The sequence below is a fragment of the Novosphingobium olei genome (assembly GCF_037076535.1).
Lineage (GTDB): Bacteria > Pseudomonadota > Alphaproteobacteria > Sphingomonadales > Sphingomonadaceae > Novosphingobium > Novosphingobium olei.
The window spans coordinates 220,115-445,014 of sequence record NZ_AP029021.1; the positions used below are offsets into that span (position 1 = coordinate 220,115).

At 66.5% G+C, this 224,900-nt stretch carries 210 protein-coding genes, 4 tRNA genes, 4 pseudogenes and 1 riboswitch (2 of these 219 running past the window's edge); of the genes and pseudogenes, 126 read left to right on the plus strand and 92 right to left on the minus strand.

The window, feature by feature from the left end:
* Positions 1-21: the 5' end (the start) of a phasin family protein gene (locus AACH40_RS01115; RefSeq protein ID WP_338643856.1), read on the minus strand. 738 nt of this gene lie to the left of the window's left edge; 21 of the gene's 759 nt are visible here — the first part of the coding sequence; the start codon lies at positions 19-21; the stop codon falls past the left edge of the window.
* Positions 22-185: 164 nt separating this feature from the next.
* Entirely contained in the window at positions 186-2,063 is a 1,878-nt protein-coding gene (locus tag AACH40_RS01120) for a class I poly(R)-hydroxyalkanoic acid synthase (protein WP_338643857.1), read from the minus strand.
* Positions 2,064-2,220: 157 nt separating this feature from the next.
* Here AACH40_RS01120 and AACH40_RS01125 point away from each other — a divergent pair, with 157 nt between their 5' ends.
* The 4 genes from AACH40_RS01125 (at position 2,221) to AACH40_RS01140 (ending at position 5,899) form a co-directional block, all read left to right on the plus strand.
* Positions 2,221-3,420 carry an LL-diaminopimelate aminotransferase gene (locus tag AACH40_RS01125; RefSeq protein ID WP_338643859.1) on the plus strand — a complete coding sequence of 400 codons (1,200 nt, stop codon included), beginning with the start codon at positions 2,221-2,223 and terminating at the stop codon, positions 3,418-3,420.
* Between the two features lie 118 nt (positions 3,421-3,538).
* The gene (locus AACH40_RS01130) at positions 3,539-4,339 is read left to right on the plus strand and encodes a crotonase/enoyl-CoA hydratase family protein (RefSeq protein ID WP_338643860.1); all 801 of its coding nucleotides are present in this window, start codon (positions 3,539-3,541) and stop codon (positions 4,337-4,339) included.
* 34 nt (positions 4,340-4,373) lie between these two features.
* The gene (locus AACH40_RS01135) at positions 4,374-5,756 is read left to right on the plus strand and encodes an RNB domain-containing ribonuclease (RefSeq protein ID WP_338643861.1); all 1,383 of its coding nucleotides are present in this window, start codon (positions 4,374-4,376) and stop codon (positions 5,754-5,756) included.
* 69 nt (positions 5,757-5,825) lie between these two features.
* Positions 5,826-5,899: transfer RNA gene (locus AACH40_RS01140), tRNA-Cys, on the plus strand.
* A 1,056-nt stretch (positions 5,900-6,955) separates the two neighbouring features.
* On the opposite strand, the gene AACH40_RS01145 is transcribed toward AACH40_RS01140, so the two are convergent.
* Positions 6,956-7,032: transfer RNA gene (locus tag AACH40_RS01145), tRNA-Pro, on the minus strand.
* Positions 7,033-7,178: 146 nt separating this feature from the next.
* Here AACH40_RS01145 and AACH40_RS01150 point away from each other — a divergent pair.
* From AACH40_RS01150 to AACH40_RS01160, 3 genes and pseudogenes are all read left to right on the plus strand, one after another.
* The gene (locus AACH40_RS01150; protein ID WP_338643862.1) at positions 7,179-8,870 is read left to right on the plus strand and encodes a M28 family metallopeptidase; all 1,692 of its coding nucleotides are present in this window, start codon (positions 7,179-7,181) and stop codon (positions 8,868-8,870) included.
* 79 nt (positions 8,871-8,949) lie between these two features.
* Positions 8,950-9,390 (plus strand): PaaI family thioesterase, encoded by a 441-nt coding sequence (locus AACH40_RS01155; protein ID WP_169494713.1) that lies wholly within the window; start codon positions 8,950-8,952, stop codon positions 9,388-9,390.
* Positions 9,391-9,507: 117 nt separating this feature from the next.
* Positions 9,508-9,796: pseudogene (locus tag AACH40_RS01160) on the plus strand (GIY-YIG nuclease family protein).
* A 267-nt stretch (positions 9,797-10,063) separates the two neighbouring features.
* On the opposite strand, the gene AACH40_RS01165 reads toward AACH40_RS01160, so the two are convergent.
* A complete protein-coding gene (locus AACH40_RS01165; RefSeq protein ID WP_338643863.1) occupies positions 10,064-10,906 on the minus strand; it encodes an enoyl-CoA hydratase-related protein in 843 nt (280 codons plus the stop codon).
* Between the two features lie 192 nt (positions 10,907-11,098).
* On the opposite strand from AACH40_RS01165, the gene AACH40_RS01170 reads away from it, so the two are divergent.
* From AACH40_RS01170 to AACH40_RS01180, 3 genes are all read left to right on the plus strand, one after another.
* Positions 11,099-12,520, plus strand: a complete 1,422-nt coding sequence (locus AACH40_RS01170) for an aromatic ring-hydroxylating dioxygenase subunit alpha (RefSeq protein ID WP_338643864.1) — start codon at positions 11,099-11,101, stop codon at positions 12,518-12,520.
* 177 nt (positions 12,521-12,697) lie between these two features.
* Positions 12,698-14,257 carry an AMP-binding protein gene (locus AACH40_RS01175; protein WP_338643865.1) on the plus strand — a complete coding sequence of 520 codons (1,560 nt, stop codon included), beginning with the start codon at positions 12,698-12,700 and terminating at the stop codon, positions 14,255-14,257.
* A gap of 18 nt (positions 14,258-14,275) precedes the next feature.
* Positions 14,276-15,076, plus strand: coding sequence for an SDR family oxidoreductase (locus AACH40_RS01180; RefSeq protein ID WP_338643866.1), 801 nt, complete (start codon positions 14,276-14,278; stop codon positions 15,074-15,076).
* 52 nt (positions 15,077-15,128) lie between these two features.
* On the opposite strand, the gene AACH40_RS01185 is transcribed toward AACH40_RS01180, so the two are convergent.
* Complete coding sequence (locus tag AACH40_RS01185; protein WP_338643867.1) at positions 15,129-15,437, minus strand: 2Fe-2S iron-sulfur cluster-binding protein; 309 nt, start codon at positions 15,435-15,437, stop codon at positions 15,129-15,131.
* 12 nt (positions 15,438-15,449) lie between these two features.
* Complete coding sequence (locus tag AACH40_RS01190; RefSeq protein WP_338643868.1) at positions 15,450-16,451, minus strand: NADP-dependent oxidoreductase; 1,002 nt, start codon at positions 16,449-16,451, stop codon at positions 15,450-15,452.
* Positions 16,452-16,564: 113 nt separating this feature from the next.
* Here AACH40_RS01190 and AACH40_RS01195 point away from each other — a divergent pair, with 113 nt between their 5' ends.
* From AACH40_RS01195 to AACH40_RS01220, 6 genes are all read left to right on the plus strand, one after another.
* Entirely contained in the window at positions 16,565-17,770 is a 1,206-nt protein-coding gene (locus AACH40_RS01195) for an acyl-CoA dehydrogenase family protein (RefSeq protein ID WP_338643869.1), read from the plus strand.
* A gap of 18 nt (positions 17,771-17,788) precedes the next feature.
* Positions 17,789-18,241, plus strand: a complete 453-nt coding sequence (locus AACH40_RS01200; protein WP_338643870.1) for an OB-fold domain-containing protein — start codon at positions 17,789-17,791, stop codon at positions 18,239-18,241.
* Positions 18,238-19,380: a thiolase family protein gene (locus AACH40_RS01205; RefSeq protein ID WP_338643871.1), complete on the plus strand. Its 1,143-nt coding sequence runs from the start codon at positions 18,238-18,240 to the stop codon at positions 19,378-19,380. The genes AACH40_RS01200 and AACH40_RS01205 overlap by 4 nt, the downstream gene beginning before the upstream one ends.
* Positions 19,381-19,527: 147 nt before the next feature.
* On the plus strand, positions 19,528-20,616 hold the full coding sequence (locus AACH40_RS01210) for an acyl-CoA dehydrogenase family protein (protein ID WP_338643872.1): 1,089 nt from the start codon (positions 19,528-19,530) through the stop codon (positions 20,614-20,616).
* Between the two features lie 245 nt (positions 20,617-20,861).
* Positions 20,862-22,121, plus strand: coding sequence for a cytochrome P450 (locus tag AACH40_RS01215; RefSeq protein WP_338643873.1), 1,260 nt, complete (start codon positions 20,862-20,864; stop codon positions 22,119-22,121).
* Between the two features lie 55 nt (positions 22,122-22,176).
* Positions 22,177-24,687: a TonB-dependent receptor gene (locus AACH40_RS01220; protein ID WP_338643874.1), complete on the plus strand. Its 2,511-nt coding sequence runs from the start codon at positions 22,177-22,179 to the stop codon at positions 24,685-24,687.
* 76 nt (positions 24,688-24,763) lie between these two features.
* Here the strand turns inward: AACH40_RS01220 and AACH40_RS01225 are convergent, their stop codons facing one another.
* Entirely contained in the window at positions 24,764-25,381 is a 618-nt protein-coding gene (locus AACH40_RS01225) for a TetR/AcrR family transcriptional regulator (RefSeq protein ID WP_338643875.1), read from the minus strand.
* Positions 25,382-25,489: 108 nt separating this feature from the next.
* Here AACH40_RS01225 and AACH40_RS01230 point away from each other — a divergent pair, with 108 nt between their 5' ends.
* The 3 genes from AACH40_RS01230 (at position 25,490) to AACH40_RS01240 (ending at position 30,162) form a co-directional block, all read left to right on the plus strand.
* On the plus strand, positions 25,490-27,853 hold the full coding sequence (locus AACH40_RS01230; protein WP_338643876.1) for a TonB-dependent receptor: 2,364 nt from the start codon (positions 25,490-25,492) through the stop codon (positions 27,851-27,853).
* A 141-nt stretch (positions 27,854-27,994) separates the two neighbouring features.
* On the plus strand, positions 27,995-28,867 hold the full coding sequence (locus AACH40_RS01235) for an alpha/beta fold hydrolase (protein ID WP_422394915.1): 873 nt from the start codon (positions 27,995-27,997) through the stop codon (positions 28,865-28,867).
* On the plus strand, positions 28,867-30,162 hold the full coding sequence (locus AACH40_RS01240) for a spinster family MFS transporter (protein WP_422394869.1): 1,296 nt from the start codon (positions 28,867-28,869) through the stop codon (positions 30,160-30,162). Before AACH40_RS01235 ends, AACH40_RS01240 begins: the two co-directional genes overlap by 1 nt.
* 54 nt (positions 30,163-30,216) lie before the next feature.
* On the opposite strand, the gene AACH40_RS01245 is transcribed toward AACH40_RS01240, so the two are convergent.
* Both AACH40_RS01245 and AACH40_RS01250 read right to left on the minus strand, forming a co-directional pair.
* Positions 30,217-32,751 carry a DUF2309 domain-containing protein gene (locus tag AACH40_RS01245; RefSeq protein WP_338643879.1) on the minus strand — a complete coding sequence of 845 codons (2,535 nt, stop codon included), beginning with the start codon at positions 32,749-32,751 and terminating at the stop codon, positions 30,217-30,219.
* Between the two features lie 29 nt (positions 32,752-32,780).
* Positions 32,781-34,172 carry a proton-conducting transporter membrane subunit gene (locus AACH40_RS01250; RefSeq protein WP_338643880.1) on the minus strand — a complete coding sequence of 464 codons (1,392 nt, stop codon included), beginning with the start codon at positions 34,170-34,172 and terminating at the stop codon, positions 32,781-32,783.
* A 104-nt stretch (positions 34,173-34,276) separates the two neighbouring features.
* Here AACH40_RS01250 and AACH40_RS01255 point away from each other — a divergent pair, with 104 nt between their 5' ends.
* The 6 genes from AACH40_RS01255 to AACH40_RS01280 all read left to right on the plus strand — a co-directional run bounded on the left by AACH40_RS01255 (position 34,277) and on the right by AACH40_RS01280 (position 41,607).
* Entirely contained in the window at positions 34,277-35,143 is an 867-nt protein-coding gene (locus tag AACH40_RS01255; RefSeq protein WP_169494694.1) for a LysR substrate-binding domain-containing protein, read from the plus strand.
* Positions 35,140-36,051 carry a LysR substrate-binding domain-containing protein gene (locus tag AACH40_RS01260; RefSeq protein ID WP_169494693.1) on the plus strand — a complete coding sequence of 304 codons (912 nt, stop codon included), beginning with the start codon at positions 35,140-35,142 and terminating at the stop codon, positions 36,049-36,051. Before AACH40_RS01255 ends, AACH40_RS01260 begins: the two co-directional genes overlap by 4 nt.
* Before the next feature lie 99 nt (positions 36,052-36,150).
* Entirely contained in the window at positions 36,151-37,854 is a 1,704-nt protein-coding gene (locus AACH40_RS01265) for an ABC transporter transmembrane domain-containing protein (RefSeq protein WP_338643881.1), read from the plus strand.
* 3 nt (positions 37,855-37,857) lie between these two features.
* The gene (locus AACH40_RS01270; RefSeq protein WP_338643882.1) at positions 37,858-38,961 is read left to right on the plus strand and encodes an efflux RND transporter periplasmic adaptor subunit; all 1,104 of its coding nucleotides are present in this window, start codon (positions 37,858-37,860) and stop codon (positions 38,959-38,961) included.
* Positions 38,958-40,355 carry a TolC family protein gene (locus AACH40_RS01275; protein ID WP_338643883.1) on the plus strand — a complete coding sequence of 466 codons (1,398 nt, stop codon included), beginning with the start codon at positions 38,958-38,960 and terminating at the stop codon, positions 40,353-40,355. The genes AACH40_RS01270 and AACH40_RS01275 overlap by 4 nt, the downstream gene beginning before the upstream one ends.
* A 949-nt stretch (positions 40,356-41,304) precedes the next feature.
* On the plus strand, positions 41,305-41,607 hold the full coding sequence (locus tag AACH40_RS01280) for a hypothetical protein (RefSeq protein WP_422394870.1): 303 nt from the start codon (positions 41,305-41,307) through the stop codon (positions 41,605-41,607).
* Between the two features lie 4 nt (positions 41,608-41,611).
* Here AACH40_RS01280 and AACH40_RS01285 read toward each other — a convergent pair whose 3' ends face one another.
* Positions 41,612-42,163 carry a lipocalin family protein gene (locus tag AACH40_RS01285; RefSeq protein ID WP_169494691.1) on the minus strand — a complete coding sequence of 184 codons (552 nt, stop codon included), beginning with the start codon at positions 42,161-42,163 and terminating at the stop codon, positions 41,612-41,614.
* A gap of 130 nt (positions 42,164-42,293) precedes the next feature.
* On the opposite strand from AACH40_RS01285, the gene AACH40_RS01290 reads away from it, so the two are divergent.
* A complete protein-coding gene (locus tag AACH40_RS01290) occupies positions 42,294-44,267 on the plus strand; it encodes a CocE/NonD family hydrolase (protein ID WP_338643884.1) in 1,974 nt (657 codons plus the stop codon).
* A gap of 9 nt (positions 44,268-44,276) precedes the next feature.
* Here AACH40_RS01290 and AACH40_RS01295 read toward each other — a convergent pair whose 3' ends face one another.
* The 5 genes from AACH40_RS01295 to AACH40_RS01315 form a co-directional block, all read right to left on the minus strand.
* Positions 44,277-45,227 (minus strand): NAD(P)-dependent oxidoreductase, encoded by a 951-nt coding sequence (locus AACH40_RS01295; protein WP_338643885.1) that lies wholly within the window; start codon positions 45,225-45,227, stop codon positions 44,277-44,279.
* A gap of 15 nt (positions 45,228-45,242) precedes the next feature.
* Positions 45,243-46,028 carry an enoyl-CoA hydratase gene (locus AACH40_RS01300; RefSeq protein ID WP_338643886.1) on the minus strand — a complete coding sequence of 262 codons (786 nt, stop codon included), beginning with the start codon at positions 46,026-46,028 and terminating at the stop codon, positions 45,243-45,245.
* 4 nt (positions 46,029-46,032) lie between these two features.
* Positions 46,033-46,596, minus strand: a complete 564-nt coding sequence (locus AACH40_RS01305; RefSeq protein WP_338643887.1) for a hypothetical protein — start codon at positions 46,594-46,596, stop codon at positions 46,033-46,035.
* An 11-nt stretch (positions 46,597-46,607) separates the two neighbouring features.
* The gene (locus AACH40_RS01310) at positions 46,608-47,369 is read right to left on the minus strand and encodes a competence/damage-inducible protein A (RefSeq protein ID WP_338643888.1); all 762 of its coding nucleotides are present in this window, start codon (positions 47,367-47,369) and stop codon (positions 46,608-46,610) included.
* Positions 47,370-47,472: 103 nt separating this feature from the next.
* Positions 47,473-48,996: an NAD(P)/FAD-dependent oxidoreductase gene (locus AACH40_RS01315; RefSeq protein ID WP_338643889.1), complete on the minus strand. Its 1,524-nt coding sequence runs from the start codon at positions 48,994-48,996 to the stop codon at positions 47,473-47,475.
* Positions 48,997-49,097: 101 nt separating this feature from the next.
* Here AACH40_RS01315 and AACH40_RS01320 point away from each other — a divergent pair, with 101 nt between their 5' ends.
* Positions 49,098-50,069 carry a magnesium and cobalt transport protein CorA gene (locus AACH40_RS01320; RefSeq protein ID WP_169494685.1) on the plus strand — a complete coding sequence of 324 codons (972 nt, stop codon included), beginning with the start codon at positions 49,098-49,100 and terminating at the stop codon, positions 50,067-50,069.
* 34 nt (positions 50,070-50,103) lie between these two features.
* Positions 50,104-51,036 (plus strand): cation diffusion facilitator family transporter, encoded by a 933-nt coding sequence (locus AACH40_RS01325; RefSeq protein WP_338643890.1) that lies wholly within the window; start codon positions 50,104-50,106, stop codon positions 51,034-51,036.
* A 1-nt stretch (position 51,037) separates the two neighbouring features.
* Here AACH40_RS01325 and AACH40_RS01330 read toward each other — a convergent pair whose 3' ends face one another.
* On the minus strand, positions 51,038-51,388 hold the full coding sequence (locus AACH40_RS01330) for a hypothetical protein (protein WP_338643891.1): 351 nt from the start codon (positions 51,386-51,388) through the stop codon (positions 51,038-51,040).
* Between the two features lie 331 nt (positions 51,389-51,719).
* Here AACH40_RS01330 and dksA point away from each other — a divergent pair, with 331 nt between their 5' ends.
* The 4 genes from dksA to AACH40_RS01350 all read left to right on the plus strand — a co-directional run bounded on the left by dksA (position 51,720) and on the right by AACH40_RS01350 (position 54,771).
* A complete protein-coding gene (dksA, locus tag AACH40_RS01335; RefSeq protein ID WP_169494683.1) occupies positions 51,720-52,178 on the plus strand; it encodes an RNA polymerase-binding protein DksA in 459 nt (152 codons plus the stop codon).
* Positions 52,179-52,327: 149 nt separating this feature from the next.
* Positions 52,328-52,708, plus strand: coding sequence for a PilZ domain-containing protein (locus AACH40_RS01340; RefSeq protein ID WP_338114936.1), 381 nt, complete (start codon positions 52,328-52,330; stop codon positions 52,706-52,708).
* A gap of 120 nt (positions 52,709-52,828) precedes the next feature.
* On the plus strand, positions 52,829-54,328 hold the full coding sequence (locus tag AACH40_RS01345; protein ID WP_338643892.1) for an ABC transporter substrate-binding protein: 1,500 nt from the start codon (positions 52,829-52,831) through the stop codon (positions 54,326-54,328).
* Between the two features lie 5 nt (positions 54,329-54,333).
* Positions 54,334-54,771, plus strand: coding sequence for a DUF4112 domain-containing protein (locus AACH40_RS01350; protein ID WP_338643893.1), 438 nt, complete (start codon positions 54,334-54,336; stop codon positions 54,769-54,771).
* 71 nt (positions 54,772-54,842) lie between these two features.
* Here AACH40_RS01350 and AACH40_RS01355 read toward each other — a convergent pair whose 3' ends face one another.
* Entirely contained in the window at positions 54,843-54,998 is a 156-nt protein-coding gene (locus AACH40_RS01355) for a DUF1674 domain-containing protein (RefSeq protein ID WP_338643894.1), read from the minus strand.
* A gap of 107 nt (positions 54,999-55,105) precedes the next feature.
* Here AACH40_RS01355 and AACH40_RS01360 point away from each other — a divergent pair, with 107 nt between their 5' ends.
* A complete protein-coding gene (locus AACH40_RS01360; protein ID WP_338643895.1) occupies positions 55,106-56,374 on the plus strand; it encodes an RsmB/NOP family class I SAM-dependent RNA methyltransferase in 1,269 nt (422 codons plus the stop codon).
* A 56-nt stretch (positions 56,375-56,430) separates the two neighbouring features.
* Here AACH40_RS01360 and msrA read toward each other — a convergent pair whose 3' ends face one another.
* Positions 56,431-56,967: a peptide-methionine (S)-S-oxide reductase MsrA gene (msrA, locus tag AACH40_RS01365; protein ID WP_169494678.1), complete on the minus strand. Its 537-nt coding sequence runs from the start codon at positions 56,965-56,967 to the stop codon at positions 56,431-56,433.
* 79 nt (positions 56,968-57,046) lie between these two features.
* On the opposite strand from msrA, the gene AACH40_RS01370 reads away from it, so the two are divergent.
* The 5 genes from AACH40_RS01370 to AACH40_RS01390 all read left to right on the plus strand — a co-directional run bounded on the left by AACH40_RS01370 (position 57,047) and on the right by AACH40_RS01390 (position 60,444).
* Entirely contained in the window at positions 57,047-57,898 is an 852-nt protein-coding gene (locus AACH40_RS01370) for a methyltransferase (RefSeq protein WP_338646216.1), read from the plus strand.
* 45 nt (positions 57,899-57,943) lie between these two features.
* Positions 57,944-58,795 carry an N-carbamoylputrescine amidase gene (gene aguB / locus AACH40_RS01375; protein WP_338643896.1) on the plus strand — a complete coding sequence of 284 codons (852 nt, stop codon included), beginning with the start codon at positions 57,944-57,946 and terminating at the stop codon, positions 58,793-58,795.
* A gap of 41 nt (positions 58,796-58,836) precedes the next feature.
* Positions 58,837-59,316 carry a 2-amino-4-hydroxy-6-hydroxymethyldihydropteridine diphosphokinase gene (folK, locus tag AACH40_RS01380; RefSeq protein WP_422394871.1) on the plus strand — a complete coding sequence of 160 codons (480 nt, stop codon included), beginning with the start codon at positions 58,837-58,839 and terminating at the stop codon, positions 59,314-59,316.
* Between the two features lie 17 nt (positions 59,317-59,333).
* Positions 59,334-59,409 (plus strand) — tRNA-Lys (locus tag AACH40_RS01385).
* A gap of 327 nt (positions 59,410-59,736) precedes the next feature.
* On the plus strand, positions 59,737-60,444 hold the full coding sequence (locus tag AACH40_RS01390; protein ID WP_338643897.1) for a restriction endonuclease: 708 nt from the start codon (positions 59,737-59,739) through the stop codon (positions 60,442-60,444).
* Between the two features lie 120 nt (positions 60,445-60,564).
* On the opposite strand, the pseudogene AACH40_RS01395 reads toward AACH40_RS01390, so the two are convergent.
* A pseudogene (locus tag AACH40_RS01395) lies at positions 60,565-61,706 on the minus strand (IS3 family transposase).
* Positions 61,707-61,924: 218 nt separating this feature from the next.
* Between AACH40_RS01395 and AACH40_RS01400 the strand changes: the two are divergent.
* The 5 genes and pseudogenes from AACH40_RS01400 to AACH40_RS01415 all read left to right on the plus strand — a co-directional run.
* Positions 61,925-62,382, plus strand: a pseudogene (locus tag AACH40_RS01400) (tyrosine-type recombinase/integrase); the annotation flags it as partial.
* An 812-nt stretch (positions 62,383-63,194) separates the two neighbouring features.
* The gene (locus AACH40_RS18865; protein ID WP_422394916.1) at positions 63,195-63,770 is read left to right on the plus strand and encodes a sensor histidine kinase; all 576 of its coding nucleotides are present in this window, start codon (positions 63,195-63,197) and stop codon (positions 63,768-63,770) included.
* Positions 63,771-63,954: 184 nt separating this feature from the next.
* The gene (locus AACH40_RS01410) at positions 63,955-64,686 is read left to right on the plus strand and encodes a hypothetical protein (RefSeq protein WP_338643898.1); all 732 of its coding nucleotides are present in this window, start codon (positions 63,955-63,957) and stop codon (positions 64,684-64,686) included.
* A 176-nt stretch (positions 64,687-64,862) separates the two neighbouring features.
* A pseudogene (locus AACH40_RS18870) lies at positions 64,863-65,099 on the plus strand (chromate transporter); the annotation flags it as partial.
* 49 nt (positions 65,100-65,148) lie between these two features.
* Positions 65,149-65,352 carry a hypothetical protein gene (locus AACH40_RS01415; RefSeq protein ID WP_338643899.1) on the plus strand — a complete coding sequence of 68 codons (204 nt, stop codon included), beginning with the start codon at positions 65,149-65,151 and terminating at the stop codon, positions 65,350-65,352.
* A gap of 424 nt (positions 65,353-65,776) precedes the next feature.
* On the opposite strand, the gene cobA is transcribed toward AACH40_RS01415, so the two are convergent.
* The 6 genes from cobA to AACH40_RS01445 all read right to left on the minus strand — a co-directional run bounded on the left by cobA (position 65,777) and on the right by AACH40_RS01445 (position 74,788).
* Complete coding sequence (gene cobA / locus AACH40_RS01420; RefSeq protein ID WP_338643900.1) at positions 65,777-66,550, minus strand: uroporphyrinogen-III C-methyltransferase; 774 nt, start codon at positions 66,548-66,550, stop codon at positions 65,777-65,779.
* Positions 66,547-69,066: a molybdopterin-dependent oxidoreductase gene (locus tag AACH40_RS01425; protein WP_338643901.1), complete on the minus strand. Its 2,520-nt coding sequence runs from the start codon at positions 69,064-69,066 to the stop codon at positions 66,547-66,549. The genes cobA and AACH40_RS01425 overlap by 4 nt, the downstream gene beginning before the upstream one ends.
* Positions 69,063-69,404: a nitrite reductase small subunit NirD gene (nirD, locus tag AACH40_RS01430; RefSeq protein WP_338646222.1), complete on the minus strand. Its 342-nt coding sequence runs from the start codon at positions 69,402-69,404 to the stop codon at positions 69,063-69,065. Before nirD ends, AACH40_RS01425 begins: the two co-directional genes overlap by 4 nt.
* Complete coding sequence (gene nirB, locus AACH40_RS01435; RefSeq protein WP_338643902.1) at positions 69,404-71,923, minus strand: nitrite reductase large subunit NirB; 2,520 nt, start codon at positions 71,921-71,923, stop codon at positions 69,404-69,406. The genes nirD and nirB overlap by 1 nt, the downstream gene beginning before the upstream one ends.
* A 271-nt stretch (positions 71,924-72,194) precedes the next feature.
* Positions 72,195-73,457, minus strand: a complete 1,263-nt coding sequence (locus tag AACH40_RS01440; RefSeq protein ID WP_169495155.1) for an alginate export family protein — start codon at positions 73,455-73,457, stop codon at positions 72,195-72,197.
* Positions 73,458-73,531: 74 nt separating this feature from the next.
* On the minus strand, positions 73,532-74,788 hold the full coding sequence (locus AACH40_RS01445) for a nitrate/nitrite transporter (protein WP_338643903.1): 1,257 nt from the start codon (positions 74,786-74,788) through the stop codon (positions 73,532-73,534).
* A gap of 91 nt (positions 74,789-74,879) precedes the next feature.
* Here AACH40_RS01445 and AACH40_RS01450 point away from each other — a divergent pair, with 91 nt between their 5' ends.
* A complete protein-coding gene (locus AACH40_RS01450) occupies positions 74,880-76,571 on the plus strand; it encodes a bifunctional protein-serine/threonine kinase/phosphatase (protein ID WP_338643904.1) in 1,692 nt (563 codons plus the stop codon).
* A 235-nt stretch (positions 76,572-76,806) separates the two neighbouring features.
* Here the strand turns inward: AACH40_RS01450 and AACH40_RS01455 are convergent, their stop codons facing one another.
* Both AACH40_RS01455 and AACH40_RS01460 read right to left on the minus strand, forming a co-directional pair.
* Entirely contained in the window at positions 76,807-78,015 is a 1,209-nt protein-coding gene (locus AACH40_RS01455; RefSeq protein ID WP_338643905.1) for an ABC transporter substrate-binding protein, read from the minus strand.
* Positions 78,015-78,593 carry an ANTAR domain-containing response regulator gene (locus tag AACH40_RS01460; RefSeq protein WP_338643906.1) on the minus strand — a complete coding sequence of 193 codons (579 nt, stop codon included), beginning with the start codon at positions 78,591-78,593 and terminating at the stop codon, positions 78,015-78,017. Before AACH40_RS01460 ends, AACH40_RS01455 begins: the two co-directional genes overlap by 1 nt.
* A gap of 598 nt (positions 78,594-79,191) precedes the next feature.
* Between AACH40_RS01460 and AACH40_RS01465 the strand changes: the two genes are divergently transcribed.
* Positions 79,192-79,566, plus strand: a complete 375-nt coding sequence (locus tag AACH40_RS01465) for a PepSY-associated TM helix domain-containing protein (protein ID WP_338643907.1) — start codon at positions 79,192-79,194, stop codon at positions 79,564-79,566.
* Between the two features lie 259 nt (positions 79,567-79,825).
* Here the strand turns inward: AACH40_RS01465 and AACH40_RS01470 are convergent, their stop codons facing one another.
* Positions 79,826-80,476 (minus strand): TetR/AcrR family transcriptional regulator, encoded by a 651-nt coding sequence (locus AACH40_RS01470; protein WP_338643908.1) that lies wholly within the window; start codon positions 80,474-80,476, stop codon positions 79,826-79,828.
* Positions 80,477-80,655: 179 nt separating this feature from the next.
* Between AACH40_RS01470 and AACH40_RS01475 the strand changes: the two genes are divergently transcribed.
* Genes AACH40_RS01475 through AACH40_RS01485 form a run of 3 tightly spaced genes read left to right on the plus strand, consistent with a single transcriptional unit; the run spans position 80,656 to position 86,119 of the window.
* On the plus strand, positions 80,656-81,657 hold the full coding sequence (locus tag AACH40_RS01475; RefSeq protein ID WP_338643909.1) for an efflux RND transporter periplasmic adaptor subunit: 1,002 nt from the start codon (positions 80,656-80,658) through the stop codon (positions 81,655-81,657).
* Complete coding sequence (locus AACH40_RS01480) at positions 81,654-84,737, plus strand: efflux RND transporter permease subunit (protein WP_338643910.1); 3,084 nt, start codon at positions 81,654-81,656, stop codon at positions 84,735-84,737. Before AACH40_RS01475 ends, AACH40_RS01480 begins: the two co-directional genes overlap by 4 nt.
* A complete protein-coding gene (locus AACH40_RS01485; RefSeq protein WP_338643911.1) occupies positions 84,734-86,119 on the plus strand; it encodes an efflux transporter outer membrane subunit in 1,386 nt (461 codons plus the stop codon). The genes AACH40_RS01480 and AACH40_RS01485 overlap by 4 nt, the downstream gene beginning before the upstream one ends.
* A gap of 3 nt (positions 86,120-86,122) precedes the next feature.
* Here AACH40_RS01485 and AACH40_RS01490 read toward each other — a convergent pair whose 3' ends face one another.
* The gene (locus tag AACH40_RS01490; RefSeq protein WP_338643912.1) at positions 86,123-86,911 is read right to left on the minus strand and encodes a glutathione S-transferase family protein; all 789 of its coding nucleotides are present in this window, start codon (positions 86,909-86,911) and stop codon (positions 86,123-86,125) included.
* 73 nt (positions 86,912-86,984) lie between these two features.
* Positions 86,985-87,509 carry a hypothetical protein gene (locus AACH40_RS01495; protein ID WP_169494377.1) on the minus strand — a complete coding sequence of 175 codons (525 nt, stop codon included), beginning with the start codon at positions 87,507-87,509 and terminating at the stop codon, positions 86,985-86,987.
* 145 nt (positions 87,510-87,654) lie between these two features.
* Between AACH40_RS01495 and AACH40_RS01500 the strand changes: the two genes are divergently transcribed.
* Both AACH40_RS01500 and AACH40_RS01505 read left to right on the plus strand, forming a co-directional pair.
* Positions 87,655-88,791, plus strand: coding sequence for a pyridoxal phosphate-dependent aminotransferase (locus AACH40_RS01500; protein ID WP_338643913.1), 1,137 nt, complete (start codon positions 87,655-87,657; stop codon positions 88,789-88,791).
* A gap of 77 nt (positions 88,792-88,868) precedes the next feature.
* On the plus strand, positions 88,869-89,978 hold the full coding sequence (locus tag AACH40_RS01505; protein ID WP_338643914.1) for an NADH:flavin oxidoreductase/NADH oxidase: 1,110 nt from the start codon (positions 88,869-88,871) through the stop codon (positions 89,976-89,978).
* Positions 89,979-90,044: 66 nt separating this feature from the next.
* On the opposite strand, the gene AACH40_RS01510 is transcribed toward AACH40_RS01505, so the two are convergent.
* The gene (locus AACH40_RS01510; RefSeq protein ID WP_338643915.1) at positions 90,045-93,200 is read right to left on the minus strand and encodes an autotransporter domain-containing protein; all 3,156 of its coding nucleotides are present in this window, start codon (positions 93,198-93,200) and stop codon (positions 90,045-90,047) included.
* A 323-nt stretch (positions 93,201-93,523) separates the two neighbouring features.
* Between AACH40_RS01510 and AACH40_RS01515 the strand changes: the two genes are divergently transcribed.
* The 4 genes from AACH40_RS01515 to AACH40_RS01530 all read left to right on the plus strand — a co-directional run bounded on the left by AACH40_RS01515 (position 93,524) and on the right by AACH40_RS01530 (position 97,188).
* Positions 93,524-94,228, plus strand: a complete 705-nt coding sequence (locus AACH40_RS01515; protein ID WP_338643916.1) for an RNA polymerase sigma factor — start codon at positions 93,524-93,526, stop codon at positions 94,226-94,228.
* Positions 94,225-95,043 carry a hypothetical protein gene (locus AACH40_RS01520; RefSeq protein WP_338643917.1) on the plus strand — a complete coding sequence of 273 codons (819 nt, stop codon included), beginning with the start codon at positions 94,225-94,227 and terminating at the stop codon, positions 95,041-95,043. The genes AACH40_RS01515 and AACH40_RS01520 overlap by 4 nt, the downstream gene beginning before the upstream one ends.
* Positions 95,044-95,114: 71 nt before the next feature.
* Positions 95,115-95,801 (plus strand): response regulator transcription factor, encoded by a 687-nt coding sequence (locus AACH40_RS01525; RefSeq protein WP_169494382.1) that lies wholly within the window; start codon positions 95,115-95,117, stop codon positions 95,799-95,801.
* A gap of 7 nt (positions 95,802-95,808) precedes the next feature.
* Positions 95,809-97,188 (plus strand): HAMP domain-containing sensor histidine kinase, encoded by a 1,380-nt coding sequence (locus AACH40_RS01530; protein ID WP_338643918.1) that lies wholly within the window; start codon positions 95,809-95,811, stop codon positions 97,186-97,188.
* Here AACH40_RS01530 and AACH40_RS01535 read toward each other — a convergent pair.
* A complete protein-coding gene (locus AACH40_RS01535) occupies positions 97,177-100,548 on the minus strand; it encodes a glycosyltransferase (RefSeq protein ID WP_338643919.1) in 3,372 nt (1,123 codons plus the stop codon). The two genes, AACH40_RS01530 and AACH40_RS01535, sit on opposite strands and share 12 nt — an antisense overlap.
* A 303-nt stretch (positions 100,549-100,851) precedes the next feature.
* Here AACH40_RS01535 and AACH40_RS01540 point away from each other — a divergent pair, with 303 nt between their 5' ends.
* Together AACH40_RS01540 and AACH40_RS01545 are read left to right on the plus strand one after the other, a co-directional pair.
* A complete protein-coding gene (locus AACH40_RS01540) occupies positions 100,852-100,974 on the plus strand; it encodes a hypothetical protein (RefSeq protein WP_338643920.1) in 123 nt (40 codons plus the stop codon).
* 217 nt (positions 100,975-101,191) lie between these two features.
* The gene (locus tag AACH40_RS01545) at positions 101,192-102,046 is read left to right on the plus strand and encodes a class III extradiol ring-cleavage dioxygenase (protein ID WP_338643921.1); all 855 of its coding nucleotides are present in this window, start codon (positions 101,192-101,194) and stop codon (positions 102,044-102,046) included.
* Between the two features lie 260 nt (positions 102,047-102,306).
* Here the strand turns inward: AACH40_RS01545 and AACH40_RS01550 are convergent, their stop codons facing one another.
* Positions 102,307-102,723: a GNAT family acetyltransferase gene (locus AACH40_RS01550; RefSeq protein ID WP_338643922.1), complete on the minus strand. Its 417-nt coding sequence runs from the start codon at positions 102,721-102,723 to the stop codon at positions 102,307-102,309.
* Positions 102,724-102,809: 86 nt separating this feature from the next.
* On the opposite strand from AACH40_RS01550, the gene AACH40_RS01555 reads away from it, so the two are divergent.
* Positions 102,810-103,874, plus strand: a complete 1,065-nt coding sequence (locus tag AACH40_RS01555; protein ID WP_338643923.1) for a PLP-dependent cysteine synthase family protein — start codon at positions 102,810-102,812, stop codon at positions 103,872-103,874.
* A 19-nt stretch (positions 103,875-103,893) separates the two neighbouring features.
* Here AACH40_RS01555 and AACH40_RS01560 read toward each other — a convergent pair whose 3' ends face one another.
* On the minus strand, positions 103,894-104,370 hold the full coding sequence (locus AACH40_RS01560; protein ID WP_338643924.1) for an acyl-CoA thioesterase: 477 nt from the start codon (positions 104,368-104,370) through the stop codon (positions 103,894-103,896).
* A gap of 10 nt (positions 104,371-104,380) precedes the next feature.
* Positions 104,381-105,940 carry a glutamine-hydrolyzing GMP synthase gene (gene guaA / locus AACH40_RS01565; protein ID WP_169494388.1) on the minus strand — a complete coding sequence of 520 codons (1,560 nt, stop codon included), beginning with the start codon at positions 105,938-105,940 and terminating at the stop codon, positions 104,381-104,383.
* Positions 105,941-105,952: 12 nt separating this feature from the next.
* On the opposite strand from guaA, the gene AACH40_RS01570 reads away from it, so the two are divergent.
* From AACH40_RS01570 to AACH40_RS01595, 6 genes are all read left to right on the plus strand, one after another.
* Complete coding sequence (locus AACH40_RS01570; protein WP_338643925.1) at positions 105,953-106,270, plus strand: hypothetical protein; 318 nt, start codon at positions 105,953-105,955, stop codon at positions 106,268-106,270.
* Between the two features lie 99 nt (positions 106,271-106,369).
* On the plus strand, positions 106,370-107,215 hold the full coding sequence (gluQRS, locus tag AACH40_RS01575; protein WP_338643926.1) for a tRNA glutamyl-Q(34) synthetase GluQRS: 846 nt from the start codon (positions 106,370-106,372) through the stop codon (positions 107,213-107,215).
* Complete coding sequence (locus tag AACH40_RS01580; RefSeq protein WP_169494391.1) at positions 107,212-107,439, plus strand: HIG1 domain-containing protein; 228 nt, start codon at positions 107,212-107,214, stop codon at positions 107,437-107,439. Before gluQRS ends, AACH40_RS01580 begins: the two co-directional genes overlap by 4 nt.
* 25 nt (positions 107,440-107,464) lie before the next feature.
* Complete coding sequence (locus AACH40_RS01585; protein ID WP_338643927.1) at positions 107,465-108,028, plus strand: cob(I)yrinic acid a,c-diamide adenosyltransferase; 564 nt, start codon at positions 107,465-107,467, stop codon at positions 108,026-108,028.
* A gap of 70 nt (positions 108,029-108,098) precedes the next feature.
* Entirely contained in the window at positions 108,099-108,968 is an 870-nt protein-coding gene (locus AACH40_RS01590; protein WP_338643928.1) for a 3-hydroxyacyl-CoA dehydrogenase NAD-binding domain-containing protein, read from the plus strand.
* A gap of 65 nt (positions 108,969-109,033) precedes the next feature.
* Complete coding sequence (locus AACH40_RS01595) at positions 109,034-109,405, plus strand: hypothetical protein (RefSeq protein ID WP_169494394.1); 372 nt, start codon at positions 109,034-109,036, stop codon at positions 109,403-109,405.
* Between the two features lie 7 nt (positions 109,406-109,412).
* Here AACH40_RS01595 and AACH40_RS01600 read toward each other — a convergent pair whose 3' ends face one another.
* Entirely contained in the window at positions 109,413-109,727 is a 315-nt protein-coding gene (locus tag AACH40_RS01600; protein WP_169494395.1) for a hypothetical protein, read from the minus strand.
* Between the two features lie 138 nt (positions 109,728-109,865).
* Here AACH40_RS01600 and AACH40_RS01605 point away from each other — a divergent pair, with 138 nt between their 5' ends.
* On the plus strand, positions 109,866-110,213 hold the full coding sequence (locus AACH40_RS01605; RefSeq protein WP_169494506.1) for a DMT family protein: 348 nt from the start codon (positions 109,866-109,868) through the stop codon (positions 110,211-110,213).
* Positions 110,214-110,226: 13 nt separating this feature from the next.
* Here AACH40_RS01605 and AACH40_RS01610 read toward each other — a convergent pair whose 3' ends face one another.
* Positions 110,227-110,400: a hypothetical protein gene (locus tag AACH40_RS01610; RefSeq protein ID WP_169494396.1), complete on the minus strand. Its 174-nt coding sequence runs from the start codon at positions 110,398-110,400 to the stop codon at positions 110,227-110,229.
* Between the two features lie 135 nt (positions 110,401-110,535).
* Between AACH40_RS01610 and AACH40_RS01615 the strand changes: the two genes are divergently transcribed.
* The gene (locus tag AACH40_RS01615; protein WP_338643929.1) at positions 110,536-110,988 is read left to right on the plus strand and encodes a thermonuclease family protein; all 453 of its coding nucleotides are present in this window, start codon (positions 110,536-110,538) and stop codon (positions 110,986-110,988) included.
* Positions 110,989-110,998: 10 nt separating this feature from the next.
* Here the strand turns inward: AACH40_RS01615 and AACH40_RS01620 are convergent, their stop codons facing one another.
* A complete protein-coding gene (locus tag AACH40_RS01620) occupies positions 110,999-111,634 on the minus strand; it encodes a TetR/AcrR family transcriptional regulator (RefSeq protein ID WP_169494398.1) in 636 nt (211 codons plus the stop codon).
* Positions 111,635-111,784: 150 nt separating this feature from the next.
* Between AACH40_RS01620 and AACH40_RS01625 the strand changes: the two genes are divergently transcribed.
* Entirely contained in the window at positions 111,785-113,536 is a 1,752-nt protein-coding gene (locus tag AACH40_RS01625) for a bifunctional metallophosphatase/5'-nucleotidase (RefSeq protein ID WP_338643930.1), read from the plus strand.
* On the opposite strand, the gene AACH40_RS01630 is transcribed toward AACH40_RS01625, so the two are convergent.
* Together AACH40_RS01630 and AACH40_RS01635 are read right to left on the minus strand one after the other, a co-directional pair.
* Complete coding sequence (locus AACH40_RS01630) at positions 113,511-114,302, minus strand: DUF1295 domain-containing protein (protein WP_338643931.1); 792 nt, start codon at positions 114,300-114,302, stop codon at positions 113,511-113,513. The genes AACH40_RS01625 and AACH40_RS01630 overlap by 26 nt on opposite strands.
* The gene (locus AACH40_RS01635) at positions 114,299-114,910 is read right to left on the minus strand and encodes a lysophospholipid acyltransferase family protein (protein ID WP_338643932.1); all 612 of its coding nucleotides are present in this window, start codon (positions 114,908-114,910) and stop codon (positions 114,299-114,301) included. Before AACH40_RS01635 ends, AACH40_RS01630 begins: the two co-directional genes overlap by 4 nt.
* An 83-nt stretch (positions 114,911-114,993) precedes the next feature.
* On the opposite strand from AACH40_RS01635, the gene AACH40_RS01640 reads away from it, so the two are divergent.
* The 5 genes from AACH40_RS01640 to AACH40_RS01660 all read left to right on the plus strand — a co-directional run bounded on the left by AACH40_RS01640 (position 114,994) and on the right by AACH40_RS01660 (position 119,858).
* On the plus strand, positions 114,994-115,800 hold the full coding sequence (locus tag AACH40_RS01640) for a histidine phosphatase family protein (RefSeq protein WP_169494402.1): 807 nt from the start codon (positions 114,994-114,996) through the stop codon (positions 115,798-115,800).
* Complete coding sequence (locus tag AACH40_RS01645) at positions 115,793-116,674, plus strand: NAD(P)H-hydrate dehydratase (protein ID WP_338643933.1); 882 nt, start codon at positions 115,793-115,795, stop codon at positions 116,672-116,674. The genes AACH40_RS01640 and AACH40_RS01645 overlap by 8 nt, the downstream gene beginning before the upstream one ends.
* Positions 116,675-116,759: 85 nt before the next feature.
* Entirely contained in the window at positions 116,760-117,236 is a 477-nt protein-coding gene (locus AACH40_RS01650) for a MarR family winged helix-turn-helix transcriptional regulator (RefSeq protein WP_169494404.1), read from the plus strand.
* Between the two features lie 5 nt (positions 117,237-117,241).
* On the plus strand, positions 117,242-118,312 hold the full coding sequence (locus AACH40_RS01655) for an HlyD family secretion protein (protein WP_169494405.1): 1,071 nt from the start codon (positions 117,242-117,244) through the stop codon (positions 118,310-118,312).
* Positions 118,296-119,858, plus strand: a complete 1,563-nt coding sequence (locus AACH40_RS01660) for a DHA2 family efflux MFS transporter permease subunit (protein WP_338643934.1) — start codon at positions 118,296-118,298, stop codon at positions 119,856-119,858. The genes AACH40_RS01655 and AACH40_RS01660 overlap by 17 nt, the downstream gene beginning before the upstream one ends.
* An 8-nt stretch (positions 119,859-119,866) precedes the next feature.
* On the opposite strand, the gene AACH40_RS01665 is transcribed toward AACH40_RS01660, so the two are convergent.
* Complete coding sequence (locus AACH40_RS01665) at positions 119,867-120,529, minus strand: ferritin-like domain-containing protein (protein ID WP_338643935.1); 663 nt, start codon at positions 120,527-120,529, stop codon at positions 119,867-119,869.
* A gap of 96 nt (positions 120,530-120,625) precedes the next feature.
* On the opposite strand from AACH40_RS01665, the gene AACH40_RS01670 reads away from it, so the two are divergent.
* Positions 120,626-121,072: a DUF983 domain-containing protein gene (locus AACH40_RS01670; protein ID WP_169494408.1), complete on the plus strand. Its 447-nt coding sequence runs from the start codon at positions 120,626-120,628 to the stop codon at positions 121,070-121,072.
* 209 nt (positions 121,073-121,281) lie between these two features.
* On the opposite strand, the gene AACH40_RS01675 is transcribed toward AACH40_RS01670, so the two are convergent.
* Genes AACH40_RS01675 through AACH40_RS01685 form a run of 3 tightly spaced genes read right to left on the minus strand, consistent with a single transcriptional unit; the run spans position 121,282 to position 123,379 of the window.
* Positions 121,282-122,040, minus strand: coding sequence for a methyltransferase (locus AACH40_RS01675; RefSeq protein ID WP_338643936.1), 759 nt, complete (start codon positions 122,038-122,040; stop codon positions 121,282-121,284).
* Positions 122,041-122,072: 32 nt separating this feature from the next.
* A complete protein-coding gene (locus AACH40_RS01680; protein ID WP_338643937.1) occupies positions 122,073-122,546 on the minus strand; it encodes a hypothetical protein in 474 nt (157 codons plus the stop codon).
* A 53-nt stretch (positions 122,547-122,599) separates the two neighbouring features.
* Entirely contained in the window at positions 122,600-123,379 is a 780-nt protein-coding gene (locus tag AACH40_RS01685; RefSeq protein WP_338643938.1) for a universal stress protein, read from the minus strand.
* Between the two features lie 199 nt (positions 123,380-123,578).
* On the opposite strand from AACH40_RS01685, the gene AACH40_RS01690 reads away from it, so the two are divergent.
* Positions 123,579-124,235, plus strand: a complete 657-nt coding sequence (locus AACH40_RS01690; RefSeq protein ID WP_169494412.1) for an HAD-IA family hydrolase — start codon at positions 123,579-123,581, stop codon at positions 124,233-124,235.
* Between the two features lie 2 nt (positions 124,236-124,237).
* Here AACH40_RS01690 and AACH40_RS01695 read toward each other — a convergent pair whose 3' ends face one another.
* On the minus strand, positions 124,238-125,101 hold the full coding sequence (locus tag AACH40_RS01695; protein WP_338643939.1) for a LysR family transcriptional regulator: 864 nt from the start codon (positions 125,099-125,101) through the stop codon (positions 124,238-124,240).
* An 88-nt stretch (positions 125,102-125,189) separates the two neighbouring features.
* Between AACH40_RS01695 and AACH40_RS01700 the strand changes: the two genes are divergently transcribed.
* From AACH40_RS01700 to AACH40_RS01720, 5 genes are all read left to right on the plus strand, one after another.
* On the plus strand, positions 125,190-125,900 hold the full coding sequence (locus AACH40_RS01700; RefSeq protein ID WP_338643940.1) for a CoA transferase subunit A: 711 nt from the start codon (positions 125,190-125,192) through the stop codon (positions 125,898-125,900).
* Complete coding sequence (locus AACH40_RS01705) at positions 125,900-126,535, plus strand: CoA transferase subunit B (RefSeq protein WP_338643941.1); 636 nt, start codon at positions 125,900-125,902, stop codon at positions 126,533-126,535. The genes AACH40_RS01700 and AACH40_RS01705 overlap by 1 nt, the downstream gene beginning before the upstream one ends.
* 39 nt (positions 126,536-126,574) lie before the next feature.
* Positions 126,575-127,261, plus strand: coding sequence for a glutathione S-transferase family protein (locus tag AACH40_RS01710; protein ID WP_338643942.1), 687 nt, complete (start codon positions 126,575-126,577; stop codon positions 127,259-127,261).
* A 303-nt stretch (positions 127,262-127,564) separates the two neighbouring features.
* Complete coding sequence (locus AACH40_RS01715; RefSeq protein WP_169494417.1) at positions 127,565-128,698, plus strand: NAD(P)H-dependent flavin oxidoreductase; 1,134 nt, start codon at positions 127,565-127,567, stop codon at positions 128,696-128,698.
* Between the two features lie 107 nt (positions 128,699-128,805).
* Complete coding sequence (locus tag AACH40_RS01720) at positions 128,806-131,118, plus strand: CDC48 family AAA ATPase (RefSeq protein WP_338643943.1); 2,313 nt, start codon at positions 128,806-128,808, stop codon at positions 131,116-131,118.
* 83 nt (positions 131,119-131,201) lie between these two features.
* On the opposite strand, the gene AACH40_RS01725 is transcribed toward AACH40_RS01720, so the two are convergent.
* The gene (locus AACH40_RS01725) at positions 131,202-132,515 is read right to left on the minus strand and encodes a sensor histidine kinase (RefSeq protein ID WP_338643944.1); all 1,314 of its coding nucleotides are present in this window, start codon (positions 132,513-132,515) and stop codon (positions 131,202-131,204) included.
* A gap of 186 nt (positions 132,516-132,701) precedes the next feature.
* Here AACH40_RS01725 and rpmH point away from each other — a divergent pair, with 186 nt between their 5' ends.
* From rpmH to yihA, 5 genes are all read left to right on the plus strand, one after another.
* Positions 132,702-132,836 carry a 50S ribosomal protein L34 gene (gene rpmH / locus AACH40_RS01730; RefSeq protein ID WP_058735136.1) on the plus strand — a complete coding sequence of 45 codons (135 nt, stop codon included), beginning with the start codon at positions 132,702-132,704 and terminating at the stop codon, positions 132,834-132,836.
* 38 nt (positions 132,837-132,874) lie between these two features.
* Positions 132,875-133,312: a ribonuclease P protein component gene (rnpA, locus tag AACH40_RS01735; RefSeq protein ID WP_338643945.1), complete on the plus strand. Its 438-nt coding sequence runs from the start codon at positions 132,875-132,877 to the stop codon at positions 133,310-133,312.
* Positions 133,309-133,518, plus strand: coding sequence for a membrane protein insertion efficiency factor YidD (gene yidD, locus AACH40_RS01740; protein ID WP_169494421.1), 210 nt, complete (start codon positions 133,309-133,311; stop codon positions 133,516-133,518). The genes rnpA and yidD overlap by 4 nt, the downstream gene beginning before the upstream one ends.
* 63 nt (positions 133,519-133,581) lie before the next feature.
* Positions 133,582-135,381 (plus strand): membrane protein insertase YidC, encoded by a 1,800-nt coding sequence (gene yidC, locus AACH40_RS01745; RefSeq protein ID WP_338643946.1) that lies wholly within the window; start codon positions 133,582-133,584, stop codon positions 135,379-135,381.
* 44 nt (positions 135,382-135,425) lie between these two features.
* Entirely contained in the window at positions 135,426-136,079 is a 654-nt protein-coding gene (yihA, locus tag AACH40_RS01750) for a ribosome biogenesis GTP-binding protein YihA/YsxC (protein WP_338646226.1), read from the plus strand.
* Positions 136,080-136,133: 54 nt separating this feature from the next.
* Here the strand turns inward: yihA and AACH40_RS01755 are convergent, their stop codons facing one another.
* Positions 136,134-138,089: a putative bifunctional diguanylate cyclase/phosphodiesterase gene (locus tag AACH40_RS01755; RefSeq protein WP_338643947.1), complete on the minus strand. Its 1,956-nt coding sequence runs from the start codon at positions 138,087-138,089 to the stop codon at positions 136,134-136,136.
* 159 nt (positions 138,090-138,248) lie between these two features.
* Here AACH40_RS01755 and AACH40_RS01760 point away from each other — a divergent pair, with 159 nt between their 5' ends.
* Positions 138,249-138,929, plus strand: a complete 681-nt coding sequence (locus AACH40_RS01760) for a glutathione S-transferase family protein (RefSeq protein ID WP_338643948.1) — start codon at positions 138,249-138,251, stop codon at positions 138,927-138,929.
* Entirely contained in the window at positions 138,926-140,062 is a 1,137-nt protein-coding gene (gene dapE, locus AACH40_RS01765; RefSeq protein ID WP_338643949.1) for a succinyl-diaminopimelate desuccinylase, read from the plus strand. The genes AACH40_RS01760 and dapE overlap by 4 nt, the downstream gene beginning before the upstream one ends.
* Here dapE and AACH40_RS01770 read toward each other — a convergent pair.
* From AACH40_RS01770 to AACH40_RS01780, 3 genes are all read right to left on the minus strand, one after another.
* Entirely contained in the window at positions 140,049-140,621 is a 573-nt protein-coding gene (locus AACH40_RS01770) for a Smr/MutS family protein (protein WP_338643950.1), read from the minus strand. The genes dapE and AACH40_RS01770 overlap by 14 nt on opposite strands.
* Positions 140,618-141,835, minus strand: a complete 1,218-nt coding sequence (locus AACH40_RS01775) for a murein transglycosylase A (RefSeq protein WP_338643951.1) — start codon at positions 141,833-141,835, stop codon at positions 140,618-140,620. Before AACH40_RS01775 ends, AACH40_RS01770 begins: the two co-directional genes overlap by 4 nt.
* A gap of 149 nt (positions 141,836-141,984) precedes the next feature.
* Entirely contained in the window at positions 141,985-142,665 is a 681-nt protein-coding gene (locus AACH40_RS01780) for a Tim44/TimA family putative adaptor protein (RefSeq protein WP_169494428.1), read from the minus strand.
* Positions 142,666-142,957: 292 nt separating this feature from the next.
* Here AACH40_RS01780 and secB point away from each other — a divergent pair, with 292 nt between their 5' ends.
* The 5 genes from secB to purT all read left to right on the plus strand — a co-directional run bounded on the left by secB (position 142,958) and on the right by purT (position 148,356).
* Complete coding sequence (gene secB, locus AACH40_RS01785) at positions 142,958-143,473, plus strand: protein-export chaperone SecB (protein ID WP_169494429.1); 516 nt, start codon at positions 142,958-142,960, stop codon at positions 143,471-143,473.
* Positions 143,474-143,522: 49 nt separating this feature from the next.
* Positions 143,523-145,109, plus strand: coding sequence for a murein biosynthesis integral membrane protein MurJ (gene murJ / locus AACH40_RS01790; protein WP_338643952.1), 1,587 nt, complete (start codon positions 143,523-143,525; stop codon positions 145,107-145,109).
* Between the two features lie 10 nt (positions 145,110-145,119).
* Entirely contained in the window at positions 145,120-146,136 is a 1,017-nt protein-coding gene (gene trpS, locus AACH40_RS01795; protein WP_338643953.1) for a tryptophan--tRNA ligase, read from the plus strand.
* A gap of 162 nt (positions 146,137-146,298) precedes the next feature.
* On the plus strand, positions 146,299-146,976 hold the full coding sequence (locus AACH40_RS01800; RefSeq protein WP_338643954.1) for a DUF4136 domain-containing protein: 678 nt from the start codon (positions 146,299-146,301) through the stop codon (positions 146,974-146,976).
* 207 nt (positions 146,977-147,183) lie between these two features.
* Positions 147,184-148,356, plus strand: a complete 1,173-nt coding sequence (gene purT, locus AACH40_RS01805) for a formate-dependent phosphoribosylglycinamide formyltransferase (protein ID WP_338643955.1) — start codon at positions 147,184-147,186, stop codon at positions 148,354-148,356.
* 4 nt (positions 148,357-148,360) lie between these two features.
* On the opposite strand, the gene dut is transcribed toward purT, so the two are convergent.
* Entirely contained in the window at positions 148,361-148,831 is a 471-nt protein-coding gene (gene dut, locus AACH40_RS01810; protein ID WP_338643956.1) for a dUTP diphosphatase, read from the minus strand.
* Positions 148,815-150,020 carry a bifunctional phosphopantothenoylcysteine decarboxylase/phosphopantothenate--cysteine ligase CoaBC gene (gene coaBC, locus AACH40_RS01815; RefSeq protein WP_338643957.1) on the minus strand — a complete coding sequence of 402 codons (1,206 nt, stop codon included), beginning with the start codon at positions 150,018-150,020 and terminating at the stop codon, positions 148,815-148,817. Before coaBC ends, dut begins: the two co-directional genes overlap by 17 nt.
* A gap of 98 nt (positions 150,021-150,118) precedes the next feature.
* Between coaBC and AACH40_RS01820 the strand changes: the two genes are divergently transcribed.
* The gene (locus AACH40_RS01820; RefSeq protein ID WP_338643958.1) at positions 150,119-150,517 is read left to right on the plus strand and encodes a hypothetical protein; all 399 of its coding nucleotides are present in this window, start codon (positions 150,119-150,121) and stop codon (positions 150,515-150,517) included.
* Here the strand turns inward: AACH40_RS01820 and AACH40_RS01825 are convergent.
* The 3 genes from AACH40_RS01825 to AACH40_RS01835 are packed head-to-tail and all read right to left on the minus strand — an operon-like array spanning position 150,514 to position 153,953.
* Positions 150,514-151,632 (minus strand): acyltransferase family protein, encoded by a 1,119-nt coding sequence (locus tag AACH40_RS01825; RefSeq protein WP_169494438.1) that lies wholly within the window; start codon positions 151,630-151,632, stop codon positions 150,514-150,516. The two genes, AACH40_RS01820 and AACH40_RS01825, sit on opposite strands and share 4 nt — an antisense overlap.
* Before the next feature lie 10 nt (positions 151,633-151,642).
* Positions 151,643-153,202 carry a 2-polyprenylphenol 6-hydroxylase gene (gene ubiB / locus AACH40_RS01830; protein WP_169494439.1) on the minus strand — a complete coding sequence of 520 codons (1,560 nt, stop codon included), beginning with the start codon at positions 153,200-153,202 and terminating at the stop codon, positions 151,643-151,645.
* A 13-nt stretch (positions 153,203-153,215) separates the two neighbouring features.
* A complete protein-coding gene (locus AACH40_RS01835; protein WP_169494440.1) occupies positions 153,216-153,953 on the minus strand; it encodes a class I SAM-dependent methyltransferase in 738 nt (245 codons plus the stop codon).
* A gap of 60 nt (positions 153,954-154,013) precedes the next feature.
* On the opposite strand from AACH40_RS01835, the gene mutM reads away from it, so the two are divergent.
* A complete protein-coding gene (gene mutM / locus AACH40_RS01840; RefSeq protein WP_338643960.1) occupies positions 154,014-154,826 on the plus strand; it encodes a bifunctional DNA-formamidopyrimidine glycosylase/DNA-(apurinic or apyrimidinic site) lyase in 813 nt (270 codons plus the stop codon).
* 25 nt (positions 154,827-154,851) lie between these two features.
* On the opposite strand, the gene AACH40_RS01845 is transcribed toward mutM, so the two are convergent.
* The 7 genes from AACH40_RS01845 to AACH40_RS01875 form a co-directional block, all read right to left on the minus strand.
* Positions 154,852-155,613, minus strand: coding sequence for an NUDIX hydrolase (locus tag AACH40_RS01845; RefSeq protein ID WP_338643961.1), 762 nt, complete (start codon positions 155,611-155,613; stop codon positions 154,852-154,854).
* Entirely contained in the window at positions 155,610-156,548 is a 939-nt protein-coding gene (locus AACH40_RS01850) for a DUF2889 domain-containing protein (protein WP_338643962.1), read from the minus strand. Before AACH40_RS01850 ends, AACH40_RS01845 begins: the two co-directional genes overlap by 4 nt.
* Before the next feature lie 128 nt (positions 156,549-156,676).
* Positions 156,677-157,609, minus strand: a complete 933-nt coding sequence (locus tag AACH40_RS01855; protein ID WP_338643963.1) for an alpha/beta hydrolase — start codon at positions 157,607-157,609, stop codon at positions 156,677-156,679.
* Complete coding sequence (locus AACH40_RS01860; protein WP_338643964.1) at positions 157,606-158,664, minus strand: phosphotransferase family protein; 1,059 nt, start codon at positions 158,662-158,664, stop codon at positions 157,606-157,608. Before AACH40_RS01860 ends, AACH40_RS01855 begins: the two co-directional genes overlap by 4 nt.
* A gap of 4 nt (positions 158,665-158,668) precedes the next feature.
* A complete protein-coding gene (locus AACH40_RS01865; RefSeq protein WP_338643965.1) occupies positions 158,669-159,478 on the minus strand; it encodes an enoyl-CoA hydratase/isomerase family protein in 810 nt (269 codons plus the stop codon).
* Positions 159,479-159,532: 54 nt separating this feature from the next.
* Entirely contained in the window at positions 159,533-160,603 is a 1,071-nt protein-coding gene (locus tag AACH40_RS01870; RefSeq protein WP_338643966.1) for a phosphotransferase family protein, read from the minus strand.
* A complete protein-coding gene (locus tag AACH40_RS01875; RefSeq protein ID WP_338643967.1) occupies positions 160,600-162,402 on the minus strand; it encodes a class I adenylate-forming enzyme family protein in 1,803 nt (600 codons plus the stop codon). The genes AACH40_RS01870 and AACH40_RS01875 overlap by 4 nt, the downstream gene beginning before the upstream one ends.
* A gap of 209 nt (positions 162,403-162,611) precedes the next feature.
* Here AACH40_RS01875 and AACH40_RS01880 point away from each other — a divergent pair, with 209 nt between their 5' ends.
* Positions 162,612-164,177, plus strand: coding sequence for a long-chain fatty acid--CoA ligase (locus AACH40_RS01880; RefSeq protein WP_338643968.1), 1,566 nt, complete (start codon positions 162,612-162,614; stop codon positions 164,175-164,177).
* A 24-nt stretch (positions 164,178-164,201) separates the two neighbouring features.
* On the opposite strand, the gene AACH40_RS01885 is transcribed toward AACH40_RS01880, so the two are convergent.
* From AACH40_RS01885 to AACH40_RS01900, 4 genes are all read right to left on the minus strand, one after another.
* A complete protein-coding gene (locus AACH40_RS01885; protein WP_338643969.1) occupies positions 164,202-165,068 on the minus strand; it encodes an enoyl-CoA hydratase-related protein in 867 nt (288 codons plus the stop codon).
* A gap of 14 nt (positions 165,069-165,082) precedes the next feature.
* On the minus strand, positions 165,083-165,997 hold the full coding sequence (locus tag AACH40_RS01890) for an SMP-30/gluconolactonase/LRE family protein (RefSeq protein WP_338643970.1): 915 nt from the start codon (positions 165,995-165,997) through the stop codon (positions 165,083-165,085).
* A gap of 66 nt (positions 165,998-166,063) precedes the next feature.
* The gene (locus tag AACH40_RS01895; RefSeq protein WP_338643971.1) at positions 166,064-167,359 is read right to left on the minus strand and encodes an acyl-CoA dehydrogenase family protein; all 1,296 of its coding nucleotides are present in this window, start codon (positions 167,357-167,359) and stop codon (positions 166,064-166,066) included.
* A gap of 52 nt (positions 167,360-167,411) precedes the next feature.
* Positions 167,412-168,794: an acyl-CoA dehydrogenase family protein gene (locus AACH40_RS01900; protein WP_338643972.1), complete on the minus strand. Its 1,383-nt coding sequence runs from the start codon at positions 168,792-168,794 to the stop codon at positions 167,412-167,414.
* 317 nt (positions 168,795-169,111) lie between these two features.
* Between AACH40_RS01900 and AACH40_RS01905 the strand changes: the two genes are divergently transcribed.
* Positions 169,112-169,894 carry an enoyl-CoA hydratase-related protein gene (locus AACH40_RS01905; protein WP_338643973.1) on the plus strand — a complete coding sequence of 261 codons (783 nt, stop codon included), beginning with the start codon at positions 169,112-169,114 and terminating at the stop codon, positions 169,892-169,894.
* Between the two features lie 25 nt (positions 169,895-169,919).
* Positions 169,920-170,735 (plus strand): crotonase/enoyl-CoA hydratase family protein, encoded by an 816-nt coding sequence (locus tag AACH40_RS01910; protein ID WP_169494458.1) that lies wholly within the window; start codon positions 169,920-169,922, stop codon positions 170,733-170,735.
* Between the two features lie 22 nt (positions 170,736-170,757).
* On the opposite strand, the gene AACH40_RS01915 is transcribed toward AACH40_RS01910, so the two are convergent.
* From AACH40_RS01915 to lgt, 10 genes are all read right to left on the minus strand, one after another.
* Positions 170,758-171,531 (minus strand): SDR family NAD(P)-dependent oxidoreductase, encoded by a 774-nt coding sequence (locus AACH40_RS01915; protein WP_338643974.1) that lies wholly within the window; start codon positions 171,529-171,531, stop codon positions 170,758-170,760.
* 71 nt (positions 171,532-171,602) lie between these two features.
* On the minus strand, positions 171,603-172,265 hold the full coding sequence (locus AACH40_RS01920; protein WP_338643975.1) for a TetR family transcriptional regulator: 663 nt from the start codon (positions 172,263-172,265) through the stop codon (positions 171,603-171,605).
* Positions 172,266-172,462: 197 nt separating this feature from the next.
* Positions 172,463-173,101, minus strand: a complete 639-nt coding sequence (locus AACH40_RS01925) for a 2-hydroxychromene-2-carboxylate isomerase (RefSeq protein ID WP_338643976.1) — start codon at positions 173,099-173,101, stop codon at positions 172,463-172,465.
* Positions 173,098-173,799, minus strand: a complete 702-nt coding sequence (locus AACH40_RS01930) for a glutathione S-transferase N-terminal domain-containing protein (protein WP_338643977.1) — start codon at positions 173,797-173,799, stop codon at positions 173,098-173,100. Before AACH40_RS01930 ends, AACH40_RS01925 begins: the two co-directional genes overlap by 4 nt.
* Before the next feature lie 63 nt (positions 173,800-173,862).
* Complete coding sequence (locus AACH40_RS01935; protein WP_338646228.1) at positions 173,863-174,399, minus strand: adenine phosphoribosyltransferase; 537 nt, start codon at positions 174,397-174,399, stop codon at positions 173,863-173,865.
* Positions 174,400-174,518: 119 nt separating this feature from the next.
* Entirely contained in the window at positions 174,519-175,331 is an 813-nt protein-coding gene (locus AACH40_RS01940; protein ID WP_338643978.1) for a cytochrome c1, read from the minus strand.
* A 33-nt stretch (positions 175,332-175,364) separates the two neighbouring features.
* Positions 175,365-176,654 carry a cytochrome b gene (locus tag AACH40_RS01945; protein WP_169494465.1) on the minus strand — a complete coding sequence of 430 codons (1,290 nt, stop codon included), beginning with the start codon at positions 176,652-176,654 and terminating at the stop codon, positions 175,365-175,367.
* An 11-nt stretch (positions 176,655-176,665) separates the two neighbouring features.
* Positions 176,666-177,229, minus strand: a complete 564-nt coding sequence (petA, locus tag AACH40_RS01950; protein WP_169494466.1) for a ubiquinol-cytochrome c reductase iron-sulfur subunit — start codon at positions 177,227-177,229, stop codon at positions 176,666-176,668.
* Positions 177,230-177,514: 285 nt separating this feature from the next.
* Positions 177,515-178,558, minus strand: coding sequence for an SAM-dependent methyltransferase (locus tag AACH40_RS01955; RefSeq protein ID WP_169494359.1), 1,044 nt, complete (start codon positions 178,556-178,558; stop codon positions 177,515-177,517).
* Entirely contained in the window at positions 178,555-179,505 is a 951-nt protein-coding gene (gene lgt, locus AACH40_RS01960; RefSeq protein WP_169494467.1) for a prolipoprotein diacylglyceryl transferase, read from the minus strand. The genes AACH40_RS01955 and lgt overlap by 4 nt, the downstream gene beginning before the upstream one ends.
* Positions 179,506-179,667: 162 nt before the next feature.
* Between lgt and AACH40_RS01965 the strand changes: the two genes are divergently transcribed.
* The 3 genes from AACH40_RS01965 to AACH40_RS01975 are packed head-to-tail and all read left to right on the plus strand — an operon-like array spanning position 179,668 to position 184,757.
* Positions 179,668-181,374, plus strand: a complete 1,707-nt coding sequence (locus AACH40_RS01965; protein ID WP_169494468.1) for a class I adenylate-forming enzyme family protein — start codon at positions 179,668-179,670, stop codon at positions 181,372-181,374.
* A gap of 20 nt (positions 181,375-181,394) precedes the next feature.
* On the plus strand, positions 181,395-184,148 hold the full coding sequence (locus AACH40_RS01970; protein WP_338643979.1) for a [protein-PII] uridylyltransferase: 2,754 nt from the start codon (positions 181,395-181,397) through the stop codon (positions 184,146-184,148).
* A 48-nt stretch (positions 184,149-184,196) separates the two neighbouring features.
* The gene (locus tag AACH40_RS01975; RefSeq protein WP_169494470.1) at positions 184,197-184,757 is read left to right on the plus strand and encodes a YqgE/AlgH family protein; all 561 of its coding nucleotides are present in this window, start codon (positions 184,197-184,199) and stop codon (positions 184,755-184,757) included.
* Positions 184,758-184,793: 36 nt separating this feature from the next.
* Here AACH40_RS01975 and AACH40_RS01980 read toward each other — a convergent pair whose 3' ends face one another.
* The 5 genes from AACH40_RS01980 to AACH40_RS02000 all read right to left on the minus strand — a co-directional run bounded on the left by AACH40_RS01980 (position 184,794) and on the right by AACH40_RS02000 (position 189,457).
* Entirely contained in the window at positions 184,794-185,615 is an 822-nt protein-coding gene (locus tag AACH40_RS01980) for an FkbM family methyltransferase (RefSeq protein WP_338643980.1), read from the minus strand.
* A gap of 40 nt (positions 185,616-185,655) precedes the next feature.
* Positions 185,656-187,011: a glutamate--tRNA ligase gene (gene gltX, locus AACH40_RS01985; RefSeq protein ID WP_338643981.1), complete on the minus strand. Its 1,356-nt coding sequence runs from the start codon at positions 187,009-187,011 to the stop codon at positions 185,656-185,658.
* A gap of 64 nt (positions 187,012-187,075) precedes the next feature.
* Positions 187,076-187,510: a hypothetical protein gene (locus tag AACH40_RS01990; protein WP_338643982.1), complete on the minus strand. Its 435-nt coding sequence runs from the start codon at positions 187,508-187,510 to the stop codon at positions 187,076-187,078.
* A 53-nt stretch (positions 187,511-187,563) separates the two neighbouring features.
* Positions 187,564-187,782, minus strand: coding sequence for a hypothetical protein (locus AACH40_RS01995; RefSeq protein WP_338643983.1), 219 nt, complete (start codon positions 187,780-187,782; stop codon positions 187,564-187,566).
* Between the two features lie 7 nt (positions 187,783-187,789).
* The gene (locus tag AACH40_RS02000) at positions 187,790-189,457 is read right to left on the minus strand and encodes an NAD+ synthase (protein WP_338643984.1); all 1,668 of its coding nucleotides are present in this window, start codon (positions 189,455-189,457) and stop codon (positions 187,790-187,792) included.
* A 131-nt stretch (positions 189,458-189,588) separates the two neighbouring features.
* Here AACH40_RS02000 and AACH40_RS02005 point away from each other — a divergent pair, with 131 nt between their 5' ends.
* On the plus strand, positions 189,589-190,524 hold the full coding sequence (locus AACH40_RS02005) for a ribose-phosphate pyrophosphokinase (protein ID WP_169494476.1): 936 nt from the start codon (positions 189,589-189,591) through the stop codon (positions 190,522-190,524).
* A 243-nt stretch (positions 190,525-190,767) separates the two neighbouring features.
* Here AACH40_RS02005 and AACH40_RS02010 read toward each other — a convergent pair whose 3' ends face one another.
* Complete coding sequence (locus tag AACH40_RS02010; RefSeq protein WP_169494477.1) at positions 190,768-191,712, minus strand: helix-turn-helix domain-containing protein; 945 nt, start codon at positions 191,710-191,712, stop codon at positions 190,768-190,770.
* Positions 191,713-191,908: 196 nt separating this feature from the next.
* Here AACH40_RS02010 and AACH40_RS02015 point away from each other — a divergent pair, with 196 nt between their 5' ends.
* The 4 genes from AACH40_RS02015 to AACH40_RS02030 all read left to right on the plus strand — a co-directional run bounded on the left by AACH40_RS02015 (position 191,909) and on the right by AACH40_RS02030 (position 195,299).
* Positions 191,909-192,688, plus strand: a complete 780-nt coding sequence (locus AACH40_RS02015) for an inositol monophosphatase family protein (RefSeq protein WP_338643985.1) — start codon at positions 191,909-191,911, stop codon at positions 192,686-192,688.
* 5 nt (positions 192,689-192,693) lie between these two features.
* Complete coding sequence (locus tag AACH40_RS02020; protein ID WP_338646230.1) at positions 192,694-193,155, plus strand: gamma-glutamylcyclotransferase family protein; 462 nt, start codon at positions 192,694-192,696, stop codon at positions 193,153-193,155.
* A gap of 88 nt (positions 193,156-193,243) precedes the next feature.
* Positions 193,244-193,942 (plus strand): SDR family oxidoreductase, encoded by a 699-nt coding sequence (locus AACH40_RS02025; RefSeq protein WP_338643986.1) that lies wholly within the window; start codon positions 193,244-193,246, stop codon positions 193,940-193,942.
* Between the two features lie 67 nt (positions 193,943-194,009).
* Complete coding sequence (locus tag AACH40_RS02030; RefSeq protein ID WP_422394872.1) at positions 194,010-195,299, plus strand: amidohydrolase family protein; 1,290 nt, start codon at positions 194,010-194,012, stop codon at positions 195,297-195,299.
* An 11-nt stretch (positions 195,300-195,310) separates the two neighbouring features.
* Here AACH40_RS02030 and AACH40_RS02035 read toward each other — a convergent pair whose 3' ends face one another.
* The 3 genes from AACH40_RS02035 to AACH40_RS02045 all read right to left on the minus strand — a co-directional run bounded on the left by AACH40_RS02035 (position 195,311) and on the right by AACH40_RS02045 (position 198,043).
* Complete coding sequence (locus AACH40_RS02035; protein ID WP_169494481.1) at positions 195,311-197,188, minus strand: methyl-accepting chemotaxis protein; 1,878 nt, start codon at positions 197,186-197,188, stop codon at positions 195,311-195,313.
* A 103-nt stretch (positions 197,189-197,291) separates the two neighbouring features.
* Complete coding sequence (gene bfr, locus AACH40_RS02040) at positions 197,292-197,771, minus strand: bacterioferritin (RefSeq protein WP_169494482.1); 480 nt, start codon at positions 197,769-197,771, stop codon at positions 197,292-197,294.
* 95 nt (positions 197,772-197,866) lie between these two features.
* Complete coding sequence (locus AACH40_RS02045) at positions 197,867-198,043, minus strand: (2Fe-2S)-binding protein (protein ID WP_169494483.1); 177 nt, start codon at positions 198,041-198,043, stop codon at positions 197,867-197,869.
* A 146-nt stretch (positions 198,044-198,189) separates the two neighbouring features.
* Positions 198,190-198,302: riboswitch (SAM-I-IV-variant riboswitch) on the plus strand.
* 63 nt (positions 198,303-198,365) lie between these two features.
* Between AACH40_RS02045 and AACH40_RS02050 the strand changes: the two genes are divergently transcribed.
* The 6 genes from AACH40_RS02050 to pheT all read left to right on the plus strand — a co-directional run bounded on the left by AACH40_RS02050 (position 198,366) and on the right by pheT (position 204,595).
* Positions 198,366-199,274 (plus strand): homoserine O-succinyltransferase, encoded by a 909-nt coding sequence (locus AACH40_RS02050; RefSeq protein ID WP_338643987.1) that lies wholly within the window; start codon positions 198,366-198,368, stop codon positions 199,272-199,274.
* A 137-nt stretch (positions 199,275-199,411) separates the two neighbouring features.
* Positions 199,412-199,615 carry a 50S ribosomal protein L35 gene (gene rpmI, locus AACH40_RS02055; RefSeq protein WP_124810521.1) on the plus strand — a complete coding sequence of 68 codons (204 nt, stop codon included), beginning with the start codon at positions 199,412-199,414 and terminating at the stop codon, positions 199,613-199,615.
* 13 nt (positions 199,616-199,628) lie between these two features.
* On the plus strand, positions 199,629-199,988 hold the full coding sequence (gene rplT / locus AACH40_RS02060) for a 50S ribosomal protein L20 (protein ID WP_169494485.1): 360 nt from the start codon (positions 199,629-199,631) through the stop codon (positions 199,986-199,988).
* 164 nt (positions 199,989-200,152) lie between these two features.
* The gene (locus AACH40_RS02065) at positions 200,153-201,049 is read left to right on the plus strand and encodes a helix-turn-helix domain-containing protein (protein WP_338643988.1); all 897 of its coding nucleotides are present in this window, start codon (positions 200,153-200,155) and stop codon (positions 201,047-201,049) included.
* Positions 201,050-201,107: 58 nt separating this feature from the next.
* A complete protein-coding gene (gene pheS / locus AACH40_RS02070; protein ID WP_169494486.1) occupies positions 201,108-202,196 on the plus strand; it encodes a phenylalanine--tRNA ligase subunit alpha in 1,089 nt (362 codons plus the stop codon).
* Positions 202,193-204,595 carry a phenylalanine--tRNA ligase subunit beta gene (gene pheT, locus AACH40_RS02075; protein ID WP_338643989.1) on the plus strand — a complete coding sequence of 801 codons (2,403 nt, stop codon included), beginning with the start codon at positions 202,193-202,195 and terminating at the stop codon, positions 204,593-204,595. Before pheS ends, pheT begins: the two co-directional genes overlap by 4 nt.
* Before the next feature lie 18 nt (positions 204,596-204,613).
* Here the strand turns inward: pheT and AACH40_RS02080 are convergent, their stop codons facing one another.
* Positions 204,614-205,282: a hypothetical protein gene (locus AACH40_RS02080; RefSeq protein ID WP_338643990.1), complete on the minus strand. Its 669-nt coding sequence runs from the start codon at positions 205,280-205,282 to the stop codon at positions 204,614-204,616.
* A gap of 138 nt (positions 205,283-205,420) precedes the next feature.
* On the opposite strand from AACH40_RS02080, the gene AACH40_RS02085 reads away from it, so the two are divergent.
* The 10 genes from AACH40_RS02085 (at position 205,421) to AACH40_RS02130 (ending at position 214,872) form a co-directional block, all read left to right on the plus strand.
* Complete coding sequence (locus AACH40_RS02085) at positions 205,421-206,320, plus strand: aldose 1-epimerase family protein (protein WP_338643991.1); 900 nt, start codon at positions 205,421-205,423, stop codon at positions 206,318-206,320.
* Positions 206,317-206,607 carry a hypothetical protein gene (locus AACH40_RS02090; RefSeq protein WP_338643992.1) on the plus strand — a complete coding sequence of 97 codons (291 nt, stop codon included), beginning with the start codon at positions 206,317-206,319 and terminating at the stop codon, positions 206,605-206,607. The genes AACH40_RS02085 and AACH40_RS02090 overlap by 4 nt, the downstream gene beginning before the upstream one ends.
* Before the next feature lie 62 nt (positions 206,608-206,669).
* Positions 206,670-208,199, plus strand: a complete 1,530-nt coding sequence (locus tag AACH40_RS02095; RefSeq protein ID WP_338643993.1) for a peptide chain release factor 3 — start codon at positions 206,670-206,672, stop codon at positions 208,197-208,199.
* Between the two features lie 46 nt (positions 208,200-208,245).
* Positions 208,246-209,118, plus strand: coding sequence for an alpha/beta fold hydrolase (locus AACH40_RS02100; RefSeq protein WP_169494491.1), 873 nt, complete (start codon positions 208,246-208,248; stop codon positions 209,116-209,118).
* A gap of 61 nt (positions 209,119-209,179) precedes the next feature.
* Positions 209,180-209,875: an endonuclease/exonuclease/phosphatase family protein gene (locus AACH40_RS02105; RefSeq protein ID WP_338643994.1), complete on the plus strand. Its 696-nt coding sequence runs from the start codon at positions 209,180-209,182 to the stop codon at positions 209,873-209,875.
* A gap of 218 nt (positions 209,876-210,093) precedes the next feature.
* Positions 210,094-210,432, plus strand: coding sequence for a P-II family nitrogen regulator (locus AACH40_RS02110; protein ID WP_169494493.1), 339 nt, complete (start codon positions 210,094-210,096; stop codon positions 210,430-210,432).
* Between the two features lie 23 nt (positions 210,433-210,455).
* Positions 210,456-211,868 (plus strand): ammonium transporter, encoded by a 1,413-nt coding sequence (locus AACH40_RS02115; protein ID WP_338643995.1) that lies wholly within the window; start codon positions 210,456-210,458, stop codon positions 211,866-211,868.
* 163 nt (positions 211,869-212,031) lie between these two features.
* The gene (locus AACH40_RS02120; RefSeq protein WP_338643996.1) at positions 212,032-212,748 is read left to right on the plus strand and encodes a hypothetical protein; all 717 of its coding nucleotides are present in this window, start codon (positions 212,032-212,034) and stop codon (positions 212,746-212,748) included.
* An 82-nt stretch (positions 212,749-212,830) separates the two neighbouring features.
* Positions 212,831-213,949, plus strand: a complete 1,119-nt coding sequence (gene hisC, locus AACH40_RS02125) for a histidinol-phosphate transaminase (protein ID WP_338645889.1) — start codon at positions 212,831-212,833, stop codon at positions 213,947-213,949.
* On the plus strand, positions 213,946-214,872 hold the full coding sequence (locus AACH40_RS02130) for a prephenate/arogenate dehydrogenase family protein (protein ID WP_338643997.1): 927 nt from the start codon (positions 213,946-213,948) through the stop codon (positions 214,870-214,872). Before hisC ends, AACH40_RS02130 begins: the two co-directional genes overlap by 4 nt.
* Before the next feature lie 47 nt (positions 214,873-214,919).
* Here AACH40_RS02130 and AACH40_RS02135 read toward each other — a convergent pair whose 3' ends face one another.
* From AACH40_RS02135 to ftsE, 5 genes are read right to left on the minus strand one after another with little or no spacing between them, the layout of a single operon-like run.
* Positions 214,920-216,179, minus strand: coding sequence for an Nramp family divalent metal transporter (locus tag AACH40_RS02135; protein WP_338643998.1), 1,260 nt, complete (start codon positions 216,177-216,179; stop codon positions 214,920-214,922).
* A gap of 26 nt (positions 216,180-216,205) precedes the next feature.
* Positions 216,206-216,928 (minus strand): lysophospholipid acyltransferase family protein, encoded by a 723-nt coding sequence (locus AACH40_RS02140; RefSeq protein ID WP_338644000.1) that lies wholly within the window; start codon positions 216,926-216,928, stop codon positions 216,206-216,208.
* A 12-nt stretch (positions 216,929-216,940) separates the two neighbouring features.
* Entirely contained in the window at positions 216,941-217,489 is a 549-nt protein-coding gene (locus AACH40_RS02145; RefSeq protein WP_169494499.1) for a YdcF family protein, read from the minus strand.
* A gap of 11 nt (positions 217,490-217,500) precedes the next feature.
* On the minus strand, positions 217,501-218,418 hold the full coding sequence (locus AACH40_RS02150; protein WP_169494500.1) for a cell division protein FtsX: 918 nt from the start codon (positions 218,416-218,418) through the stop codon (positions 217,501-217,503).
* Positions 218,415-219,206, minus strand: a complete 792-nt coding sequence (ftsE, locus tag AACH40_RS02155; RefSeq protein WP_169494501.1) for a cell division ATP-binding protein FtsE — start codon at positions 219,204-219,206, stop codon at positions 218,415-218,417. The genes AACH40_RS02150 and ftsE overlap by 4 nt, the downstream gene beginning before the upstream one ends.
* A gap of 172 nt (positions 219,207-219,378) precedes the next feature.
* Between ftsE and AACH40_RS02160 the strand changes: the two genes are divergently transcribed.
* Positions 219,379-220,215 carry a zinc-ribbon domain-containing protein gene (locus AACH40_RS02160; protein ID WP_338644003.1) on the plus strand — a complete coding sequence of 279 codons (837 nt, stop codon included), beginning with the start codon at positions 219,379-219,381 and terminating at the stop codon, positions 220,213-220,215.
* A 153-nt stretch (positions 220,216-220,368) separates the two neighbouring features.
* A tRNA-Leu gene (locus AACH40_RS02165) sits at positions 220,369-220,455 on the plus strand.
* Between the two features lie 202 nt (positions 220,456-220,657).
* Here AACH40_RS02165 and AACH40_RS02170 read toward each other — a convergent pair.
* Positions 220,658-220,915 (minus strand): hypothetical protein, encoded by a 258-nt coding sequence (locus AACH40_RS02170; protein WP_338644004.1) that lies wholly within the window; start codon positions 220,913-220,915, stop codon positions 220,658-220,660.
* A gap of 126 nt (positions 220,916-221,041) precedes the next feature.
* Here AACH40_RS02170 and istA point away from each other — a divergent pair, with 126 nt between their 5' ends.
* From istA to AACH40_RS02195, 5 genes are all read left to right on the plus strand, one after another.
* Positions 221,042-222,562: an IS21 family transposase gene (gene istA / locus AACH40_RS02175; RefSeq protein WP_338645891.1), complete on the plus strand. Its 1,521-nt coding sequence runs from the start codon at positions 221,042-221,044 to the stop codon at positions 222,560-222,562.
* Positions 222,552-223,319: an IS21-like element helper ATPase IstB gene (istB, locus tag AACH40_RS02180; RefSeq protein WP_136955033.1), complete on the plus strand. Its 768-nt coding sequence runs from the start codon at positions 222,552-222,554 to the stop codon at positions 223,317-223,319. The genes istA and istB overlap by 11 nt, the downstream gene beginning before the upstream one ends.
* A 113-nt stretch (positions 223,320-223,432) precedes the next feature.
* Positions 223,433-223,675 carry a hypothetical protein gene (locus AACH40_RS02185; protein WP_338644005.1) on the plus strand — a complete coding sequence of 81 codons (243 nt, stop codon included), beginning with the start codon at positions 223,433-223,435 and terminating at the stop codon, positions 223,673-223,675.
* Complete coding sequence (locus tag AACH40_RS02190) at positions 223,672-224,112, plus strand: hypothetical protein (protein WP_338644006.1); 441 nt, start codon at positions 223,672-223,674, stop codon at positions 224,110-224,112. Before AACH40_RS02185 ends, AACH40_RS02190 begins: the two co-directional genes overlap by 4 nt.
* A 61-nt stretch (positions 224,113-224,173) precedes the next feature.
* On the plus strand, positions 224,174-224,900 hold the 5' portion of the coding sequence (locus tag AACH40_RS02195) for a sigma-70 family RNA polymerase sigma factor (protein ID WP_422394895.1). It continues 101 nt past the right edge of the window; only the first 727 of its 828 coding nucleotides appear in the window; the start codon lies at positions 224,174-224,176; the stop codon falls past the right edge of the window.

Sequence of the window (224,900 nt, forward strand, 5' to 3'; positions counted from 1 at the left end):
CTGCTTCACTTCGTCGGCCATGACTGGCAACTCCTGCAACGAGCAGCGCCGACAGGAACGGATCCAGCCTTTGCTGCACTGCACAAAATAGGTGCTGCGGGTGCTAAGTCAAGTGAGATTTGCTGCGGTGCAGCAACTGTTTCATCCGAAACCGAACCTTCGCTGGGATCCGGCTTGCGTCGGTGTCACCGGGTTTTCACATAGCGCCCGGGCGCATCCTCGATCACCCGGTCGCCCTTGCCGCCGGGCGCGCGCTTGCCGCGTGCGGGCACGGTCTTCGCGCTGCTCGACTTGATCCAGTCGATCCAGTCGGGCCACCAGCTGCCCTTGATCTCGCGCGCGCCTTCGATGAACGCCGCCAGCGTCGCGGGGTCGGCGTCGTTCAGCCAGTACTGGTACTTGCCGGCTTCGGGCGGGTTGACCACGCCGGCGATATGGCCCGAACCCGCCAGCACGAACTTCCACGGGCCGGCCAGATGCCGCGTCAGCTTCCACACGCTTTCGGCCGGCGCGATGTGATCCTCGCGCCCCGCCTGGATATAGCATGGCGTCGCAATCTGGCGCAGGTCGATCGGCGTGCCATCGACGATCATCGCGTCGGGCACGACCAGCCGGTTGTCGCGATAGAGGTCTTCCAGGTACGCCTTCTGCCACTTGAACGGCAGGTTGGTGGTATCGCCGTTCCAGTGCAGCAGGTCGAACGCCGGATAGTCCTGCCCCAGCAGGTAGTTGTTGACGACATAGTTCCAGATCAGGTCCGGACTGCGCAGCAGGTTGAACGTCGCCGCCATGTAGCGCCCGTCGAGCACGCCGTCGGTGGCCAGGCTCTCCAGCAACTTGAGCTGGCCTTCGTCGATGAAGTTCTTGAGATCGCCCGCCTTCTCGAAATCCACCTGCGCGGTGAAAAAGGTGGCCGTGGCAACCTTGTCCGCCTCGCCCCGCCGCGCCAGCAGCGCCAGCGTGGCGGCCAGCGTGGTCCCCGCCACGCAATATCCGATGGTGTGCACGCCTGCCACGCCCAGGCGGTCGCGCACGGTGTCGATCGCTTCGATCTGCGCGCGGATGTAGTCGTCCCACGTCACGTCGGCGATGCTCGCATCGGCTGACTTCCACGATACGACGAACACGGTCAGCCCCTGCGCCACCGCCCAGCGGATGAAGCTGTTCCTGGGGTTGAGGTCCAGGATGTAGAACCGGTTGATCCACGGCGGGAAGATCACCAGCGGTGTCTCGATCACGGTTTCCGTCGTGGGCGAATACTGGATCAGCTGGAACAGCGGCGTTTCGTGCACCACCTTGCCGGGCGTCGCACCGATGTTGCGGCCCAGCTCGAACGCGTGCGGATCGGTGTGGGTAAGCTGCCCCTTGCGCAAGTCGGCAAGCAGGTGCTCCACCCCCTTGACCAGGTTCTCGCCCTTCATTTCGAGCGTGCGCTCGATCACCACGGGGTTGGTCGTAGGGAAGTTGGCCGGGCTCATCGCGTCGGTAATCACGCGGGTCAGGAAGCGCAGCTGCGCCTTCCTTTCGGGCGGCAGGCCCTGCGTCTCCTCGGCGAGCGCGTTGATGCGTTCGGCCAGCAGCAGGTAAGTCTGGTGCAGCAGCGCGAACACCGGCTGGTCGCGCCAGCGCGGATCGGCAAAGCGGCGGTCCTTGCGCGGCAGTTCCACCTCGGCCTTGGGCTTGCCGCCGGCATATTGCGACAGGACCTTGGTCCACATCGCCACGCTGTCGTCCCACAGCTTTGCCTGCACTTCGGCGGCGGCCAGCGGCATCGCCGTCCACCACTGGCTGACAAGGTTCGACCAGCGTTCGGCATCGCCCAGCTTGGCCAGCGCCGGCTCGATCGCGCCGGCCCGTTCGGCCCCGAAGTCGAGCCACATCTTCTGCAGCTTGGCCGCCGACATGGCCCAGAGCTGCAGATCGGCCGGGTCCGGCAACTGGCTGTGCTCCGTCGGCATCAGCGGGGCGAACATCGCGCGCAGCGCGTCGCCCTGCTGGCGGAAAAGGTCCTCGATCACTGCGCTGTCCTGACCTGCGGGCGGGGTGGCAGAGTTCGAAGTCATCGGTGCTTGTCCGTTACGTCGCCGTGCGGCGCGGGGCCGCGTCGCCCGATCTATACACGCCTTGCGCCCGGTTGTTACCCTCAAGGTTCCCTTGACCGGTTGATTGCCGTAAGGCGGTGCTGCGGCGATCCTGCCGCGCAACAACGAGTAACCTGTCGTGGACGAAGAATTCTACCGCATGAAGCGCCTGCCGCCTTACGTCATCGCCGAAGTGAACGGCATGCGGGCCGCAGCACGCGCCGCCGGTCGGGATATCATCGACCTCGGCATGGGCAACCCGGACCTGCCGCCGCCCCAGCACATCATCGACAAGCTGTGCGAAGTTGCGCAGAAGCCCAGCGCGCACGGCTATTCGGCCTCGTCGGGCATCCCCGGCATCCGCCGCGCGCAGGCCAATTACTATGGCCGCCGCTTCAACGTCGAACTCGATCCCGAAACCGAAGTCGTGATGACGATGGGTTCGAAGGAGGGCCTTGCCAGCCTCGCCACCGCGATCACCGCGCCGGGCGATGTCGTGCTGGCGCCCAACCCCAGCTACCCGATTCACACCTTCGGCTTCATCATCGCCGGCGCGACGATCCGTTCGGTGCCGACGACTCCGGACGATCGCTACTGGGATTCGCTCGATCGCGCGATGAAGTACTCGGTGCCGCGCCCCTCGGTGCTGATCGTCAACTATCCTTCGAACCCCACTGCCGAAACCGTCGATCTCGCCTTTTACGAACGGCTGGTCGCCTGGGCCAGGGAGAACAAGGTCTGGATCCTGTCCGACCTTGCCTATTCCGAGCTCTATTTCGACGGCAAGCCCACCCGCTCGATCCTGGAAGTGCCGGGCGCGAAGGACGTGGCGGTCGAATTCACCTCGATGTCCAAGACCTTCTCGATGGCAGGCTGGCGCGTCGGCTTCGCGGTCGGCAACCCCAAGCTGATCGCCGCGCTCAAGCGGGTGAAGTCCTATCTCGATTACGGCGCCTTCACGCCCATCCAGGCGGCGGCCTGCGCCGCGCTCAACGGGCCGCAGGACATCGTCACCCGCAATCGCGAACTCTACCAGAAGCGCCGCGACGTGATGGTCGAGGCTTTCGGCCGCGCCGGTTGGGAAATCCCCAGCCCGCCCGCCTCGATGTTCGCCTGGGCGCCGCTGCCGCCCGCGCTCAAGCACCTGGGCAGCCTCGAATTTTCCAAGCAGCTGCTCACCCATGCCGAAGTCGCGGTCGCACCGGGCGTCGGCTATGGCGAGGATGGCGAAGGCTTCGTGCGCATCGCCATGGTCGAAAACGAACAGCGCCTTCGCCAGGCCGCGCGCAACATCAAGCGCTACCTGCAGTCGATGGGCGTCAACACCTCGGCCGCCTGAGGCCAAGGAAAACACGGCCGGAAGCCTCGCGCTTCCGGCCCATTCCTCCCGCTCGCCCTTTACGTTAGCGTAAGGATCGGCAACGATGGCGCAAAGCCATTCCCGGGAGAGAACACCCATGCGTTTCAATGATCGCGTCTCGCTCACGATCGAGGATCACGTCGCCCACGTCCTGCTCGATCGGGCCGACAAGATGAACGCGCTCGACGATGCCATGTTCGAAGCGATCGTCGCCGCCGGCCAGCATCTCCACGATGAACGCGGGGTAAGGGCAGTCGTCCTGTCGGGCGCGGGGCGCGCGTTCTGCGCCGGCATCGACTTGTCCAGCCTTGGCAACACCAGCCGCTGGGAAGGCGAAAACTCGCTGCTCAACCGCACGCATGGCAATGCCAACCGGCCGCAGCAGGCGGCGATGGTGTGGCGCAAGCTGCCGATGCCGGTGATCGCGGCGGTGCACGGCGTGGCCTTCGGCGGTGGCCTGCAGGTGGCGAGCGGGCCTGACATCCGCATCGTCCATCCCGCCACGCGCATGGCAGTGATGGAGGTCAAATGGGGCCTCGTCCCCGACATGGCCGGCTTCGCGCTGTGGAAGGGCAACGTGCGCGACGACGTGCTGCGCGAACTGATCTACACCCACCGCGAATTCACCGGGGCCGAGGCCCACGCCCTGGGCTTTGCCACCCACGTCGACGAAAATCCGCTGGAGAAGGCCTTCGCCCTCGCGCGCGAGATTGCCGGCAAGAGCCCCTCGGCGGTGCGCGGGTCCAAGTCGCTGTGCAACCGCGCGCCCGACATGTCGGTCGACCAGGTCCTGATCGCCGAAAGCGTCGCGCAGCAGGAACTGATGTATTCCAAGAACCAGCTCGAATCGGTGCGCGCCGGCATGGAAAAGCGCGCGCCCGAATTCGTCGATCCCTGAAGCAAGTCGATCCTGACGTGACGGAAATCCGCCGATGAAGGCCCTGCACGATCCGCAGGGTATCCTGAAGCAGGGCCTCGATGCGATCCGCAGCGAATTCGCGGTGCCCCGCGCGTTCCCGCCGCAGGTGCTGGCGGCGGCCGAGCGCGCCGCCAACCGCGCGCCCACGCAGCATGTCGATCGCACCGACCTGCCGTTCGTCACGCTCGATCCGGCCAGCTCCACCGATCTCGACCAGGCCTTCCTGATCGAGCGGACGGGGCCTGATCTGCTGCTGCGCTATGCCATCGCCGATGTCGCGTGGTTCGTCGAAGATGGCGATCCGGTCGATGTCGAAGCCTGGCATCGCGGCGAAACGCTGTACCTGCCCGATGGCAAGGCCGGGCTCTACCCGCCGGTGCTCGCCGAAAACCGCGCCAGCCTGCTGCCCGATGGGCCGCGCCCTGCCATTGTCTTTGTCGTGCGGGTCGATCCCGAAGGCGAAGCCCGGCTCGAAGGCGTTGAGCGGGCCGTGGTCCACAGCCGCGCCAAGCTGGCCTACGACAGCGTGGCAAGCGCGGACCTGCCCGAACCCTTCGCCGATCTTGCGTCACGGATCGCCGCGGCCGAAGCGCGGCGCGGGGCCGCGCGCGTCGATCCGCCGCAGCAGGAAGTCGAGCGTCTTGCCGGCGAGCGGTTCGCGCTGTCGTTCCGGCCGATGCTGGCGAGCGAAACCGCCAATGCCGCGCTTTCGCTCGCCACCAACCTCGCCGTCGCGCGCTTCCTGCTCGACCATCGCACCGGCCTGTTCCGGGTCATGGCCGGGCCCGATGAAAGGGCTGTCGCGCGACTGCGCCAAAGCGCCCATGCGCTGGGCCTGAACTGGCCCGCGGCAGTCGATCTCAAGGATTTCGAACGCACCCTCGATGCACGCGATCCGGCGCAGGCAGGCTTCATGCTGGCGGTCCGGCGCGCCGGCAGCGGGGCGGGCTATGCGCCCTGGCATGCCGGGGCCGAACCCTGGCACGCCGCCATCGCCGCGCCGTATGTCCACGCCACCGCCCCGCTGCGCCGCTTGGCCGATCGCTACGTCATCCGCGCCGCGCTGGCCCTGGCGCAGGGGGCACAGGTGCCCGACGCAGTGACCCAGGCTTTCGACCGCCTGCCTGACGTGATGGCGCGCGCCGATGCCATCGCCGGCCGGATCGAGCGCGCCGTGGTGGACCTTGCGGAAACGGTCATGCTTCACGGCCGCGAAGGTGAGGTGTTCGGCGCGATCGTCACCGATGCCGAAGGCGCAAGCGCGCGGATCCAGCTCGAAGGCCTTCCCGTCATCGCGCGGGTCAAGGCCGCCGATGCCCGCCCCGGCCAGACTTTTCCGGTCCGGCTCGAAAAGTCGGACCCCGCCACCCGCCAACTCTCATTCGCCCTTGCCTAGGACGAAGAATCCCGTTGCGGCGCGCCGCCACCTCCGCTAACCGCCCCCTTCCACGCTGATGCGCATCGGGGCCCGATGGCGGAGTGGTTACGCACCGGACTGCAAATCCGTTTACGCCGGTTCGATTCCGGCTCGGGCCTCCACACTCTCCCAGATCTGAATATCGCGCGGCTGGCAGGCTGTCCCTTGAAGGCAGGGGAGTGGGCAAGGCGAAACGTGCGCCCGAAAACGCAAAAGCGATCTTTCGACAAGCTCAGGATGGGCGGGGTGTGGGAGCGCACAAAACGTCATCCCAGCGAAGGCTGGGATCGCTGGCCGCCTAGCGCGCCACCGTTCCGCAAACCGCCAGCGATGCCAGCCTACGCTGGCATGACGTCTGAGGAACGAACACCCCACGCCCCCACACCGCCCGCCCTGAGCCTGTCGAAGGGCTGCCCTTGTTCTCCCAAGCGCAACAGCGAGACAGGGCGCAACACCCACCCCCCAACACAACAAATGCGCCGGAAGACGTCCCGGGAGCGCGAGGGGGTCACCCCCTCGCATCTATCCTGTTCTAACCCAATCTTGACAAAACGTACCATATAGGTTATAGGCCAGCCCACGGACCGGGAGCGGCATGGCCGGCTTGCTCTTCGCTCCTTCGGGCCAATCTCCACGCTGGGAAAGGCCCGACGCGACCGGCGCGGGTCGGCGCTGCGGGAGGCCGCTTCCTCGGAAGCGGTCAGCGAGGGCGTTAAGCCCCAGTCCCGGGCACACCCAAGCCACTGCAACGGACGGGCGGATGTGGTGCGGTGGTTCAACCGCGTGCATGCGCCTCCCTGAAGTCACAGTGCCCCATGACCTGCCGAAGATCCGCTTCCACGCCGATCGAAGCCGTCCGGGCTGATCCTTCAGGGACTTATCGCTACGGACCGGGCCGCCTTGCGAGCCGCCGCCCGGGTTTCGAGCCCCCGTCCGAATTCAGGCTGAGCCGATCCGGGATAGCCAACGCCCCGCCGGCCACTCGCCACAGCGTTCCTCTTGCCCTCCACGCGCAGCGCCACGCATGGCGCCCGCGCCGGTCGCGCAGGTCCGTACACTTCCCCACGGCGTTATCGTCCGGGCTCGCCGCCGGATGATTGGGTGTGAGTCGGTCAGGCTGACTTCGGCTCGGGGACCGAGCCAAGCGCTTAGCCCGGCGATCTTCCAGCGATGAAGGATGGTCGGGGAGATAGGATTCGAACCTACGACCCTCTGGTCCCAAACCAGATGCGCTACCAGGCTGCGCTACTCCCCGACGTGACGACGCCCTAGGGAAAGCCGTCGGCAAGCGCAACCCCGATGGCCCGATTGCTATTTGGCCCACGCTGGACGGGCCAGACGCGCTGCCCGCATGGCCAGGAGGGGGATGGATTGCCTGCCCCGTTCGGCTAGACAGCGGGTATGAAAAGAAAACTTCCCACCGCTCTGGCCGTGTCGCTGGCCATCGGCATCGCCCTTCCTGCCACCGCATCGGCCAAGCCGCAGGCAGCGCGGCCCAAGGCACCCTTGCCGATTTCGGCCGAGCGCCTGTCGGCCGACGTCAAGGTGCTCGCCTCCGACGAATTCGAGGGCCGCGCGCCCGGCACGGCGGGGGAGGACAAGACGATCGACTGGTTGGTGCGCCAGCTGAAGGCGATCGGCCTCAAGCCCGGCGGCCCCGATGGTTCGTGGACTCAGGCGGTGCCGTTGGTGCGCACGCAGTTGGGCAAGGACGGCACGATGGCCGCGAACGGGCGGGGGCAGGCCATCCCGCTGGTGCAGCTGCGCGACATCTATGTCAGCACGGTGCGCCCGGTCGACCGGGTGCAGATCGCCGCCGCCCCGCTGGTCTTCGTCGGCTATGGCGTGTCGGCGCCAGAGCGGAAATGGGACGATTTCAAGGGCGTGGACCTGAAGGGCAAGGTTGCCGTGTTCCTGATCAACGATCCGGATTTCGAAGCCGCTGCGGGCGAGCCGGTCGCAGGCCAGTTCGGCGGCAAGCGCATGACCTATTACGGGCGCTGGACCTACAAGTTCGAGGAAGCGGCACGGCGCGGCGCTATCGGCGCGCTGATCGTGCACGATACGCCGGGTGCGGGCTATGGCTGGAACACGGTGACCGCGCCGGGCGGCGAGAACTACGACATCGCCGCCGCGCCGCCGCGCGTTGCGCTGCAGGGCTGGCTGCAGGAAGATGCCGCGCGGCGTCTGTTCGCGGCGGCAGGGCAGGACCTTGCCGCGCTGCGCAAGGCGGCGCGTTCGGCGGATTTCCGCCCCGTCGACCTTGGCCTCACCTTCTCCGCCGACCTGCCGGTGACGCACGAGGCGCTGATGAGCCGCAACGTGCTCGCCAAGCTCGATGGCGCAAAGCGCCCGAAGGAAGTGGTGATGTATGGCGCGCACTGGGATGCCTATGGCCAAGGCGCGCCCGATGCGCAGGGGCGCACGATCCGGCCTGGCGCGAACGACGACGGGCTGGGCGTTGCCGGCCTGCTCGACATCGCGCGCGCCTTCCGCCGCGGGCCGGCGCCGGCGCGCAGCGTGGTCTTCGCCTTCTGGTCGGGCGAGGAGCGCGGTCTGCTGGGATCGGAGACTTATGCCACCAAGCCGGTCTATCGCGCGGCTGACACGGTCGCCAACATCACGCTCGACATCCTGCAGACCGGCGGCCCATCGCGCGACGTGATGCTGGTGGGGCAGGGGCAGAACAGCCTGGAGGACGACCTTGCCGCCGCCGCCCGCGCGCAGGGACGCATCGTCACGCCCGAAGCGCTGCCCGAACGCGGCCTGTTCTATCGCGCCGACCACTTCCCGCTCGCCAAGCGCGGCGTGCCCACGCTTTTGCTGATGGCGATCAGCGGCGCACCCGATCTGGTCGATGGCGGGCGCGCGGCGGGGCAGGCGTGGCTGGAAGCCTACATGCGCTGCTATCACCAGACCTGCGATGCATGGAGCAAGAACATGAACTTCGCGAGCGCCGCGCAGGATGCGACGCTGGCCTACCGGGTGGGACGCGATCTCGCCAATTCGACGCGCTGGCCGCAATGGCGCGCAGGGTCCGAATTCCTGCAGGCCCGCACGGCGGACCGGGGCAAGGTCGCCGCGCAGCGCTGAACCTTCGCACCCATCGGGCTTGCGCTGCATCCAGCCTTCCTGCAGATATTGATCATCGTATCAATATCGTGAGGGCCTGATGACGGACGGTGCGGCGCAGCCCGAGGCGGGGTGGAAGCGGGTGCGGTTCGGCACGCCGTTCCTGGACCAGAGCGGCCCCTACTTCGTGCCCGAGGCGGATGGGGTGCGCGGCCTCGCCATGCGGGTGACCGCCCCCCACGTGAACTATGTCTCGGCGGCGCACGGCGGGGTGCTGGCAACCTTCGCCGACGTGGCGCTGAGCTACCAGGTGTTCCTGCTCGAAGAAGGCGGCCTGCCGATCACCACCGTGTCGATGGCGGTCAACTACCTCGCCCCGGCCAAGCTCGGCGACTGGCTGACCAGCGAGGTGCGGATCGACCGGCTGGGCGCCAGGATCGCGCACACCAGCGGGCGCCTGCTGCGCGGCGAGACGACGCTGATGACGATGACCGGCGTCTACAACCTGCTGCGCCCGCTGGCGGGAGCGGGGAAGGGATAGGCTTGGGGGGGGTGGGTGAGGTCTAGGGTCTCGTAACCCCAATTGCGGACGTTTGACTCCCAACCGTCATGCCAGCGAAGGCTGGCATCGCTCTCGTCGCGATGCGATGGTCGGATGATGGAGCATGGCGGCTGGATCTACATTCTGACCAACAAGCCGGGCGGTGTGCTTTACATTGGCGTAACCAGCAATCTGGCTGCGCGTATGGCGCAGCACAGGCAAGGCGCGGGATCGGCTTTCTGTCGCAAGTACGGGATCAGCCGTCTAGTGCTGGCCGAACGACATGTTTCAATCGAGGATGCCATCGCGTGAGAAGGCGCTGAAGGCATGGAAGCGGGAATGGAAAATCCGGCTGATCGAACAAGCCAATCCGGGCTGGGACGACCTTTTGGAATATCTGATCTGATCGAGCGCTTTGCCGAAAGCGATGCCAGCTTTCGCTGGCATGACGAATAGGGAAGAGTCAGCTTCCCACTCAACTAACGTCATCCCAGCGAGGCTGGGATCGATCGCCGACAAGCAGATCGTCAGCGTGGCAGAAGAATGCCGCAACGACGTACAGATGCGGGACGGCATCGCACTGTAGACCGGGAGCGATGCCAGCTTTCGCTGGCATGACGTAGAGAGGTTCGTCCGCTTTCCGCCTGTGCAGCCGGGCGCTACCCTCGCAACCCTACTCCTTCGCCTCGCCTTCGCGGTAGTCGCCGAAGGCGGCGTCGCGGGCGCTGAGGGCGCGGGTGAGGCCTTCGCGCACGTCGGCGAAGGCTTGCTGGCTGGTCTGGGTGGTGAGGGCGAGCGCCTGCATTTCAGTGCCGGCGCGGATCGCGGCGCGCAGGCCCATGATCTCCATCGCGCGGTGGACCGAGCGCTTGTTGATCGCCTGCACGTCGCTGGGCACTTGCGCCACCTGCTGCGCCATCGCCACCACGGCGGCGTCGAGCTGGTCGGCGGGATAGGCGCGGTTGGCAAAGCCCAGCCGCACCGCTTCGTGCCCGTCGATCGCGTTGCCGGTCAGCATCATTTCCATCGCGCCGCGCAGGCCGCACATCCAGGCGTGGAACTGGTTGTCGGGCGGGCTCATGTTGCGCACCGGCGGGTAGCCGATCCTGGCGTCCTCGGCCACGTAGACGAGGTCGCAGGCGGTGGCGAGTTCGGACCCGCCGGCAAGGCACCAGCCATGGACCTGCGCGATCACCGGCTTGGCCAGGTCCCAGATGCGGAACGCGCCTTCGACCACGTGGCGCGCCCAGTGGCCGGCGCCGGGCGCGGTGTGGAAGGGATAGGGCGCCGCCGTGCCGCCCGAAAGGTCGTAGCCGGCCGAAAAGCAAGGACCCGCGCCGCGCAGGATGGTGACGCGCACCGCATCGTCGCCATCGCCCTGTTCCAGCAGTTCGAACAGCCGAGCGCGCAGCGGGTTGGACAGGGCGTTGCGCTTTTCGGGCCGGTTCAGCGTCAGCCGCCGCACCCCGTCCGCCGGGAAATCGACCAGCACCAGTTCGCCGTCGGTATCGGCCATTGCCCTGTCCCCTTCAAAGTCGCGCGCCGCGAAAGCCATCCACTTGGCCGCGAATCGCCTGCGTCTCAAGCCGCCTTGCACTTTGATACACAAAAGCTTCGCGTGCGGACTTCACAAGTTTGCATGATGTGTTAGTTTCTTGGGCGAAGAGGATGCAACGCACGCGCGCGGCCAGCGCCGGAGGTCACAATCATGAACGTCGAAGCCCGCAGTTTCCGCCCCGATCGCCATCCGGCGGAAACCTACGAGGAGATCCTCGAGCGCGACACCCGGCCGATTCCCGAACACCTGCGCGAAGGGCCGGTGCCCGATATCGGCACCGATGGCGTCGACGTGCAGCGCTACCTCGATCCCGCTTTCGCCCGGGCCGAGGAAAAGTACCTGTGGCCGCGCATCTGGCAGATGGCCTGCCGCGAGGAGGAAATCCCCAATCCAGGCGATACCTACGTCTATGAAATCGCGGGCAAGTCCTTCCTGATCGTGCGGCAGGACGATGGCGCGATCCGGGCCTTCTACAATTCCTGCCTTCACCGCGGGCGCAAGCTGGCAACGTTCGGCGGCTGCAAGAACGAGTTCCGCTGCCCCTACCACGGCATCGCCTGGAACACCGACGGCAGCTTCAAGGACAACCCGATTTCGTGGGACTTCCCGCAGTGGCAGGATCGGGACGTTTCGCTGCCGCAGGCAAAGATCGAGACCTGGGGTGGCTATGTCTTCCTCAACATGGACAAGGACGCAGCCCCGCTCGCCAGCGTGCTTTCGCCCATGCCCGAGCATTTCGAAGGATATGCCCACGACGATCGCTACATCCATTTCCACGTGCAGAAGATCGTGCCGTGCAACTGGAAGGCAGCGGCGGAAGCCTTCATGGAAAGCCACCACGCGATCACCACGCACCCGCAGCTGCTGCCCTATCTGGCCGACGTGAACAGCCAGTACGACATCCTGAGCGAACACGTGACGCGGCAATTTTCGGCGCAGATGGTGCCCAGCCCCTACATGGACCGCGAAGTCAGCCAGGACGAAGTGGTGCAGGCGGTGCTCGGCGTCGGCTCGCGCTCGCTTGCGGGCAAGGCGGATGCGGCGCTCAGCGTGCCCGATGGCGAGACCGCGCGCACGTTCATGGCCGAATTCACGCGCAAGTCGCTCGGCGGCGAGGACGGCCACGATTACAGCGCAGCCTCCGATGCCGAGATGGTCGACGCGCTGCTCTACAACGTGTGGCCGCACATGAGCTTCTGGGCCGGGCACATGCCGAACCTGGTCTATCGCTGGCGGCCCAACGGGCACGATCACACCACCTCGATCATGGACATCTACATGCTGAAGCGCGTGCCCAAGGGGCAGCCCCGGCCCAAGCCCGCGCGGGTGTTCGAGATCGGGCTGGACGAAAGCATGGTCGAATACGGGCCGAAGGCCGGCATGTCGGCGGGCCTTGCCGCGGTGTTCGAACAGGACATGGCGAACCTGCCGCACGTGCAGACCGGCATGGAAGCATCGGGCACCGGGGTCTGTCACCTGGGCCGCTATTCGGAACTGCGCATCCGCAAGATGCACCAGATGATCGATGCGATGCTGGCCGAAGGCCGGGCGAAGGACGCGGCGGCGGTCTGAGGCCGCCCGGTTCCGACGCTCTGCCTGCCCGATCCAGGTGCGCCACCTGATCCAAGTGTGAGTGCCTCAAGGGGGCACGCGCGCCTATCCTTGCCGCACGCCGATGCCTCGATCCCTTCGATGCGTCGGCGCGCGATATCCGGTCGATCGACAAGACCAACGTTCCTGGGAGTACCGATGTCGCTTGTTGCCGCCGAACGCGCCCGGGCCACGCCTGATGCCATGGCCGTCACCGATGGTCGCCTGACCGTCAGCTGGGCCGAACTCGACCGCCTGATCAACCGCGCCACCAACGCGCTGCTCGCCACCGATCTTGGCGATCCGCCGCGCGCCGCCGTGTTCGCGCAAAATTCGACCGAATGCGCGCTGGCCTACCTCGCCATGCTGCATGCGGGCGTTTCGGGCGTGCCGGCGAACTTCCACCTGACCGCAGAGGAACTCGCCTACATCCTGAAGGACAGCGGCGCACGGGCGCTGTTCGTCGGGCCGCAGACGGCAGCGGTCGGCGTAGAGGCGGCGCGCGCGGCGGGGATCGATCTGGTCATCGGCTGGGATTGCGAAGGGATCGACGGCGTCACCGACTGGGACGGCTGGCTGGCCGGTGCCAGCGAGGCGCCGCCGCCAGAGGACATGCCGCCGCTGCCCTACATGCACTATACCTCGGGCACCACGGGCCGGCCCAAGGGCGCGGAAACCCCGCCCAGCATGTTCCCGCGCGAAGCTGACGTGACCGGCCTGTTCCGCGCGCTGCGCGAACAGGTGGCTCTCGCCCACACCGACGAGGGTTATCCCGGGCCGGTGCTGCTGGTCGGGCCCAACTACCACACCGGGCCGCTGGGATCGGTGCGCCAGCTTGGCGGCGGGCGCCCGCTGGTGATCCTGCCCCGGTTCGATGCCGAACAGATCCTCGTGGCGATCGAACGGCACAAGGTGGCGACATCGGTGATGGTACCGACGCACTTCCAGCGCCTGCTCGCGCTGCCGCAAGAGGTGCGCACCCGCTATGACCTGTCGAGCCTGCGTTCGGTCCCGCACACCGGCGCTGCCTGCCCGGTGGAGGTCAAGCGCGCGATGATCGAATGGTGGGGGCCGGTGTTCGTCGATGCCTATGGCGCGACCGAGGCGGGCACGACCAACATGATCACGTCCGAGGAATGGCTGCGCAAGCCCGGCTCGGTGGGCAAGGCGGTGCCGCCGCTGGAAATGGTGGTGGTGGCCGAAGACGGCACGCGGCTTGGGCCCAACCAGGCCGGGCAGCTCTATTTCCGCGATCCCACCGGGCGCGGCATCGTCTATCACAACGATCCCGAAAAGACCGCCGCCGCGCACATCGAACCGGGCGTCTTCACGCTGGGCGAGATCGGCTATGTCGACGATGAAGGCTATGTCTTCATCACCGACCGGTCATCGGACATGATCGTTTCGGGCGGGGTGAACATCTACCCTGCAGAGATCGAGCAGGTGCTGATCACGCACCCCGCGGTCGAGGATGTCGCCGTGATCGGCGTGCCCAATGCCGACATGGGCGAAGAGGTGAAGGCGCTGGTCGTCCCGCGCGCAGGCGCGGCCGTGACGGTCGACGATCTTGTCGCCTTCGCCCGCGAAAAGCTTGCCGGATACAAGCGGCCCCGCAGCATCGACCTTGTCGAAACGGTCGGTCGCAATGCCATGGGCAAGGTCAACAAGCGCGAATTGCGGCGGCCGTTCTGGCCGTCGGACCGCACGATCGGCGGTTAGGTCAAAGGGAGAAGGCGAATGCGGCTGGAAGGCAAGCGGGCGATCGTGCTCGGCGCGGCGGGCAAGGACAACATGGGCCAGGTCATCGCCCGGCGGCTGGTGGCCGAAGGGGCCAAGGTGATGGTGGCCGGGCGCAAGGCGGAATACCTCGACCAGTTCGTCGCCGCGCACCCCGGCAAGGGCTTCATGGCGCTGTGCGACATCACCAGGAAGGACGACAACCAGGCGCTGGCCGCCGCCGCCGTCGAACAGATGGGCGGGGTGGACATCGCGGTGAACGCCACCGGCTGGGGCTTGCTCAAGCCCTTCCTCGAAACCACCGAGGATGAAATCCAGCGCATTTCGGACCTGCAGTTCAAGGGTCCGTACATGTTCTTCCAGGCGATGATCGAGGCGATGAAGGATGGCGGCTCGATCATCCAGATCTCGTCGGCCACGGCCACGATCATGCTCAACGATCACGCCGCCTACATGGGGACCAAGGCGGGCACCGACCACGTGATCCGCTGCATCGCCAACGAATTCGGCGGGCAGGGCATCCGCGCCAACTCGATCTCGCCGGGCCTTACCGAAACGCCGATGACCGCGGCCGAAGGCAAGACCCCGGGGCTGTGGGAGGCGTTCCTGCCGTCCTATCCGCTGGGCCGTGTCGGCACGTCGGACGATATCGCGGCGGCGGTCGTCTGGCTCTCGTCCGACGAATGCTTCATGACCGGGCAGAACCTGCAGGTGAACGGCGGGCTGACGCTGCGCCGCAACCCGTGGAAGGACGAAATCGCCGCTTCGGTGATGGCCGCGATGCAGGCGCAGGGCAACTGATCGAAGGGCCCCGCCTCCCTCGCCCGGCGCGGGGAAGGCGGGATCGCAAACGCTATTCGGGGACGCTGACTTCCAGCCCGTTGAGCGCGGCCTTCAGCTTGACCTGGCAGGCGAGGCGCGAGGTCGGCGTGCGATCGAGCGAATCGAGCAGCATGTCCTCGGCAAGGTGCGGCGGGCCCACGCGTTCGGCCCATTCGGGCGCCACCGATACGTGGCAGGTGGCGCAGGCACAGGCCCCGCCGCATTCGGCGCGGATGCCGGGGATTCCGGCCCGCACCGCCACTTCCATCAGCGTGTACCCCTCGCGTCCGTAGAGGCGCTCGCGGGTGCCGTCGGACGTCACGAAATCCACCTCGATCATGCGTGCTTCATCTCACTGTGCAACCTTGATCAGCAGCTTGCCCCGGTTCTCTCCGCGAAACAGCCGCAGCAGCGTCTGGGGGGCGTTCTCCAGTCCATCCACGACTTCATCGCGCTGGACAATTCGCCCTTCTGCCAGCCACTTGCGCAGGCGGTCGCGGCCGATGTCGTGGTCTTCGGCAAAATCGCCGAGCAGGAAGCCCTCCATCCGCGCGCTTTTGAACACGATGTTGAAGTAGCTTGCCGGGCCGGGCGGGCGGCCCTGCTGCGGGTAGCGGGCGATGCCGCCGCAGATCACCACGCGGGCCTTGCGCGCGATGCGGGCGAGCAGGTCCTCCAGCATCTGCCCGCCGACATTGTCCCACAGCACGTCGATGCCGTCGGGGGCGAGCTCCCGCACGCGGGCCTTCACCTTTTCGGCCTTGTAGTCGATCGCATGGTCGAACCCCAGCTCCTCGGTCAGCCAGCGGCACTTGTCCGGCCCGCCGGCGATGCCGATCACGCGGCACCCGGCGATCTTGCCGATCTGCCCCACGATCGATCCGACGCCGCCCGCGGCCCCCGTCACCACCAGCGTATCGCCCGCTTGCGGCACGCCGATCCGGGTCAGCCCGAAATAGGCGGTAAGCCCGCTCGATCCGAGCAGGCCGAGCGCAAGGCGCGGCGCATCGGGCTCGTCGCGCACCTTGCGCATCGCTTCGGCCGCGACGACCATCTCCGTGGCCCAGCCCAGCAGGCCCTGCACCAGATCGCCGGGGGCATAGCCGGGCGCGGCGCTTTCCAGCACGCGGCCAACGCCCAGCGCGGGCATGGTCTGGCCGATCTCGGTCGGTTCGGCGTAACCGGCCACGTTCTCCATCCATCCCTTTTGGGCAGGATCGCACGACAGCATCAGCACGGCGACCCGCAGTTCGCCTTCCTGCAGCGCCGGCGAACCTGCCGGATTGGCGTCCTTTTCAAAGTCTTCGGGAACGAGTTCGCGGGCGATGGGACGGGCGGCAATGGTCCAGCGCAAGGGCGGTCTCCGTAAAAAGTTGATGCGCGATGCAAAATGTAGTGTATCGGTTGCAACGGCAAGGCAAGTGCCGATTGCGATTCCGCCGCTGCAACAGTTTCGAGCCGATCCGTATGGACATGACCCCCACCGCCGACGATCTCGCCTTCGAAAGCGAAGTGCGCGCCTTCCTCGCCGAAAAGTTCACCCCCGACCTGCGCGAAGGCGCCGCCCGGCAGGCGGGTGTCTTTGCCGAGGGCGAACTGGCGCGCACCTGGCACCGCATCCTTCACGAAAAGGGCTGGATCGCCCCGACCTGGCCGCGCGAACACGGCGGCCCCGGCTGGACGCCGATGCAGCGCTACATCTACGAGCGCGAATGCGGCCTTGCCGGCACGCCTTCGCTGCCAGCCATGGGCATCGCGCTGTGCGGCCCGGTGATCATGGCCTTTGGCTCAGAGGCGCAGAAAGCGTTCTTCCTGCCGAAGATGCTGTCGGGCGAACACTACTGGTGCCAGGGCTTTTCCGAACCCGGTTCGGGCTCCGACCTCGCCTCGCTGCGCACCCGTGCGGTGCGCGATGGCGATCACTACGTGGTCAACGGCTCCAAGATCTGGACCACCCACGCGCACGAGGCGAACTGGATCTTCCTGCTGGTGCGCACCCGCGCCGAAGGGCCGAAGCAGGCGGGCATCAGCTTCCTGCTCGCCCCGCTCGACCTGCCCGGCATCACCATCACGCCGATCCTGTCGATGTCGGGCGAACACGAAGTCAACCAGGTGTTCCTCGACAACGTGCGCGTGCCGGCCGAATACCTCGTCGGGGAGGAGAACCAGGGCTGGGAGATCGCCAAGTACCTGCTGACCTTCGAGCGCGGCGGCGGTTCCTCGGCGGGGCGGCTCAACGCCCAGCTGGCAAGGCTGAAGCAGGTGGCCAAGGAACAGCCCGGCGAAGACGGCGCGCCGCTGTGGGACGATCCGCGCTTTCGCGAACGCGTGATGCGGCTCGAAACCGAAGTGATGGCGATCGACTGGACCGAGCGCCGCCAGATCGCCAGCCTGGCCGCCGGCGCCGTGACCAACGGCGCCACCGCCTCGATCCTCAAGCTGTCGGTCAGCGAAATGCTGCAGAAACTGGCGCAACTCACGTCCGAGGCTCTGGGCAGCGATGCGCTGGCCGACCAGCGCCATGCGCTGGGGCTCCACGCCAACGAAGCGCCGATCGGCGGCGAGCACGCGCTGACGCCCACGGCGCGCTACCTCAACACCCGCGCCGCCACGATCTTCGGCGGATCGAGCGAGATCCAGCGCGGCATCATTGCCAAGAGCCTCGGGCTCTGACTTCGGGAGAGACGACGAATGGCCATTGCGGTTGCAGAGAACCTGTTCCGGGGCAGCGGCGCGGATGCCCGCCTGCTTGCGGGGCGGTCGCGGCAGAGCGGCAAGCTCGTGTTCCCCTGTCCGCAAGGGGCCGATGCCGATGATTACGACGTAGTCGAACTGGCGCGCGAAGGCACGCTGTGGTCGTACACCATCCAGCGCTTCAAGCCGAAGTCGCCGTTCAACGGCGATGGCGATGAGGTGAACTTCAAGCCCTATGGCGTCGGCTATGTCGAACTGCCGGGGCAACTGATCGTCGAAGGGCGCATCGTCGCCAACGATCTTGGCGCGCTGCGCATCGGCCAGCCGATGCGGGTGACGACCGAAGCCTATCGCACCACCGATGCCGGCGAAGCGGTGCTGACCTACGCGTTCTGCCCGGCAGACGAAGCCCACCGCCACGAACAGGCGAACGAAGGGGACAATTCATGAGCGACATCGTCATCGTCGGCGCCGGCATCCATCCGTTCGGGCGCACCGACGGCCGCACGGGCCTGGAACAGGGCGTCTTTGCCATCCGCGAAGCGCTGGCCGATGCGGGCCTGGAATGGAGCGACATGGAGTTTGCCTTTGGCGGCTCCTCCGCGGCCGGATCGGCCGATGCCGTGCTGCCGCGCCTGGGCCTGACCGGCATTCCGTTCATCAACGTCAACAACGGCTGCGCAACCGGCGGATCGGCGCTGCTTTCGGGCTATGCCGCGATCAAGTCGGGCGAATTCGACATCGGCGTGGTCGTGGGCTTCGACAAGCATCCGCGCGGCGCGTTCAACGCCGATCCCGAAGCGTCGGGCCTGCCGCGCTGGTACGGCGAAACCGGCATGATGCTGACGACGCAGTTCTTCGCCAACAAGATCACGCGCTACATGGCGCTGCACGGCATCAGCCAGCGCACGCTGGGCCTCGTCGCCGAAAAGGCGTTCGACAACGCGGTTCATGCGCCCCACGCGTGGCGGCGCAGCCCGGTCGATCTCGAAACCATCCTCAACGCGCCGATGGTGTCGGATCCGCTGACCAAGTTCATGTTCTGCTCGCCCGCCGAAGGCGGCGTCGCGCTGATCGTCGCCAGCGAGAAGAAGGCGCGCGAACTGGGCCTTTCGGGCCCCAAGGTGCGCGGCGCGGCGATCCGCACGCGCCCGGTCGGAAGCTTCGAGGTGTTCGCCCCTGCGCTGGAAATCGAACGCGGCAAGTCGGCGGTCGAACTGGCTTCGGCCGCCACCTGGGAGATGGCCGGGATCGGCCCGCAGGACGTCGACGTGGCGCAGCTGCAGGATACCGAAAGCGGGGCCGAGATCATGCACATGGCCGAAAACGGTTTCTGCAGCGATGGCGAACAGGAACGCCTGATCGCCGATGGCGAAACGCGGCTGGGCGGGCGCATGCCGGTCAACACCGACGGCGGCTGCCTTGCCTGTGGCGAGCCGATCGGCGCCTCCGGGCTGCGCCAGGTCTATGAGAACGTCCAGCAATTGCGCGACCGCGCCAACGGCCGCCAGGTCGAAGGCGCGCGGATCGCCTACAGCCAGGTCTATGGCGCGCCCGGCCTTTCGGGCTGCGTGGTGCTGGAGCGCTGAACCTCTCCGTTACGAAGTGGCTGACGGGCAATCCCCGGCATTGTGGATGCAGTGCCGGCCGCCCCGAAGTGCACCTCGCTTGAATTCTATACCAAGTTGCATAAAGTAAGTGCAATTGCGATCCGGGGAGCGGGTGTGGACTTCCAATTGTCCGAAGAGCAGGTCCTGCTGCGCGAAGCGCTCGCGGGCACCCTGGCAAGGCTCTACGCCTTTGATGACCGCAAGGCTGCGCTCGAAGCCGAAGGCTGGCGGCGCGATGTGTGGACGATGCTGGCCGGCGAGCTCGGCCTGTTCGCCGCCGCCGAGCGCGAGGAACACGGTGGACTGGGCGGCGGCGCGGTCGATGTCATGGTCATCGCCGAAGAGATGGGCCGCGCCAACGCGCTCGAACCCTGGCTCGAATGCGTGGTGCTGGCCGGCGGGCTGCTGCGCGATGTTGTCGATGTCGACAACGTGCGCACGGGGATGATCGACGGCAGCCTGATCGTGGCGCCGGCGCTGTTCGAACGCGCGGCGCGCAGCAATCCGCACCGCATCGCCTGCCGCTTCCACGATGGGGCGCTGAACGGCGAAAAGACCGCCGTGGTGGCCGCGCCCTTTGCCTCGCACCTGATCGTTTCGGCGCGCGACGGGGCGGGCGAGGCTGGCCTGTACCTGGTGGAAGCTACGGCAAACGGGCTGGAACGGCGCGATTACCGGCTGGTGGACGGGCGACCCGCGGCGGACGTGACGTTCGCCGATACCCCGGCAAAGGCGCTGCAAATTGGCGCAGGCGCGCGCACCGCGATCGATCGGGCGCTCGACGCCGCGCTCGCCGCGCAATGCGCCGAAGCGATCGGCGTGATGACGGTGCTGCTCGACCGGACGGTGGCCTATACGAAGCAGCGCGAACAGTTCGGGCGGCCGATCGCCACGTTCCAAGTGCTGCAACATCGCATGGCCGACATGGCCGTGGCGATCGAGCGGTCACGGTCGATGGCGGTGATGGCTGCCCTGGCGATCGACGGCGCCACGGGTGGCAACGGGCAGGATCGCACCCGCTTGGTCGCCGCCGCGAAGGCCTACGTCGCCGATGCGCTGCGGCTTGTCGCCGAAGGCGCCGTGCAGCTTCACGGCGGCATCGGCACCACCGACGAGATCGACGTGTCGCACTACTTCAAGCGCGCCTTCGTGCTGCAGCAGCAGTTCGGCACGGCGCAGTATCACCTTGCCCGGATGGCGGACCTCGACGCCTGAGCCCCGGTTCGGATGCGCGTTAGATTTCAGATAGCTTTGGTGATCTGACGCGCCCTCCCAAATTCGATAGTCGTTTCCTGCCGCCGGCGCGGCGCGACCGTATCGCGTCATAAAAGTCCAGAAATACCGTGCGTTAAGGTCGGGCGGGCAAGGCGTTTGAACTGCTCTTGCCTCCAATTCCAGCCCGCCGATACATATTGCATAACGTGCTAGAAAATGGTTCACTCCGTCAGGAGGAGAGGACAATGATCGACGCAACGACGTCGCTGCCGGAGTTCTTCGATCCTGCGGTGATCGAAGATCCGTTCGACTGGTATCGCGAAGCCCTGGCGCGCGGCCCGGTGGTGCGGATTGCCGGCGGCACCGTGCAGATGGTCCTGTCGCACGCGCTGGTGTCCGAAGCGGCCGGACGCCCGCAAGATTTCTCCAGCGATTTCGGCGCGCTGATGCGCGGCAACCAGGTGGCCGATCCCGAAATCGCCGCGATCGAGGCCGAAGGCTGGCCCACGGTCGATACCATGCTGACGGCCGATCCGCCGCGCCACACGCGCTTTCGCAAGCTGGTCAATCTCGCCTTCTCGATGCCCCGGGTGAACGCGCTCGAAGGCTCGATCCGCCAGATCGTCGACGGCCTGATCGACACGATGCTCGAACGCGGCACGGTGGAGTTCGTGCACGATTTCGCCGTGCCGCTGCCGGTGGCGGTGATCGCCGGGCAGATCGGCATGGAAAACGATGTCGCGCTGGTAAAGCGCTGGTCGGATGCCTTTGCCGATCGCCTTGGCGGGATGGCCAGCCGCGAGCGCGAAGTGGAGGCGACGCGGATGATCGTCGAATACCAGCACTTCGCCAAGGCGCAGATCGATGCGCGGCGCAGGGATGGCCAGGGCGGGGAGCGGGGCCCGGACGATCTGCTGTCCGCCATCGTCAACGCGCGCAGCGAAGGCGAAGCCCCGCTCGACGATGCAGAGATCATGTCGGTGCTGCAGCAACTGATGGTTGCGGGCAACGAGACGACGACGTCGACGCTGGCCGGGGGCCTGCTGCTGCTGATCCGCCATCCCGACCAGCTGGCCAAGGTGCGCGCCAATCCGGCGCTGATCCCCAACATGGTGGAGGAGATGCTGCGCCTGCTTTCGCCGGTCGGCGGGCTTTGGCGCATCGCCACGCGCGATACCGAGCTTGGCGGCGTGCCGGTGACCAGGGGCGAGATGCTGATGCTGCGCTTCGCCGCAGCCAACCGCGATCCGGCGGTGTTCCCCGATCCCGACCGTTTCGACGTCGAACGCAAGAACGCGCGCGTCCACCTCGCCTTCGGGCGCGGCATCCACATGTGTGTTGGCAACATGCTGGCGCGCAAGGAACTGGCGGTGGCGTTCGAGCAGCTGCTGGCCCGCTGCGACCGGTTCGAGCTGCCCGCCGGTGCCAACGATTTTGCCCATGTTCCGAACAAGTTGTTGCGCGGGCTCGCCGCGCTTCATGTGCGGGCGGTCCCCAAGTCCTGACCCGCATGCCGTCCGCCGACCTGCAGACAGGCGGCGCCAAGAAGGGAGAGGAAGCATGAAGACGACCCGGCCAGGTTCCCCCTTGCGACTTTCCGCAAGCGCGCTGGCGCTGGCGACCATCGCCGGCCTTGCCGCGCCGGCGATGGCGGAGGAGGCTGCTCCACCCGCTGCGGACGCTGCCTCTCCTTCGATGGAGGAGATCATCGTCACCGCGCGCAAGAAGGACGAAACCCTTCAGGAAGTGCCGCTGACCGTCACCGCGCTCGGCGGCGCCACGCTTGAAAAGTACAACGTGACCAAGGTGGCCGACGTGGTCAGCCGGGTCCCCACGCTCAACGTGCAGGTCGGCGGCTCGGGTTCGGGCGGGCAGATCTCGCTGCGCGGCGTCGGCTCGTCGAACATTTCGGCGGCGTTCGATTCCGCCGTGGCGATCGATTTCGACGGCGTACAGATCAGCACGATGCGCATCGTCCAGTCGGGCTTCTTCGACACCGCGCAGATCGAAGTGCTGAAAGGGCCGCAGTCGCTGTTCTTCGGCAAGAGCGCGTCGGCCGGGGTGCTTTCGCTCAAGTCCGCCAACCCCACCTCCACCTGGCAGGCGGGCGGCAAGGCCGGCTACGAATTCGAGGAGCACGGCTACCTCGTCAACGGCTATGTCTCGGGCCCTGTCACCGATACGCTCGGCATCCGCGTTGCCGCGCAGTACAACGATGCCACCCGCTACATCACGCTGCAGCCGGGGCCGGTCTATGCGAACGGCAAGTATCGCGGCCTGCGCGATTTCGTCGGCCGCGTCACTGCGGCGTGGGAACCCTCTGACGCCTTCCGCGCCAATCTGAAGGTGCAGTACAACAATTCGCGCGGCGATGGCGCCAACGGGCCGGGCGATGTCTACTGCGGCAAGAACGGTCGCGCGGACGAAGTCTATCTGCTGGGCGGCGCGGTGGCGATCCCGGCGGGCTATGACTGCAAGATCAACGGCCAGCCCTACTACCCGGACATCGCCCCGGCGCTCGCCGCCAAGCTGCCCACGTCGGGCGCGCCGATCACCAGCGTGGCGCCTTATTCCAAAAGCGACCTCTGGTTCAGCCGCCTCAGCATGGATCTGAAGCTCGGCGACAAGTTCACGCTCACCTCGGTCACCGGCTACGTCGATCTGAACGCGTTCGATGTCGACAACTACTCCTATGCCGGGCTCGGGCCTGCCTTCTCGCTCATCCCGGGCGTGCCGCTCTCGGCGATTGCCCCGGCGCTCGCCGCGTCGAACGGCGCGGGCGTGCAGCTGGGCGTCGGCACCGGCACGCCGCTCAACCAGACGCAGCAGTTCACGCAGGAACTGCGCCTTGCCAGCAAGCTGGATGGCCCGTTCAACTTCATGGTCGGCGCGTTCTATGAACATCGCCGTTCGGTGTTCGACACCGCGCAGCAGATCCTGCCGATCTCGTTCATCGCACCCGATCCGGTCACCGGCTTCACTTCGGACTATCGCAAGCGGATCGTCACCAAGGGCGATGCCTGGTCGGTCTTCGCCAGCGCCAACTTCGACATCACCGACCAGCTCGAGCTGTCGGGCGGCCTGCGCTACACCAAGGAAAAGCGCAACCAGATCATCGACGTGCCCTATACGCACGCCTTCCTTGCCGCGGCCTTCGTGCCCAGCGGGTTCCGCGCCGGGCCGATCCGCTTCGACGACGACAACTTCTCGCCCGAAGTCAGCCTGCGCTACAAGATCAACCCCGACGTCAACGTCTATGCCTCGTACAAGACCGGCTTCAAGTCGGGCGGCATCGACAACAGCGCCTTGCCCACGCTCGGCCTGCTCAACCTCAACAGCAGCGATCCGGCGGTGAAAGCGGCGGCCGAATCCTCGCTCAAGTACAAGTCGGAAACCGCCAAGGGCGGCGAAATCGGCATCAAGTCGCAGCTCGACAACCGCACGATGACGCTGAACGCCTCGGCCTTCTACTACGTGTTCAAGGATCTGCAGGTGCAGAACTTCGACGCGGTGGCGATCCAGTTCATCACGCTCAACGCGGGCGAGGTCACCACCAAGGGGGCCGAAGTCAACTGGTCGTGGCGCACCCCGGTCGAAGGGCTCGCGCTGTCGGCCAACCTTGCCTACACCCGCGCGAAGTTCACCAAGACCTTCCTCAGCGGGCTGGGCCAGGATCTGAAGGGCCGCGATGCGCCGCGCGCGCCGCACTGGGCGGGCAACTTCGCCTTCGACTATGCCGCGCCGGTCAGCGATGCACTCGAACTGGGGCTCAGCGGCAACTTCACCTTCACCAGCAGCTACCTCGCCGCGCAGGATTCGAACGACGATTACAAGCAGGACGGCTACGTCACGCTCGACGGCTCGATCTCGATCGGCGCGCCGGGCGGGCGGTGGAAGCTGGCGCTGGTGGGCACCAATCTCACCAACAAGCTGTGGGTCAACACGGCGGGGGGCAGGCCTTTCCTTACCCCGGCAAGCGCTGCCACCGCTTCGCTGCCCGCGGGCGACGACAAGGTCCTGACGATGAACCGGGGCCGGCAGCTGTTCCTCGAAGCATCGTTCAAGTTCTGACGCGTGATCGCATGGCTGCTGCCGTCCTCTCCGGCAGCAGACGGGGGGCCGGTTGCTGCAACCGGCCCCTTTCCTTTCAGGCCTTGGCGATGCCGCGCCCGAGGATATCGGCGGCAACCGCGGCGACGCGGTCGGGGTCTTCGTCGTCCCACACGGCGTAGCGCATGCCCAGAAACACGTTCATGCCCATGATCGCCCAGGCGTGGGCTTCTTCCAGATCTTCGCGCAATTCGCCGCGCGCGATGCCGGCTTCGAGCCGGTCGAGGATGCGGCGCGCGGTCGATCGGTAGTGTTCGCGATAGCTTTCGGGATCGACGAACTTGGCCTCGTCGATGATCTGGTAGATTTCCTTGTGCGTGGCGGCGAAGCGCAGGAAGCCGGTGAGCGCGACCCTCTCCTGTTCCAGCGCGGGGCGCGGCTCCTCCTGCCGCTGGCGGGCGGCTTCGCGCACGCGGGCGCTTAGATCGCCGACGAGCGCGCGAAAGATCGCCTCCTTCGAATCGAAGTAGGTGTAGAAACTGCCCAGCGCGGTGCCCGCGCGCGTGGTGATCCCGTTGATCGAGGCTTCGTGGAAGCCCTTTTCCCCAAACTCTATTTCCGCCGCATTCAATAGCTTGCGGAGCGTCTGGCGACCGCGCTCCGTGCGCGGAACCTTGTCGGCGGCGGCGGGCGGGGCTGGGGTGGCTGTGCTCATCACGCAACAGCTAGACACGATCGATGGACGTGGCAATCGGTAGAAGTTGAAACATGGTTCAACATTCAATAAAGGTGGCGGCGAGGATTTTTACAGGGGAGAGTTTCGATGTCCAAGGCCCGCCTGCGTGCGCTTCAAACGTGTCCGTTCGTTCTTGCCTCGCTGATCTGCGCCGCGCCTGCCGTGGCGCAGGACAAGCAGGCGACCACCGCCAGCGCCGCCGATCTGGCGGACGAAGGCGGCATCATCGTTACCGCCCGGCGACGCGAGGAGCGGCTGGTCGACGTGCCGATCGCGGTCACGACGCTGAGCGGCGACCAGCTGGCCAAGACCGGCGCGCTCGACATTACCGACGTGGCGCAGAGCGCGCCAAACGTGACGCTGGAAGTGTCGCGGGGCACGAACTCCACGCTTTCGGCCTTCATTCGCGGCATTGGCCAGCAGGACCCGGTTTCGGGCTTCGAGCAGGGCGTGGGCATCTACCTCGACGACGTGTACCTCAATCGCCCGCAGGCCGCCGTGCTCGATATCTACGAGGTGGAGCGCGTGGAAGTTCTGCGCGGGCCGCAGGGCACACTCTATGGTCGCAATACCATCGGCGGCGCGGTCAAGTACGTGACCAAGCAGCTGCCGCAGGACTTCTCGCTCAAGCTGCGCGGCACGTATGGCACCTATGACCAGGCCGAGGGCGTGCTGACCGTTTCCGCGCCGGTGTCCGACCTGATCCGCGTGGGCGGATCGGTGGCGCGGCTTTCGCGCGGGGGCTTCGGCAAGAACCTGACGACCGGCCTCGACAACTACAACAAGGACGTGTGGGCCGGGCGCGGCACGGTGGAGATCGGCGGCTATGGCCAGCCGGTGCTCGTGCGCATTTCGGGCGACTATACCCGCGACAAGAGCAACCCGCGCGGCGGGCACCGGCTGATCCCGGGCCAGCTTTCGGGCGCGCCGGTGCTGAAGGACGTGTTCGACAGCGAGGGTCGCCTCAACGACCCCAAGCAGGACGTCAAAGCCTATGGCCTGTCGATGAACGTGACGGCCGAACTGACCGATGCGCTGACGCTGCGCTCGATCAGTGCCTGGCGCAAGGACGACAGCGCATCCCCGATCGACTTCGACGCGCTGCCTGCGGTCGACCTTGACGTTCCGGCCTTCTACCGCAACGAGCAGGTAAGCCAGGAAGTGCAGCTGCTGTGGGACAACGGCGGTGCGATCAACGCGATCGTGGGTGGCTATTACCTGACCGCCAAGGCCGACACGCAGTTCGACGTGCGACTGTTCACCACGGTCCCCGGGCTGACCGCCTTTACCGAGGCGAACGTCGATACCGACACCTGGGCGGTGTTCGGCGAAGTGAACGTGGACTTCACCAGGCAGCTGAGCCTGACGCTGGGCGGGCGCTATACCTGGGACGAGCGCAAGGCGAAGATCCTGCGGCAGAACTATCTTGGTGGCGGCTCGCCCGTGTTTGGCGGGCTTGGCGTGCCGTTCGGCTTGGCCAGCACCAACTTCACCGGCCGCGCGAGTTATACCAAGTTCACCCCGCGCGTGTCGCTGAGCTTCAAGCCGACGCCCGACCACAACCTCTATGCAAGCTTCAGCCAGGGCTTCAAGGGCGGCGGGTTCGACCCGCGCGGCGTGGGCGTGAACGCGCCCGACACCAATGGCGACGGCGTGCGGTCCGACGCCGAGGTCGCCCGTTACCTGAGCTTCCGCCCCGAATCGGTCGACAGCTACGAAGTGGGCTACAAGGGCAACCTTTGGAACGGCGCGCTGTTCGTGGCCGTGGCCGCGTTCCGCATGGACTACAAGGACGTGCAGATCCCCGGCTCGGCGGGCTGCACGGTGGGCGGCGTGCCCACTTTCTGCGGGATCATCACCAACGCGGGCAAGGCGCGGTTGCAGGGGCTGGAACTTGAGGCCAACGCGCGGCTGGGGCGCGACCTGATCGGCGCGGGCGATACGCTGCGCCTGTCGGGATCGCTCGGCTACATCGATGCCAAGTACCGCGAATACGTGACGCAGATCGCCGGGAAGGGGCCGACGGACGTGGCCCAGTACCGCAAGGTGCAGAATACGCCCGAGTTCACCGGCAATGCCACGCTGGCCTATGCGACGCCGCTGGGCGAGGGCGACCTTTCGCTTTCGACCACGTGGTCCTATCGGTCGAAGACCTACCAGTTCGAAGTGCCCAATCCCTATATCGACCAGAAGGGTTACGGGCTGTGGGATGCCAGCGTGGTCTATACCGCGCCGGGCGGCCGCTGGAGCCTTGGCGTGCACGGCAAGAACCTGCTCGACAAGCATTACAAGACTTCCGGCTACACCTTCATCGCCGCCAATCCGGAAACCGGCGAGATCCTGAAGAAGCCCGACGGTTCGCTGATCCCGACGCTGGGCAAGGAAGGCACGCTGACCGCGTTCTATGGCAACCCGCGCCAGGTGTTCGTGACGGCTACGCTGAAGTTCTGACGATCTGCCCCAGGGCAGGCGGCTCCCCCTCCCTCCGGCCGCCTGCCCGCCCCAACCACTCCCGCAGGCGGGAAGGCTGGAAGGGCATGGCCCTCCCGCTTGCGGGAGGGGAGAGGCCTTGCGGGAGGACAGGAGACGATGATGGACTATTGCGTCCACCGCACGCGCAGCGCGTGCGGGCGGCTGGGGCTGGCCGCGCGGATCTATCCCGGTCCGGTGTCGGGCGGCGCGGCGATGCCGCTGCTGCTGATGCACGGGCTGACGCGCAATGCGGCGGATTTCGAGCCACTGGCGGCGCATCTTGCGCGCCGGTATCGCCTGATCGTGCCCGACCAGCGCGGGCGGGGGCTGTCCGATCCCGATCCTGAACCGGACAACTATCGCCCCGATGTCTATGTGGCGGACATGATGGCGCTGCTGGCCGAGCTTGGCGTCGAGCGCGCGGGGTTGATCGGCACGTCGATGGGCGGGTTGATGGCGATGATGATGGCCGCCGCGCAGCCGGATCGGTTTCCCACGTTGGTGCTCAACGACGTGGGGCCGGTGCTGGACGCCGAAGGGATCGCGCGGATCCAGGGCTATGTCGGGCCATCGGGCGCGATGGCCGATTGGGACGCGGCGGCGCGGACTTGTGCCGCGATCAACCGCGCGGCCTTTCCCGATTACGATCACGCGGACTGGCTGGCCTTCGCGCGGCGGACGTGCCGCGCAGGCGATGAGGGCGTGGCCTTCGCCTATGACCCGGCCATTGCGCGCAGCATCGGCGGCGATGCGCCCGCGACGGTGCCGCCGGACCTGTGGCCGCTGTGGGATGCGCTCGGTGGGCTTCCGGTGCTGGTGGTGCGCGGCGAGCTGTCCGATCTGCTTTCGCGCGAGACGGTCGCGGCAATGCGCGCGCGCCATGCAGGGCCGTTCGCGCTTGCCGAAGTGCCGCGCGTGGGTCACGCTCCGATTCTCGATGAAAAAGAAGCACTCGACGCGATCGAGCGCCACCTTGGGAGAACCGTGACCTGATGCATGCCCCCGCAAGCCCGCCGCAAGCCAGTACGACCACTGCTGCACTGCCCGCCCGCCCCGCGCTCGTCCTTGGGATGTTGCTCGTGGTCTATGTCCTCAACTTCGTCGACCGGCAGATCCTTTCGATCCTGGCAGCGCCGATCCAGGCCGAACTCGGCATCAACGATGCGCGCATGGGTCTGCTCGGCGGCATGGCCTTCGCGCTGCTCTATTCCACGCTGGCCGTCCCGCTCGCGCTTGTGGCGGACCGCGTCAGCCGCACCTGGGTGATCACCGGCGCGCTGGTGGTGTGGAGCGTGTTCACCGGGCTTTGCGGCATGGCGCAAGGCTTCTGGCAGCTGTTCGCCGCGCGCGTGGGCGTGGGCGTGGGCGAAGCGGGCGGCGTGGCGCCGTCCTACGCGCTGATCGGCGATTACTTCCCCAGCGAAAAGCGCGCCTCGGCGCTGTCGATCTATGCGCTCGGCATTCCGCTCGGCTCGGCCATCGGCGTGCTGGCGGGCGGGTACATCGCCGCGACGATCGACTGGCGCGTGGCCTTCCTCGTCGTCGGCGGGGCGGGCGTGCTGCTGGCGCCGATCTTCCGCCTGCTGGTGCGCGACCGGCCCCGGCCGGCGGGGCAGGCCATCGCCGCGCCGCCGCGCCTCGGCGCCGTCGCGCGCATCGTTTTCGCCAAGCCCTCGTTCTGGCTGCTGACGTTCGGCGCCACGGCCAGCTCCATGCTCGGCTACGGCGTCGGATTCTGGCTGCCCAGCCTGCTCCAGCGCTCCTACGGGCTGGACCTGATCCAAGCCTCGTACTTCATCGGCGGGCTGCTCCTGCTGGGCAGCGTCAGCGGCATGGTGCTGGGCGGGCGCGTCGCCGACCGCCTCGGCCAGCGTGACCGCGCCTGGTTCGGCTGGGTTCCGGCGATCTCGTTCATCGCCGCAGTGCCGCTCTACGTGGCCGGGATTCTCAACGACGACGTGTGGATCGCCTTCTTCCTGTTCCTGATCCCGCAGGCCTTTGCCTATGTCTGGCTGGGGCCGGTGCTGAACGCGATCCAGCACCTGGTCGAACCGCCCGCCCGTTCGCTGGCGAGTTCGCTGTTCCTGCTGATCAACAACCTGATCGGCCTTGGCGGCGGCATCTATGCGCTGGGCGCGCTGTCGACGGCGCTGAAGCCGCACTACGCTGAAGAGGCGCTGCGCATGTCGATGCTGTTCGCACTGGGGCTGCTGGTCGTGGCCTCGGCGCTGATGGCGCTGGCGGGGCGATCGCTGCGTCAAGACTGGGTGGACGAGCCCCACGGTTGAGGCCCGTCCACCTTTTCACGCCCGTCCACCTTCTCACACTGGCAGCGCCGCCGTTCAGCAGACGCGCGGCACCCAACGTTCGCGCTGCCAGTGGTGCGCGCGGTGCTTCCAGGGATCGATCACGACCAGGTTGATCCAGCCGTTTTCGACCAGCTGGACCAGGTTGTCGTGGGCGAAGACGATTTCCTCCACCCGGCGCAGCGGCGCCTCGACGAACACGGTCAGGCGGCGCGGCACGTGGAACGGGGTGCCATCGTCGCGGAACAGCGACTGGCGCGGCAGGCCGGTGCACAAGTCGCCGCCGTTCCCCTGCACCACGCCGAAGCCGCCGATCACGTTCTGCGTCACCTTGTCGCCCGCGCCATAGACGGCGTTGTCGATGGTCGAAAACAGGTACTGGCAGTTGATCCACTGCGCCACGATCATCGGCGCGGTCAGGATCGCGGTCAGCGCGCTGCCGTCCTTGTCCGCCTGCCAGTCGTAGCTGTGGAGGAACGCCGCGCCATCAAGGTCCAGCGGCGCGGTCAGCCGGCGCGGCCCCACGATGAAGGCGGCATTGCCCGAAAGGCCCCATTCGGGCCGCACTTCGCCCCAGTGCGCCGCGCCCGCCAGCAGGTCGTCGGCCGGCCGCGCCAGCTTGCCCGCGCGCGCATCGAGCGCCGCCCGCCCGGCCGCGCGCAGCGTTCCTTCCAGCGCGGCAAGATCGCCCCGGTGGCTCTGCGGCACGGCATCGCGGTCGAACAGGGTGATCTCGTCCCGCGTGGTGTCGTGCTGCGCGGCTAGGAACACGGTGTCCTCGGGCAGGGTGAGGCCATCCTCGGCAAGGCCGCGCCGCACCGCCGGATCGTTCAGGATCGCCGCCATCAGCCGCGCGTTCGGCCCGCCCGGATGCCCGCCGCAGGCCCCACAGTCGAGGCTGGCGGCAAAGGCGTTGTTGGTGGTCGATCCGCCATGGCCGACCAGCACCACCAGCCGCGCGGTTGCCGCCGGCAGCCCGGTCAGCTTGAACATGCCGCGCGCGTAGCCAACCTTGTCGGCCAGCGGGATGGCGCTTTCGTCGTCGTTCGAGGCCAGCGGCGCCAGCACTTCGTGCGCATGGCCCAGCACCCCGCGCGCCAGCCGTTCGGCAAGGCGCGGCGCCAGCGTCCGCGCCAGCAGCGCCACTGCCGCCAGCGGGCCCAGCGCTTCGGCGGCGGCGAACCCGGTCGCGCCGCTCTTGGTCGCATCGAGCATGCCTTGCGCGCGGTGGGCGCAGGCCTGCCGCGTAACCACGTCCTCGGCCTCGCTCGTGCGACCCGGCAGCGGCGCTTCGGCCACGTGGTGCGCGGGCGAAAGCAGCACCGGCAGCTGCTTGCGCGGGGCGGGGCCCAGCACCGGCTGCAGCGCGATGGGCAGGCCGAAGAACCCGGCGTAGCCATAGGTTTCGAAGCCGCCCTCTTCGCTGCCCGCCGCCTCGATCGCGCGGCGCATCGGTTCGGAGCGCACGTCGATGCAGAACACCAGCTGCGCCGCCGCCCGCGCCGTGTCGGCATTCGCGGCACACGCGGCAGAGCGCGCCTCCAGCGCGTGGCCCAGGCTGTCGATCACCCCGCGCTCGGCGGCCTGCTGGAAGACGAGGCCCAGCGCGGTCTCGTCCATGCCGACGATCCGGGCGAAGCTCTGGCGCGCAGGTTCGTCCCAGCCGGCGGGCGCATCGGCGGCAAGGTTCCAGTGCGTCAGCAGATCGCGCGCCACCGCCGCCTCGTCGTGGTCCGCCGCAGGGGCCGCCGGCGCGCTCTGGTCCTCGCCGCAGACGAAGCCGACCAGCGCGATTAGCGCGGCAAGGTCGATCATCTCGGCCTGCGCGCCGCCGATCTGGTGCGGCTCGGCATGGGCCGTCCGCCAGCGCAAGTGCGCCGCCCAGCCGGGCAGCCGCGCGAACAGGCGCCGCACGTGGTCCGCCGCCGCGGCCGGCGCGATCGCCTGCCGGTCGAGGATCAGGCCCAGCGTGGCGAGCGGCGTCTCGGGCGCAAGGTCCAGCACCCGCAGCCGTTCGCGCACCGCCAGCGCGCGCAGTGCAGGGTCTGCCCGCAGTGCGGCGAGCAGGCAGCGATAGAGGCCGTCTTCGCGCCCCGCCAGCGGTGGCGCCGCGCGGTCGAGGAAGCAGCCGATCCAGCGGGCGAGCAGGGCGATGGCCGGGGTCAGCGGGCGGCGCGCCGGGGCGGGCGTGGCGGCCAGCGGCAGGTCGACCAGCCGTGCGCGCAGCAGGGCAAAGGCGTTGAGATCCGGGCCGAACAAGATGAAGGCAGGGTCCAGACCGCCCAGTGTCGCCACGATCGCCTTGCGCAGCGCGATGTCGTCGATCCGGCCTTCGGCGTGGAGCGTGCGCCACTGCGCCAGCGGCAGCGTGGTGCGCGCGCCGAACAGCTCGGCCCCTTCGCGCAGCGCCGCTTCGAAGGGCATGTGTTCGAAGCCCGACAGCGGGTTCACCGCGATCGCGCTTTCCAGCGGCCACAGCGGGGCGATGGCCCGGGCGGCCTCGTCCACGTGGGCCGCAAGGTCGGCCTGGGCGCCGGTGTCGAGCATCGGGTTGAAGGCAAGCGTAGCCATCGATCAGTCCTTTGCGTGAAGAGGCAGGGTCAGTTGGCGGGGGTGGGCAGCGCGCCGGCATGCAGCAGGCGGGCGTGGAGCCCGGCGGGCAGGCGGCGGCGTCCGGCGGCAAGATCCTGCTGCACCAGCCACCCGGCCAGGAACAGCGAGAGCAGGGCAAGCTGCGCCCAAGTTGGCAGCAGCGGCACCGCGGCGTTCGCCTGCACCGCTTCCATCAGCGCAAGCGCGGCGGCATTGACCGCAACCAGCAGCGCGGGCAGCGCCAGCAGCGTGATCCGCGCCGTTTCGAAGCGCAGCCCGCGCGCGGCCATGGCCAGCGCCACCAGCAGCGCCGTCGCGGCAAGGCCCAGCGGCAACAGCGTGGTCTGCGCGATGGCGGTTTCCATGATCAGCGCGCCTGCGCCCAGCGCCGCCAGCGCGATCAGCGCGGGCACCGGGGCGGGCAGCGCCTTGTCACCGGCGCCCGCGGCACTGCGCCGGATCGCGCCCGATGCGCCCAGGAACAGCCAGGCCTTGAACGCGCCGTGCGCCACCATGTGCCACAACGCCGCGGCATAGCCGCCCAGCGCGCAGGTCAGCAGCATGAAGCCCATCTGCGCCACCGTCGATGCGGCCAGCGCACCCTTCACGTCGGCGCGGACCAGCATCAGCGCCGAGCCATAGAGCGCACCCGTCACACCGATGGCCAGCAGGGCAAAGCGCGCCGCCGGCACCGCTTCCAGCACCGGGGCGAAGTGGATGACAAGGAAGCCGCCGGCATTGACGAAGCCTGCGTGCATCAGCGCGGACACCGGCGTCGGCGCGGCAATCGAGGAGAGCAGCCAGGACGAGAACGGCGGCGTGGCACAGCGTGCGGCAGCCGCGATCACCAGCAGCACGGCGGCCAGCGTCAGTGCCAGCGGGGAAAGCGTGGGCACGGCGGCCGCGATCGCGGCGATCGAGGCGGACTTCGCCGAAACGGCCAGCGTGACCAGCGCCCCCACCAGCGCGATGTCGCCGATCAGGAAGGCGGTGCCGGCACGGGCGGCGGCGGCGCGCGCTTCGGCCCAGTCGCCCGCATGGCGGACAAGGCCGGTCATCAGCCGGCCGGCGGCGATCCATCCCGCGGCCAGCAGCACGACGTTTTCGGCCAGGCCGACCAGCACGGTCGCAAAGGCCAGCCCGGTCGCCAGCCGCGCATGGGCCAGGCGGCGCGGGTCGGCGCGCAGGTGGCGCTGGGCGAACACGAGCACGAGTCCGGTGAGCAGCGCGGCAAGCCCGCCCAGCGCAACGCCCGCAGCGGTCACGCGCAGCAGTCCGGCAATCGCCGTCGCGCCAAGGCCCAGCGCCATGGCCGAAAGCGCCAGAACCGGGGCCGTCACGCGCAACGGGCGCTTTGCCTGTGCCGCTTCGGTCTGCACCATATCGAATGTCGTCGCCATCGTTCACCTCCTTGCGGAAGCGGGAACTGGCAGCAGCTGCAGCATGAGTGAAACGAATTTGTGAAATCTTGAAAATTGCAAACGTAAATGATAGGGAGTCGGGTATGGCGCTCCGCAACCTCGACATCGATCTACTGCGTTGTTTTGTCACGATTGCCGATACCGGCAGCCTCACTCGCGCGGGGCAGCGACTGGGCCGCACGCAATCGGCCATCTCGTTGCAGCTGAAACGGCTGGAGGATCAGCTGGGCCGCACCCTGTTCGATCGCAGCCCCCGCTTCCTGGCCATCACGCCCGAAGGCGAACGACTCATCGGGCCCGCCCGCCAGATCCTGCGGCTGAACGATGCCACCGTCGCCGAAATGTTCGAACCCGAAGTGGCGGGGCAGGTCCGCCTCGGCGTGCCGGAGGATTTCGCAACCGCACACCTGCCCGCCGTGCTCGCCGCCTTTGCCGAAGCGCACCCGCTGGTCGAACTCGAAGTCACCTGCGATCTGACGCTCAACCTCATCGAACGCTTCCATGCCGGCGGCTTCGATCTCGCCCTCGTCAAGCGCCAGCCCGAACAGAAGCGCCAGCCCGGCGTGAAGGTGTGGCGCGAACCGCTCGTCTGGGTGGGCCGCGATCGGCAGGCGGTCGCCGATCTTGCCCGGATCCCGCTCGTCGTCTCGCCCGAACCCTGCGTCTATCGCAAGCGCGCGAGCGAAGCGCTCGACGCCATGGGCAAGCCGTGGCGCGTCGCCTATACCTCCACCAGCCTCGCCGGTTCGCTCTCGGCGGTGAAGGCGGGGCTGGGGATCACCGTGCTGCCGTTCGAAATGGTGCCGCAAGGCTTGACCGCGCTGGGGGAGGAAAGCGGATTGCCGCCGCTCTACGATACCGAAATCGCGCTGATCGAAGCGCCGGGCCTGTCGGACACCGCGCATCGCCTGGCCCAGCACATCATCGCCGCGCTGGAGCGCGGGGCGTGAGCGATCCCGCCGCCCAGCCGACCCTGCGCCAGTTGCGCTACCTCGTCGCGCTGGCCGATTGCGGCAGTTTCACCCGCGCCGCCGGGCAGGTCGGCGTGTCGCAGCCCTCGTTCAGCCAGGCTATCGCGCAAGTGGAAGACCAGCTCGGCGGCCGCGTGGTCGAACGCGGGGGCCGGGCCTTCCTCACGCCGCTCGGGCGTGAAGCGGTGGCGCTCGCCCGGCGCATTCTGGCCGAAGCGGAAGGGTTCGCCGCGCTTGCCCTGCGCCACCGCGATGGCGAACTCGGCGGCACGATCCGCCTCGGCGTTTCGCCCACGCTCGGGCCCTATATCCTGCCCCAGCTGGTCGCCCGGCTGCACAAGACCCACCCACGGCTCAAGGTCTACGTGCGCGAAGGCCTGCCCGATGTGCTGGCCGAACAGCTGGGCGATGGCCTGCACGACGTGCTGCTGGTCCAGCTTCCGGTCGACGATGCGCGATTCCACGTCGAACGCCTGTTTCGTGAACCTATGTTTCTGGCGATGGCCGCCGACGATCCCCTGCGCAGCGTCGCCGCGATCCGTCCCGAACACCTCGCCGGGCGCGGCCTGCTGACCATGCAGCCGGCCTACCGCATGAGCACGCAGGTCGCCGCGCTCGCCGAACGCGGCGGGGCGCAGGTGCTGCGCGATTACGAAGGCACCAGCCTTGATGCGGTGCGGCAGATGGCCGGCATGGGCATGGGCCTCGCCCTGCTGCCCGAACTCTATTGCCGGCAGGAAATCCGCGACGATGGCGACGTGATCGTCCGCCCCTTCGTCGGCGGGCGCCCCTATCGCGACATCGGCCTCGTCTGGCGGGGCGGGGCGGGTCCGTCGGCCGACCTGCTGCTCTTGGCCGAGACATTGCGGAGCATTGCCGAACGATAGGTTAAACCTATCGCAATAATAGCCAGTGCCCAATTGAAGCTATGTCGTTGAATTGCCACTTTTCGTGCTGCAACTGCGAAGGAGGGTTCGAATTTCACGATGGCCGTAGCGGCAACCGATTCCGGACAGCGTCACCAGCCGACGATGCGCGACTACGCTCGGTGGAGCGCGCGCGTGCTTGCGCCCGATCGCGGCTTCATCCGCCTCGCCCTGCTGTATGGCGCGGCGATCTCGTTGCTGTCGCTGGCAACGCCGATCTCGGTCCAGCTGCTGATCAACTCGGTCGCCAACACCGCGCTGCCCGCTCCGCTGTTCACGCTCTCGCTGCTTCTGTTCGCGCTGCTGGGCATCGCCGGGCTGCTGATGGCCTTGCGCGTGATGCTCATGGCCCGCTTCGAACGCCGCTTCTTCGCCCGCATGGTCGCCGAAATCACCTTGCGCGCCGTCCATGCGCAGAACCCGTTCTTCGTCGATGCCCGGCGCGGCGATCTGTTCAACCGCTTCTTCGACCTCGGCACCGTGCAGAAGGCGCTGACCAGCCTGGTCATCGGCGGCTTCACCATCGTGCTGCAAAGCCTGGTCGGGCTGGTCGTCACCAGCTTCTACCACCCGTTCTTCCTCGCCTTCAACGCGCTGCTGGTGCTGCTCGTCGTCGCGATCTGGCGGATCTGGCTGGCAGGCTCGCTGTCGAGCGCGGTGGCCAAGAGCCACGCCAAGCACGCCGCCGCGCACTGGCTCGAAAGCGTCGGCGGTTCGAACGGCTTCTACAAGTCCAGCCGCCACATGCGCTTCGCGATCGACAAGTCGGAGGACGTCACCGCCACCTATGTCGCCGCGCACCGCCGCCATTTCCACTTCACCTTCGGCCAGACCATCGCGCTGCTCGCGCTCTATGCCACCGCCAGCGCAGGGCTGCTGGCAATGGGCGGCTGGCTGATCCTGCAGGGTGAACTCTCGATCGGCCAGCTCGTCGCCGCCGAGCTGATCCTCTCGGGCGTGTTCTACGGCATCGCCCAGCTCGGCTCCTACCTCGAGGTGTTCTACGACCTTGCCGCCGGGCTGGAGGAACTGTCGCTGTTCTGGGACGTGCCACAGGAAGTGCCGCCCGAAACCGACGCACCGGGCCTTGGCAACGGGGACATCCGGCTCGACGGGGTGCAGCTCGGCGCGCATCGCTTCGACTTCCGCATCGCCAGCGGCGAACAGGTCGGCGTGGTCGCCGCGCCCGGGGTCGAACGCGGCATCGTCACCCTGCTCAAGCGGCTGCAGGCGCCCGAGCGCGGCTTCGTCACCGTCGGCGGCGCCGATCTCGGCACGTTCGACATGTATCGCCTGCGCTCGGACGTGATCGTGCTCGATCGCCCGACCATCGTCGAAATGACCTGCCGCGAATACCTCGGCCTCGCCGCCGCCGGGCGCAGCGCGGCCATCCTCGAAGCGCTGGCGCTGGTCGGCCTCGAACGCCGCGTCGGCGCGCTGCCGGCGGGATTGGACACGCCGCTGTCAAGCTCGGGCTGGCCGCTCTCGGTGGGCGAAACGATGGCCCTGAAACTCGCCGGCGCGATCCTGGCGCGCCCGCGCGTGCTGGTGCTCTCGCCGCTTTACGACCTGCTGCCGCCAGAGCACATCGATCGCGTGCTGGCCGAACTGCGCGCGCATGGCACCACCGTGCTGCAGTTCACCGCGCGGCCCGAAGGGCTGGCGCGCGATGCCTGGCTGTGGCTGGGCGAAACCGAGCAGGCGCGGGGCGAAAGCCTCGACCGGGTGCTGCCGCCTGCGCGCGACACCGGACGGGAGGGCTGAGCGATGGCGACCCGTCCCGACAACTTCGACCGCTTCCACACCCTCGCCGCGATCCGCCCGCCGCGGCTGGTCGTCGCGATCGGCTGGATGATCGGCATTGCCTTGCCGCTCGTGCTGCTGGCCCTGATCTTCGTGCCATGGGTGCAGACCGCGCCGGGGCGGGGCCAGGTCGTCGCGCTCGATCCGCAGGACCGCGTCCAGCAGGTCACCGCGCTGGTGCCTGGCCGGGTCGAACGCTGGTACGTGGTCGATGGGCAGCTGGTGAAGAAAGGCGATCCGATCGCCCGCATCGCCGACAACGATCCCGACCTGATCGCCCGCCTCGCCGCCGAACGCGCGCAGGTCGCGGCCCAGATCGCGGCGAGCGAGCAGGCGATGGCGACCGCGCGGATCGACGTCGGCCGCACCGGACAGCTGTTCGCCGATGGCCTTGCCGCGCGGCGCGATTACGAAGCCGCGCAGATCAAGGTGGCCGAACACGCCGCCAAGCTGGCCGAGGCGCGCGCCAAGCTGGCCAAGGCCGACATCGCGCTCAACCGCTCCTCCGCGCAGCTGGTCCGCGCGCCGCGCGATGGGCGGATCCAGTCGCTCAACACCGCCGCCGGCGCCACGCTGGTCAGCGCAGGCGACTGGCTGGCGACGCTGGCGCCCGAGGATTCGCCCCGCGTGGTCGAACTGATGGTCGACGGCCGCGACGTGGCGCTGGTGCGCGCAGGCCAGCCGGTGCGGCTGCACTTCGAAGGCTGGCCCGCGATCCAGTTCAGCGGCTGGCCTTCGGTGGCGCAGGGCATGTTCGACGGGCGCGTGCGGGCGATCGACCCTTCGGCGCAAGGCACCGGCCTGTTCCGCGTGCTGGTCGAGCCGATGCCGGGCAAGCCGCGCTGGCCCGACGACAACTACGTCCGCCTCGGCTCGAAGGTGCGCGGCTGGATCCAGATGGAAACGGTCAGCGTGGGCTACGAACTGTGGCGCCAGCTGAACGACTTCCCGTTGGAATTCCCAACCCCGGTCGACACCGGACCGCGCAAGGGTGCGGGCAAAGGGCTGGTAGACAAGGTGAAGGAAAAGAAGAGCGACGCGGGCAAGGAAGACGAGGAAGCGAAATGATCGCCGCCCTGTTCCGTCGCGTTCTCATGGCGCTCGCCCTGCTGGTGGCGGGCCCCGCGCTGGCCGCACCGGCGCTGACGCTGGGCGAAGTGCTCGCTTCCTCGGCGCGGCATCAGCCGCAGATCCTTGAAGCGATCGCCCGCGAACGGCAGGCCGATGCCAAGCTGTTGGGCGCGCAAGGGGCCTTCGACCTGGTGTTCGAGGCCGACGCGCAAAGCCGCGTGCTGGGCTACTACGACGGCACCTATGCCGATGTGCGCGCCACCCGGCCGCTGCAGAACAATGGCGGCAACGTCTATGCCGGCTACCGCCTGTCGGCCGGGGACTTCCCGGTCTATGACGGCAAGTCGGTGACGCTGGGCCTTGGCGAAGTGCGCGCGGGCGCGGTGTTTTCGCTGCTGCGCGACCGGCTGATCGACGAACGCCGGGGCAAGCGGACGCTGGCGCAAAGCGATATCGAGATTGCCGCCTTCGAGCGCGAGGTCGTGGCCATCGGCGTGCAGCGCCGCGCGATCGATGCCTACCAGCAGTGGGTCGGGGCGGGGCTCCGGCTCAAGCTCTATCGCGAGCTCGCCGACCTTGCGCGCAATCGCCAGGCCTCGATCGAACGGCAGGTGCAGCTGGGGGCGCGGCCTTCGATCCTGGCGGTGGAGAACCGCCAGAACATCGTCCGGCGCCAGGCGCTGGTGGTGCGCAGCGAACAGGAACTGCAGCTCTATGCCAACGCGCTGTCGATGTTCCTGCGCGACGATCTGGGCCAGCGGGTGGCGCCCACCGCCGACCGCCTGCCCGACACGATGCCTGATGGCGTGCGCCCGCGGCTGGGCGACGTGGACCTGCACTTGTCCGAACGCCCCGACCTGAAGGCGCTGGTCGCGCGCATCGCCCAAATCGAAACGCGCGCCGCGCTGGCCGAGAACGACCTGCGACCCCGGCTCGACATCAAGGCCGAAGCGTCGAAGGACTTCGGCGCGGGCAGTCCCACCCGCCGTCCGGCCGAGGCGCTGGTTGGCCTCAAGTTCTCGATGCCGCTCGAACAGCGCGCCGCGCGCGGGCGCATCGCCGAAGTCGAGGCCGAACGCGACGCGCTGTCGCACCGCCAGCGGCTGCTGGAAGACCAGATCGGCGTTGACATCGCCAACCTGCAGACGCAGGTGCGCGGCGCCGCGCAGCTGGTGCGGCTGGCGGGCGACGAGGCGGACCTTGCCCGCCGCATGGCCGAAGCCGAACGCCGCCGCTTCGATCTGGGCGCGAGCGATTTCCTGCTGGTAAACCTGCGCGAGGAAAGCGCCGCCGATGCCGCGCTGCGCACGCTCGATGCGCGGTTGCGCGAAGCGGCAGCGCGGGCCGAACTGGCGGCGGTGATCGCCGACCGCGCGGCGCTGGGACTGTAACCCACACCCCCATATCCGGCGGCGAGCCCGGACGATAACGCCGTTGGGAAGTGGTACGGACCTGCGCGACCGGCGCGGGCGCCATGCGTGGCGCGTGCGCGAGGAGGGCAAGAGGAACGCTGTGGCGAGTGGCCGGCGGGGCGTTGGCTATCCCGGATCGGCTCAGCCTGAATTCGGACGGGGGCTCGAAACCCGGGCGGCGGCTCGCAAGGCGGCCCGGTCCGTAGCGATAAGTCCCGCGAGGATAAGTTCCGGGATTGGTCGCGGCCGCATGAAGGGGCCGGACCGGACTGGAACCGGACTCGCAAGAGCGCATACACGCGGTTGAACCACCGCACCACATCCGCCCGTCCGTTGCAGTGGCTTGGGTTGCCCTGAGGGACTTGGGGCTTAACGCCCTCGCTGCCGTATCCCCCGAAAGGGATGCGGCTCCCGCAGCGCCGACCCGCGCCGGTCGCGTCGGGCCTTTCCCATCGTGGAGATTGGCCCGAAGGAGCGAAGAGCAAGCCGGCCATGCCGCTCCCGGTCCGTGGGCTGGCCTATAACCTATATGGTACGTTTTGTCAAGGTTGGAGTGGGAAGGCCAGAGAGCAGGATAGATGCGAGGGGGTCACCCCCTCGCGCTCCCGGGACGTCTTCCGGCGCTGGCCAAGCGCTGTGGGATGGGTGTTGCGTGCTGTCTGGCTGTTGCGCTTGGAAGAACAAGGGCGGCCCTTCGACAGGCTCAGGGCGGGCGTTGTGGGGGTGTGGTCTGCTTCCGGGCTCGTCATGCCAGCGTAGGCTGGCATCGCTGGCGGTTTGCAGGACGGTTGGGAGGCGCTTGGCGGCCAGCGATCCCAGCCTTCGCTGGGATGACGTTTAAGGGGGCACCCTAACCCCGTCTGTCCTGAGCTTGTCGAAGGACTGTTCTTCTTCTTGAGGCCACGCCCCGTGCGAAAGACAAATCCCCATGTTTCCGCACGGGGACGGGTTGCCCTGCGGCGTGGTGCGGGGCATCGACGGCGGCCAGCAGGAGTGCCGTGTGTCCGATCCTTCCGAAGATGACGTTCCTGCCAATCCGGTGACGCGCGCGCGGGCGATGGTCGAGGCCGAGGTGCCGCCCGAGCGGCGCGGGCCCGGGTGGGACCGGCACTGGCGCGAGCTGGAAGCCTATGCCGCAGCGGGGACCGAATGGGCGGTGGCGCCGGCCGCGGCCGATGGTGCCGCGCCAGCGCGCAAGCGGCGGCGGCGCGCGCGGCCGAGGAACGCGTAGTAGATCAGGGCTGCGCGGTGCGGCGCAGCAGCGTGGTGTCGTAGCCGAGCGCGGCGGCGCGTTCGATCAGCTTTTCGACTTTGGCTTCGCCCGGCACCTGTTCGCGCATCAGCAGCCAGAGATAGCGGCCCGAGCCTTCGCCCACGATCGCCCAGCCATATTCCTTGCCGTGATCGAGGATCCAGTAATCGCCGGTGATCGGGCCGAAGAAGCGCACCTTGAGCTTGGCGTTGGTGCCCTTGTCGACGATGCGCGCGACGCCCTTGGTGGTGACCCACTTGCCGTCCGCGCGGCGGGCGCGGTTGACGACGTCGATCCGGCCATCGGCGCGCAGCGCGTAATCGGCCGTGGCGCCTTCGCAGTCCTTTTCGAAGGCCTGTTCATAGCGCGCGATTTCGTACCAGCGGCCGAGATAGCGTTCGACGTCGACGTTGCGTGCAGGGTCTGGCACGGCCGGGTTGCCGACCGGATGGCGCAGCTTTGCCCGCCATGCCGCGAGGGCGCCTGCGACGACGGCGATACCGCCCAGCGCGGCGAGCTTGCCCGTTCGGGCCATGACGTGATCTCCTTCTATGCAGTCCGCCGCCAATGCGGGAACATCGCCTGCGGTTCCGGTGCTTTCGGGTGCTGGCGCTCTCGCACGGGGCGCTCTATGGTTCCCGATGTAACCAGATGAAGGGTCGTCCATGCGTTTGAAATCCGCGCGTCTTGCCGCGTTGATCGTTGCTCCCGTATTCGTTTCCGCGATTGCCGGCGCCGGCCCGCTGGCCGCGCAGGTGGTCTCCAGCCCCAATGACATCGCCGCCGCCGCCAATGCCGCGCCCGCTGGCGACATTCCGGCCAAGTTCACCCCGCCGATCGACGCGCGCGACTTCATCAAGCGCGAAGTGATGATCCCGATGCGCGACGGGACGAAGCTCTACACCGTGATCGTGATCCCCAAGGGCGCAACCAATGCGCCGATCGTGCTGACGCGCACGCCGTACAACGCGCGGGGGCGGGCATCGCGCGCGGACAGCCCGAACATGATCTCGACCCTGCCGCTGGCGGACGAGGGCTTCGTCAAGGCGGGCTACATCCGCGTGTACCAGGACATCCGCGGCAAGTACGGCTCGGAAGGCGATTACATCGTCACCCGGCCCGTGCGCGGCCCGCTCAACCCCACCAAGGTCGACCACGTGACCGACGCCTGGGACACGATCGACTGGCTGGTGAAGAAGGCCAACCTGCCCGAAAGCAACGGCAAGGTGGGCATGATCGGATCGAGCTACGAAGGCTTCACCGTGGTGATGGCGCTGCTCGATCCGCATCCCGCGCTGAAGGTGGCCGCGCCCGAAAGCCCGATGATCGATGGCTGGATGGGCGATGACTGGTTCCACCATGGCGCGTTCCGCCTGGCCAACATCGGCTGGATCGGATCGCAGACCGGCTACAAGGGCGATGGCAAGGAGCCGGCGACCGGCATCTACGACAACTACGAGGAGTTCCGCCGGCTGGGCGGGGCGAACGAGTGGGCGAAGAAGTCGGGCTTCGACCAGCTGCCGGCGTGGAAGAAGATGGTCCAGCACGTGGCCTATGACGGGTTCTGGCAAGGCCAGGCGCTCGACAAGCTGCTGGCGGCGAACCCTTCGAACGTGCCCACGATCTGGGAGCAGGGGCTGTGGGACCAGGAGGACATGTATGGCGCGATCCATTCGTGGGAGGCGCTCAAGGCCAAGGGCAAGCTCGGCAACAACTTCCTGGTGATGGGGCCGTGGCGGCATAGCCAGGTCAACCGCGATGGCCGCTCGCTGGGGCCGTTCCAGTGGAATGGCGACACCGCGCAGCAGTTCCGCGAGGATATGGTGCTGCCGCTGTTCAACCAGTACCTCAAGGACGGGCCGCCGGCGAACCTGCCGCAGGTGGCGATCTACAACACCGGCGAGAACCACTGGGACAAGCTGGCCGACTGGCCGCTCGCCTGCGAAAGCGGGTGCAAGGCGGGGCTGACGCCGATCTACCTCGGCGCGAACGGCGGCCTGTCGTTCGACAAGGCGGCGGCCGGCGAGGATTCGTATGTCTCCGATCCGGCCAAGCCGGTGCCGCACCTGCCGCGCCCGGTGAACTTCGGCGATGGCCGCTGGGGCGACTGGCTGGTGAGCGACCAGCGCCACGCCGATGGCCGTCCCGACGTGCTGACCTACCAGACGGGTGTGCTCAACGCACCGGTGCGGGTGAGCGGCGCGCCGATCGCCGACCTGTTCGCCAAGACCACCGGGACCGATGGCGACTTCGTGGTCAAGGTGATCGACGTCTATCCGGACGAGGTGGCTTCCGACCCCAAGATGGGCGGCTATGAACTGCCGATCGCGCTCGACATCTTCCGCGGGCGCTATCGCGACAGCTTCAGCAACCCGACCGCGATCCCGGCGGGGCAGGTGCAGCGCTATCGCTTCCGCCTGCCGACGGTGAACCACGTGTTCCAGCCGGGCCACCGCATCATGGTGCAGGTGCAGTCTTCGCTGTTCCCGCTCTATGACCGCAATCCGCAGACGTTCGTGCCCAACATCTTCCTGGCGAAGAAGGAAGACTACAAGGCGGCGACGATCTCGATCGAGCGCGGCGGCGAGGGGGCGAGCGCGGTGTGGCTGCCGGTGGTGCCGGTCACCCCGGCGCCGTAAGTCCGGGTATTAGCGGTCCTTGGGCGAAACGTACGACGCATCGTGCACGAACGGCAGCGGTGCGTCGGTTCGCAAGGCTTCGAGCACGGCGGCGAAGTCGGTCTTCGCCCGCCAGCCGATCGTCGTTTCGGCAAGCGAGGGATCGTAGACCCGGCCGATGCTGCGCGGCAGCTGCCAGCCGCGCTTCGCGTAAAGCTCGGCCGCGTCGGGGAAGTGGCGGGCGATGACGGCGCGGGCGTCGCGTTTCAGGTCGGCCACTTCGTCACGCGTGAACGGCGGCGGGGCCGAGGCGATGAACAGGCCGAAGCCGATCTGCTGGGCGTGGGACAGCGCGGCGAGGTGGGCTTCGACCGCGTCCTCCACGCTCAGGCGGCGGTTGAGGAATTCGTTGGCCTTGATGTTGGGGCCGCTGAGCAGCGCGGTGGGGCGATCGTCGTCTTCGGGAAAGAAGCGGCTGGTGCGCAGGACCACGCCGGGCAGGCCGTGTTCCTGCGCGAACAGGCGGACGAGCCCTTCGGCGGCGAGCTTGGTGGTGCCGTAGATGTTGCGCGGGTTGAGCGGGGCGTGGCTTTCGTCGAGCCAGGCGGCGGCCTCGCCCCGTTCCTCGCGGATGGCGCGGTCGATCATCAGCGAGGTGGTCGAGGTCATGACGAAGGCGCTGCATTGCGCCGCCTTCGCCGCCTCCAGCAGGGCGAGCGTGCCCGAGACGTTGATGTCGACGAAGTTCTGCAGCCGCGTGCGCACGAGATCGGGCTGGTGCAGGCCGGCGGCGTGGACCACCGCGTCCGCCCCGAAGGCAAAGGCGCGTTCGACCGCGCGGCGATCGGCCACCGAGCCGACCACCTGCGTTTCTGGCCCTGCGGCAAGATCGAGCCCGGTGACCCGGTGCCCGTCCTGCCGCAACCGCGCGGCAAGGTGGCGGCCGAGCCAGCCCGACGATCCGGTGACGAGAACGCGCATTGCCGGTGCGCGCCCTTACCCGGCCTGGGTGCGCCCGCGCGCCTGCACGCCGGCGACGCGGCCGGCGATGTCCTCTGCGGTGAGCGAGGCGGAGAAGGCGCGGCTGGCGCTCTTTTCGTGGGTGCGGCCTTCGCCATAGGCGAGCGCGTTGCCGCCATCGATCTGCGCCTTGTAGGCCGACAGCGTCCTGGCCGGGATCGTGGCCATTTCGGCGGCGAGGGCGAGCGCGGTATCGAGCAGGTCGGCGGCGGGCACGACGCGGTTGACGAGGCCCCATTCGAGCGCCTTTGCCGCGTCGATGAAGTTGCCGGTGAAGGCCATTTCCTTGTAGCGGGCGATGCCGATCAGACGCGGCAGCTTCTGCGACAGGCCCCAGCCGGGCAGGATGCCGACACGGGCGTGGGTATCGGCAAAGCGCGCCCTGTCGCTGGCGATCAGCACGTCGCAGGCGATGGCGACTTCGAAGCCGCCGGTGACGGCAACCCCGTTGATCGCGCCGATCACCGGCTTGGGGCAATGTTCGATGGCGTAGACCGGATCGGCGGGTTCATCGCCGGTGGGGGCGACGGCGGACAGGCCGTTGCCGGTGGACAGTTCCTTGAGATCGAGCCCGGCGCAGAACGCGCGTTCGCCCGCGCCGGTCAGGATCACGACCGAAACGTCGTCATCGCTGGCGACCTGGTCCATCGCCTTGGCCAGCGCATCGCGCAGGCCGCGGGACAGCGCGTTCATCGCTTCGGGCCGGTTGAGCGTGACGATCGCGACCGCGTCGCGCTTTTCGATGGTGACCAGTTCGCTCATCCCTCTATCCCTTCTTGAAATTGGCTTTTGTATAACACTCGATAACCAGGCTGATGGCGGTGCCATCGGCACGGCGCAAGAGCCCGCGATGCGAAAGGACGGTATCCTTGGGGCAGCCGGGCCAGCCACCTGCATTTTCGGAGAGGCGTTCGCGGTGGAAGCCAAGGCTGGCCACGACTTTGCCGAACGGCGCGTCGGTGGTTTCGAGGATGCGGTTCATTTCTGGCGTGAGCGCATCGGGCACGTACCAGTTCTTCGCCTCGGACAGCACAACCCCATCGCAGGCGAGGCGCACGTGGCGAAAGCCCACGCGCTGGCCGGGGGCGAGGCCGAGCAGGGCGCGCGTTTCGCCATCGGGTTCCTCAAACGCGGCGCGATCGACCAGCGCGCGGATTTCGCCTTGCGGGGCGATCCCTTCGGCGCGGCACCATTCGGTGAGCGCCGCGGTGGCGCTGTCGCGCGCGCGCAGCGTCTGCTGGAAGCGGTGCAGCTGGGCCGGGGCGCAACCGGCAAGTCCCGTGCTGGAGGCGGCGACGGCAATGACCGCGAGCGATGGCCGCAGGACCATGTCGCGCTCGCTCAGATGCCCCCGGCGAAGGGTTCGCGGCCCATGCCGGCCAGCGCATCGGACAGCGCGGCGGCGCAGGCATCGAGCTGGGCCTGGTCGGTCGAGCGGATCACGAAGTTCGCGCCCGTGCGCCCTTCGCGGAAGAAGGGATAGCTGCCGATCTGCACACCTTCATAGGCGCGCTCGGTCTGCGCGAGGAGGTCGGCGATCTCGCTTTCGGCGACCCAGCAGCCGACCGTGGTGGACAGCAGCGGCAGCCCGCCTTCGAGCGTTCCGGTCAGGCCATCGAGCATCCCCGCCGTGATCGAAGGTACGCCGGCCATGATGTAGATGTTGCCGAACTTGATGCCCGGCGCGCCCGACATGCGGTTGACGATCAGATCGGCGCCTTCGGGCACGCGGGCCATTCGCAGCCGCGCATCGGTAAGGCCGCCGCGCGTTTCGTAATAGCGTTCGAGAATGGCGCGCGCCTGCGGGTGGACGATCACCGGCACGCCCACCGCGGCGGCGATGGCATCGACGGTGATGTCGTCATGCGTGGGGCCGATGCCGCCGGTGGTGAACAGGTAATCGTTGCGCGCGCGCAGGGTGTTCACCGCTTCGGCGATCGCGTCCATGTCGTCGGCCACGACGCGGACTTCGCGCAGGCGGATGCCCTGCACGCCGAGCCAGGTGGCGATCTGCGCGATGTTCTTGTCCTGCGTGCGGCCGGAGAGGATTTCGTCCCCGATCACGATCAGCGCGGCGGTCCAGATGCGGGCGGTGTCTGTCATCGCCGGGCACCGTTACCGCAAAGGCCGCCGCTGGCAAGAGGGGCCGGAGGGCGCTTGCGGGGCTGTCACGAAGATGCCCCGCAAGCCGATCGGCAGGGCGCCCCTATTCCGCCGCGACATGCAGCGGATCGACCGCCACCGGCACGCCTTTTGCCCGCGTCAGCTGCAGCACGCCATCTTCGACCGGATCGCTCTTCATGAACTTGCGGTCGCGCACGTAGTCCTGGCTGAGCCGCCAGCGCATGTCGGTCGCGCTCTTGGGCTGAAGATGCTTGCCGCGCTGGAGATAGCCCGAGGAAAAATCGAACACGTCGTCGAATTCGAGCCCGGAATCGTCGGGCAGCACGGGCGTTGCCACCTGCCGCCCGGTGTCCTTCATCCGGTTGAGCAGCTTGCACACATATTCGGCGTTGAGATCCGCGCGCAGCGTCCACGAGGCGTTGAGATAGCCGAACACCGCCGCGAGGTTGGGCAGGTTCGAGAACATCACCGCCTTGTAGTAGTAGTGATCCGACAGATCGACCGGCACGCCATCACTGGCCAGCGCGATCTTGCCCGCCATCGCGAGCTTGAGGCCGGTGGCGGTGACGATGACGTCGGCATCGAGGTGCTTGCCCGATTCGAGCTGGATGCCGGTGGCGTCGATCCTGGCGATGCGGTCGGTCACCACTTCGGCGCGCCCGGCCTTGATCGCTTCGAACATGTCGGCATCGGGCACCAGGCACAGCCGCTGTTCCCACGGGTTGTAGGGCGGGGTGAAGGCCTTGGCATCGTACTTGTCGCCCAGCATCTCCTTCAGCCGCTGGGTCAGGAAGTCCTTCACCTTGTCGGGCCGGGTGCGGGCGCGGTTGTAGAAGAAGTTCTGCAGGCGGATGTTCTTGAACCGGGTGATCGCATAGGCGACCTTTTCGGGCAGGAACTTGCGCAAGGTGTTGGCAAAGGCATCGCGCGCCGGGCGCGAGGCGTACCATGTCGGCGTGCGCTGGAGCATGGTCACGTGGCCCGCGGTCTGCGCCATGGCGGGCACGATGGTGACGGCGGTGGCGCCCGAGCCGATCACGACGACGCGCTTGCCCGCATAGTCGAGATCGCGCGGCCAGAACTGCGGGTGGACGATCGTGCCGGCAAAGTCCGCCTTGCCGGGGATCTCCGCTTCGTAGGGCTGGTCGTAGTCGTAGTAGCCCGAGCCGAGGTAGAGGAAGCGCGCGGTGGAGCGGGTGCGGGCGCCGTTGTCGTCCTCGCTAACCAGCTGCCACAGGCCCGCGGCGCTGTCCCAGTCGGCCGAGACGACCTTGGTGCCGAAACGGATGTGCGGGCGGATGCCGCGTTCATCGGCGATGCGGTTGAGGTATTCGAGGATCGAGGGGCCGTCGGCGATCGACTTTTCATGGCGCCACGGTTCGAACACGAAGCCCAGCGTGTGCATGTCGCTGTCCGACCGCACGCCGGGATATCGGAACAGGTCCCAGGTGCCGCCGATGGCATCGCGCCGTTCGAAGATCGCATAGGAACGGTCCGGGCACAGCATCTTCATGTGTGCGGCCATGCCGATCCCGGAAATGCCCGCGCCGACAATGGCGACGTCGACATCAGGTTGCGCGCTTTCGAGCTTCGTCTCGAGGCCCATGGTCTTTCTCCCGATCGTTATTTACACCGATGTTAGCGCGTCTGGTGGCAATTTCCAGCGGGGAATTGCGTTTTGTTGCCCGGCGGGACAGACAGGCCGGCATGATCGTTGCCGCACGCCGCTATTCCGCCGGAAAGGCGCACGAAATCGCCATCGAACTGGATGGCCAGCGGCGCGAATGCCCGGCGGGCTGCTTCGACTGGATCGGCCTGTGCGAACCCGATGCGGCGGAAATGGAGCTGGTGCGGCGGCAGTACGGGCTGCACCCGCTGGCGGTGGAAGACGCGCTCAACCCCCGGCAGATGCCCAAGGTAGACATCTACGGCAAGCAGCTGTTCGTCGTCGCGCGCACGGCATCGCTGGGCGAGGACGGGGAAAGCATCGTCTATGGCCAGACGGCGTTCTTCCTGGGCACGGACTTCATCATTTCGGTGCGGTTCGGTTCATCGCGCGCGCACCGCGAACTGCGGCGCGAGCTGGAAGCCGATGCAGAGCGGCTGGCCGAAGGCGCGGACTATGTCCTGCACGCCGTGCTGGACTTCATCGCCGATGGCTACCTGCCGATCATGGACCGGCTGGAGGACGTGGCGCAGGGGATGGAGGAATCGGCGATCGACGTCTTCCCCGAACAGGCGGTGATCCGCCGCATCTTCCGCCTGCGCCGCCAGCTGCGCCGGTTCGAGCGGGTGATCGGGCCGATGGAGGAAATGGTCGAACGGCTGGTCCAGGCCGACCTGCCGACGATCGATCCTTCGGCGCGGATCTGGTTCCGCGACGTGCTCGACCACGTGCGGCGGGTGATGGCGCGGATGCGCGGCCTGAAGGAAACGCTGGCCGCCATCGTCGAGACGGCCAGCCTGCTCGAACAGCACCGGCAGGGCGAAATGACCCGGCAGCTGGCCGCCTGGGCCGCGATCCTGGCCGTGCCGACGGCCATCGCGGGCATCTATGGCATGAATTTCGACTACATCCCGGAACTCAAGTGGCACTACGGCTACTTCGTGGTCTGGGCCGCGATCATCTCGATCTGCGGGGGGCTTTACGTGCGCTTCCGCCGGATCGGATGGTTGTGACGCAAGGGCCGCGAGAGTTCAGGCAGGAGTTCAGATGGCAGGCGGTTCCACCAAGACAATCCTGATCGCGCTGGGCGCCAATGTCGGCATCGCAGTGGCCAAGTTCGGCGCGGCGGCGGTGACCGGATCTTCGGCGATGCTGACCGAAGGGGTGCACAGCCTGGTCGATTCGACCAACCAGGTGCTGCTGCTCTATGGCCGCAAGCGGTCGACCAAGCCCGCCGATGCGGCGCATCCGTTCGGCTATGGCCGCGAGCTGTACTTCTGGTCGTTCATCGTGGCGATCCTGGTCTTCGCGCTGGGCGCGGGCGTTTCGGTCTACGAAGGCGTGCTGCACATCATCGAGCCCGAACCGGCGACCAACCCGCTGATCGCCTTCGCCGTGCTGGGCATCGCCTTCGCGCTGGAAGGGTGGTCGACGATCGCCGCGCTGAAGGACTTCAATTCGTCGCGCCGGGGATCGATCTGGGCGGAAATCCGCAAGACCAAGGACGCGCCGACGCTGGTGCTGCTGCTGGAAAATTCGGGTGCGCTGATCGGCCTTGTCGCCGCCGCGCTGGGGCTGACGCTGAGCCTGGTCACGGGCAATCCGTTCTGGGACGGGCTGGCCTCGGTGGTGATCGGGCTTGTGCTGGGCGTGCTGGCGATCGTGCTGCTGTACGAAGCCAAGGGGCTGCTGATCGGCGAAAGCGCCGATCCCGTGCTGGTCGAGGCGATCCGGCGCAAGGCGGCGGCGCATGCGGGCGTGGTGCGGGTGCACGAAGTGCTGACCCTGCACAGCGCGCCGACGATGGTCACCGTGATCATCAGCGCCGATTTCGAGGATGCGATGCTGGCCCGCGATGTCGAACGGATCGTGCTGGAGATAGAGCGCGAGGTGGCGCAGAGCTTCCCGATCGTGGCGCGGGTCTATGTCCGCCCGCGCGACAGTTCGACCGCAGGCGAGGCGCTTCCGGCCGGAGCCTGACTCAGGCGGCGCGGCGGACGGTCAGGCGCAGCCATTCGCGGGCGCGGCGCTGCGCTTCGGCGATTTCGCGCGCGGTCATCTCGTCGGCGACGTCGGCGCGGCACTGCGCGGCTTCGTCATGGCCGGCGACGGCGGCGAGGTTGAACCACTTGTGCGCTTCGACCAGATCGCACGGCGCGCCGTGGCTGCCGGTGGAATAGGCGACGCCGAGATCGAAATAGGCCGAGATGTCCCCGCCTTGCGCGGCGGCAAGGCAGCTGGCGACGAGATCGTCGTGCGCGTCGCCCGCAGCAATGGAGCTGATCGGCGATACTGGCGTGGCCGAAAGGCCGGTGACAGAATTCATGTTCATGTTCCCCAAACCCTGTAACTTCAGCGGGTGCCCCCACGGCCCCGGCATGGGCAAAAGTCACCATGTTTGGTCAACAAAGCGTTAACGCCGGCAAGATTGCGGTTGCGGAGTCCGGCGCGGAGTATCGCTAACCGTGTTTCTACGCTGGCAGGCGATCCTTCATCGCAAGGCAATTGGGCTGTGTCTAAAGGACTTGTGGCGATTCGGGGTGGCCCTTATAGGCGCGGCCAAACCAGAAGCTTGCGCCGCGTCGGCTTGCGGTGCTGGAAGTCTCGGGGTCGTCGTTTTTCAGCCCGCAACCTGATGGGTTTCGGGCCATGCGGAGGGCCGAATGGCTGGCGTACTGAGTGACGAGATCGACGTTCTGGCAAAAGCCCGCCGGGCCATGCCGAGCGATTATGTGCCGAGCGATGACGAAGAATACATGTCCGAGCAGCAGCTGGATTACTTCCGCCGGCTGTTGCTGCAGTGGAAGAAGTCGATCCTCTCGGCTTCGGAAACCACGCTGACCGCGTTGCAGGATGGCCCCTTGCGCGAACCCGATCTGAACGATCGCGCATCGAGCGAGACCGACTGGGGCATCGAACTGCGCACCCGCGACCGCCAGCGCAAGCTGATCGCCAAGATCGATTCGGCCATGCGCCGCATCGACGAGGGCGAATACGGCTTCTGCGAGGTGACCGGCGAGCCGATCGGCCTGGGCCGCCTGATCGCCCGCCCGATCGCGACGATGACGGTCGAAGCGCAGGAAGCGCACGAGCGTCGCGAGAAGATCTCGCGCGACATGTGACTTTCTGTCTCGTTACGAGACAGGCGGGCTGTTAAGCGATCATTAGGCACGTTCATTTGCGATTACTGCGCGATTTGGCGGCAGAAACGGGTGAAAGGCGCGGATTTTCGGGTTAACACCCGGTCCGTGCTTCCAACCAGGTGACGCGAATGCAACAGATGCAGGCCATGGACGATATCGATCATCGCCAGCTCGGGCGAGACAGCATGTTCCTCATGGCCGACCTGCGCCTGGTCGGCACCGATGGGGAACACAAGGTGCGCGTGCGCAACCTGTCGGCCGGGGGCGTGATGGCCGAAGGCAGCATCAAGGTGGCACGCGGCAACGAAGTCGAAGTGTCGCTGCGCAACATCGGCTGGGTGCGCGGCACGATCGCCTGGATCCAGGACAACCGCTTCGGCATCGCCTTTGTCGAACCGATCAACCCGCGCCTGGCCCGCGATCCCGTGACCGCGGCGGGCGACAGCACCCCGCGCTTCGTCAAGCCGCCGCTGCCCGCCATCGACCAGACCCGCCTGCGCAAGATCTGACGGCGTAAGATCTGACGGCGTAAGATCTGACCGGGGCGGCGCGCGCCACGCTCGATTCTGCGCTTCTCCTAGGCAACCGTGGCGTTGCGGAATTCGTCCGCGCCGCCTAGCACCGGTGCAATGACCGTTTCCCTGCGATCCACCGCAGCGCTACGCCTTGGCCTGACCGGCGCGCTCGTCGGCGCGCTGGCGCTGCTTGCCAGCGGCTGCGGGCGTGCGCGGCACGGGCCGTTCCCGGTGGCGCTGGTGGGGGATGAAGGTGCGTTCCAGACATCGGGCGTGCGCTTGTCGCCCGCCGCGCAAGTGCTGCGCGCGGCCACGGTCGAAGGGCTGGTCGGTTTCGATGCGGAAGGCCGCGTGGTGCCCGCCATCGCGGAACGCTGGATCGTGACCGACGACGGGCAGAGCTACATCTTCCGCCTGCGTGACGGGATCTGGCCCGACGGATCGCCGATCACCGCCGACACCACCGCCGCCGCGCTGCGCAAGGCGATCGCCGCGCTGCGCGGCACGGCGCTGGGGCTGGACCTTGCCCCGATCGACGAAGTCCGGGTGATGGCGGCGCGGGTGATCGAGGTCGACCTCGTGGCGCCGATGCCCGACCTGCTGACCCTGCTCGCCCAGCCAGAGCTTGGCCTGCCGTATGAAAAGCGCGGCAGCGGGCCGATGGGGCTGCGGCGCGATGGCCGGACGGCGGTGCTTGCGCTGATCCCGCCGACCCGGCGCGGGCTGCCGCCGCAGGAGGACTTTGCCGCGCGCAGCCGGCCGCTGCATCTCGAGGTCGAGGACGCGGCGCGCGCGGTCGAGCGCTTCAACGACGGCTATGTCGATGCGGTGCTGGGCGGGCGGATCGACACGCTGCCGCTCGCCGGTGTCGGCGGGCTGACGCGGGGCAACGTCCAGATCGATCCGGTGATCGGCATGTTCGGGCTGATGGTCGACCGCGCCGACGGGTTCCTGGCCGATGCGCCCAACCGCGAGGCGCTGGCGCTGGCGATCGACCGGGCGACGCTGCTGGGCGAATTCAACGTCGGCGGCTGGCAGCCGACCACGCGGATCGTTTCGCCCGACGTGGAAGGCGATCTGGGCACGGTGGGCGAACGCTGGGTGGCGATGGACATGGCGGCGAGGCGCGCCGCCGCGCTCGAACGCGTCACGCGCTGGAAGGCGGCGGGCAATCCCGCGCCGGTGCTGCGCGTGGCGATGCCCGATGGCCCCGGATCGCAGATCGTGTTGGCGCGGCTGACCACCGATTTCGCCGCGATCGGCATCGGGCTGGTGCGCGTAGGCGAAGGCAGCAAGGCCGACTTGCGGCTGGTCGATACCGCCGCGCGCTATGGCCGGGCGACGTGGTTCCTCAACCAGCTGACCTGCGCGATCCAGAAGGCGGCGTGCAATCCCACCGGCGATGCGCGGCTGGACGAAGCGCGCAAGGCGGTCGATCCGCGCCAGCGCGCCGCGCTGCTGGGCGAGGCGGAGGCGGAGATGACCGCCGCCAACGGCTTCATCCCCATCGCGCGGCCGCTGCGCTGGTCGCTGGTGCGCAGCGGAGTCACCGGTTTCGCGCTCAACCCTTGGGGGTGGCATCCCTTGCCGCCGTTCGCCGCCGTTCCCAAATAGGGGGCATGAACGCTTCCGCTTCCGCGACGCCTGCCTCACGCCCGCGTCGCTATCTCCCCGACATGCCCGGCCTTGGCCGCGATCCCGCTTCGGTGCGGGCGCGGATCGAGGCGCTGGAGTTCGTGCTCGAGCGTGCCGTGCAGGTCCCCGGCCTCAAGCGCGCGATCGGGCTCGATGCCATCGCGGGGCTGATCCCGGTGGTGGGCGATCTGGTGACGGCGGCGCTGGGCTTCTGGCTGGTGTGGGAAGCGCGCAACCTGGGCCTGCCGCGCTGGCGGCTGTGGCAGATGAGCGCGAATGTCGCCTTCGATACCGCCGTCGGTGCGGTGCCGGTGGTGGGCGATGCGTTCGACGTGCTGTTCCGTTCGAACAGCCGAAACCTGAAGATCATCCGCAAGCATCTCGACCGGCATCACCCGGCCAGCGGCGTGATCGAGGGCTGAGAAGACGCAGGCGGGGTCGGGCACGCTGGGGCGGGGCAGGGCGAAGCATTGGTAGCCCTGCCGCCGTAATTTCAGAAGTCGATCGCGATGCCGTTCTTTTCCCAGTCGCCGAAGCGGGTGGGGTCGATCCCGTCCGGATCCTCGCCCGGCGTTACCGCCTTGGGCATGGGCGCGGGCTCGTTGGTCCAGTGCTCCGGCTTGGCGAAGCCTGCGGGACGCTGCGTCATGCGCGGCGTCGCAGCGGGGGGCGTTTGCTTGTCCATGCCGTGCGAGATGGTGCCTCTTGCCGGCGGATGCAATTGCCATTTGGGGCAGAGGGGCCGATAGGCGGGCGATGAACGCTCGCTCCCCCGAAGACATTCCCGGCGTCGAGGCGCGCCGCGCCGCCCTGCGCATGCTCGATGCCGTGCTGCGCCGGGGCGAGCCGCTCGACCAGAGCGCGCCGCCGATCCTGCGCGCCATCGAACGCGGCGACGATCGCGCGCTTGCCACCGCCATCGCGCAGGAAGCGCTGCGCTGGCTGGCCGATCTCGACGCGCTGATCGATGGCGCCACCCGCCAGATTCTGCCCGATGATGCCAAGGCGCGCAGCGTGCTGCGGATCATGCTGGCGCAGGCGCTGCGGCTGGGCCTGCCGCCGCACGCGGTGATCGCCACTGGCCTGCCGCTGCTTATGGGTGGGCCGCGCCGGCTGGCGCACGGGGTGTTTTCGGCCGTGCTCAAGGGCGGGGAAGGGCTGCCCGAAGCGCCGAGCCTGCCCGAAGCGGTGGCCGCGCGCTGGCAGCAGGCCTGGCCCGACCGGGTCGAGGCGATTGCCGCCGGACTTGCCGTGCCGCCGCCGCTCGACCTCACCCTGCGCGATCCGGCGCAGACCGCGCAATGGACCGAACGACTGGGCGGAACCTCGCTGATGCCCGGCCACGTACGGCTGGCGCGCGCCGGCGCGGTCGAAGGGATCGACGGCTTTGCAGAAGGCGCGTGGTGGGTGCAGGACCTGGCGGCCAGCGTGCCCGCGCGGCTGCTGGGGGCGGGCGAGGGCCGCCGCGTGCTCGACCTGTGCGCCGCGCCGGGGGGCAAGACGATGCAGCTTGCCGCCGCCGGCTGGAAGGTCACCGCGCTCGACAAGTCGGGGCGCCGGCTCGAACGGCTGGCCGCCAACCTCAAGCGCGTGGGGCTGGACGCCGAGGTCGAGATCGTGACCGCCGACGCGATGCAGTGGCGCCCGGAAGAGATCTACGATGCGGTGCTGCTCGATGCACCGTGTTCGGCCACCGGCACCTGCCGCCGCCACCCCGACGTGCTGCTGCGCCAGCCCGATTTTGCAGGTCTGGAAGAACTGCAGCGCAACCTGCTCGAACGCGCGGCTGGCGCGCTGAAGCCCGGTGGCACGCTGGTCTATGCCGTCTGCGCGCTGGAGCCGAACGAAGGCGAGCGCCAGGCCGACTGGGTAAGGGCGCTGCGCCCTGTGCCGATCCGCGCCGACGAACTGCCGCAGGCCCTTGCGCCGACCGCCGAGGGCTGGTTCCGCGCCGATCCCGGCATGCTCGCAGCGGCAGGCGGGATCGACGGGTTCTTCGCCGCGCGCTGGGTCAAGGCTGCCTGAGCCGGACACCCGCGCACGGCGATATGCTTTAGGCCCTTTTGATCAGGCCCATGTGATCAGGCCTTGACCTTGTTGGCGAAGCTCTTGCGCAGCTTCATCAGCTTGGGCGGGATCACCGCCAGGCAGTAGGGATTGCGCTGGCCTTCGCCTTCCCAATATTCCTGGTGATAGTCCTCGGCCGGGTACCACGTTGCGGGGCCTTCGATCGTGGTCACGATCGTGCCGTCGCGTTCGGCCTGTGCGCGTTCGATCCCGGCCTGCGCCTCGCTGCGCTGTTCGTCGTCCAGCGGGAAGATCGCCGAACGGTACTGCGTGCCAATGTCGTTGCCCTGGCGGTTGAGCTGCGTCGGATCGTGCGTGGCAAAGAAGATGTCGAGCAACTGGGCATAGCTGATCGTGTCCGGATCGTAGGTGACGCGGATCGCCTCGGCATGGCCGGTGTTGCCCGAACAGACTTCCTTGTAGGTGGGATCGGCCTTGGTGCCGCCGATATACCCGCTCTCGACATTGCTGACGCCGATCACGTCGCGGAAAACCGCCTCGGTGCACCAGAAGCAGCCGCCTGCAAGGACGGCCGTTGCTTGTTCGCTCATGCGCTTTATTCTCCTGAATTGGCCCGAAGATAGGCATCGATCCCGTGCTTGTCATCGGTCCCCAAGGAGAATCCCCGTGATGCGCCGTTTGAGCCTTGCCCTGCTTGTCGCCGTTGCCGCCGGCAGCCTTTCCGCCCCTGCGCTGGCCGATGGCACGCCGAAGGCCGGCGCGGCGATCGATCCCGCGCTGGCCGCCGCCGTGGCCGATCCGCTGCGCAAGGACGATGCCGCGCGCGACGTCTATCGCAAGCCCGACCAGACGCTCGCCTTCTTCCGCGTGGGGCCGGCGATGAAGGTGGGCGAATATGCTCCCGGCGGCGGCTGGTATTCGCGCCTGCTCGGCATCTATCTTGCGCCCAAGGGCAAGCTCGTGGGGCTGTTCGGCGATGCCAGCGGCGCCAGTGCAGAGCGGCAGGCGGGCATGCAGGCGGCCGTGGCGAAGTTCCCGGCGCAGGTGGCGGGATGGGCGGCGCAACCCGCCGAAAGGTTCGGCGCCTTCTCGCTGGGCGCGGTTCCGGCGGGCGAAAAGGGCACGTTCGACCGCATCCTGCTGATGCGCGCGATGCACAACCTGCTGCGGTCGAAGACCGCCGACAGCGAGCTTGCGACGATGCGCGACCTGCTCAAGCCCGGCGGCATGATCGGGATCGAGCAGCACCGCGCCAAGGCCGATGCGCCGGATGCCTACGTCGATGGCAGCAAGGGCTACTTGCGCGAAGCCGACGTGATCAAGGTGATGGAAGCGCACGGCTTCGCCTTCGTGGGCCGCAGCGAGGCCAACGCCAATCCGAAGGACCCCGCCAACTGGCCCGACGGCGTGTGGACGCTGCCGCCCTCGCTCGATGGGGCAAAGGACGATGCGACCAGGGCGCGGCTGCAAGCCATCGGCGAGAGCGACCGCATGACGCTGCTGTTCCGCAAGCGGGACTGAGCGCGAAGATTGAATTCGTGGCCCCGGACGCTTAGGTCCGGGCCCATGACCAGCATCACCGTCGCCGCCCTCCAGCTCGCGCTCCATGCCGACGAGCAGACCAACATCGCCGCCGTCGCCGCGCTGGTCGAACAGGCTGCGGCAAAGGGGGCGCACGTGGTGCTGCCGCCCGAGCTGTTCGCCGGGCCGTATTTCTGCAAGCATGAAGACGAGGCGCTGTTCGCGCTCGCCCATCCGCTCGACGAGGATCCCTCGGTCAAGGAAATGCGCAAGCTCGCCAAGGCGCTGGGCATCGCCATCCCAACCAGCTTCTTCGAGCGCGACGGCCACCATTACTACAACACCCTGGCGATGATCGGCCCGGATGGCGAGGTCATGGGCGTCTATCGCAAGAGCCACATCCCTGACGGGCCGGGCTACGAGGAGAAGTTCTATTTCCGCCCCGGCAACACCGGGTTCAAGGTGTGGGACGTGTTCGGCACCCGTATCGGCGTGGGCGTGTGCTGGGACCAGTGGTATCCCGAATGCGCGCGCGCCATGGCGCTGATGGGGGCGGAGCTGCTGTTCTATCCCACCGCGATCGGCTCCGAACCCTATGACGCGAGCTTCGATACCAGCCGCATCTGGCGCCGGGCTATGCTGGGCCATGCCGCTTCGAACTGCATGCCGGTGATCGCCGCCAACCGCATCGGCACCGAAGAGAACGACCAGCGCTTCTACGGCCACAGCTTCATCGCCAACCAGTGGGGCGATTTCCTGGCCGAATACGGCGCCGAGGAAACCGGGACGCTTGTCGCGACGATCGATCTTGCCGAAGCGGCCAAGCACCGCGCCGGCATGGGCTTCTTCCGCGACCGCCGCCCCCAGCTCTACGGCCGGCTCGCCGAGGATATCTGACGCTGGAGCGCCAGCGCTACCTGATCGCGCTCGGCTCGAACGTGCGCCATGCGCGCCACGGCGCCCCGCGTGCCGTGCTGCGCGCGGCGCTGGGGGCGTTGGGCGAGGCGGGGATCGCGGTGGTGGCCGCATCGCCGGTGCTCGCCAGCGCGCCGCTCGGGCCTTCGCGCCGGCAATATGCCAATGGCGCGGCGGTGGTCGAAGCGACGCTGGGCCCCCGCGCGCTGCTCGCGCTGCTGCAGCAAATCGAGCGCGATTTCGGCCGCATGCGCCGGGGACAGCGCTGGAGCGCGCGCACGCTGGACCTCGACATCGTGCTGTGGAGCGGCGGCGCGTGGGCGGACAAGGCGCTGACCATCCCGCATCCCGCCTTTCGCGAGCGCGACTTCGTGGTGCGGCCCGCCGCCCGCATCGCCTGCAACTGGCGCGATCCCGCCACCGGTCTTGCCCTTAAACACCTCTCCGCCCGCTTGACCCGCAAGTCCCGCGCCCCTAGTGCCGCACGACGCCGCGCGCCTTGACGGCGCGAGACACGCGCGGGCCCTTAGCTCAGTCGGTAGAGCAACTGACTTTTAATCAGTAGGTCGCTGGTTCGAATCCAGCAGGGCTCACCACCTTTTCAATGACTTAGACGTTAAATTGGCGCATCGCGCCGGTTGCCCTGACCGCCGGGGCATCACTGGGGCATCAGCCTATAAATTAGGAATGGGGTCTCTCAATCAGCGGGTCGTAGGTTCGAGCCCTAGTGCGCTCACCATTTTTCAATGACTTAGATGTGGGATTAGGCTGCCACCCTTGTGCAGGGCACCCTTGGGACGTCAGTCCCTTTTTCAGCAGCATCGTACATATTCCATCGCGGCAGTCGCCCCCCCTGAAGCTGCTGGTCTGCTGGGAGTGCGGAAGTTATTGAGATAAGTGCACGCGCGAGAGGAGCATCATTCGTGGCAACCGACTGGAAAGGTTATCAGGAGGAAACTGCCGAATTTTTTCGTTCGTTGGGCCTATCCGCCTCCACAGATGTGACATTGAAGGGGGTGCGGACCTCGCATGACGTCGATGTCCTTGTGACGATTGATGTAGCCGGATTTTCGGTGAAGTGGATTGTCGAATGCAAGCACTGGAAAGATCCGGTCAACAAGCTTCATGTCATCGCTCTCAGGGAGATTGTAGCCGACCTCGGAGTAGATCGAGGCATCATCTTATGTGAGGTAGGATTTCAGTCTGGTGCGTTTGAGGCCGCCAATCTTACCAATGTGCAAGTGAGTTCGCTGGCCGAACTTTCAATCGAATCGAAGGATGCGATTGCGTCTGCCCGGCTCCGGGACCTCTTCGACCGCACGGAGTCGTGCCGGAACAGGTACTGGGACATACCCAAGAGCATACGTATCGATGCGGGGCTGCGGCCCGACATCGGTGACATAGACGTTTACAGCGGCGCGTTCGTGACGGAAGTGACGGAGAAATATCTCACGCGCGCTTTTCGCGGCATGTTTCCAATCCCCGTTGATGCATTCGACACCATAAGACTTTCTCGCCCGCTGCCGGAAATTTTGGCGAACCACGGTGAAGTGCTAGCGGCGTTTGAGCCTATCATCTTGGAATTAGAAGAAAAGCTAAACGCCGCCGAGGCAGCGATGAAAAGTGGGTAACGCTTTGTACCGGCTTGGCCCAATGACCGCCATTCTTGGACGTTCTGCTCTGACACGAAGGGCGTCAACTGTGAAAGCAGAGGACCTACAGTGCCGCCGCCCTGAGTAGCCCCTAGTTTTCTAGACGCCTTCCGCTTTCAAAATCTGCCGCCGTTCGAACTCGGCGGGCGACAGCATCCCGTTCCTGACTTGCTTGCGCACCGGGTTGTAGAACATCTCGACGTAATCGAACACGTCCTGCCGGGCTTCCTCGCGGGTTTTGTAGGTGCAGCGGCGGATGCGCTCACGCTTGAGCAACGAGAAGAAGCTCTCGGCCACAGCGTTGTCGTGGCAGTTACCACGTCGGCTCATCGAGTGTTCAAGATTGTGAGCCCGGATGAAGGCAGCCCAGTCCATGCTGGTGAACTGCGAGCCCTGGTCCGAATGGACCAACACCCGCTGCTTCGGCTTGCGCCGCCATACCGCCATGTGCAGCGCCTGCAGCACGACATCGGTGGTCAGTCGGCTCTGCATCGACCAGCCTACCACGCGGCGCGAGTAGAGATCGATCACGACCGCCAGATAGGCAAAGCCTTCCAGGGTGCGGATGTAGGTAATGTCTGTCACTCAGGCCCGATCTGGCGTCGCTACATCGAACTGGCGATCCAGAGTGTTGTCGACCGCCAAGGAAGGTTTGCCGCCATAGCTGCCAGGCCGACGCTTGTAGCCAACCTGGGCCCTGATACCCGCGAGCCTGGTCAACCGCGCAACGCGGTTGGGGCAGCAGGTCTCGCCGTGATCCAGAGGGTCATCGTGCAGCTTGCGGTAGCCATAGACCTTGCCGCTGTCGTTCCAGGCTTTGCGGATCAGATCGGTCTGCCGGGCATCTTCTCGAGCCCGCTGGCTCAGCGGGCTCTTCTGCCATGCATAGAAACCACTGGGCTGGATGCGCAGGCACCGACACATCGCCCGAACCCTGAACTGGTGACGATGCTCGGCAATGAACGCGTATCTCACTTTGCATCCCTGGCGAAATACGCGGTGGCTTTTTTTAGGATGTCGCGCTCCTCGGTCACCCGGGCCAGCTCGCGCTTCAACTGGCGGATCTCGGCATCCTTGCTGGCTTCGCCGGACACCACCTTCGCAAGCTTACGCTTCCAGGCATACAGCGAGTGCTGGCTGACGCCGAGCCGCTGCGAGACCTCGGCTACAGGATATCCGCGTTCGGTGATCTGGGCCACCGCATCACGCTTGAACTCATCACTGAAATTGGGCTTCCCCATCATCGCCTCCTGTCCTCAAAATTAGGATCGAAGGCGTCTAGAAAACTAGGGGCTACTCAGTGTGCCGCTGCATCCAATCATCAGGATGTTCCGCCATGAGGATCGCATCGGCGCTCAGGCGATCATGATTGCGCGCCCGCTCGATCCAACCGCGTCGGATTAAGGTCGCCTCCCTTTCAAAAGTGCGCTTGGCCACGTGCGGCGATTGTGACCGCGTAAAGCTCCGTGGCTGCGACCTCGTGCAGATGAAAATTGGCGACATTGTTAGCGGTGGGCAGATCCGAACGCGGGCTATCCTGATGCAGCAGAAGACAGGTCGTCCAGTTCAGTTCGAACTGCTTCCCGATGCCCGGGCCAGTCTGCTGGCCTGGCTCGAGCAGCGTGGCGGCACAGTGGACGATTACGTCTTTCCAAGCCGGGTTGATCACAATGGTCACCTCAGCACCCGCCAGTACGCCCGGCTGGTCGACGAATGGGAAACGGGGGTTGGCCTGATACAAAGTGAATATGGCACCCACTCGTTGCGCCGAACGAAGGCATCGATCATCTACAGGGCGACGGGCAATCTGCGCGCCGTCCAGAGCCTGCTCGGCCATAGCAAGATCGAGAACACGGTCCGCTACCTTGGAATGACGTGGAGGATGCTCTTGCCCTCGCCGAAAATACCGAGATCTGAGCCGTTGGCTCCTCGCTGTTGGCGGGGAGCCAACTTCGACGTTGCTGGGACTTAGCTGCCGGGTGCGCCTTACACGCCGAACGTCAAGTTCCGCTAAGAGCCGACATCCAGCGCCCGCACCGCCACGCGGACGTACATAGGTGACGAGCTGAAGTAGTGGAACCGGTTGCGCATCTTGGCGAGCTATCGCCGTCCTGCCGACGAGCCACCTTGCATTGACAGTCCGTGCGGCGAGTTCCTTATTGAGTCGTCACAGGAGACCGATCCTGCTACCCCTACACCGCTAGCAGAGTGATCTGGCAAAGCTGCTCTTGCATTGCTGGTCATTACCGGACCAGACGTCTGCCTCGAGAGGATTTTCTATGGTGCAAGGCGCTTATCCCTTGGCCGAAATGACGTCTGGCGGGCTCGGTTTTGCTATTGTCCTGGCTTCTCCGACGCCACTCCTCTTGTTGGACAACTCTTTCACAATTCGCGCCGTGAGCGGTTCATTCTGCCGATCGTTCAACCTTGATGCGGTTGCCGTCGTGGGTCGCACTCTTTTTGAGATCGGACGCGGGGAATGGGCGTTGCCGGTCCTCATAGACTCTCTGGAAAAGACGTTGGCGGGCAGTAATGCAGTTGCTCCTTGCAGGATCGAAATTCCGTCTCACGGCGGTGTTCATCACGTCATCGTCAACATCCAGCGGCTAACATTTGGTCCTCGGCAGGAAAATTGCCTCCTTGTTGGAATAGCAGATTTAACTGCTGCGCGCCTCCTAGATGAAGAAAAAGACGAACGCATCAGAGACGGGCAGGTTTTACTTCAAGAAATGCATCATCGCATCGGAAATAGCCTTCAGATCATCGCCAGTACGCTCATGGTTGGATTGAGGGATGTTCATTCAGACATTGCGAGGCAAAAGCTCCAAGAAGCACATCAACGGGTCATGGCAATCGCTCGTTTGCAGAGACATCTTACGCAATCTTCTGCCGAGGGTGTTTCGCTAAACATCTATTTAGACGACCTCTGCACGAGCATTTCTGCCTCAATGATCCAAGCCTCAAGCTCTATTCAATTGAAGGTCAAAGTCGACGATTGTTGCGCGAGCGCTGACCATTCAGTTGCAATCGGCCTGATCGTAACGGAGCTTGTAATAAACGCCCTTAAATACGCTTTCCCTTCACCGGGCAAGGGCCGCGAGATCGTCGTGGAATTGCAATCTAACCCCGAATACTGGGACCTTTCCGTCGCGGACAATGGGGCCGGCAAAGCACTGAACTCCAAACCTGGACTCGGCACCAGCATCATCCAATCCTTGGCTGCCCAGTTGCACACCACCATCGTAGTCGCCGACAATGCACCGGGCACTCGAGTAACTCTTCATCATGATGGTCCGCTCCAGTAGCGAAAGCTTTCAATTAGAGCGTACCCAGTGAGCTCAATGGCGACGCTTAGTCGGAAAGACGAAAGCGAGGAAATAGGTTCACCATTGAATGCAGCACGATAGTCACCACATGGAGGTGACCGGCCGCATCATCCGAGCAGCCTCCGGCAGAGAGATAGCGCCTCCCGCTCGCACGGAGCATATCATGACCGGACAATTTGGCCCCGGCTGGCCCCCTTCGTCATTTACAGCTTTTACATCGGCAGCAGATGAAGGTCGAAACTGGTCTTCTGCGGCGAGGGACGAACTGGATCGGGCATGGGAAGCAGGCCACGGTAGACATCTCCCTCCCCCTCGTGAAATCACGGTGATCGAAAGGCGTGTGCTTGCACAAGAACGTATTCTGCAGGCCCTGATCGGACATCTCGCGGATGAAGTTCCTGAGATCCTTAATCAGATGAAAGAGCGGTTTGCTTGCGGCCAAAACATGGGGGATCACGAGAAGGAGTTCGCTTCGACCGAACGTTACATCCAGGACTTCATTGGCTCCATCGAACGTGAGGTCGCGCGCCACCATGCAGCAAACACTTCCGCTTCGAAGGGAACTGCGATGACAACCAAAGCTGACCTAATGCGGCAGCGCAATGATTCGACGTGCGAAGAACGCGTCGTTCTTGCACTCGAGGATATCGCCGATTTGCTTAAGGTCGTCATCGATAAAGTCGGGCCGAGACCTGAATCAGCAGCGAAGAATGGAGAATCAGGCACGTCAAATAGCAGCTGGGAGAATGAGGGCGGCGCCTTGCAGCGGGAGGATCCCCTTCCCCCTGAGATCGAGAGGCGAGTTACCGAAACATTCCACGTTGGGCCGTACCGTTACACTCATCTCAAAGATGCAATGGAACAAGTGCGGAGGGGACGGCACCCACATAGATAATGTGAAGTCGGCCTCTGAATTAAATCAACCGTTCTTGTGCTGCACCGTTAAAATTCTGAAGGTGGTTCCGCATCTGACAAATTAAACACAGCCTATGCTCATAGCATTAGGCGGGCTTGCGTTTCTATTGGTAGCCTCGCACCCCGCGCTCGCGAGCACGACTGGTCCCGCAGTGGATCGACGATCCGACCTTACTTGCCGGGTACGGCGCCGCGCAGGCGGTGCCGGGCCCGCTCTTCACGTTTGCGGCCTTTACTGGATTCCGCGTCGCTGGTCTCGTCGGTGCGGCCATCGCGCTGGTCTTCATTTTCCTGCCGGGGCTGTTGCTGGTCTCGGGGCTGCTTCCAGTGCAGGAGTCGATCCGCGACCATATTCTGGCGCAACGGGCGTTGGCAGGGGTCAATGCGGCCGTCATGGGCATTCTCCGCCGCCGCGATCTACGATCCGCTCTGGGCAACGGGCGTGCAGTCCAAGGCCGACATCGTCATCGTGCTGGCTGGCTTGTTGCTTCTGTTGCGCTGGAATGTGCCACCGCTTGTGATTGTCGCCCTGGCCGAGCTGCGTGAGATCTTAGAGCGCTGGGTTTATCAGGTAGCGGATTATCGAGATTGGCAGCTTGAGCAGATTGCTGAGTATGGTGCCGATGGCGCGGCTGGGTCATCGTAATGCAGGCAATCTATGATTGAATCTGCCATCGCCGCAATTCCTGCCGTTCCAGCGGCTGAATGGCCTCGTCAAAACCAGTCGTTCATTCATCGTGAGAGGGTGATGCGGGAAAGACTGGGGCTGGGGCAAAGCAGCCATTGATTACCAATGCTTCCAACCTCCGGATAAACCGAAACTGGACATTCGATCAGTAGTGTAGCGACTCTTTCATACTTCCAGACTGCAAACGCTGGCGCTTTTTGATGGCTTGAGCCGAGCATGAAGGAAGAATCCGATTAAAAGTTAACAGGCTTGCTTTCGACAGTTTCTAAGGGTGTCCAAGAACAGAACGGGCAACCCACTCCGAATTTTTTTGGAATATTCGCACCACATCGAAGGCACGTTGCAACATCGAGATGTCGAATTAACCGTCCGAGCAATCTTTTCATGCTTCGAGTGCCCTTCGTGCCGCCTCGGCGCACCGCGACGTTCTCTCCAGAGCTTGGCCGATGAGCAGCAACGCTGGTCCGTCACCTAGTGCCGTTCGCGCGGCCAGGGGCAGCAGGTCGAGCCGAGTATGAAAACGCTGCTCGATCGGAAGGCTGGCGTTTTGCACCAGCGCGACCGGCGTTTCACCCGGCAAGCCAGCGCGGAGCAGCCCGCGCGAGACTGCTTCCGCGGCAGCCTTGCCCATATAGACGGCCACCGTTGCCTGTGGATCTGCGAGTGAACTCCAGTCGAGATCGAGAGTTTCGCCGGCTCGGGCGTGGGCGGTGACAAACGTAAGCTTGCGAGCCAATCCACGCAGGGTGAGCGATGCGCCGAGCGAGGCAGCGGCGGCGCTGGCCGCGGTGATGCCGGGGCAGATCGAGACGGCAATGCCCGCCGCGCGGCAAGCGTCGAGTTCCTCGGTGGCGCGTCCGAAGATTGCCGGATCGCCGCCCTTCAAGCGGACGACGCGTTCGCCGCGCAGCGCAGCTTCGACGATGAGGCGGTCGATGGTTGTCTGGTCCTTCGAGTGGCGTCCGGCCCGCTTGCCAATATACACCAACTGCGCCGTGGGTGGAGCAAGCGCGAGCACGCCTTCGCCGACCAGTGCATCGTGGAAGATCGTTTCGGCGCGGGCGATCAGGCGCTCGGCCTTGCGAGTGAGCAGTTCGGGATCGCCCGGTCCTGAGCCGACCAGCCATACGCTGCCTTGCGGGAAATCGTCGTTCACGCCGCCTTCTCCTCGGATGATGGGGTGATCGTTGCGAGCAGCCGGGCGATCGCCGGGCGGCATGAACCGCAATTTGTGCCCGCTGCCGTGGCCGCGCCGATGGCAGCGACCGTGCACGCGCCACCGCGCGCTGCCGTCTCGATATTGCGCGCACCAATGCCGTGGCAGACGCAGACGATCGGGCCGGGATCGGGCGCGGGCGAGGCGGGGCGAGCGGCAAGGAGTTCCGCCGGTGCCGCTTGCCCGAGGCCGACTTGCGTGGCGATCCATTCGCGCGGGGGAAGCGTGCCACGGCGGGTGACGTAGAGCGCGGCGGCAACGGTGCCGTCCGGCGCGAGCACGACCACGCGGCGCATGCCGCGCGTGGCGTCGGCCACTTCGATCCGCTCACCTTCGGGGAGCAGCGCGTCGACGTCGACGCTGCCTTGCCCGGCAAGTTCGGTCAGCCAGCCCTGCGTCAGGCGCGAGGCGACCCAGTAGGCGAGGCCTTGCGGGCGGCTCGCTTGCGCCGAGACGAGGAAGCCGCGCCAGTCGACCGTGACCGGTTCGATCCGCGCGGCGCTGTTTTTGAAGCCGGGTTGGCCGGACACGGGGTCAACCTCCGGCGCGACGAGGCGGTTGCTGCGACCCTCGCCGGCCATGGCGTCGGTCCAGTGCATCGGCACGAAGATTTCGCCACGGCGCTGGCCGGGGTCGAGCGCGACGCGGAACACGGCGCTGCCCTGCGGCGTGACGACGCGCGCCAGCGCGCCCTCGGCGAGGCCTGTTACCGTGGCGTCTTCGGGATGGACTTCGAGCAGCGGCTCGCGCCGGTGCTGCGAAAGCCTTGGGCTCAAGCCCGTGCGGGTCATCGTGTGCCATTGGTCGCGATAGCGCCCGGTGTTGAGCCGCAGCGGGAAGGCGGGGTCGAAGCGCGCCTGCGCCGGCCTTGCGGGCACGATCTTCGCATCGGTCGGCAGGGCCTGTGCGCCGCCCCACTGGAAGGGTTCGAGCGCGTCGTATTGCTCGTCCGACAGCGCGGCGTGGGCCGAGATGTCGAGCCGCTTGCCGCGCGCCGCAGCCAGCGCGGTCATCGCGGCATACTCGCGGAAGACCTCGGCGCTGCTGTTCCAGCCAAAGGCCGCGCCGTGGCCGAGCCGGCGGGCGACATCGGCGATGATCGCCCAGTCGGCGCGCGCCTCGCCCGGGGGTGCGAACAGCGCGCGCTGGCGGCTGACGCGGCGTTCGGAATTGGTCACGGTGCCGTCCTTCTCGCCCCAGCCGAGCGCGGGCAGGCGGATGTGGGCGAGGCGAGCCGTGTCGGTATCGGCGATCACTTCGGAAACGATCAGCGTTTCGACCTTGGCGAGCGCCGCCCGCACGAAGCCGGCATCGGGCATCGACACGGCGGGGTTGGTGGCCATGACCCAGAGGAAGCGGACCTTGCCTGCATCGATCGCGCGGAACAGGTCCACCGCCTTGAGGCCGGGGGCGGTGCAGAGCCGGTTGGTCTTCCAGAAGGCGGCGACGTCTTCGCGTTCGTCTTGCGAAAAGCCGAGGTGGCAGGCGAGCGTGTTGGCGAGGCCGCCGACCTCGCGCCCGCCCATCGCGTTGGGCTGGCCGGTCATGCTGAAGGGGCCGGCGCCGGGCTGGCCGATGCGGCCGGTGGCAAGGTGCAGGTTGATGATCGCGTTGCCCTTGTCGGTCCCGCCGGTCGACTGGTTGGCGCCCATGCTGAACAGCGTGACCATGCGCGGGGACGCAGCGACGAGATCGACCAGCGCGGCAAAGTGCGCGGCGGGAATGCCCGGATCGCAGGCGAGCCCGTCCCATGCATCGACCTGCGCCAGCCCGCGTTCGGCGAGCGCGTGGAGCAGGGCGTTGAACAGCGCGGTATCGCCGTCGGGCGCGATGGCGATGTGCAGGTCGGCCTGCTCGGCGGTTTCGGTGCGGCGCGGGTCGATCACGACGATCCGGGTGCCGCGCGCCTCGCGTGCCGCCTCGATCCGCTGCCAGATCACCGGATGGCACCACGCGGTGTTCGAGCCGACGAGGAGGACGAGGTCGGCCTCCTCGAGATCGGTGTAGGAGCAGGGGACCAGGTCTTCGCCGAAGCTGCGGTTGTGCGCGGCGACCGCGCTCGCCATGCACAGGCGGCTGTTGGTGTCGATGTTGGCGGTGCCGACGAAGCCTTTCAGCAGCTTGTTGGCGGCGTAGTAGTCCTCGGTCAGCAACTGGCCGGAGACGTAGAAGGCGACGCTGTCCGGGCCGTGGCGGTCGATCGTCGCGCGCATCCGTTCGGCGACGAGATCGAGCGCGCTGCCCCAGTCGGCGCGCTTCTCGCCGATCATCGGATGAAGCAAGCGGCCTTCGAGGCCGACCGTCTCTCCTAGGTGCGTGCCCTTGGAACAGAGCCGGCCGAAGTTGGCGGGGTGCGCCGCGTCGCCCCGGATCGTCACCATCCGGGGCCCCGTGACTTCGGCGCGGATGCCGCAGCCGACGCCGCAATAGGCGCAGGTGGTGCGGATTTCGCTCACGCCGCGCGCTGGCCCAGCACGGCGGCGCGCAGCAGGTAGATGCGCCCGGCATCGACCTTGAGCGGGATGACGGGGACGCAGCCTTTGTCCTCGCCCTGCGCCTCGCCAGTCTTGAGCGAGATGTTCCAGTTGTGCAGCGGGCAGGTGACGACGCCGCCGTGGACGATGCCCTGGCTGAGCGGGCCCTGCTTGTGCGGGCACTTGTTGACCAGCGCGTGGAGGCCGCCGTGCTGGGTGCGGAACACCGCGATCTCCTCGCCGCCGACGACCGGCAGGGTGCGGGCGGTGCCGGGGGCGATCTGGTCCACCGGGCCGATATCGAGCCAATCGCCAACCATCATGCGTTCTCCATCTGAAGGGGGCGCACCTCGGCAAGGTGCTGGTGGAGGTCGGCATGCGCGCCCGCGGCGCGCGCCGCCCAGGGATCGTCCTGGCAGAACAGCTGCGAATGGCGGAACCGCGCGGCGAGCCGGGTAACGCTGTCGGGATCGTCGAACAGCCCGGCCTTCACATGATCGAGCCCGACCCGCTCGATCCACGGCGCGGTGCGTTCGAGGTAGTGCGCCTGTTCACGGTAGAGCTGGATGAAGGCGGCGCAGACGTCCATCGCCTCGGCCTCGGTCGCGACCTTGCACAGCAGGTCAGTGGCGCGCACCTTGATCCCGCCGTTGCCGCCGACATGGAGTTCGTAACCGCTGTCGACGCAGACCACGCCGAAGTCCTTGATCGTGGCTTCGGCGCAGTTGCGCGGGCAGCCCGAGACGGCGATCTTGAACTTGTGGGGCATCCACGAACCCCAGGTCATGCGCTCCAGCTTGACGCCGAGCCCGGTCGAATCCTGCGTGCCGAAGCGGCACCATTCGCTGCCGACGCAAGTCTTCACCGTGCGCAGCGACTTGCCGTAGGCGTGGCCCGAGACCATCCCGGCGGCGTTGAGATCGGCCCAGACGGCGGGCAGGTCTTCCTTTTTGATGCCGAAGATGTCGAGCCGCTGGCCGCCGGTCACCTTGACCATCGGCGCGTTGTACTTTTCGACCACGTCGGCAATCGCGCGCAGCTCGCGCGGGTTGGTGAGGCCGCCCCACATGCGCGGGACCACCGAATAGGTGCCGTCCTTCTGGATGTTGGCGTGCATCCGCTCGTTGACGAAGCGGCTCTTCTGGTCGTCCTCGTATCGCCCCGGCCAGGCGCAGAGCAGGTAGTAGTTGAGCGCCGGGCGGCACGAGGCGCAGCCGTCGGGCGTTTTCCAGTGCAGTTCCTGCATGACCTGCGGGATCGCCTTGAGCTCCTTTTCGAGGATCAGGCGGCGCACGTCGTCGTGGCCGAAGCTGGTGCACTTGCACAGCGTCTTCGGGCCCGACTGGACCTCGTCGCCGAGCGTGATCGCCAGCAGGCTTTCGACGAGCCCGGTGCACGAACCGCAGCTTGCCGAGGCCTTGCAGGTGGAGCGGACGGCATCGAGGCTGCACGCGCCACCCTTGATCGAGGCGACGACCTGGCCCTTGGAAACGCCGTTGCAACCGCAGATTTCGGCATCGTCCGAAAGGGCGGCAACGGCGGCATTAGGGTCCAGCGAGGGCCCTCCATTGGCGAAGGCCTGGCCGAAGATCAGCGCCTCGCGGATGGGGGAGATGTCCTCGCCCTTCTTCAGCAGATCGAAGTACCAGCTGCCATCGGCGGTATCGCCGTAGAGCACCGCGCCGACGAGCTTGTTGTCTCGCACCACCACGCGCTTGTAGATCCCGCGCGAGGCATCGCGCATGACGATGTCCTCGGCCCCGTCGCCGCCCGAGAAGTCGCCCGCGCTGAACAGGTCGATGCCCGATACCTTGAGCTTGGTCGACGTGACCGAGCCCGCGTAGCCGGTGGGCTGCTCGCAAGCCCCCTCATCCCTGCAAGCGTTCTCGGCCAGCGCGCGGCACATGTCCCACAGCGGCGCGACGAGGCCATAGCACTGGCCCCGGTGCTGAACGCATTCGCCCACCGCCATGATCGCCGGGTCGCTCGTCACCATGTGGTCGTCGACGACGATGCCGCGCTCGACGGCAAGGCCCGCTGCCCTGGCGAGGCCGGTCGCGGGGCGGATGCCGACCGCCATCACGACGATGTCGGCGTCGAAGGTGCGCCCGTCCTTGAGCTTGACGCCGGTGACGTGGCCGTTCGCGCCGGTGATCTTGGCGGTGTCGCCGCCGGTGACGATGGTCTGGCCGCGCCGTTCGAGTTCGCTCTTGAGCAGGAAGCCCGCCGCTTCGTCGAGCTGGCGTTCCATCAGCGTGGGCATGAGGTGGACGACCGTGACCTTCATGCCGCGCAAGGCGAGGCCGTGCGCGGCTTCCAGACCGAGCAGGCCGCCGCCGATGACCACGGCAGAACCGCCCTTGTCCGCTGCCGCCAGCATCCGGTCGACGTCGTCGAGATCGCGGAAGGTGACCACGCCATCGAGATCGCGGCCGGGCACCGGGATGATGAACGGGTCTGACCCGGTGGCGATGAGCAGGCGGTCGTAGGGCTCGACCCGGCCCGATCGCGTGGTGAGGGTGCGGGTCTCGCGGTCAATCGAGACGACCGGATCGCCCGAGACGAGCGTGATGGCGTTGTCGGCGTACCAGTCGGCGCCGTTGATGAGGATGTCCTCGAACGCCTTTTCGCCCGCCAGCACGGGCGAGAGCATGATGCGGTTGTAGTTCACCCGGGGCTCGGCGCCGAAAATGGTGACATCGAAGCGGCCGCAATCGCGGGCGAGGATTTCCTCCACCGCGCGGCAGCCGGCCATGCCGTTGCCGATCACCACCAGGCGTTCGCGGACCGGGGCGGTCGCGGGGGGATGCTTTTCGAGCACTGTCGTCGGGGCGTTCACGGGATTTCCCTCTGGCAGATGCGTGAACACGAAAAAGCCGCCCGAACGCATCCCGGTGAAGGGAGGTCTGGGCGGCGACTTTGCCACGCAATGTTGATGGTTCAGGCGGCGCTCGATCACCCTTCGTTGGGTGGCGCTTGTGCCTTCGAAACAAAGGCTAACCGATTCGGGGCGGTCAGCGCAAGCGGCATTTTGCAGTGCAGCAATGGAAAGTGGTGCGGTGTAAGCGGAAAGCGGTCTTGTGGCGAACCGCTTTCCGCTTCATGCAGGATCAGAAGGCGTAGTCCGCCTCGAGCCAGAACTTGGTGGTGTCCACGCCGAAGCCCTTGGCCTTGTAACCGGCATACTTGGCGAGCAGCGCGACCTTGCGCACCTTGAACCCCACGCTGGCGTCCCACTCCTCGCCGTATTTGACGTGGCCGATATCCGAATGGAAATCGTGCCAGGTGACGTTGAGTGTCAGGCCCTTCGCCTTGGGGAATGCCTTGGCAAGCCCGGCGTAGACGTCCTCCAGCCCGGCGGCGGGGGTGGTCAGGAACAGGTCGGCCCAGCCGTTGAACTTGTGCAGCGTGGCCATCGGCGTCTGCAGCGCGATGGCCTTGCCCGAACTCGTGTCCGAGCCGAGCTTTTCGTAACCCCCGGTCGCGGTGAAGCCATGCGCGGCAAGAGCGGCCTCGGCATTGACGTAGTCGGCATGGAAGTGCGCCGGGTTGTCCTTCCACCCTTGCTGCCGCGCGTAGCTTCCGACTAGGTTGAGCTTGGCCTTTTTGCCCAGCGGCAGCGCGGCGGTGGCGCGCAGGCCCCAGGTCTGCGTGTCCGCCAGGGTGACGGCGAGCGGGCCGACCTGCTCCTTCGCATCGTAGTCGAGCAGGTAGGCAAAGCCCTTGACCGTAACCGGACCCTGCCTGACCCCGGCCTGGAGGAACCAGAAGTCGCCGTCGTAGGCGGTTCGTGGCCCGGCGTCGTGGCCGTAGATCGTGCGCTGGCCGCGGGCATACGTGACGTCGGCCATGACCGGGCCCAAGGTCGCTTCGCCGCGCACCGCGTCGAAGGTCTGCTCGTTCTGCCGCCACGCGACCGAACCGACCCAGCGCTGGTCGTCGAGGTTGATGCGCTGGCGGCCGATGGTCAGGCCCAGCTGCTTGGTGCGGTACTGGACCTGCAGGCGGTTCAGCTCGACGTTGGCCGGGTCCGGCACGATGGCGTAGGCGGGGCGCGCCTTGGCCGGCACGAAGGCGAGGCCGTTGAAGTGGTCGCCGATCTCGAGCGTGCCTTCGGCTTCGGCAAGGAGCGAGAGGTGCGACGGGGCGTGGCGAAGCTCGAACCCGCTGCGCAGGCGCAGGGTCACGGCGTCGGCGTCCCTGGCCGGGGTGTCGACGCTTTCCCATCGCAGGCGGGCATCGACGATCGGGTCGAAGGTCAGCGTGTCGGTGACCGGCACCGGGTCTCCGAAGGTCCTGGGGGCGGCGAGCGCGGGCTGCGCGAGAGCGAGCGGCGCCGCCAGCGCGGCCGCGCCGAGAGTGAAAGTCTTCATGTCCGGAAATTCCCTCATGGTGGGGCCGGGGTGGTTTCGTGCCCACCCCGGTCGCCCGACGTCAGCACATCACATCAGATGCGGGCACCCGACAGGGCGGCGCCCCAGGTGGTCCGCCAGCGGCTCTTGACGGCGGTGAGCCCGGCCAGCGCCACGATCGCCAGCGCGGCGAAGATCATGAAGCCGATCGAGGCGCTGCCGGTGGCCTTCTTGATCGCGCCGAGCGAGCTGGCGAGGTAGAACCCGCCAAGGCCGCCGCCGAAGCCGACGAGGCCGGTCATCACGCCGATCTCCTTGCGGAAGCGCTGCGGCACCAGCTGGAAAACCGCGCCGTTGCCCACGCCCAGCGTGCCCATCACCGCGACGAACAGCGCGACCGCGATGGCAAGGCCGCTGGTCGCGACAATGGAAATCACGCCGAGCAGCACGGCGGCGACCACGTAGACCACGGTGAGCGTGCGGATGCCGCCGAAGCGGTCGGCCAGCGCACCGCCCATCGGGCGCAGCAGCGAGCCCATGAACACGGCGGCGGCGGTGCAGTAGCCGGCGATCACCGGGGTGACGCCGAAGCTGTCGGCATAGAACGTCGGCAGCGAGCTGGACAGGCCGACGAAGCCGCCAAAGGTCACGAAGTAGAACAGCATGAACCACCACGCATCGGCTTCCCTGAGCACCGAGGCGTAGGCGGACAGTGGCTTGGGCGCGGGCTGGTCGGGGCTGTCCTTGGCGGCGACCAGATAGAAGGCGAAGACCGCGATCAGCGGGATCAGCGCGAAGCCGAAGACATTGGTCCAGCCATAGGCCTTGGCGAGCAGCGCGGCGAACAGCGAGGCGAACACCGTGCCCGAATTGCCCATGCCGGCGATGCCCATCGCCTTGCCTTGGTGCTCGGGCGGATACCACCGGCTGGCGAGCGGGAGCGATACGGCGAAGCTCGCCCCGGCAAAGCCGAGGATCACGCCGAGCGCGAGCGTGCCCTGATAGCTGGAAATGCCGAAGTGCCAGGCGACGAACAGCCCGGCGATGACAACGATCTGGCTGATCGTGCCGGTAAGCTTGGGACCGATGCGGTCGACCAGCAGGCCGTTGATCAGGCGGATCACTGCGCCAGCCAGCGTCGGAATGGCGACCATCATGCCCTTTTGCGCCGGGTCCAGCCCCAGCTCCTTCGAGATGATCGGCGCCAGCGGGCCGAGCAGGACCCAGACCATGAAGGCCATGTCGAAATAGAGGAACGCGGCAAGCAGCGTCGGGCTGTGGCCGGATTTCCAGAAGCTGGTGGTAGCGCCCTTGGGCGCGGGGTTAGCGGATGGCATGGCGAGCGTGGCCATAGGTGGTCCTCCCTGCACTTGACGAGTGATGGATTGGAACGATCCTCACGCACGCGGGCGACGTGCCCGGGCGCAAGGGGCTGAAACGAGTATGCGGGACTGCGGGGAACTGGTTGTTGCGGCTGGCTTTTTCAGTGCGACCGGACCGCGAGCCGACAACCAGGACTTCGGTGGCGTGCACCTCGGCAGCGCGACTGAGCGCGCCCGCCACGGCATCGTCGCGGCGGTTGCCGACGGCGTCAGCGGCGGCAGGCAGGGCCGCGCCGCGGCAGAGCTTGCGGTGCGCGCGCTGGTCGAAGGCTTCTACGCGCTGCCCGAAACGCTGGGGCCGGCGCGCGCGATCCGGCAGGCCATGGGCGCCTACAACTGCTGGCTCCACGCCCAGGGCCGGGGCGAGAGCATGGCCAACAGCGGCACGACGTTCACGGCACTGGCCCTGCGCGGGCGGCAGGCGCACGTCGCGCATGTCGGCGACAGCCGCGCCTGGCGCTTTGCGGCGGGACGGCTCGCCTGCCTCACCACCGATCACGTGCGGCCCGAGCCCGACCTCAACCACGTGCTGATCCGTGCGCTGGGGCTCGAGGCCGAACTGCGGCTTGATCACCTTACGCTGGAAATTGCCGAGCGCGACCGCCTGCTGCTCACCACCGACGGCGTGCACGCGGTGCTGTCGGCACCCCGCCTCGCCGCGATCCTTGCCGAGAACGCGAGTGCCGAGGCCACGGCGCAGCGACTGGTCGAAGCGGCGCTCGCCGCGGGAGGCCGCGACAATGCGACCGCGCTGGTGCTCGACGTGGTGCGCCTGCCCGCGCCCGACCACGAGGGCATCCTCGCCGAAGTGTCCGGGCTGCCGTTCGTCGCGCCGCCGGGTGTTGGTGACACGATCGACAGCTTCCGCATCGAGCGGACCTTGAGCGAAGGCCGCCACGCCGTGCTGCTCGTCGCGACGGACGAGGAAGACGGCGAGCAGGTGGTGCTCAAGTTCCCCCGCCGCGAGATCCTGTCCGACCACGCGCTGCGGCTGGCCTTCGCCCGCGAATTGCTGCTTTCCCGCCGGGTGGCGAGCCCCTTCGTGCTGGCGGCGAGGCCGGTGCGGCCCGAACGGCAGAGCGGGCTCTATTCCGTGCTGCCGCTGCTGGTCGGGGAAAGCATGGAGGCGCGCCTGGGGCGCGGACATCCGCCGCTCGAAGAGGCGCGGCAGGCGGCGATCGGGCTGGTGCGCGGACTTGCCGCGCTGCACAGGCTCGAAGTCGTCCATCGCGACGTGAAGCCCGAAAACGTCATGCTGACCGGCGAGGGCGGGGTGAAGCTGATCGACCTCGGGGTGGCGCGACTGCCGCGGGTCGAGGACTTCCATCCCGACGAGATCCCCGGAACGCCGGGGTTCATGGCGCCCGAACAGTTCGACGGCAACGCAGGCGATGCGCTGACCGACCAGTTCGCACTGGGCGTCACACTCTACCGCTGGTTCACCGGCAAGTGGCCCTATGGCGAGCAGGAAGCGTTCCAGCGCCCGCGCTTCGGCATCGCGCCGGCGCCTTCGCGCTACCGGCCCGAGATCCCAAGCTGGCTCGACGCCGCGATCCTCGCGGCCATTGCCCCAAGGCGCGAAGATCGCTTCGGCGACGTGGTGGAGCTGCTCCGTGCGCTCGAAAGCGGTGGGGCGCTGGGCCTTGCCGCCGCGCGTCGCCGGCCGCTGATCGAACGCGATCCGGCGCTGTTCTGGAAGTGCACCAGCGCGCTGCTGGCGGCTGCCCTTGCCGCCTCGCTGCTGCTGCGCTGATCGCACTTCGATGCCCACGCCGGGTTGGCTCCTGCTGACGCGCAACGCAAAAAAGCCGCCTCGACTTGGCCGGAAGGGCCAGATCGGGCGGCGACGTTGCCACGCGTTGTTGATGCTGTGCACGACCGGCCTGCGGTGCGCCCCATCGTCGGGACACGGCCATCGTGCATCCCAAGGCTAAGCGATTCGCACCGGCGAGGTAAAGCGCTTTTTGCGATGCAGCATCAGATCGGCATCAGGGCAGGGTGGCGAGGTATCCCGCAAGATCGGCCGGATCAAACACTCCGCCATCGAAGAAACGGTTGCTTTCCAGAGTCATGCGCCCCTGCTGCGTGCCGACGACGGTGGTCCCGGCAAGGCTGCCTTCGACCTTGGAACTCGCCCCCGGGAGCGGTTCCGCGCTGCCTACCAGTGCGCTGCGGTAGACATCGGGACGGAACACGCGGGCCGCCTTGCGCGCTTCGTCGGGCACGATCGCGCCCTGCTCCCAGCGCACCATCTGGGTGTAGAGCCACTCGGCCTGGCTGACCCACGGGAAGTTCGCCGCCTCGCGGTACTGGAACATGAAATCGGGGAAGGGCACGATCGCGCCGCCCTTCGCCAGCATCAGCTGGTCCGAGATCGCGCGGTGGATCAGCTCGGCGCTGCCGTCGAGGTATTCGGGCCGGGCGAGGATCGCGGCGTTGGCGTCCCAGTTCGCCGGATCGACGAAGTGGCGTGCGGCGCGGATCAGTGCGCGGACCATCGCCTCGACGTCGCTGCGGCGTTCGTCGACCAGCCGCTCCTTCATCGCCAGGACCTTCTCGACCCCGCGCCGCCAGATCTGCGCGGTGACCATCACGATTTCGCCAGCGCCGCGTTCGACCGCCACGCTGTTCCACGGTTCGCCCACGCAGATCGCGTCGACTTCGCCGGCATCGAGCGCATCAGCGCAAAACGGCGGTGCCACAGTGGTTATCTCGATGTCATGGTCGGGGCGGATGCCGCTGGCTGCCAGCCAGTAGCGAAGCATGTAATTGTGGCTCGAATGGCGGTGCACGACGCCGAAGCGCAAGCGGCCGCCCGCGGCAAGGCGCTCCTGCGCGACCTGTCGCAGCGTGGCGCCAGCCTTAACCGGATCGGCAAGCTGGCCGGGCGCGGTCAGGCGCCGGGCGAGATCGGGCCGCATCGTCAGCGCATTGCCGTTGAGCCCAAGCACGAACGGCACCGCCAGCGGCTGCGCTGGCCGGCCCCGCCCGAGCGTCACTGCGATGGCGAGCGGGGCGACCATGTGTGCAGCATCGCTGTGGCCATAGAGCAGGCGGTCGAGCACGGTCGCCCAGCTCATGTCGCGCACCAGCCGCAGCGACAGGCCCTCGGCCTCGGCAAAGCCATGCTCGCGGGCAAGGATCGGCAGGCAGGCATCGACCAGCGGCAGGAACCCGATGGTTATTTCAGCGGGCATCAGGCGCCTCCCATAAGCTCGTGCGCGGTGACCACCGCCTCCGCGATCTCGGCGATCCGCCGGCCCTGGTTCATCGCCGTCTTGCGCAGTTCGGCATAGGCCTGCGGTTCGGTCAGTCCGCGGCTGTCCATCAGGATGCGCTTGGCCCTGTCGATCGCTTCGCGTTCGGCGAGCTGCCCCTTGGCTTCGGCAAGGTCGGCCTGGAGGCGGGCAAATGCGTTGAAGCGACGTACGGCAAGGTCAAGGATGGGGCGGATGCGATGGGGGGCGAGCCCGTCGACGACGTAGGAGGATACGCCTGCATCGATCGATGCCGCGATCGCCTCGTCGTCACTCTCGTCCACGAACATCGCAATCGGTCTCGCAAGCGCGCGGCTCACCGCGAAATATTCCTCGAGCACGTCTCGCGACGGGTTCCCCAGGTCCATGAGAACGATATCGGGATCGATCTCGGCGATCCGCGCGACGAGCGCCGTACGTTCAGTAACGACGAACAGCTCGCAATCGTCGAGCGCGGCCAGTCCTTCACCGATCACGGCGGCGCGGGAGGCACTTTCATCGACGATCGCGATGCGCATGGCACCTATTGGACTGCAACAGGAGTGGTTGGCAATCACTGACACCACAGACGCTCTGCTGTGTTGCAATGACGGGTTCTGGCCTACACGGACCCGCATCCTGCATGGAAGGATGACTGGCTTTTGTCGGGATCTGTCGGTTCAAGCGGCGCGTAACCCGACGACCGCATGCGCCAACATAGCTGTCGTTGCGAGGTCAAAATCAGCTCCCTGAAAGCGGTTCTACGTTCGCATCACGATGATGACCGACATTGTGCGGGAAGCTGAACTGCGGGTTTCGCAGTGAGATCGGCGAAAGCTCCCTTACGCAGATGACTTGCAATGGATGGGTCCTCGGCTCGAGTGCTAATGCGTCCGCACGAGCCTGCGAAAATACAGTAACTTGAAGCGGTCTGCTAGACATGCCGATCAGGCTCGATCGCTCGGTCTAATATTCTGTCTAACTAAAAATCCGCCAATACAGCGGTGGAAAAATCGGCGCATCGTCAGGCCGATTCATGGTGATATACCCTCTCGATGGCCTCGATTGAGCATCATATGGCGAATCCCGAAGTCTCGATCGAGGCGCACATTGGGAAGTGCTGCCAAGCGCTGAGCGATGCCCGCCGCCGGCGAGATCGGTCCGATCATGGCCCGCACCAGTGCGGTAATCGCGGCGCATCCCGAAATTCCGGTGACGCAGGTCACGCTCAACCTGACGGGTCCTGCCGTTACCGTCGAGGCCGGGGCCGGGGGGCCTCCGGGAAGCCCGATGCTGAAGATCGACGCCGCGAGCGGCAAGCTGATACCGCAGCCGCCGGTCGAGCCGGACTTCCACAACGTGCTGCAGGACATCCATGCCGGCTACATCGCGGGCTGGACCGGGCGGATCATCAGCGTCCTGTGCGGCATCAGCCTGATCGTGCTGAGCATCACCGGGCTGGAGATGTGGTGGACGATGCGCAAGCGCGGCAAGAAAAAGGGCCTGTGGTGAAAGGCTGGCCGAAGGGGGCGGGCACCCCAAGTTGACAAAGTTGACAGACTACAATGGGCGAAGTGTGCTTGTCCGGGCGGCACGGCGCCACCAGGGCGCCGGAAGGCGCCATGGAATTGATTTCGCTTGATGTTCCGGACGATCATGGCCGCCCTGATACACCCATGACGGGCATGTAGGACAGGGCGGCCATCCTTGCGTATGCAACAAGCGCGTCAACCGGCGTTTGGTGAGCGGGATCGGGTGAGCGGAAGTCCGGTCAGCGAGGATCGGCATCCGGCTGGTAGAGCGCGCAGACCGCTTCGAGATGGTGCGCGATCAGCGCTTCGCGATCGGCCCAGGGGAACATCGGCCGGGCGATCAGCAACGAGGTGAGGCCGTGGACCGAGGCCCAGATCGACTGGGCCTGGATCTCGATCTCTTCGGTGCTTCGGCCGAGCACGCGCGCCAGCACTTCGCGCAGCATGTCGAACGCGCCCTGGCCGGCGGCGAGGACCGGATCCTTGCCCTGCTGGACCAGTTCGGCCACCGCCGGGTCGGTTTCCTGCATGAAGGCAAGGCGGTACATGTCCGGGTGGGTCAGGCCGAAATCGATGTAGGCACGGCCCAGCCGGTAGAAGTGTTCGCGGGGGGAGGCCGGTTCGGCAAGCACCCGGCGTGAAGCTTCGGCAAGGCCGGCGAAGGCGCGCAGGCACAGTTCGGCCGAGATTTCATGCGCGCTGGCAAAGTGGGCGTAGAGCGAGGGCTGCGAAATGCCGACCGCCTGCGCGATCTGGCGCGTGGAGACCTGCGCCATGCCGTGCTGGGCGAACAATTGCAGCGCCACGTCGAGAATCTGTTCGCGCCGATCGCCGCCGCGGCTGCGACGATCGTTGGCGGCGGGGCCAGTCGGATTGGTGGTGATCGTCATGCTTCTATTTCGTGACCGGGGGCAGAACCTGATTGACATTGCAAATTGCAACCTATCATAGATAGCCTATCACGGATAGGGGGATTCGGGAAATGGGGAGGGGGCAGGTCATAGCCATAGTCGCAGGACTTGCGACAGTTGGCGTTCTGGCCATCGGGGTGAATCGGGGCAAGGCAGATGTGCCCGCGCCGACCGCAGCCGCCCCGATCCCGGTCCGCGCCGTGGCCGTCGGTGCAGCCGGCAGCGGCGGCTCCGCTTCGACCGGCAGTCCGGGCGAGAGCTTTGCAGCGACGATCCACCGCGAGCGCGAGGCGACGCTGTCCTTCCGCCTGCCGGGGCGCCTGATTTCGAGCCCGCCGCGCGAAGGCGCCCGGCTGGGCGCGGGCGCGGTTGTCGCCGCGATCGAGGCGACGCCGTGGCGCGCGGCGCTGGTGCGCGCGCAGGCCGAGGAAGACCGCCTGTCGCGCGCGGCGGCCCGCTATGCCACGCTGGCCCCCGATGGCGCGGTGTCCGATGCGCAGGCCAGGGACGCGCGCGATGCGCTGGCGGCGGCCCGCGCCGGCGTGGCGGCGGCCCGCTACGATCTTTCGAGTGCAACCCTGACGATGCCGTTTGCCGGCGTCGTCCTGGCCCGCCGCGCCGAGATCGGCGAGACGGTGGCGGGCGGCCAGGCGGTGGCGATGGTGGCGGACCTCTCCTCGCCGATCATCGCCACCGCCCAGTTGCCGGCGGCGCGTGCGGCTGGACTACGGCCCGGTGCGATGGCGCAGGTCACGGTGCCGGGGCTGGCGCGGGCGATCGCGGCGCGGGTCATCCGCGTCGGCGCTGCCAGCGATGCGCGCTCGGGCACGGTCGCGGTCGACCTGGCGCTGAATGGCGCGGGTGCTTTGCCGAGCGGACTGTCCGCTTCGGTACGGTTCGACGCGCCGGTTTCGGCGCAGTCCCCGACGGCGGCAAGCGAAGCACTGGTTCCGGCCGAGGCGATCCTCGATGCCGCGGGGACGCGCGCCTTCGTCTACGTGATCGACCAGCGCAACCGCGCGCATCGCGTGGAAGTGCGCTTTGCCGGGTTCGACGACCGCATGGCGCGGATCGGTGGCCTGGCCCCGGGGGCGCGGGTCATCACCGCAGGCGCGGGCTTCGTCGGCGAGGGCGAGGCGGTGCAGGTGACGGGCGAATGAACCGGATCATCGAATTCGCGGTCAAACGCTGGCAGTTTTCGCTGCTGGCCTTTGCGATGGTGATCGCACTGGGGCTGAACGCGTTCTTCTCGATCCCCCGGACCGAGGACCCGCAGCTCAACTTTCCGAACTATTCGGTGATCGCCGTGCTGCCGGGCGCAACCCCTGCGGACATCGAGCAGCAGGTGACCAAGCCGATCGAGGACGCGCTGGCGGGGCTGGACGGCCTGCGCGAGGTGCGTTCGACCAGCGGCGACGGTGTGGTGCAGGTCCACGCCGAATACGTCTGGGGCACCGATCCCGAGCGCAAGTACGATGAAGTGGTGCGCGAAGCGAACGCGCTGCGCGCGACGTTGCCGGCCGGGATCGTGCGCTTCGAGGTGCAGCGGGCGCGGCCGACGGGCGTGCCGATCGTGCAGGTTGCCCTGCTCAGCCGCATCCTGCCGATGCGCGCGCTGGAAAAGCAGGGGCAGGATCTGCGCGATGCGCTGGCGCGCATTCCCGGCATTCGCAAGGCCGAAGTGCTGGGCGCGCCGACCAGCGAACTGCGCGTGGCGCTCGATACCGCGCGGATGGCCGCGCTGGGCATCGCGCCGGGCCAGGTGGTCGAGGCATTGCGCGCGGGCGGTGCGGACACGCCCATCGGTACGGTCAATGCCGGAAACCGGCGGTTCAACGTGCGCTATGCCGGGACCTATCCCGACCTTGCCGCCGTGCGCGCGCAGCCAGTGCGGGTCGATGGCGGGCGGCCGGTGCTGGTGGGCGATGTGGCGCAAGTCGAATGGGCGCAGCGCGAACCGACGCAGATCGTACGCTTCAATGGGCAGCGTGCGCTGCTGGTCACCGCCGAGCAGGCCGACGGGCAGGACGTCCGCCGCCTGACCGATGCCGTGCGCGGCGAAGTCGACCGCTTCCGCATGACCTTGCCCGGCAGCGTCCGGATGCAGATCGGCTTCGTCCAGGCGGACAACGTGCGCCATCGGCTGGGTGCGTTGACGCGGGACTTCCTGCTCGCCTTCGTGATCGTGGCGTTCACGCTGCTGCCGCTGGGCTGGCGCGCGGCGGGGGTGGTGATGATCTCCATCCCCGTGTCGTTGCTGATCGGCATGGGCATTCTCGCCATGACCGGGGTGGGGCTGAACCAGATGGCGATTTCGGGCTTCGTCATTTCGCTTGGCCTGCTGGTCGACGATGCCATCGTGGTGATCGAGAACGTGGCGCGCTGGCTGCGCGACGGCGCCGACCGGATGACTGCGGCGATTGCGGCGACGCAGCAGATCGCGCTGGCGGTGCTGGGTTGCACCGCGTGCCTGATGTTCGCGTTCCTGCCGCTGGTGGCGCTGCCAGAGGCGGCGGGATCGTTCATCCGTTCGCTGCCCATCGCAGTGCTGGGAACCGTGCTGGGGTCACTGATCGTGGCGATGACGCTGATGCCCTTTGCGGCCAGCCGGCTGCTGCCGCGCAATGGCGATGCCCACGGCAATCCGATGCTGCGGGCAATGACCACGGGGATCGAGCGGGTCTATGCCCCGGTGCTGCACCGCGCGCTCGAAGCGCCGAGGATGGCGCTGGCGATCGTGCTGGGCGTGTCGCTGCTGTCGGTGCCGCTGGTGATGGGCATCGGGACCAGCCTGTTCCCGCCGGCCGAGCTGCCGCAATTTTCGATCAAGATCGAGATGCCGCGCGGCACCGCGCTCGCGACGACCGACGCGCTGGTGCGGCAGGTCGAACAGGCGGTGCGCGTCGAGCGTGACGTCGCCTGGACCGTGGCGAGCGTGGGTCGCGGAGGGCCGCGGCTCTATTATAACGCGCTGCCGACGCCGGAGGACCCGGCAACCGCCGAAGTGCAGGTGGCGCTGAAGGAATGGGACCCGCGCACCAGCCCGGCGTTGCAGGACCGGCTGCGCGCGAAGTTCGCGCAGATGGCGGGCGCGCGGATCAAGCTGGTCAACTTCCAGCAGGGGCCACCGATCGAAGCGCCGATCGCGGTGCGCATCGTCGGCCCCGACATCGACACGCTGCGGCGGCTGGCCGACCGGGGCGAAGAGCTGATGCGCGCGATGCCCGAGCTGCGCGACGTGGCCAACCCGGTGCGCGCAGCCCGGACCGACGTGGTGCTCGACGTGGACGAAGCGCGGGCAAGGTCGCTCGGCGTGGCGGCGGGTGCGCTGCGCCAGGCGGTGCAGGTGGCGCTGGGCGGCGCCAATCCGGCGGTGCTGCGCGACCGGGACGGCGACGATTATCCCGTGACGGTGCGCCTGCCGATGCAGGGCCGCAACGAGATTTCGGCGCTCGACCGCGTGTTCGTGACGGGGGCCAGCGGCGGAAGCATTCCCTTGTCCGCGCTCGCCACCGTGCGGCTGCAATCGGGCGTGGCGCAGATCGAGCGGGTGCAGCGCGAACGCGCGGTAACGCTGACCGCCTATGTCAAGGACGGCGTGCTTTCGAGCCGGGCTTCAAGTGCGACGATCGACACGCTCAAGCGCAAGCTGGTGCTGCCGCCGGGCTATGCGTTCAAGGTGGCGGGCGAGGCCGAGGCGCAGGCGCGCAGCTTTGGCGGGCTGCTGCCGGCGGTTGTGGTGGCGACGGTGGGTATTCTGGCCGTGCTGGTGCTGGAATTCGGGACGTTCCGCAACGTGGTGGTGATCGCGGGCGTGGTGCCGCTGGGCTTCTTCGGCGCGGTGGCGGCGCTGTGGCTGACCGGGCACAGCCTGTCGTTCACCGCCTCGATCGGGCTGATCGCGCTGGTGGGGATCGAGATCAAGAATTCGATCCTGCTGGTCGATTTCACCGAACAGCTGCGGCGCGACGGCATGCAGATCCGCGCGGCGGTGGAGAAGGCGGGCGAGCTGCGCTTCCTGCCGGTGCTGCTGACATCCATCACCGCGATCGGCGGGCTGCTGCCGCTGGCAGTGGAAGGCAACGGGCTCAACGCGCCGATGGCAATCGCGATGATCGGCGGCCTGATCACCTCCACCCTGCTGGCGCGCATCGCCACGCCGGTGATGTACCTGCTGCTGGCCGAAAGGGCGGAGCGCAGGCGAAAGCCGGTGATCAGCACGAAGGAGGCCCTGGCATGAAGCGGCTGGTGTTCGTGGCGCCGCTGCTGCTGGCGGGTTGTGCGGCAGGCAGCGCCTATCGCGCGCCGAGCCTGCCGGTGGCCGATGCGTGGAAGGCGGCGGCGGCAACGCCTCGCCCGGCGCCGGGGGCGTGGTGGAAAAGCTTCGGCGACTCCGCGCTCGATGCGCTGGTGGAGCAGGCGCTCGTCGCCAACCCGGACATCGACGTGGCGCTGGCGCGGGTGGAGCAGGCGCGCGCAGCGGCGGGGATGGCCAAGGCGAGCCAGTTGCCATCGGCCAACGTGACCGGATCGCTCGCGCGCTCGCAGCAGTCGCTCGAGGACGGGCTGGGTCGGCTGGCGCGCTATGTGCCGGGGTTCGGGCGGACGCAGGACCGCGCGGCGGCGGCGATCGAGGCGGGCTGGGACGTGGACTTTGCCGGCGAGTTGCGGCGCGGGCGCGAGGCGGCGCTGGCCGATCTCGTCGCGGCGCAGGCGGGAACGGATGCGGCCCGGCTGGCGGTGGTGGGCGATGTGGTCGACACCTACCTCGGCCTGCGGGGCAGCGAGGCGCAGCTTTCAGCGCTGGAGGCGCGGCGCGCGATCCTGGCCGAGCGGCTCGAGATCATGCGCAGGCGCGTGGCGACGGGCGAAGCGGCGGCGAATGCGCTGGAAGAGCCCACCGCGACGCTGGCGGTGATCGACGCGCTGGTGCCGCAGGTGCGCGGCGGGGTGGCCGTGGCCAAGGGACGGCTGGCGATCCTCGTCGGCAAGCCTGCTTCGGCGGATCTTCCCGAGCTGGCGCAGGCGGGCGCGATCCCCACGGCGGCGGACCCTGCGGCGGGCGTGCCGTCCGACCTGTTGCGGCGAAGGCCGGATCTGGTGGTGGCCGAAGCCAAGCTGCGCGCGAGCCATGCGCGGGTGGGCCAGGCGCTGGGCGAATACTGGCCCAAGATCAGCCTGTCGGGCCTGCTTGGCTTTGCGACCAATTCGCTGGCGAGCTTCGGCACGGGCGATTCGGCGACGGCACAAGGCGCGGTCGGCCTGCGCTGGCGCTTGTTCGACTTCGGCAGGGTGGATGCCGAGATCAGGCGCGCCAAGGGGGCGGAGAAGGAAGCGCTGGCGACCTATCGCGGATCGGTGCTGCGCGCAGGGGAGCAGGTCGAAAGCGCGTTCGCGCGCCTTGCCACCGCACGCGCTGCGTTGGCCGCACGCGAAGATCAGGCGGCGGCGCTGGCGCGGGCGGCAGAGCGCGCGGGCAAGGCGTTCAAGGTGGGCGAGATCAGCCGCGACCAGCTGCGCGCGGCGCAAGCGGTGCGGCTGGACGGGGTAGATGCCGTGCGCGATGCGCAAGTCGAAGTGGCGCGCGCGGTGCTGGGGTGCCACCGCGCGCTGGGAGGATAAGGGTCAGCCGGCGAAGCGGGCGAGATCGGTGAAGCGGATATTGTCCTTGGCAAGGCCCTGCGTCACCACGTCGATGCCGCCGGCGCGGATCATCCATTCGAGCCGGTGATCGCGGTACTGTCGCTTGAACAGGCCGGCATCGAGCAGGGCGGCGACGTGGCCCATCGGTTCGACTTGGGTCTTCGCTTCGGCAAAGGTCGCTTCCACCGAAGGGCGCTGGCGGACGCGTTCGAGCCAGTCGGACAGCGGCGTGCCGCGTTCGGGCGCGAAGCCGAAGATGCCCGACATCATCACGTAGGGTGCGGCACAGAGATCGGCCCAGCCGAAGTCCGCGCCGGAAAGCCAGCCGCTGGCGCTCAGGTGGCCCGACAGCCAGGCCTGCAACTGCGCGGTCTCCTTCTGCGCCACGGCGCGGAAATCGTCGACCCGGTCGGCCCCGCGACCGAAGAAGCGCACTTCGCCCAGGCCCCAGTTGATCGCTTCGTAATGCGTGTCGCAGACCTCCTCGATCATCCGGCAACGCGCGCGTTCGAGCGGATCGGCCGGGCGCAGCGCGGGCGAGGGGTGCGCGTCTTCGAGATATTCGAGGATCACGCTTGAATCGTAGAGCGTGTGCGCATCGCCGACGACGAGCGCGGGCACCTCCATCCGCGGGTTGTGGCGGGCGTAATCGTCGTTGTTGCCCGCACCGATGCCGGTCGGCAGGCTCTGCGTGAAGGCCAGTCCCTTTTCGCGCAGCATGATGCGCACCTTCTGGCCATAGGGGGAAAAGGGATGATCGTAGAGCAGCATGGGGCAGGTGGTCTTTCGTCGCAAAAGACCGGGCGGAAGCAGCGCTCCCGCCCGGTCCGGATGGCAGATATGATCAGGCGGCGGCGGCGACGCGTGCGGCGCGGCTCGCCATGATCCGGGCACCGATGAAGAAGATGCCGCCGAAATAGAGCGCCGAAAGCGCGATCGAGGCGAAGACGTTGGCGAAATTCTCGCCCGCCTGGATGAGCGGGGCGTTCATCACGGTGACGAACAGCATGTAGCTGGCGTTGAAGAATAACGGCAGGCGCTGGGCGATGACCATGAACAGCGCGACGATGATGATGCCGAGCGCCAGCAGCACGAGGCCGGTGTTGCCGGTGACGGTGCCGAACTGGACGAGGTAGCTGGTGGCGGTGCCGCACAGCGCACCGATCACGGCGGCGGGCAGCTTCTTGAGATCGCTCATGTCGACGCTCGACCAGAACCACAGCAGGGTGAAGCCGGCATAGAGCGGCTGCAGGTGCAGCGCGGTGCCCAGCGCGATGAAGCCGGCGAGCAGGACGACCGCGGCAAAGGTGATGGCGGCAGCGATGGCGGTCGACGGTGGTGGCGTCGCCGGGTGGGAATCAGCAGACATGGACCTCTCCTTGATGCGCCTGGTTCGAGCCGGCGTCTGTGCGGCATTGGGACACGGTCGCGCCTGCCTGTCAATCACTTGAGTAAGTAAGCCGGCGCCATCCGTCGCGGATTTGAACCTTGCCGCCCAGATGCTAGGAGCGCGCATGCCCGCGATACTCGAACCGTTTCACGCCATTTCGATCTCCACCATCGCCCACCGGCTGAAGGCCGAGGGGCGCGAGGTGATTCACATGGAATTCGGCCAGCCTTCGACCGGCGCACCGGCGGCGGCCATTGCTGCCGCGCACCGCGTGCTCGACGTCGATCCGATGGGGTATTGGCAGAGCGACGGGCTGAAGGCGCGGATCGCGCGGCACTATGCCGAGACGTGCGGCGCGACGATCGCGCCCGAGCAGGTGATCCTGACCAACGGCGCTTCGCCCGCGCTGGTGATGGCGCTGTCGCTGCTGTTCGATCCGGGGGCGCGGGTGACCATCGCGCGGCCGGGCTACGTCGCCTATCGCAACAACCTGCACGCGCTGTTCATGGAGCCGGTGGAGCTGCCTTGCGGCCCGGACGAACGCTACCAGATCACCGCCGCCGCGCTCGAAGCGCTCGATCCGGCGCCCGACGGGGTGATCCTGGCGAGCCCCGCCAACCCTACCGGCACGGTGATCGAGGCCGACGAGCTTGGCCGCATCCTGGCCGTGTGCAAGGCGCGGGGCATCCGCGTGGTGTCGGACGAGATCTACCACGGCATCACCTATCGCGAGCCGGCGCTGTCGGTGGCCGCGCTCGATCCCGAAGCGCTGATCGTCAACAGCTTCTCCAAGTATTTCAGCATGGCGGGCTGGAGGCTGGGCTGGCTGATCGTGCCGCCGGCATTGATCACGCAGGCCATGGCGCGGATGGGCAACCTGTTCCTGACGCCGCCATCGCTGGCACAGCACGCCGGGCTGGTGGCATTCGACTGCCGCGACGAGCTGGAAGGCCACGTGGCAACATATGCGCGCAATCGCGACCTGCTGCTGGCGGCGCTGCCCGAGCTTGGCCTCAAGCGCATCGCGCCGCCGGACGGGGCGTTCTACATCTGGGCGGACATCGGCCACCTGACCGACGACAGCCTGGCCTTCTGCGAGAAGCTGCTGCGCGATACCGGCGTGTGCACCGCGCCGGGGATCGACTTCGATCCCGTGGAAGGCCGCCGCTTCTTCCGCATGAGCTTTGCCGTTTCGACCGCGCTGATCGAGGAGGCCATCGCGCGGATGAAGCCCTGGTTTGCCGCCTTCAAGAAGGATTGATCCGGCCGGGGTGCTGTAACGCGCGGGATGCACCCCATGTGGTGGAACGTTCGGTCCTCTCCGGGAGTTTGCCGCGAATGTCCAAGCCCAAGCTGTTCGAGCCCATCACCATTGACGGGCTGACGCTCGCCAACCGTATCGTCATTGCGCCGATGTGCCAGTATTCCGCCGAAGACGGGCGGATGACCGATTGGCACGCGATCCACCTTGGCAGCCTTGTCCTGTCCGGCGCGGGACTGCTGACCATCGAGGCGACGGCCGTGCTGCCCGAAGGGCGCATCAGCGATGCCGACGTCGGGTTGTGGGACGACGAGACCGAGGCCGCGATGGCCCGCGTGCTGGAAACGGTGCGTCGCCATTCGCCCATGCCGATCGCCATCCAGCTGGCCCACGCCGGGCGCAAGGCCTCCACCGCGCGGCCATGGGACGGCGGCAAGCAGATCGCGCCCGATGCCCCCAATGGCTGGCAGACCGTGGCCCCCTCGGGCGTCCCCTATACGCCGGGCGACCATGCGCCGGTGGCGCTCGATGCAGCCGGGCTGGCCGAAATCCGCGATGCCTTTGCCGCCTCGGCCCGCCGGGCGGCGCGGCTGGGGCTCGATGCGGTCCAGATCCATGCCGCGCACGGGTATCTGCTGCACCAGTTCCTTTCGCCCATTTCGAACCAGCGGACCGACGAATATGGCGGCAGCCTGGAAAACCGCATGCGCTTCCCGCTGGAAGTGTTCGATGCGGTGCGGGCAGCCTTCCCCAAGGAGCGCCCGGTCAGCGTGCGCGTGTCGGGCAGCGACTGGGTCGATGGCGGATGGGACGAAGCGCAGACGGTGGTCTTCGCCCGCGCACTGGAAGAACGTGGCGCTTCGGCCATCCACGTTTCGAGCGGGGGGCTCGATCCGGCGCAGGCGATCCCGGTAGGCCCCAATTACCAGGTGCCGCTGGCGCGGGCGGTGAAGCAGGCGGTCTCGATCCCGGTCGTCGCCGTGGGCCTGATCACCGAAGCACAGCAGGCCGAAGCGATCGTCGCGACGGGCGATGCCGATCTCGTCGCGGTGGCGCGGACGATCCTCTACGATCCGCACTGGCCATGGCACGTGGCGGCAGAGCTGGGCGCGCAGGTTGCGGCGCCGAGCCAGTACCTGCGCAGCCAGCCCCGGCAGTATCGCGACCTGCTGCAGCCTTACGCCTGACGCGAAAAGGGCGGCGCCTCCCCGGGGGAGGTACCGCCCTTGACGCGACCCTTGGGGGCTTTCCGGTTACATCGCGATGCTGAACGAGGCGCGGGCCGAATAGGCCATGCCGCCGCCCTGAATCTTTTCCGCACCGCCCGACAGCTTCCAGGTGTAGTCCAGCCCACCCTGGAGGATGCTGAGCGAGCCGATCCAGGCCGACTTCAGGTTTTCAGGCGTCAGCGTGTAGCTGTCGCCGGTGACGGTTTCGGCGGTGAGCTTGCCCAGTTCGCCAGCGAGGTGGCTGCGGCGGCCGCCTTCCAGCTCGACCGTGAACGGACGGCCTTCATAGCTCGATGCACCCGCGCTCCACGATGCGACCAGCGTGGTATTGGCGTTGACCACACTCGAATTGCGGCCCGCGACGATGAGCGCCATCGCTTCGCTGCCGGTCTCGGTGTAGTTGTTTTCGTGCAGGCGGTAGTATTCGATCGTCGCCTTGGGCTTGAGCGCGAAGCCGCTGCCGACGTCGAACTTGTACGATGCGCCGCCGCTCGCCGAGGCGAGCCAGCCCTTCCAGTCGCCGCTGGTGCTGTAGCTGAAATCGGTGCCCGAAGTCGTGCCGGTGAAGTCGCGGGTGGCCTTGAAGCTGTTCTTGGCGATGCTGCCGCGGGCGAAGGCGTAGAACGGGCCCTTGGCGAGGCGCCAGAACAGGCCGAGTTCGTAGCTGGTGCCCTTCACCGTCTGGTAATCGCCGGTCTTGGCATTCCCCGAGAAATACAGGAACGATGCACCGACATTGCCGAAGCCCAGATGGCGTTCGAGACCGAGCGAGATGCCGAAGCCGTCGGTCTTGAAGCCCGATCCGGTGGCGTCTGCCTGGCGGGTGCCGCGGTAGTAGATCGGTTCGAGCCAGCCGCCGAAGTCGCTGATCGTGAAGATCGAGGAATCATCGGTGACGTGCTGCGCGCCAAGGCGCGAGGCGCGGGTGACGAGATCGAAGGCGCCGCCGTTGAACACGGGCAGCAGCTGCGCGAACTGGCTCTTGAGCGCATCGACGTCGGACACTTCGAGCAGGCTTGCCTGCAATGCGGAGTATTCCACGGCAGTATTGAGGATCGCGCCGTAGGCGGAGGCCTGCGCGGCGTTGAGGCCGAGCTGGTCTGCGGTCTTGCGCGAGATGGTCAGCAGCAGGTCATTGTTCTGCTGCGTCAACGTGCCGTTGTAGAGCACTGGCAGATCGAGTGCCGAGCTGGCGATGTTGCTGGCCCCGGTAAGCGTGCCTGCGCTGAGCACGGTGTAAGTGCCTTCAGCCTCGGCAAGCGAGGAGACCGTGGCCGAAACCTTGGCGCCGCTGGTAAACGTCGCGGTGTCGGTCACGAGCTTCGAGCTGGTGCCGGTATCGCCATCGACATAGACGCGCAGAATGCCGTTCGCGCCGACGTTCAGCGCGTGGATCGTGGTGGTGCCGGTGGCGTTGGCGCCGAACGTGCCGCTGTTGACGTTCACCGTAAGCTGCGAACCGCCGGTGACCGAACCCAGCCAGCGCGCGCCGTCCGACAAAGTGGCGGTGACGAGCTGGTCGTTGGCAACGAGGTTGCCGGTAAAGCGTGAATTGCCGACCATCGTCAGCGTGCCGGTGCCGGTGCCGAAGTCGATGTTGCCTATCCACTTGGAATCGTCAGCCAGCTTCACCGTGTCGTTGCCTGCGCCGAGGTAGGCGTTGCCCGTCACCTTGCCACTTTCGATGTCCAGCGTGTCGTTGCCGGAGCCGGTATAGATGTTGCCGGTGATCGTGGTGTAGACGGTCGCGGTGTCGACGTTATAGCCGCTCGCAGCCTTGTCCGTGGTCTGGCTGGCGGCATCCGTAGAGTTGAGCGACTGGGTGATCGTCACGCCCGAAGTATTGGCCGAAAGGTCGATCGCGGCGAGCTTGTCCTCGCTCGATCCGGTGACGGTGATGTCGCCGGTGTTCTTGATCGTCGATAGCGTGCCCGACAGATCGCGGATGGCGTAGGATTCGCCGATCCCCGGTGAGCTGATCACCGCCTTGATCGTGCCGTCGTTGGTCAGGCTGGTGACCGTCGAGCCCGAATTGATCAGCAGCGCGATGGCCGAGGAATCGACCGTGGTCGCGGTGATCGAGCCGCTGACGCCGATGCCGTTGGTCAGGGTGACGTTGCCGCCCTGGCCGCCGATGACCACGCCGCGCGCGTTGGTCGAGGAATAGTACGAGGACGCCGCGACCGAACCGTCGATGGCGAGCGAGAAGGTGCCAAGGTTCGCAGCGACGCCGCCGATGGTCGTGTCGCTGGTGCCGCCGATCAGCAGGGCCGGGCTGTTGCCATAGGAGATGATCGAGCCGCTGGTCTGGTCGGAGGACGAGGTGCTGGCCGGCGCATAGACCCAGATGCCGCCCGCGACGTTGCCGCTGACTTCCACCGCCGCGACGCCGCTTTGCAGCGCGCTGCGCGACAGGGTGAGCGTGGAGCCGCCGTCGGTGGTCAGGCTGGTCGACTGGCGCAGCGTGCCGTTGATCTTGAGCAGGCCGCCGACGTCGCCGGCGACATCGAGCACTTGCGCGCCCTGGCCCACGACCGAGATCGTGCCGCCGACCGACAGGTTGCCGGTGACCGCTGCAGTGCGAATGCCGACGCTGTCGTCGCCGACGATGGTGATGGTGCCGGTGTGGGTCAGGCTGCCGTTCAGCGTCGAATCCACGGCGATGCCCGCCGAATCGAGGCCATCGACCGTGATCGTGCCGCTGCTGCTGATCGAGCCGGTGAGCGTGCCGCCCGAGGCGACGTGGATGCCATAGCGGTTCGAGACGGTGGCCAGCGGCCCGTCGGCGATGCTGTTGCTGTCCGCATCTGGCACCGAATAGGTCTGGGTGACGGTGATCGTGCCGCTGTTGTCGATCGTGGTCGAAACCGGCGCGATGAAGATGCCGGTGGCGTTGTCGACGGTGCCGGCGGTGATCGTGCCGCCGCTGGCGACAGTGATGGTGTTGACCGAATCGACCGTGGCTGCAGCGCCGCTCGCAACCTTCAGGTTGCCGCCGCTGGCGACCGTGATGTTGCCGGCGGTGGAGGTGGCCAGCGGGGTGGTGGAGGTGCTCGAAACAGTGGTGTCGGCCATCGCCGGGGCGGCTGCCGCCAGGCCTGCAGGAACCAGCGCGGCGGCGATCATCGCGCGCGCGGCGGTCGAGGAGAGGAAACAGTCGTGACGAAGGCGCTGCATCATTTATCCATCCGAAGAAGAGCCTGCGCACTGGTCTGGAGACGGGTGCGCAGGCCCAGTTGTTTCGTCAGCACACCCCGCGGGGACTTTGCGAAGTGCGCAAAACAAGAGGTGGAAGCCGCACGGCTGGTCCGGGGGCGGTGCCGCACGACTTCCGCATGCCACAACGTGGCGGCCACATGGCCCCCTTCGACCACCCTGCAAAAAAATTGCGGGGGCCTGACTGCTTCGTAAATTTTCGGTTCAGGCGCCAAGGGCCAGCAAGCCTTCAAGCAAGGGGACTGCTACGGAGATTCCCTCATGCGCCACTGCCAGAGAACCGCTGCATGATGCTTCACGGCGATATCCAGCGCCACGCTGACCTGGTCGGCGAAGGCCTGTTCCCGACCGACGGCCTGGCGCCGCCACCCACCGGCGCTTCGGCCAAGAACGAACAGCGGCCGGCCGGCCCGCGAGCCGAGCTTGACGATACCGCGCTGATGACCCGCGTGGCCGACGGTGATGCCGCCGCCTTCGCGCTGATCGTCGATCGGCACGCGAGCACGCTCTATCGTGTCGCGATCCGCATGCTGGGCGATCCGCAGGAATCCGAGGATGTCGTCCAGGAGGCCTTCGCCCGGGTGTGGCAGCAGGCGCGGCGCTGGCAGCCGAGCGGGGCCGGGCTGGTTGGCTGGCTTCATCGGGTGACGATGAACCTGTGCTTCGATCGGAAGCGCCGCTTCCGCGTGGTGCTGACGCCCGAGCTTCCCGAACAGGTCGACACCAGCCCGCTCGCCGACGAAGCGATGGTGGCCCAGCAGGCGCGCAGCGAAGTCGCGCAGATACTGGCGGGCCTGCCCGAACGCTATCGCGCGGCGCTGGTTCTGTGTTATTACGAAGGCATGTCGAACGCGCTTGCCGCCGAAGTCCTGGAGCTGAATATCAAGGCCATGGAGTCGCTGCTTTTCCGTGCGCGTCGGCACATGCGCGACCTTCTCGAGAAGCGCGACGTGCGTTGCGTCGATCTCGTTTCGGCGGGCCACGCCGCGTGAAGCGCACCCCGCCATCTTCACCACAGCTTGCCGAAGCCGGGCTGGACCGGGCGCTCGACCTGCTTGGAACACCCGCCGTGCCCGCCGGGCTTGCCGCGCGGATCACCGCCGAAGTCGTGCGCTTGCCGCAGCTGCCCGCTGAACCCGTTGCCGTGTTGCGGCCACGCGAAGCGCTGCCGCCGCTGCGCCCGTCGGCCGAGGTGACGCCGGTGCGCGCCCCGGCGCGACGCGTGGCGCGTTGGCAGGTCGGTGTGGGCGCCGCGCTGGCCGCAAGCCTTGCCGCGATCGCGCTGGTCGGGCTGCCCAATCCGCAGGCAGGCGCTGGCGTCAATGCAGACGTTGCCGTCGCCGATTCATCGCAGGTCGCGGCCGCGCCGATCGCGGGTGCGCCGGTTACGGTCGCCCCGGCGCAGCAGGTTGCCCTGGGGGCAGCCGCCCCTGTCCCGACGGCGCGTGGCACCAACCGTCAGGCTGCAACGCCGGCCGGCACCAGCAGCGCGCCCGGCAACGACGCCGCGACTCCGGAAACCCCGCTGGCTCCGCTCGAGGAACCAGCCCAGCCATCGGCGCTTGCTGCGGCAGACCCGGCCAAGCCGGTCGGCCCGGTTGCCGGACCCAGCGCCGAAGGCGCCGCGCCGGCGCTTGGCAGCCGTGGCCAGATGGGCCCGGCCCTGCCGCAGGGCTATGGCTATACCGGCGGTGTGCCGGGCAGCATTCCTTCGGGCGCGCCGGTCACCATGTCGGGTGGCCCTGGAAGCGCGCCCGCAGGTCCGGGCGGTCCCGGTGGCCCCGGGGGCGGAGCGCATCCGTTCTGAAGGACCGGGCTGGCGATCTGCGCGTTCCGCGATAAAGTCCCCCGATCGAAACGATCGACAAGGGATGATTCATGAGCGGACGAATATTGCTGGTCGAGGATGATCCGAAGATCAGCGACTACGTTGCTCAAGGGTTTTCCGAACAGGGCTTCGCGGTGGATCGCGCGGACAACGGCCGCGATGGCCTGTTCCTGGCGACCGACAGCCAGTTCGACGTGATCGTGCTCGACAAGATGCTTCCCGCGATGGACGGCCTTGCGGTGCTGCGCGCGCTGCGGGCGGCAGAGGTCGCGACACCGGTGCTGATGCTATCGGCACAAGGCAGCACCGATGATCGCATCGCGGGGTTGAACGCCGGCGCCGACGACTATCTGGGCAAGCCGTTCTCGTTCGCCGAGCTGCTCGCCCGGGTGCAGGCGCTGATGCGGCGTGGCGCGCACCAGCAGAAGGTGCAGGAAACCGCGCTGCGCTGTGGCGACCTCGAACTCGACCGGCTGACCCGGCAGGTCAAGCGTGGCACGCGCAAGATCGCGCTGCAGCCGCGCGAGTTCCGCCTGCTCGAATACCTCATGCTCCATCAAGGCGAGGTGGTGACGCGCACGATGCTGCTCGAATCGGTGTGGGACTATCACTTCGATCCAGGCACCAACGTCATCGACGTGCACATCAGCCGCCTGCGCCGCAAGATCGACGATGGCGAGGAAGTTGGCCTGTTCCATACGGTGCGCGGCGCCGGCTATCGCCTCGCCGCGGATTGAACCGGTGGTGATCAGGAAGGCCCTGCGCCGTCGATTTTCGCCCACGATGGTGCGGCTGGTCGGCGCGGTCTTCGTCCTGCAGCTGTTTTCGAACGCGGCGGCGATCTTCTTCCTGCGGACCCAGCTGGTTGAAGTCATCCAGGCCGACCGCGTGCGGCAGGTGGTCGACGTGCGCGACGACCTGCTGGCGGCTTATTACGACGGCGGGCGGGGCGAGCTCGCCGACTTCATCCTGGCCCGGCGCGGCAGCGCGGCCGATCCGACGGTGTTCGTCGCGTTGACCGGTGGGCAGGGCGCGCCGGTGCTGTCGAACCTGGGCGCGTTGCCCAAGGTGCCTGTCGGGCCAAGGCCAGTGCGGGTGAAGGTGATCCACGGCGTGGGCCTGCCCCCGACCGACGGCGTTGCGCTGGCCGGAAAGCTGCCCGATGGCGAGACGCTGATCGTCGGCGTCGGCAGCAACAGCGACCGGCGCTTCGACCTTGCCTTCGCCACTGCGATCGGAGTGACGACGGCGGTGGCGATCGCGCTCGCGACGCTGAGCGCGGCGCTGCTCGGCCTGGTCATCAGCCACCGCACGCACGAGATCGCCGAGACGGCAGCCGAGCTCGCCTCGGGCAATTTCGGTGCGCGCCTGCCGAGCGGGGAGGCGGGCGACGGGTTCGATCACCTGCGCGGGCAGATCAACCTGATGGCCGAACGCATCGACCAGCTGGTTTCGCAGCTCGCCGCGGTATCGGGTGCGCTGGCGCACGATCTGCGCTCGCCCGTAACCCGGCTGACCGCCGCAATCGAGCGGGCTGGCACCCTGGTTGACGAGCCGCAGGCGATCGAAGCGCTGGAGGCCGCGCGTGCCGATGCCGAGGGCCTGCGCACGATGCTGGAAACGGCGCTGGAGTTGAGCCGGCTCGAGGGCGGCGCGGTGACCGATCGGCGCGTGCCGCTGGACCTTGCGCTGGTCGCCGAGGATCTCGTCGAGCTCTACGAGCCGCTGGCCGAGCAGGAGGGCGTGACTCTGGTTGCGCAGTTGCAGCCAGCGAGCGTGGTGGCCGACCGCGAGATGGTGTCGCGCGCGCTGTCCAACCTGATCGACAATGCGATGAAGTACGGCGGGCGCCACATCGTGGTGCGCACGCGCCGCGACGGGACGCGGGGCGAGGTCGCAGTGATCGACGATGGCCCGGGCATTGCGCCCGAAGACCGCGCGCGGGTGGTCGAGCGGTTCGTGCGGCTCGACAACGCGCGGACAAGGCCGGGCGGCGGGCTCGGCCTTGCCATGGTCGCCGCCGTGGCGCGGCTGCACGGCGGCGAACTGCTGCTGGGCGAAGGCGACGTGGCGGGCGAGGACGGCGCACGGGGCCTTTCGGCCACGCTCAGCCTACCCCGCTGAAGCTGCTGGCGCCGCGACGCGGCCAGTGCGTTCGAGCTTGCCCCAGCCAATACCGAGGCCCGACAGCGCCGCGCCGATCGCGCGGATGACGACGCCATACATCAGCTGGCGGTAGACGAAGCGCTGGGTCAGCAGCAGCAGCGGATGGAAGCGTTCCTCGCGCCGGTCGAGCCGGATGGCGACCCAGCCGCAGGCAAGGTCGATCGCGGTGAACACCGCCCAGTACAGCCCCATGCGCAGCACGTCGGTCTGCGTCTGGGCCCAGCCGTGCTGCATCACCCGGACGATGGTACCGACGATCGAGATACCGAGCGCCAGATCGATCAGCGGCGAAATCATCGCGAACACGATCTGGAACAACCAGGCCTGCGGCATGCCGACGAAGGCGAGACCCGAGGGACGCCGCTCGAGCAGGATCGAGCGGTGCTTCCACAGGCACTGCAGCGTGCCGAAGGCCCAGCGGAAACGCTGCTTGCCAAGCGCGCGCAGGGTTTCGGGCGCTTCGGTCCAGGCGACCGCATCTTCGTCATAGGCGATGCGCCAGCCCTTGCGCTGGATCGCGATGGTCAGGTCCTGGTCCTCGGCCAGCGTGTCCTCGGGATAGCCGCCGACCGCATCGAGCGCGGCACGGCGCCAGGCGCCGACGGCACCGGGGACGACCATGATCGCATCGAAGCGGGTCAATGCGCGGCGTTCGATGTTCTGCGCGGTGACATATTCGACGCCCTGCCAGCGGGTGACGAGGTTGACCCGGTTGCCCACCTTGGCGTTGCCGGCAACCGCGCCGATCCTGGGATCGACGAACCAGCGCACCAGCCGCGCGATCGTGGCCGGTTCGAACTGGGTATCGGCATCGAGCGCGACGACGATCTCCCCGCTGGCGGCGGCCAGCGCACGGTTGAGCGCCTTGGCCTTGCCGCCATTGACCATCGTCATCAGCCGCACGCGCGGTTCGTCGCCGAAGGCCTGGGCCACGATCTCGCTGGTACGGTCCTTCGAACCGTCGTCGGCGACGATCACCTCGAGCCGGCCATAGTCGCTGCCGAGGATGCGGCGGACCGAGGCTTCGATCACGCGCTCTTCGTTGAACGCTGGGATGATGACGGTGACGAGCGGCTCCTCGCCCCAGGCGGCGGGGTTTTCCTCCGCCTCGGGCGGCTGGCGGCGGTTGGGCAGCAGGGCAAGCCCGGCCAGCCCGACTGCGCGGATCACGCCCAGCGCGATGGCGAAGAAGAACGTCCAGTTGAGGCCGGCGAGCACCAGCGCGAGCATCGAGAAGATCGCCACGTCGGCGCGCACCGCAGTGAGGTCCCAGCCGCCGACCTTGGGCATGACCGCATCGCGATCGAGCCCGGCGAGCGTCGAGACGGGAACGAGGCGGTAGCCATCGGCTTCGAGCCGCTGGATGATCTGGGGCAGGGCCTTGACCGTCTCGGCGCGATTGCCGCCGCCATCGTGGAGCAGCACGACGTTGGCGGTGCGATCCGCCGTCGCATTCTCGATGCCGGACACGGCTGCATCGGCGATGTCCTGTGCGTTCTTGACCTTCCAGTCGTTGGTGTCGGCGTGAAGCCCGACGATGGTGTAGCCCTGTTCCTGCGCGAGCAGTGCCGGGCCCAGTTCATCTGGCGTGGTCGGCTCGGCATCGCCGAAGTAGGGCGCGCGGAACAGGCGGGTGGACCGGCCGGTGTAGGCTTCGATCAGGCGCTGTGTGGCGTTGAGTTCCAGCTTCACGCCCGCCGGCGTTTCGTCCGCCATGTTGGGGTGGGTGTAGCTGTGGTTGCCGATCTCGTCGCCGTCGGCGTTGATCCGTTCGAGCAGGCCGCGGTTGCCGACGCCGTTTTCGCCGACGATGAAGAACGTGGCGGGCACGTTGTAGTGTTCCAGCACCGACAGGATCTTCGGCGTCCAGGTCGGATCCGGACCATCGTCGAAGGTCAGTGCGACAAGCTTTGGCCGGCTGCCGGTGCGGCGCACCACGTAAGGGGTGGGCAGGCTGACGTAACGTTCGTTCGAGACGAGGCCGGACTTGGGATCGAACGCCACTTCGCGGCTGCCGCCCTGGGGCACGGCATCGACACGCAGGATCTCTCCATCGCCTTCGACGTCAACGTTGTTAGTCTGCGCGATCGCGCCGAAATCGGGGCGGACGGGCGAATGGCTGCGCCAGGAGCTGAGCGCCGTCCAGAAGCCGGGGTCTTCCGATCCCAGGCGCCACAGCGCGACGCTGCCGAGGCCGAGACGCGAAAGCATCTGCATCTGGTTCCAGCTTGCCGCGGCATCGAGCATCCACACGTCATGGCGGATGGGCGGCGTACCGGCGTTGTTGTCGGCATCGTCGGTATAGGCAAAGCCGGTGTTGCCGCTGGCCTTGTCCCACATCGGAACCGCGCCGCTGTCGTGCGCCGAAAGCCACGCTTCCTCGACCGTCAGGCTGTCGGCCTTGCCGTCGTGCCAGTCATAGCCATAGTTGCCCAGCGCAACGATCAGCTTCGAGCGATCGACGCCCTGGAGCTGCGCTGCCAAGTGCGAGGCGAACCAGCCCTGCGAGGCGATCGGGCCGCTCTGCCCGCCCTGCCAGTGTTCGTCATAGGCCATCAGCACGACCTTGTCGGCCACTTGCGCCAGCGCGCGTGCCGACCATTCCGGGCTGTCGATCGGCATCGTCACCGCGACGACACGGTGCGCCGGTGCAAGGCGCGCGTGAAGATCGGCCGCGAGATTGCGCACGCCGGCAACGCCTGTGTCGGGAAGGTTTTCGAAGTCGATCATCACGCCGCCATCGCCCGACTTGTCGAGCGCCTGCGCAACCTGGTCGGCCAGCGCGTGTCGGCGGGCCGGATTGGCCAGCAGCGCGGCGGTCCCGGTGCCGTCCCACGTGCCGTCGACCACGTTCTGCAGCACCGGCACCACCAGCGGATGGTGCAGCGCGCTTGCCAGCACGCGGCGCATCGGCGCATCGTCCGTGACGTTGAGGCGGCCCTGGTGGTCGATCGACATCAGCGTTGGGGCAAGCCAGTCGAGCTGGCCGACGTGGCGGGCAAGCACGGGCGCGCTGTTATCGGTCCACGATGTGTAGAAGCCGACCGTCAGCGCCGATCCCTTCGTCGCGGCCGCGTGGGTGCGATGCCCGCCAAGCAGATCGGCAAGCTTGCGCGAGATGCGGCTCACCTGCGTCTTGAGCGGCAGCGGCGCCATGCGTTCGAAACCCAGCGGCAAGGGCCGCGCCGCCGGAACGGTGACGACCGTGGTAGCGAAGACGAACGCCAGCACGACCAGCAGCGCCAGCACGCCAAAGGCCGTGCGGCGCGTCAGTCGCCGGCGGCGTCCGGTGGGATCGAAGAAGATAGGGCGTGGCATCGGCGATTTCCCGGCGGGACCAGGCCGGTGCCTGATTCCGCAATCCAACATGACAAAGGCTAGGGTTGCCGACGCTCAGCGAATCAAAGCGGAGGAAGGCTGGCCCACTGTTGTGTCCCGATTGCCATCCCGCGTCGGTCGGGGCGGTGTCCGCGATCTGAAATTTTGGTCATCAAAGCCGGATTCGACCACGTCACAGTTGATCGGGATGATCTCAACCCATTGTCAAAAATAGATTTTCATGACCCGTCTTGACCCACATTCGACTAGCGGGAGGATCCGCCAGGTCGAGTAGAACGAGGCATGATCGATTTCGGCGCGAAGGGCCCGCCCGATGGCGCGGCGCCGGCGCACTGCAGCGAAGCGCGGCCCGTTGGTGATCGTGAACGTCGGGAGGGGGTGACGGTGGGCATCCGGCGAAAGTGAATCGGAACAGGGGACCGTCTCGTTGCGATTCGTGCCGGCTGCTCACCGTCGAGGACCGAAATAGGCAACGAACTCATTCACCTGCGTGAGCGGAACATTACGGTTTGGCCATGGACCCGATCGTTCGACGCCATCGAATGGCGCGATCGACATTTTCATGGTGCTGGCCTGCATCGCGCTGGGCTAAGTCGCAGGCTCCACAGACAGGATTTCAGCCATGGCGACCCAGCCGGTATTCTTCCTTTCGCACGGGGGCGGTCCCTGGCCCTGGCTGGATGGGCCATTCCGCGAAGGTTTCGCGCTGCTGGAAGCCTCGCTTCGGGCGCTGCCTGCCATGCTGCCCGAACCGCCCAAGGCGGTGCTGGTAATATCCGGCCACTGGGAGGAGCCGGGCTTTGCGGTGTCGAGCGCGGCACGGCCGGGCATGGTCTATGACTATTTCGGCTTTCCCGAACACACGTACCACATCTCCTATCCTGCGCCGGGATCGCCCGAAGTGGCGGCTCGCGTTGTCGAACTGGGCAAGGCCGCGGGCATCCCGATCGGTGTCGATCCGACCCGCGGGTTCGATCATGGCACGTTCTCGATGCTCCAGCCGATCTATCCCGATGCGCAGGTGCCCGTCGTCAGCCTGGCGATGCGTGCGGACTACGATGTCGATGCGCACCTCGCGCTCGGCCGCGCCCTTGCCCCGCTGCGCGATGAAGGCGTGGTCATCGTCGGATCGGGGTTCACCTTCCACAACCTCCGGCTGTTCAATCCCGAGGGGCGCCGCCCATCGGCCGCATTCGATGGCTGGCTGCGTCACGTACTGACCGAAGTCTCGCCAGAGGAGCGCGAGCAGCAGTTGCAGGCCTGGGAAAGCGCGCCGTGCGCCCGCGAAGCCCACGCGCGCGAGGATCACCTGATACCGCTGATGGTGGCGGTTGGCGCGGCGGGCGCCGATCCGGGCACCTGCATCTATGCGCAGGACGATCTGCGCGGCGGGATCACCGCGTCATCGTACCGCTTTTCGCAGGACACGACGCCGAGCGTGCACGACCTGCTGCGCAAGGCCCACCACGCCCTCTAGGCCGTAAACTCATAAACCACACCGTCGAGGCGTCGAAATGACGAACGCATCGGGCCAAGGTGCCCGCCGGGAGGGCTGGTTGCCCTTCCAAGGGCGGCTTGGCTCGAGACGGAAGTCATTTCGACGTCCTTCGGATTTGACCAAAACGGCCATCTGCCGCGTCAGTCGGGCTGGAAATATCGACATATTCCGGCGCCCTCCTTCCTTGCACCTGGCCGTTTTGCCTCAGACCTCGACGGTGTGGCTTATGAGTTTACGGCCTAGTCATCGTCGAGCCTGCGCCCCATCGTGACCACGGCATTTTCTTCATAGCCAAGCGCGGCGTAGAACGCCTTGGTAGCGATGTTGTCGTGCCGCACCATGAACATGATCTTGGGGCAGCCGCGTGCCTTGAGCCACTGTTCGGCGGCGGCCATCAGTGCCGCGCCGATCCCGGCGCGACGCTGCGCGGGATCGACGCCGAGATAGTAGACCCAGCCTCGATGGCCATCGAAGCCCACCATCACGGCGCCTGCGAGCGCGCGGTCGGTTTCCGCGAGCAAGACATCGCTCGTCTCGTTGGCAAGGGCGAGGCGGAAATCGGCGTTGGCATCGTTCCACGGGCGGGTCAGGCCAGCGGCCTGCCACAGTGCGACGGTGGCCGCTTCGTCGGCGGGAAGGGCGGTGCGGATGGTCATGCGTCTCGTGCTCTTTCGCCAAAGCCGATGAGGAAGCGCAAAGGCTGCGCCTTTGCAACCCTGCGCCGCGCCTTGTAAGGGGCGGCATGTCCACCCATTCCGATCGCGCCTGGCTAGACGAGGCGATCCGCCGCATCGCGGCCGACTACAACCGTTCGGCCGATACGCACCTGATCCGTGTCGAACTCCCGCGCTATCCGGGCATCGACCTCTATCTCAAGGACGAGAGCTCGCATCCGACCGGCAGCCTCAAGCACCGGCTGGCGCGTTCGCTGTTCCTCTATGCGCTGTGCAATGCCAGGATCGGGCCGGACACCTGCGTGATCGAGGCGTCTTCGGGATCGACCGCAGTGTCGGAAGCCTATTTCGCGCGGATGCTGGGCCTGCGCTACATCGCGGTCGTGCCCGCGACGACGGCCGAGGCCAAGCTCGAGGCGATCCGCTTCCAGGGCGGCGAGATCCACAAGGTCGACGATGCGCGGACCGTCTATGCAGAAGCCGAGCGGCTCGCGGTCGAAACGCGGGGCATCTACCTCGACCAGTTCACCAATGCCGAGCGCGCCACCGATTGGCGCGGCAACAACAACATCGCCGAAAGCATCTTCGCGCAGATGGCGCAGGAAGCGCATGCGGTTCCTGCATGGATCGTGTGCGGGGCGGGGACGGGCGGTACTTCGGCGACGATCGGGCGCTTCATTCGCTACCGCGCGCACGCCACGCGGCTGTGCGTGGCCGATCCGCAAGCGTCGGTGTTCCACCGCCACTTCGCCGATCGCAGCGTGACCGGCCTGCCGCCGGGCGAAGCGTGCTGCATCGAAGGCATCGGCCGGCCGCGCGTCGAACCGAGCTTCGTGCCCGAAGTGATCGACCGGATGATCGCCGTGGCCGACGCCGACAGCATCGGTGCGATGCGCGCGCTGTCGCAGGCGCTGGGGCGCAGGGTCGGCGGCTCGACCGGCACCAACATCGTCGCCTGTGCGCAGATCGTGCGGGAAATGGCGGCGCGCGGGGAAACCGGCAGCGTGGTGACGCTGCTGTGCGATGGCGGCGATCGCTATGCCACGACCTACTACGACGATGCCTGGCTCGCTGCGCGGGCAATCGATTGGCAGCCGGCGGCGGGGGACATAACGGATCTGCTGGCGGGGTGAGGGGGCCTCGGCCCGGGGTTCAGTCCTGCGGAGGCGCCTTGATCATCTGGGCTTCGAGCACCGCGCGAAGGGCTGACGAAAGCGGCGAAGAGCCGCTGGCATCGGCCTGCACGAAAACCGTCGTGCACAGTCCGGCGCAGCGTCCGCCCTGGAACAACGCCTGGCCGATCTCGTACGACGAGGTGCCGATGCGCAGGATGCCGGTGCGGATCTCGACCGTCTCGTCATCGCGGTGGAAGACTTCGGCGAGGTAGCTCACCCGGCTGTCGGCGGTGACGATGCGGCCGCGGCCGTGCGCGGCGCCCAGCGATTCACCGCTGGCGGCGTTCGTCGCGTTGAAGATCGCGCGCGAAAAGCGCGAGCGCGCTTCGTCGTAGTATCCGGCCACCGCGATGTTGTTGACATGCCGCAGCATGTCTTCGTCGGTATAACGCGTCTGGATCTGGCAGACGTGCGGATAGATCGCGGGATCGAGCCGCCAGGCGGGGGGCTTCATGGGTGTGTCCTTATTCCCACTCGATCGTGCCGGGCGGCTTGCTGGTGTAGTCGTAGACCACGCGGTTGATGCCCTTGACCTCGTTGACGATGCGGGTCGCCACGCGGCTGAGGAAGGCGGCATCGAACGGGTAGATGTCGGCGGTCATGCCGTCGGTGCTGGTCACGGCGCGGAGCGCGCAGACGCTGTCATAAGTGCGGAAATCGCCCATCACGCCCACGGTCTTGACCGGCAGCAGCACGGCGAAGGCCTGCCAGATGGCATCGTAGAGCCCGGCGTTGCGGATCTCCTCGAGGTAGATCGCGTCGGCCTTGCGCAGGATGTCGCAGCGTTCGCGCGTCACCTCGCCGGGAATGCGGATGGCGAGGCCCGGCCCGGGGAAGGGGTGGCGGCCGACGAACACGTCGGGCAGACCCAGCTCGCGGCCCAGCGCGCGCACTTCGTCCTTGAACAGTTCGCGAAGCGGTTCGACCAGCTTCATGTTCATGCGTTCGGGCAGCCCGCCGACGTTGTGGTGGCTCTTGATCGTGACCGAAGGCCCGCCGGTGAAGCTGACAGATTCGATCACGTCGGGATAGAGCGTGCCTTGCGCAAGGAAGTCCGCGCCGCCGACCTGACGGGCTTCTGCCTCGAACACGTCGATGAAGGTCTTGCCGATGAACTTGCGCTTGGCTTCCGGGTCGGTGACGCCGGCAAGGCCGCCGAGGAACAGCGGCGAGACGTCCTTGTGCACCAGCGGGATGTTGTAGTGGTTGCGGAACAGGCTGACGACCTGCTCGGCCTCGCCCATGCGCATCAGGCCGTGGTCGACGAACACGCAGGTCAGCTGGTCGCCGATCGCTTCGTGGATCAGCACGGCGGCAACGGCCGAATCGACGCCGCCCGAAAGGCCGCAGATCACGCGGCTGTCGCCGACCTGCTCGCGGATTTCGGCGATCTTGGTCTTGCGGAACTCGGCCATCGTCCATTCGCCGGTGCAGCCGCAGACGTGGCGCACGAAGTTGGCGATCAGCCTGCCGCCATCGGGCGTGTGAACCACTTCGGGGTGGAACTGCGTGCCGTAGTAGCGCTTCTCGTCGTTGGCCACGACGGCGAAGTGCGCGCCGTCCGACATCGCGACCGTGCGGAAGCCCGGCGCGAACTGGGTCACCTTGTCCTCGTGGCTCATCCACACCTGGTGGCGCTCGCCCACGGCCCAAAGCCCGTCGAACAGTACGCACGGCTCCGTCACGGTCAGGAACGTCCGGCCGAACTCGCCCGAATCGCCGGGTTCGACCGTGCCACCCAACTGGTGGCTCATCACCTGCTGGCCATAACAGATGCCCAGGATCGGCAGGCCGCTGTCGAACAGCACCTGCGGGGCGCGGGGGCTGCCATCGGCGGGCACGCTGGCGGGCGATCCCGACAGGATGATGCCCTTCGGCTTCATCCGGTGGAACGCAGCCTCGGCCTGCGTGAAGGGGGCGATCTCGGAATAGACGCCCGCTTCGCGCACGCGGCGGGCGATCAGCTGCGTGACCTGGCTGCCGAAGTCGACGATCAGGATCGATTCTGAAGGCTGGATGCTCATGGCTGGCCGATAATGAGAGCGGTTGCGGCTGTCCAGAGACGAGAGCGGCGTTGCACCGCCGGTTTTGCGCATACGGTTGCATTTGTGCGGTTGCAAATCCTGCAACTCACCCAGCTTTGTTCGCATTTGCAGCATACGCCAAAAAGCGTATTTGCGGCCTCGTTCCGAACGCTCCTGCAATCCACCACCCTGCCGGCGCCGACGAACTGGGAGACTGCCTGGGAGTGCCTTCAACAGGAGGACACTATGCGCAGCATCGCTTCTTACGTGCTGCCGATCATCGTTGCCGCTGGTGTCAGCGGCATGATGTTCACCGCGACGCTCGTCTGAGCTTGTCGCGGTGCCCGGCACTGAACAATCAAAATGGCTGCCCTGAACCTTGGGGCAGCCGTTTTGCTTTGTGCCGCACCTGTGTCTAGCTTGGCTTGCGTGACCGTCACCCGCTTTGCCCCCAGCCCCAACGGGCCGCTCCACCTCGGCCATGCCTGGTCCGCGATCGTGGGGCATGATCGTGCCAAGGCCGATGCCGGTGAATTCCTGCTGCGAATCGAGGATATCGACGGCGCGCGCAGCCGGGCGGACCTGGCCGACGAATTCCGCCGCGATCTCGATTGGCTGCGACTCGATTATCGCGAAGTCGCCCCCCAATCGCAGCGCGTAGCCACCTACCGCGACGCGGCAGATTCGCTGCGGGCGATGGGCCTGCTCTATCCCTGCCGCTGTACCCGGGCCGAAATCGCCGCTGCGGCAACGCGCATGGGCCCCGATGGGCCGGTCTACCCCCAGACGTGCCTGCATCGTCCGATCGCACCGGGTCCCGGCGTGGTCTGGCGGCTCGATGTGGAACAGGCGGCGGACCTGTGCGGCCAGCTGACCTGGACCGACGAGCGGCGCGGAGAACAGGTGGCGCGGCCCGAATTGTTCGGCGACGTCGTGCTCTGGCGCAAGGATGCGCCGGCAAGCTATCACCTTGCCGCCACGATCGACGATGCGGCGGACGGTATCACCTGCGTAACCCGTGGCCTGGACCTGTTCCACGCCACCCACATCCACCGGCTGCTGCAGGCCTTGCTCGGGATCGAACCACCGGTGTGGCACCATCACGCGCTGCTGGTCGAGGCAGACGGGCGAAAGCTTGCCAAGCGGCGCGATGCCCCGGCGCTGGCCGAACGGCGGCTTGCCGGCGAAGACGGGCGGTCGGTAGCAGCGGAACTGCGCCATGGTCTTTTGGACACTGGCATTTCCTTTGCCGACACCCTACTTCTTGACGCATGACCTACGTCCTTGTCCCGCTCCTGCTCATCTTCATGGGCCTTGCCGTCTACTCGCTGGTGCGGGGGATCGTGGCGTTCCTCAATACGACCCGCGAGGGGCTCGAACGCGGTGACGAGGGCATCAAGGAAATGCAGATGCTGCAGAACAAGATGATGTTCAACCGCATCAAGTACCAAGGCCTTGCCGTCGCCGTGGTTGCCATCCTTCTTGCGGTGGCGCGCTGACACGAACGGCGCTAGGCGCTGCGTCATGGTCAAGCTCAACAAGATTTACACGCGCACCGGGGACAACGGCACAACGGGCCTCGTCGATGGCTCGCGCCGGGCCAAGTGCGATGCGCGCATGCAGGCGATCGGCGAAGTCGATGAACTGAACAGCGCCATCGGCCTTGCCGCCGTTGTAGCGGAAGCAGCGACTGCGAAGGACCTGCACCGTATCCAGAACGATCTGTTCGACCTCGGTGCGGACCTCGCCACGCCGGGTGAGGATTTCACTCCGTCCGAAATGGTGCTGCGGGTGATTCCGGCGCAGGTCGAATGGCTCGAGCGCGCGATCGACCTGCTCAACGATAACCTGCCGCCGCTCACCAGCTTCATCCTGCCCGGTGGCAGCGAAGCGGCCGCCCGTGTCCACCTTGCGCGCTCGATTGCCCGTCGCGCAGAGCGCGCCGGCGTGGCGCTCGCGCAGGCCGAGCCGGTCAATCCGGCCGCGCTCGGCTACCTCAACCGACTGTCCGACTACCTGTTCGTGCTCGCCCGCGCGACGAATGCCGGCAACGACCCGCTGTGGGTTCCGGGCGCCTCGCGCGGCTGACCCTTGCTCCTGATTGCTATCGCTGGCGCCGAAAGCTAATCCGCGCTCCGTTTCAGTGGAGGGCAGTGCGATGCAGACGGTAGCGGTGATCGGTGCGGGCCAGATGGGTTCGGGCATTGCGCAAGTGGTGGCGCAGGCGGGGCTCAAGGTGCTGCTGTCCGACGTCAGTGTCGAACTTGCCGAAAATGCCAAGGCGAAGATCGCCAAGGGCCTGCTGAGGCTGGTTCAAAAGGACAAGATCACCGAAAGCGCCGTGGCCGAGGCGCTCTCACTGATCGTGCCGGTGGGCGACTACGCACCGATGGCGGAGGCCGACCTGATCATCGAGGCCGCGACCGAGCGCGAGGAGATCAAGCACCGCATTTTCGAAGCCGCGGGCAAGGTGCTGGCCCCCGGCGCGATCATGGCATCGAACACCAGCTCGATTCCGATCACCCGCATGGCGGTGTCCTCGCCCGATCCGGCGCGCTTCATCGGGGTGCATTTCTTCAACCCGGTGCCGGTGATGAAACTGGTCGAAGTCATTCCCGGCCTTGCGACGTCGCGCGAAACGGTCGCGGCGGTGAGGGGGTTCGTCGCGCGGCTGGGCAAGGAAGCGGTGCAGTCCGAGGACGAGGCGGGGTTCATCGTCAACCGCATCCTCGTGCCCATGCTCAACGAAGCCTGCTTCGTGCTGGGTTCCGGCACGGCCAGCGTGGCCGATATCGACAAGGGCTGCAGGCTCGGCCTCAACCACCCGATGGGGGCGCTCGAACTCGCCGACTTCATCGGGCTCGACACCTGTCTCGAAATCATGCGCGTGATCCACGCCAGCACCGGGGATTCGAAGTATCGCCCGGCCCCGCTGCTCGCCAAGTATGTCGAGGCGGGCTGGCTGGGGCGCAAGAGTGGCAAGGGCTTCTACGATTATTCGGGCGAAACGCCGGTCCCCACCCGCTGAGTGGGGGGCACAAGGGAACGGCGCGCCCGGGCAGGCGTAGTCTCCGCACAAAGGAGACACACCCCATGTCCGGCAACAAACCGATCGACACCGCCAGCAACGATGCGGGCGAGAACTTCGACGAGCGCGACCTTGCGCCCGAGGCGCACAACGCCGAGCAGGACGACGAACAGGCACAGGCGCAGACCCTGGCCGACGAGGCGATCGGCCGCGCGACGAGCGTGTTCGGCGAAAACGACGAATCCGACCGCGCCCGTGGCGGCCTGGGTGACGAACCGGGATCGGACACCCCCGATCTGGTCGATCACATGAAGCAGATGGTCACGTCAGGTCGCATCGACATGGACGCCTTCCGCGGAGAGCGGAGCGACGATGACGAGGAGGCGATGTACGGCGAACAAGGCATAGACGACGACACTCCGCGTGGCGCCGAGTGAAGTCCTGCTATTGAGGGGGAGCGTCGATCGGGGCGGTCTGTTCCGCCCCGTTCGGCAGATCGCCGACTTGCGAGGTGACGTCGCGACCGTGGTCGTAGACTCTGACCTCGTACCGCTTCTGTCCGGACTGATCGGGATCTTCACTGGCCGGCGGCTGGTCTTCCGCAGCCCAGCGGGCGAAGCTTGCATGGGCATCTTCGCTGGGAGCGGCCTTGGGGGCAGGCGGTGCGGTAATCGAACGCGATGCGAAGCCGAACAGGCCCGCCACGAACAGGACGCAAAGCAGCATCGCGGCCCAGCGGTTGCGAAACAGGAAGTCCATTTCTCGTCGATCCGTCGCAGTTTTCCGGCCTGGCAGAGATTACCGATCCAACATTAACAACTTGCAAAACGTCGCGGCTTGCAGCGCGTGCGCATGGGGCGCAGAGCGACAGGCTGGACCCATCCGGAGCGCATCGCCTTGCCCACGATCCTGCTGCTGATCTTCTCCAACATGTTCATGACCACCGCCTGGTACTGGCATCTCAAAGGCGGCCCGCAAGTCGCCGAAAGCCGGCCGATCGTGATGGTGATCCTGGTCAGCTGGGGACTCGCCTTCGTCGAATACTGCTTTGCAGTGCCCGCCAACCGCATCGGCTTTGCCGCCGGCTGGAGCGCGGGGCAGCTCAAGGTCGTGCAGGAGGCGATCGCCCTTGTGGTGTTCGGCGCGTTCATGGTGTTCGTGCTGGGCGAGCCGCTGCACTGGCGGCACTTCGCGGCCTTTGCCTGCCTGATGGGCGCGGTCGGCTTCCTGTTCGTCGGGCGCTGACCGATCCTGCCGATCAGCCTTCCTTGGGAGGATCCTTGGCCCAGGGATTGACGTGGGCATGGGCCGAAGCGTCATCGCTTGGCGTCTCATCGGCCGATGGCGTCAGGCGCCAAGCGGTGATCAGGATGCCTGCCGCCCAAAGCAGCGCGCCCCAGCGGCTGCGAAAGATCATGCGATAACCGAACATGGCACAAGGTTACCGCAGGCGAGGTTAATCATTTCCTGATCCGTGCGGCTGGGCGCAGAACCAGCCCTAAGGTGCCGTACGGATGGGGCTTCTTCCGGAACAGACGGGGCTGTGCGCGCAATGCACGGCCCACCCATGCCCATTCCTGCCCTGCGCCTTGTGCCTCTGTCGTTCGCCCTGCTTGCCCTCTTCGCCGCCTGCGCGGTGCCGGCATGGAGCCGTGATACCGAAACCGCCAGCTTCGCATCCTGCGGCGCCGAACGCCGCGTCACGTGCGTCGTCGATGGCGACACCTTCTGGTATCGCGGCACCAAGATCCGCATCGCCGACATCAATGCGCCCGAAGTCGGCCACCCTTCCTGCCCTTATGAGGCGGAGCTTGGCGCTGCAGCCACGCAGCGCCTGATCCAGTTGCTCAACGACGGGCCGTTCTCGCTGGCCGTCGAAGGCGCGCGCACGACCGATCGCTATGGCCGGGCGCTGCGCGTGGTGCTGCGCGACGGCCAAAGCCTGGGTAGCAGGCTTGAGCGCGAAGGGCTGGCGGAACGCTGGAAGGGGCGGCGCGGCAACTGGTGTGCCGCAGCCTGATCGCGCGCAGTCAGGCCGCGCGCAGGTCGGTCACGCCCTTGGCACCCCGATCGGCGGCGGACAGGCCATCGAACACCGCGTCGATGATCCGGGCGAGCTTTTCCTCGGTCAACCGCTCCATGAACATCGTCATGGTGCCGATGGCGCAGTATGGCGCCACCATCTGGTTGACGAGGCTGATCGTCTCATCAACGCCCAGCCCTGCGAAAAAGCCCTCGCCCATCGCCTCGCCGATGATCACGCCAAGGTAGTGATCTGCCAGGTCGACGTAGCTGCGCACTTGTTCGAAGTGTTCGTTGCCGATGTCGATATAGCTCTGGAAGGCTACCGGATCGGCCTGATAGACCTTGCGCATCATGGTGAAGCGCCGCGCGAAGAACTCGTACATCTTGCGCCGTGCGGGCAGGTCGCTGGCGACCACTTCCTCCATCGCCGCAACCTTGGGGCGGAACCAGTATTCGGCCAGCGCTTCGAGCAGCGCGTCCTTGTCCTCGAAATAGCGGTAGACGGTTGCGGGCGACATCCCGGCGCGGATCGCCAGTTCCTGCATCGTCAAGGCTGGGCTGCCCCGCTCTTCCAGCAGCGCGGTCGCGATCTCGACGAGACGTTCGCGGGTCGCCTCGATATCAGTCTGGGCGCGGTTCATCGCTGCTTCCTGTTCCCCGGCAGATGGGCCTATCGGCGATTGTAGGGAGTGCGTGCGGCCGTTTCAATGAAGAGCGGTGCCTTCCAACCGTCACGCGCACCGGCTAGGGATGCCATCACGTTGCAACCGAAACAAAAAACAGGAAATCGCATGCCCCGATCGTTTCGCACCGCGCCGCTCCTTGCCGCCGCCCTGCTGGCCGGTTGCGCCACGCCGTCGGTGCATCAGGCCGCGGCGCCGGTCGAAGTGGGGATCATCGCGTTCAACGATTTCCACGGCAGCCTGGAGCCTCCGCGCCAGTCGGTCATCGCGCCCGACGGCAAGGGTGGGCAGGTGCAGGTGCCCGCGGGCGGCGCGGCGTGGTTCGCCTCGGCGCTCGAATCGCTCCGGTCGAAGTATCCCAATCACCTGACGGTTTCAGCGGGTGACATGATCAGCGCCTCGCAGCTCGCCTCCTCGCTCTACCTCGACGAGCCGACCGTCGGCGTGATGAACCGCCTCGGCGTCGATTTCAACGCGGTCGGCAACCACGAATTCGACCGTGGCCGGGACGAGCTGCTGCGGATGCAGAACGGCGGCTGTGCGAAGTTCACCGCCAAGGAACCCTGCCAGCTGGAGAAGTTCCCCGGCGCCAGCTTCCGCTACCTGGCCGCGAGCACGCTGACCGAGAACGGCAGCCCGCTGTTCCCCGCCACCGGCATCCGCAGCTTCGGCACCGGCAAGCGCAAGGTATCGATCGGCGTCATCGGCCTGACGCTCAAGGGCACGACTGATCTCGTCAGCCCGGCGGGGATCAAGGGCCTGACCTTCGCCGACGAGGCGGACACGATCAACGCCGCCGTTCCCCAGCTCAAGGCGCAAGGGGCCGATGCCATCGTCGTGCTGATCCACCAGGGCGGCAAGACGCAAGGGGCGCCCGATCCCAACGGCTGCAACCAGCTGGTGGGCGACATCAAGCCGATCCTCGCGCGGCTTGACCCGCGGGTCGATCTGGTCGTTTCCGGCCACACCCACTGGGACTATGTCTGCGACTGGAGCCAGCAGGATCCGGCCCACCCCGTTCTGCTGACCAGCGCCGGGGTCTATGGCAAGGAAATCACCGACATCCGGCTCGAGATCGACCCCGTCACGCACAAGGTCGTTTCGAAGAGCGCGCACAACGTCATCGTCCAGTCGGTGCCCTACACCTCGTCGCGCGGGCCGCTCGGCAATACCGACCTCTATCCGCAGTTCGCGCCGCGCCCGGACATTGCCGCCTATGTGCAGCGCTATGTCGATGCCTCCAAGGCCTATACCGCGCGCGGCGTAGGCAAGCTGTCGGGCCCGGCGACCAAGGGCGAGGGCGCCGAAAGCGGCGTGGGCGGTACGCTCGGCAACGTCATCGCCGATGCCCAGCGCGACGCCACGGCCAGCGCCGGCGCGCAGATCGCGTTCATGAACCCCTTCGGCATCCGCGCTTCGCTGGTCCCCGCCGCCGACGGTTCGCTGACTTTCGGCGACATCTATCAGGTCCAGCCCTTCGGCAATCAGGTGGTGACCGAAACGCTCACCGGGGCCGAGATCAAGGCAGTGCTCGAACAGGGCTTCGACGACAACGGGCCCGACCAGGCGCTCGCGCCCTCGTCCGGCTTTGCCTATGTGGTCGATCGCAGCAGGCCGGTGGGCAGCCGGATCGCCTCGATCACCTTCAACGGCAAGCCGCTCGACATGACCGCGCGCTATCGCGTGACGATCAACGGCTTCCTGTCGCAAGGCGGCGACGGCTTCACCATCCTTGCCAACAAGCCCGAGGCGGTGACCGGCCCGACCGACATCGATGCGCTCGAAAGCTGGCTGCGCGCTGCGCCGATGCGCACCGTGCCGGCCGAACAGCGCGTCACTTTCGCGGGGGCAGCGGGATGAAGCCCGACGTCCGGCGCACGTATTCGGCGTAGTCCGGTCGGCGCTTGGCCATGCCGCGTTCGAGCATCGGCTTGCCCGACCACTTCGTCAGCGTGAAGGTCAGGAATACCGGCCCGATCAGGCCGGCCAGCGCGACCGGCAGCCCGGCATCGGCCGCCATCAACCAGATGCCCCACCACACGCAGGTGTCGCCGAAATAATTGGGGTGGCGGGTGTAGCGCCACAGGCCGGTGTCGAGCACCTTGCCCTTGCTTGCCGGGTCGGCGCGGAAACGCGCCAGTTGCGCGTCGCCGACGCTTTCGAACACGAAGCCCACCAGCCACAGCAGCGCGCCCGCCGCCACCAGCGCTCCGGGCGCGCCTTGCCCCGGCGCCAGGATACCAAGCTGGGCGGGCAGGCAGGTCAGGTAGAGCAGCACGCCCTGCATCGCGAACACGATGGTCAGCGCGGCGATGGCAAAGCGCCCCTCGGCCTTGGCCTTACCCAGAATGCGGGCATAACGCGGATCCTCTCCGTTCGCGCGCCAGCGGCGGTAGAGGTGGAGCGCCAACCGGACGCCCCAGATCGTCGTTGCCGCCGCTATCAGCACCGCGCGCAAGGGCGCATCCGCGCCAACCTGCGCCAGCGTCAGCAGCGCAAGGCCGGCCATGCCGCCCGCCCACACCGCGTCGACGAAGCTGACGTCGCCGATCCGCACCGCGATCCGCCACAGCACCAGCATTGCCAACGCAAGGACAGCGGCATTGATCACAAGCACGTGCATCATGACAGGAGATCCTCGAAATTGCGGATGCCGCGCTCCGGGTGGCGGGGGGTGACCGTCTGGTAGATCGCGGCGATCTTGCGCATGTCGGCCTTGTAATCGCCGCTCGGCATGATGGTGGGGCCCAGCCCGCCGGTCTTGGTGCCATAATCCATCAGCCCCACCACCATCGGCACGCCAGCGGCCAGCGCGATCTGGTAGAAGCCCGTGCGCCATTCGGTCACCGCACTGCGCGTGCCTTCGGGCGCTATGGTCAGGACGAAGCGGTCACGGTTGCGGAACTCCTCGACCATCGCCTGCACCACGTTGCGCCGCTGCTTGCGGTCGATCGCGATGCCGCCCATGTCGCGCATGAAGCGCCCCAGTGGCCAGCGGAACAGACTGTCCTTGGCCATGAACCGCGCATCGAGCCCGAGCGCGTTCACCAGGCCGAGGAAATAGACGAAGTCCCAGTTCGAGGTGTGCGGCGCGGCGATGATCACGTAGCGTCCGCCCGGCGGGGGCGTCCCCACCGCGGTCCAGCCCTGCCGGCGATAGAACCACAGCAGCGCCCGCCGCATCAGCCGCGACAGCAGGCTCGGCCGCGCTTGTGGCGCAACGGTATCGGTCATCCCCATCTCCCGCGGTCGAGATTATCGCAGCCCGGCCGGATTGTCGAAGGGAACAAGCCGCCCCTTGGTGCCGTTGCCCGCAGATGGACAGAGCATCGGAAATTCCCTCGCCTTATCCGCCACTTGGCGCTTCGCGCTGGCCGGCGGTGCTGTGGATCGTGCGCCACGGGCAAAGCGCCGGCAACCTGGCGCGCGATGCCGCCACCGAACAGGGCCTTGCGCGCATCCCGCTCACCCACCGTGATGTGGACGTGCCCTTGTCCGATCTCGGCCGGCAGCAGGCAACGGCGCTCGGGCGCTGGTTCGCCGAAGCGCACGAGGATGGCCGGCCCGAAGTTCTGCTGGCCTCGCCCTACGTCCGCGCGGTGGAAACTGCGCAGCTTTTCCGCGCCAATGGCGGCTGCACCCCCGATGAGCCGGTGTGCATCGACGAACGCCTGCGCGAAAAGGAGTTCGGCATCCTCGATGGCCTGACCACCAGCGGCATTCACGAACTCCAGCCCGAACAGGCCGAACTGCGCCGCCTGCTCGGCAAGTTCTACCACCGCCCGCCCGGCGGGGAATCGTGGGTCGACGTGATCTTCCGCCTGCGCGCGCTGATGGACACGGTTTCGCTCCACCATGCCGGTCGCCGGGTGATGATCGTCGCCCATCAGGTCGTGGTGCTGTGTCTGCGCTACATCATCGAAGGGCTGGACGAAGCGCAGGTGCTGGCGATCGACCGCGAAGGCGATGTCGCCAACTGCGGCATCACCGAATATCGGTTCGATCCGGAAGCGGGCCACCACGGCGCGCTGGTGCTCGCCCGCTACAACGTCACCGCGCCGATGGTTGCTGATGACACCCCCGTCACCGCCGCGCCTGACAAGATGGTCGCCGCGCGTGGGTGAACGGCTCGAACCGCTCGATAGCGACTGGCTGCGCGCGCACCCGCTGCCGCAACCCGCTTCGGATGCGGACAAGAACGGCCGGGGCAGGGTGCTTGTCGTCGGCGGTTGCGTTACCGTTCCTGGCGGCATTCGCCTCACCGCCGAAGCCGCGTTGCGCGCGGGCGCGGGCAAGGTGCAGGTCGCCACGATCGCCAGCGCGGCGATGGCGCTGGGCGTCGCCATGCCCGAAATCGCCGTCCACGCCATGCCAGAAGCAGAGAACGGCGAACTGGGCGCCTGCGGGGCGTTGCTGGATACGCTTGCGGGCAGGGCCGATGCGGTGATCGCCGGCCCTGCCGTTGCTTGTCATGACGCGGCGCGTCGTCTGGTCGGCGATCTCCTGTCCCACGATGGCGATGCCGAACTGGTGCTCGATGCGGGCGCGCTGATGGTTCTGGCAGAACACGGCGCAAGGGTTGCCCGGCGTGCGCGCCCCGCCGTGCTCACGCCGCACATCGGGGAAATGGCCGCGCTGCTCGGCGAACCCGCCGAAGCCATAGAGGCGGACCGCCCCGCTGCCGTGCGCCGCGCCGCTGAACGCTTCGGCGCGGTCTGTGTGCTGAAGGGCGCAACCAGCCTCGTCGCGGCGCCGGGGGCCGAAACGCTCGCCTATGCCGGCGGCGGTGTGGGGCTGGCGACCGGCGGATCGGGCGATGTCATGGCCGGCATCGTTGCCGGGCTTGCGGCGCGCGGCGCATCGCCGCGGATCGCAGCGGCATGGGCGGTGTGGCTCCATGGGGAGGCGGGGCGGCGCTGCGCCGAACAGACTGGCCCGCTGGGTTTCCTCGCCCGCGAACTGCTCGCGCATGTCCCGGGGCTGATGCGGGCGCTCTGACCCAAGGCCGCACCGGCCTCATAAGGGCTATGACTAGTTCGAGCTTCCTTGACGGTAATAAGCATAGTTATTATCGCCATGGAAAATGCAGAACAACGTCGCCTTCCTGTCCGCGGATGTCAGTCGCCTGATCCGCAAGCGGTTCGATGTCGCGGCGCGCACGCTCGGCGTCACCGGCCCGCAATGGCGCGTGCTCGCCGCGCTTCAGCGCTCGCCGGGCATGAACCAGTGCGCGCTCGCCACCTGGCTTGAGGTGGAGGCGATCACCGCCGGACGGATGATCGACCGGCTCGAAAAGGCGGGCCTCGTCGAACGGCGACCCGATCCTGCCGACCGTCGCGCCTGGCGCCTGTTCCTGACCGAGGCCGCCGATCCGCAGATGGCGCATTTGCGCGAATGCGCCGACGATGTCTTTGCCGAAGCGCTGCAGGGTCTGTCCGAAGACGAACACGAAATGCTGCTCACCCTCCTCGGACGGGTGCGCGCCAACCTTCTCGACGATGCGCCGGGCGAAACGCCTGGCGCTTCCTCTCCCTTAACTTCCAGAATTGCAGCCGAGTGACAGCGATGGCCGAAGCCGACCCGTTCCCTATCCACCAGGACGCTGCCCAGGCGGCGAAGGAGCATGCCGCCGCCACGCGCCGCAAGCGCGTTCGCCTCGTGCTGATGACCGTTGTCCCCGCGCTGATCATCGGCGGGGGGCTGTGGTACTGGTTCGGCAGCCCGGGCGAGGTCGAAACCGACAATGCCTACGTCAAGCAGGACATCGTCTCGATCGCCGCTGAAGTGAATGGGCTCATCGTCAAGGTGGCGGTGCGCGACAATCAGCACGTCAAGGCGGGCGACGTGCTGTTCACCATCGATCCCTCCTCGTTCCGCGTGGCGATGCAGCAGGCCGATGCGCAGATCGCCTCTGCCCAGGCCAAGGTCACGGCGCTGCAGGCCGACGTGGGTGCCAGCGCTGCCGATCTTGCCGCCGCGCGCGATGAAGTGCGGCTCGCAGAAGCCAACTATGCGCGCGGAAAGGCGCTGATGGATCGCGGCTTCAACACCCGCGCCAGCATGGACCAGGCCGATTTTGCCGTCGCCAGCGCGCGCGACAAGCTTCGCGCGCTCGAGGCCGAGGTCGCCAAGTCGCAGGCCCAGCTTGCCAACGGCGCGCAGGTGCCGGGCGTCAATCCCGCCATCGCCGCCGCCCAGGCGGTCCGCGCCAAGGCCGCGCTCGACATGACGCGCACCGTCGTGCGCGCGCCGGCCGATGGCCGCGTCACCCAGATCAATCGCCTGCAGATCGGCCAGATGGTCTTTGCCGGCGTGCCGATGCTCTCGATCGTGCGCGACGAAGGCGCGCGGGTCGAAGCGAATTTCAAGGAAACCGACCTTGCCCGGATGCGTGCGGGCCAGCCGGCGGAAATCCGGCTCGATGCCTATCCAGGCCTCAGGCTCAAGGGCCATGTCGATTCGATTGGCGTGGGAACCGGTTCCGAATTCGCCGTGCTCCCGGCACAGAACGCCACCGGCAACTGGGTCAAGGTGATCCAGCGCGTGCCCGTGCGCATCGCCATTGACGAAAAGACCGACCGTCCGCTGATCGCGGGGCTCAGCGCGCTGGTCAAGGTCCATGTCGGCAAGGACTGAATCGCCCGCTGCCGCCACCCCGGCGGCGCCATTGCAGACGGCGAACCGGCCGCTGCTGATCGTCGCGGTGATGGCCGCGATGGTCATGCAGATCCTTGACACCACGATCGCCAACGTGGCGCTGCCCCACATGCGCGCATCCCTTTCAGCCACGCAGGAGACGATCACCTGGGTGCTGACCAGCTACGTGCTTGCCTCGGCGGTGGCGCTGCCGCTGGGCGGCTGGCTCGTCTCGAACTTCGGTTTGCGTCGTGTTTTCGTCATCTGCGTGATCGGCTTCACGGCTGCCTCGGTGCTTTGCGGCCTGTCGCAGAGCCTTACCCAGATGGTGCTGTTCCGCGTCGCACAGGGTCTGTTCGGTGCCTTTCTCGGCCCGTTTGCTCAGACCGTCATGCTTGACGTGTCGACACCCGAAGAACGTCCCAAGATGATGAGCCTGTTCAGCCAGGGCATCATGCTCGGCCCCATCGCCGGGCCGGTGCTGGGTGGCTGGATCACTGAGAATTCGGACTGGCGCTGGGTGTTCTTCATCAACGTGCCGGTGGGCATCTTCGCCGCGCTCGTGCTCGTTGCGCTGCTTCCACGCACGCAGGTCCGCCCGCAGCGCATGGATATCCTCGGCTGGCTGTTCGTCGCGCTCGCCTTGTCCGCTTTCCAGCTGATGCTCGACCGGGGCGAAACCAAGGACTGGTTCGGCTCTGGTGAAATCGTCACCTATGCGGTCATCGCTGCGGTGGGCGCGTGGCTGACAGTGGTGCATCTTTCCACCACGCCCCGTCCGATCTACGCCCGGCGCATCTTTTCCGACCCCAACTTCGTTGTCAGCATGGGCCTGCAGTTCCTGATGGGCTCGATCCTGATCTCGGTATCGGCGCTGATGCCGGGGCTGCTGCAGAACCTCTATGGCTATCCGGTGATCGACGCCGGCTTGCTGCTCGCCCCGCGCGGCATCGGCATGCTCGCCTCGATGATGGTGTTCGGCAAGCTCATGGGCAGGATGGACCCGCGCCTTGCACTGGGCATCGGTCTGGTGGTGACCGGATGGTCGTTGCACATGATGGCGGGGTGGTCGCCCAACATGCCGACCGGGCCGATCATCGTGTCGGGCGTGATCCAGGGCATCGGGATGAGCTTCACCTACATGCCGGTGAACCTGATCGCGTTCTCGACGCTGCCCGGGCAATACCGCACCGATGCGGCGGGCCTGCTCAACCTGTGCCGCTCGATCGGCTCCTCGATCGGCATCGCGGTCGTCACCGTGCTGCTGAGCCAGGGCATCCAGCGCAACCACGCCGAATTGACCGAGCGCATCACGCGGATGAGCGTACCTGCCGATCTCGACCGCATCACCGCTTATGGCGGCGCGGCGGAAAGCGTCGCGCGCGTGGTCGATGGCATGGTCAACCAGCAGGCGGCGATGATCGCCTATCTCAACGATTTCTTCCTGATGGCGCTGGTTTGCTGGGCGACGATTCCGGTACTCGCCCTGGTCAAAGTCAACCGCAACGCGTCCGGGCCGATGCCCCAGATGGCCGCGGACCACTAGGCATCAGGTCACGCGGCGGGCGCGATCTCGTCGGGCCACGCGGCCATGCGCGGGGTGGATCGGCGCAGGAAAAGCGACGGCAGCTTCACCAGCATCAGCGACTTGTGAATGCACCAGTCGGCCCAGACCTCGCGCCAGCGCGCCTTGGCCCGCCCGTTCTTGAGCAGCCAGCGCGCATAGGGCTGCCAGTGGTCGGGCTCGTCCTTTTCCACGATGCGGAAGATGCGCGACAGAATCGCGTCCGACTTCACGTGCCGGTTGCGCAGCAGCACGTCGACTTGCGTCACGCCGCGCTGTTCGGTCAGCATGATCACCCGGCACAGCTGTTCGAAGCGGGCTGGATTTGAGACGATCTCCGCGGTGTCGAGCTCTTCGATCGGGCAGCCGAAAACACGCTCGATAAAATGGTCGATGTGCCCGCAGGTCCGGTCGACCGCCAGGGGCATCCGGCCCTGCCGTTCGAACCAGCGGCGGAACATGACGTAATGCTTGCGCTCGTCCGCGCGGTGCTTCTCGACCGCGGCGATGAACCCGGCTTCATCCGGGCATCGCGCGCGCACTGCTTCGAGCACGCGGTCTAGCGACGTGTAGCCGCGGTGTTCGTTGTAGATGTAGATCGAGGCGAGGACATCCAGGAACCGCTCCCGGAAGGCTTTGAGCGGTCTGAGCATGGCGCGGTATACTCCCGGCAGAGCCGATTGTTCCCGATCAGCGCTTGTGGGGGCAGCCCTGCAAGCCTATCGGCGGCGGCAGGAAGGATCCTCGCGATGGCCCTGTTTAGCAATCCCAAGTTCCGCTGGATCGTCGAATGCGGCTGGAAGGGCCGCTGCCCGCGTTGCGGCAAGGGCCCGATGTTCCGTGGCTGGCTCAAGCTCGCCGACAAGTGCGAGGCCTGCGGCCTCGACTACAGCTTTGCCAACGCGGACGATGGCCCGGCCTTCTTCGCGCTGTGCATTACCGCCTTTCCGCTGACCTTCATCGCGGTCTGGGTCCAGGTTGCCTACGATCCGCCGTGGTGGGTCCACCTGCTGACCTCGGTGCCGATCCTGGGCATCGGCTGCCTTGCCACGCTGCGCCCGTTCAAGGGCTGGCTGGTCGCCTCGCAATACGTCAACAAGGCGGTCGAGGCGGGTACCGAAGGCCTGTGGGCCAAGCTCAACGCGCGCGAGGGCGAAGCCCGTAACGGGACCGCGCCCAACGACACCAGACACTGACGGGTTCGCGCCGTGCCGATGGGGCGGCGACAACCTGCGCTGCGGCAAACGATGGCCGAAAAAAAGCCCGGCTGTTGCCAGCCGGGCTTGGAAGTTTTGGGAGAGGATGCCTGAAAGGCCTGTCCTATATGCTCGCGACTCGGCTTTTGTGCAAGTGCGAAATGGGTCAATTCGGTTGCATTTAATGCAACTGACCCCTGTGAAAAAGGTCAGGGTCGGCGGAATTTCAGGATAAATCGGTCCGTCTTGCCGCGAACGGCAGGATCGAAGACGCCAACGTCATGGGGATCGTCAGTGCGGTGCAGCACGTCGCTGCTGCCTTCGAACACGAAGCCTGCCCCTTCCAGATCAGCTCTGACCCGTGCCGGATCGATGCGGTGATACTTGTCGACCACCGCGCGCGGGTCGCCCGCCGGGCCGACGTGGTCGATGATGACCACGGTGCCGCCGGGGCGGACCGCCGCAAACCAGTTCTTCAGCACGGCCGGCACGTCGAGCGCGGGGTGCTGGTACTTCTCCGATACGAAGTACAGATCGTGGTATTCGAGGTGCGCGAAGATCCCGTCGAGGCTTCCGGGCGCCAGCACTTGCGCCTGTGCCGGTGCAAGCAGGCTGAGCACGTTGGGATGCGCCTGCGTGATTGCCACCCACACTTCTGGCTTGGCAAACGCGGGGCTGTTGATGGCATAGACCCGACCCTTGGGCCCGACCACGTCCGCCAGCAGTTCGGTGTAATACCCGCCGCCCGCGCCCCAATCCGCCACCGCGCTTCCGGGCTTGAACCCGGCGAAGGCCAGCACCTTGTCGGGCATCCGGCTTTCGTCGAGCTTGCGATTGGCATCGCTGCGGTGGCTGTCGGCAATTGCGACGCCGACCGGATCGGGCTTCGCCGCCTTTTTCGGCGCCGCTGCGGCGGGGTGGGCCAGCGCCAGCGCGCCCAGCACGGCAAGCATGGAAATCGGCTTCATCTCGTCTCCCCTTTCAAAGGCCGTGGACAAGATCAGCGCGACTTTGCGCAGCCCCGCTCGATCTCGGGACCGATCGTCCGCGTGGCCCGATAGGGATAGATGCGGTCGGACATGCCATCGCTGCAAGGGCCTTTCTCGATGCGTAGGGTCAGCGGCTTGCCATCCAGCGCACCGCTCCATTCGGCAAAGCCGGGCCCATCGCGCCGGGCCACGGTGATCGACATGCCCGAGGGGAAATCGGGCGTGCCGTACGTCAACGTCGTGCCGACAACGTCCGCGCTCCAGAACGGCTCGGTGCCGATCGCGCGCAGCTTTCGGGGCAGGTCCAGTGGTTCCGCGCTCGCCCTTGATGCCGGAGAAGGGGCGGCCAGCGGCGTCGTCCGCGCCTGCACGTCGGCGCTTGCCGCAGCGTCGGGCGCCGTCGCATCGATCGGCGGAGTGGGGGATTGCCTGGAACAGGCGGCCAGCAGGACCAGCCCGATCACGGGCGAGAGGCGGATTTTCACGCTCAACGATCTCCTGCCCCCGGATTGTCAGGGGCAGGATAGCCGCGCCCGCCTCAATGCGCCAGCAGCAGCGGCACTTGCGCGCGGTCCAGCATCGAACGGGACACCCCGCCAAGCAGCAGTTCGCGCAAGCGGCTCTTGCCGAACAGGCCCATTACCACCAGTCCGGCGCCGAGCCGAAGCACCGCCTGTTCGATGGTGAAGGCGATCGTCCCGTTGGGCTCCACCTCGTGCACGTCGGCATGGATGCCATGCCGCGAAAGATAGCTGGCAGCCTCGCTCGCTGGAAAATCGTCCGACTTCTCGCGCACCGTCAGCAGGTGCACCGCCGGGGCAAGGTGCAGCAGCGGAAGGCTGGCGCGCAGGGCGTTGGCGGATTCGTATCCTCCGTCCCAGGCCACCACCACCGGTGCATCGAAAGCCAGCATCGGCACTCCGCGCGGCAGTGCCAGCACAGGGCACCGCACTTCCAGCGTCACTTCCTCCAGCGCCGGATCGTCCAGGCTGACCACGATCACGTCGGCAAAGCGCGAAGCGGCGGCCAGCCCTTCGACGCGGCCATCGTCCACCACGGTCACGTCGAAGGGCACGTCCTGCCGGCCCAGCCGCTGGTTCAGCGTGGCGGCAAGCTGTTCGTCCTCGGCGCGCACTTCGTTGATCGCCACGGCGGAAAGCGCGGCGCCGCCGAACGGCTCCCACAGCGCCATCTGCGCGAACGGCGTGGCGATCTGGAAGGTCACGTGGCCATCGGTGGCACGGGCGAGGGCAAGCGCGGTTTCGACACGGTCGTCGAGCGTTTTGGCGTTGTCGGCTGGGCAGAGAATGGAGCGCATGGGGATCCTCCTTGGTCTCGATCCAGAGCACGATGGGGCCGCTTGGCCGATTCGCACATGATCCAGGTCAAATCTGCGAAAATTCAGGCAATTGGCGCCATCGGGCCGCGCGCGGTGCCGGCGTTCGCTGCGCGGGCCTTGCGGCGATTAGTTGATCCGTTAAGGAAGGCGCGAAACCTGGCATGAGAGGAACGGGCGAATGGCCTTTGCGGCGGTGATTTTCGATTTCGGCGGGGTCATCACCTCGTCCCCGTTCGAGGCGTTCAACCGGCTGGAGGCAGAGCGCGGCTTGCCCAAGGATTTCATCCGCTCGATCAACGCCCGCAATCCCGATACCAACGCCTGGGCGCTGTTCGAACGTGCCGAGATCGGCCGCGACGAATTCGACCGCCTGTTCGGCGAAGAAGCAGCCGCGCTCGGCCACGCGCTGGAAGGCCGCGCGGTGCTCGATGTGCTGGCAGGCGCGGTGCGCCCCGCGATGGTGCGCGCGCTCGATACGCTCAAGGCTGCGGGCTTCCGCCTCGGCTGCATCACCAACAACGTGCCCACGGGACACGGTGCGGGCATGGCCCGCAGCGGTGACAAGGCCGATGAGATGGAGCAGATCTTCGCGCGCTTCGAACACGTGATCGAAAGCAGCAAGGCGGGCGTGCGCAAGCCCGATCCGCGCATCTACCAGATGATGTGCGATCACCTCGGCCTCGCCCCGTCGGACTGCGTCTACCTCGATGACCTTGGCATCAACTGCAAGCCGGCCGCCGCGCTCGGCATGCACGCGATCAAGGTGACGAGCGGTGAACAGGCGCTCGCCGACCTGTCGCAGGCGGTTGGCATAGACCTGCTGGCAAACGCCTGAGGTCAGATCCGCAGGGTCCTGGCCCGCCGGAACAGTTCCAGGATCAGCGGGTCTTCCTCGCGCCCGCGGATCGCGGCTTCGAAGCGGACCTCGCGCGCCGGGCGGGGCAGCACCTCGACCAGCGCCCCGCTCGCAAGATCGGCGCGGACCATCGGCTCTGGCAGCACCGCTGCGCCGCGTCCGCCGCGCACGATCTCGATCAGCAGGCGCACGTTGTTGCAGGTGGCGATACCCCGCGCCGCCATCCCGTTCGCGGCAAGGCTTTCGCGCATCGCGCCGTGGATTGGGGAGTTGGTCGGCAGCGTCCACACCGGTAAGGGCGCATCGAACCCCGCCTTTGCGGTCTCGGGACTCGCCACCCAGACAAGCGCCACCGCCCCGATCGGCGCGGTGACCAGCCCCGGGCTCGCCACCGGGCCCGCCAGGAACACCAGATCGCTGCGGCCGGTCTGCACCTGCTGCAGCATCCGCGCGGTCAGGTCGATCTCAATCTCGAGCGAAACGCCGGGCAGGTCCTGCTCCACCGCGTTGACGAAGCCGGGCAGGCAGGTCGCCGCCGCGATCTCGCCCGCGCCCACCCGCACCACGCCCGTGGCGCCGGCAAAGTCGCTCGCCTTCAGCAGGGCGCGTTCGAACCCGGCGAACAGCGGTTCGCAGTCACGCACCAGTTCGCGACCCTTGGCGGTCAGCACCACGCCGCGCCCTTCCTTGCGGAACAGCGCGACGCCAAGTTGCTCCTCCATCTCGCGCACTCGCGCCGATATCGCCGGCTGGGTTGTGTTGAGCCGCTCGGCGGCCGCGCGGAAGGTGCCGAGCCGGGCAATCCACAGCAGCGTTTCGAGGTGATAGAGGGCTAGGCGACGCATCACTACAGTTTATCGGATAAGATAAAAAAGTATCGCTATTTTCGATTGGTTGTCCGGGGTAGGCTTTGCCGACAATTCGGAGGATCTGATGGCAAAGAAGCTCTACCCCGATGCCGCCGCCGCGCTCGACGGGCTGCTGCGCGACGGGCTGCTGATCGCGTGTGGCGGCTTCGGCCTCTGCGGCATTCCCGAACGACTGCTCGATGCGGTGCGTGACAGCGGGGTGAAGGACCTGACCTTCGCCAGCAACAACGCCGGCATCGACAACGAAGGCATCGGCAAGCTGCTGCGCACGCGGCAGGTGAAGAAGATGATCTCGTCCTACGTGGGTGAGAACAAGGAGTTCGAACGCCAGTACCTTTCGGGTGAGCTCGAGGTCGAATTTTGCCCCCAGGGCACGCTCGCCGAACGGATGCGGGCAGGCGGCGCGGGCATCCCCGGCTTCTACACCAAGACGGGCGTCGGCACGCTGGTGGCCGAAGGCAAGGAAGTGAAGAGCTTCCACGGGGAAGACTACATCCTCGAGGAAGGCATCTTCGCCGACCTCGCCCTCGTCAAGGCGTGGAAGGCGGACGAGACCGGCAACGTCGTGTTCCGCAAGACCGCCCGCAACTTCAACGTGCCTGCCGCCACCTGCGGCCGGACTTGCGTGGTCGAGGTCGAGGAGATCGTCCCCACGGGCAGCCTCGATCCCGACGCGATCCACCTGCCGGGCGTCTACGTCCAGCGGCTGATCGTCGGCAGCCCCTACGACAAGAAGATCGAGTTCCGCACCGTTCGCGAGAAGGAGACCGCCTGATGCCCTGGTCACGTGACGACATGGCGGCCCGGGCCGCACGCGAGCTTGAGGACGGTTTCTACGTCAACCTCGGCATCGGTATCCCCACGCTGGTGGCCAACCACATCCCCGCCGGCATGACCGTGACGCTGCAGAGCGAGAACGGGATGCTGGGCATCGGGCCGTTCCCGGTTGCGGGAGAGGAAGATCCCGACCTGATCAACGCCGGCAAGCAGACGATCAGCGAGCTGCCGCAGTCGGCCTATTTCGACAGCGCGCAGAGTTTCGCGATGATCCGCGGCGGGCACATCGACCTGACCGTGCTGGGCGCGATGGAAGTGGCCGAGAACGGCGACATCGCCAACTGGATGGTGCCCGGCAAGATGATCAAGGGCATGGGCGGGGCGATGGACCTTGTCGCCGGCGTCAAGAAGATCATCGTGGTGATGGAACACTGCGCCAAGGACGGCAGCCCCAAGTTCATCCCGGCCTGCACCCTGCCGCTGACGGGGCGCAACGTGGTCGACATGATCGTGACCGACCTTGCCGTGTTCCAGCGGCCGGATCATTCCTCGCCCTTCCGCCTGATCGAGCTTGCGCCCGGCGTCACGGCGGACGAAGTGAAGGCCAAGACGACCGCGCACTTCGAGGCCTGATCTGGCAGGCGGCGGGGTCGCCAGCGAAGGAGGCCCCGCATGTACACCCTGATCACCGCCAACCGGAACTATTCGAGCTGGTCGCTGCGCCCCTGGGTGCTGATGAAGGCGCTGGGCATTCCCTTCGCCGACCGGCTCGAACCGTTTGCCAAGCCGGTCAACTACGACGAGTTCCGCGCCTTTTCGCCGACCGGGCAGGTGCCGGTGCTGATCGATGGCGAACGGACGGTGTGGGATTCGCTGGGCATCGCGCTGTACCTTGCCGACCGGCACGGCGGCGTGTGGCCCGATGATGCGGCGGCCAAGGCGTGGGCGGCTTGCGTCGTGGCCGAAATGCACGGGGGCTTTTCGGCTCTGCGCAACGATTGCACCATGAACGTCGGCGTGCGGGTCAGCCCCAAGCCGATGCGCCCGCCGCTGGTGAAGGACGTGGGCCGCATCCGCGAGATCTTCGAGGAAGGTTTAGACCGCTTCGGCGGCCCGTGGCTGGCGGGCGAACGCTTCAGCGTGGTCGATGCCTTCTACGCTCCGGTCGCCTTCCGCATCCGGACCTATGGGCTCGACGTCGGGCGAGGGCAGGCCTGGGTCGATCACATCCTTGCCTGCGAACCGATGCGCCAGTGGGAAGCCGAAGCGCTGATCGAGAGCTGGCGGGAAGAGAGCCACGAGGCCGAACTGGCCGAGACCGGCGCGATCATCGAGGACTATCGCAAGGCCCCAAGTTGACAAAGTTGACAGACTACAATGGGCAAATGTCCACTTGCAGGCAGCATGAGCGCAGATGCTCGCATAGCTTGGTCAAGCTGCTGATATAATTTGGCATTATTCGTCCTCCGCTGAATTTCGCGGTCTTATAATGGGCGTCCGCGATGTAGGACATGTCTTGCATATGCAAGACGCGTGTCAACTTCATGTCACGAGTTAATTGATCGATTAAGAATCGACTGGAAATTGCCGTCGCGTTGTGGGACATCCTCTGCCCGACAAGGCCGCCGCAAGAGGTGCGCGGCGGACGAGAGGATGGACCCGATGAACAACGCCGTGAGCCGCATGGTCGGTTGCGAATTCCCGCTCTTCGCCTTCAGTCACTGCCGCGACGTGGTGGTTGCGGTGAGCAAGGCGGGTGGTTTCGGCGTGCTGGGCGCGGCGGCCTTCTCTCCCGAAGAGTTCGAGCGCGAACTCGCCTGGATCGACGAGCACATCGATGGCGCCCCCTATGGCGTGGACGTGCTGGTGCCCGAAACGGTCGATCCGCGCGTGCTGGCGCTTTCGACCAACGCCGCGCGCGCGGCGGCGATCAGCCCGGAGCACAAGGCGTTCACCAGCAACCTGCTGAACAGCTACGGCGTGCCGCCGGTGGGCGAGGACATGGGCGTGCCCGAAGGCGCGGGCATCACGCCCGAGATCGGCCTTGCGCTGATGGAGGTCGCCTTTCGCCATCCCATCCGGATGATCGCCAACGCGCTGGGCATCGCCCCTGCCAGCATGATCGAGGAGGCGCACAAGCGCGGCATTCCGGTGGGCGCGCTGGTCGGCGCCAAGGAACACGCGCTGCGCCAGGCGGCGGCCGGCGTCGACATCATCGTGGCGCAGGGCGGCGAAGCCGGCGGCCACTGCGGCGAAGTGGCGACGATCGTGCTGGTCCCCGAAGTGGTCCGCGCGCTGAAATCTGCGGGCTACGAGACGCCGGTGCTGGCCGCCGGTGGTATCATGACCGGCAGCCAGATGGCGGGCATGATGGCGATGGGCGCACAAGGGGCGTGGTGCGGATCGGTGTGGCTGGCGACGACCGAGGCCGAGACCAGCGAGACCTTCCGCGACAAGATGGTGGCCGCGCGCAGCCGCGACACGGTGCGATCGAAGGCGCGCACCGGCAAGCCCGCGCGGCAATTGAAGACCGGCTGGCACGAGGCGTGGGAAGGGCCGGACAGCCCCGGCACGCTGCCCATGCCGCTGATGGGCCTCGTTTCCGAACCATCGTTCCGCCAGATCGAAAAGGCGGCGGCAGGCGGTAACCAGGGCGCGCGCGATCTGGTCAGCTATTTCGTCGGGCAAGGGGTCGGCCTTGTCGAGCAGGTGCGTTCGGCGCGGGCGGTGGTGCAGGAATTTCGCGAGGAATTCGCCGAAGCCGCAGGCAATCTGGTGGCGATGATCGGGGACTGACGCGCGCTGTCGCAACCTTCGACGGCGAGCGGCGTTTGAAAACCCGCGCGCCGGTTCCTAGCTGGGATGCCGGTCCCATTCGCTGGACGGAAAGAAGGCGGTTTTTCATGGCAGACGCGGCAACCATCCCCGACAGCAGGGTCGTGCGGCTTCAGGTCGCAGGCTCGCGGCAGGAAGAAAGCGGCCACGGCATCGCGCGGATCAGCCGCGCGGTGATGGGCCAGCTCGGCGTGACCGAGGGCGACGTCATCGAGATCGTCGGCAAGCGCAGCACGGCGGCGCGCGCGGTGCTGCCCTATCCCGAGGACGAAGGGCTCCAACTGATCCGCCTCGACGGGTTGCAGCGCGCCAATGCCGATGTCGGTTCGGGCGAACATGTCGAAGTGCGCAAGGCGGACAGCCGCCCGGCGCAGCGCGTGGTGTTCGCCCCGGCGCAGCGCGACTTGCGCCTGCAGGGCCCGGCGGCGGCGCTGAAGCGCAACTTTGCCGGTCGTCCGCTGGTGACGGGCGATCTCGTCGCCACGGCCGGGCAGCAGCAGGTCAATCGCGGCGACATGCCGCCGCAGCTGCGCCAGATGCTGAACGCGCCGGCCTTCGCTTTGACCCAGATCCGTCTGACGGTGGTGTCGACCGTGCCCAAGGGCGTGGTCCACATCGACGAGAACACCGAAGTCGAACTGCGCGCCGAGTACGAAGAGCCGCGTTCGAGCCGCGCCGACGTCAATTACGACGACGTGGGCGGCATGACCGACACCATCCGCCAGCTGCGCGAGATGGTCGAACTGCCGCTGCGCTATCCCGAACTGTTCACGCGCCTGGGCGTCGAGCCGCCCAAGGGCGTGCTGCTGCATGGCCCGCCGGGAACCGGCAAGACGCGGCTGGCGCGTGCCGTCGCCAACGAAAGCGATGCATCGTTCTTCACCATCAATGGGCCCGAGATCATGGGCTCGGCCTATGGCGAGAGCGAGAAGCACCTGCGCGAAGTGTTCGAGGAGGCGACCAAGAACGCCCCTTCGATCATCTTCATCGATGAGATCGATTCGATCGCGCCCAAGCGCAGCCAGGTGCAGGGCGAGGCGGAAAAGCGCCTCGTCGCGCAGTTGCTGACGCTGATGGACGGCCTGCAGGCGCGGTCCAACCTGGTGGTGATCGCGGCGACCAATCGGCCCGACGCGGTCGACGAGGCGCTGCGCCGGCCGGGCCGGTTCGACCGCGAGATCGTGGTCGGCGTGCCCGACGAAAGCGGGCGGCGCGAGATCCTGGGCATTCACACCCGCGGCATGCCGCTGGACGAGGATGTCGACCTCAAGGAACTCGCCCGGACGACGCACGGCTTCGTCGGCGCCGACCTTGCCGCGCTGGCGCGCGAGGCGGCGATCGAGGCCGTGCGTCGGATCATGCCCAAGCTCGATTTCGAGCAGCAGACGATCCCGCAGGACGTGCTGGACAGCTTGCGCGTTGACCGCGACGACTTCCTGCAGGCGTTGAAGCGCGTACAGCCTTCGGCGATGCGCGAAGTCATGGTGCAGGCGCCGACGATCGGCTGGTCCGATGTCGGCGGTCTGGACGACGCGCAGGAGAAGTTGCGCGAAGGCGTCGAGCTGCCGCTCAAGAACCCCGAGGCGTTCCACCGGCTCGGCATCCGGCCGGCCAAGGGCTTCCTGCTCTATGGCCCGCCGGGAACCGGCAAGACGCTGCTGGCCAAGGCGGTTGCCAAGGAGGCCGAGGCGAACTTCATCGCCATCAAGTCGAGCGACTTGCTGTCCAAGTGGTATGGCGAGAGCGAGCAGCAGATCGCGCGGCTGTTCGCCCGCGCCCGGCAGGTCGCGCCGTGCGTGGTGTTCATCGACGAGATCGACAGCCTGGTGCCCGCGCGCGGGACCGGGGTGGGCGAACCGCAGGTGACGGCGCGCGTGGTCAACACCATCCTTGCCGAAATGGATGGCCTTGAAGAACTGCAGTCGGTGGTGCTGATCGGTGCGACCAACCGGCCGAACCTGGTCGATCCGGCGCTGTTGCGCCCGGGCCGGTTCGACGAGCTGGTCTATGTCGGCACGCCGAGCGCGGAAGGGCGCGAGCACATCCTGCGCATCCACACCGCGAACATGCCGCTGGGCGCGGACGTCAATCTGGCAGACGTGGCGAAGAAGACCGAGCGCTTCACCGGCGCCGATCTGGAGGACGTGGTGCGCCGGGCCGGCCTCAACGCCATCCGTCGCGCCGGCGGCGAAGTGCAGCAGGTGATCGGAGTAGACTTTGCCGAGGCGCTCGAGGATTCGCGCGCGACGGTGACCGAGGACATGGAAGCCGAATACGGCCGGATGAAGGGCGAGCTCAAGAAGCGCGCGATGGAGCCCAGTCCGATCGGGTTCCTCAGCCCCGGCATGGTCCAGCCGATCCGCGAAACCAAGCACGGGTAAGCGCAGGGCGCTTGCCTGAAAACCAACGGAAAGGCGGCGGGAAACTGCCGCCTTTTCTTGTGGCTCGCGGGGTGTCCCGCGCTTCAGGTTTCGATGGGGAAATCCAGCTCCACGACGATGCCTTCGGCTTCGAAGCGGCGGACGATGGTGCCGCCGAGCTGGCGTTCGGAACTGCGGATCAGCATCGAGCCGAAGCCTTCGCGCCCCGGCTTGCCGCCTTGCGGGGGCACGAAATCCTGCCCCTGTTCGGTCCAGCGCATCCGTACGCGGCCGGCCTCTTGGCGCCAGTCAACCTTGAGCAAGCCGCCCGGGCGCGCCCAGGCGCCGTACTTGACCGCGTTGGTGACCAGCTCGTGCAGCACGAGGCCCAGTGGCACGGCATGGCGGCCGGAAATCACCAGCGGCCCGCCCGTCACTTCGCACTTCTCGCTGCTCGACCGGTAAGGGGCGAGCGCCTTGCCGACGAGATCGGCGATATCGACCTGCGTTTCGCCGGGCGAGCCTTGCGTCACGTCGTGCGCGGTGACCAGCGCATGGATGCGCTTGGCGATGCGGTCGACGGCGGGGGCGGCCTCTGGATCGTTGCGCGCCGACATCTTCACGATGGCCAGCACCACCGCGAAGATGTTCTTCACGCGGTGGTTCAACTCCTTGGCCAGAAGGTCAGCCCGGTCGCGTGCTTCGGCAATGGCGTCGGCATTGGCGGCGGCGGCTTCGGCCTGCGCGGTGCGGATCGCCTGCCACAGCCCCAGCACCAGCGCGCAGACGATGACGACGAACAGCAGCGCGAGCGAGGGCACGATGCGCCCTTCGGCTTTCGCCGCGCGGTGGGTGGCATCGTCGAGATGCGCGCGCTCGGACACCTCGAGCCGGCGCACGGCAGAGCGCAGGCCGTCCATCGCGATCTGGCCCTCGTCGGACAGGATGCGGGTCTGCGCATCGACGATGCGGCCCTGTTCGACCAGCTTGATCGTGGCCGACATCTCGGCCCACTTGGCATCGCCCAGCCGGTCGATCTCCTCGAGCAGGGCAAGCTGCTGTTCGTTGACTTCGTTGCCGAGCCGCTGGCGCAGGGCCTCGCTCTCGCGCTCGTAGTCCGAGCGCCCGCGGAAATAGGGCGTCAGGTAGCGGCGATCGTTGGTGATGAAGTAGCCGCGCTGCGCCGTTTCGCCGTTGATCGCGGCGGTGACCAGTCCGTTGAGCGCGGCCAGCACGGCGGACGTGCGTGTCGCCTGCTCGCGCTGCACGCGTTCGGCCTCGACGGTCGCGAAGATCAGGGTAAAAGTGCCGAGCAGCGCCATCGCGACGACGGTGAACAGGGCCAGCGTCGGCACGCGTGGAGCGCGGCGCCACCAGCGTGCCTGCAGCCGGGGCTCGGCGGATGGATCGCTGGCCATAGGCGGGCGTGCCTAACCTATGTTAGGCGCAACGGCAATGGTACAGCAGGGGGCATGCAGAGGGCATCCGCGTGGCGCGAATGCTTGACGCCGGGCGCGCTCTTGCCTATGCGCCGCCCCCTGATTCCGCGTCACCTCGCTTGCCGGGGCGACCAGCCATCCGATTCGAACGAAAAGAGCAGACCGATGAAGCGCACTTTCCAGCCCAGCAACCTCGTGCGTGCCCGCCGCCACGGCTTCCGCGCCCGCACCGCCACCGTCGGCGGTCGCAAGGTGCTGCGCGCCCGTCGCGCCCGCGGCCGCAAGAAGCTTTCGGCCTGATCGCCGACCCGACGCAAGGTCCGGGCGGGGCGTCTGCCATGACGCCGAAGCTTGCGACCATTGCGAAGCGGGCGGACTTCCTTGCCGCAAACCATGCAATCCGGGTCGCAAGGCCCGGATTTGTGCTGTTGGTGAACCCACTCGAACGCAGCGACGGATCGCAGCGCTTCGGCGTGACGGTGACCAAGAAGATCGGCAATGCGGTGGTGCGCAACCGCATGAAGCGCCGCTTCCGCGCGCTGCTGCGCGAACTGCTTCCCACCAGCGGCGTCGCCGGTGCCGACCACGTGCTGATCGGCCGCGAGACGGGAATCGAGCGCGACTTTTCCCTGCTGCGCGAGGAACTGGCCGGCGCACTGGCGCGGGCCGCCGCGGGCAAGGGCGATCCGCCGCGCGGCCGGGGCGGGCGCAAGGGTGGACCGGGGGGCAAGGCGACGGGCAAGTCGGCACCCAACCTCCACGGGCGCGGCAAGTGAAACGGCTGCTCATCCTGGTGGCGAAGGGCTGGCAACTTGGTCCTTCGCGCGTGCTGCCGCCATCGTGCCGCTATGCGCCTTCGTGTTCGCAGTACGCGATCGAGGCGCTGGAAAAGCATGGTGCGATTAAGGGTGGCTGGCTTGCCGTGAAGCGGCTATTGCGCTGCCACCCATGGGGCGGCCACGGCTATGATCCGGTGCCCTGAGCGGCGCGGGACCGGCGCCGAGAGACATTCCCCTGACGACGATTTGAACGAACGCGAGGCATAGTGGAAAACCAGCGCAACCTGATCCTCACGGTGGTCCTGATGGGCCTGCTGCTGATCGGCTGGGATATCGGCCTGCGGTATTTCTACCCGCAGAGCGCGCAGAAGCCGAAGGCCGTTGCCTCCGCGCCCGCTGCCGCCGGCGATGCCGCGCCCGCCAAGCCCACCCGCGAAGGCGGTCTACAGAACCCCGCCGACCAGGCGCTGGAAAAGCAGGACCTGACGCAGGCGCTGGCCGCGCCCACCCGCGTCGCCATCGACGCGCCGGGCCTGAAGGGTTCGATCAACCTGATCGGCGGCGCGATCGACGACCTGACGCTGGCCCGTCATCGCGAAGCGCTCGACAAGACCAGCGCGCCGGTTCGCCTGTTTTCCCCCGCCGGCACCCCGGCGCAGCATTTCGCGCAGCTTGGCTGGGCAGCCAAGGGCAGCTTTGCCGTGCCCGACCAGCGTACGCAGTGGACGGTCGAGGGCGCGAAGCTGACGCCGGCGACCCCGGTCACGCTCAAGTGGACCAACCCCACCGGTCAGACTTTCGCGATCCGCTATGCGATCGACGAAAACTACATGATCACCGCGACGCAGAGCGTGACCAACGCCGGTGCGGCGCCGGTCGTCGTGCAGCCGATCGCGCAGATCAACCGCACCGACCGCACCGCGAGCGTCGATACTTGGCAGGTCCATTCGGGCCCGATCGGCGCGTTCGACGGATCGGTGAACTTCGCAACCAACTACAAGGACGTGACCGCCGCCGGCACCGTGGCCGCCGCAGGCAAGCCCAACTGGATCGGCTTTACCGACATCTACTGGCTGTCGGCCCTTGTCCCCGATGCGGGCGCAAAGGTGGATGGCGATTATCGCGCGCTGGGCAACGGCCTGTTCTTGGCCGATCTGCTGTACCAGCCGGTTACCGTCGCGCCGGGGCAGACCCAGACGCAGAACGTGCGCCTGTTCGCCGGGGCCAAGGAAAACAAGATCCTTGAGGCTTACGAAAAGCAGGGCGTGACCAACCTGTCGCTGTCGATCGACTGGGGCTGGTTCCGCTGGTTCGAAAAGCCGATCTTCTGGCTGCTCGATTCGCTGTTCCGCACAGTGGGCAACTTCGGCGTGGCAATCATCCTGCTGACGCTGATCGTACGCGGCATGATGTTCCCGATCGCCCAGCGCCAGTTCGCCAGCATGGCGGCGATGAAGGCGATCCAGCCGAAGATGAAGGCGCTGCAGGAACGCTACAAGGACGACAAGCAGAAGCAGCAGCAGGAAATCATGGCGCTGTACAAGCAGAAGGGCGTCAACCCGCTCGCCGGCTGCCTGCCGATCTTCCTGCAGATCCCGGTGTTCTTCGCGCTGTACAAGGTGCTGGTGCTGACGATCGAGATGCGTCACCAGCCGTTCGGCCTGTGGATCCACGATCTTTCCTCGCCCGATCCGCTGCACGTGCTCAACCTGTTCGGCCTGCTGCCGTTCACCCCGCCGAGCTTCCTTGCCATCGGCCCGCTGGCGATCCTGCTGGGCATCACGATGTGGCTGCAGTTCAAGCTCCAGCCTTCGGCGATGGACCCTGCGCAGCAGCAGGTGATGAGCATCATGCCGTGGATGATGATGTTCGTGATGGCACCGTTTGCCACCGGGCTGCTGATCTACTGGATCACCTCGAACCTGCTCACCATCGGCCAGCAGCGCTATCTCTACAGCCGCCATCCGCAGCTGAAGGCGCAAGGCGCGAAGGACCAGCAGGACATCGACCGCGCCGTGGCACGCGACAAGAAGGCGTCGGCTTCGAACAAGCCGAAGGCACGTTGAGCGAGCCCCTGACCCCTTCGCCCGCAGAGGTTGCATCTTCCAGCCTGTCGCCGGAGGAACAGGCCGTGCGTGCCGAGCTGATCGAGCGCGCCCGGCTGCTGTTCGCGGGGCGGATCGACTTCCTCAAGTCGGCCCCGGCGCTGAAGTTCCTGCCCGATCCGACGGTCCCGGAAGTGGCTTTCGCGGGCCGTTCGAACGTGGGCAAGTCGTCGCTGCTCAATGCCCTGACCGGGCGCAAGTCGCTGGCACGCACGTCGGTGACGCCGGGCCGCACGCAGGAGCTGAACTACTTCGAAGTGGGCGAGCCGACCCGGCTGCGGCTGGTCGACATGCCCGGCTACGGCTTTGCCAAGGCGCCGCCCAAGGTGGTGGAGCAGTGGCGGCGGCTGGTGCGCGACTTCCTGCGCGGGCGCGTGGTGCTGAAGCGCACGCTGCTGCTGATCGACAGCCGCCACGGCATCAAGCCGGTGGACGAAGACATGATGCAGATGCTCGATGAAGCGGGTGTCGGCTATCGGGTGGTGTTGACCAAGGCGGACAAGATCAAGGCGAGCGAGCTGGCGGCGGTGACCGCCGCGACCGAAGCGGCCGCGCGCAAGCGCACCGCCGCCTATCCGCAGGTGATCGTCACGTCCTCAGAAAAGCGCATGGGCATCGAGGAACTGCGTGCCGCCGTGCTGGAAGACGCCGAACAGTAGGCCGTCACGAATGCCGCGTCTTTTGCTGCCAAGAAGAGCGGCCCTGCGACAGGCTCAGGCGGCGGCGCTGCGGCCCGGCAACTGTATGTTGAGCACGGCGTCCAGCGTATCGGGCTTGGCCAGCAGGTAGCCCTGGACATAGTCGTAGCCGGCCAGCGTCGCTTCCATCAGCTGGATCTCGGTCTCGATCCCTTCGAACACGCAGGACAGCGATAGCGTGCGCGCCAGCGTGCGGATCGCGCTGACGAGCCGCCGGCCGACCGGATCATCAAGCCGCGCCGCGAAGCTGCGGTCGATCTTGAGGATATCGAGCGGAAGCTGGTGCAAGGTGCTGAGGCTGGAATAGCCGGTGCCGAAATCATCGAGCGCGATCCGCGCGCCGGCGGTGCGCAGCTGTTCCAGCGCGCCGCGCGCCACGTCGGGATCGTGGATCAGGCTGTTCTCGGTAATCTCGAAGATCAGCCGATCGGCACATTTGCCCGAGACGTCGATCATCGTAAGCAAGCCGTAGACGGTTTCCGGATCGGCGATGTCGGCCGGCGCAAGGTTGAAGGACACGCGCATGTCCGCCGGCATCCGCGCCATCTGCGCCAGCACCTTGCCGAACAGGGTCAACGTGATCGTGCGCGCGATGCCGAGCCGTTCGGCCGTGGTGAACAGCATTTCCGCCGGGACCGGGCCAAGGGTGGGCGAGGACCAGCGGGCAAGCGCTTCGAGCCCGCTGATCTCCATCGTGCGGGTGGAAACGACGGGCTGAAACACGACGTCGAGTTCGCGGTCGAGATCGGCGGTCTGCAGCGCGGCTTCGAGCGCCTGTTCTGATCGGATCAGCTTTTCCAGCGTGCCCGAGAAGCGCACGCACGTACCGCGGTGCTTCTTCTTGGCATGGTACAACGCGAAGTCGGCCCGGTCGAACAGATCGTGCGCGCTGCTGCCCGCCTCCGGCCACGAGGCAAGGCCGCCCGAGCAGCCGACCGCCACCGCCGTATCGCCGAGCTGGATCGGATGCTGGATCTTTTCGCAGATCTGCTGGCCGACCCGCGCCGCGGCTTCCATGTCGCCTTCGACGATCAGGCCGAACTCGTCCCCGCCAAGCCGCGCGATCGTCACTTCGGCGGTGCACAGCGCGCGCAGGCGGTCGCCCACGGCCTGGAGCAGGCGATCGCCTTGCGCATGGCCGAGCGTATCGTTGACCGGCTTGAAGCGATCGAGATCGATCACGCCGATGCAGAACGGCGCATCGGCGCGATCGCGCGCCAGCATCGCGTCGAGCCGGGCGAAGAAATAGCGCCGGTTGGGCAGCCCCGTCAGCGCATCGGAATGGGCCAGGCGGGCGTTTTCCTCGCTGAGCCGATGGGCCGAGGCGCGCTCGATCTCCAGCGCCTGGCGCGAGGCTTCGAGTTCGACGAACGAGGCGAACGAATCGCGCAGGACCTTCAACACGACGATGCCGACCAGGCCGATGTTGATCGCGATGGCGATCATTACCGGCGTGCCGTTATAGAGGCAGTAGGCGAGGAAGATGCCGAGCACGCTGTAGGTGACGGCGTGCGCCGAGCGGGGCAGGTAGCCTAGGCAGAACACCACTCCCATCACCGTAACCGCGATGAAGATGGCGACGTGGCCGTGTTCGTACGGTCCGCCATAGCGATCGAGCCACAGCGCCCAGAGCACGAAGGCGAGGCTGAACACGACCGCGAACACCGTGGTGCTGCGCATGCGCCGCGTGACCACGGCAATGTCGATCGCCTGCAAATCGATCGGGCGAACCCAGTGAAAGAGCCGCGCAAGGCTCGCGAGCACGAGCATCAGCGGGATCGCCCGGGTGAGCAGGGGTGGGGCGAGGTTCTGGTGGGTAAAGGCAAGCGCGGCCGCGTTGACCGACAGCATCAGGTACAGCGGCGCGATCTGCCGGCGCAGGTTAAGGAACTGCGCGACGATCAGAGGACGGCGCGCATCGGCACCGACCGTCGCCGCAGGGGCGGGGGAGACGAGATCGGGCGCGCGCATGGCGGGTGACTAAGCGCGCACCGCTTACCGATTGGGAGTCAGGGGCCCTACGCATTTTTGCGGGGATCGACGATGACCAGCCGGTACTGTTCAGCCTCGACAGGCATTTGCTGAATGGGTAGGCGAAAAGTCCAAGGCGAAAGCGAGGCGCGGGACCCGATGAAGCTGGTAATCGGCAACAAGAACTATTCGAGCTGGTCGCTCCGCGGCTGGCTGGCTTGCAAGCAATCGGGCCTCGCCTTCGAGGAAATCACCGTTCCGCTTTATGGCGAGGACTGGGATGAGCGGAAGACCCGCGACGGGGCGCTGGCGCCGTCTTCGGGCAAGGTGCCGATTCTGTGGGATGGCGAGGGCGAGGACGCTGCCGTCGTGTGGGACAGCCTTGCCATCATCGAATACCTTGCCGACAAGGTCGGACGCGATCGCTTCTGGCCCAAGGATGACGCGGCACGCGGCATGGCGCGCTCGATGGTGGCGGAAATGCATTCCAGCTACCTGCCGCTGCGCCGGCAGATGCCGATGAACGTGCGCCGACGTGTGACCGGCATGGCGGTGAGCGAGGACGTGCGCGCCGACATCGTCCGCATCCTGACGCTGTGGGCCGAAGCGCGCGCCCGCTTCGGCCAGGGCGGGCCGTTCCTGTTCGGCACGTTCTGCGCGGCCGATATCATCTATGCGCCGGTTGTCTCGCGCTTCCTGACCTACGGCGTGGGCGTGCCGGGCTTTGCCCAGGCCTACATGGAAGCGATGTGGGAACATCCCTGGATGCAGGCCTGGATCGCTTCGGCCGAGGAGGAAGAATGGACGATCGAGCAATTCGAGGGAGCGCAGCAGGCATGACGCTCGATCCCGTCGTCCTGGCCGAGCGGCTGATCGATTGCGAAAGCGTGACGCCTGCCACGGGCGAAGTCTTTGCCTGCCTCGAAGCGATGCTCGTGCCGCTGGGCTTTGCCGTCCACCGCTTCGTGGCGGGTGAGCCGCCGGAGGGACCGGTCGAGAACCTGTTTGCAGTGCGCAAGGGGCCTGCGGGATCGCGCCATTTCGCCTTTGCCGGCCACCTCGACGTGGTGCCGCCGGGCGAGGGCTGGTCGAGCGGACCGTTCAAGGCCGAGCGGCGCGGCGAGCTGCTTTACGGGCGCGGCGCGGTCGACATGAAGGGCTCGATCGCGAGCTTCGTGGCGGCCGTAGCGGATATCCCGGCCGAGGCGGGGACGCTGAGCCTGATCATCACCGGCGACGAGGAAGGTCCGGCGAAATACGGCACGGTACCTTTGATCGCGCACATGCGTGACGTTGGCGAACTTCCCGACCTCTGCCTTGTCGGTGAACCGACTTCGGTCCACCGGCTGGGTGACATGGCCAAGATCGGGCGGCGCGGCTCGGTCAATATCTGGCTGTCGGTCAAGGGCAGCCAGGGCCATGTCGCCTACCCGCATCTGGCCGACAACCCGATCCCGCGGCTGATCGCCATGCTCGCCGAACTGGACGCGCTGGTGCTCGACGAAGGGAGCGACTGGTTCCAGGCGAGCAACCTCGAGATCACCGACCTCGAAGTGGGCAACCGCGCGACAAACGTGATCCCGGCGGAGGCAAAGGCGCGGCTGTCGATCCGTTTCAACGACCTGCACACCGGGCAGGGACTTGTCGACCGCGTGACCGAGATCGCCGAGCGCCATGGCGGCACGGCGCAGGCGGTGATCTCTGGCGAAAGCTTCGTCACGCTGCCGGGCGCGTTCTCCGACCTCGTGTCGGCGGCGGTCGAGGCCGAGACCGGGCTCAAGCCGGAGCTATCGACCACCGGCGGGACCAGCGATGCGCGCTTCCTGCGCGCCGTCTGCCCGGTGATCGAGTTCGGCCTGTGCAATGCGACCATGCACAAGACCGACGAGGCGGTGGCGATGGATGACTTGGTGGTGCTGGCACGGATATACCGCCGGATCGCGCTGGCGGCGCTGGCGGTCAGCGCTTCCTGAGCACGATGTAGACCGCTCCCGAACCGCCGTGGCGCTGCTGCGCCGGGCGGACGGCGGCGATGTTGCCGGCGTGCGAGCTGTGGGCAAGCCAGTCGAGCAGCTTGGCGCGGATCGCGCCGCGCCGCTCTCCGCGAAGGTCATGGTCGCCGTGCGGGCGGGGCTTGCCGGCGATGAGCAGGATCACGCGATAGCCCATCGCCAGCGCCTGACCGATGCCGTTGATCAGGCGACCATGCGCCTGATCGAGGTTCAGCCCGTGCAGGTCGATGGTGACGTCCGGTTCGATCGCTCCACGCGATAGCTTGCGGTCCCAGCTCGAATCGAGGCCGTGGCTGGTGAGCGGGCGCGTCGGCGTGGGCGGCGTGGGCGCCAGCGTGCGCGGCGGCGGCACGCGGCCCTTGACCTTCCGGGGTTGGGGTTGCGGAGTGGCATGAGGCACGGTGGTTGTCATTGGCGCTGGCGTAAGCGTCGGTCGCTTGGGGTGCAGCGGGGTGACCGTCTGCGCCACGCGGCGCCACAGTTCGGCTTCTTCGGGACTGAGGCCGCGCGGGCTTCTCACCGGGCACCGAGGCGGGCGAGTGTGCCCTTGGGCAGCAGGATCAGCGCGCGCCCGCGTGCGCTCATGCCGCCAGCGATGCGGCGCGCTTCGGCGCCCGCGCCCCAGAAGCTGTCGAAGCGGTTGGCGCCCTTGATTGCGCCGCCGGTATCCTGCGCGACCCACAGGCCACCGACCTCGGGCCGATCGGTCGACAGGAAGACCGGTGCGCCGAGCGGCACGAACTGGGGGTCGGCAGCAAGCGTGGTGCGCCCCTTGACCGGCACGCCGAGCGCGCCGACCGGTCCATCGCCGGTGATTTCACGGAAGAAGACGTAGGAGCGGTTCTGGCGCATCAGCGCACGCCCTTCGACCGGGTGTTCGCGGATGTAGCGCAGGATGCCCTGCATTGACCCGGGATATTGCCCCGGACCCGTACCAATCAGCCCCTGCGAGGCCATGATCGTGCCGATACCGGTGTAGTCGTAGCCGTTCACCGCGCCATAGCCGATGCGCATGACAGTGCCGTCGGGCGCGCGCAGGCGGCCGGACCCCTGGATCTGCAGAAAGAAGAACTCGGCCGGGTCTGCCGCCCAGGCGATTTCGAGACCCTTGCCGGACAGCGCGCCGTCCTCGATCGCGGCGCGATCCCAGTAAGGTACAAAGCGACCCGTCTCGTCGTAGCGGCCCAGCGGCGTGCGCCCGTCGGGCAGCGGCGGAGCATCGCCCGGCCGAGCGCGGACGAGGTCTGGCGGGACGGCGTAGACCGGAACGTCGAAGCCGGGCTGGCGGGTCCGGACGCCGGCGATTTCGGGTTCGAAGTAGCCGGTGACGTAGGTGCTGCCATCACCGACCTGCGCGGTTTCGAACCAGGTGGCGAAGAAGGTGGCGGCGTTGCTGGCGGGCCAGGTCGCCGCTGCGGCGCAGGCGGCAGCCCAGTCGCTCGGCTGGGTAAGACCACTGGCATCCGGTCTGCGGGTAAGGCGGGGGCAACTGGTCACGAACGAGGCCAGCGCGGCGCGGGCGCTGTCGTCCGTGAAGCCAAGGCCGGGGGTGGCTGGACCTGCGCGCACACCGATGAGCGCAGCGGTGAGCGGCCGTGAGGAGGGGGCAGAGGGCTGAGGAAAAGAGGGTTGGGGTCTGGTGCCGACCGAGGGCCGCCCGCCTTCCGGGATTACCCGCCCGCAGGCGGCAAGAAGGGCGAAAAGCGCGAGCAGCGCGACGGTGCGGACGTTCATCGTGCTCTGCTGTCGGCAAGGAGGGGCGCGATCGGACACACCGCGAGACTATTCAGCGCGGAGCGGCGGAGCAAGCTGGCCTTCGAAAGAAGCAAGGCGCTTCAGCAGCTTCGGTCGAAAACGGGCAGCGCGCCGCCCGTCTCGGTCCGTCAGGCTTCGTCGGTTTCGTCGAGCAGCCAGTCGGGATCACGCGCGGTCAGATCGCGGCTGAAGGTCCACAGATCACGGCTTTCGATCGCATCATGGAGCGAACCGGCGATGACCGTGCCGTCCGAGTCGCGGGTGACCGAGGCAACGTCGGCGGTGAAGCGGACGGTGATGCGGGCAATCGGGGCGCTGTATTCGGCAGCGACAATGCGCGCTTCTTCGATACGGATCAGCCGAGCGTCGATCGTCTCGCCAGCATCGACCCGCGCATCGACCGCGGCGGCGAAACCTTCGTACACGTCGCGGTCGCACAGCTGGGCGAGTTCTTCCTTGTCACCCCGCCAGAAGGCGGCCAGCGTCATGCCGTAGGCACCCTTTGCGCCGGCCAGAAACTGGGCGACGTCAAAGCGGCGATCGGCGGCGATTATCGCGCGAATCCCTGCCTCTGCGGGCGTTTCGAAGGCATTCGCCTCAGGCGCCGGGGCAGCGGGGCGGGTTCCGGCAGCCGCTTTTTCCGGCAGGCGCGGTGCAAGCGCCCGGGGGCTGGCCGATGAAGGATCGGGCTGTTCGATGCGGCGGCGCAGCGGTTCCTCGTTCTGCTCGGGACGACGTCCGAGCACCGAGTAGAGCCGCAGGCCGAGGAAAGCGGCGATCATCGCCAGGATGACAATTTCAACAATCACGCGCACACGTCCCGAACTCGGTCCGGGAGAGGTAACGCGAAAGTTGTTCGCGAAAGCTCTGCCCGGAGCAATGATTCACCGTGCCTCAAATAGGTACGGATTACAAATGAACAACGTGTGGACGGCGGTTAGTTGCCCTTACAAGGGCGCGAGTTGCGCCAGTTTGCCCATGCTTGCCCACAAGGGAACGGACTGGCTGAACGGCCGGTGCTCCGGCGTTGCCCCTGTTCGTGCGGGATGCTAGGCGGCGCGCAACCGATCCATCCCGCATTTCCCATGAAAGTTTGCGACCATGGCCGATGAAGGCAACATCATTTCCGACCTGAACCTGGATGCCGCACCCAACGGCGAGGACACCGCGCCTGCCATCGGCCTGATCTCGCAGTACGTGAAGGACCTGTCGGTCGAGAACCCGAACGCGCCGGAATCCTATCAGTGGACCGAGCAGCCCGAGATGCACATCGATTTCAACATCGGTGCGCGCTCGCTGGCCGAGGACGTCCACGAGATCGAACTGAAGATCAACGCGACGTCCAAGACCAGCCAGGGCACGGCGTTCGCGGTGGAACTGGTTTATGCCGCGCTGATCGGCATGCGCAACGTGCCCGACGAGCAGGCCCACCCGTTCCTGTTCGCCGAAGGTCCGCGCCTGATCTTCCCGTTCGCCCGCCGTATTATTTCCGACGCCGTGCGCGATGCGGGCTATCCCCCGCTGATGCTCGAGCCGATCGACTTCAACGGGCTCTATTTCGCGCAGCTGCAGCAGCGCCAGCAGGAAGAGCTCGCCGCCGGTGCGGGCCAGGCCTGACCAGCGCCTGTTCGAAACCGTTCGGTAGCCGGTCGCGACAGGTGATCGCATGAATCTCCTCAAGGCGACCGGCACCATCGGCGGGCTGACGCTCGCCAGCCGCGTGCTCGGGCTTGTCCGCGACAGCCTGTTCGCGCGCTACATCGGGGCGAGCTTTGCCTCGGACGCGTTCCTCGTGGCGTTCCGCCTGCCCAACATGTTCCGCGCGCTGTTCGCGGAAGGGGCGTTCGCCTCGGCCTTCATCCCGATGTTCAACCAGAAGGTCGCGAACCCCGAGGGCCGGGGCCTCGACGACGGGCTGGTCTTTGCCGAGCAGGCGCTGGCGGTGCTGCTGCCGGTCCTGCTGGCGATGACCGTTCTGCTCGAGGTTCTCGCCTGGCCGGTGACGTTCCTGCTTTCGGGCAAGTTCAACGGCGTTTCGCACGACCAGTTCGCGTTCGCGGTCACGCTGTCGCGCATCACGATCCCCTATCTGATGCTGATCAGCCTGGTGTCGCTGTTTGGCGGCATTCTCAATTCGTTGCACAAGTTCTGGGTCAATGCGGCCGCGCCGATCCTGCTCAACCTGACGCTGATCGCCGCGCTGCTGTTCTTCCATCATGCCGACCCGCTGGTGACCGCACGCAACCAGGCGATCGCGGTATCGGTTTCGGGCGCGTTGCAGCTGGCGTGGCTGGCCTGGGCCTGCAAGCGCAACGGCGTTTCGCTCAAGCTGCGGCGGCCGCGGCTCAATCCAGAGGTCAAGCGCCTGCTCGCGCTGATCTGGCCGGCGGCGGCAGGGGCCGGTGCGGTGCAGATCAACCTGGTGATCTCGACCGCGCTCGCTGCCAGCCTGCTGCCGCATGGCTCGGTTACCTACATCTACATCGCCGACCGGCTGAACCAGCTGCCGCTGGGGCTGATCGGCATCGGCCTTGGCACCGTGCTGCTGCCGACGATCTCGCGCCAGCTGGGTGGCGGCGAGGACAAGGCGGCGATGGAAACGCAGAACCGCGGGCTGGAGCTGGCGCTGCTGCTGACCTTGCCCGCGACGACCGCACTCGTGCTGGCGGGCGAACCGATCGCGGCCGCGCTGTTCGGCTATGGGCGCTATACGGCGCAGGACACGCACTTCACCGCGCAGGCGCTGGCCGCGTTCTCGATCGGCCTGCCAAGCTACATCCTGGTCAAGGTGCTGACACCAGGGTTCTATGCGCGACAGGATACGAAGACGCCGGTGCGCTATGCCACGATGTCGATGGTGGTGAACCTGGTCGGCAACCTGATCCTGATCGTGCCGCTGCAGCATGTCGGCCCACCGCTCGCCACCGCGATCGCCAGCACCGTCAATGTGGCCATGCTCTATCGCACGCTGAACAAGCGCGGGCATTTCGTTGCCGATGCGCAATTGAAGCGGCGCGCGCCACGGCTGGCACTGGCTGCGGTGGCGATGGGCGCGGTGCTGTGGGCGACGCAGGGCTATCTGATGCCCTATGTCCACGGCAGCTGGGCGATCCGATTTGCCGCGCTTGCCGTGCTGGTCTGTGCGGGCATGCTCGTCTATGGCCTCGCCGCGGTAGCGCTGGGCGCCTTCTCGAAGGCGGACCTTGCGCTTCTTCTGCGTCGCAGGCGCTCAACCACCACCTCCACCACGTAAGGCCATCCTGATGCGTATCGTTTCCGGCATCCAGCCCACCGGCAATCTCCACCTCGGCAATTACCTGGGGGCGATCCGCAACTGGGTGGCGATGCAGGACGAATGGACCGCCAAGGGCGCGACCTGCCTGTACTTCCTGGCCGACCTTCACGCCATCTCGATGCCGCACAAGCCCGAAGAGCTTGCCGCTAACACGCGCGAGATGGTCGCGGCGCTGGTATCCTGCGGGATCGATCCCGACCGTTCGATACTGTTCAACCAGGCGCAGGTGCCGCAGCACGCCGAACTGCAATGGCTGCTCAACGGCACGGCGCGGATGGGCTGGCTCAACCGCATGACGCAGTGGAAGGACAAGGCGGGCAAGAACCGCGAAGGCGCGAGCGTTGCGCTGTTCACCTATCCCGTGCTGCAGGCGGCCGACGTGCTGCTGTACAACGCCACGCACGTGCCGGTGGGCGAAGACCAGAAGCAGCATCTGGAACTGGCGCGCGACATCGCGCAGAAGTTCAACAACGACTTCTGCCCCGAAGACGCGCCGCTGTTCATCCAGCCCGAACCGATTATCCCGCCCGAAGCTGCGCGCATCATGTCGCTGCGCGATGGTACCGCGAAGATGAGCAAGTCCGATCCTTCGGACATGAGCCGAATCAACCTGACCGACGATGCCGATACGATCATGGCCAAGGTGAAGAAGGCCAAGACCGATCCCGAACCGCTGCCGACGGAAAAGGCGGGGCTGGAAGGTCGTGCCGAAGCCGCCAACCTTGTCGGCATCTATGCGGTGATGGCGGGAACGAGTGTCGATGCGGTGCTGGGCCAGTTCGGCGGGCAGGGCTTCGGGGCGTTCAAGCCGGCGCTGGGCGACCTGCTGGTGGAAAAGCTTTCGCCGATGGCGGCGCGTTATCGCGAGTTGCGCGAGGACCATGCTGCGCTCGACGCGATCCTGGCCAAGGGTGCGGAAAAGGCGCGGGCGCTGGCCGTGCCGACGCTGGATGCAGCCTACAAGGCACTCGGGCTCGTTCGCTAACACGCTTGAATCGTTGCTGAATGTCGCAGCCCTGCAACAATTGTTGCAGGGGGCATTCAACGCGCATTCAGCACCTCCCACCTAGGGATTGTCCATGCTAGGACTGAGCCACGCCCGCCGTCAGCCGGGGGACCCGGGCCGAACCAGATGGAGTCGCTTAGGATGAAGACCTCTTCCGGCCGTAACCGTTTTGCACTGGCAGTCGCGCCCCTGCTGCTGGCGCTGTCGGCTTGTGCCACCCCCTTCAACGCAAACGTCTCGCGCTACCAGCGCGAGTTGCCGGCGCCGGCCAGCCAGACCTTCGCCGTGGTCCCCGAGGATCCGCGCGACGAAGGCGGGCTCGAATTCGCCAACTACGCCGCGCTGGTTTCGGCGCAGCTGCAGAAGATCGGCTATGTGCCGGGCAACCCGCAGAGTGCCGACCTGCTCGTCAAGTTCGACTATGGCGTCGACAAGGGCCGCGACAAGGTGCGCACCACGGGCTTCTCGGATCCCTACTGGGGTGGCTGGTACGGGCCGGGCTGGGGCGGCTGGGGCCGTCCGGGCTGGGGCGGCTGGGGCCGCCGCGGCTGGGGCTATGGCTGGTACGATCCGTTCTTCTTCGGAGGGCCGGGTTACAACAGCGTGGACGTGATCACCGTCTATACCAGCGGTATCGACATGAAGATCGATCGCCGCGCAGATGGCAAGCGCCTGTTCGAGGGCAAGGCAGAGGCGGCTTCGACCTCCAACCGCCTGCCCTACCTGGTGCCCAACCTGGTGGAGGCGATGTTTACCGACTTCCCGGGGCACAACGGCGAGACGGTGCGCATCAGCGTGGCGCCCGAAAAGAAGAAGTAAGCGCGAGGCGCGGCACTTCGCTCATAAAGAAGGAAGGGCAGTGCTTCGACAGGCTCGGCACGGACGGGTGGACTAAACCTCCTTCTCCGCCTGCCATGAGCTTGTCGAAGGGCTGCCCTTCTTGCTTCTGCTTGCCCATTGACCGCCCGCCGCGTGGCGGGCATCGCCGCCCGATATTCGGCTTGAAATCGGTTTGGGGCGCAGACAATGGCATATACCGCACGCATCCTCCTGCTCGGTTCGGGTGAACTGGGGCGCGAATTCGTGATCTCGGCCAAGCGGCTGGGGTGCCACGTCACCGCGTGCGATTCTTATGACGATGCCCCGGCGATGCAGCTGGCGGATGATCGGCGCGTGTTCTCGATGCTGGATGCAGAGGCACTTGGTGCGACCATCGCCGAAGTGAAGCCCGATTACATCGTGCCCGAGATCGAAGCGATCCGCACCGAAGTGCTCGCCGATTTCGAGGCGCAGGGTTTCAACGTTGTGCCATCGTCGCGCGCGACGATCATGACGATGAACCGGGATCGCATCCGCGAAGTGGCGGCGGTCGAACTGGGTCTTCGCACGTCGCGCTACCGCTATGCCGAAACGCTCGACGAAGTGCGCGAGGGCGCCGCGCACACCGGTTTCCCGTGCGTGATCAAGCCGGTCATGTCGTCGAGCGGCAAGGGCCAGAGTACCGTGAAGGATGCGGCCGGGCTGGAGGCCGCTTGGGATTATGCCGTCGCCAACATGCGCGGAGACCGCAAGCGCGTGATCGTCGAGGAATTCATCGCCTTCGACTACGAAATCACCCTGCTGACCATCCGTCATCGCGGCGGCGTGTCGTTCTGCCCCGCCATCGGCCACCGGCAGGAGCGCGGCGATTATCAGGAATCGTGGCAGCCGACGCCGATGTCAGCGCAGGCGATTGCAGACGCGCAGGCGATGGCGACCAAGGTGGTCGACAACCTTGGCGGCTATGGCCTCTTCGGCGTGGAGTTCTTCGTGCGCGGCGAGGAGGTGATCTTCTCCGAGCTATCGCCGCGCCCGCACGATACCGGCATGGTCACGCTCGTGTCGCAGGACCTGACCGAGTTCGACCTCCATGCGCGCGCGATCCTCGGGTTGCCGATCCCGGCGGAGATCGGCTTGCGGGGGGCCAGCGCGTCGGCCGTGGTGCTGGCCGATCGCCATGCGGATAAGTTCCGCGTCGAGGGGCTTGCCGAAGCCATGGCGGTTCCGGCCGAGGCCATGGACGTGCGCGTCTTCGCCAAGCCCGTGACGCGCCCCTACCGCCGCATGGCCGTGGCGCTGGCCCGCGCGGCGACGACGGATGATGCCCGCAAGCTTGCCGCAGAAGCCGCGAGCAAGGTGCGGCTAGTCTACGAGGACTGATGCGTCAGCCCGGCAGGGCTGAGAGGCCGCCAGTGGAGCCGAAGCCGCCGATGCCGCGTGCGGTATCGTCAAGTTCGCTCACCTCCACCCAGCCGGCCCGGGTCACCGGTGCCAGGACAAGCTGGGCGATGCGGTCGCCGCGGCGGATGGCGAAGGGCTCCTGGCCGAGGTTGATCATGATCACCTTGAGCTCGCCGCGGTAGTCGCTGTCGATCGTGCCAGGGGTGTTGGGCACGGTCACGCCGTGCTTGAGCGCGAGGCCCGAGCGCGGGCGGACCTGGATTTCGAAGCCGTGGGGGATCGCCATGGCCAGCCCGGTGGCAACCGCATGGCGCGCGCCGGGTGCAAGATCGACGTCTTCGGCCGCGACCACGTCCATTCCCGCTGCGCCTGAGGTGGCATAGGCGGGAAGAGGCAGGTCATCGTTGCCAGGCAGGCGCTTTACGAGGACGGGGACGTTAACGGGCGAGGACATCGGCGACCTTTTCGATGAGCGCGGCGGCGGCCGCTTCCTTGGGCAATTCGGGCAGGCTTTCCACACCGGCGGCGCTTACGATGTGCAGGCGGTTGATGTCGCCGCCCATCGCGTGGGTGGCAACGTCGTTGGCGACGATCCAGTCGGCGCCCTTGCGCGCGAGTTTTGCCGTGGCGTGCGCGATCACATCATTGGTTTCGGCGGCGAAGCCGATCACCAGCGGCGGGCGGCGGTCCGACTTGCACAGCGTGGCAAGGATATCGGGGTTTTCGACCAGTTGCAGCGGCGGCGGCGCGCCTGATCCGTCTTTCTTGATCTTCTGGGTGGCTTCCCCGGCGCTGCGCCAGTCTGCCACGGCGGCGACCATGATCGCGATATCGGCGGGCAGCGCGGCATCCACGGCTGCAGCCATCTGGCGCGCGGTTTCGACGTCGACACGGGTGACGCCGGCAGGCGTGGGCAGGTTGACCGGCCCGCTGACCAGCGTGACCCGCGCGCCTGCCTTTGCGGCGGCTGCGGCGATGGCGTAGCCTTGCTTGCCGCTGGATCGGTTGGCGATGTAGCGCACCGGGTCGATCGGTTCGTGCGTCGGGCCGGCGGTGACCAGCACGTGGCGACCGGCAAGCGGCCTCTGCGCTTCGGCAACGGGGCCAAGGGCAGCCTTGATCGCTCCCCAGATCGCTTCGGGTCCGGGCAGGCGGCCGGGGCCAAATTCGCCGCAGGCCATCGCGCCTTCATCGGGATCGAGCACGGTCACGCCACTGGCACGCAAGGTGGCGACATTGCGCTGCGTGGCGGCGTGCTGCCACATGCGCACGTTCATGGCAGGCGCGGCGAGCACCGGCTTGTCGGTCGCCAGCAGCAGCGTGGTGGCAAGGTCGTCGGCTATCCCTGCGGCCATCTTGGCCATCAGGTCAGCTGTCGCGGGGCACACCACGACGAGATCGGCCTGGCGCGATAGCTGGATGTGGCCCATCTCGACCTCGTTCTTGAGGTCCCACAGCGTGGTGTGCACCGGGTTTTCGCTCAGCGCCGCGAGCGTCATCGCGGTGACGAAATGCGAACCGCCTTCGGTCAGCACGCAGGTCACTTCGCCGCCGTTCTTGCGGATGAGGCGGACGAGCTCGCATGATTTGTAGGCAGCGATGCCGCCACCGACGATGAGCAGGATGCGCGGGTTCGCAGTCATGGCCCGGCTTGTGCAATGCGCGGGGCCAAGGCGCAATCCCTTTGCGTTGGCCGGGCGTTGCGCGCAAGGTTGGCCTAGACAAACGAGGGGATACGACGATGCGGCTGGTTCTGACCGCGCTAATCTTTCTGGCCGGGATGTTCGACCTGTTCCTGGCGATTTCGTTCCTGACCGGGCCGCAACAGGCGGCGGCGGGCTTCGGCCTTTCGCCCACGGGAACGGCCGGGCTATCCACCCTGCGCGCGGACATGACCGCGTTCTTCGGCGTGGCCGCGTTCTGCATGTTATGGGGGTCATGGCGGCGCAATGCGGACTTGCTGCTGGTGCCCATCCTGCTGTTCGGCACGGCAATGGTGGCGCGGCTGATCAACGTGGTGGTGGCTGGACCCTATGACGGGTGGCCGGTGCCCGTCGCGGTCGAGGCGTTTCACGTGGTATTGCTGCTGATCGGCTGGCGCACGCTGCCGCATCACCGCATCGACGAGATCGCGGGCTAGGCAGCCGCCGCCCGCGGCGAGCGGATGCGCCCGGCAAGGCGCTGGATCGCCTTCTGTGCGGGACGCTCTATCCAGCGATGCGAGGCAAAGCCCGCAAGCGTTGCGAGACCGACGAAGAAGGCAAGGAAGGCCGGCTGGCTCGCGATGGCCCGGCTGCGCAGCGTGGCATCGATCACCAGCACCAGCATGATCTGCAGTGGGAAGTGCCAGAGGTAGATGCCATAGGAGGCATCACCCAGCTGGCGGCCGATCTTGAGCACGTCGCGCCGGTCGGCAAGATCGACAGCGAGCATGGCGAAGAGCGCGGCGAACGTGCCGGCGAGCGTCGTTGCATCGAGCGAGTGGAACGCGAGCTGCGCGTAGAACGCGAGGCCGACGGCAAGCGCCGCCATGGCGAGCAGCGCGACCGGGCCGAGGCGCAGGCGCAGGACGAGGCCGTAAGTGGCAACGCCGCCGAAGAAGAACCCGATGCAGGTCAACACCGGCTCGTTGGGCGCGCCCAGGAAGAACGCACCCAGCGCAAGCGCCGCGACCGGCAGGGCCAGCAGCACAGGCAGGCGGCGCAGGGCCGGAAGCAGCAGCCAGAAGGCGAGGTAGGCCAGGATCTCGGTCGAGAGCGACCACGAGGGGCCATTGAACGACTGGTTGGTCTGCCAGCCCCAGTAATGCGCCAGAGGCAGGCTCAGCAGGAAGTGCTTCAGATCCTGCTGGTGATAGATGAATGCGGTGCCGTTGATGCCGGTGTAGGTCGCCTGCAGAACCGCCACGAGCACCAGCGTCAGCAGGTGCAGCGGCCAGAGGCGGGCAAAGCGGGCGAGCCAGAAGCGTCCGCGCGCCTGGGCATCGGCAAGGTAGACGTGCGCGAAAACAAAGCCCGACACGGCCCAGAAGTACTGCACGGCGACATGGCCATAGTCGAACAGCCAGCGCAGCGGGTGATAGAGCGGGGTGAGCGCAACGCGATCGACCTGGTAGCCATAGTCGACCGGTGGCACGAAGAAGTGCTGGTAGTGCCAGAACAGCACCGCGCAGGCAGCGACAAGACGTGACAGGTCAAGCGCATTGAAGTGTCGCTTGTCGAGTCGCAGGCCGGGCAAGGGTTCGGAACGCGCCATCCCTTGGCTTTCAGCCCCACCAGCCGAGGGTGAACCCCGCGGCAACCACGGCAGCGCCGGCGGCGCCCGAGAAGAGGTAGCCCAGCCACACAGGGAAAGTGCGGCGGCGGTCGCGATCCCACATCAGCGGAATTTCTGGGAGCGGCGGCGCTTCGGGAGCGCCACCCTTGGCCGGGAAGCGTTCCTCGATACGGCGGATGAGGTCGGGCACGCGCAGCAGCGTTTCGGCATCGGTGCGCAGCCGTTCGGCGATGGCCGCCTCGGGGCCCAGTTCGTCGCGGATCCAGCTGCGCACGAAGGGTGCAGCGGTGTCCCAAAGGTTGATGCCGGGATCGAGCTGGGTGGCGATCCCTTCGACCATGACCATCGTCTTCTGCAGCAGCAGCAGGTGCGGCTGGGTCTGCATGTCAAAATCGCGGGTGATGGCGAACAGGCCATCGAGCATCTGCCCGACCGAAAGCTCGCTTACCGGCTTGCCGCGCATCGGCTCGCCCACGGCGCGCAGCGCGGTCGCGAATTCGTCGACCGAATGGTAGCTGGGCACGTACTGCGCTTCGAAATGGATTTCGGCGACGCGACGATAGTTCCCGGTGGTCAGGCCATAGAGGATCTCTGCAAGCCACTGGCGGGCGCGGCGATCGATGCGGCCCATGATGCCGAAGTCGATCGCGGTGATCGTGCCGTCGGGTTCGACGAACAGATTGCCCTGGTGCATGTCAGCGTGGAAGAAGCCGCCGCTGATCGCTTGGGTAAGGAACGCGAGCACCAGGCGCGAGGCCAGTTCCTTGCGATCGTGCCCGGCCGCATCGATCGCGGCATTGTCGCTGATCTTGATGCCATCGATCCAGTCGAGCGTCATCACCCGGCCATTGGTGCGGTCCCAGTCGATCGAGGGTACGCGGTAGCCGGCAAAGGCGTGCATCGCTTCGGCCAGTTCGGACGCCGACGCCGCTTCGCGGCGCAAGTCCAGTTCGCGCACAGTCCAGCGCTTGAAATTGGCGATGACCATGCGAGGGCGCAGGCGGCTGGCTTCGCCACCCAGCGCTTCAAGATGGGCAGCGGCCCATTCGTAAGTATCGATGTCGCGCGCGAACTTTTCACGCACGCCGGGGCGCAGCACCTTGACCGCGACGTGGCGGCCGTCGGTGGTGACAGCGCGGTGGACCTGCGCGACCGAGGCGGCGCCGACGGGCACGGGGTCGAATTCGGCATAGAGTGATTCGAGCGGCCGTTCGAACGTGCTTTCGATCTCGCGCCGGATAAGCGCGAAATCGACGGCGGGCAGGCTGTCCTGCAGCGACAGCAGATTGCGCGCCGCTTCCTCGCCCACGAGGTCAGGGCGGGTCGCCAGCGTCTGGCCGAGCTTGATGGCAGCGGGGCCGATCGCGCGGAAGGCGCCGGCATAGTCCGGTACCTCTGGCTGGCGCGTGCCGAAACGCGCAATCCGGCAGAGCGTGCGGACCTGTGCGGGCGTGTTGGGGCTTTCTTCCAGCAGGCGCAAAGCGCCGTGCCGCGCGACGGTGCGACCCCAGCCAAGCAGGCGGCGGATATGCGTGGAAGGCCGCGTCATGCGAAGGCGCCGATCAGACCTTCCAGCCCGAATGAATCGCGACAAGCCCGCCCATGATCGGTTCCACCTTCGTGTGGCGGAAACCGGCGGTGCGGATCATTCCTTCGAATTCGCGCATCTTGGGGAAGCGGCGGATCGATTCGATCAGGTAGCGGTAGGAATCGGCATCGCCCGCGATCGCCTTGCCGATCTGCGGCACCAGCTTGTGGGAATAGACATCGTAGGCCTGGGCGAAGCCGGGCCACTCGGTGGTCGAGAATTCGAGGCAGTAGAACCGTCCGCCGCGCTTCAGCACGCGGAAGGCTTCGGCCAGCGCCTTGTCGATGTGGGTGACATTCCGGATGCCGAAGGCGATGGTGTAGGCATCGAACGTCCGATCGTCGAAGCTCAGTTCCTCGGCGTTCTGGCAGGACCATGAAAGACCGCTGATTCCGCGCTTTTCTGCGCGCTCCATGCCGACGTCGAGCATATCCTGGTTGATGTCGGAAACGGTGATGTCCGCCCCAGAAGGCGCCATGCGAAAGGCGATGTCACCCGTGCCGCCGGCCATGTCGAGGATCGATTCGCCGGCGCGCGGCTTGACCCGGCGCACGAAGCGATCCTTCCACAGCCGGTGCATGCCGCCCGACATCGCATCGTTCATGATGTCGTACTTCTTGGCGACGCTCGAAAAGACCGCGCCGACGCGGGCCTGCTTCTCCTCGGCGGGGATTTCCTCGTAGCCGAACGACACGGTCTCGGATGTGGTCATGGAATGGGCCTTTAGTGGGGAATTGCCCGGACGGCAAAGACTGTTACGGGTTGCGTCACGATGCCTGAACTCCCCGAAGTAGAGACCACCGTTCGCGGCCTTGCCACCGTGCTTGAAGGGCAGACAGTCGCGCGGGTGGCAGTCAACCGTGCCGACTTGCGCCGGCCGTTTCCCCCCGACCTTGTCCAGACGCTGATCGGCGCCCGCGTCACGGGGTTGGGCCGGCGGGCGAAGTACGGGCTTATCCATACCGATCGCGACAGCACGATGGTGTTCCATCTCGGCATGTCGGGGCGGTGGCGAATCGATCCCGAGGAATTGGGCAAGCATGACCACCTGGTGATCGAGACGGGCAATGGACACGTTCTGGCGCTCAACGATGCTCGCCGGTTCGGCTCGATCGATCTGGTCGATACGGACAAACTCGATGCGTTTCCCGCCTTCGCGGCGCTTGGACCCGAGCCGTTGGGGCCGGGGCTGACGGCCGCGCATCTTCACCGCGCCTTCGAGAACCGATTTGCGGCGGTGAAGCTGCTGCTGCTCGACCAGCGGATCGTGGCGGGGCTTGGCAACATCTACGTTTGCGAGGCGCTGAACCGCGCGCGCATCCATCCCGAGCGTGAGGCGGGCAAGGTGTCGAAACCGGCGCTGGCGCGGCTGGTGCCGGCAATCCGCACGGTGCTCGAGGAATCGATAGCCGCTGGCGGATCGACCTTGCGCGATTATGCCCGTCCCGATGGTGAGCTGGGCTACTTCGCCAAGGATTGGCGCGTCTATGGCCGCGAGGGTGAGCAGTGTCCTTGCGGTGGGACCGTCGAGCGGATCGCGCAGGGTGGCCGCTCGACCTTCTTCTGCAATCGCTGCCAGAAGTAGCGGGTCGCCTGATCGGCCCCAGGCTTTAGCGCAGCGGCGGGCGCGGGCTGAACTCTTCCCATTCGGCGTAACCTGCGTCCCGCGGGATCGCGACGACCGTGCCGCCGTCGCGTGAACTGACGACCGGGGTCAGCGGCACGATCTGGCGGCCGAGGGCGGCTTCGAAGGCGGCGCGGGGATCAGGCGTTTCGGTCAGGCGCAACAGACTGAGCTTGGTCGGGAACATGATCCCCGCATCGCCACGTCTTGCACGTTCGAGCGCTTCATGTGGTGCAATCCATTCGAGTTCGACCGTCTCCGATCCGTCGCAGCGCGCCTCCTGATCGCGGCCGATGTGGGCAAGGTAGAAGCGGGTGTCGAAGCGTTTGGGGGCATCGACCGGGGTGATCCAGTGGCCGAACGGCGCGATTGCGCGAAGGTCGAGATGGCCGCCGCTTGCCCGGACCACTTCGCGGAACAGGCTGCCGTGAGGACGGTCAGGCGGCAGCGGGCAGGTGCCGTCGCCGCCGGTCACGAGCAGTATGGAGGCTTCTTCCCAGGTTTCGCGCGCGGCGGCGATGCGGTGCGCACGTTCGTGATCGGACAGACCGTCGTGGCCGCGCAGAAGCGGGAGCCAATCATCGTGCCAATCCTCATCATCCACCACGCCACCCGGAAAGACCAGCGCCGACGCAAAGGTGGCCGCGGCATGGCGACGCACCATAAGCACTTCGAAGGGATCGTCGCGCACCAGCAGGACGGTCGCCGCCGGGCGTGGCGCTGCGGGCGCCTTAGGGGTCTCGGTCATGGAACGGCGATCTCCTTGGGCGCGCGGGCCAGCATGGCGGGAACTTCCGCCAACGACCGAACCACATCGTTCAAATGGGTGCAGCCGTTCGTCCGTCGAAGCATCTGCAGCACGACGGTGCGAAGGCTGGTTAACGGGGTGCCGACGAGGAAGCGCAAATTGGCGATGGCACCGGGGCATTCGCCATAGGGCAGCGTGCCTGCGCGCGCGTCTATGCCCGTCAGGAGGCCGGTTGCGGAGTCGGCCGTGGCCCACAGCAGGTATTCGTGCAGCGCGCGTCGACCGGTGCCTTCGCGGGTATTCGAACTGTCCTGAAAGTGCGTTTCAATGTGGATCGTAACGTTTTCCCGCCAGGCGTCGATCCGGCGGGCGCGGCGGAACTGGACCTGTCCTGTGATATCGCTGAAGGGATGCCAGCCATCCGGATCGGCAGGGTTCCGCATCGGTAAGACATCGGTGCTGTTCTGCTGCAGCACTGGCGCGCCTTGATCGATGATCCCGCGCGAGCCGGGGCGGAGGCCCAGGCAGTTGCCGAGCATGGCTTCGGCGTGCGCCTTTCGGCCTTCCTCGGTCGGTGCGGTAGCCCACCCTGGAAACCAGCGGGACCAAGCCCAGCGCGAAACGAGCGTCGTGCCCGCCAGATCATCCAGCAGGAGATAAAGCGGCGTGCCGCTCTCGCGCTCTCCAGGCAGGGCTTCGTTGAGGATACCGCGAAACTTGCCGCCCGGCCGGGCGCCTTCGAGCATTGAAAGCGCGCGGCGATGCGGCGTGGCCCTTAGCGAAACAAGCGTGCGATCCTGCGCTTCCGCGTCCAGCCGATCTTCGGCCAGGATCAGAGGTGATTGCGAGGGATCGGCGGTCCATGCATCGCGGCAGTGGCCGTCAATCATCGTCGGGCCGCGCAAGCCCGCGGGCCATGTCGCCTCGAGCGTCATCGTCCGCCTAACGGACTTGGGTCTGCGCGGCGGGGAGAGCCCGATCGGCTGCGAAGGCGCATCAGGCCAGACCGGAAGCGGATCGCCCGCAAGATCGAGCCCGCGCGTTCCTGGCTCGTGCTCGTAGCTCACGGGCGCTGCCTTGAATGAGCGAACAGGCCATTGAGCGCGGCAACCAGCGCGACGGGCTGTTCGATCATCGCGTGGTGGTGGCAGAAGGGCAGCGAAACCGGCGCGCCGCAGGTTGGCATGGCCGCGACGAAGGCATCGACTGCATCCGTCCCGGCAAAGTCGGATCGCGCGGCATGGATGTAGTCCACCGGCACGCCAAGGCCGCGCAATGCCGCGGTCATTTCCTCGCGATCGCTGGCGGCGAAAGTGTTCGGATCGAATTTCCAGCCCCAACCCTGCGGGCTGTGGCGCAGCGAGTGCTGGGCGACGTACGCAAGCACATCCTTGTCGGGCCAGGCGCCGGGCGGGCTCAGCCGATAACGGGCAAGGGCCTCTTCGCGGGTGTTGTAGAACTTTTCGACCGGAGCTTCGCCGAGCTTGCTGCCGCCTTCGCGGAACGGATGCGCATCGATTACCACGGCGCGCGCGACGAGATCGGGCGCGAGGTAAGCGGCATAGAGCCCGGTGATCGCGCCGAAGCTGTGCGCGACGATGGTGAGTGGTGCGAGGCCGGCGTCGCGCGCTACCGCCAGCACTTCGCGCGCATACTGCTTGCGGCTGTACCTTTCTCGCCGGTCGCTGTCGCCCATGCCGGACAGGTTGATCGCGGCCACGCGGTAGCGGTCGGCGAACCATGGCGCGATATGGTCCCACCAGCGGGCGTGCGCGATGAAGCCATGGACGAAGATGAGGCCGGGCTTGTCGACCTGGTCAAGGCCCCAGCCGCGATAGCGGATCCACGCGCCCTCCACTTCGACCTCGCGATCCTCGGACGAAGCGGCCCAGGCTTCCTCGAGCCAGAGACGCTGTGGCGGCGCATCGGCGGGCGGATCGTTGAAGCCCATGCCGCCGGGACGGATGGCGAAGGTCTTGCGGGGTTTGTCGCTCACCGTCCACGCTCTGCGCGCTGCGCCTGCTCCCACGCCGCTGCGGCGAGCGGGGCAAAACGGCGCGCAACCTCGTGCGAATTTGCGTTCGACGCGTTGCCGCGCAGCGTCCGCCCGATGATGCCGTGAAGGATTGCGGCGAGACGGAACATGTTGAAGGCGATGTAGAACGAAAGGTCCGGGATGCCGTCGCGCCCGGTACGTGCGCAGTACGCGGCGACGTATTCCTCTTCGCTCGGAATGCCATCGGGCCGCGCGTGCATCAGTGAATTGCCCGCTTCGCCCGGCGTGCGCCAGACCATGACGTTATAGGCGAAATCGGCGAGCGGATCGCCAAGCGTCGACAGCTCCCAGTCGAGCACCGCGGTGATCTCGGGCCGGTCGGGCGCGAACATCACGTTGTCCATCTTGTAGTCGCCGTGAACCAGGCGGCGGCTTTCGGTGTTCTTCGGCATGTTCGCCGGAAGCCACTCGATCAGCCGGTCCATGTCGGCATTGCGACCGGCAAGCTCGTCCTCGCGATATTGCTTCGAGAAGCGCGCGACCTGCCGCGCGACGTAGTTGCCGGGGCGGCCATAGTCGCCAAGGCCGATCGCATCGACGTCGAAGGCGTGCAGCCGCGCGATCGTTGCGTTCATGGAATCGTAGGCGGCGGCGCGCTCGGCAGGGGAGAGGTCGGGCAGCAACGGGTCCCAGAAGACCCGGCCGGGGACCAGGTCCATGACGTAGAACATCGAGCCAATCACCGCGTCGTCGGAGCACAGGCCGAGCACGCGGGGGACAGGAAAGCCTTGGGCGCCCAGCGCGTGCATCACCCGGAATTCGCGGTCGACGGCATGGGCCGAGGCATGGAGGAGACCTGCAGGTTTGCGGCGAAGCACATATTGCCGCGCCGGCGTCGACAGGCGGAAGGTCGGATTCGATTGCCCGCCTGCGAACTTCTCAACGGTCAAGGGTCCAGCATAGCCTGCAACGTTGGTGTCCATCCAGCGGGCCAGCGCCGCCTCGTCGAACCGGTGCCGCTCCTCGACCGGGCCTGCCGTCCGTTCTGCACTCATTTGCTCATTTGCCCTTGAACACTGGTTCGCGCTTTTCGAGGAAGCTGGCGACGCCTTCCTTGTGATCTTCGGTTTCCATCAAGCGGCGGATCGCCTCGATCGCCCAGGCGCCGATTTCACGCGGGTTGCCGTACGAATGCCGCGTCAGGCCTTCCTTGATGAAGCGCAGCGCCAGCGGCGGGTTGACTGCGATGCGCGCAGCAAGGGCCTGCGCCTGCGTGAGAAGCTCGTCGTGCGGCGTAACCTCGGAAACCAGCCCGATGCGCAGCGCCTCGGCGGCATCGATCACGTCGCCGGTGAACATCAGCTCTGCCGCCTTGGCGGGGCCGACGATCGCGGGCAACCGATAGAAGCCACCAACGTCGGGCACCAAGCCCCGCTTGATGAACATTTCTGAGAACTTCGCCTTTTCCGAAGCGATGCGGATATCGGCATAGATCGCCAATTCCATGCCCCAGCCAATCGCCGCACCGTTAACCGCAGCAATCATCGGCTTTTCGCATTCGAGCGCGGCCATGGCGGCAGGCGTCGGTGCGTGTTTGACAATGGTCAGCGCCGAGCGGGTTGCAGCGAAGGACTTGGGCCCGGCCATGATCTCGGCCACGTCGTCGCCCGAACAGAAGGCCGGGTCCGCTCCCGTCACTATCACGCAGCGCACTTCGTCATCGGCGGATGCCGACTTCAGCGCGGCTTCAAGCTGGGCGTAAGCATTCCAGTTGAGGGCGTTGCGCCGGTGGGGGCGATTGAGCGTGATCGTCGCCACGTGGTTCGCGACGGCATAGATCACATCCTCGGCCGGCTTCTCTTCGCTCATCGGCATCCTCTCCTTGACCGGCGCCCGCGTTCATCGCGGGTCGCCACGGTGTCATCAGCTGCGGTGGAGCAATGTCAGGGCCTGCTCGGCAAGGAACGGGCAGCCGTTCTCGCCGACCTGCGCGGTCGGCGTCTGCCCGGCGAGGGCGCGGGCATAGACCCCGTGGCTGATCGAGGCGAGGCGGAAGACCGAGAACGCCAGCAGGAAGTTCCAGTCGTCGAGCCCGTCGCGGCCGGTGCGCTTGCAATAGGCATCGACCCACTGCTGTTCCGTCGGGATTCCCGAGCTTGCAAAGTCGACGCCGTCCAGCGAGCCCCAGCCGGCGCCATGCGAGTGCCAAAGAAAGCCGGAGTAGCCGAGATCCGCGAGCGGATGGCCGATGGTCGAAAGCTCCCAGTCGAGCACGGCGACGATGCGCGGCTCGGTTGGGTGGTACATGACATTCTCGAGCCGGTAGTCGCCATGCGCGATGGCGACCGACTGATCGGCGGGAATGCGCGCTGGCAGTTCCTCGATGAGTTGCTCCATCGCCGGCACCGGCGGCAGGGGACAGTCGCGGTACTGTCTTGTCCAGCGCGCGATCTGGCGTTCGAAGTAGTTGCCGGGCTTGCCGTAGTCGCCAAGACCCACGCCCTGCCAGTCGACCTTGTGCAGCTTGGCGAGCGTGGCGTTCAGGTCGTCATAGATCGCGGCGCGTTCCGCCGGTTCCATTCCCGGCAGGGTCGCATCGCGGAAGATGCGACCTTCGAGAAAGTCCATGACGTAGAACGTCGTGCCGATGATGTCGGGATCGGTGCACAGGCCACGCATCACCGGCACCGGGACGTCGGTGGCGTTGAGCGCCTTCATCACCTTGTATTCGCGGTCGACCTGATGCGCGCTCTGCAGCAACTGGCCCGGCGGCTTCTTGCGCAGGACATAGCGTCTGTCGCCCGAGATCAGCAGGAAGGTAGGGTTCGATGCGCCGCCAGCGAACTGGCGCACTTCGAGGTTGCCGGCATAGTCCTCGACATTGGCCGTCATCCACCGATCGAGCGCGGCTTCGTCGAAGCGGTGCTTGTCGGTCACCGCGCCGATGCGCTGGCCAACGCCCTCTTCCTTCACCTCGGCGGTGCTGGCGCTCATCCCTTTCGTCCTTCCATCCATTTGATCATTTCGGCCCTCAGCACGGGCTTGAGCGTCTTGCCGCTCGCGTTTCTGGGAAACTCCTCGGTGCGCACGTCGATCGCGACCGGAACCTTGAACGGCGCAAGGTGGCGGGCAACGTGCGCTCTCAATTCGGCCTCGGTCACGCTCTCGCCGGGCTTGAGCTGCACCAGCGCGCCGACTTCTTCGCCCAGCACCCGGTCTGGCAGGCCGACCACCGCCGCATCGATCACGGCGGGGTGCGCGACCAGCACGCTTTCGACTTCGACGCAGTAGACGTTCTCGCCGCCCCGAATGAGCATGTCCTTCTTGCGGTCGAGCAAGTAGACGAAACCCTCTTCATCGATGCGGCAGACGTCGCCGGTGTGGTACCAGCCGTCGGTGAACGCGGCCGCCGTGCCTTCGGGATTGTTCCAGTACCCCGCGACGACGTTGGGCCCGCGAATGCACAGTTCGCCGGAACCGCCCTTGGGCACATCGTTGCCTGCATCGTCCACCACCTTCAGATCGACGCAGGGTACGGCGATACCGACGCTTTCGGGGTGGGTCAGGTAATCTTCGGCGCTGTGCGTCGCCGAAACCGACGACGTTTCGGTCGCACCATAGCCCTGGCCCACTGGGAACCAGGGAAAGACCTGGCTGAAACGGATGGTCAGTTCCGGAGCGATGGCCGCGCCGCCGTAGGAATACCCTTCCAGGCTGGACAGGTCGCGCTTCGAAAAGTCCGGCGATTCGAGAACCTGCCAGACCATGGCGGGGACACCGGTCGTGGAATTGACGCGCTCGCGCTCGATCAGTTCAAGGAATCGCTCGGGATTCCACTTGTACATCAGCACGATCTTCGAACCGCCGACGATTGCCGGCACCATCATCGAATTCGTGCCTGTGACGTGGAACAACGGCACGGGAATCAGCAGCGTCTTCTGCGGAGGCGATGGAGCGTCAGGCTCGGGCAGCGGGGGCAGGCTTTCACCCCGGCGGATCGTGGCACGCGCACCGTTGAAGCCAAGGCTCACCATGTTGGTCATGATGTTGCGATGCGAACCCATCGCGCCCTTGGGCCGCCCGGTCGTGCCGCTCGTATAAAGGATCGTTGCGAGATCGTCGGTATGGCACTGCGGATCGGGCATAGGATTGTCGGTCAGGCTGCCATAATCGCAAGGCTTGCCGATCAGGCTTTCGAGCGTGATCGCTCCGTGGCCAGCCTCGCCGCGCGTGACGATCAGTGCGGCAAGGTCGAGCTTGCTCGCTTCGGACGCCAGGCGATCGAGCCGCTCCCCATCGACGATGGCGACCTTGGCTCCTGAGTTTTCGATCCCGTAGGCCAGTTCCTCGCCCGTGCCCCATGCGTTGAGCGGGGTCAGCACCGCACCGATCGAGGCACCTGCCCAGAATGCGATGATCCATTCGGGCAGGTTCCGCATCGCGATCGCCAGCCGGTCGCCCTTGGTCACGCCGAAGCGTTCGGCCAGAATGCGGCCCAGCGTGCCCGCCGCACGGAACGCTTCGTCATAGGTCAGCCGTTCGTCTTCGAAGACGATGAATTCGCGCGCACCCCAGCTGCGCCCGATTTCGAACACCTCGCGCAAGGTGCCCATGGCGTTGACGTAGGTGCGATACGTCCGGCCGCGAATCTCTGTCTCCTGCATCTCGAACGGCGCTCCAGGCGCGGTGAGGATGCGATAGGTTTCGGCGATGCTGACCGCCGGCCATCCCTCCGGAATCTGCCCGGGGCGGACTTTCGGTGCGGCCTCTTGCGGGCTTGCAGCGGGGTTCATGATCACACTCTCTCCCGGGGCAATCATCGTGGATGGGAAAATCCAGCAGAGCCCTCGACTTGGGCCTTGGGTGCCATTAGTTAATTGCTTAGTCAAACGGTCGCAGCGCCTTGGCGCGTCGTTTCTTGCACGGAAGCGACGGTTGCCCACACGATTGCGAAAAAGTCGCGCAGTCGGAATCAATCCGACGCCGATCGAGAGGATGGCCAATGCTGGTGGGAGATATTCCGGTACTCGCCGCGCATCGCGCGCCCGATGTGCTGGCGGTGCAGTTTCAGGGCCGCGCGTGGACCTATGCCGAACTGCGTGACAAGTCCTGGGCGCTCGGCAACGCACTGCTGCAGATCGCGGGGCAGGGCGATCGCATTGCCATCCTCGCAGAAAACTGCCCGGAATATGCGCTGGCCTATTACGGAGTACCGGCGGCCGGCATGGCGCTTACGTTCCTGAACTATCGCCTTTCCCCGCGCGAGCTAGCCTGGATCATCGGCAACGCCGAACCGTCGGTGCTCATCGTCGAAGACAAGTTCTTCGGCGCGATCGAACAGATTCGGGCCGAAATACCAACCGTGCGGCACATTGTCTCGATCGGGCAAACGCAGCCCGGGACGCTGGGGTTCGACGAGATCCTTGCAACCGGAGAGCCGAGTCCTCCGCCAGTGCAAGTGCGCGAAGACGATCTTGCCTGGCTGCTCTACACCTCGGGAACGACCGGACTGCCGAAGGGGGCGATGCTCAGCCATCGCAACGTCGTTGCCGCGGCGATGAACAGTCTTGTCAGCTGGGACAAGGATCCGCCCGACGGGCCCGACCCCGTCTTCATGCTGACGTTTCCGATGTATCACGTTGCCGGCTACGCCCTGCTGGTAAACCACCTCCGTGCCGTGCCTGCGGTCATCATGCAGAATTTCGACATCGAGGTGTTTTTCGCCACGATCGAACGCCACAAGGTGACCGCGCTGAGCCTGGCGCCAACGATGATCGCGATGCTGCTCAATCATCCGAGCCGGCCGAACTACGACCTCTCGTCATTGCGCAACATCGGTTACGGCGCCTCTGCGATGCCGGTTGCGGTGCTTCTGCGCGCGCGGGAGATCTGGCCGCAAGTGCGCTTTGCGACCGGGTTTGGCATGACCGAGCTTGGCGGAAACGTGATGGTGCTGACTGCAGAAGAGCACGACCGCGCGGTTGACCAGGGCCTGCCGATCCTCAACTCGGTCGGGCGGCAGATGCTGCTGTCTCGCGTCCGTGTCGTGGATGGCGAGGGCAGGGACATCGCTCCGGGAGAAGAGGGCGAAATTCTCGTCAAGGGCGACCAGGTGCTGTCGGGCTATTGGCGCAATCCCGAAGCGACCGAAAGGTCGTTTGTCGACGGCTGGTTTCATACCGGCGACGTCGGACGCTGGAATGCGGAAGGCTACCTGTGGATCGTCGATCGCAAGAAGGACATGATTGTGACCGGCGGCGAAAACGTCTACCCGCGCGAAGTCGAAGAGGTGCTCTACAAGCATCCCGCCGTGCTGGAAGCTGCGGTCGTAGGCGCCGAGGACGAGAAGTGGGGTGAGGAGGTCGTCGCCGTCATTTCCTGCCGCAATGGCCACGCCACGACATGTGCCGACCTTGTCAGCCATTGCCGCGACCACATTGCCAGCTACAAGAAGCCGCGCGCCGTCGCCTTCGTCGATGAGCTGCCCAAGAACGCATCGGGCAAAGTGCTGAAGCGCGAGTTGCGCGACTGGATCAGGGACGGCCGCCTGGTGCTGCTGCGACCTTGAGCCAGTCCGGCGACCGCCGGCGGCCTACCACCAAGGGTAGCCGCTCGGCATGTCGCTCGAAACCTTGTTGGGGAACTGCGGCTTGCGCTTCTCGATGAACGAAGCGACCCCTTCGCGCACGTCGCCGCCCGAGCCCAATTCCATCGCAAAGGCGCCATCGATCTTGAGCAGGTCGAATGGAAGTTCGGCAGAACCGAAGCGCCATATCATCGCCCGGGTGAGCGCGACCGACACGGCCGAGGTGTTCTCGGCAATGCCGAGCGCGATCTCGCGGGCGCGTGCCAAAAGCTCGTCGTGCGGCACGACTTCGCTGACGAGTCCGCCACGCAGCGCTTCTGCAGCATCGAATACGTTGCCTTCGATCGACCAGCGCAGCGCCTGCGCAGTGCCCACAAGGCGGGGCAGGAACCATGCGCTCCCCGCTTCCGGCACCAGCCCTCGGCGGGCGAAGACGAAGCCGAAGCGCGCCTGATCGGACGCGATCTTTATATCGGTCGGCAGGGCCATGGTGGCGCCCACGCCCACCGCTGGGCCGTTGAACGCGGCGATGGTCGCCTTCTTCGAATTGAACAGGGCGCCGATGAACCCGCCATCACCGCCAAGCCCACCGTCCCCACCGGTGCTGCGCGCTACGCCGAAGTTTTTTGCACCTTCGCCCGACTTGGTGTCGAAGCTGCCAGCCCCCGCGGAGATATCGGCGCCGGCGCAGAAGCCCCGCCCCGCACCGGTCAGGACGATGACGCGCACTTGGTCGTCATCGTTGGCACGGCGCACGGCGGCGGCCAATTCGGCGCCCATTGTCGCGGTGAACGCATTCAGCTTGTCAGGCCGGTTGAGCGTGATCGTCGCGACTGGTCCATCGACGGCGTAGAGGATGTCGGAATAGTTCATCGGCGCAGCGTCCTTCATGCGTTGAAGTTCAGCTTGAGGCCCGGACGCGGCCAGCGGGCCTTGTACAGCTTGCCCGTGCCCGAACAGGTGATGAATGCGGTTTGCATGTCATCGCCGCCGAAACAGATGTTGGTGGTCAGCGGATCCGGGAATGCATACTGCTCCCACGTGCCATCCGCCGGGTCGAACGACGTGATCCCGCCGTTGACGAGCGTTGCCACGCAAACGCGGCCATTGGCTTCGACGGCCAGGCTGTCGAACAGCTGGTAACCCGGAAGAGGCCCCATCACCTTGCCCGCGCTGTAGCGGTCAGCAGGCGCGGCGATCTGGCCCGGTCCAGCAATATCGAAGTGCCACAGCCGCCCAGTGGTTGTTTCTGCGACATAGACCGACTTGCCATCGGGCGAGAGGCCGACACCGTTGGGCGTGGTCATGCCATCGCGGGCCAGCACGATATGCGAGCCGTCGATGGTGGCGTAGTGGAGGTGGCCGACATGGCTGACGTTGCCGTCGCTTTTGCCAAGGTCGGTGAACCAGAAGCCTCCGTCGGTATCGAACACGATATCGTTGGGGCCGCGCAGCTTCACGCCCGCGCATTCGTCATAGACCGTGGTGACTGCGCCCGTGGACAGATCGACGCGCTGGATCGAACCGGAAACATAGTCATCTGGCGTGCCATGCGGCGCAAGGATGCCGTCGGCTTCGTGCCACTGGAAACCGCCGTTGTTGCAGACATAGACTGCGCCATCGGGGCCGATCGCCGCGCCATTGGGACCGCCGCCCAGGTGCGCAACGATCTCCTGGCGCCCGTCGGGATGGACGCGGGTCAGCGTCTGGCGCTTGATCTCCACCAGCACGACCGAGCCATCGGCCATGGCGATAGGGCCTTCGGGGAACTGAAGGCCCTCCGTGACGAGTTCGAATTCCATTGTCGTTTCTCTCCCGGTGGGGGGAAGCCGCAATCCAGCATCCCCCCTGTCAACCCTCGTCGCGGTTTAGCGAATGCCCGGCACGTGAAGCTTGGCGGCTTCGGCGTTCTTGGCGCGGGTCAGGTCGTCGGCGTACTTGCCGAACTCCATGCGCGCGATCGTGCGGGCGTGGACTTCGTCCGGACCATCGGCAATGCGCAAGCTGCGCTGGCCGGCCCACATCCGGGCAAGACCCGGATCGCTGGTGACGCCGGCGCCGCCGAAGGCCTGGATCGCGTCGTCGATGATCTGCAGCGCCATGTTCGGGGCTTGCACCTTGATCATCGCGATCTCGAGCCGGGCCGACTTGTTGCCGGCGCGGTCCATCATGTCGGCCGCCTTGAGGCAGAGCAGGCGGGTCATCTCGATGTCGATGCGGGCCCGCGCCACGCGCTGTTCCCACACCGAGTGCGACGATACCGTCTTGCCGAACGCGACGCGCGACTGCAGGCGACGCGCCATCTTTTCCAGCGCCACTTCGGCGGTGCCGATGGTGCGCATGCAGTGATGGATGCGGCCAGGCCCGAGGCGGCCCTGCGCGATCTCGAAACCGCGACCTTCACCCCAGATCACGTTCTCGACCGGAACGCGGACGTTCTCGAGCAGCACCTCGGCATGGCCGTGCGGAGCATCGTCCCAGCCGAACACGGGAAGCATGCGCAGGATCTTGATACCCGGCGTGTCCATCGGCACGAGCACCTGGCTCTGCTGCGTGTACGAACCGGCCGAAGGATCGGTCTTGCCCATCAGGATCGCGACCTTGCAGCGCGGATCGCCCACGCCCGAAGACCACCACTTGCGCCCGTTGATCACGTAGTGATCGCCGTCACGCTCGATGCGGGTCTCGATATTCGTCGCGTCCGACGAGGCAACCTGCGGCTCGGTCATCAGGAAGGCGGAACGGATTTCGCCATTCATCAGCGGACGCAGCCACTGTTCCTTCTGCGCGCGCGTGCCATAACGATAGAGCACTTCCATATTGCCGGTATCCGGCGCGGAGCAGTTGAACACCTCCGAGGCGAAGCCGACGCGGCCGAACAGTTCGGCCACCGGTGCGTATTCCAGATTGGTCAGCTGCTCGCCTTCGAACACGAAGGTGTCGTCAAGCTGCGGCTGGCCGGAATGTGGCGGCATGAACAGGTTCCACAGGCCGGCAGCCTTGGCCTTGGCCTTCAGTTCCTCCACGATCGGGATCACCTTCCAGCGCTCTCCCTCTTCGTGTTGCTGCTCGTAGATCGGGATGGCTGGATAGATGTGCTCATCCATGAAGCGCGAAACGCGGTCGATCCAGTACTGCTGCCGATCGGTATAGGTGAAGTCCATTCGGGGCATCCTTCCGTAAGATTGTGGACTGCGACTTTGCGCAGCGCGGCGTTCAGCTGGCTTGAGGACGGGTCGTGTCGATCGCCTGCCAGCCACTGCGCGGACGGATCTGCGACTGCTTGCGATAGTCGACATCGTCGTAGGTGAGTTCGGCGAACTCCCTCCGCTTGGGGCCGAGGTATCCGAACAGGAAAGCCGCAACCTTGCGCATCTGGATTTCCTCGGTGCCTTCGGTGATGCGATAGCGGCGGTGGTGGCGATAGATGTGCTCGAACGGCTTGTGGCGCGAATAGCCGATGCCACCGTGGACCTGGATCGCCCGGTCGGCCGCTTCGCAGCACAGCCGGTTCGCCCAGTAGTTGCACATCGAGACCTTGTCCGAAATCCGCTTCTCCACTTCGGGATGGGTCATCTGGTCCATTTCCCACGCGGTCTTGCGGATCAGCAGGCGCAGCATCTCGCACTGGGTGGCTAGCTCCACGAGCGGGAACTGGATCGCCTGGTTGCGGGCAAGATCTTCGCCGAACGGCTTGCGCAAGCGGGCATAGCGCACCGATTCCTCGATGCAGTACACGGCCGAACCGAGCGAGGATGCCGCTTGGCGGATGCGGTTTTCGTGGACGAACGACTGGGCCAGGGGCAGGCCGTTGTCGATCGGACCGAAGATCGCGCTGTCGGGTACCCACACGTTGGTGAACGACACGCGCGGGTGGTCGGTCGGCATGTTGAAGGTCCACATGTACTGTTCGACCTTCACGCCCGGATCATCCGCCGGAACGAGGAAGCAGGTGATGCCACGCGCCGCGCCGTCCTCGCCAGAAGTGCGGGCAAAAAGCGCGCAGTGCGTGGCGACGTGCATGCCCGTCGTCCACATCTTCTCGCCATTGATCAGCCAGCCTTCGACCCCATCGCGCGCTTCGCGCACCGCGCGCGTCTCCATGTGGGTGGCATCCGAGCCGTGGTCGGGTTCGGTCAGTCCGAAAGTGATCCGGCGGGTCCCGTCGAACATGCCGGAGATGAATTCCTCGCGCTGCTCCGGCGTGCCGAAATCGTCGAACATCTTGGCGAAGGGGTTGTTGGCCACGATCGAGTGCTCGGTCTGCTGGTCGTAGTGCAGGCCCAGGCCCTTGGCGGCCATGTATTCGCGGATGACAGTCATCCAAAGGTTGTTGCCACCCTTGCCGCCGAACTTGGGGTCCATGGCGAAGCGGAAGTGGCCCGCCTTGTCGGCGCGGCGCTTGGCTTCGCGCATCAGCTCTTCCCACTCCTCGCGCGGCAGGCCGTCGTTCTCGAAGTCGGTGCGTGCCCATTCGCGGCGGTGATCGAAGAAGCGGATGTTGTCGTCCTGCTCCTCGAGCGGCTTGATCTCCTTCTCGATGAAGGCGTCGAGCTCCTTCAGGTAATCGAGCAGTTCCTGGGGCAGGTTGAAATCCATCTCATCTCTCTCCGTCGTTTTCGTTCTGGCACGCCGTGGCAGGCGCGCCGTGATTCGTGACTGATGCGTTTTGCATCCTGTGTTCGCAGCGGGTGAGCGTTGACCGCACCACGGGGCAATGCCGGCTCGCGAGCCTCACAAACCCCTGTATTTCATCCATTCGTGCCCGCCTGTTCCCTCGCGCTGGCGCTATCCAATGCGCTCATTCCACAATTTACTTGAGCGATTAATTGAAGTTTGAGAATGCAGCTTCGTCAACGAAAGGCAAGGCCCGATCGACCGTACGATCGATGGCCAAGGGAAAAGAGGAACGCGACATGGCCGGATCCGGCAAGCTTCTGATCGAGCGCGAGGGCGACGTCTGCGTCATCCGCTTCAACGACCCGGCGACACGCAATGCACTTGCGATGGACATGGCCGCCGAACTGCGTGACGCGCTGCTCGCTGCCGAATCGGATTGCGGCGCGGTGCTGCTGGCGGGTGGCGACAAGGCGTTCTGTTCAGGCGCCAATCTTTCCGGTCCGAAGATGGGAAGCGGCGAAATCGACGCCGGTCTGGTCCTGCAGGACACGGTCAATCCGCTGATGATGACCATCCGCGATCTCTCGATCCCGTTCATCACCTCGGTGCGCGGCGCGGCGGCAGGCGTCGGTGCTTCTCTGGCGCTGGTCGGCGACCTGATCGTCGCTGGCGACGATGCCTATTTCCTCCAGGCGTTCTGCCGCATCGGTCTCGTCCCTGACGGTGGCTCGCCGTGGCTCCTGACCCGCACCGCGGGGCGCGCGCGCGCGATGGAGATGATGTTGCTGGGCGAGCGGCTGCCTGCGGCCAAGGCGCTGGAATGGGGAATGATCAACCGCGTTGTTCCTACCGAGGAAGCTGATGCCACTGCTCTCGCCATCGCACAGCAATTGGCTAACGGGCCGCGGCTCGCGCTCGGCCTGATCCGCAAGGCTGGCTGGTATGCTGCCGACAACGGCTTCGGCGACGAACTTGCACTCGAACGCAATCTGCAGCGCCAGGTGGGCAAGAGCGCTGACTTTGCCGAGGGCGTTACCGCCTTCCTGCAGAAGCGACCGGCGCGCTTCAACCAGCGCTGAACCAGGGATTGAGGGAGACAACACCATGAATGCCATCACCACGAACGAGCGTGTCAGCATTACCGTCGAGGGCGGCGTTGCCGACGTCCGCCTGACCCGCGCCGAAAAGCGCAACGCCTTTGACGATGCGATGTTCGAAGGGGTCAACGCTGCCATCGCCGAACTCGCCGCCAACCCTGCTGTCCGAGTGGTGGTGGTATCGGGCGAGGGGCCGTGCTTTTCCGCTGGGCTCGATCTGTCGAACTTCGGCAAGATGGCGTCTGGCGACTTCAAGAGCGGCGAATCGATCGTCGCCCTGCCGCGTACGCCGACCGGGGCCAATCGGGGCCAACAGGTCAGCTTTGGCTGGCGCGACTTGCCGGTGCCGGTGATCATGGCGGTCCATGGCGTTGCGCTTGGTGCCGGCTTCCAGCTCGCGCTCGGCGGCGATTTCCGCTTCGTAACGCCCGATGTGAAGATGAGCGCTTTCGAGATGAACTGGGGCCTTACTCCCGACATGGGAGCTTTCCCCATCCTGCGCGAGCTGGTGCGAGCCGACGTCGCGCGCGACCTCGTCTATTCGGCCCGCGTGGTCGAGGGGGAAGAGGCTCTCGCAATCGGACTTGCAACTCGCGTCTGCGCCGATCCTCGCGCCGAGGCTTTGGCTTATGCGCGCGAGATCGCGGGCAAGAATCCCGACGCGATCAAGGCTGCCAAGCGCATCTTCAACATGGGCACCGATGCGACCGTGGCCGAAATTCTCGAAGCTGAAAGCCGCGAAATCGGCGCGCTGATCGGCTCGCCCAACCAGAAGGAGGCGGTCAACGCTCGCCTCGAAAAGCGCGAAGCGCAGTACGCTTGAGCCATCGAGCGGCGGTCAGGCGCTAACGCGTCTGGCCGCCGTCCACGGGCACGACTGCCCCGGTCACGAAGCTTGCTTTCGGGCTGAGCAGAAAGGCCGCCATACTGCCGATCTCCTCCGGCGTGCCGAAGCGACGCAGTGGAACTTCCCGGCGGATCCACCCCCACCAGGCCTCACCACGTTCGCCCGTCGAGCGTGCTTCCCAGTCGCCACCGGGGAAGATGATGTTGCCGGGCGCCAGGGCGTTGACCCGGATGCCGTCCTTGCCGCCGACCCGCGCCAGTTCCTTCGCAAGGTGGTTCATGGCGGCCTTCGCCGTGCCATACGTGACCGGCGTGCCCAACGCTCCCAGCCCGGCGATCGAACTGATCATCAGCACCGAACCTTCCTTGCGCGGCGTCATCACCCGCATCAGCGCGCGGGCAAGTTTGAACGCTGAATCGAGATTCTGCCCGATCCCGGCATCCCAGGTGGCGTCGTCGACTTCGAATCCCGGCGGGCACGGGTGCAATCCCACGTTCGCCACGCCGGCCCAGACTGGTCCGAGATTGGCTTCCGCACCGTTTACAAGGGCATCGATCGTTGCGCTTTCACGCAAGTCTCCTGCCATCGACCAGAGACGGTCAGCGCCGTAACGCTCGGCCAGGCGAGCACGCTGTTCCTCCAGCGCCTCGGCACCGCGTGCGGCGATAGCGACCTTGGCCCTCTCGTCGAGCAGTGTTTCGACGATACCGAGGCCGATGCCGCGGCTTGCCCCGGCAACGACCACGACCTTGCCATTGAGGCCCAGATCCATGCTTCTCTCTCCCGAACGTGATGTTCGAAAGACAGGCTATTGCTTGACCGATTAACTTACAAGCGTGTCGCTCAGGCAGCCTTGGGCTTCAATCCTGCAAGCACGATCTCGGATACCTGCTCCGCGAACCGGTCGCGCAGTGTCTCGTCGATCTGGCGAACGCCGAACACGTGGTCGAGCGCGGAGCGCGAATGGAAGATCGCATCGCAGGCGCCGACCAGTGCGAAGTGGAAGATCATCGGATCAACCTTGCGGAATGCGCCCGAGGCAAACCCTTCCTCGAGGATCGCCTTCTGGGCATTGACCGCTCGGCGTGTGTAGGTTTCGGAAATGTGCCGTGCGATCTCGGTCTCGCTTTGCGACTGCAGTTCGATCAGCAAACGGTTGAGATAGGGAAACTGGTGGTAAAGCCGCATGATCCCGTAGACATGCTTGCGCATCTTCTCTTCCGGCGAAATCGCCAGGCCGACCAGTCGATCGAGCCCTTCGTAACTGGCTCCCGCATCCCGCTCGATCAGCGCCTCAAGCAAGCCCTGCTTGCTGCCGAAGTGATAGCGGATCAGGGCGGAATTGATCCCCGAGCGTTGCGAAATGTCGGCAAAGCTGACGTTGGTCGTGTTGCCCTCGCTCATCAGGGCGCCGGTTGCGTCGAGCAGCAGGTCGCGTGTGGAGCGGGCTTCGGATGCGGTCTTGGCGTTCGGTGCCTTGCGGCGAGCGGTGGTCGAGCGGGTCATCAAACGCCTGTAGCAACGCAGTGGGACACCATGACCCACTGTCGATAGCCGACCGCATTAGAACCGATAAATTAGTCAGTCAAGCAATGCATCGGCGGCGACGCTACGGAAAGCGAGCGTTTGCGCCTGCCAAACCCGGTCGCCTCTTGGTAATGCCATTTGGAGATCGCAGAAGACGACAGGGGCCATGGCAATCCTCAAGTCGCAGTCGCCAGGCGCAGCAGCCGCTGGCGGACGAGGGGCAACTGGTCGTTGCCGAAATAAAGCGCATCGCCCCCCTTGCCGTCGGGCGCGATCATCGTGGGAGACCCGAACGCGCCGCGTGCGATGGCTTCCTCGGTGTTGGTCCGCAGCGCGTCCTTGACGGGCTGTTGGCTTGCGCGGTGAACCAGATCGGCACCGTCGATGCCGATTGCGTCGGCTATTGCAGCCAGCTCGGCGGGATCGTCGATATTGCGGGCTTCGCCAAAATAGGCATCGAACGCGGCGCCTGCAAAGCGGAACAGAGTGTCTTGTTCGGCTTCGAGCGCGCAGCAGCAACGCATGGCGTTCACTGACTTGACCGGATGGTAGGGCGACGGGAAGTTCATCGGCAACCCGGCGATTTCGGCCCATTCACGCAGCCAGGCAAAGCTGCGCTTCATCGCTTTTTGCTCAGGGTCGGCGCGCATCTCGTAAACGCGCGGGTTGACCGCATTGAACACGCCGCCGACCAGGAACGGCCGCCAACGCACCTGCGCGCCCGTTTCGGCAAGGATCGGCTGGACGTTGTTGAACGCAAGGTACGTCCACGGCGAAGACAGGTCGAAGAAGAAATCCAACGTGGCGGAGCTCATGCGAGGCCCTTTCCTGCTATGCCGAACAGCGTGCGCGCGGCTTGTGCATCGTCTTGCGGGTTGCGCCGCACCCGCTCGGCACCAAGTGCCACCCCGCGGCGCAGCCCGTCGCGCTGCTTGAGCGCATCGTACCAGCGGCGCACATTGGGAAACTCCTCGAGCGGGATTCCCTGTGCCTTCCACGTGCGGATCCATGGCCAGCAGGCCATGTCGGCGATCGTGTACTGGTTCGCAGCGATATGGTCGCGCTCCTCCAATCGCCGGTCGAGCACGCCATAAAGCCGCAGCGTCTCGCGCCGATAGCGCTCGGTGGGGTAGGGCAGGCGCTCGGGCGCATAGAGTGCGAAGTGACCGTGCTGGCCGAGCATGGGCCCCAGGCCCGCGACCTGCCAGGAGAGCCATTCAAGCACTTCCTTGCGGCCGCGCAAGTCGGTCGGCAGGAACTGGCCGGCCTTCTCCGCCAGGTAGACGAGGATCGCGGCGGTCTCGAACACCGGCACCGGCGCGCCGCCATCGGCGGGCGCGGTGTCGACGATCGCGGGGATACGGTTGTTGGGGCTGATGGCCAGAAAGTCGGGTGCGAACTGTTCGCCCTTGCCGATATCGACCCAATGGGTGCGATAGGGCAGGCCGCACTCCTCGAGAAGGATGGACACCTTCCACCCGTTCGGCGTCGGCGCCGTGTAAAGCTCTATCATGTCTGTCTCTCCCCGGCGGCATTGCAGCACGCAAGGGGGAGGGCATCAAGGCCTTGCGGCCTGTCAGTGACCGGGAAAATGCATCAGCGCATCGACCGTCAATCCCGCATCGCGAAGACGGGCGGCACCGTGCAGGTCCGGCAGGTCGATCACGAACAGCGCGTGGGTGACGCTCGCTCCGGCGCTGCGCAGCAGTTCCATCGCCGCCAGAGCGGTCCCTCCGGTGGCGATCAGGTCGTCGACCAGCACCACGCGCTGACCGGCGGACACGGCGCCCGGATCGATCTCCAGCCGGTCCCGCCCGTATTCCAGTGCGTAGTCGATACCGATCGTCGGAACAGGCAGCTTGCCCGGCTTGCGTACTGGCACGAAGCCCAGCCCCATGTGCGCCGCGACCGCAGCGCCGAAGATGAAGCCGCGCGCTTCCATCCCTGCGATCGCTTCTGCCTCGGCGGCGCGAGCGCGGTCGGCAAGGTGGGCGATGCTCGCGGCAAAACCTGCCCCATGCCCGATCAGGGTGGTCACGTCGCGGAACAGGATGCCGGGTGCCGGGAAGTCCGGGACAGTGCGGACAAGGTGCTTGAGATCGTCGACGGTCATCATCGCTTCCGCATCTGGATAGGGCCGGCCCTCAGGCTTGGGCGCGTCATATCGTCGGAAACGAAAAAGGCCACCGTCGCCGGTGGCCTTTGTTCGTCTGGCGGCTTTGCCGAGGAAGATCAGTGGGCGCTGGCCCAGACGTTCTTCTTCGACAGGTACGCAAGCACGGTAGCGGCAAGAAGGAAGCCGAGCACGGCAAAGCCGGTCTGCTTGCGCTTCTCGAGCTTCGGCTCGGCGGTCCAGGTCAGGAACGCGGCAACGTCCTTGGCTTCCTGGTCCACGGTGGCCTTGGTCCCGTCGGCATAGGTCACCTGACCGTCGGTCAGCGGTGCCGGCATCGCGATGTTCAGGTTCGCGAAGTACGGGTTGTAGTGCAGGCCTTCCGGCGTCTTCGCATCGGGGAACTTCTTGAGAAGTTCGGCCGGCTGCTCGGCATAGCCGGTCAGCAGCGAGTACACGTACTCGGGGCCCTCGTGGCGCGCCTTGGTGATCAGCGACAGGTCCGGCGGGTTGCCGGTGCCGGCGTAGTAGACGGCCGGGATGTGGTCGGCGGGCGTGTTGTCACGCTCACCGGCATCGCCGGTCTTGGCGTCGAAGGTCTTGGCCTTCGTGCCCCACTGCTTGGCGATCGCCTTAACTTCCGGCTCGGAATAGCCGAGGTCGGTCAGGTTGCGGAACGCGACCTGCTTGAGCGAGTGGCAGTTCGAGCAGACTTCCTTGTAGACTTGGAAGCCGCGCTGGAGCTGCGCCCGGTCGAACTTGCCGAAGGGGCCGCTGAACGAGAATTCAACTTCCTTCGGGTGCTTGTAGAACTCGTGCGCGGCGGTGGCCGGCTCGGGCTCGCGGATCGCCTGAATGGCGCCCACGCCGAACGACCAGAGCAGCGCCACGGCGAAGAAGAGGCCAACCAGGGGGCCAAAAAGACGGACCATAGGGTTCTCTTTCTCTCTTACGCTTCGGCTGGCTCAGGCAGCGGCGGGGTTGGCGTTGAGGACTGCGCCCTCGTCCTTGCCCAGCACGGCCTCGGTGATCGAGAACGGCAGCGGCTCCGGCTTCTCGATCGAAGAGACGAGCGGCAGGATGACGAGGAAGTGGAGGAAGTAGTAGGTCGCAGCGATCTGCGAGATCAGCACGTACTTGGTTTCGGCCGGCGAACCGCCGCAGTAGCCAAGCACGATCACGTCCACCAGCAGGATCCAGAAGAACTTGCGGAACAGCGGACGATAGTGACCCGAACGCACCGGCGAGGTGTCCAGCCAGGGCAGGAAGAACCACACCAAGATGGCCGCGAACATCGCCAGCACGCCCATGAGCTTCGCCGGGATGAAGAAGAAGTCCGCAGTGAAGGCGCGCAGGATCGCGTAGAACGGCCAGAAGTACCATTCAGGAACGATGTGCGCCGGGGTCGAAAGCGGGTTGGCGGCGATGTAGTTGTCCGGGTGGCCCAGCATGTTCGGCGCAAAGAACAGCACCGCGCAGTACAGGATCAGGAACACGCCCAGGCCGAAGCCGTCCTTGGCGGTGTAGTACGGATGGAACGGCACGGTGTCCGATTCCTGCTTCACTTCCACGCCGGTCGGGTTCGACGAGCCGGGGATGTGCAGCGCCCAGATGTGCAGGATGATGACACCCGCGATCACGAACGGCAGCAGGAAGTGCAGCGAAAAGAAGCGGTTCAGCGCGGCGTTGTCCGGCGCAAAGCCACCCAGCAGCCACTGCTGCAGCGGATCGCCGATCAGCGGGATCGCGGAGAACAGGCCGGTGATGACCTTGGCACCCCAGAAGCTCATCTGGCCCCAGGGAAGCACGTAGCCCATGAACGCGGTCGCCATCATCAGCAGGAAGATGACCACGCCCAGCAGCCAGATCATTTCGCGCGGGGCCTTGTACGAGGAGTAGAAGAAGCCGCGGAAGATGTGGATGTAGACCACCACGAAGAACGCAGAGGCGCCGTTGGCATGCGCGTAGCGCAGCATCCAGCCCCAGTTCACGTCGCGCATGATGTGTTCGACGCTGTCGAAGGCCACGCCCGAGTTGGCGGCATAGTGCATCGCCAGGATGACGCCCGTCACGATCTGGAGCATCAGGCAGAAGCCGGCGAGAACGCCGAAGTTCCACATGTAGTTCAGGTTGCGCGGAACCGGGTAACCGGCGCCCACGGCATTGTAGACGAAGCGCGGCAGCGGCAGCTTTTCGTCGAGCCACTGCGTCAGCGGGTTGGCAGGCTTGTACTCGTTCGCCCAGGGAAAGCTCATCGGATCTGTCCTCAGCCGATCTTCACGACAGTGTCGGAAGTGAATTCATAGGGAGGCACTTCGAGGTTCTTCGGTGCCGGGCCTTTGCGGATGCGCGCCGCGGTGTCGTAGACCGAACCGTGGCACGGGCAGAAATAGCCGCCGAACTCGCCCTTCACTTCGCCTTCGCCGGCGCCCAGCGGAACGCAGCCGAGGTGGGTGCAGACACCCATCGTGATCAGCCAGTTGGTCTTGCCTTCCTTGGTGCGCTCTTCCAGCGTCTGCGGATCGCGCAGCGAGGAGGTGTCGACCTTCTCGGCTTCGGTGATTTCCGCCTTGGTCAGGTTGCGCACGAAGACGGGCTGCTTGCGGAACACCGCCTTGATCGCCTGACCCGGCTGGATCGCCGAAACGTCGATCTCGGTCGAGCTTTCGGCCAGGACGTCAGCCGACGCACTCATTTGCGACACGAGCGGATAAAGCACGGCAAGACCGCCCACGCCCGCAAAACTTACCGCCGCGATATTGATGAAATCGCGCCGCCGCACGCCCTCTCCGGTCACTTCCGCCGGATCGATGCTCGCCTCATCAGCCATTGAAATTCCCTGCCTGCTGCCGCCGCGCCCGCGGACCGGGCGCGGTCCAACTTGCCCCTCTTGAACCGCGCGGAAGCGTCGCCAAATGAACCTTGCGGCCAAAGGCGAGCGCTGCCGCTCTGGCGGGGAAAGGCGTGCGCAAGCGCACGACGCCCTACCCCACTTGGCGCGCCTGATAGACGCAAATCCGTCGCTTTGCCAACAGGCTTTTTGGGCAAGGGGAAACCACGGATTCCGGCGTAATTCCGTGGTATCAAAGGCTCACGGCGGGCCCGTCTGCCTGTTTCAGAAGCCCGCACCATCGGGCCAGTGCGCCGCGGCGAGTCCCATCACCTTGAACAGCGCGCCCATCTGGCCTTCGCCGATCAGCCGATCGCGCGCCGCGATCACCGCGTCGGCCTGCTCTGGCGCCGACGCGATCAGCGCATCGGCGCGCGCCTCGATGCCCAGCAGGCGCAGGAATCGTCCCTGTTCGACTGTGCCTAGCCAGCGCACCCCGCGCGACTGGGCGATCGCGGCAAGCGCTGCAAAGTCGACATGCGCGGTTAGGTCCGCCTCTCCCGGCGCGGCAAAGGGATCGACCATGCGATGTGCCCGCACTGCCTGCAGCGTACTGCCAAGCGTGGGCTCGGCATGCCCGTAATCGATGAACAGCGCCGCACCGCCCTGGTTCGCAAGCCGGCCGGCGACCTCGTAGATTACGGCCGCAGCCGCAGGGCACGTTTCGATAATGGCACCTTCCGGAGCGTCGCCGAATTCGCTCGGCACCGCCGAATCCATCGGTCGATCCCCGACCACGGGCGTCAGCGCTCCGTCGACCAGACCGACCATGCGTTCGCGCCAGCCGTTCGCCGCGCGCACGATCTGTCGCACGGGCAGCGCGTCGATGAACTCGTTGGCGATGATCAGCAGCGGGCCGTTGGTCGGCAGGGTCGATAGGTCCGAATGCCAGAAGGCGTCGGGATGAAGCTCGAGCTGCGCGCCCTTCAGCGCCGTGCTCGCCTCGACGAAGTGGGGCCTCGTTTCGAGCCCGAAGCGCCGCGCGGCCTTGAGCGCATCGCGCGCCAGGGTGCCCCGGCCTGGGCCCAATTCGACATAGTGGACGGGCGAGGGGCGCCCGGCGCGGATCCAAAGGTCCGCCAGCCACAGCCCCAGCAGTTCACCGAACATCTGGCTGATCTCGGGCGCGGTCACGAAATCGCCGTCGCGGCCCAGCGGATCGCGGCTGTCGTAATAGCGCGCGTTCGATTCGGCCATGTAGTGGGCCACGCTGATTGGCCCCGTATTGACGATCAGCCGCTCGAAGATGCGGCGCAGCGGTTCGCTCACGCGCCGCCCGCTTCGCTCTTGCCCGCCCCCGTTTCCACGACGGGACCGGTCACGCTCGCTCCGGCGTTGCGGTCTGCGCCGGCAAAGGCCACCGCGACAGGTGCACGGTTCAGTGCGCGCAGGATCAGGAACAGGCCCAGCGCCATCATCGGCAGCGTCAGCCATTGGCCCATCGACAGGCCCGAACGATGCGCGAAGTCTTCAAGCTGCGCGTCGGGTTCGCGGAAGAATTCCACCGTGAAGCGCGAAAGCGCATAGCCGAAGCCGAACACCCCGACGAGCAGGCCCGGCCGCCAGCGTGCGCGGGTCTTCCAGAACATCAGCAGCAGGACGGTGCCCAGAACGAGGCCTTCGAGCACGGCTTCGTAAAGCTGGCTGGGGTGGCGCGGCATCGGGCCGCCGCCGGGGAAAACCATGGCCCAGGGGATGTCGGGCGTGGTGATCCGGCCCCACAGCTCGCCGTTGACGAAGTTGGCGCATCGGCCGAAAAACAGGCCGAACGGCACGCACACGGCCATGTAGTCGCACACCCGAACGAAGCTCAGGCCCCCGCGCCACGCGACATAGGCGATCGCGATCGTCGTGCCGATCAGGCCGCCGTGAAAGCTCATCCCGCCTTCCCACAGCTTGATCAGGTTTTGCGGATGGGCCCACAGCTCCGGCGCGTAGAACGTCGCATAGCCCAGTCGCCCGCCAAGGATGATGCCCAGCGTTGCATAGAAGAACAGATCGTCGGCATGGCGCTGCGCCAAGGGCGCGCCGGGCTGGCGGATCATCTTCGACAGGTGCCAGTACCCCAGCAGGATGCCGGCAAGGTAGGCAAGCGAATACCACTTGATGGTAAAGAAGCCGAGATCGAGCGCGATCGGCGACAGGCCGAGGTCGGTCCACTGGAGAGGCTGGTGCGGTGCGAGCGCGGCTGCCGCGGCGACCGATTGTAACAGCAAGTTTCGCGTCTCCGACAAGGTTGCTTTTCAGGACTATTCCGGCCAGCTTGGGTTCAGCCGTCCGGGCGCCTGTCGCACCGGCTTGTGGCACAGGGAAAATCGGCGGGCAAACCGCAAAAGCCGACTGAGATCGGCCCATGCACTGGAGAGAGACAAAACGCGATGCAGACGCAGCTTGATCGTGAGCTCAAAGCGGTAATGGACGGCCTGATTTCGTCGGGCGGAATGTTCGAACTGACGACCTACCGCAAGTATGGGCAGGACCTGCCGATGATCGCCGCGGCACCGCCGCACCTGGTTGCCTATCTCGCACATTTCTGCGCCGAACATGCCGACAAGGAGTTCATCATCGATGGCGACCAGCGGCTGACATTCGGTCAGATCTATGCCGCCGCGCGCGAAGTCGCAGGCGGCCTGATCGATGGGCACGGCGTGCGCAAGGGTGACCGGATCGGCATTGCCGCGCGCAATTCGGCAAGCTGGGTCGTTGCCTACATGGCGGTGCTCATGGCCGGCGGCTGCGCCGTCCTGCTCAACGGCTGGTGGCAAGGCGAGGAGATGGTCCACGGGATCGACATGGTCGATTGCCGCTACCTCATCGCCGACGGTCCGCGTGCGGCCCGGCTCGAAGGCCACACCCACGGCGCAGAGATCCTGCCCCTGGTGCATGACGTGCCGCCGCTCGAAGGGCTCAAGGCGCTGCTCGCCAAGGGGGGGGGCGCGGCGACGGCGTTGCCCGACCTAACCGGCGACGATCTTGCCACGGTGCTGTTCACCTCCGGCTCGACCGGCCTGTCGAAGGGCGCCTATTCGGATCACCGCGGCGTCGTGCAGGGCACCTTCAACTACCTCGCGCAGAGCGTGATGGCGCTGGGCGTTGCCGTGGCGCGTGGTGAAACGCCGCCCGAACGCCAGCCCTCGACGCTGGTCAATGTGCCGCTGTTCCACGTCACGGGCGAAGTGCCGGTGTTCCTCCAGTCCTTCGCCCTGGGCCGCAAGCTCGTCCTCATGGCCAAGTGGGACGTGATCAAGGCGATGGAGCTGATCGAGCGCGAACAGATCAGCTACTTCGTCGGCGTGCCGCTGATGAGCTTCGAGATCGCCACCCATCCCGATCGCGACAAGTACGACCTGTCGAGCTGCGTCACCTTTGCCGCTGGCGGTGCACCGCGCCCGGTCGAACACGTCGACCGCCTGCGCAAGGCGATGCCGCACGCTTTCCCGATCATCGGCTATGGCCTGACCGAAACCAACGGCGTCGGGGCCGGCAACTTCAACGAGAACTACCTCAACAAGCCGAACAGCACCGGCCTCGCTTCGCGTCCGCTGGTCGACATGGCAATCCTCGATGATGACGGCAAGCCGCTGCCGCCCAACACCGTTGGGGAAGTGGCGATCCGCTCGATCGCCAACTTCCTCGGCTATTGGGAAAACCCCGAAGCGACTGCGGCGGCGATCATGCCTGACGGCTACTTCCGCACCGGCGACCTCGGCACGCTGGACGAGGACGGCTACCTGTTCATTGTCGATCGCAAGAAGGACATCATCATTCGCGGCGGCGAAAACATCGCCTGCATCGAGGTCGAAAGCGCGATCTACGCCCATCCTTGCGTCGGCGAAGCCAGCGTTTTCGGCCTGCCCGACGATTTGTATGGCGAGGTTCCGGCTGCCGTCTACCTTGCCAAGGAGGGTTGCTCGGTCACGCCCGACGAACTGCGCGCGTTCCTTGCTGAACACATCGCCGCCTTCAAGATCCCGGTGAAGTTCTGGGAAGTCCACGAACCCCTGCCGCGCCTCGGCACCGAAAAGGTCGATCGGCGTTCGCTTCGTGAGAAGTACCGGGCCGAATGGGCAGAGACTGTAAAGTGAAGACACGCTAAGGGGGTGGGATGACGCTCCCCAGGATTGCCAATCAGCGCGCGATCGTCGATCGCCGCGCCCTTGCCGACGCGGTCGCGACCGTTTCCGCCGAACAGGGCGAAAAGTCGCGGCCGGCCGTCGTCGAACTTCTGCGCGATGCGCTGGCCCGTGGGCGTGACGAACTCGCCCGCCGGCTCGAAGCCAAGCCCTCGGCCGGCTATGAATGCGCGCAAGGACAGGCTTTCCTCGTCGATCAGCTCGTCCGCGTGATCTACGATCATGTTGTCGGCCGGGTCTATCGCGCCAGCAACCGCTCGACGGGTGAGCGCATCGCGATTCTGGCGGTCGGCGGGTATGGCCGTGGCGAAATGGCGCCACACTCGGACGTCGACATCGCCTTCGTCACCCCGATCAAGCCGACCTCGTGGTGCGAGCAGGTGATCGAGGCGATGCTCTATTTCCTCTGGGACCTGGGGCTGAAGGTCGGCCATTCCAGCCGCTCGCTCGACGATCTCGTGCGCATGGCGAAAAGCGACTTGACCATCCGCACCGCGCTGCTCGAAGGACGTTACGTCTGGGGTGACCAGCCGCTTTACGAAGAAGGCTCGCGTCGTTTCTGGGACGAGGTGGCCGCCGGCACCGAACGCCAGTTCGTGGCCGAGAAGCTGGCCGAGCGCAACGAACGCCACAAGCGCCTGGGCGATAGCCGCTATGTCGTCGAACCGAACGTCAAGGAGGGCAAGGGCGGCCTGCGCGATCTGCACACGCTCTACTGGATCGGCAAGTACATCCACAAGGTGCGCGATCCGTCCGAGCTGGTCGACGTCGGCCTGCTCACGGCTTCCGAATACCGGCAGTTCCGCCGTGCCGAAAACTTCTTCTGGGCGGTGCGCTGCCATCTCCACACGCTGACCAAGCGTGCCGAGGACCGTCTGACGTTCGATCTCCAGCGCGAAGTCGCCATGCGGATGAACTTCGCCGATCGCCCGGGCAAGAGCGCGGTCGAGCGGTTCATGCAGTTCTTCTTCCTGCAGGCAAAGCAGGTCGGCTCACTCACCGGGGTGTTCCTGGCGCAGCTGGACGAACAGTTCGCGAAGAAGGCGCGCACCGGCTTCCTCGCGCGCTTCAAGCCCAAGCGCACACGCAAGATCGGCGACTTTCCGCTGGTGGCCGACAAGCTAGGCGTGGCTGGCGACGATTTCTTTGCGCAGGACCCGGTGCGCCTGGTCGAACTGTTCACGCTGGCCGACCGCGAGAATCTGGAAATTCACCCTGAGGCGATGCGCCTTGCCAGCCGCGATGCCGGCCTGATCGATGGGGCGGTGCGCAAGGATCCCCGCGCCAACGCGCTGTTCATGGATCTGCTCACCAGCCGCAACGATCCCGAAACGGTGCTGCGCTGGATGAACGAAGCAGGCGTGTTCGGTCGCTTCGTGCCCGATTTCGGCCGCGTCGTCGCGCAGATGCAGTTCGACATGTACCACCACTACACGGTCGACGAGCACACCATCCGCGCCATCGGCCTGCTCGCCCGTATCGAGAAAGGCGAAGAGAAGGAGCAGCACCCACTGGCGAGCGAGGTGATCGCCAAGGTCTCTTCGCGCCGCGTGCTATACGTCGCAACGCTGCTCCACGATATCGCCAAGGGCCGACGCGGTGATCATTCGATTCTCGGCGCCGAAGTCGCGATGAAGCTGTGCCCGCGCCTTGGCCTCTCGCCGGCCGAGACAGAACTCGTCGCCTGGCTCGTGCGCCAGCACCTTTTGATGAGCGCCACCGCCTTCAAGCGTGACCTTGCCGACTACAAGACCATCGCCGATTTCGTGAATGTGGTGCAGAGCGTAGAACGGCTGCGCCTGCTTCTCGTCCTCACCATCGTCGATATCCGGGCAGTGGGCCCCGGCATCTGGAATTCTTGGAAGCGGCAGCTTCTGAGCGACCTTTTCCTGTCGGGCGAGGAAATGCTCCGCCTTGGCCACAAGCAGCATGGCCGCGCGGAACGCATCGCTGCCAAGAAGAAGGCGGTCGGCGCCCTGCTCAAGGAACGCGATGCGCTGATCGGCACGGTCGGGCGGCAGCTTGGCGATGCCTACTGGATTGCCGAGCCCGAGGACATCATCGCGCTCAACCTGCAGCAGATGGACGCCGGCCTTGGCGAACCGCTCACGGTGGAGGCGCACTGGTACCCCGCGCGCGGGGCCACGCTCGTTACCGTGCTCGCGGCCGACCATCCGGGCCTGTTCTACCGCATAGCGGGCGGCATCCACCTTGCTGGCGGTAACATCATCGATGCGCGCATCCACACGGCGCGCAACGGCACCGCGGTCGACAATTTCCTCGTTCAGGATCCCTTGGGCCGCCCGCTCAACGAAGCCTCGCAGATCGCCCGGCTCAAGACCGCGATCGCCGATGCGCTGGCCAACCGGGTCAAGCTCCTTCCCCAGCTCACCGCGCGGCCCTCCGCCCGCGCCCGTGCCGATGCGTTCGAAGTCCAGCCGATCGTGATCTTCGACAACAAGGCGTCGAACCGCTTCACCGTGATCGAGGTTGGCGCGCTCGATCGCCCGGCACTGCTATCCCGTCTGGCGCGCGCGCTGTTCGAAGCGCGGCTGATCGTCCACTCCGCGCATATCGCCACCTACGGCGAACGCGCGGTCGATACCTTCTACGTCACCGACCTGCTCGGCGAAAAGCTCGAGGGCGAGACGCGCACCCGCAGCGTCGAAAAGCGCCTGCTCGAAGCCGCGACCGAGGAAAAGGGGCGCAAGGCGGTCGCCGCCTGATCGTATGGGCGCTTTCTCCTCTCGCCATGACCGCGTAGGCTATACGCAATGACCGAAGCGCAATACCTGTCCGGACGCCTGCTCCTCGCGATGCCGGGGATGGGCGATGCGCGCTTCGACCATGCGGTGATCGCGATGTGCGTGCACGACGATCACGGCGCGCTCGGCATCGGGCTTGGCCAAGTGCGCGAAGGCATTTCGTTCCACGGCCTGCTCAGGGATGTCGGCATCGACCCCGGCGTGGCGCCCGACGTGCCGATCCTGGTCGGCGGCCCGGTCGAGACCGCGCGCGGCTTCGTGCTTCATTCGGACGACTGGGGCGGCGATGGCACCGTTCACGTCGCCGGGCTCTGCGCGCTGTCGGCCTCGCTCGACGTGCTGCGGGCGATTGCGGAAGGGCGCGGCCCCAGCAAATGGCTGGTGGCACTCGGCTATGCCGGCTGGTCGGCCGGACAGATCGAAGGCGAAATGCGTCAGCACGGCTGGCACGCGGTGCAGGGCCGCCGCGAAATCCTGTTCGATACCCCGGTCGAAAACCGCTGGAAGGCCGCTTGGCGCGCCGAAGGTATCGATCCTTCGCACCTCGTCGCAGCCACGGGCCGGGCCTAGAGCAGCTACGCCTGCCCTAGCGTGGCCTCGCTTGGTCTAATCCCCTGCGGTGCCGTGCCTGGCGTGCGTGTCGTGCCATGTCACCAGCCGTTCCAGCCTTCGCAGCAGCGGCAGCGCCATGACCACGCGCCGCAGCAGGGCGCGGTTGCCATAGAGCGCATAGACAATATAGATCCGGCGGTACCGACCGATAGCCTGCCGGGCGGTCAGCCACTCACCAGGCACGTCTTCGCCGAAAGGGCCTGATGCACCCATCGGCATCTCATGCTCGAACCGCCGGCCATCCTTGCCGGTGAACGGCCCTCGCGGATGCCGGCTCTGGTCGGCAATTTTGAAGCGGGTGTAGCCCAGCGCTTGCAGCAGCGCGAATTCCGCCTTCAGTTCACGCCAGGATCGGCCAGACGTTTCGATTGAAAGATAGCGCGGGCGGAATGCGGTCTCGCCCATTGCCTGCAGGCAGAGGTGGTCTGCCCCCTCGACGTCGATCTTGCAATAATGCGGGCAGCCGTGCGCTTCCAGCATGGTCGAGAAACGGTCGGCTGCAACGTCGATCGGCCGGGATGGCGCGCCGAAGCGGGCGTTGCGTGCGGCCCAGTCGGGATCGGCCGTGCCCCAGTCGCTCACCGTGTCGTTGATGAAGAAGCGCTCTGTCCCCTTGCGCGCCGCAATGGCCTGTTCGATGAGGCAATAGCGTCCTTGCTCGATCTCGTCGGCAAAGCGCTCGCGAAGCGCGGCGGCCAATTGCGGATTGGCTTCGACCGCAACCACCCGATATCCTGCCTTCAGGTAAAATGCGCTGTCTTCACCCCGGTGCGCACCCACATCGAAGATCAGATCGGGTTGCGGCGCGGCGCTCATGCATACAGGGCTAGATTGCGCCGATTTGCTTGGCAAGCGGTCAGCGCTGGAGCCGCCTAACGGCTTCGTCCCGGTCGATCAGGGGCAGCAACGTGTTCATGTCCGGGCCGTGGTCCATGCCGGTCAGCGCCTGTCGCAGTGGCAGGAACAGCGCCTTGCCCTTGCGTCCCGTCGCCTCTTTCAGCGCGCCGGTCAGCGCTGCCCATGGGCCATCGTTCCAGTCGATTTGCGCTGCAACCGTTGCCGCCTGATCCAGGAAGGCGCGCGTTTCGGCGTCGAAGTCCGGCGCCTCGATCGGCCCGATGATGACCTGCCACCAGTCCGCCGCTTCACCGACCTGTGCAAGGTTCGGCCGGATCGCTTCCCAAGCCGCCGCGCCCATGCCCTCGGGCAGACGGTCTTGCACCGTCTCGAAAGGCAGGGCGTGGACGATAGCGGCGTTGACTCGCGCCAGTTCGGCTTCATCGAAGCGCGCCGGCGCCCGGCCAAAGCGCGACAGGTCGAAGCTTGCGGCGAGCGCGGCGGCATCTAGCGCAGGGTCGACCGGATCGGCAGTTCCCAGCCGCGCCAAGAGCGCGACCAGCGCCTGCGGCTCGATTCCTTCGGCCCGCAGTTCCTCGACACCCAGCGAACCAAGGCGCTTCGACAACTTGCCCTCCGCGCCGGTGAGCAGCGCGGCATGGGCAAAGCGCGGGGGATTGGCGCCCAGCGCAGCGAACATCTGCACTTGCGTGGCAGTGTTGGACACGTGGTCCTCGCCACGCAGCACGTCGGTAATCCCCATCGCCACGTCGTCGATCGCGCTTGGCAGCATGTATAGCCACGATCCGTCGGCCCGGCGCACGACCGGGTCGGACATCTGGTGCGGATCGAAGTGTTGCGGCCCGCGCACGCCGTCCATCCATTCGATCGGGGTGTCGTGGTCCAGCTTGAAGCGCCAGTGCGGCTTCTCGCCCGCCGCGGCGTTCGCGGCGTGGTCCGCCTCGGTCAGCGCCAGCGCGGCGCGGTCGTAGATCGGCGGCAGCCCGCGCCCCAGCAGGATCTTGCGCTTGAGCTCCAGTTCCTGCGCCGTTTCATAGCAGCGATAGACCCGGCCCTGTTCGGCAAGGCGGGCAAAGGCTTCCTCGTAGATCGCAAAGCGGGCCGACTGGCGCTCCTCGCCATCGGGGTGGAGGCCCAGCCAGGCGAGGTCGGCGCGGATCGCTTCGACGTGTTCTTCCCGGCTGCGTGCCGCGTCGGTGTCGTCGATGCGTAGCAGGAAGCGCCCGCCGTGCTTTTTCGCCAGCAGCCAGTTGTGCAGCGCGGTGCGGATGTTGCCGACGTGGAGCCGGCCGGTCGGCGACGGTGCAAAGCGGGTGACGACGGCAGCAGTGGGGGCGGTGGGGGCGGAGGACATGGCGTTCGCGATTAGGCACTCAGGCCAGCTTTGGCCACCCCCGACCGCTGCCTTGCCGGACGGGTCAGGCGACGGCGGACAAGCTCGCCACTGCGTGCCGCGTCGCTTCGTGCAGGGCCTCGTGCCGATCGGTGCGCACGAACCCGTCGAGCATGGCGGCAAAGCCCGCGCGATCGGCGGCGATGGCGCTGCGGGTCATGCCCGCCAGCGTCACTTCGTCCGGAGTCATCGTCAGGCAGCAGGGTCGGTTGACCATGAACGGTTCGGGCCATGTGTGCACGATCGTGCGGACCAGACCGTGCACCGCGCAGGCCGCTTCGACGCTGCGATAGCGCTGCGCCAGATCGGGCACCGGATCACGCCCGGCACATTCGAACAGGGCGCAAAGGCGCATCGCCATGACCAGGTGCAGTGCGTTCAGCGAAAGGCCGCGGATGTCGTGCGGCCGGCGCAGCGCGGCGATCGTGGCGGAGGGAGCAGGGGTGGTCTGATCGTTCACGCAGCGGACTCCTCTTGCGAACGATTCGCAAGTTAGAGCGTACCCTAAGCCTGTCAATGAGAATCGTTCGCAACAACCTTGCTGCGCTGCTCCGTCTTGTGCGAATGCCAGCGCAGGCCCATGCCGATGATCGAAAGCAGCATGCCGCCAATCAGGCTGATGGTCATGCCCACGCTTTCCATGGCGGACTTGAAGGCCGGGATCGCGAGCAGGATCACACTCGCGACCGAGGTCAGATATCCCCCACCTTTCAGTCGCGATACCCTGTCCATTCCACCGTTAAGCCGTTCTGAATCCATGCGTAATTGGATACCGACGATCGCGACCGAAGTTCCGCACGCCAAGCTTTACCCCCGGCGGCGCCTGCCGGCGCTTGTATTCGGCGACATTGAGCAGGCGTTCGACCCGCGCCACGGTGGCCCGATCGAAGCCTTCGGCAACGATCTGGTCGACGCTCTTTTCGTGTTCGACGAGGCCGGTCAGGATCGCATCGAGCACGGGGTAATCGGGCAGGCTGTCCGAATCCTTCTGGTCCGGACGCAGTTCCGCGCTCGGCGGCTTGGTGATGATCCGTTCGGGCATGACCGGCCCATCGGGGCCCAACCCGATCTTCGGGCGCGCCGTGTTGCGCCACTTCGAAATCGCGAAGACGGTGGTCTTGTAGGCGTCCTTCAGCGGGTTGTAGCCGCCGTTCATGTCGCCATAGATCGTGGCGTAGCCGACGCTCATCTCGCTCTTGTTGCCGGTGGTCACCAGCATGGGCCCGAACTTGTTCGACAGCGCCATCAGCGTGGTGCCCCGAATGCGCGACTGCAGGTTTTCCTCCGTCAGGTCGGGCTTGCGGCCTTCGAACACGGGGGCGAGCATGTCGGCAAAGGCATCGACGGCGGGCATGATCGGCACGGTATCCAGCCGCACGCCCAGCATCTGCGCGCAGCCAGCCGCGTCATCGAGGCTTTCCTGGCTGGTGTAACGGCTGGGCATCATCACGCACCACACCCGCTCCGCCCCCAGCGCATCGACCGCAATCGCCGCGCAGATCGCCGAATCGATCCCCCCCGAAAGACCCAGCACCACGCCGGGGAAGCGGTTGCGGTTGACGTAATCGCGCAAGGCGGTGACCATCGCGCAGTAGATGTCTTCGGGATGTTCGGCGAGTTCGTGGACTTCGCCCGCTTCGCACCGCCAGCGGTGCCCGCTGCCGACAGCAACCTTGTTCCACACGGTGTCTACCACCGCTTCTTCCCAGTCGGGCATCTGTACCCACAGGGCGCCTTCGGGCCCTACGACGAAGCTGGCGCCATCGAACGCGATCTCGTCCTGTCCGCCCACGCGGTTGAGGTAGATCAGCGGGATGCCGGTATCGATCGCCCGGCGCTTGGCCACGCCGTCGATGCGCAGCACGTCCTTGTCGATCTCGTACGGGCTGCCGTTGACGCAGATGAAGATCTCGGCGCCGAGTTCGGCCAGGTGGCGACACACGTCGGGGTGCCAGATGTCCTCGCATATCGGCAGGCCCAGCATCGCGCCCTTGAACAGCACGGGTTCGGGCAGGGGGCCGGGCAGGAAATGGCGCTTTTCATCGAACGTGCCGTAGTTTGGCAGTTCGTACTTGAAGCGCGTTGCGGCGATCTTGCCGCCCTCCAGAAGGGCAACGCCATTGTGCAGCGCGCCGTCGCGCACGAACACGCTGCCCACCAGCATCGCCGGGCCGCCATCTGCGGTGACCGTGGCCAGCTTTTCAAGCTCGGCCGCCGCGCGCTGGATCAGGGCAGGCTTCTGGATCAGGTCTTCGGGCGGGTAGCCGATCAGCTGCATTTCCGGGAACACGATCAGGTCGGCATGGCGCGCCTTTTCCCGCACGGCGAGCATCGCGGCGGCGTTCGCCGCAAGATCGCCCACCGACTGGTTGAGCTGGGCAAGGGTGATCGTCAGTTTTTCGGCCATGGCTCGGTTCCTAGGGGGCAATGGCGGGCGGGCGCAAGAGTTGCGGGTAATCCGCCGTGAATCGTTGCAAAGCTGTCATCATGGGCTAAGGGCGCGCGAATAGGGATCAGCCAAGGATTCGAGGGAAGCCCATGAAGATCATGTCCGGCAACGGCAACCTGCCGCTCGCGCGCGCCGTCGCGGCCTATCTCGAGCTCCCGCTGACCGACGCGGCGGTGCGCCGCTTCGCCGACGAGGAAGTGTTCGTCGAGATCCACGAGAACGTCCGCGGCGAGGACGTGTTCGTGATCCAGTCGACCAGCTATCCGGCCAACGACAACCTGATGGAACTGCTGATCTGCATCGATGCGCTGCGCCGCGCTTCGGCCAAGCGGATCACGGCGGTGGTGCCCTACTTCGGCTATGCCCGTCAGGACCGCAAGCCCGGCCCGCGCACGCCGATCTCTGCCAAGCTGGTTGCCAACCTGATCACCACGGCGGGCGCCGACCGCGTGCTGGCGGTCGATCTCCACGCCGGGCAGATCCAGGGCTTCTTCGACATCCCGACCGACAACCTGTTCGCAGCGCCGGTCATGGCCGCGGACATCCAGACGCGGTACGGCGGCCAGGACCTGATGGTCGTTTCGCCGGACGTCGGCGGTGTGGTGCGCGCCCGCGCGCTGGCCAAGCGGCTCGACAACGCGCCGCTGGCGATCGTCGACAAGCGCCGCGACAAGCCGGGCCAGTCCGAAGTGATGAACATCATCGGCGACGTGAAGGGCCGGATGTGCATCCTGATCGACGACATCATCGATTCGGGCGGCACCCTGTGCAACGCCGCGCAGGCACTGCTCGATGCGGGTGCGGCGGGCGTTGCCGCCTATATCACCCACGGCGTGCTTTCGGGCGCGGCGGTTTCGCGCGTCGGCAATTCGGCGCTGAAGGAACTGGTGATCACCGATACCATCCTTGCCACCGATGCAACGCGCGATTGTGACCGCATCCGCGTGCTGACGATCGCCCCGCTGATCGGCGAGGCGATTCGCCGTATTGCCGATGAAAGCTCGGTCTCCAGCCTGTTCGATTGAGGCTGTTGCAGGGGTACCTCGGACCCCCAAGTTGACAAAGTTGACAGACTACAAAGGGGAAATGTCAACTTCGCCGGTACCGGCTGCAAGGCAAGCGTGCGCCGCGTGAGGTGGTGCGTCAAGCATCTGCGATCGCTGGATTTATTTTCGCACATGCCGCGGGCAAAGCGCGGCAGGGGCAGTGTAGGACAGCCACCCGCCGATCAGCTTATCATTGCATATGCAACAAAGCGCCTATGCGCTCTATTGCCAGGGGCGGATGCCGCCCGGCGCGATGCGTTCAATCGTTTCGAGCCGCCGCGCCTGACGCGTTTCGAGGGCGAGCGTCATCAGCGGCTGGGGGCGCGCCATGAACTGGCGCGGGCTCATCCCGAACAGCGCGGAGAAATCGCGGATCAGGTGGCTCTGATCGTAATAGCGCAGGACCAAGGAATCGGCTTCGGCCTGGTCGGCCACGCCGCGAAGATGGCTCGCCATGTCGAGCGCGCGGGCCCGGCGAAGGACCTGCTTGGGCGGAATGCCGAAATCGCGCCGGACGATCCGTTCCAGCCGCCGCTGGTCGACGCCCATGTCGGCAGCGAGCGCCGCGACAGTGGCGGTCGGATCGTCGAAGGCGGCTGCTTCGAACCGGGTGGAAACCGGGTCGGGCTCAGCCGGCTTGCGGTTGAGGATCACCGCGCGCAGTTCCTGCTCCATGGCAAGGACGATCTTTTCCGGGTTCGACACGCCGCTGACCAGGTCCAGCCACCGCTGTGACGAGAATCCCAGTTGGTCGATCTCGATCAAGCGGTCGAGGTGGCTGGCGATCTGACCCAGGCCAAGCGTGGTCAGGCATCCCGGGCGGAAAGCGACACCGACGCTGGTGAAGCTGCCCGTCACTCCGATCGGCATGCGCCGGGTGTTGGGGCCGAAGAACAGGGCCGAACGACCCAGTTCGCGCGTTCCGTCCAGGGTCTGGGCCGTCCACGTGCCGCGAAGCTGGACACGCAGGAAACCGGTGTCGCAGAAAAGTCCGCATTCGAGCCGATAATCTTCCGGCGCATGCACATCAGTGACGTACAGCCGCGCGATCCATGGCGCCAGATCCGGCGTCGGCGCGCGGTTATAGGACAGCGGTTGCCCATCACGCGTCGCGTGCCCGCTCGGCGCCAGCGTGCGGTCGAAGGCAGGCTGAGCCTGTTCGGTCATGATGCTCCCCGTTTTCGTTACCATGCCGACTTGATAGCCAGCGTGGCCGTCGCGACCCGTGACCTGCGTCACGCCATGACAATTTTGCCCATAATCATGAAATGACCTGTCCTCCAAGCACCAGAATGGAGGTATTTCGTTGCGAAGCATCGCGCGGGGTTGACCGTCCCCGGAGGCTGTGTCCATGCCGGGTGCCATGAACCTCGACGACGATATCGCTCTCGCCCTGCGCCTCGCCGACGCGGCCGGCGATGCAATTCGCCCATATTTCCGCAGCGTAACGGCAGAACGCAAGGGAGACGCAACGCCGGTGACGCTGGCGGACCGTGCCGCCGAGGAAGCGATGCGCCGCATCCTGACCGCCGAACGTGCGCAGGACACAGTGATCGGCGAGGAATTCGGTGCAACCGCCGGCAAGTCGAATCGCAGCTGGGTACTCGACCCGATCGACGGCACCGCAGGGTTCCTGGCCGGCCGCGCGCTGTTCGGCACGCTGATCGCGCTGGTCGTCGAAGGCTTTCCCGTGCTCGGCGTGCTCGACCAGCCGATCAGCGGCGAACGCTGGGTGGGCGCTATGGGCCGCCCGACCACGCTCAACGGCAAGGAAGTGCGCGCCCGCGCCTGCCGCCAGTTGTCGGATGCCACGCTGGCGACGACCGGGCCGCACTATTTCGACGATCACCAGGGCGAGCACTTCATGGCGCTGGCCGCCAAGACCGACCACAAGCGCATGGTGATGGGTGGCGACTGCTACAACTATGCGATGCTGGCGACGGGGCAGATCGACCTTGTCTGCGAAGCCAACCTCAAGCTGCACGACTGGGCAGCGCTGGTGCCCATCGTCGAAGGCGCGGGCGGGGTGATGGCCGACTGGAACGGCGATCCGCTGCACGCAGGATCTGACGGCCATGTCCTTGCGCTGGGCGATCCGGCGCGGCTGGAGGACGTGGTCGAGGCGCTTGCCTGCGGGCATTGACCGGCGTGCGCGGGCGGGTGTTCTTCTTCTATGGCACGCTGACCCACGAACACGACAATCCGACAAGCGCGGCGGCGATGCGGCTGCTGGAGCCGATCGGGCACGGGGCGGTGCGCGGCGAGCTGCACGTGGTGGCCCACGGCGCCGGCTGGTATCCGGTGCTCACGCCGCGTCGCCAGGGCGGGTGGGTGCAAGGCTGGCTCTACAGCCCGCGCCAAGGCTTCGACCGGCGGATGCTGACTCGGCTTGACCGGTACGAGGAGGCGGACCGGCGCTGGCCGGAATATCGCCGCAAGCGCGTGAACGTACGGATCGGCGTGCGCCGCGTCCTGGCCGAAGCCTATATCCATGCGCGGCCACTGCATCCGGGCCTGAGGCGGGTGCCGTCGGGTGACTTTTCGGCCTTTGTTGCGCGGTGCGGGGCAAAAAGCTTCGCTTCGGGCACCGGGAAGGGGGCTCGGCGTTGAAGCGGCCATGACCCGCTCGAGCGCTTCTTCCGATCCCCGCCGCGTCATTGTCGTTACCGGAGCCGCCTCCGGCATAGGGCGGGGGACCATGCTTCATTTTGCCGCGCGGGGCTGGCGCGTCGTCGGGCTGGACCTCGATGGCGAGGGGCTGGCCGAGCTTGCGGCGATGCTGCCGCGCAGCGATGCGCTGACGGTGCTTTGCGATGTCGGCCGCGAATCGCAGGTGCGGCGGGCCTTTGCCCGGATTGCTGCGTGGACCGACGGGATTGACTGCCTGGTCAACAATGCCGGTATCGCCGATCCATACTGCGGGCCGCTCGACAAGCTGGCGCTGGCCGACTGGCAGCGCTGGATCGATGCGAGCCTGACCGCCGCATTCCTGTGCAGCCGCGAGGCGCTGGGATTGCTCCGCGCGCGGGACGGCGCCTCGATCGTTCACGTCGCCTCCACCAGGGCGTTGCAGTCGGAGCCAGAGAGCTTCGCCTATGCCGCGGCCAAGGGCGGCCTGTGTTCGCTCACCCACGCGATGGCGGTCAGCCTTGGGCCGGAACTGCGGGTAAACGCGGTGTTGCCGGGCTGGATCGAGACCGGGCCATGGCAGAGCGGCGACCGCCGTCGCGAGCCCGCGCAAAGCGAGCAGGACAAGGCGCAGCACCCGGTCGGCCGCGTCGGCGAGGTGCGCGACATCGCCGAAACGATCGCCTGGCTGGCCGATGCCGGCTTCGTCACCGGGCAGCAGATCGTCGTTGACGGGGGCATGACGCGCAAGATGATCTACGCGCAGTAACGTCCGCGCTTGCAGGCGGGCGGTTGCGCGTGCAACCTGTTGGACAAGGGTACAACAGGGGTTTGCCATGAAGAACAAGGTGATGATGGCGTCGGTTGCTGCGCTGCTGCTCGCGGGCACGGCGATGGGGGCGCAGGCGCGAACGGTGGTGGTGCGCGCGGGCCACATGATCGACGTCGTGGCGGGCAAGCGCGTCGACGATGCGCAGGTCGTCGTTACCGATGGCCGCATCACTGCCGTCGGGAAGCGTGGCGATGCCGTGCCGCAGGGCGCCGAGGTGATCGACCTTGGCGGGCGCACGCTGCTGCCGGGCCTGATCGACATGCACGTCCACCTGACCGGCGATCCGCGTTATTCCGGCTATCGCGGGCTGGAATACACGGATGCGTTCTGGACCGTGGTGGGCGTGGCGAACGCGAAGAAGACGCTGGATGCCGGGTTCACCACGGTGCGCAACGTCGGTGCCGGCAATTACGATGACGTCGCGCTGAAGCAGGCGATTGCCGAAGGGTACATCACCGGCCCGCGCATCGTACCGGCGACCTATGCGCTGGGCGCGACTGGCGGGCACTGCGATTCGACCGAGTTTCCGCCCTCGATCCACGCCGATGCCCCGGGCGTGGCCGATTCTCCCGATGCGTTCCGTGCGCTGGTGCGCAAGGTGCGCAAGTACGGTGCCGAAGTGATCAAGGTCTGCGCGACGGGTGGCGTGTTTTCGAAGACCGATTCGGTCGGGGCGCAGCAGATGAACGATGCCGAGCTGAAGGCGGTGGTGGACGAAGCGCACATGCTGGGCATGCGCGTGGCGGCGCACGCGCACGGCACGGCCGGCATCAATGCGGCGCTGCGAGCAGGCGTCGACACGATCGAGCATGCCAGCCTCGCCGATGCGGAAAGCTTCCGCCTGGCCAAGGAAAAGGGCGCGGCGCTCGACATGGATATCTACAACGACGACTACATCCTGGCCGAAGGCGAGAAGAATGGCGTCTTTGCCGAGAGCCTGGAAAAGGAGCGGATGATCGGGCGCAAGCAGCGTGAGACGTTCCGCGCCGCCCATGCCGCGGGCGTGACGCTGCTGTTCGGCACCGATGGCGGCGTCTATCCCAACGGCAACAACGCGCTGCAGTTCGCCAAGATGGTCGAATGGGGGATGACCCCGATCGAGGCGATCCGCGCAGCGACGCTCACGGCCGCGAAGTTCCTCGACAAGACGGGCGATGTCGGCGCGATCGAGGCAGGCCGCTACGGCGACCTGATCGCGGTCGACGGCGATCCGCTGGCCGATGTGCGGGCGCTGGAGAAAGTAAGCTTCGTGATGAAGGGCGGCGAGGTGGCCAAGGCCGCCCCGCCGCGCTGAAGGCTGCGGCCCTAGAACTCCGACCAGTCGTCCGCGCCGGATGCGGCCGGGGCGAAGCCGCCGTTGGCAACGCGCAGGGGGGCAGCCTCGGCCACGCGCACCGGCGTCGGCTCGTAGGCGGGGGCCGGCATAGCCTTGGCCGATGTGGTCGGGCCGGGGAAGGCGGCAAGGTTCGCGCCTTGCTGGCCAAGGTGGAAGCGCGCGACCTTGTCGAGCAGTTCGGCTGACTGGGTAGCCAGGCTGCGCGCGGCGGCAGTCGATTCCTCGCTCATCGCCGCGTTCTGGTGGGTCATCTTGCCCATCTCGTTGATTGCGGCGTTGACCTGGATCAGGCCGGCCGACTGCGTTTCCGAAGCTTCGGCGATGCGGGTCATCAAGCCGCTGACGCGGTGGATCTGTTCGACAATGCGGGCGAGCGCGCTGCCCGTTTCGGAGACCAGCGAGACGCCGTTGGCCACTTCGCGCGAGGCCTGGCTGATGCGGGTCTTGATCTCGCTCGCCGCTTCCGCCGATCGCTGGGCAAGCGCGCGCACTTCGGTGGCGACGACGGCAAAGCCCTTGCCCGCTTCGCCTGCGCGCGCGGCTTCGACGCCGGCGTTGAGCGCGAGCAGGTTGGTCTGGAACGCAATGCCGTCGATCAGGCCGATGATCTGTTCGATTTCGCGGCTGGTGCCTTCGATCGCGTCCATCGCGGCGATGGCGCGACGCACCACGTCCTCTGACGCGGTTGCTTCGCCGGTTGCGCCGCTGACGGCCTGGTTGGCTTCGCGCGCGGCATTGGCGCTGTCGGACACGGTGCGCGTTACCTCGGCAAGCGCGGCAGCCGATTCCTCAAGGCTGGCGGCCTGTTCCTCGGTGCGAGATGACAGGTCCTGGGATGCGTGGCGGATCTCGCCCGCGCCGCGGTCGACACCGTGCGAGACCGTGGCGATTTCGGCCATCGTCTGCGACATGGTCGTGACCGCGCCATTGTAATCGGCCTTTAGCGAGGCGAACACGCCGGGCAACTCGGCCTCGATGCGGTGGGAAAGATTACCGCGCGACAGTTCGGACAGGGCTGCGCCGATACTGCGGACGATGAGCTGGGCCTGGTCGTCCTTGGCACGCTCGGCCGCAACGAGCAGGTCTCGCAGGGCGAGCGTCGCGCGCGAAAGATCGCCCACTTCATCGCGCCGGTTGGTGGCGCGGGCAATCACGTCGGTGCGCCCTTCGGCGAGCAGCGAGATCGTTTCGGTCACTTCAACCAGCGGATTTGCGATCTGGCGCGTCAGGAGGACCAACAGCACGCCGGCCACGCCGAAAGCGATGACCGTGACACCGACCACGATCAATCGCACGGTCCATGCCGCGGACGCCGCGTCGGCTGCCAAGTCGGACATCAGCTTGGCCTGCGTGTTCTGCATGCTTGCTGCGGCATCGTTTAGCCGATTGAAATCGGCTTCAGAGGCTTTGAAGCTGTCGAAAGCTTCTTGGTTGCGGTTCTGTGCGGAGAGCGCGATGCGGGCATCCGATTTGACATAGTAGGCATCGCGCAAGGGGATGAACGCTTCGAGCGCAGCCTTCGTCTGCGGCTTGTTCAAGCGCGGTCTCAGCCAGTCGACCTTGGCGTCGATGATCGAGCGCAACGCGCGAATCTTCGCGGCCGCAGCGTTGATTTCGTCCGGCGTGACAGACAGGATATGCCCGGCTTCGGCGCCGCGCATGTCAGAGACTGCTGTGTTGATGTCAGCTGCGGCCTCCAGCTTTTCGCGCCGCGCTACGCCAAGGTCCTGCGTGATACTGGAAAGATAGCCGACCGCAAAGAAGCCGGTCGCGCCAATGATCAGAAGGGTTGCGATAAAGGCGCTGATAGCCAGCATCAGCTTGCGGGAAATGGGCAGGTCGGTCATCGCTACGGTCCGCGTCGTTGAACACGATGCGGCTAACGATGCCGGGTTAGGACTCCGGACGGCGCGCCATCGGGAAAAATACAGTGGCCGCGCGGCGATTGCGTCAGTCTTCGGCCGGCTTGCTGTTCAGCTGGATGTAGTTTTCGATTCCCATGCGAGCGATCATGTCGAACTGCTTTTCGAGCGTGTCGACGTGATCTTCCTCGCTTTCGAGGATGTCCTGCAGCAGATCGCGGGTCACGTAGTCGCGCACGCTTTCGCAATGGGCGATGCCGTCCCTGAGCAGAGGGATCGCGTCCATTTCCAGCGCCAGGTCGGCCTTCAGGATCTCTTCCACGCTTTCGCCCACGCGCAGCCGGCCGAGCGCCTGGAAATTGGGCAGGCCGTCCAGGAACAGGATCCGATCGGCCAGCTTGTCGGCGTGCTTCATCTCGTCGATCGATTCGTGGCGTTCGAATTCGGCGAGTTTCTTGACGCCCCAGTTGTCGAGCAGGCGGTAATGCAGCCAGTACTGGTTGATCGCGGTCAGCTCGTTGAGCAGCGCCTTGTTGAGATATTCGATGACCTTGGCATCGCCCTTCATGGCGCTTCTCCCGGAAAATGGCTGGCAGGACGGGAATGGTGCCCGCACCGGGCCGTGTGGGCAAGCGCCAAGCGAGGCTGCGCCGGGTTAAAAGGTTAAGCCGCCACGCAGGCGCGTTCGTCGGCGATCACGTCCTCTGCATCGTCAAGGCACTGGCGGCACTGCGGCTGGCAGCCGAGCCGGCCGTAAAGCGCCTCTGCATCTCCGCCATGGCAGCGAGCGGTGGCGCGCAGATCCTTTTCGCGAATCGCATTGCAGATGCAGATGAACATCGGGCCCGAATCTCCGAAGCTGACCTGCTCCTTGTAATGAGAGGCGTTCGCATTAGCAAGGCTTGTTGCGAATGGTTTGCGAGAAGTTGCCCGGACGGTCGGTACGCGCGCTTGGTTGCAATCGCGGCAGTCGCGCGCTACATCGCCGCCAGCATCAAGAGTTGGGGAAGACGCCCCGACGCCAACCTGCCTTCTCCGGGCAAGGTGGCGCCTCCTCGCACGGAGGGATGTGGCCGGTCCGGCAACCAAGCGGAGCCCAGGCTGCATTTCCGTGCGACGCGCCCGTCAGCGTCCGTCCCTGCCGTTGCAGAGGAAGTTGCCCGTGCCGATCCGCATTGCCGATAGCCTGCCCGCCCGCCGCACGCTCGAAGCCGAGGGCGTGATCGTGATGGGCGAGACCGAGGCCGCGCGGCAGGATATCCGACCGATCCGCATCGCGCTGCTGAACCTGATGCCCGACAAGATCACCACCGAAACGCAGATCGCCCGGGTGCTGGGGGCAACGCCGCTGCAGGTGGAGCTGGAGCTGCTGCGCATCTCCGACCACGTGAGCAAGAACACGTCGGCCGGGCACCTGGCTGAATTCTATCGCCCGTGGTGCGAGGTGAAGGGGGAAAAGTTCGACGGGCTGATCGTGACCGGCGCGCCGGTTGAAACGATGCCGTTCGAGGACGTCACCTACTGGGACGAGCTGCGGCGGATCTTCGACTGGAGCCAGGACAACGTCCACCGCACGCTGTCGGTGTGCTGGGGCGCGATGGCGGCGCTGCACCACTTCCACGGGGTGGAAAAGCACAACCTGTCCGGCAAGGCCTCGGGCGTGTTCCGCCACCACAATCGCGCGCCCGCCAGTCCGTGGATGCGCGGGCTTCCCGATGTGTTCGACGTGCCGGTTTCACGCTGGAGCGAGATGCGCCGGGAGGACCTGCCCGAAGGGCGCGGGCTTCAGGTCCTGGCAGAAAGCGAGGAGACCGGGCTGTGCCTGATCGACGATCCGGCGCACAACGCCCTGCACATGTTCAACCATCTGGAATACGATACGCTGACGCTGGCGGGCGAATACGCGCGCGACGAGGGTGGCTATCTGCCGCAGCACTATTTCCCGAGCGACGATCCCAAGGCGCACCCGGTCAACACCTGGCGTGGAAACGGCCACATCCTGTTCGGCAACTGGATCAACGAGACGTATCAGACCACGCCGTTCGAGCTGGGAGATATCGGGAAGAGGTGAGCGCGCGCCGGGTAGCGCTTGCCTTTCTGGCCCGCTTCCCCTAACGGCCCCGCTTCCGCAGCGCGGATTCGAGGACTCGCCTGGCCAACTAGGGCTGCCATGGCGGGTCTGCCGCGCTTTCAGTCAAGGAGACGAAAATGCCCAAGCTCAAGACCAAGAGCGGTGTGAAGAAGCGCTTCAAGATCACCGCATCGGGCAAGGTGAAGCACGGCGTTGCCGGCAAGCGCCACCGCCTGATCAGCCACAACGCCAAGTACATCCGCCAGAACCGCGGCACTGAAGTGATCTCCGACGCCGATGCGAAGGTAATCAAGAAGTGGGCGCCCTACGGGCTGAACTGAGGAGCGCTGACTTATGAGCCGTATCAAGCGTGGTGTTACCACCCGTGCCAAGCACAAGCGGATTCTGGATCAGGCGAAGGGCTATCGCGGCCGTCGCAAGAATACCATCCGCGTCGCCCGTCAGGCCGTCGAAAAGGCCGGCCAGTACGCCTATCGCGACCGCAAGGTTAAGAAGCGCACGTTCCGCGCCCTGTGGATCCAGCGCATCAACGCCGCTGTCCGCGCCGAAGGCCTGACCTATTCGCAGTTCATCCACGGCGTGAAGCTCGCCGGGATCGAACTCGATCGCAAGGCGATGGCCGACCTCGCGATGAACGAAGGTGGCGTGTTCACCGCCGTCATCGCGCAGGCGAAGGCTGCTCTTCCGGCGTAATTGCTGGTCGAAGCCAACCGGATCGGGGCGCCACCTGCAAGGGTTGGCGCCCTTTTTCGTATGCGCGGCGCGAGGCGGGCGCTCGATCCTCATCTCGGTGTTTCTTTTGAAACCGGATTGGGTCTATGCCGTGTGCCAACAGGGCATGACAGGGGATCGCACAAGTGTCCGGGGGCATTGTTGTCCGGGTTCGGTTTCATCCGCCGCCAGCGGAGCTGCGACCGTACTTCACCAGCTTCTACCTGACCGAGATCGACGTGCCCGAAGGCGCCAGCGCCTTCGACTGGCTCCATCCGGAATGGGCCAACCTGCGCATGTTCCAAGGGAGCTATCCCGATAGCGACATCGGCGGCGGCGCACCGCTGGGCGGGGTGCAGGCGACCTTTACCGGACCCACCAGCACCACGGTGCGCTTTTCCGTCGGCACCACGCGGATCTGGGGGATCGGCTTCCTGCCGCTGGGCTGGGCGCGGTTCGTCGATGCCCCGGCGCACGTCTATGCCGATCGGCTGATGGACCCGCGGAAAGAGCGGATCTTTGCCGCCTTTCGTCCGCTGATCGAGGGCCTGTTCGGGGAAACGGCGGACGAAGCGGGCGAACTTGAACGGATCGGCGCGCACTTCGCCGCCCGCCTGCCGGTCGAACTGCCGGACGAGGAGCGGATCGTCGCCTGCCATGCCGCGCTGCTCGATCCCGACCTTGCGACCGTGGCCGACTTTGCCGAAGCGGCGCGGCTACCGGCGCACACGCTGGAGCGTCTTTGCCGGCGGCACTTCGGGTTTCCGCCGCGCCTGCTGCTGCGCCGCCAGCGCTTCATGCGCAGCCTGGCGCAATACATGCTCGACCCCAGCCTGAAATGGATCGGCGCGATCGACGGGCACTATCACGACCAGGCCCAGTTCGTGCGCGACTTCCACCGCTTCATGGGCATGAGCCCGAGCCAGTATGTCGCCGCGCCCCACCCAGTGCTGTCGGGCGTGATGCGCGCGCGGCTCGAGGCGGCGGGTGCTGCGGTGCAGGCGCTGCACCACCCGCTGCTCAAGCATCCGGCAGATAGGTAGGGGCGGGCAGGTAGCGGGGTTGGATTCGCTGCGGTTTGGCGCTAGCGCGCGAGCCACTATGGAACAGCTCGATCAGACTCTCGCCGCGATCGCCGCGGCCGACACGCCCGAAGCGGTGGAAGCGATCCGCGTGGCCGCGCTCGGCAAGCAGGGCTGGGTCTCCGCCCTGCTCAAGACGCTGGGGCAGATGAGCCCGGAAGAGCGGCAGGTGCAGGGGCCGGCCATCCACGCCGCGCGCGAAGGCGTGACCGCGGCGCTGGCCGATCGCAAGGCGGCGCTGGAAAGCGCGGCGCTCGAAGCGCGGCTGGTGGCCGAAACGGTCGATCTGTCGCTGCCCGCGCCCGAGGTGCCGCGGGGTTCGATCCACCCGGTCAGCCAGGTGATGGAAGAACTGGCCGAAATCTTCGCCGACCTGGGCTTTGCCGTGGCGAGCGGGCCGGAGATCGAGGACGACTGGCACAACTTCACCGCGCTCAACATGCCCGAGACGCACCCGGCGCGCGCGATGCACGATACGTTCTACTTCCCCGATACCGACGCCAAGGGCCGGTCGATGCTGCTGCGCACGCACACCAGCCCGGTTCAGATCCGCTCGATGATCGCGCAAGGCGCGCCGATCCGCATCATTGCGCCGGGCCGCGTCTATCGCTCTGATTCGGATGCGACGCACACGCCGATGTTCCACCAGATCGAAGGGCTGGTGATCGACAAGGGCATTCACCTCGGCCACCTCAAGTGGACGCTGGAGACCTTCCTCAAGGCGTTCTTCGAACGCGACGACATCGTGCTGCGTCTGCGTCCCAGTTACTTCCCTTTCACCGAGCCTTCGGTCGAGGTCGACGTCGGCTACACGGTGATCAACGGCAAGCGCGTGGTTGGCGGTGGCGGCGACGTGGAGAACGGCGGCTGGATGGAAGTGCTCGGCAGCGGCATGGTCAACCGCAAGGTGATCGAATTCGGCGGACTCGATCCCGACGAATGGCAGGGCTTTGCCTTCGGCACCGGCGTCGATCGCCTTGCCATGCTGAAATACGGCATGGACGACTTGCGCGCCTTCTTCGATGGCGATGCGCGCTGGCTGTCGCACTATGGTTTCGGGGCGCTGGATGTGCCCACCCTTTCGGGCGGCGTGGGAGTTAGGCCGTGAAGTTCGCACTTTCGTGGCTCAAGACCTTCCTCGACACGGAAGCCGACGCCGATACCATCGCCAAGAAGCTGACCGCGCTCGGACTTGAGATCGAGGGCGTAGAGGATGCCTCGGCCGCGCTCGCCAAGTTCAAGGTGGCGCGCGTGCTGACCGCGGAGAAGCATCCGCAGGCGGACAAGCTGCAGGTGCTGACCGTCGATACCGGGGAAGGCGCGCCGTTGCAGGTGGTGTGCGGTGCGCCCAACGCCCGCGCAGGCCTTGTCGGCGTTCTCGGCGTCCCCGGCGCGGTGGTGCCCGCCAACGGCATGACGTTGAAGGTCGCCGCCGTGCGCGGGGTCGAATCCAACGGCATGATGTGCTCGACCCGCGAACTGGGGCTGGGCGAGGAACACGACGGCATCATCGAGCTGCCTGCCGATGCGCCGGTGGGCACGAGCTTTGCCGACTACCTCGGCAGCGATCCGGTGTTCGACGTGGCGATCACGCCCAACCGCCCCGACTGCATGGGCGTTTACGGCATTGCCCGCGATCTGGCGGCGGCAGGCCTCGGCACGCTGAAGCCGATCGCGACAGGCGGCGTGGCCGGCAGCTATCCCTGCCCGGTGGAGATCCGCACCGACGACCCCGAGGGCTGCCCTGCCTTCTATGGCCGCGTGATCCGTGGCGTGAAGAACGGTCCCTCCCCGAAGTGGCTGCAGGATGCGCTGAAGGGCGCGGGCCAGCGGCCGATTTCGGCGCTGGTCGATGCGACCAACTACGTCATGCTGGGCTATGGCCGCCCGGCCCATGCCTATGACCTGGCCAAGCTGACCGGCGCGGTCGTGGCACGCCGCGCGGTGGACGGCGAAGGCGTGACCGCGCTCAACGGCAAGCACTACATCCTCGATGCCGGCATGACCGTGATCGCCGACGATGCCGGCGTGCACGACATCGCCGGGATCATGGGCGGCGAGCATTCGGGCTGCAGCGACGCGACGACCGACGTGCTGCTGGAGGTGGCCTACTTCAATCCGCAGCGCATCGCCCGCACCGGACAGGCGCTCGCGCTGTCCTCGGATGCACGCACCCGCTTCGAGCGTGGCGTCGATCCGGGGTTTCTCGATACCGGGCTCGACCTGCTGACGCAGCTGATCGTGGAGATCTGCGGCGGCGAAGCCAGCGAAGTGGTGCGCGCGGGCACGCCGCCTTCGGGCCAGAAGACCGTCGCCTATGATCCGGCGCTTGTCGGCAAGCTCGGCGGCGTCGACGTGCCGGGCGGGCGGCAGCAGGACATCCTGGCAGCGCTGGGCTTCGGCGTGATCGATACGGGTGATCACTGGGCCGTGTCGGTGCCGAGCTGGCGTCCGGACGTCGACGGCGCGCCCGACATCGTCGAGGAAGTGATCCGCGTCCATGGCCTTGATGCCGTGCCGTCCGTTGCCTTGCCGCGCGCGGATGGCGTCGCCAAGCCGACCGCGACGCCGGTGCAGACGCTGGAGCGGCGCGTGCGCCGGGCAGCGGCAGCGCGGGGGCTGAATGAAGCCGTGACCTGGTCGTTCCTGCCCGAGAGCGAGGCCGCACACTTCGCCGATGGAAACGGGGGCGTGTGGACGCTCGCCAATCCGATCTCGGAAGACCTGAAGGCCATGCGTCCGTCGCTGCTGCCGGGCCTGCTCGGTGCGGCCAAGCGCAACCTCGATCGCGGCGCCACCTCGGTGCGTGTGTTCGAGGTCGGCCGCCGCTACCTGCGCGGTGAAGGCGGGGCGAGCGACGAAAAGTTGAGCCTTGCCGTCGTGCTCGCTGGTGAGCGTACACCGCGCGGTTGGGCAACCGGCAAGGCCAAGGCGTTCGATGCGTTCGATGCCAAGGCCGAGGCGCTGGCCCTGCTCGGCGAGGCGGGCGCGCCGGTCGAAAACCTGCAGGTCATGGGTGAGGCGGGGCCGCAGTTCCATCCCGGCCAGTCGGCCACCCTGCGGCTTGGCCCCAAGCAGGTGCTGGCGCGCTTCGGCATGATCCACCCCAGCACGGCCAAGGCCTTCGACATCGACGGGCCGGTGGCTCTGGTCGAACTGTTCCTCGATCGCATCCCGGCGAAGAAGGCACAGAGCGGCTTTGCCCGCGCGCCCTTCACGCCACCCGCGCTGCAGGCGGTGACGCGCGACTTTGCCTTCCTGCTGGCGCTGGGCGTGCCGGCGGGCGATCTGCTGCGCAGCGTGCGCGGAGCGGACAAGGCGAACATCGTGGCCGCGCGCGTGTTCGACGATTTCCGGGGCGCTGGCGTGCCCGAGGGCCACAAGAGCGTGGCCGTGGAAGTTACGCTGCAGCCGGTCGAAAAGAGCTACGACGAAGCCGCGCTGAAGGCGATTGCCGACAGGATCGTCGCAGCGGCGGCCAAGCAGGGTGCCACCCTGCGCGGATGAGCCTGTGCGACGAGGGCTTCAGTAGTCCTCGTCGTCGCTGGTGCTGCTGCCGTGGTCGTCCATCGGCTTGCCGAAGGTCGGATCGGGTTCGCCGGCCCGTTCGCGGCGGCGCGCGTTCCAGTCATCGCCCGAGGCATAGCCGGAGCGGGCGTTCGTCTCCGCCTCGCGCCACGCCCGCTGCGCTTCGGACGCCTGTTCCATCGCCTGCTGCTGCAGCTTGGGCAGGGTGGCGAAGGCCGCCTTGATCATCGCGCTGTTGATCGCGTCATATCGGAACGTGCGGTCGGCCATCGTCGATGCGACCTGCTCTTCGCCGACTGCGCGATAGAGATCGGCAATAGCCTCGTTTTCGGCGAGGCCCTGTTCGACCTTGTCGTGGCGACGCCCGGCAGGTGGCAGGACTTCGGTGCTGATGCGGCTGCCGTCGGCTTCGGGGGCGATGTTGGCGGCAAGGCGCAGCATCTCGGTGTCGTTCGCATCGGTCACCGCCCAGACAACCTGGCTGTTGGACGCCGCCACCAGCCGTGTACCGGTGGCCTCGGCGCCGAACATCATCAGCGGCAGATCGCGCTTGACCAGCATCTGGTGCGCCTGCGCGGGCGTGACGGGGTAGTGCGTGCCCTTGCTGCATCCGGCGAGCGCCAGAGTTGCAACCGCGAGCAGTGCCAGTTTTCGCGCCATCATCATGGTTGCCCTCCGCGCTGTTGCGATGCAACACGCAGAAGGGCGGGCAAGTCGGTATCGCCACGCATCGGCTCGGTCCCCCCGGTTGAAGCCGTGTGGAAGGATACCGGCGGCCGCCGAAGAAACCGTTAAGGACAGCGCATGATCTCGATGGACGAAGACGACGACCTGGTGCGCATTGCCAGTCCCGATCTGAAGGTCGCGATCAATCCGCTGGGCGCCGAACTCTGGTCGCTGCGCGATGCTGCGGGCGCCGAATACATGACCGATGCCGATCCGGCATTCTGGACCGGTCATGCGCCGCTGCTGTTTCCCATCGTCGGCGCGCTGGCCGGTGACACACTGCGCGTCGATGGCCGGGAATACACGCTGCCCAAGCACGGCTTTGCCCGCCGCAGCCAGTTCGCCGCCGTCGAAACCGGGCCAGCCAACGCGCGCTTTCGTCTGACCGATTCGCCTGATACCCGCGCTGTGTTCCCGTTCGGCTTCGTGCTCGAACTCGCCTTCTCGGTCGAAGACTTCACGCTGGTGGTCGAAGCGAGCGTGTTCAATCCCAACGACCGCCCGCTGCCCTTCAGCTTCGGCTTCCATCCCGCTTTCGCCTGGCCGCTTCCCGGCGGGGCGGACAAGGCCGCGCACAGGATCGTGTTCGAACGCGACGAACCGCAGGACGTGCGCCGCATCACCAAGGGCACCGGACTGCTGCTGCCCCAAGGCGAGGCGACCCCGGTGAAGGGCCGCGAACTTGCGCTGCGCTCGGACCTGTTCGAGGCTGACGCGCTGATCTGGACCGACCTTGCCAGCCGCAAGCTGTCCTATGGCGCGGATGGCGGAGCGTGGATCGACCTTGCCTTTCCCGACAGCCCGATGTTCGGCGCATGGCAGGTACCCGGCGCACGCTACATCTGCCTTGAACCCTGGGCCGGCGTGGCCGATCCGGTGGGCTTCGACGGTGATTTTTCCGACAAGCCGGGCGTTGTCACCCTGCCGCCGGGCGAAACGGCGCGGTTCCGGCTGGCGATCACGGTGCGGCCCGCATGAAGCGGATGGCGGTGATGATCGCGCTGATCGGTGCGCTGGTGGTCCTTGCGCTGACCGTGGGCGAGCGCGAGCGCAAGGCGGAAATGCGCCACGTCCTGTTCGCCAACTCGGCGCTTGCGGCGGGCGACTTGCGTGCGTGCTTAAGCCAGGGATTGACCGCGAAGGACATGGAAGTTGTCGTCACCTCGCGCGGGTCAGGTTCGCACCTGGAGCTTTCCAGTCGGGGCGGACGCCTGCCTGACAAGACCGAGGCCGAAGCGCTGCGGCTGTGTCTTTCCGCGCGTTGAACCCATGTCGGCACGAGGCCGATGCGTGACAGCGGCGCGCCCCTTCGCTAGGGGGCGCTCCCATGTCCAATCGCCGCACCTTCGCCATCATTTCGCACCCTGACGCGGGCAAGACCACGCTGACCGAAAAGCTGCTGCTGCAAGGCGGCGCGATCCACCTTGCGGGCGAGGTGAAGGCGCGCGGGCAAGCGCGGCGCGCGCGGTCCGACTGGATGAAGATCGAACAGCAGCGCGGCATCTCGGTCACCTCGTCGGTGATGACCTTCCAGAAGGACGGCGTCGTCTTCAACCTGCTCGACACGCCGGGCCACGAAGACTTCTCCGAAGACACCTACCGCACGCTCACCGCCGTCGATTCCGCGATCATGGTGATCGACGCGGCCAAGGGCATCGAGCCGCAGACGCGCAAGCTGTTCGAGGTTTGCCGCATGCGCTCGGTGCCGATCATCACTTTCGTCAACAAGGTCGACCGCGAAGGGCGCAGCGTGTTCGAGACGCTGGACGAAGTGGCCGATGCGCTGGCGCTCGACGTTGTGCCGATGTCCTGGCCGATCGGCATGGGCGGCATCTTCGAAGGCGTGCTCGACTTCGCCACCGACACGATCGCACGCCCCGAAGGCGACAGCCGCGAGTTCCTGGGCAAGCGCGACGCCAAGGGCGAGGGCGCGCCGATCCCGGCCGAGGTGGCCGAACAGATCGAGCTGGCGCAGGCCGGCTATCCGGAATTCGATCTTGAAGCCTATCGCCATGGCGACCTGACCCCGGTCTACTTCGGCTCCGCGCTCAAGAACTTCGGCGTGGCCGAACTGATCGACGCCATCGCCCGCTTCGCTCCGCCGCCGCGCCCGCAAACGTCGGAACAAGGCACCGTCCTGCCGGAACGGAGCGACGTGACCGGGTTCATCTTCAAGGTGCAGGCCAACATGGACCCGCAGCACCGCGACCGCATCGCGTTCATGCGCATGGTTTCGGGCACGTTCAAGCGCGGCATGAAGCTTACGCCTTCGGGCCTGGGCAAGCCGATCGCGGTTCATTCGCCGATCCTGTTCTTCGCGCAGGACCGCGAGATTGCCGATACGGCGGAAGCCGGCGACATCATCGGCATTCCCAACCACGGCACGCTGCGGGTGGGCGATACGCTGTCGGAAAAGAATGACGTCCGCTTCACCGGTCTGCCCAACTTCGCCCCCGAAATCTTGCGCCGCGTGGCGCTCAAGGACCCGACCAAGACCAAGCAGCTGCGCAAGGCGCTCGACGACCTGTCGGAAGAGGGCGTGATCCAGGTGTTCTATCCCGAGATCGGCAGTCAGTGGATCGTCGGGGTGGTCGGCCAGCTGCAGCTCGACGTGCTGATCAGCCGGCTGGAAGCCGAATACAAGGTGGAAGCTGTGCTTGAAGCCTCGCCCTTCGACACCGCGCGCTGGATCAAGGGCAGCGACGCCGCCCTGAAGGGCTTTGCCGATTTCAACCTGTCGAACCTTGCCAAGGACCGCGATGGCGATCCGGTGTTCATGGCGCGATCGGCTTGGGACGTCAGCTACCAGCAGGAGCGCAATCCCGAGTTGACCTTTTCTGCCACCAAGGAAAGGTAGTCCTGCGGGGGTTGCGCAAGGGGGCATCGCGTTGCAGGTAGCGGGCATGAACCTGCTCGGCCCGACTTCGAACACCTTCATCTCGCAACGCCTGCGGCTGCACTACGTCGACTGGGGCAACACCGACAAGCCGCCGCTGCTGCTGGTGCACGGCGGACGCGACCATTGCCGCAGCTGGGACTGGACCGCCGAGGCGCTGCGCGAGGACTGGCACGTCATCGCCATGGACCACCGTGGCCATGGCGACAGCGAATGGACTTCGGACGGCAACTACCGCACGATGGACCTGGTCTACGACGTGGCCCAGCTGATCCATCAGCTCGATCTCGCGCCGGTGACGATCGTGTCGCATTCGTGGGGTGCCAACACATCGTTGCGCTATGCCGGGCTGTTTCCCGAAAACGTGCGCAAGCTCGTCGCCATCGAAGGCATCTTCCCGACGCCTGAGCGCGAGGCGATGATGAAGAACGTGCCGTTCGCGCGGCGCGTGCGCGAATTCATCGGCGAAAAGCGCAAGGCCGCCGGCCGTCTGCCGCGCCGCTATCCCAGCCTTGAAGACGCTTATGCGCGCATGAAGAGCGAGAACCCGTACCTGACCGACGTTCAGGCGCGGCACCTGACGCTCCATGGCATCAACCGCAACGAAGACGGCACTTTCAGCTGGAAGTTCGACCCGCACCTGAACGTCGACGCCGCGCCCTACGATATCAGCCCCGAACAGCTCCATGGGCTGTGGAACGCGATCACCTGTCCCACGCTGCTGCTCAACGGTGCGGATTCGACCGCTGGCAATCCCGAACGCGATGGCCGCATCCAGCACTTCCGCAATGCCGAGGTGGTCGAATTCGAGAACGCCGGGCACTGGCTGCACCACGACCAGTTCGAACGCTTCATCGCGACGCTGAAGGACTTCCTCTGAAGACGCACCCGCCGGGGAGCCTCACGGGGAACCGGCCGCTCGGCGCAGGAATTGTCACCCGGTGCGCCTGACTTTTGCCAGCTACAACATCCATAAGGGCGTCGGGCTCGACCGCAGGCGCGATCCCGACCGTATCCTTGCCGTGCTGCGCGAAATCGATGCCGACGTGATCGCCCTGCAAGAGGCCGACCGCCGGTTCGGGGCGCGCGAAAGCGTGATCCCGCGCGCCAGCCTCGACGATCACAGCCCGTGGGTGCCGGTTGCCCCCGGGATGCGGCCGCTCAGCCTTGGCTGGCATGGCAATGTGCTGCTGGTGCGGCGTGGGATCGAGGTGCGCGATGTCTGTGCGGTTGCGCTGCCCACGCTTGAGCCGCGCGGCGCGGTCTGCGCCGAACTTGCCGTCGATGGGCGGCCGTTCCGCGTCGTCGGCATGCATCTTGACCTGTCGGGCTTGCGCCGCCGCCAGCAGGTGCGCGCAGTCTGCGATCATCTCAAAGCCCGTGACGGTGTTCTGCCCGCCGTGCTGATGGGCGATTTCAACGAATGGACGCAGCGCGGCGGAGCGCTGGCGGCGTTCGATTCCGGCCTCGCGGTACTCGCGCCGGGGCGCAGCTTTCCGGCCCGGCGGCCGCTCGCCCAGCTCGATCGGATCGTGGTGAGCAACGATTGGGCGGTGGAAGCAGCAGGGGTGCATCATAGCCCCCAGGCTGCGATCGCGTCCGACCACTTGCCGGTGTTCGCGCGCCTTTCGCTGTGAGCGACCAGTCCGCTGCCCAAATTTGCGGCAGGGAATGTTGCCCAAAAATTAGGCAGCCACGTTGCGATGCACAAGAATCGAGCGCGCATTAACCCAATTTGGTTGGGTTTGTTCCTGCCTACGTATGTTTTCTAGGCATTTTTCGGTTTGGCATGCCCTTTGCTTTAACTTTCTAGCCGGCGGGACGCCCGGCGGGAAGGCCGCGAAAGGGGGCATGAATGAAGTTCATCATCGCCATCATCAAGCCGTTCAAGCTGGACGAGGTGCGTGAAGCGCTGTCCGGGCTGGGCGTTGCCGGGATGACGGTGTCGGAAGTGAAGGGTTTTGGCCGTCAGAAGGGCCAGACCGAGATCTACCGCGGCGCCGAATATTCGACCAACATGCTGCCCAAGGTGAAGATCGAGATCGCCGCGAGCGATGCGCTCGCGCCGCAGATCATCGAAACCATCCAGCAGACCGCAAGCACCGAAGCCATCGGCGATGGCAAGATCTTCGTGCTCGACCTGGCCTCCGCCACGCGCATCCGCACGGGCGAGATCGGCGACACGGCTCTCTGACTTCCGACATGAGGGGTAACCAAATGATCCGCAAGATGATCAGTGGCGTAGCGGGGCTGGGGCTGACGCTCGGCGCCGCGTCCGCCGCGTTTGCACAGGCCGGGCCGATCAAGGCGCCGACCGCCGAACAGATGGCCACCATGGTCAACAAAGGCGACACCACCTGGATGTTGCTCTCCTCCACGCTCGTCCTGCTGATGAGCATCCCGGCGCTGGCGCTGTTCTACGGCGGTCTCGTCCGCACCAAGAACATGCTCTCGGTGCTGATGCAGGTCTTCATGATCGTGTCGGTTGCGGCCCTCGTCTGGGTCAGCTGGGGCTACTCGATCGCCTTCACCGGCGGTTCGCCGTACTTCGGCGGCCTGTCGAAGGCGTTCCTGATGGGCGTTTCGGCTTCGACTTATGCGGCGACGTTCTCGAACAACGTCTACATTCCCGAATATGCCTACGTCATCTTCCAGATGACCTTCGCCTGCATCACGCCGGCGCTGATCGTGGGTGCCTTCGCGGAACGCGTGAAGTTCACCCCGCTGATGATCTTCACCGTGCTGTGGCTGACGCTGGTCTATTTCCCGATGGCGCACATGGTGTGGTACTTCGCGGGTCCGGACTTCCTGTCGGACAACACCGCTGATGCCGGCCTGCTCTATGGCTGGGGCGCGTTGGACTTCGCCGGCGGCACCGTCGTCCACATCAACGCCGGTATCGCCGGCCTGGTCGGCTGCCTCATCATCGGTCCGCGCCTTGGCCACGGCAAGGAAGCCACGCCGCCGCACTCGCTGACCATGACCATGATCGGCGCCTCGCTGCTGTGGGTGGGCTGGTTCGGCTTCAACGCCGGTTCCAACCTCGAAGCCAACGGCCTCGCCGCGCTCGCCTTCATCAACACTTTCGTCGCCACCGCCGCCGCTGCCGTCTCCTGGTCGATCGTCGAGCAGATCAAGCACGGCAAGCCGTCCATGCTCGGCGCTGCCTCGGGTGCCGTCGCCGGCCTCGTCGCGATCACTCCGGCTTCGGGCTTTGCAGCTCCGATGACCTCGATCGTCCTCGGCCTCGTCGTCTCGCCGATCTGCTTCATCTTCGTCTCGACCGTGAAGAACGCGCTCAAGTACGACGATACGCTCGACGTGTTCGGCGTGCACTGCATCGGCGGCATCGTCGGTGCGATCGGCACCGCGATCGTCGCGGACCCGTCGCTCGGCGGCCAGGGCTGGGTGGACTACACCGTGTTCCCCGCCAAGGCCGGCACGTATGACATGGCGGCCCAGCTGATCACCCAGATCAAGGCGGTTGTCCTGACCCTCGTCCTCTCGGGTGGCGTCTCCGCGATCCTCTTCTTCGTCCTCGACAAGACCATCGGTCTGCGTCCGACCGAGGAAGCCGAGCGCGAAGGCCTCGACATCACCGAGCATGGCGAACGCGCCTACAATTACTGAGTTTTTACCAGCTTGGCGGGGTCGGGGGAGCTGATCCTCTCCCTCTCTTCCCCCGGCACCGCCAGACGATGTTCCTCCTGCGAACAGACTGAAGGCCGGAAGCGCTAGCCCGCTTCCGGCCCTTTTTTGTTGCACGATGGCCAGCGGCGGTCACACTCGCTGCATGAGATTCGACGCAAGCTTCCGCCTCGGCACGCTGGCCACGCTCGCCCTTCTCATCACGCCCGCCCATGCCCTGGCGCGCAAGGAGAAGGGCAAGGACGAGGCCAAGCCTGGCCCCGTGGTGGCTGAAGCCCTGCCGGTCGAAATGACGGGTTCCTACCGCCTCGATGCCGGTCCGGAGATCCGCGGCTCTCTGGTCATCACCGCCGATCACCGCTTCGAATATCACCTCGTCGCGGGCGCCCTGGCAGAGGATGCGTCCGGATCGTGGCAGTTCATCGGCACGCGCACGTGCCTCACCACCGAACCGGCGCCGGTCGCACCCGAATGGCGCGCGGTGCCGGTGGCCAAGGGACCGACGGTGCGCGTCACCTGGCCCAGCGGCGCCGGGATTGCCGGGATCGGCGTGCGGGTCGGCTTCGGCAACGGCGATACCGCTGATGCCGGCGATCTGGCCGGCGGCTACACGCTTGAGGATGGCTGGGTGCTGCCGTCGGGGGAAAAGCGCACGCCGCGCTGGGTCGAACTGATCGAACCCGTCCACAACCTTGCCAGCCCACGCTTCCCCTTCGGTGCCAGCGGGCGGCTGGCGGTGACCTTGGTGCCCAATGACATGGACAAGGCGCGCTTAGACAAGACCTGCGCCGATCTGGTCGGCACCGCGCTGGTGCTGCGCCGCGCGGAAGGCGAGATGAAGTTCTATCGCGAGACGCGCTGAAAGGGGCTGTTTCCTTGATCGCGCAAGGTCGCTAAGGCCCGCTCCCGTGATGGCAGACGTTTCCGACAAATCCGCAGCCCCGATGTCGCCTGTGGGCGAAGTGGCCGATGCCCCGCGCCCCAAGGAATGGATCCTGGGCATCCATGCCTATGTGCCGGGCAAGTCGGCGGGCAAGGACGGCCGGCCGCTGATCAAGCTTTCGGCCAACGAGAACCCGCTCGGCACCAGCGCGCAGGCGCTGGCCGCGCGCGCCGCCCCGCTTGCGCCCTCGCTCTATCCCGATCCTGACAGCAAGGACCTGCGCAAGGCGCTGGGCGATTTGCACGGCATCGCGCCCGAACGCATCGTCATGGGCACCGGTTCGGACGAACTGCTCAACCTTGCCGCGCAAGCTTACGCCGGCGTTGGCGACGAAGTGCTCTACGTGCGCTTCGGTTTTTCGGTCTACGACATCGCTGCGCGGCGCTGCGGAGCCACGCCCGTCGTTGCGCCCGATCGCGACTATGGCACCGATGTCGATGCGCTGCTTGCCAGCGTGACCGAACGGACGCGGGTGGTGTTCCTGGCCAATCCCAACAACCCCACTGGCAGCTACATCGGCCGCAGCGAAATCGCGCGGCTGCATGCCGGGCTGCGCCCGGACATCCTGCTGGTGCTCGACCAGGCCTATGCCGAATATGTGGCGCCCGAAGACGCCGACGGCGCGCTCGAGCTTGCCGCGTCGAGCGCCAACGTGCTGGTTACGCGCACGTTTTCGAAGATCTACGGCCTTGCCGGCGAACGCATCGGCTGGGGCACCGGCGCGCCGGCAATCGTCGACATGCTCAACCGCATCCGGGGCCCGTTCAACGTCTCGCTCACCGCGCAGGCGGCCGGCATCGCGGCGGTGGCGGACCAGGACTTCGTCGAGGCGAGCCGGCTGCACAACCTGCGCGAGAGGACGCGCTTCGTCGCCGCGCTCGAGGCACTCGGCAACCACGGACTTCGTCCGCTGCCGAGCGAGGCCAACTTCGTGCTGATCGAGTTTTCCGGCAAGCTGACCGCCGAAGCCGCCTACGAAGGGTTGATGGAGCACGGCTACATCACGCGCTGGCTGCCGGGGCAGGGGCTGCCGCAGTGCCTGCGCATCACCATCGGCACGCCCGAACAGATGGACGATATCGCCACCGCGCTGCGCACCATGGCAGAGGCCGCACAGTGAGCGCCGCCCCTTTCCGCCACGTCGCGGTGATCGGCCTGGGCTTGCTCGGCGGTTCCGTGTTGCGGGCGGTGCAGCAGTACCTGCCCGATGCGGTGACCACCGGTTACGATGCGGATGCCGGCGTGCGCGCCCGCGCGCGCGAAGTTGCGCTCGGCGGAACGGTTGCCGATAGCGCTGCCGAGGCCGTGACGGGTGCCGATCTGGTCGTGCTGTGCGTGCCCGTCGGCGCGATGGGCGCGGCGGCCAAGGCGATGGCGTCTGGGCTTTCACCGCAGACGCTGGTCACCGACGTCGGGTCGAGCAAGGCCAGCGTGATGGCGCAGCTGGGCGAGGCGTTGCCGGGCCATCCGGTGATCCCCTCGCACCCCGTCGCCGGTACTGAGCAGAGCGGGCCGGACGCAGGGTTTGCCACGCTGTTCCGCAACCGCTGGTGCATCGTCACCCCGCCCGAGGACGCCGATGCCGCACATGTCGCGGCGCTCAATGCCTTCTGGGAGGCGCTGGGCGCACGCGTGGAAACGATGGACCCCGAACACCACGATCGCGTGCTGGCCGTCACCAGCCACCTGCCGCACCTGATCGCCTATACTATCGTCGGCACCGCCTCGGACCTTGAGGAAGTGACCCAAAGCGAGGTCATCAAGTATTCGGCCGGCGGCTTCCGCGACTTCACCCGCATCGCCGCGTCCGATCCGACGATGTGGCGCGACGTGTTCCTCTCGAACCGCGAGGCGGTGCTGGAAATGCTCCAGCGCTTTACCGAGGACCTGACCGAGCTGCAGAAGGCGATCCGCAAGCGCGATGGTGATGCGCTGTTCGATCACTTTGCCCGCACCCGCGCGATCCGGCGAGGGATCATCGAAATGGGCCAGGACGATGCGCGGCCCGACTTCGGCCGCAGCGACCACAATGGAGCGGGTTAGGGGCCACGGACCGTACCGTCAGGAGGCGTGAAGGTCGTCCATGCCGCCTAGATCACCAGAAACAGCACGGCGACGGCGGTCATCACCGCCGTCGACAGCCACCCGCCGAACGCCAGCCCGCGCGATACCACCAAGTTGCCCATGATCCGTCGGTTGCTGGCGATCAGCATCGTCACCACCATCAGCGGCGGGGCGAGCAGGCCGTTGACCACGGCAGACCAGTAAAGCGCCCTCATCGGGTTGATGTCGGAAAAGTTCATCGCGATCCCGGCGCAGGTTGCCAGCGCAATCACCGCATAGAACGCCTTGGCCTCGCGCGGCGCGCGGTTCAGCCCTTCGCGCCAGCCGAACATCTCTGCGATGGCATAGGCGACCGAGCCAGCCAGAATCGGCACGGCAAGCAGGCCAGTGCTGATGATGCCGATGGCGAAAAGCGCGAACGCAAGCTCGCCTGCCAGCGGCCGCAGCGCCGTTGCCGCTTCGACCGAACTGCTGATCTGGGTCACCCCGGCGACATGCAGCGTGGCGGCAGTGGCGATGACGATCACGATCGCGGTCAGGTTCGAAAAGGTCATGCCGATCAGCGTATCGGTGCGGATGCGCCGCAACTCCTTGCCGGCGCTGCGCGGACTGACCATCAGCGGCTTGGTGTGGCGGCGGTGCTGCTCCTCCACTTCCTGCGCGGATTGCCAGAAGAACAGGTAGGGGCTGATCGTCGTGCCGAGCACGGCGACGAGCGCCATGACGTGATCGCTGTCGAAGGCGAAGCCGGGCACCAGCGTGCCCTTGATCGCGGCGGGCCAGTCGACCTGCGCCAGTACGACCACCGCGAAGTATGAGAACAGCGACAGCGTCGCCCACTTGAGCACGTTGGCGTAGCGTTCGTAAGAAACGAAGATCTCGAGCAGGATGCTGATCAACCCGAAGGCGATCGTCGCCGGCAGGACCGGACCGGGCACAATCAGCGCAAAGGCCGCACCCATCGCGCCCAGGTCCGCGCCCAGGTTTATCACGTTGGCTACCAGCAGCAGCAGCACGACGATGCGCAGCAGGCTGCGTGGATAGTGTTCTTTGAGGTTCTGCGCGATGCCGAGCCCGGTGCTGGCGCCGATGCGCGCGCAGATTTCCTGGATCGCGGCCATCAGCGGCAGGCTGAACAGCAGTGCCCAGGTAAGGTTGTAGCCGAACTGCGCGCCTACCTGGCTGTACGTGCCGATGCCGGATGGATCGTCGTCCGCCGCACCGGTCACCAGGCCGGGGCCGAGCACGGCCAGCGGCCCACGGCGTTCGTCCTCGTCCGAAGCCACTGGTTCTTCCGAGGGTTCCCCGCCGGTCATAGCACGGGATTCAGGGCGTTGATCGCAGCGTGAACGCGGGCTTCAACTTCATCACGCGGGAGGCCAGGTGGTATCTCCTCGCCGAAGCGGTAATGGGCGGTGCCCGCACGCTTCCAGCGCCGATGGTAAAGCGGGCCGGTATCGACTGCGACCGGGATCACCGGCAGGCCGAGCAGCTTGTAGATTCCGGCAAAGCCCGATTGCAGCGGCGCCTGCGTCCCGTGCGGCACGCGGGTGCCTTCGGGGAAGATCACCAGCGGGCGTCCATCTGCGGTCAGGCGCCGCGCTTCGGATATCATCGTCCGCAAAGCGCGCGCGCCGGCATCGCGTTCGACGGCGATCAGGCCGTAATGCTGGCCGGTGCGGCCCCACAGCGGAATGCGCATCAGTTCGGCCTTGGCGAAGACCACCGGCAGATCGAACTGGCAGGGCAAGTCGATCGCCTCGAAAAACGCTTCGTGCTTGATTGCGTAGAGCACCTGCCCGCGCGCGGCGTAGCCCGAAACCTCGAGCCGGATGCCCACCAGCGCGCGCGCGCACCAGCGATGGAACCCGGCCCAGGCGCGCACCACGCGCCGGAACCCCGGCATCGAGAACGGCACGCACAGCCCGCAGGCGAACACGAACAGCGCCGTTCCCGGATAGAACACGGCGTAGAACGCAAGGCTGCGCAGCACTTCGGAGAGCCGTGCTCCGCGTGAACCGTCGGTGGATGCCATTTCTGCCAGCGCCTACCAGCCCGCCGCCCACGCGATCAGGCGCGCGATCAACTTGTTGTATTCCATAAACAGGATCTTGAAGCTGGGACGCGACCGGACCGCGTCCTCCACGATCACCAGATCCTTCGGGCCGGCGATGCGCAAGTCGAAGGCGGCGCGGCGCATATGCCAATCGGTGGTGACCAGGCGGACTGAGGAGATGTGGCGCGCCGCTATCCAGCGTGCGGCTTCCTGTGCGTTCGACCGGGTGTCGACGCTTTCGTAGCCAAGCGTGACGCAGCAGGCGAACAAGCGCGGGGGCACGTCGTATTCGGCGGCGAATTCGCGCGGGCGCACTTCGGTATCGACGCCGGAGATCAGCAGCTTGTCCGCCTGATGCCGACGCAGGATATCGAACGCGCGGGGAATGCGGCCGCCGCTGCCCGTCAGCACCACGATGCCATCGGTGCGCACGTCGCCCGCCGGCTGCGGCAGGAACAGCGCGAACCACAGGAAGCCGAGCGTCCACACCAGCAGAACGCTCGCCAGCAGACGACGGAAAAGGCCGGGTGGCTTGCGCATCGCCGATGACCCTACAGCATCTCGCGCAGGGCGGCGAGCACTGTCAGCCGCGCGGTGACGACGGCGAGCGCGATGCCGGCGAGCGGGATGATGCCTAGCGCCAGCCAGTCGATCCAGCCGAGCATCGCTCCGCTGGCCAGCCCGGAGCCGAGTGGTGCGAAGGCGCGGCCCAGTGCCAGCATCGCCGCCGTGCCGAACAGGAAGCCAGCGAGGCCGCCCACCGCCGCATCGACCGCCATGCCGCGCTGGAACACCCGCGCGATCTGCCGGTCCGTGCCGCCGAGCATGTGGACGATCTCGATCGTGGCGCGATGGCTGCCCAGCGCATTGCGCGATGCCAGCAGCACCGCCGCGACCGTGGCGAGCGCGAGCAGCGCGATCAGGCCGCCTGCCAGCCATTGCAGCGCCCCGATGGCCCGAAACACGGGCGTGAGCCAGGCGGATTGCGCGTCCACCCGCGCAGCGGGCGCGACTGGCTTGATACGCGCGCGCAGGGCGGCGAGGCGTTCGGGCGTTGCCGTGCCATCAAGCCGCAGGTCGATCAGCGCGGGGATGGGCAGCGCTTCTACGTCGTCTCCCGGGCGCGTGCCGAGCCAGGGCTCCATCAGGTCCTCGAGCCGGGCCTGCGCCACGCGATCTGCCGACGCGAGGCCCGGCATGCCTTTCAGCGCGGCAAGCGCGGCATCGGCTTGGCGATTGCGTTCGGCGGGGGCGGCCGAAACGATCTGGATGGTGACCCCGCCTTCCAGATCGGCGCTGGCGGCGCGCGCGGCGTTGCGCAGGGCAAGGCCGCTGCCGGCGGCAACCACGGTCAGCGCGATCATGATCGCGATCACCCACGGCATCGGGCCGGAAAGGGCGCCCTGTGGCAGAAGCCGGGCATCGCCGCGTCGCGTCGCGCCGGCCAGGGGAAGGGGCCAGGAGTTCATGCCAGCCCGTCGCTGTCCATCTCGCCCAGCCGGGGAGCGCCCGGTCCCCGCGCGTCGGCAAAGCCGATCCCGCCGCTTTCTCGCCGCGGGGGATAGCGCAAGGCGCCGGTCGGATCGGCCAGCCGTCCCTTGTCAAGCCGCATCAGCAGGCTGCCATCGACCTTGCCCAGCAGGTGCAGGTCGTGGGTGGCGACGACAACGGTAGTGCCAAGCCGGTTGAGGCTTTCGAACAGGCGCATCAGCTTGAGCGCCATGTCCGGATCGACGTTGCCGGTCGGTTCGTCGGCCACGAGGATGTCGGGCCGGGCGATCACCGCCCGGGCGATGGCAACGCGTTGCTGCTCCCCGCCCGAAAGCGTGGCGGGGCGGGCATGCTGGCGATCGCCCAGGCCCACCCAGTCGAGCATTTCGGTCACCGGCCTGATGATCTCGCGCTCGCTCACCCCGGCAACGCGCAAGGGCAAGGCCACGTTGTCGAAGGCCGAAAGATGGGGGACGAGGCGGAAGTCCTGGAACACCACGCCGATGCGGCGGCGAAAGCCTGGCAGGCGTTCGCGCGGCAGGGTGATGGCATCGGTACCGAACATGCGGATCAGCCCGCGCGACGGGCGCTGGGCCAGGTACAGCAGCTTGAGCAGGCTGGTCTTGCCCGCGCCGCTGGCGCCGGTGAGGAAATAGAAGCAGCCGGGATAGAGCGTGAAGGAAACGTCGGTCAGCACTTCACGCTCGGCGCCGTAGCGCAGCCCGACGTTGTCGAACTGGACGATTTCGGCGTCGGTCGTGGTCATGTTGTTGCGGCGGATCCCGTGGCGATGCTGCGCCGGTCTGCCCGGCATTGTGCACTTTGTGTCGTTTCCAGCGCTATAGGCGTCAATCCATGTGGAAAAAAGGCCGGGGACGCAATTTGCAGCACGCGCGGCTATTGTTTCCCTTGTGCCGGGCATGCTTAGACCTTGGTTCATGATTATCGCCTGTCCCGCCTGTTCGACGCGCTATGTCGTTCCCGACAGTGCGATCGGTGCGGAAGGTCGCACCGTCCGCTGCGCCAAGTGCCGCCACAGCTGGTTCCAGCAGGGGCCGGAGCTTCCTGAACGGGCACCCGCCGCCACTCCGGCGGTGGCTGCCGAACCGGTCGCAGCGCCTGCGCCGCAGCCTTCTGCCGCAGCCGCTCCGCAGGCAGCCCCGGTGCCCGCAGCTCCGCCGCCGCCCGCTGCCCCGGCCCCGGTTGCTCCACCCCCCGTTGCTGCAGTCGAGGATGCCGCACCCGCCGCGCCCAGCGTGCCGCGCCGCTATGGCTTCAGCGACGAAGGCGCGGATGATTTCCAGTCCGCCCCGTCGAGCTTCGATCACGAACCGCCGTTCCGCCCGCGCCGAAACCCCGCGAAGTTGTGGACAGCCGCAGCGGTCGCCTTCGCGCTGCTCGTGGCAGCGCTGATCGGCGCGGTCGCCTGGTTCGGCCTGCCCGACTGGCTTCCGGTGGCGCGGCCCACGTTCGGCCCCAATCAGGCTGACCTGCAGCTGTCCTTCCCGGCCGAGCGCCAGGACCGTCGCACCCTGCCCAACGGCACCGAATACTTCGGCGCCAGCGGCACGGTGACCAATGTCGGCAAGGATGTGCGCGATCTTCCGCCTATCCTGATCGTGCTGCGCGATGCCAGCGACAAGGTCGTCTACACCTGGGACGTCAACCCGCCCAAGGCGAGCCTGAAGCCGGGAGAGAGCGTGACGATCAACGAGGCGGTAACCGACGTGCCGAAGTCCGCCAAGGTGGCCGAAATCGGCTGGAAACCGGAGTAGCACCGCGTCCGGAAGGGGGCCCGCCTGCGCGGCTATGAAAAAATCGTGCGATGGTTGTTGCGCCCCCCAAAGTCCTTTGCTAGGGGCGCCCTCCTACCCCGACGGGACGCTGATTTTCGAGCCAGCTCGAAGCCTTCGCGCCCGGGACGATATGCGGTCGTGGCGGAATTGGTAGACGCGCAACGTTGAGGTCGTTGTGGGCGAAAGCCCGTGGAAGTTCGAGTCTTCTCGACCGCACCAGACAGTCAGCACAGAATACTGATCTTCGCCTTCGGGCACTCATGGGTGCAAAGGCGCGCAGAACCGCGACTGTCGTGGGATATGCGCTGGCGGCGTGCTGCCAGAGAATACAGATCTTGCCTCTATAGGGCCGCCGAATCTGTCCCGATTCTCCGCTCGCCGTTTCCTGACTGCAGGTCGATTTTCGGGCGGAGAAGGGGGCTTAGGGCTGCAGCCCGAACATCCGCTCCTGCTCGCACCAGTCGAGCGGCAGGTCGGCACCCAGCAAGCTCTTCTTGGTCATGCTTTTGGGCTGTGTTCCAGCAGCTGCCAGTTCGACAAGGCGAGGGCTCAGCCAGGAAAGGCGCAGCAGCTTGGCGAGCCGCGTCCGGCAGCAGCCTTCCCGGGTCGCAATCTGGTTGAGCGACTGCCCCGGTGAGGCCAGCACCATGCGCCGCGCCTCTAAGGCGTCGGCGAGCAACTGGATGAGCTGTGGGTGTTGAGTAGCGCTGAGAATTGACCCGGGAGGGCCAGAAATTATCACTGAGAATTGACCCATGCTTTCCTCGCCTCCGGCTGACAGTCGGGAGGCATCGGAGTGATCGACATGGACCTACTCAGTGTGATCCGCCGCTGGCACTTTCGGCAAGGCATATCCATTCGCGAGATCAAGCGGCGAACGGGGTTATCGCGCAACACGATCCGCAAATATCTTCGCGCCGAGGCGGTGGAGCCGGTATTCAGGGTTCCTGATAGACCGAGCAAGCTGGACCCCTTTGCTGAGAAGTTGACGGGGTGGCTGCGGGTGGAGGCTGGCAAGTCGCGCAAACAGAAGCGGACGGCCAAGCAGCTTTACGCCGATCTCGTCGCACTCGGCTTTGACGGCTCATATGCTCGAGTGGCGGCGTTTGCGCGGGAATGGAAGCGTGGGCGCCAATATGAGCAACAGACCAGCGGACGCGGGACATTCGTGCCGCTGGTATTTCAGCCCGGTGAGGCCTTCCAGTTCGACTGGAGCGAGGACTATGCGGTTCTGGGTGGCAAGCAGGTCAAGCTGCAAGTGGCTCATACCAAGCTGTCGCATAGCCGAGCGTACATCGTTCGGGCTTATCTGCTGCAGACCCACGAGATGTTGTTCGATGCGCTGACGCAGGCGTTCCGAGTTTTGGGTGGCGTGCCGCAGCGCGGGATCTTCGACAACATGAAAACCGCAGTCGACAAGATTGGCCGCGGCAAGGCCCGACAGGTGAACGCACGCTTTGCCGCGCTTGCCAGCCACTATCTGTTCGAGACGGATTTCTGCAATCCAGCCTCAGGCTGGGAGAAGGGGCAGGTCGAGAAGAACGTCCAGGACGCTCGCCACCGCTTGTGGCAGCCAATGCCTCACTTCCCGGATCTCGCAACACTCAATGTCTGGCTTGAAGAGCAATGCATCGCACAGTGGGCCAACATCCATCACGGCGGCCTGCCCGGCACCATCGCAGATGTACACGCCGAGGAGGTGGCCAGCCTGATGCCCATGGGGCGACCCTTTGATGGCTTCGTCGAGCAAACCAAGCGTGTGTCACCCACTTGCCTGATTGCCTTCGAACGCAATCGTTACAGCGTGCCAGCCTCCTTCGCCAATCGGCCCGTCAGTCTGCGTGTGTACCCCGAACGGCTCGTCATTGTCGCGGAAGGGCAGGTCCTGTGTGAACACGAGCGGATCATTGATCGGTCCCATCATAGGTCCGGGCGTACGATCTATGACTGGCGGCACTATCTGGCCGTTGTTCAGCGCAAGCCGGGGGCCTTGCGCAATGGCGCCCCATTCCTGGAGATGCCCGAAGCCTTCCGGCAACTACAGGTAAGGCTGCTCAAGCGGCCTGGCGGAGACAAGGAAATGGTCGAGATCCTGTCCCTTGTCCTGCACCATGACGAACAGGCTGTCCTGCGCGCTGTTGAACTTGCCCTCGAGGACGGGGTCGCAACCAAAACCCATGTTCTCAATATCCTGCATCGCCTGATCGATGGGAAGGCACCACCGGCTCCCCCGATCGATGCTCCACAAGCCTTGCGCCTCGGCAAGGAGCCCAAAGCCGATGTTGGCCGCTACGACACGCTGAGGGAGTTGCGCCATGCGTCATGATCCTGCCAGCGCTGCTGTGGTCGTAATGCTCCGCGGCCTCAAGATGTATGGCATGGCCCAAGCCGTTAGCGACCTGATCGAGCAAGGGGCCCCGGCGTTCGAGGCGACCGTGCCGACACTGTCCCAGTTGCTCAAGGCAGAAATGGCCGAGCGCGAGGTCCGCTCGATCGCCTATCAGATCAAGGCTGCTCGCTTCCCGGCATACAAGGACCTGGCCGGATTCGATTTTGCCGCCAGCGAGGTCAATGAGGCATTGGTACGTCAGCTCCACCGCGGCGACTTCATGGACAGTGCCGACAATGTTGTGCTGATTGGCGGCCCTGGCACCGGCAAGAGCCACATGGCCACCGCTCTTGGCGTCCAGGCCGTCGAGCACCATCGCAGGAAAGTGCGCTTCTTTGCCACTGTCGATCTGGTCAATGCGCTTGAACAGGAAAAGGCGGCCAACAGGGCTGGCCAGATTGCCGAGCGGCTGCTCAAGCTCGATCTCATCATCCTGGATGAACTGGGATATCTGCCGTTCAGCCCGTCAGGCGGCGCCCTGCTATTCCATCTGCTCAGCAAACTCTACGAGCGCACCAGCGTCGTGATCACAACCAACCTCAGCTTCAGCGAATGGTCTGGCGTCTTCGGCGATGCCAAGATGACCACAGCTTTGCTCGATCGCCTCACCCATCATTGCCACATCCTCGAGACAGGCAATGACAGCTTCCGCTTCAGGGCCAGCTCCGCCGCACCCAAATCCAGAAAGGGATAAACCCGACTCTTGACCGTGCCCCTCTTGGGCAGCACATAACCCACACCCACCCGGGTCAATTCTCAGTGATAATCCCGGGTCAATCCTCAGCGCTACTCAACACCGATATCGCCTTGTCCTCACCGTCAGATGGTATCGTCGAGTTGGCGGGCCCCGAACGCGCGCCGCTGGCCGAGTTTGCCGCCAGCTGGCTTGGCGCCCACGACGATCCCCGTTCGGTGGTCGTGACGCCCGACCGCCAGTATTTCGGCGCGCCGGCCGACGACCATACGCTGGTGCCGGAGGCCGGCGCGCGGCTGGGCAGTACTTGCTTCGAAGCCTGGCTCGCCGCCAACACGCAGGAGGCGGCGGCATGAGCCGGGCGGTTCCCGTCACCGTTGCCATCCTGCTGGGGATCGGCGGGATCGGCAATGGGCTGTTCATGCTCGTTTCGCCGACGGACTGGTACTTCGCCGTGCCCGGCGTCACCACGACTGGGCCCTTCAACCAGCATTTCGTTCGCGACATCGGGCTGATCTTCTTGCTCGTCGCCATCGCGATGCTGGTCGGCGTGGCGAGGCCGGCAACGCGCGTCGTATCGTGGACGGCGGCGGCGCTGTGGCTCGTCGGCCACGCACTGTTCCACTTCTGGGAAGTTGCGGCGGGCATCTGCGGCGCGGGCGCGCTGGTGCGGGACTTTCCCGCAGTAACGCTGCCCGCTATCCTGGCGAGCGCGCTGGCGCTGTGGGCATGGCGCGAGGCGCCGCGCGAAGGGCTGCGTCCCAGATCAATGGAGCGAGCTGGTGCTGCATGACGGTGAGAGCCTTGCAGCCTTCGAGGCCGAACGGCCCCGGCTGCTGCGCCTGGCATACCGCATGCTGGGATCGCTGAGCGAGGCCGAGGATATAATCCAGGAGGCCTGGCTTCGCTGGGCATCGAAAAAGGAAAGCGTGGACACGCCTGCGGCCTACCTCACCCGCGTCGTCACCCGGCTCTGCCTCGACCAGCTCAAGTCGGCGCGTGCGCGGCGGGAGACCTATATCGGCGCCTGGTTGCCCGAGCCGTTGATGGGCGTGACCGAGCAGCAGGAGACGATCGCCGACGACGTGACGTTGACGTTGATGCTGGCGATGGAGCGCCTCTCTCCGCTCGAACGGGCGGCCTTCCTGCTGCACGATGTGTTCGACATGCCGCTAAAGGACATTGCGGCGACGTTGCAGCGCGAGCCGGCCACCGTCCGCCAGCTGGCATCTCGTGCGCGCAAGCATGTGAAGGATGCACGCCCGCGCTTCCCGGTCGATCCGACGGAAGCGGAGCGGATCGTACACGCCTTCTTCACTGCCGCGCGCGACGGCGATGCAGCGGCGCTATCGAGCCTGCTGGCAAGCGACGTGGCGATCCATTCCGACGGCGGCGGCAAGGTGATCGCGTTCCGCAATGTGGTGCGCGGGATCGACAAGGTCCTGCGCCTGTTCGCGGGATTGCGGCGAAAGCACCGGTACGCGCCCGTCCTGCTGCAGACCGCGATCATCGACGGGCTGCCCGGATACGTCAGCATCGATCGGGGCGCAGTGTTGCAGACCACCGCGCTCGAGGTGCGGG

What these genes read in the sequence shown, in the direction of transcription:
- AACH40_RS01120 (WP_338643857.1), bottom strand. Translation starts at nt 2,063, where the DNA reads ATGACTTCGAACTCTGCCACCCCGCCCGCAGGTCAGGACAGCGCAGTG.
- AACH40_RS01130 (WP_338643860.1), top strand. Translation starts at nt 3,539, where the DNA reads ATGCGTTTCAATGATCGCGTCTCGCTCACGATCGAGGATCACGTCGCC.
- AACH40_RS01135 (WP_338643861.1), top strand. Translation starts at nt 4,374, where the DNA reads ATGAAGGCCCTGCACGATCCGCAGGGTATCCTGAAGCAGGGCCTCGAT.
- AACH40_RS01150 (WP_338643862.1), top strand. Translation starts at nt 7,179, where the DNA reads ATGAAAAGAAAACTTCCCACCGCTCTGGCCGTGTCGCTGGCCATCGGC.
- AACH40_RS01155 (WP_169494713.1), top strand. Translation starts at nt 8,950, where the DNA reads ATGACGGACGGTGCGGCGCAGCCCGAGGCGGGGTGGAAGCGGGTGCGG.
- AACH40_RS01165 (WP_338643863.1), bottom strand. Translation starts at nt 10,906, where the DNA reads ATGGCCGATACCGACGGCGAACTGGTGCTGGTCGATTTCCCGGCGGAC.
- AACH40_RS01170 (WP_338643864.1), top strand. Translation starts at nt 11,099, where the DNA reads ATGAACGTCGAAGCCCGCAGTTTCCGCCCCGATCGCCATCCGGCGGAA.
- AACH40_RS01175 (WP_338643865.1), top strand. Translation starts at nt 12,698, where the DNA reads ATGTCGCTTGTTGCCGCCGAACGCGCCCGGGCCACGCCTGATGCCATG.
- AACH40_RS01180 (WP_338643866.1), top strand. Translation starts at nt 14,276, where the DNA reads ATGCGGCTGGAAGGCAAGCGGGCGATCGTGCTCGGCGCGGCGGGCAAG.
- AACH40_RS01185 (WP_338643867.1), bottom strand. Translation starts at nt 15,437, where the DNA reads ATGATCGAGGTGGATTTCGTGACGTCCGACGGCACCCGCGAGCGCCTC.
- AACH40_RS01195 (WP_338643869.1), top strand. Translation starts at nt 16,565, where the DNA reads ATGGACATGACCCCCACCGCCGACGATCTCGCCTTCGAAAGCGAAGTG.
- AACH40_RS01200 (WP_338643870.1), top strand. Translation starts at nt 17,789, where the DNA reads ATGGCCATTGCGGTTGCAGAGAACCTGTTCCGGGGCAGCGGCGCGGAT.
- AACH40_RS01205 (WP_338643871.1), top strand. Translation starts at nt 18,238, where the DNA reads ATGAGCGACATCGTCATCGTCGGCGCCGGCATCCATCCGTTCGGGCGC.
- AACH40_RS01215 (WP_338643873.1), top strand. Translation starts at nt 20,862, where the DNA reads ATGATCGACGCAACGACGTCGCTGCCGGAGTTCTTCGATCCTGCGGTG.
- AACH40_RS01220 (WP_338643874.1), top strand. Translation starts at nt 22,177, where the DNA reads ATGAAGACGACCCGGCCAGGTTCCCCCTTGCGACTTTCCGCAAGCGCG.
- AACH40_RS01225 (WP_338643875.1), bottom strand. Translation starts at nt 25,381, where the DNA reads ATGAGCACAGCCACCCCAGCCCCGCCCGCCGCCGCCGACAAGGTTCCG.
- AACH40_RS01230 (WP_338643876.1), top strand. Translation starts at nt 25,490, where the DNA reads ATGTCCAAGGCCCGCCTGCGTGCGCTTCAAACGTGTCCGTTCGTTCTT.
- AACH40_RS01235 (WP_422394915.1), top strand. Translation starts at nt 27,995, where the DNA reads ATGGACTATTGCGTCCACCGCACGCGCAGCGCGTGCGGGCGGCTGGGG.
- AACH40_RS01240 (WP_422394869.1), top strand. Translation starts at nt 28,867, where the DNA reads ATGCATGCCCCCGCAAGCCCGCCGCAAGCCAGTACGACCACTGCTGCA.
- AACH40_RS01245 (WP_338643879.1), bottom strand. Translation starts at nt 32,751, where the DNA reads ATGGCTACGCTTGCCTTCAACCCGATGCTCGACACCGGCGCCCAGGCC.
- AACH40_RS01250 (WP_338643880.1), bottom strand. Translation starts at nt 34,172, where the DNA reads ATGGCGACGACATTCGATATGGTGCAGACCGAAGCGGCACAGGCAAAG.
- AACH40_RS01255 (WP_169494694.1), top strand. Translation starts at nt 34,277, where the DNA reads ATGGCGCTCCGCAACCTCGACATCGATCTACTGCGTTGTTTTGTCACG.
- AACH40_RS01265 (WP_338643881.1), top strand. Translation starts at nt 36,151, where the DNA reads ATGGCCGTAGCGGCAACCGATTCCGGACAGCGTCACCAGCCGACGATG.
- AACH40_RS01270 (WP_338643882.1), top strand. Translation starts at nt 37,858, where the DNA reads ATGGCGACCCGTCCCGACAACTTCGACCGCTTCCACACCCTCGCCGCG.
- AACH40_RS01275 (WP_338643883.1), top strand. Translation starts at nt 38,958, where the DNA reads ATGATCGCCGCCCTGTTCCGTCGCGTTCTCATGGCGCTCGCCCTGCTG.
- AACH40_RS01280 (WP_422394870.1), top strand. Translation starts at nt 41,305, where the DNA reads ATGTTTCCGCACGGGGACGGGTTGCCCTGCGGCGTGGTGCGGGGCATC.
- AACH40_RS01285 (WP_169494691.1), bottom strand. Translation starts at nt 42,163, where the DNA reads ATGGCCCGAACGGGCAAGCTCGCCGCGCTGGGCGGTATCGCCGTCGTC.
- AACH40_RS01290 (WP_338643884.1), top strand. Translation starts at nt 42,294, where the DNA reads ATGCGTTTGAAATCCGCGCGTCTTGCCGCGTTGATCGTTGCTCCCGTA.
- AACH40_RS01295 (WP_338643885.1), bottom strand. Translation starts at nt 45,227, where the DNA reads ATGCGCGTTCTCGTCACCGGATCGTCGGGCTGGCTCGGCCGCCACCTT.
- AACH40_RS01300 (WP_338643886.1), bottom strand. Translation starts at nt 46,028, where the DNA reads ATGAGCGAACTGGTCACCATCGAAAAGCGCGACGCGGTCGCGATCGTC.
- AACH40_RS01305 (WP_338643887.1), bottom strand. Translation starts at nt 46,596, where the DNA reads ATGGTCCTGCGGCCATCGCTCGCGGTCATTGCCGTCGCCGCCTCCAGC.
- AACH40_RS01310 (WP_338643888.1), bottom strand. Translation starts at nt 47,369, where the DNA reads ATGACAGACACCGCCCGCATCTGGACCGCCGCGCTGATCGTGATCGGG.
- AACH40_RS01315 (WP_338643889.1), bottom strand. Translation starts at nt 48,996, where the DNA reads ATGGGCCTCGAGACGAAGCTCGAAAGCGCGCAACCTGATGTCGACGTC.
- AACH40_RS01320 (WP_169494685.1), top strand. Translation starts at nt 49,098, where the DNA reads ATGATCGTTGCCGCACGCCGCTATTCCGCCGGAAAGGCGCACGAAATC.
- AACH40_RS01325 (WP_338643890.1), top strand. Translation starts at nt 50,104, where the DNA reads ATGGCAGGCGGTTCCACCAAGACAATCCTGATCGCGCTGGGCGCCAAT.
- AACH40_RS01330 (WP_338643891.1), bottom strand. Translation starts at nt 51,388, where the DNA reads ATGAACATGAATTCTGTCACCGGCCTTTCGGCCACGCCAGTATCGCCG.
- dksA (WP_169494683.1), top strand. Translation starts at nt 51,720, where the DNA reads ATGGCTGGCGTACTGAGTGACGAGATCGACGTTCTGGCAAAAGCCCGC.
- AACH40_RS01340 (WP_338114936.1), top strand. Translation starts at nt 52,328, where the DNA reads ATGCAACAGATGCAGGCCATGGACGATATCGATCATCGCCAGCTCGGG.
- AACH40_RS01345 (WP_338643892.1), top strand. Translation starts at nt 52,829, where the DNA reads ATGACCGTTTCCCTGCGATCCACCGCAGCGCTACGCCTTGGCCTGACC.
- AACH40_RS01350 (WP_338643893.1), top strand. Translation starts at nt 54,334, where the DNA reads ATGAACGCTTCCGCTTCCGCGACGCCTGCCTCACGCCCGCGTCGCTAT.
- AACH40_RS01355 (WP_338643894.1), bottom strand. Translation starts at nt 54,998, where the DNA reads ATGACGCAGCGTCCCGCAGGCTTCGCCAAGCCGGAGCACTGGACCAAC.
- AACH40_RS01360 (WP_338643895.1), top strand. Translation starts at nt 55,106, where the DNA reads ATGAACGCTCGCTCCCCCGAAGACATTCCCGGCGTCGAGGCGCGCCGC.
- msrA (WP_169494678.1), bottom strand. Translation starts at nt 56,967, where the DNA reads ATGAGCGAACAAGCAACGGCCGTCCTTGCAGGCGGCTGCTTCTGGTGC.
- AACH40_RS01370 (WP_338646216.1), top strand. Translation starts at nt 57,047, where the DNA reads ATGCGCCGTTTGAGCCTTGCCCTGCTTGTCGCCGTTGCCGCCGGCAGC.
- aguB (WP_338643896.1), top strand. Translation starts at nt 57,944, where the DNA reads ATGACCAGCATCACCGTCGCCGCCCTCCAGCTCGCGCTCCATGCCGAC.
- AACH40_RS18865 (WP_422394916.1), top strand. Translation starts at nt 63,195, where the DNA reads ATGCATCATCGCATCGGAAATAGCCTTCAGATCATCGCCAGTACGCTC.
- AACH40_RS01410 (WP_338643898.1), top strand. Translation starts at nt 63,955, where the DNA reads ATGACCGGACAATTTGGCCCCGGCTGGCCCCCTTCGTCATTTACAGCT.
- nirD (WP_338646222.1), bottom strand. Translation starts at nt 69,404, where the DNA reads ATGGTTGGCGATTGGCTCGATATCGGCCCGGTGGACCAGATCGCCCCC.
- AACH40_RS01440 (WP_169495155.1), bottom strand. Translation starts at nt 73,457, where the DNA reads ATGAAGACTTTCACTCTCGGCGCGGCCGCGCTGGCGGCGCCGCTCGCT.
- AACH40_RS01445 (WP_338643903.1), bottom strand. Translation starts at nt 74,788, where the DNA reads ATGGCCACGCTCGCCATGCCATCCGCTAACCCCGCGCCCAAGGGCGCT.
- AACH40_RS01450 (WP_338643904.1), top strand. Translation starts at nt 74,880, where the DNA reads ATGCGGGACTGCGGGGAACTGGTTGTTGCGGCTGGCTTTTTCAGTGCG.
- AACH40_RS01455 (WP_338643905.1), bottom strand. Translation starts at nt 78,015, where the DNA reads ATGCCCGCTGAAATAACCATCGGGTTCCTGCCGCTGGTCGATGCCTGC.
- AACH40_RS01460 (WP_338643906.1), bottom strand. Translation starts at nt 78,593, where the DNA reads ATGCGCATCGCGATCGTCGATGAAAGTGCCTCCCGCGCCGCCGTGATC.
- AACH40_RS01465 (WP_338643907.1), top strand. Translation starts at nt 79,192, where the DNA reads ATGCCCGCCGCCGGCGAGATCGGTCCGATCATGGCCCGCACCAGTGCG.
- AACH40_RS01470 (WP_338643908.1), bottom strand. Translation starts at nt 80,476, where the DNA reads ATGACGATCACCACCAATCCGACTGGCCCCGCCGCCAACGATCGTCGC.
- AACH40_RS01480 (WP_338643910.1), top strand. Translation starts at nt 81,654, where the DNA reads ATGAACCGGATCATCGAATTCGCGGTCAAACGCTGGCAGTTTTCGCTG.
- AACH40_RS01485 (WP_338643911.1), top strand. Translation starts at nt 84,734, where the DNA reads ATGAAGCGGCTGGTGTTCGTGGCGCCGCTGCTGCTGGCGGGTTGTGCG.
- AACH40_RS01490 (WP_338643912.1), bottom strand. Translation starts at nt 86,911, where the DNA reads ATGCTGCTCTACGATCATCCCTTTTCCCCCTATGGCCAGAAGGTGCGC.
- AACH40_RS01495 (WP_169494377.1), bottom strand. Translation starts at nt 87,509, where the DNA reads ATGTCTGCTGATTCCCACCCGGCGACGCCACCACCGTCGACCGCCATC.
- AACH40_RS01500 (WP_338643913.1), top strand. Translation starts at nt 87,655, where the DNA reads ATGCCCGCGATACTCGAACCGTTTCACGCCATTTCGATCTCCACCATC.
- AACH40_RS01505 (WP_338643914.1), top strand. Translation starts at nt 88,869, where the DNA reads ATGTCCAAGCCCAAGCTGTTCGAGCCCATCACCATTGACGGGCTGACG.
- AACH40_RS01510 (WP_338643915.1), bottom strand. Translation starts at nt 93,200, where the DNA reads ATGATGCAGCGCCTTCGTCACGACTGTTTCCTCTCCTCGACCGCCGCG.
- AACH40_RS01515 (WP_338643916.1), top strand. Translation starts at nt 93,524, where the DNA reads ATGATGCTTCACGGCGATATCCAGCGCCACGCTGACCTGGTCGGCGAA.
- AACH40_RS01525 (WP_169494382.1), top strand. Translation starts at nt 95,115, where the DNA reads ATGAGCGGACGAATATTGCTGGTCGAGGATGATCCGAAGATCAGCGAC.
- AACH40_RS01535 (WP_338643919.1), bottom strand. Translation starts at nt 100,548, where the DNA reads ATGCCACGCCCTATCTTCTTCGATCCCACCGGACGCCGCCGGCGACTG.
- AACH40_RS01540 (WP_338643920.1), top strand. Translation starts at nt 100,852, where the DNA reads ATGATCGATTTCGGCGCGAAGGGCCCGCCCGATGGCGCGGCGCCGGCG.
- AACH40_RS01545 (WP_338643921.1), top strand. Translation starts at nt 101,192, where the DNA reads ATGGCGACCCAGCCGGTATTCTTCCTTTCGCACGGGGGCGGTCCCTGG.
- AACH40_RS01550 (WP_338643922.1), bottom strand. Translation starts at nt 102,723, where the DNA reads ATGACCATCCGCACCGCCCTTCCCGCCGACGAAGCGGCCACCGTCGCA.
- AACH40_RS01555 (WP_338643923.1), top strand. Translation starts at nt 102,810, where the DNA reads ATGTCCACCCATTCCGATCGCGCCTGGCTAGACGAGGCGATCCGCCGC.
- AACH40_RS01560 (WP_338643924.1), bottom strand. Translation starts at nt 104,370, where the DNA reads ATGAAGCCCCCCGCCTGGCGGCTCGATCCCGCGATCTATCCGCACGTC.
- guaA (WP_169494388.1), bottom strand. Translation starts at nt 105,940, where the DNA reads ATGAGCATCCAGCCTTCAGAATCGATCCTGATCGTCGACTTCGGCAGC.
- AACH40_RS01570 (WP_338643925.1), top strand. Translation starts at nt 105,953, where the DNA reads ATGAGAGCGGTTGCGGCTGTCCAGAGACGAGAGCGGCGTTGCACCGCC.
- AACH40_RS01580 (WP_169494391.1), top strand. Translation starts at nt 107,212, where the DNA reads ATGACCTACGTCCTTGTCCCGCTCCTGCTCATCTTCATGGGCCTTGCC.
- AACH40_RS01585 (WP_338643927.1), top strand. Translation starts at nt 107,465, where the DNA reads ATGGTCAAGCTCAACAAGATTTACACGCGCACCGGGGACAACGGCACA.
- AACH40_RS01590 (WP_338643928.1), top strand. Translation starts at nt 108,099, where the DNA reads ATGCAGACGGTAGCGGTGATCGGTGCGGGCCAGATGGGTTCGGGCATT.
- AACH40_RS01595 (WP_169494394.1), top strand. Translation starts at nt 109,034, where the DNA reads ATGTCCGGCAACAAACCGATCGACACCGCCAGCAACGATGCGGGCGAG.
- AACH40_RS01600 (WP_169494395.1), bottom strand. Translation starts at nt 109,727, where the DNA reads ATGGACTTCCTGTTTCGCAACCGCTGGGCCGCGATGCTGCTTTGCGTC.
- AACH40_RS01610 (WP_169494396.1), bottom strand. Translation starts at nt 110,400, where the DNA reads ATGTTCGGTTATCGCATGATCTTTCGCAGCCGCTGGGGCGCGCTGCTT.
- AACH40_RS01615 (WP_338643929.1), top strand. Translation starts at nt 110,536, where the DNA reads ATGCCCATTCCTGCCCTGCGCCTTGTGCCTCTGTCGTTCGCCCTGCTT.
- AACH40_RS01620 (WP_169494398.1), bottom strand. Translation starts at nt 111,634, where the DNA reads ATGAACCGCGCCCAGACTGATATCGAGGCGACCCGCGAACGTCTCGTC.
- AACH40_RS01625 (WP_338643930.1), top strand. Translation starts at nt 111,785, where the DNA reads ATGCCCCGATCGTTTCGCACCGCGCCGCTCCTTGCCGCCGCCCTGCTG.
- AACH40_RS01630 (WP_338643931.1), bottom strand. Translation starts at nt 114,302, where the DNA reads ATGATGCACGTGCTTGTGATCAATGCCGCTGTCCTTGCGTTGGCAATG.
- AACH40_RS01635 (WP_338643932.1), bottom strand. Translation starts at nt 114,910, where the DNA reads ATGACCGATACCGTTGCGCCACAAGCGCGGCCGAGCCTGCTGTCGCGG.
- AACH40_RS01640 (WP_169494402.1), top strand. Translation starts at nt 114,994, where the DNA reads ATGGACAGAGCATCGGAAATTCCCTCGCCTTATCCGCCACTTGGCGCT.
- AACH40_RS01650 (WP_169494404.1), top strand. Translation starts at nt 116,760, where the DNA reads ATGCAGAACAACGTCGCCTTCCTGTCCGCGGATGTCAGTCGCCTGATC.
- AACH40_RS01655 (WP_169494405.1), top strand. Translation starts at nt 117,242, where the DNA reads ATGGCCGAAGCCGACCCGTTCCCTATCCACCAGGACGCTGCCCAGGCG.
- AACH40_RS01660 (WP_338643934.1), top strand. Translation starts at nt 118,296, where the DNA reads ATGTCGGCAAGGACTGAATCGCCCGCTGCCGCCACCCCGGCGGCGCCA.
- AACH40_RS01665 (WP_338643935.1), bottom strand. Translation starts at nt 120,529, where the DNA reads ATGCTCAGACCGCTCAAAGCCTTCCGGGAGCGGTTCCTGGATGTCCTC.
- AACH40_RS01670 (WP_169494408.1), top strand. Translation starts at nt 120,626, where the DNA reads ATGGCCCTGTTTAGCAATCCCAAGTTCCGCTGGATCGTCGAATGCGGC.
- AACH40_RS01675 (WP_338643936.1), bottom strand. Translation starts at nt 122,040, where the DNA reads ATGAAGCCGATTTCCATGCTTGCCGTGCTGGGCGCGCTGGCGCTGGCC.
- AACH40_RS01685 (WP_338643938.1), bottom strand. Translation starts at nt 123,379, where the DNA reads ATGCGCTCCATTCTCTGCCCAGCCGACAACGCCAAAACGCTCGACGAC.
- AACH40_RS01690 (WP_169494412.1), top strand. Translation starts at nt 123,579, where the DNA reads ATGGCCTTTGCGGCGGTGATTTTCGATTTCGGCGGGGTCATCACCTCG.
- AACH40_RS01695 (WP_338643939.1), bottom strand. Translation starts at nt 125,101, where the DNA reads ATGCGTCGCCTAGCCCTCTATCACCTCGAAACGCTGCTGTGGATTGCC.
- AACH40_RS01700 (WP_338643940.1), top strand. Translation starts at nt 125,190, where the DNA reads ATGGCAAAGAAGCTCTACCCCGATGCCGCCGCCGCGCTCGACGGGCTG.
- AACH40_RS01705 (WP_338643941.1), top strand. Translation starts at nt 125,900, where the DNA reads ATGCCCTGGTCACGTGACGACATGGCGGCCCGGGCCGCACGCGAGCTT.
- AACH40_RS01710 (WP_338643942.1), top strand. Translation starts at nt 126,575, where the DNA reads ATGTACACCCTGATCACCGCCAACCGGAACTATTCGAGCTGGTCGCTG.
- AACH40_RS01715 (WP_169494417.1), top strand. Translation starts at nt 127,565, where the DNA reads ATGAACAACGCCGTGAGCCGCATGGTCGGTTGCGAATTCCCGCTCTTC.
- AACH40_RS01720 (WP_338643943.1), top strand. Translation starts at nt 128,806, where the DNA reads ATGGCAGACGCGGCAACCATCCCCGACAGCAGGGTCGTGCGGCTTCAG.
- AACH40_RS01725 (WP_338643944.1), bottom strand. Translation starts at nt 132,515, where the DNA reads ATGGCCAGCGATCCATCCGCCGAGCCCCGGCTGCAGGCACGCTGGTGG.
- rpmH (WP_058735136.1), top strand. Translation starts at nt 132,702, where the DNA reads ATGAAGCGCACTTTCCAGCCCAGCAACCTCGTGCGTGCCCGCCGCCAC.
- rnpA (WP_338643945.1), top strand. Translation starts at nt 132,875, where the DNA reads ATGACGCCGAAGCTTGCGACCATTGCGAAGCGGGCGGACTTCCTTGCC.
- AACH40_RS01755 (WP_338643947.1), bottom strand. Translation starts at nt 138,089, where the DNA reads ATGCGCGCGCCCGATCTCGTCTCCCCCGCCCCTGCGGCGACGGTCGGT.
- AACH40_RS01760 (WP_338643948.1), top strand. Translation starts at nt 138,249, where the DNA reads ATGAAGCTGGTAATCGGCAACAAGAACTATTCGAGCTGGTCGCTCCGC.
- dapE (WP_338643949.1), top strand. Translation starts at nt 138,926, where the DNA reads ATGACGCTCGATCCCGTCGTCCTGGCCGAGCGGCTGATCGATTGCGAA.
- AACH40_RS01775 (WP_338643951.1), bottom strand. Translation starts at nt 141,835, where the DNA reads ATGAACGTCCGCACCGTCGCGCTGCTCGCGCTTTTCGCCCTTCTTGCC.
- secB (WP_169494429.1), top strand. Translation starts at nt 142,958, where the DNA reads ATGGCCGATGAAGGCAACATCATTTCCGACCTGAACCTGGATGCCGCA.
- murJ (WP_338643952.1), top strand. Translation starts at nt 143,523, where the DNA reads ATGAATCTCCTCAAGGCGACCGGCACCATCGGCGGGCTGACGCTCGCC.
- trpS (WP_338643953.1), top strand. Translation starts at nt 145,120, where the DNA reads ATGCGTATCGTTTCCGGCATCCAGCCCACCGGCAATCTCCACCTCGGC.
- AACH40_RS01800 (WP_338643954.1), top strand. Translation starts at nt 146,299, where the DNA reads ATGAAGACCTCTTCCGGCCGTAACCGTTTTGCACTGGCAGTCGCGCCC.
- purT (WP_338643955.1), top strand. Translation starts at nt 147,184, where the DNA reads ATGGCATATACCGCACGCATCCTCCTGCTCGGTTCGGGTGAACTGGGG.
- dut (WP_338643956.1), bottom strand. Translation starts at nt 148,831, where the DNA reads ATGTCCTCGCCCGTTAACGTCCCCGTCCTCGTAAAGCGCCTGCCTGGC.
- coaBC (WP_338643957.1), bottom strand. Translation starts at nt 150,020, where the DNA reads ATGACTGCGAACCCGCGCATCCTGCTCATCGTCGGTGGCGGCATCGCT.
- AACH40_RS01820 (WP_338643958.1), top strand. Translation starts at nt 150,119, where the DNA reads ATGCGGCTGGTTCTGACCGCGCTAATCTTTCTGGCCGGGATGTTCGAC.
- AACH40_RS01825 (WP_169494438.1), bottom strand. Translation starts at nt 151,632, where the DNA reads ATGGCGCGTTCCGAACCCTTGCCCGGCCTGCGACTCGACAAGCGACAC.
- ubiB (WP_169494439.1), bottom strand. Translation starts at nt 153,202, where the DNA reads ATGACGCGGCCTTCCACGCATATCCGCCGCCTGCTTGGCTGGGGTCGC.
- AACH40_RS01835 (WP_169494440.1), bottom strand. Translation starts at nt 153,953, where the DNA reads ATGACCACATCCGAGACCGTGTCGTTCGGCTACGAGGAAATCCCCGCC.
- mutM (WP_338643960.1), top strand. Translation starts at nt 154,014, where the DNA reads ATGCCTGAACTCCCCGAAGTAGAGACCACCGTTCGCGGCCTTGCCACC.
- AACH40_RS01845 (WP_338643961.1), bottom strand. Translation starts at nt 155,613, where the DNA reads ATGACCGAGACCCCTAAGGCGCCCGCAGCGCCACGCCCGGCGGCGACC.
- AACH40_RS01850 (WP_338643962.1), bottom strand. Translation starts at nt 156,548, where the DNA reads ATGACGCTCGAGGCGACATGGCCCGCGGGCTTGCGCGGCCCGACGATG.
- AACH40_RS01860 (WP_338643964.1), bottom strand. Translation starts at nt 158,664, where the DNA reads ATGAGTGCAGAACGGACGGCAGGCCCGGTCGAGGAGCGGCACCGGTTC.
- AACH40_RS01865 (WP_338643965.1), bottom strand. Translation starts at nt 159,478, where the DNA reads ATGAGCGAAGAGAAGCCGGCCGAGGATGTGATCTATGCCGTCGCGAAC.
- AACH40_RS01870 (WP_338643966.1), bottom strand. Translation starts at nt 160,603, where the DNA reads ATGAGCGCCAGCACCGCCGAGGTGAAGGAAGAGGGCGTTGGCCAGCGC.
- AACH40_RS01875 (WP_338643967.1), bottom strand. Translation starts at nt 162,402, where the DNA reads ATGAACCCCGCTGCAAGCCCGCAAGAGGCCGCACCGAAAGTCCGCCCC.
- AACH40_RS01880 (WP_338643968.1), top strand. Translation starts at nt 162,612, where the DNA reads ATGCTGGTGGGAGATATTCCGGTACTCGCCGCGCATCGCGCGCCCGAT.
- AACH40_RS01885 (WP_338643969.1), bottom strand. Translation starts at nt 165,068, where the DNA reads ATGAACTATTCCGACATCCTCTACGCCGTCGATGGACCAGTCGCGACG.
- AACH40_RS01890 (WP_338643970.1), bottom strand. Translation starts at nt 165,997, where the DNA reads ATGGAATTCGAACTCGTCACGGAGGGCCTTCAGTTCCCCGAAGGCCCT.
- AACH40_RS01895 (WP_338643971.1), bottom strand. Translation starts at nt 167,359, where the DNA reads ATGGACTTCACCTATACCGATCGGCAGCAGTACTGGATCGACCGCGTT.
- AACH40_RS01900 (WP_338643972.1), bottom strand. Translation starts at nt 168,794, where the DNA reads ATGGATTTCAACCTGCCCCAGGAACTGCTCGATTACCTGAAGGAGCTC.
- AACH40_RS01905 (WP_338643973.1), top strand. Translation starts at nt 169,112, where the DNA reads ATGGCCGGATCCGGCAAGCTTCTGATCGAGCGCGAGGGCGACGTCTGC.
- AACH40_RS01910 (WP_169494458.1), top strand. Translation starts at nt 169,920, where the DNA reads ATGAATGCCATCACCACGAACGAGCGTGTCAGCATTACCGTCGAGGGC.
- AACH40_RS01915 (WP_338643974.1), bottom strand. Translation starts at nt 171,531, where the DNA reads ATGGATCTGGGCCTCAATGGCAAGGTCGTGGTCGTTGCCGGGGCAAGC.
- AACH40_RS01920 (WP_338643975.1), bottom strand. Translation starts at nt 172,265, where the DNA reads ATGACCCGCTCGACCACCGCTCGCCGCAAGGCACCGAACGCCAAGACC.
- AACH40_RS01925 (WP_338643976.1), bottom strand. Translation starts at nt 173,101, where the DNA reads ATGAGCTCCGCCACGTTGGATTTCTTCTTCGACCTGTCTTCGCCGTGG.
- AACH40_RS01930 (WP_338643977.1), bottom strand. Translation starts at nt 173,799, where the DNA reads ATGATAGAGCTTTACACGGCGCCGACGCCGAACGGGTGGAAGGTGTCC.
- AACH40_RS01935 (WP_338646228.1), bottom strand. Translation starts at nt 174,399, where the DNA reads ATGACCGTCGACGATCTCAAGCACCTTGTCCGCACTGTCCCGGACTTC.
- AACH40_RS01940 (WP_338643978.1), bottom strand. Translation starts at nt 175,331, where the DNA reads ATGGTCCGTCTTTTTGGCCCCCTGGTTGGCCTCTTCTTCGCCGTGGCG.
- AACH40_RS01945 (WP_169494465.1), bottom strand. Translation starts at nt 176,654, where the DNA reads ATGAGCTTTCCCTGGGCGAACGAGTACAAGCCTGCCAACCCGCTGACG.
- petA (WP_169494466.1), bottom strand. Translation starts at nt 177,229, where the DNA reads ATGGCTGATGAGGCGAGCATCGATCCGGCGGAAGTGACCGGAGAGGGC.
- AACH40_RS01965 (WP_169494468.1), top strand. Translation starts at nt 179,668, where the DNA reads ATGCAGACGCAGCTTGATCGTGAGCTCAAAGCGGTAATGGACGGCCTG.
- AACH40_RS01970 (WP_338643979.1), top strand. Translation starts at nt 181,395, where the DNA reads ATGACGCTCCCCAGGATTGCCAATCAGCGCGCGATCGTCGATCGCCGC.
- AACH40_RS01975 (WP_169494470.1), top strand. Translation starts at nt 184,197, where the DNA reads ATGACCGAAGCGCAATACCTGTCCGGACGCCTGCTCCTCGCGATGCCG.
- AACH40_RS01980 (WP_338643980.1), bottom strand. Translation starts at nt 185,615, where the DNA reads ATGAGCGCCGCGCCGCAACCCGATCTGATCTTCGATGTGGGTGCGCAC.
- gltX (WP_338643981.1), bottom strand. Translation starts at nt 187,011, where the DNA reads ATGTCCTCCGCCCCCACCGCCCCCACTGCTGCCGTCGTCACCCGCTTT.
- AACH40_RS01995 (WP_338643983.1), bottom strand. Translation starts at nt 187,782, where the DNA reads ATGGACAGGGTATCGCGACTGAAAGGTGGGGGATATCTGACCTCGGTC.
- AACH40_RS02000 (WP_338643984.1), bottom strand. Translation starts at nt 189,457, where the DNA reads ATGGCCGAAAAACTGACGATCACCCTTGCCCAGCTCAACCAGTCGGTG.
- AACH40_RS02005 (WP_169494476.1), top strand. Translation starts at nt 189,589, where the DNA reads ATGAAGATCATGTCCGGCAACGGCAACCTGCCGCTCGCGCGCGCCGTC.
- AACH40_RS02010 (WP_169494477.1), bottom strand. Translation starts at nt 191,712, where the DNA reads ATGACCGAACAGGCTCAGCCTGCCTTCGACCGCACGCTGGCGCCGAGC.
- AACH40_RS02015 (WP_338643985.1), top strand. Translation starts at nt 191,909, where the DNA reads ATGAACCTCGACGACGATATCGCTCTCGCCCTGCGCCTCGCCGACGCG.
- AACH40_RS02025 (WP_338643986.1), top strand. Translation starts at nt 193,244, where the DNA reads ATGCTTCATTTTGCCGCGCGGGGCTGGCGCGTCGTCGGGCTGGACCTC.
- AACH40_RS02030 (WP_422394872.1), top strand. Translation starts at nt 194,010, where the DNA reads ATGAAGAACAAGGTGATGATGGCGTCGGTTGCTGCGCTGCTGCTCGCG.
- AACH40_RS02035 (WP_169494481.1), bottom strand. Translation starts at nt 197,188, where the DNA reads ATGACCGACCTGCCCATTTCCCGCAAGCTGATGCTGGCTATCAGCGCC.
- bfr (WP_169494482.1), bottom strand. Translation starts at nt 197,771, where the DNA reads ATGAAGGGCGATGCCAAGGTCATCGAATATCTCAACAAGGCGCTGCTC.
- AACH40_RS02045 (WP_169494483.1), bottom strand. Translation starts at nt 198,043, where the DNA reads ATGTTCATCTGCATCTGCAATGCGATTCGCGAAAAGGATCTGCGCGCC.
- rpmI (WP_124810521.1), top strand. Translation starts at nt 199,412, where the DNA reads ATGCCCAAGCTCAAGACCAAGAGCGGTGTGAAGAAGCGCTTCAAGATC.
- rplT (WP_169494485.1), top strand. Translation starts at nt 199,629, where the DNA reads ATGAGCCGTATCAAGCGTGGTGTTACCACCCGTGCCAAGCACAAGCGG.
- pheS (WP_169494486.1), top strand. Translation starts at nt 201,108, where the DNA reads ATGGAACAGCTCGATCAGACTCTCGCCGCGATCGCCGCGGCCGACACG.
- AACH40_RS02080 (WP_338643990.1), bottom strand. Translation starts at nt 205,282, where the DNA reads ATGATGATGGCGCGAAAACTGGCACTGCTCGCGGTTGCAACTCTGGCG.
- AACH40_RS02085 (WP_338643991.1), top strand. Translation starts at nt 205,421, where the DNA reads ATGATCTCGATGGACGAAGACGACGACCTGGTGCGCATTGCCAGTCCC.
- AACH40_RS02090 (WP_338643992.1), top strand. Translation starts at nt 206,317, where the DNA reads ATGAAGCGGATGGCGGTGATGATCGCGCTGATCGGTGCGCTGGTGGTC.
- AACH40_RS02095 (WP_338643993.1), top strand. Translation starts at nt 206,670, where the DNA reads ATGTCCAATCGCCGCACCTTCGCCATCATTTCGCACCCTGACGCGGGC.
- AACH40_RS02100 (WP_169494491.1), top strand. Translation starts at nt 208,246, where the DNA reads ATGAACCTGCTCGGCCCGACTTCGAACACCTTCATCTCGCAACGCCTG.
- AACH40_RS02110 (WP_169494493.1), top strand. Translation starts at nt 210,094, where the DNA reads ATGAAGTTCATCATCGCCATCATCAAGCCGTTCAAGCTGGACGAGGTG.
- AACH40_RS02115 (WP_338643995.1), top strand. Translation starts at nt 210,456, where the DNA reads ATGATCCGCAAGATGATCAGTGGCGTAGCGGGGCTGGGGCTGACGCTC.
- AACH40_RS02120 (WP_338643996.1), top strand. Translation starts at nt 212,032, where the DNA reads ATGAGATTCGACGCAAGCTTCCGCCTCGGCACGCTGGCCACGCTCGCC.
- hisC (WP_338645889.1), top strand. Translation starts at nt 212,831, where the DNA reads ATGTCGCCTGTGGGCGAAGTGGCCGATGCCCCGCGCCCCAAGGAATGG.
- AACH40_RS02140 (WP_338644000.1), bottom strand. Translation starts at nt 216,928, where the DNA reads ATGGCATCCACCGACGGTTCACGCGGAGCACGGCTCTCCGAAGTGCTG.
- AACH40_RS02145 (WP_169494499.1), bottom strand. Translation starts at nt 217,489, where the DNA reads ATGCGCAAGCCACCCGGCCTTTTCCGTCGTCTGCTGGCGAGCGTTCTG.
- AACH40_RS02150 (WP_169494500.1), bottom strand. Translation starts at nt 218,418, where the DNA reads ATGAACTCCTGGCCCCTTCCCCTGGCCGGCGCGACGCGACGCGGCGAT.
- ftsE (WP_169494501.1), bottom strand. Translation starts at nt 219,206, where the DNA reads ATGACCACGACCGACGCCGAAATCGTCCAGTTCGACAACGTCGGGCTG.
- AACH40_RS02160 (WP_338644003.1), top strand. Translation starts at nt 219,379, where the DNA reads ATGATTATCGCCTGTCCCGCCTGTTCGACGCGCTATGTCGTTCCCGAC.
- istA (WP_338645891.1), top strand. Translation starts at nt 221,042, where the DNA reads ATGGACCTACTCAGTGTGATCCGCCGCTGGCACTTTCGGCAAGGCATA.
- istB (WP_136955033.1), top strand. Translation starts at nt 222,552, where the DNA reads ATGCGTCATGATCCTGCCAGCGCTGCTGTGGTCGTAATGCTCCGCGGC.
- AACH40_RS02190 (WP_338644006.1), top strand. Translation starts at nt 223,672, where the DNA reads ATGAGCCGGGCGGTTCCCGTCACCGTTGCCATCCTGCTGGGGATCGGC.